Genomic DNA, 230,686 nt, shown 5'->3' with positions numbered 1-230,686 from the left:
TTCAATTAATAAATATAACTAATACTTGGCATGGAAGAAAATCTTTAGCTAATTCTTTATTAGAACCTAGGTTTGATTATAATGAAATACTATTAAGACAAGAGGCTATAAAAGAGTTATTTGATGACTTGGATTTTTGTGAGGAAATGGAGTATATAGGTAGAAATAGTAGGAATAGATTAAAAAGTCCTGAAAAATTAATAAAATATGTAGAAGATAAAGGTGTCCTTATAAAATCGAAATTAATTAAAAAGACTATATATTTAATGCCCTTAGTTACAATACCAATTACTTTAATAATACTTATATTTAAAATGAATAATTTTAATTGGTTAATGTATTTTCTTTTAATTGTGCAAACAATTATATGGACAATATCTACTTTAAAGTTAAATTTAGTTCTAGAAGTAGTTAATTATTTTAGAGGAAACCTAGAAGAGTATTTAAACATTTTAAAGTTAATAGAGAAAAAAGATTTTAAATCTAAAAAGTTAAAGAATATAAAAGAAAATTTATTTAAAGATAAAGATTCATCAATTAAACCTATAAAAAGACTTTCTAATATATCAGAAAGAGTAAATATGAGAAATAATGGATTGTTATATTTAGCTTTAAACATACTATTTCTTTGGGATTATCAATGTGTATTTTCTCTTGAGGATTGGAAGGCTGAAAATGGTGATAAAATAGAAAGTTGGCTTTCCAATATTGGGGTTATAGAAGAACTTATGAGTCTTGCTGTGTTAATTCATATAGATGAAAATGTAACATTACCAACAATAAATCCTAGGGGTGTTAAAATAGAGGCACAAGACCTTGGTCATCCTTTAATAAATAGAGATGTACGAGTTAATAATGATTTAAGTATGAAGGAAAATATATTTATAATTACAGGATCAAATATGTCAGGTAAAACTACATTTTTAAGAACTATAGGTATAAATTTAGTTTTAGCCTATGTAGGTGCACCAGTATTTAGTAAGAAAATGGAGTGTAGCTTATTAGAGATATATACATCTATGAGGATAACAGATGATTTAAAAAATGGAATTTCAACTTTTTATGGAGAATTAATTAGAATAAAGGAAATTATTGAAGGTGCAAAGAATAATAAAAATATGATTTTTCTTATTGATGAAATTTTTAGAGGAACTAATTCTAAGGATAGGATTACTGGAGCTGAAGCTGTAATTAAAAACTTAAGTAAAGCTGGAGTTATAGGGGCTTTAACTACTCATGATTTAGAATTATGTAGTCTTTCAGAGCATAGTGGAATAAAAAATTATCATTTTTCTGAGTATTATAAAGAAAATAAAATATATTTTGATTACAAACTAAAAGTAGGTAAATCCAATACCACAAATGCTAAATATTTAATGAGAATTGTAGGAATTGAAATTTAATTTACATGGGTTCTTTATTTTTAAAGAAAATGGTGTAATTTTAAGTATGTATTAAGTACTTTTAAGTTAATATTCTCATGGAAAGTAATATATGTGTTATTATTTTCATAAGATATATAAGGCATCTTCAAAAAATAAATAAGTCAGAATATACTTTCCATCTTTGACTTATTATTTATTTTCAGATGCCTAAAATAATTAGGGGGAAAGTGTAAATGGGAGAACTGTTAGAAATTTTTACTGACAACTTAGGATGGATAATTCTTGCATTAGCGATTATTTGGCTTATTTGTATTACTTGGAAGAAGGCAGCCCAAGATAAAGCTATTGTAGTTACAGGACTTAAGAGAAGGGTTATAAGTGGTAAGGGAGGATTTGTTGTTCCATTCTTCGAACAAACCAATAGATTATCACTTGAAAACATGAAGGTTGAAGTAAAGACTCATGAATCCTTAGATAGTAATGGAGTACCAATAGATACTGATGGAGTAGCTATAATAAAGGTTAAGTCAGATCCTGCAAGTGTATTATTAGCTATGGAGCAATTTAATACTGGAAAAGAAAGAGAAACTATTGAAGTAATGAAGGGAACTGTACAGGATGTACTGGAAGGTAAACTAAGAGAAATAGTTTCAAAAATGAGTATTGAAGAGATATACAAAGACAGAGAAATGTTTGCAAATGAAGTTGAAAATGTTGCAAAGTCAGACCTTGAAAGGATGGGTCTTGAAATTAAGACCTTTACAATTAGAGACATAGACGACACTAAGGGATATCTTCAAGCACTTGGTGCTAAACAAATAGCAGAAGTTAAGAAAAATGCAGCAATAGCTGAGGCAGAAGCAAAGAGAGAAGAGATGCAAAAAACCGCAGAAGCAAAGAGACTTGGAATGGAAGCACAAATATTTGCAGAAGCTGAAATTGCTAGAGCTAATAAAGAGAAGGAATTAAAAGTTCAATCCTTTAAAGAAGAAGAGAAAAAGGCACAAGCTAAGGCAGACTTTGCTTATGAAGTTGAAAAGAATATAGTTCATAAGAAAGTTGTAGAAACCTTAAAGGATGCAGAATTATTTGAAGAACAAAGACAAACTGATATAGCAGATCAACAAGTACGTAAAAAAGAGAAAGAACTTGAATCTACAGTTAAAAAAGTAGCAGAAGCTGATAAATATAGAGCTGAGCAAGCAGCAGAAGCTGAGAGATTTATGATGATTAAGAGAGCTGAAGCAGAGGCTGAAACAATAAAAATTAAAGGTATGGCAGAAGCAGATGCCATAAGATTAGTAGGAGAGGCTAATGCAGATGCAATGAAGGCTGAGGCAGAGGCTATGAAGAAGAAGGCTGAAGCTTATAAGGAATATGGAGAAGCAGCTATTATTCAAATGTTAACAGATAAGCTTCCAGAGGTAGCAAAGAATATAGCAGAGCCATTATCTAGAACTGAGAAGATGGTTATTATTGACAATGGGGGTCAAGGTGGGGCAGCTAAGGTGTCAAAGAACATAGCTAATATCATGGCTGAAGTTCCAGAAGTTATCAATTCCTTAACTGGTATAGACCTTGTAGAGCTAGTAAAGGGAATAACCTTAAATAAGAAAAATGAAGATTTAGAAGATGATGAAGAAAAAACTATTATAGAACCTGAAACTATAGAATCAGAAGTAGAAGAGAGTTCTGTAATAGAATAAATATTTATACAGTAAAAAGACTCTAGGCTATTAAATTAGTGGCTTAGAGTTTTTATTTTTCAATTTATCATTTTAAGCAAATACAGAGTCTAATAAAGAGTTTAGAAGGTTTCATATAAATATGAAATTTCTACCAAAACCCCTAGTTATGTTGACAAGGGGGGTGTACATTGCTAGAATTAAAAATAGATATTGGTAAAAGTATGGAGAAAAGGTGCCATTAGGGGGGAAAACCATGAATAAAAAATTAAGATTCATAGCAGCGGTAGTTGTAAGCTGTAGTTTAATGTCATCAACAGTATTAGCAGATGACTTATCAGATGCAAAAAGTAAATCTAAAGAAATTGAAACGCAAATTGAAAGTAATAAGGCTAAAGTATCTGAGTTAGAAGAAAACAGAGATAATATATTAAGTGAAATTTCAGAGTTAGACAACAATATGGACAAGTTGTATAGTGAGGTAAATAATTTACAAGCTCAAATTTCACAGTCAACTAATAAAATAGAAGAGCTAGAAGAAAGATCTAGTGAACTTAAAAAAGAGTTAGAAGCCAATAAAAAGGTCATGGATAAAAGACTAAGAGTTTTATATAAAAACAATGGTACAAGCTACATAGAAATTCTACTTAGTGCCGAAGGTTTTTCAGATTTTTTTGAAAAGATAGATATAATTAATACCTTAATTTCTTTTGACAATGAAGAAATAAATAAATTTAAGGCAAATCAAGAAGAATTAGATAAAAATATAAAGGATTCCTCTGAAGAAAAGAAAACCTTAGAAAATGCAAAAGCTATAGTGGATGCAAATTTAGAAGAATTAAATGCTAAAAAAGATGAGAAGACAAAACTTATGGCAAAGGCAGAAAATGAATTAGGAACAGCTGAAAAGCTTTTAGCTCAAAATGAAGCAGAATCTGAAGAAATTTTAGCCAGTATAACAGCTATGGAAAAAGCTGCTAGCAGGCCTTCTCGTGGAGGTTCAATTTCTCAATCAAACACTAAGCCTTCAAATAGTGGGTCATCTTCAAGTCAAGTATCCACTAATGGAATGTACTCAATAACAGGAACTAGATATGCTATTACATCTCCATTTGGAAATAGAACTAGTCCAGTAGGTAGAGGGCAAGAATTCCATAAAGGAATAGATATAGGTGCTCCATATGGTGCTCCGGTGTATTCTCTTAAGGCTGGAACTGTAACTTATGCAGGATGGATGGAAGGATACGGTAATGTTGTTGTGGTAAGTCATGGAGACATTAGTACATTATACGCTCATAACTCATCTTTATCAGTAAGTGTTGGACAAACAGTAGCAGGAGGACAACAGCTATCAAATGTTGGTTCTACTGGATGGTCAACAGGTCCTCATATACATTTTGAAGTTATTAAAAATGGAACTAATATAGATCCTGCACCATATTATTTTTAATACAAATTTTTAGAATATAAGAAGTTTAACATATATGTAGATAAAAACATCTAAGCATTGGCAAGCCACTAATGCTCAGGTGTTTTTATTTTGGATTAAATTTAGTGTTGACATAGTGTATATAAACAATATATACTGTTAGTATAAAGAAGCAATTTAGCTTAATTTTTTTATAAGTACTGTACATACTGAATATTAACAGCGTTAAACAGTAGTTATAGTAAACTTAATTTTAAATTAAAATTTATAAGAATTAATGGAGGTGTTACTTTGTCCAATAAAATAATAGAAATAAAAAATTTGACTAAAGAATATGAAGATTTTAAGTTGGATAATATTTCATTTAGTTTAGATAGAGGATATATTATGGGCTTTATAGGTGAAAATGGAGCAGGTAAAACAACTACTATAAAACTAATTATGAATTTACTAAAAAGAGATGAAGGTGAAATTCAAATCTTTGGTAAAGATAATATTGACAATGAAAGAGAGATAAAGGAGCGTATAGGATTTGTTTATGATGAATGTTTTTATTATGAAAATATCTCTATTAAAGATAATGAAAAAATAATCTCTGGTTTTTATAAAAGTTGGAATACTAAGGTCTTTGAGAATTATTTAAGGAAATTTAACTTAAATAAAAAGCAAAAGGTAAAAGAATTATCTAAAGGAATGAAAATGAAATTTGCCATTGCTTTAGCATTAAGTCATAATGCAGAATTTTTAATACTAGATGAACCGGCTTCAGGACTAGATCCAGTTATGAGGCGTGATATTTTAGATGTATTTCAAGAGGTCATACAAGACGAAAATATAGGTATTTTAATTTCAAGTCATATAATTTCTGATTTAGAGAAGATATCAGATTATATAACTTACATCCAAAAGGGAAAGATAGTTTTCTCTAAAGCTACTAGTGAATTAATGGAGGAATATAAAATAATTAAAGGGGATAAGACTTTATTAAGTAAACTTGATGAAAAAGTTATATATGGATTGAGAGAAACACCATATGGTTTTGAAGGAATAATTAAAGATAAATACATTGAAAAAAGTATAAGGCAGAAAATTGTTAGTGAAAAGCCATCTTTAGAGGAAATTATGGTAGCTATGAATAAGGGGGTAAGAAAATAAATGTGGAAAATGGCCATGAGAGATTTAAGGGGAGTATTTAATCTATACAGCAACAAAAGTGGATTAATTATGATAGTAGTAGTTATATTGTTTGGAGTTGGGAATAAAGGAGCTGGCTTATTTAATTATTTTTTACTAATGGGTGGGGTAATTAGTATAGCCTTTACTGAAATGGAAGCTAGAGATAAGATTCATATTAGTATACTTAGTAGTCCTTGTAAAAGAAGTGATTATGTATTAGGTAAGTTTCTGTTTTCTATTATGTGGATAATCATAGTAACAGTAATAGGAGTGCTATTAAATAATCTAATTTATATGATATATCCAGCAGAGTATTTAAAATTGCCTCCATCTGTAATTAAAGGGACTGTTAGTTATATTCTTATATTTGTAGCTCTTTATTATTGTGTATATTTTTCATTAGGAATAAAGTTTGCAAAGATATTTTACTTTGTTATCTTCTTTGTTATAATGGCAGGAACTTTAACCATAGGTGAGTATCTTAAAGGAGAAGCATTACCTGGGTGGTTATCTAGCATAGAAAGACTTTTAGTGATATTTCAAAGTAATACTTTAGTAAGTAACATTATATTAAGTGCACTGGTATTAGGTATTTTAGCTTTAATTGCTACTATATCAGTGGTTATTTATGAAAAGAAAGATTTTTAGGAGGAGAATTTATGGGAGCTCTTTTAAAAAAGGACTTTATGACTAGTCGATATATCTATACTATTTCTCTTTTAGTTGTAGGGATAGCATTATGTTTTGCTTCTATGTACAGCTTTGAAGCTACACTTTTGATTTATTTATTGGGAACCTTCATAGTACCGTTAATAGCAAATAAATTTACAGCCACAGATGAAATGAGAAGAAACTATGATGTGATAATTAATAGCTTTCCGGTAAGAAGAGTTGATGTAGTGATAAGTAAATTTATTTATTATTTCATAATTTATGTTTTATGTTCATCTATACTTATGTCAATAGTATTGTTAGTTGGAAACTTTAATCAAGAAAATTTATATATAATTTATATTATCCAATCTTTATCCTTTATATATTACTGTTTAATAATTGGGGTTACGAATTTTATATACTATAGATATGATTATAGTGTTGCTGCAAAATACTCTGCAATCATTATTATTGCAGTTATAAATGTGCCTATAATTATTTTGAAGCTTATTGATAAGATACGCCCTAATATTTTCAAAGGAATTAGCAAGTATTTATTAGTAAGTACAATTCCTAGAGTGTATTTAGCTATAGGTATTATTCTAATAGGAATTATAATATATTTTTTCTTTATAGTATTGTCTATAATTGGATATAGAAAGAGAGATTTATAGGTAGATAAAAATTTTCAGAATACATTTAAACTTGGAGGAATTTCAATGAATATAATAATAAACAACTCTTCGGGAGAACCCATATATTCTCAGATAGAAAAACAAATAAAGGACGATATTTTAACAAATAAGTTAGAGCCTAATGAGCCATTGCCATCTATACGAGGACTTGCTAAAGATCTGAGAATTAGTGTAATTACAACTAAGAGAGCTTATGATGAGCTAGAACGAGAAGGGTTTATATACACAGTTCCAGGGAAGGGATCCTTTGTAAATGTTCAAGATAAGGAACTTTTAAAAGAATCTATTATGAGAAATATGGAAGACTATCTAATTAAGGCAATAGAGGAAGGTTCTAAAGCTGGAATATCAGTAGAAGAAATCATAGAAAGTTTAAGAGTACTTGCTGAAGAATATAACCTATAGTAGGAGGAATATGATGGATAATATATTGCATGTGGATAATTTATGTAAAAAATATAAAAACTTTAAGATAAATAATGTTTCTTTACAGTTGCCTAAGGGATTTATTATGGGGTTAATTGGTGAAAATGGGGCAGGTAAAACTACGTTAATAAAACTTATAATGAATTTAGTAAAGAAGGACAGTGGAGATATAAAGATATTTGATAAAGATAACGTTAAATTTGAAAGGGAAATAAAAGATAGAATAGGTTTTGTTTATGATGAAGTTTGCTACTACGACCATATGTCTTTAAAAGAAAATGGCAACATGGTTTCTATGTTATATAGTAAGTGGGATAAGGATAAATTTAATTATTATTTAAATAAGTTTGAGCTTAATAAGGATAAAAAACTAAAAGAATTATCTAAGGGTATGAGAATGAAATTTTCATTATGTATAGCCCTTAGCCATGGAGCAGAGTTTATAATAATGGATGAACCTACTGTGGGATTAGACCCAGTGGTTAGATCGGAAGTGTTAGAAGAACTTCAAAGTTTAATGGAAAATGAAAATATGGGGGTATTAATATCTACTCATATAACTTCAGACCTTGAAAGAATAGCAGATTATATTACTTTTATAAAGGATGGAAGTATTGTATTCTCAAAACCAAAGGATGAAATAATGGAAGCCTACAAAATTATTAAAGGGGACTGCAATATACTTACAAAGGAAGTTGAGAAACACTTTGAAGGCATAAGTAAAAATAGATTTGGTTTCGAAGGGTTAACATCACAAGTCGATAAAGTAAGAGAAATTTTAGGAGATAATATTGTAGTAGATAGGGCTACCATAGAGGATATTATGATTTTAAAAAAGTAAATTGAATATATGTAAGTTAAATATGTTATTTACCATGGTTTATGTATAATAAATTAATTAGTTATACATAAACCATGGTATTTTTGTTATATCAAATATAATTAGGGAAAATTGAAATAATAAAATAATTTCAAGAAAAATTCATGTTAAAATTATGTAGACATTCTTCGTAGTACGAAGTAAAATATTTATTGAGGTGTTGTAGAAATATTAATAGCATAAAATTTTATAGTGGTGGGGATTGATATTATGGAGAAAAGAATAGACTTAACAGAAGGGTCTATAAGTGGAAAGCTAGTTCAATTAGCTCTTCCTATTATGGCAACTTCATTTATTCAAATGGCATACAATCTAACAGACATGCTTTGGGTTGGAAGAATAGGAAGTACAGCAGTAGCAGCAGTAGGAACAGCAGGTTTTTTTAGTAACTTAGCTGCAGCTCTTACCATGATAGCTAAGGTAGGTGCAGAGGTAAAAGTATCCCAAAGCTTGGGACGTAAAGATGAAAAAGCTACAAGGAATTATATTGTTAGTGCCCTACAAATTAATATAGTATTATCTTTAATCATGGGAGTAATAATACTATTATTTAGAAGTAAGTTTTTAGCATTTTTCCAGTTAGAAAATGTGAAAGTTATATCTATGGCAGAAACTTATCTAGCTACAATAGCTATGGGGATGGTTATAACAAATTTAATACCAGTACTAACAGCAATATTTAATGGAGCAGGTAACAGTAAGACACCCTTTATTATTAACACTGTTGGTTTAGTAGTTAATATAGTATTTGACCCAATTTTAATTTATGGTATGGGACCTATTCCAAAGATGGGAGTCTTAGGAGCGGCCTTAGCAACAATAGGGTCACAAAGTATAGTTGTAACTTGTTTCTTAATATCTATTTTAAAGAGTAAAGAAAAATATTTAAAATTTACTCTATTAAAGAAACCTGATTTTAGAGCTATAAAAACTATATGTAAACTTGGAATTCCTTCTGGAGTTCAAAGCGGATTATTTACTACTTTTTCTATTTTAATAGCAAGGGTAATAGCTGGATCTGGTGAAGTCGCTATAGCAGTACAAAAAGTAGGAGTTCAAATTGAAGCAATAACTTGGATGACTGCAGGTGGATTTTCAACAGCCCTTAGTTCTTTTGTAGGACAAAATTATGGAGCTAAAAAACATGATAGAATTAAGGAAGGCTATAAAGCTACTATTTTAATAGCAGGAGTAGTTGGAATTTTAGCCACTCTAGTATTAATAATAGGAGGAAAAGGAATTTTTTCAGTATTCATAAAAGAAAAAGAAGCTATAAGGTTAGGTACAGATTATTTAAGAATCCTTGGATATTCTCAATTGTTTATGTGTATTGAAATTACAACAGTAGGAATGTTCAATGGTTTAGGACGAACATATATACCTGCAGCTGTAAGCATTATACTGACAGGACTTAGAGTTCCAGCATCTATGATATTATCATCACCAAACCTTTTAGGCATAGATGGAGTTTGGTGGAGCATTAGTATGAGTAGTGTTCTTAAAGGAATAACTATTGTGATGATTCTATATTACATGACTAAGAAGAAGAATTTATTACTCGATAATACATCAGAAAAAAAATATCTGTAGAAGTGATTTAATATAAAGTAGAAGGCTGTGTCAAAATGAGATTTAGATTATTTTGACATAGCCACTTTTATTATTTTATCATTTCGAGCTTTTCTATGACTACACTATAAGAGCCATCTGGAGATGTAACTTCTGCTTTTTCACCTAAATTTCTTTTGTATAACGCTTTTCCTAAAGGACACTCTATGCTAATTTTATTATTAAGAGGATCTGCTTCAACAGTGGTTACCATGGTGAAATCTTCTTCCTCATCATCATCTAGAAATCTTAGGGTTACAATTTTTCCAACACCAACCTGATTTTCTGATATGTCATCATTTATTATTTTTGCCGTTTTAATCATTTTTTCTAGATATCCCATACGTCTATTATTATCAGCTCTATTCTTTTTAGCTGCTTTGTACTCAAAATTTTCGCTTAAGTCTCCATGAGCTCTAGCTTCTTTTAATTCTTCATTTATCTGAAATCTAACTACATTTTTTCTATGTTCGAGTTCATCTTTTAGAATTTGAACTGATTTTTCAGTGAGATAGTTATACATAATTTAAAACCTACCTTCTAAACTAAATTATATTTATATAATACTATTATACAGCTAAAGATATTAATACAATATACTCTTTTAAATAATATGACTTAGTTAAAGGCTCTGTTGAAAATTACAGTGATAGAACATATAAAATCTAAGAATAAATTAAGAAAAGGACTTATTTAAAATTACTTTAAAATAAGTCCTACTTTATAATTAATTTATTAAGTGTTAAATATTATAGTTATTCGTTAACGGAACTGAGTTTGAATAAGTCGAACTAGTGGACTTTCTGGATATAAAATATTGGAAAGTTCATTATAAAGAATAGTAATTCTAAATAATCCACTAGAGGCTGGTGTAAATTCATCAACTTGATAATATAATACTAAGCCTTCAGGAGTTAAATAGAATTTTTGGGTATCTGTAACTCCGGTATATGGTGTAGTGAAATTTATATTCATTTCATTAGCCTTTTGTGTAGCTATATCACTAACAATTTGAGTATAGTTCATGCTATTATTAAATAAATTACCAAAGTCATAGACCTCTCCAGTATTAACATCCATAGTTAAAGAAGTAAATAAAGTACTGCCAGCTGGATTATCTTCAGTTTCTGTGTACAAAGACATTACTATACTTAATAGACCATCAGAATTTAGCGGAACTTCATAAGCACTTTCTACTGTTGTAAAGTTCACTTTATCAGGAACTAAAACTTCATTAAGCCATAAAGAATTCAATGAATCAATAATTTCTTGATTCACTATACTAGCAGTATCTCCATTTTCAGCATTTTCAATAAATGGATATTCAAGTTTGAATTGTGAAGGTGATAATACTTGAGTTTCTAAGGTAGGTGTAAGATTATCTTCTGGTGGGGTATAACGTCTACCAAAGCATTCAAAGTAATCTATTCTGTTTAAGCTTATACCAAAGTAAACCCATCTCCAGCCAGTCCATCTAAATCCATAGGCAGTTCGTCTATCGACATTAATAAGCCATGCCCAAAAAGAATTTCCATTACGAAGCCATATATATACAAATTGGAATCTACAAGGTCTTATAGATCCAGGGGATACAGCTTTAGTCTGTGGTCCTGAAGAAAATGATTTCTTAGGCGTCATATTTGGGGGAGGTCCTGGAGGTCCTCCTGATTGTGGACCTGAAGGTGAACCAGGTTGTGATACTGGGGGTCTTGGTGGTTGATTCCATGGTGGTGCTGATGGGCCAGGACCTCCTGGGAAAAATGGAGGTACTATCCTTTCATCAAAACACTCATTACAACTTTCTTCGTCATCTAAGTATCTATTAGTATAATAATTTTGTGAGTTTATATCATAGGGTTTCCTAATGAACATAACATGCTCCTTAATAGTATTACAATATCATAATATACAATTTAAATTGGAATGTGAGTTTAAAAAAAGTTTTTTTATAAATACATAAAAAAATTTTTTCATGACATACTATTATCATACCAATAAAATCATTATTTGTTTTGTAGTAAGTTTTCATGCCTGTGAATATTTAAGTGAATTTCATAGAAACGAGAATTTGAAGGAGGAATAGCTTATGAAGAATGTTTATCAATCTACACATATAGCTACTAGCCCCAAAACAAAGCAGCAACTAAGGAAATTTAAAGAGGAATTTTCTGAAGAGTTATCATGGGATAAAGAACGGGGGAAGTACCGGAAATAATATCATGATAGTGTAATGATTTTATTGTTATAATAAATGGTGAAAGCCTTTCTGCACAGTAGCAGAAGGGCTTTCTTTTATAAGAGTTATTGACATAAAAGTTTTTATAAGTAATTATATAAATATAATTGTATAAGTAATGGATGGAAAGGATGATTAGTAATGGTAAATATAGGAAATTATTGGGATGAAAAGCTAAAAGGAGAATTTGATAAGCCTTATTACATAAAATTAAGACAATTTTTGATTAGTGAATATAAAACTGGAAATGTATTCCCAGATATGAATAATATTTTTAATGCCCTTAAATTTACATCTTACGAGGATGTTAAGGTGGTAATATTGGGGCAAGATCCATATCATGGAGCTGGTCAGGCACATGGATTATCTTTTTCAGTTCAACCTGGAGTTAGAATTCCACCATCTCTTTTAAATATGTATAAGGAATTAAAAAGTGATTTAGAGTGCTATATTCCTAATAATGGTTACTTAGTTCCTTGGGCAAAACAAGGAGTATTACTTTTGAATGCTGTACTTACAGTAAGAGAAGGTGAGGCCAATTCACACAAAAATAAGGGCTGGGAATGTTTTACTGATAGAATAATAACATTATTAAATGAAAGAGAGAAGCCTATAGTATTTTTATTATGGGGAAATAATGCAAAGGAAAAGATGAAGTTTATTACAAATCCTAATCACTATATTTTAACTTCAGTACATCCTAGTCCTTTATCTGCAACTAGAGGGTTTATGGGATGTAAGCATTTCTCAAAGACTAATGATATATTAAAATCTTTGGAACAAAAAGAAATTGATTGGCAAATACCTAATATTAATTCATAGTATATTTGAAATTCAAATAGATAAAATATAACTATTTAATATTATAATTATTAAAGTTTATTTATTAGCAAATAGTTATAATGAAGATGAATTAAATATGAAAGAGGGTATATGTAATGATTGAAAAAATTAGTGTGAAAAAGGTTAGAGAAGTTGCAGAAGAACATTTCAGAAAAGGTGAGTTTTATTGTTCAGAAGCAATAGTTGCATCTATTAAAAGTAACTTTGAAGTAGACATGCCAGATGAAATGATTGCCATGGCTTCTGGATTTCCAGTAGGTATCGGAAAATCAAAATGTACATGTGGAGCTGTTACAGGAGCTGTTTTATGTCTTGGATACTTTTTTGGAAGAACTAAAGGAAGTAATCCTCAAGATCCCAAGAGTGTTAAAGCTTTACAGTTAGCCTATGAATTACAAGATAGTTTTAGACAAAAGCATAAATGTTTATGTTGCAGTGTTCAAACTAAAGGTATGGATATGGCATCTGGTGAGCATAAAGCACAATGCATAAGATTTACTGGAGAAATGGCAGAAAAGGCTGCAGAAATTATTGTAAGAGAATTAAATATTGAAAATATTGATGAATAGTTGAGGAAAATGAATATGAATTATATAAAAAAAATACCATTGCCAATGGCAGCTGTAATGCTAGCATTAGCTTCATTAGGAAATTTATTATCATCATACAATATAGTATTTAAAAATATCCTTGGAGTGATATCTGCAATAATATTAATACTTCTTACAATAAAGATTATAACTTGCTGGAAAGATGTAAAAGAAGAAATAAAACATCCCGTTATTGCAGCAGTTATACCTACCTACTCCATGGGGGTTATGCTTTTATCTGCATATTTAAAGGAAATATCTTTCTCATCTGGATTTATTCTATGGTGGGTGGGGGTACTAATACATATAGGCCTAATAATATTTTATTCTAAAAACTTTATATTAAAATTTGATATTAAGAAGATGTTTCCAAGTACATTCATTGTTTATGTGGGAATAGGTGTAGGTGGAATAACTGCACCAGCATTTAAATTAGCTCAACTAGGACAAGCTTTTTTCTGGATTGCCTTTATTTCACTTATTATATTAATTCCTGTTTTAGGTTATAGAACCCTTATAGTAAAGGGAATACCAGAACCAGCCTTTCCAACCACAGTAATATTTGCAGCGCCAGCTGCACTTACACTTGCTGCATATTTAAATTCTTTTTCAGAAAAGAATATTAATATGGTCATGTTTTTAGCAGTATTGGTAATGGTATTATATATATGTGGAATAGTGTATCTTGTACAGGGGTTAAGACTTAAATTTTATCCCAGTTATGCTGCATTTACATTCCCTATGGTAATAAGTGCAATTGCAATGAAGGGTACTAATGGATTTTTGATGAAAGCTGGAAAAGAAATTTCTTGGCTAAAATATGTAGTTAAATTTCAAGAGGTAATTGCAACTGTTATAGTATTATATGTGTTTATAAGATTTTTAATGTTTATCCTAAAAAGGGATACAGTTAAAGTAAATACTACAATATCAAGATAATTTAAATATTAATTTTAAATAAACTCTATGAAGAAGATTTTTTCATAGAGTTTTGTTCCTTATTGATGAAAATTAATGATGGACTTTATGAAGAATTTTATATAGAAAGTAGAAAATATATTATGGATAAAAATTGATTTAATATAATATTGTTCATAATAAACATTAAACATACAACTTATATATAAATATCGATAAAAATCCTTTTAAAATATTAAAATTTATTTAAAAATAGGTTGATTTTTGTAATCGATTAAATTAAACTAGATAATTGAGTGGAAATTTAATGTCTAAGGTTTCTAGAAGTAAATTAACTACTTTTAAAAGAAATCAATTATAGGGGGAAAAAAATGGCTAAAAAAGACGGAATACAAACTGATGCTTCACTAAAGAGAGATCTTGGACTAGCTGCAGCTACAGCTATCGTAGTTGGGAATGTAATAGGTTCAGGAATTTTTATGTCACCGGCAAGTTTCGCAAGAGTAACAAACCCAAAAGTAGCTATACTAGCATGGGTTTTAACTTCAATAGGATCATTACTTATTGCTTTAAGCTTTGCTAATTTAGGATCAAAAATGCCTAAAACTGGAGGTCCTATTGTTTATACAAGAGCTGCCTTTGGTGATTTTGCAGGTTTTCTAATTGCATGGTCCTTTTGGATAGGTGCATGGGTAGGAAATGCAGCTATAATTACAGCATTTATGAGTTATTTTACATACTTTGTTCCAGCTGCAAACAATCCACTAGCAGCATTCTTGATATCTTCTGCAGTGGTATGGATATTTACATTAATAAATATATATGGTGTAAAATATGTTGGAAAAATAGGAGTTATATCAACAGTATTAAAAATTGCAGTACTTGTAGTATTTATTGTAATTGCTGCACTAAATTTTGATCCAAGCTATATGAAGACTGTATCTAGTCCAGAAGTAAGCGGAATGGGAACATTACCATCAGCTATAGCTATAGCACTATGGGCTTTTGTAGGATTAGAAAGTGCTACAGTAGCAGGTGGAGAGATAAAAAATCCAGAGAAAAATATTAAAAAAAGTACTATATATGGAATAGTAATAGTGTCTGCCATATATATAGTAATGAGTGTTGTTTCTATGGGTGCTATGGATCAAGCAGCTCTTGCAAATTCAGATGCACCGCTAGCAGATATTATAAATAAAGCTACAGGAGCTTCATGGGGGGGGACTTTCATAGCAGCTGGTGCACTAATTTCTACTTTAGGAGCAACTTCTGGATGGTTATTAACAACAGCTAGAAGTGCTGTTGGAGCAGCTGAAGATGGATTATTCCCAGCAATATTTAAACGTATAAATCCTAAATTTAATACTCCTGTGGCATCTCTTGTTATAGGAAGTATATGCATGAATTTACTTTTAATAATGAACTATGTAGGGTCTCTTAGAAGTGCCTTTGACTTTATGATATTACTAGCTACATTATCTTTCTTACCAGCATACACATTCTCAGCAGCTGCTGAAATAGTATTACTATGTAAGAAATCAAAAGATTTTAGCTTTATAAACTTCTTAAAGAGTTCATTCTTCTCATTACTTGCATTTGCTTATTCTATATATGCTATATATGGAACAGGAGCTGATGTAGTAATGTATGGATTTATATTAATGCTTGTAGGAATACCAATATATGTTTACATGATGCTTCAGAAAAATAAAGAAGATAAGAATATAGATAAAATAAGAGAAGCTGCAGGCTTAGAGAAATAGTATAGAGTTTACTAATTTACTAAGTATGCAAAATAATAACAGTCTGATTAAAATAATTTAAATCAGACTGTTTTCTTAAATTTCTAATATAATCTTAAGTACTTTAACTATTATATTTTAAGAATAGATTAATGTCTTCTTCTATCATTTTTAGAGAAGTTATCCAAAAGTCTTTAGAAGAGATATCAATATTCATTATTTTAGCTATATCGCTTAAAGAATTTTTCCCTGTTGCTGAAAGAAGGGTTTTATATTGTTCTGGGAAGGAATCGCCCCTCTTTAAGTATTCTGCATAAAGACCTTTTGCAAATAATTGACCAAAGGCATAAGGGAAGTTATAGAAATTATTTTCAGCATAATAGTAATGAGTTTTACAAGCCCACATGTATGGATGAAGGAAGTTAGAATCAAGGCCATCACCATAAGCTTCTTTTTGGGCATTAATCATTATTTCATTTAAATCTTTTACACTAAGAGATCTTTCTTTTCTTATTTTAAATAATTCACTCTCAAACAGAAACCTACTATAAATATCAACTATAACTTGAGTACAGTCACTAATTTCAGTTTCTAAGATAGAGAAAGCCTCATCTTTAGTAGCAGTTTTAATAGCTGCTTTTTTTACTATAGTCTCACAGAAGTTAGAAGCTGTTTCTGCTATTGGCATAGGATAATGTGCATTTAATATACTTTCATTGTTAAGGCAATATCCATGATACCCATGACCAAGCTCATGGGAAAGGGTAACTACATCACTAAAGGCATTACCATAGTTTAATAACACCCTACTCTCACCTACATGAGGAAGTCTAGAGCAAAATGCACCTCCTACCTTTCCTGCTTTAGGTAAAACATCTATCCATGATTTTTCCATGGCATTTTTAGCGAAATCTGCTAAGTCATCACTAAAGGTTCTAAAATTATCAATTACACACTTACATCCATCTTCATAGGTGTAAGTCATATCAGCATTACCCATAGGCGCAAATAAATCATAAAATGGTAGACCATTTTTATGGCCTAAAAGTTCGCCTTTTCTTTTGAGATACTTTCTAAATATAGGAAGATATTCTTTAATAGCATCGAGCATTGAGTCTAAAATTTTTCTATCCATCCTTGAATTAAAAAGAGTTTTATCTAGTGGAGAAGAAAACCCTCTTATATCACAAAGTGTTATAACTTCGCCCTTTATTCCATTAATAGCAGCAGCCATACCATCATGAATTTTTTCATAAGCCTTAATTTCAGCCTCATAAGCTTTTCTTCTAATAGTTGAGTCAGCCTCATAAGCCATGTTTCTAATCATAGATAAGGGTAGTTGTCTATTTTCTCCATGTAGTTTTATATCAACCATAAGGCCAGAGGTTAGCACATTTTTAAGTTTGCACCAAGCGTCTGATCCAGTATTTTTCATTTTTGCTATTATAGCTTCTTCTTTATCACTTAGCATATATTTTGCATTTTCTGCTTTTTCTTTAAGGAAAAAATTATGGTCACTAAGTAATCTAGAACCTTGAATTATTTTATCTAAATCTTTAAGATTACCAATCCATTTTGTAATTTTAGCTTCGCTTTCAGCTAGATTACTAATTTTAGAAGAAAGAATATCATCATATTTTAAAGCAGTTGAATTTTTGGTATCTACACTAAGAGTTAAGTGAACCATACTACCTAATTTTCTTGCTAGAGTTTTTAATTCTATATTCATAGATATGAAATTTTCTAACAACTTATCAGGTGAATCTGTACTATCAATAATGTTATTAGTAGTAGTTATGAAATTTTCTATAAGTTCATCTAGATTATTCAAATCCTCTTTAAATTCATTGCATTCAAAGGAAGAATAAAGCTCTTTAAGACTCCAATTAAGTTCCAAATTTATCATCTCCTTGTATATTTTAATTATATTATAACATAAAAATACAATATATATAATTTTATAAATAAATGTAACTATATAGATAATAAGATGAATTGGAGCTATTACTAACAATTAGGTGATAAAATATATGATAAAAATATAGAAGTGACCAATTGAACTTTTATCTATTAGTCACTTTTTAATATAATTATTAATATTAGATTTTAATTGATTTCTTTAAATTATATAATAAATCTAATTATTTATGAGTTCCATGAATTACATTAAATCCATGATTCTTTAAAAGCTTTTCATGCTTATTATAATTATCACACTCAACATCTATACAAAGAGCTATATGAATGGTATCGACTTTTTTTCTTTTAAGTTGCTCTATTTTATGATTCCAATCTTCTTGATCTGATATAGTTGTATCACAACCACTACAATAGAAGAAGCTTGATAATATAGGTTTTGAATTTTCATACTTTCGAAAGGTATCAGTTAAATTGTTATAGGCATCAAAACATCCAGTTCCAGCACATTGACCGACTAACTTTCTACATGCCATTATTGCTATAGACATAGAAATCCTCCTTATATTTTAAAATGAATAGAATATATAAATTCAGTAATGCTACACAAGGATACTAACATGGGCTATGATACATGTCAAATGGCACAGTATTTTTAGGTTATACAATTATACTTTTTCAATATTAATAATTGTTAGTTATAAACTTTAGTTAGCAAAAATCATTATTCTACATATTATAGAGTATGAGAAGTGAAGTGTTAAACTGTATTACTAATATTATTCTAGGAGGAAATTATGAGAAAGAAAACTATTAAGTTATTAAGTGCTTTAATTTGTGCATTTATATGTGTTGGCTTATTTACAGGATGTAATAAAAATAAGACATCAGACAAAGAAAATCAAGGAAATAAAGATAAAATAACAACTATACGACTTAATGAAGTAACTAGATCCATTTTTTATGCACCAATGTATGCAGCAATTAGTGAGGGATTCTTTGAAGAAGAAGGAATTGAGATTGAACTTTCCACAGGCCAAGGTGCAGATAAAACCATGCAACAACTTATTAGTGGAAGTGTTAATATTGGATTCTCAGGACCAGAGCAAGTAATGTATATTTATAATCAAGGTAGAGAAGATTATCCAGTAGTATTTGCCCAGTTAACTCAAAAGGACGGATCATTTTTAGTATCTAGAGAAAAACATAGTGAGTTTTCATGGCAAGACATTAAAGGGAAGACAGTTATAGGAGGAAGACCGGGTGGAGTACCTGAAATGGCTCTTGAGTATGTATTAAAAAATGAAAATATCGACAAAGAAAAGGACTTAAATTTAGTTACTAATATAGCATTTGACGCAGTTCCAGGAGCATTTAAAGGTGGTACTGGAGACTATGCTGCAATATTTGAACCAACTGCTAGTGTAATAGCAAATGAAATAAATGGATCTGTAGTAGCATCTATTGGAGAAAGCGCTGGAAACCTTCCATATACATGTTTTTATACTGTTCAATCTTATATTAATGAGAATGAAGACTTGTTAGTAAGATTTGTTAAGGCTATTCAAAAGGGGCAGGAGTGGGTAATGTCTAATGAGGATGCTACAGTTGCCAATTCTATAAAAGATTTCTTTCCAGGAACAGATGAAGAAGTAATAGCAACAGTGGTGAGGAATTATAAAAAAATAGAGGCTTACGCTAAAACTCCAACGGTAAGTGAAGAGGATATGAATAGATTAATGGATATTATAGAATCCTACGACTCTGAACTTTTAACTAAAAGACCACCATTTAAAGATATAGTTAATAATTCAATTAGTGAAAAGGCTATGAAGAAATAAAGAAAAAATGATTTTTTAAAATCATTAAAATCTATAAATTATATATACAAATAAATAATTTTAAAGGAACATGTCTTTAGGATTTTAAAGGCATATTCCTTTTATTTATATATGGTATAAGTTTTATTATCAACATTTATTATAACCTCATATATTAGTACTATAAAATATTAAAGAACTTTAAAGCTAAGGATTATAAGTAATAATAGAAAAGAAATTAGAAAACTAAGAAGATAAAAAATAAAGATATGGAGATGGAGATATGAATAGAATAGAGATAAAGAATGTTTACATGAATTATCATACACTATCTGCAGAGACTGTTGCTTTAAAAGATATTAACTTCACAGTAGACGGTGGAGAGTTCGTAAGTATAGTTGGACCTTCAGGATGCGGAAAATCCACACTTTTAAATATAGTATCTGGGCTTATTGAAGCTTCATCAGGAGATATATTAGTTGATGGACGTGTTCAAGAAGGGTACTCAGATAAAATTGGATACATGTTTCAAAAGGATCAACTTTTTGAGTGGTTAACGGTATTGCAGAATGTAAGTATAGGATTAAAAATTAAAAAAATGATGAATGATGATGCAAAAATAAAATTAGAGAAATTATTAAAAAACTATAATCTATGGGAGTTTAAGGACCATTATCCAAGACAGTTATCAGGCGGCATGAGGCAAAGAGTTGCTTTAATTAGAACCTTAGCTTTAGACCCAGAAGTTTTACTTTTAGACGAACCATTTTCAGCCCTAGATTATCAAACTAGACTCAATGTCAGTGATGAAATATACGAAATAATTAAAAATGAAGGTAAAACAGCCATTATGGTCACCCATGACATTTCAGAGGCTGTGTCTATGTCATCTAGGGTAATAGTGCTATCAAAAAGACCGGCAGTAATAAAGAAAATTATAAAGATAGAATTTGATGGAGAAAATCTAACTCCTTTAAAGTGTCGTGAACACAGTAAGTTTAGAGTATATTTTAATGATATATGGAAGGAGATGGATTATGATGATAAGTAAGGAACATGATGAATATTTAAAGAAGGTAAAAAGAAACAGAAGAAAGATTATTTTTACTAGAATACTTATATTAGTTGCATTTTTTCTTCTTTGGGAAGTATTAGGCAATTTAAAGATTATTGACCCGTTTTTAACCAGTACACCATTAAGAATGTTTAAGAGTTTTATAAAGTTGTATAATGAGGGAGCTTTAATTAATCATATAACAATAACTTGTTTTGAAACTATAATTGGATTTACTTTAGGAACCTTTTTAGGGACTATAATTGCAATAATGTTGTGGTGGTCAGACTTTCTTTCCAATGTTTTAGATCCATATATTGTAGTCCTAAATGCACTTCCTAAAGTAGCTTTAGGACCTATAATAATATTCTGGGCAGGGAATGGAATGAAGGCAATTATAATCATGGCATTGTTAATCTCCATAATTTCTACAATAATAAGTATACTTTCAGGCTTTAGAGAAGTAGAAGAAGATAAAATAAAACTCTTAAAGACCTTTGGTGCGTCAAAGTTTAAAATTTTAACTAACTTAATCATTCCTGCTACGACACCAACTTTTATATCTGCACTAAAGATTAGTGTAGGACTTTCTTGGGTAGGAGTTATAATGGGAGAATTTTTAGTAGCAAAAAAAGGACTTGGTTTCTTAATAGTATATGGAGGACAAGTAGCACAATTAGATATGGTAATGATGAGTGTAGTTATTCTTTCAATAATTGCTTATTTAATGTATGAAGTAGTTCACTATTTTGAAAAAAAATATGCCACAAAGTTATAAAATAAAAAACAATCCATTACATTTATCAGATTTTAATAAGTGTAGTGGATTTATTATATGAATATAAGATGCTAGAGTATAATAAATGTTTATATTAATAATAGAAATAGTACAAGATTATGATATAATTAAGCATGCAGATAGGGGGAAAAATTATGAAGACAAAAAAAGCATTAGCGTACATAACGTTAATAGGTGTAGTGGTAGCTTGGGGAATTTCTTTTGTTAGTATAAAAGTAGTATTAGATGCATTTTCACCTGTAGGAATGGCCTTTGTTAGGTTTTTTATTGCCACTGTAACACTTATTATAATAAAACAATTTACAAATAAGGAGAAAGTTAATAAAGAAGATTATGGAAGATTGGCTGTTAGTGGAATTTTTGCTATCACCTTATATTTCTTCTTTGAAAATAATGGTATATTAAGGGTGTCTGCCAATTCAGCATCCATAATAGTAGCTACTTTACCTGTAGCAGCAATAATAGCAGATAAAATATTTTATAAAACAAAGATATCTAGATTAAGTGTAATTAGTATTATAGTATCTATATTTGGAATTTATTTAGTTATAGGAAAAGATGTAGTAGGTGGGTCTTTATCAGGATATCTTTATATGTTTGGTAGCGTAATAGCATGGTGTGGGTATTTAATAATTACAAAGCCTCTGTTTAAAAAATATTCTAACATAACCATTACAACCTATCAGTCTATTTTTGGTACACTAGCATTTATACCCTTATTACCTTTTGAAACTATAAATTTCCAGATGATTAATGGTAATATAATTTTAAATCTTTTATTTTTAGCATTAATATGTTCTTCTTTTGGAAACTTTGGATATAATTTTGCTTTTAAGGAATTAGATGTAGGTATATCTACTTTATTCTTAAACCTATGTCCTGTAGTTACTTTTATATTTAGTTTCTTTATACTTGGAGAAACTTTGAGATTTAGTCAAATAATAGGTTCAATAATTATTATATCAGCTGTATATATTGCAACTAAACCGCCTAAAGTACAATCAGAACTTGACGATAATATTAAAAAGGCGGATTTAAATTAATATTCTATAGGAGTTATATACTAGGGAGGGAGTACTATGAAAAAGCTTTTTGCATTGTTTATATTAGCACTTTCCTTTGTAGCATTAACAATTACATTTAACATATATATTTATGAAAGTAAAAAGGTTAGTGCTCTTCAAGATCATATGAGTTTTTTAGCTAGTAAGGGCAATGTTAGTTATATAAGTTCAGAGGAAGAAGCTAGGCTTGAAAAGGAAGAAAAGAGAAGGAAAAAAGAAGAAGAAAAGGCAGCAAAAGAAGAAGCTAAAAGAAAAGCTAAGGAAGAAGCAGAAGCTAAAAAGGCTGAAGAAAAGCGATTAAAAGAAGAAGAGCTTCAGAGAAAGAAAGATGAATTAGAAAAAGCATTAAATGCATCAAAGCAAATAAATCTAGATGTAGCTATAATTAATCAGTTGCCAGAATATAAAAATGGATGTGAGGCAACATCCTTAACTATGATGCTAAATTATGCAGGAGTTAACGTTAGTAAGGATTCTGTAATTGGAAAGGTCAAGAGGGATTTAACTCCAATTAAATATGACTCAAAAGGAAGTATAATAGAATGGGGAAATCCAAAGAAGGGATTTGTTGGAGATATAACAGGTAAAACTCCTGGATATTCTATAGATCCTGTGGCTCTTGCACCAGTAATAAATGAATACTTACCAGATAAAGCACTAGATTTGACAGGGTGTGATTATGGTGAGTTGGAAAATGTACTATCAAGTGGAAGACCAATTGTAGTATGGATAACATCTACTTTTAAAGAACCAAAAGTCTCTCATACTTGGACCAGTAATGGAACAGTTATAAAATCTTATTTTACTCAACATGCAGTATTAATCACAGGTATGGATGAGAATTCAATATATTATAATGATCCTTTAACTGGAGTTAAAAATGCAAAGGTTGATAAAAGCACATTTAAGTCAGTATGGACTAAGATGGGTAAAAAGGCATTATCCTATTATAAATAAAAATAAAAAACTCTATATCTAATCATAATACTAGATATAGAGTTTAAATTTTTATAAATAGGAGTACTGCTAGTTACCTAGAATTCCAACTGATGTTAAAGCATTAGATACTGCTTGTACTTCAGTTGAATTTGCTCCATATAAGTCTGTTGCAGCTTGTATTAAACCAAGTCTTGCTTGAGAGAAATTTGTAGTGGAGTTAAAATAAACAGTTAATGCTCTATAATATATATCAGCAGTTTTTTCACAGCCTATATTTTGAGCAACTAAATAAGCAGCTTTATTAGGAATCCCAGAGTTGATGTGAACTCCACCCCAGTCTCCAGATTCTGTGTTTGGTAGATTTTGATAATTATTCATGTGAGCAGGTTGATCATATAGTGTTGGATTTGCTAAGCTTCTTAATGCATCTCCTGATACTTTTGGAGTATAAATTTCATCTCCAACTACCCAATCAGAAGAATTGAATGTCCATTGACCGCCATTTGCAACATTGTACTTGTCGTAGGTTTGTACTAAAACACCTAGAACGTCTGACATAGATTCGTTTAATGCTCCAGATTGGTTTTCATAAGCAAGATCTGCAGAGTTTGAAGTCACTCCATGAGTCATTTCGTGAGCAACTACGTCAAGATCTCCTGATAATGGAGCAAAATAGGATCCATCACCATCACCATAAACCATTTTATATCCATTCCAAAAAGCATTATTATAACGAGAGCCATAGTGTACAACAGAAGTTAAAGACATGCCTCTATTATCTAAACTATTTCTATTAAATAAATCTTTATAAAAATCATATACAACTTCTGCATAGCTATGGGCGCTTACTGCAGCTTTATCAGAAACTGTAGTACTAGAACTTGTCATTAAAGTACCCGTTGTTGTAGTTCTATAGTTAGCTGTATAAGTGTTTATAGTTCCAGTCATAGGTTTAGTAGTATCTTTTAATTGATATGAGTTAGTTTTATTTTGGTATAAATTTAACTCTCTAGTAGTACCATTTACAGCGATGCCTGTACCAGTAACTGGACCGGCTTCTCTTATTAAACTTTCTGTTTTTATAATATCACCACTATAAGCATCTACAAATATTTCCCAACTTTCCATTTCAGGAAGATCATAAGCAAGGTTTATTTTATAAACTTCATAAGCATTTTTATCGTCGAAGTATATATAATTTTCAGCTCTGACTTCTTCTGTTAATTCAGTAAATGTCTTAGAAGCTTTAGCTATTTCTATAGCTTTATCTGCAGTAAGGGGTTTATTATTCTTTTTAGTTACTGAGGATATTCTATTTTCTAAAGTTCCTGTTAGTCCAGTAATAACACCATTTTTATCAAAGTGTGCAGTTATAGTTTTTCCATAAACTTTTTTTCCGTCAAAGGTTTGCTGAAGTTTTATATGGGTAAATCCTAAATCATCTTGTTCAGCAGTGATAAGAGAAAAGTTATTTTTAATATTTTTCATATTGAATAGTGACATGTTTTCATTTAAGAAATCAATAACACTACTAGAAGATGGATTAACAGTTTCCGATAGGATACCGCTTATAAATAGTTTCATTCCATCTTTGTTGTCAATGTGAACTTTCTCCTTACCTTTGTTTAAATTTTTGAATTCCTTTAAGATATCTGCTTTATTTTTTGTAGGTTTTTCTAAGCCTTGTGCACTTACAGGTTGAAAAGTGAAGGTTGCAGCTAAAGCTACAGTTGCAAGAATTGAAATTAGTTTTTTGTCCATAAGATCATCCCCTTATTAATATTATACTTTTATTATATATTTTTGTATCAAAAATGCTATAAAAAGTTTAAGTCAAATTACTTTAACAGTTTACAGTGAAACACTGAATATTACATATTGTATCACGAAAAATGTAGTATCTTGTAAATAAATTTTTATTTTCATCTTAAAATTCTATGAAGATATAAAAAAAAGAATATATTTTTATGGAATAATATGTATTTGAGATACATATTATATATAAATGTAGTATCCAATTTATTGTAGTATGAATTTAAAAATGATATGATTTAAGATGAAGTAGAAAATAAAAAATTAAAACTTAGGTATAGAAGGGGTTTAATAAGAAGGCTATGGATAGAAGTGTGGAGTTTATAAGTGGAAATAAAAAAATAAAGTTATTAAGAAAACAACTAAGAATGACTCAGCAAGAATTTCAAGATTCTCATTTTACCAGAGGATATTTAGGTTTATTGGAAAATGGAAGAAGGAATATTACATTACAGGCATCAAAGATTATTACCGAAAAGTTTATGAAAAAAGCAAAAGAATTGAATATTGAATTAGAGCTAGAAGAAGATTATTTTTCAAGAAGTGTGGAAGAAGATGCTAAATTATATTGTGAAAAAATCCTTAAAAATGATTTATCCATGGATGAGTTAAACGAAATTATGAATATTGGAGAAGAGTATAACTTAAATTCAATTGAAGCCAAGGTATACAGAAGAAAGGGAGATCTTTATTTTGGAGAAAATCAATATCTAGAAGCCTATAAAAATTATTTTTATTCTATGGATATTTTAAGAGGTGAAGAGCTAAATAGTGAAATATGTTACGTTTATAATAGATTAGGTTATTGTAAATTTTTACTTCTTGACTATGAAGAGGCTATTGTATATTTTAATAAAGCAATATATAATGCAGAAATGTTTAAGGATGAAAAGGTTTTAAGGTATGCTACATATAATTTGTCAGTAGCATATAGCTGTATAAATAAATTTCAAGAAGCTATAGATATTATAAATAAATTTATTCATAGGATTGACATGGAAAAAAGATTTTTAAATTATGTTTATGTGAATATATTAAAGGCCAACTGTTATGAAGGATTAAATGAAATAGATAATGCTATAACAATACTTCAGGAGTTAATTGAAATAGTAAAGGAAGAAAATGATGAGGAAAGTACTAAGATACTAGGACTCATATATAACAATCTAGGTTCCTTATATAGACGAGAAGAAAAATTATCTAAGGCATTGGATTACTATAATAAATCTCAACAAATTAGAAATAAGGTTGATAATAAAAATGTATCTCACACCTTAATTGAAAAGGCCAATATCTATGTTAATAAAAAGCTTTATGACGAAGCTATAATGATAATAGAACTTGGTATTGAAAAAGCTAACGAATATAATGATTATGAGTATATATTTAAGGGCTATGAACTCCTTGAGAAAATTTACTGTGAATTAAATATGAAAGAAGAATTAGAAAAGATTATAGAAGCTGCTATTGGGGTTTTGAAAAATACTAATAATTCAGATTTGAAGATAAAATATTATACTAAACTTCAAGAACTTTATTTTAAAAATAAAGAATATGAAAAGGCTGAAAAGTGTTTATATATGATACAACATTTATTGCAATCTGTTTCTTTCAATGATAAAATATGTATAAAGGAGGTGCTTTGATAAATGAGTAAGTTTTGTAAAAAAATGTGTGTACTAGGAGTTTTTGTTTTACTATGTGCAACAGTTATTGGTATTCCTAAAAATGGAGAACATCCACCACTATTAGGAAGTATTAGCTCAAGTGAATTACTATAGTTTATAGTTAATGAAAGTGGCTATTTTAATATGGAGCTATCTATTTTAAAATAGCTCTTTTTACATATAGAATTAAAAATTAGTATAATAAAAGGACTGAGATTATCTCAGTCCTTAGTTACATTAAATTCTGTTTACTCAATTATCTTTCTTTACTATCAATTTCTTTGACAATTCTTTCAATGAATTTATCTATAGAAATTGAACCCTCATCTCCGTTTTTACGGCTTCTTACTGCAACTTCTTTATTTTCAGCTTCTTTTTCTCCTACAACTAAGATATAAGGAGCTCTTTCATTACGTGCTTCTCTAATCTTATAACCAATTTTTTCTGCTCTGTAGTCAACTTCAACCCTAATATTATTTTTCTTAAGTTCAGCATAAACTTCATCAGCATAGTCATGATACTTCTCAGAGATTGGAAGTAGTTTAACTTGAACTGGTGCAAGCCATACTGGGAATGCTCCTGCATACTTTTCAATAAGAAGGGCAAGAGTTCTTTCATAGCAACCAATAGAAGTTCTATGAATAACATATGGATATTTTTCTTGACCATCCTTATCTACATAAGTCATTCCAAATCTTTCAGCAAGAGAGAAGTCTATTTGAGCTGTAATTATAGTGTCCTCTTTACCATGAACATTTTTAATCTGAAGATCAAGTTTAGGACCATAGAAGGCAGCTTCACCAACAGCTTCAGTATATTCAATTCCAAGATGATTTAAGATTTCTCTCATCTTATTTTGAACTGCATTCCAAGCTTCAGGTTCTCCAATATATTTTTCTTTATTATTTTCATCCCATAGAGATAATCTATAACTAATATCTTCTCTAAGACCTAGAGTATCAAGCATATAGTTAATCAAGTCAACTACCCCTTTAAACTCATCTTCAAGTTGATCTGGTCTACATGCAAGGTGACCTTCAGAAATTGTAAATTGTCTTACACGAATTAATCCATGCATTTCTCCAGAAGATTCATTTCTAAATAATGTAGAAGTTTCAGCATATCTTAGAGGTAAGTCTCTATAACTTTTAGATTCAGCTTTATAAACTGTGAATTGGAATGGACAAGTCATAGGTCTTAATGCAAATACTTCATTATCCTTTTCTTCATTACCTAGTACAAACATTCCTTCTTTATAATGGTCCCAGTGTCCAGATATTTTATATAAATCACTTTTAGCCATTAATGGTGTTTTAGTTAATAGGTAGCCTCTTTTTTGCTCTTCATCTTCAACCCATCTTTGAAGAAGTTGAACAATTCTAGCACCCTTAGGCATTAGAAGAGGTAGACCTTGACCTATTGGTTCAGAGGTAGTAAATAACTTTAGTTCTCTTCCAAGCTTATTGTGGTCACGTTTTTTAGCTTCTTCTACAGCTTCTAGGTATTCATCTAGTTCTGCTTTCTTTGTAAAGGCAGTTCCATAAATACGAGCAAGCATTTTATTTTTTTCGTTTCCTCTCCAATAAGCTCCTGCAAGTTTAGTTAACTTGAAAGCTTTCACTGGTTTTGTAGTCATTAAGTGAGGCCCAGCACAAAGGTCAGTAAACTCACCTTGTTTATAGAAAGTTATGATTTCACCTTCTGGTAGATCTTCTATAAGTTCTACCTTATAAGGTTCATCTTGTTCCTTCATAAGTTTAATCGCTTCTTCTCTTGGAAGTTGAAAACATTCAATTGATAAATCTTCCTTAACTATTTTTTTCATTTCAGCTTCTATTTTATCTAAATCTTCGTTAGAAAATCCACCTTCAAGGTCGAAGTCATAGTAGAAGCCATTATCTATAGCGGGTCCTATAGCAAGTTTTGCTTCAGGAAATAGTCTTTTAACAGCTTGTGATAATATGTGAGCAGCTGTATGTCTAAAAGCTCTTCTACCTTCATCCTCATTAAAAGTTAAAATATTCAATTCACAATCCTCTTTAACTATATAACGAAGGTCTACAGTTTTTCCATTTACTGTTCCAGCTGTAGCGACTCTAGCGAGTCCTTCAGAAATACTTTTTGCAATTTCAATAATACTCATTTCATTTTCTAATTCTTTAACTGATCCATCTTTTAAAGTAATTTTAATCATTTAAAAATCTCCCTTCTATATCTAATATTCTAGCCAAAAGCTTTAAGTGAGAGTCCAAATCTTTGATTTGGTTCATCGAACTTACTCCACCGAATGTATGTGAGATGGAGTTTCATATCGAGCAAAGCGAGAAAAGTAAATCTTTGATTTGGTCCTCGAATTTACTTCATCCAACCTATGTGAGATGTAGTTTCATCTTATATAAAATAAAAAAACTCGTCACTTTTCATAAAGAAAAGGGACGAGGTATACCCGTGGTTCCACCCAAATTGTCCTTAAACTTATTAAAATTAGATTATAAAGATAACTAATTTAACAAATTGATATAAAGGACCACTTTAAAAACTATAACGTAGTTAACGGACTTTATTAGAGTCACTCAGAGGTGGTCTTCAACATGATTTATTTAAAAGCAATTTCAGCTACTGTGCTTTCTCTCTGTAAATAAAGTGACATATCTACTGTCCTCTTCATTGCGATAATATTATTAGTTATTATTCTATTATATCATAAATCTTAGGTTATGATGCAGAAATTATTAACTTTATTTTAACATATATATGTTTAATGTCAACATAAATTGTTAAGTAAATAAAGAATAATAAGAAAGGATTACATTTAATTTATATTTATGTAAATTTATAATATGTTAGCGAAATAAATAGTATAATTATATTAAGGATTGCTTGAAATTAAGAAATATTTAAGTGAAAATATATAATTAGAGGTGAGGATATACTATGAATCGTAATACTAATCTAAATGTTATGGATGAAATGTACTATAGTGATTTATGGATAAAATTATGCAAGAGAAGTAAAGATATTATTCTCACTAAGGATGAAATAAAAAAGTACAATGCTGAAGGAATTAAAAAGGGATATATTTATGATATATTTAATGAACCCAATGAAGTAGCTAAAGAATATGTAGTTACTATGATAAATTGTGTAAGTAAGATTCCGGAAGGTGATAGATACAAGAATGGTAGTAAAGTAAACAAGGAATATTATGATAAACTTATTGATGATATGAATTTAAAAGAAATAAAGGACAAGATTTCTATAGAATATGGATTGGTGGTAAAGAGGGGAAGTATAAGAACATTTCCTACTAGTGATAGAGTGTTTAAGGGGGATAAAGAATATGATTTAGACAGATTTATGGAAAGTGCTATATATGCAGCGGAACCTTGTATTATATATGCTTTTAGTAAAGATGGAAAATGGTGTTTTTGCAAAACCTATAATTATTTAGGATGGATTAAAAAAGAGAATATAGCTTTTGGAAGTAAAAAAGAAATAGAAGAATATTGTAAATGCAAAGATTTCATTGTAGTTACAGGTAAAAAGATAAATCTCGGTTATAATCCTTTTATAGAGGCATTAAGAAATTTAGATATTGATATGGGAGTAAAACTACCAATAGAAACTAATTTGAGCAAGGAAGAATTAATTTATGATATGTATAGTGAAGGTAATTATGTAGTTAAGTATCCACTAAGAGAAAGTAATAGTAAATTAAAGTTTACTAATATTTTAATTCCATACAATGAAGATGTTCATAGAGGATATTTAAAATGTAACAGAAGTAATATATTAAAACAAATATTTAAATTCCAAGGAGAAAGGTATGGGTGGGGTGGAGAATTCAATGGAAGAGATTGTTCTTCCCTTATCATAGATACCTTTAGAAGTTTTGGAATACAATTTCCAAGAAATAGTGGTGATCAATTAAAAAAATCAGTTGGGAAAACATTGCTTGTTCATAAAGAAATGACTTATCATGAAAGATTGAAAATGTTAGATAGCTTGAAACCTGGAACCCTTATATTTTTAAATGGGCATGTAGCTATATTCATAGGGAATTATAAAAATAGTCATTATATAATTCACGATGTTATAGGAGTATTTGTAAATAAAAAGGATTATGAAAAGAAAAATAAAGGGCAGAAGGAACAGGTTAATGAAGAAAAGATATACTTAGGAATAAAGGGTGTAACAGTATCTGAATTAAAAGAGATATACACCTCTAGTGGAAAACCATATGTTGAAGAGATTATTGGAATTAAGGACATATTCAATTAAAGTTAGAAGCAAAGTAATAGTAACAAAAAACAAAATATAGAAAAGATTGTTTAAGAAAGGGATAAACTAATGAATCAATGGCTATACGGAATAGATAAGGGTATAACTGATGCTATACATTTTGGGTTACAGAATAAAATTTTTGATACTATGATGCCATTCATAACAAGGCTGGGAGATGCAGGGTTTATATGGATAGCAATTAGCATTATTCTTATATGCACTAAAAAATATAGAAAAGTAGGAATAACAAGTTTACTAGCAATATCTATAGGTACAATTTTAACAGAGGGAGTAATAAAGCATTTAGTGGAGAGAGTAAGACCCATTATTGCATATCCTATAGATAATCCTCTAATAAAACTGCCTATTAGTTTTTCTTTTCCATCAGGGCATACTGCATCTTCTATAGCTGTAGCATATGTACTTTCCACATATATTAAGAGATATAAGTTTTATTTTATATCTTTGGCAATCTTAATAGGTTTTTCTAGAATATATTTGTATGTTCATTATTTTTCGGATGTATTAGGTGGAGCAGTAGTTGGACTTGTAAGTGGAATTCTAGCTGTGTATATAATGGGGAAAATTAATAAACAAAAAGAAAAAAATTGGAATATAAGCATATAAAATAACTAAAGGGGTGTCTCAAAATAAGCTAAATTTTATTAAAGTACAAGCTCAATACTTAGTAAGATTTAGTGAATTATTTTGAAACAACCCTTATAAATAGATTTTGTAATTGGGTAAAGTTATAAAATTTAATTGTTAATTTATAAAACGAATATCAGCTGAATTGTGATTTAAAGGTCTAAATACATATCCTTGAGCTTTTAAACCTTCAAGAATTTTTGGCATTGCATCTAATGTGGTATATTTGAAGTTTGTATCATGCATTAATATATTAGCTGTATTAACGTTAGAGCTACCATCAAGAACACTTTTTATTATACTTTTTTCATCCAATGTTACCTTAGTAGCATCTGAAGAATCAACATTCCAGTCAAAATAGGTGTACCCACGGTCTTTTAGGGCTTTAAAAATACAATGAGGCATATTTTTATGTTCACTCATATATCCTGTATTTGAACCACCTGGGAATCGTAAAATTTTAGAGGGTTCTTTACCGGTTATTTCTTTTAGCTTATTATCAAGAGCTTCCACATCACTAATAAAGGCCTTAGTAGATGAATAAATCTTTTGATAATTATGACTATATGTATGGTTAGCAAGAACATGTCCACGATTAACGATTTCTCTATAAATGTCATCAAAGCCTTCTTTGTATATTACAAAAAAAGTCGCTTTAGCATTGTATTTGTCAAGTACATCTAACAGTTTTAAGGTATTAGATGAAGGACCATCGTCAAAGGTTAAATGAGCAATCTTTTTTTGTGACATTGCCTTATCATATGCGGATTGTTTTTCACTTAGTTCTTTTTCTAACTTAATATTTTCTGCAAGTATAGAGTTGTTAGACGATGATAAAGAATCGATTTCTTTTATTAGATTACTTTGCTTACTAGAAGATACAAACATTTTTGTTGTTGCTAATACTGATATAAAAAAACATAAACATAAAGCTGATAAGGATATAATACTTAATATAGAGGGTTTCTTTCTTCTTCTTCTTCTAATATTCCCTTTTGATGATTCAAGATTAATATTGTAATTCATGATTTTAGCTCCTTATGTTAATTATTAATTTCAGCAAGTTCGTCAAGTAAGGCATCTAAATCTGAACTTGACTCTAGCAAGGTCTTATTTGCTTTATGTAAATTAGCCTTTGTAGCTTTAAGGGATTCTATTTCAGTAGATAATTCATTATTTTTAAACTGGTATTCTTTCTCCTTTGAATTAGCAAAGACTGAAATTCCTATAAATATGAAGCAAAATATAGAAGCCATTACACAGAGTTTACCATGTGAGTTATTATGTTTTTTAGAATGAAATAAAGTATTTTTCATAAGAATCTCCTTTAATTAGTTATTATGTTTTATACTAATAATTATAAAGGAAATATTATGTATAATCATTACGAAATAGTAACAATTTGAAAACTTTTTTGTTGTTTTTTATATTTTAAATTTAATTGTAAACAGTTTTGTGGTATAAATTACATTGTAAAATTAAATAGGTGTATTTAAGGAGAAGGTATAAGTATGTATATTAACATGCCAAGGTATATAGAGAATTGTATTAATGACATAGAAAGAAATGGCTTTGAAGCGTACATAGTAGGTGGGTGTGTAAGAGATAGTATTATAGGTAAAAAGCCTAATGACTGGGACATATGTACCTCAGCAACTCCAAAGGAAATAAAGGAAATATTTATAGATAAAAAAACTATAGATGTAGGAATTGAACATGGAACAGTGGTAGTATTAATGGAAAATGAAGCAGTAGAAATAACTACATTTAGAGTAGATGGGAATTATTCCGATGGGAGAAGACCAGATAGAGTAGAATTTACTTCAAAACTTATAGATGATTTAGGAAGAAGAGATTTTACTATAAATGCTATAGCTTATAATCATAAAATAGGAATAATAGATTATTTTAATGGAATTAAGGATATAGAAAATAAGGTTATAAGGTGTGTAGGAGAACCAAATAAAAGATTTAAAGAAGACTCATTAAGGATAATGCGAGGATTAAGATTTATGGCACAGTTAAACTACAAAATAGAAAAAGAAACTCTAATTGCCATAGAGAATAACAAGGAGCTTTTTAAGAAAATTTCTAGGGAGAGAATAATTGTAGAGTTAAATAAGCTAATACTATCTGATTACCCTGGTGATGGAATTAAATATATGCTTAGTATGGGAATTATGCCTATATTAGTACCTTATCTATATAAAGATAAAGAAAAATATATTTATGATTTCTTTAAGGTAAAAGAATGTATTAAGGTTATAGAGGGATGTCCTAAAAAACTTTATGTGAGATTAACTGTATTTTTGTACTATATATTAAAAAGTAATAAAGATGAAAATAATATAAGAATTGATTATAAAGAGAATACATCTAAGTTAATACCTAAGCAAGACATAAAGATAAGCATTAAATGTAAAGAAATTCTTAAAGAACTTCATTATGATAATAGGACAATAAAGAACGTAAGTACACTTATAGCATATTATGATACTCCAATTTATGAAGATAAAGCATATCTTAAAAGGCTATTACAAGGAACAGGATTAGATGTATTAGGAGAATTAATAGTTGTAAAAGATATAACGAAAACATTTTTAAAAGAAGAAAACTTAGAAATGATAACTCAATTCAATTTAAATAAGACGAGAATAGAATTAATTTTAGATGAAATTATGAAAAATGAAGAAGTCTATAGGAAGACTGACTTGAAAATTACAGGAAAAGATTTAATAAATTTAGGGGTAAAAGAAGGCATAGTAATAGGAAAAATATTAGATGAATTATTAGAAATGGTTATTAAAGATCCTAAATATAATAATAAAGAAAAGCTAACTATATATGTAAAAGAAATATATGAAAAGTATAAAAGCAATGAAAATAAATAAAAAATAAGACCACTATGATTTAATCAATTAGTTAATCATAGGGTCTCTTACCTTATCTATATTCATGGTGTTTAGGATTTACTGAAACTTTTTCTACAGCTCTAATAACTTGAGCAGTTATACAGATTTCTTCTTGCTTGTCAATTTCATTTAAAGCAGTAGTATAAATTTTACCTTCTTCACTAACCACATACTTGGGTTTTATAGAATTTAGGGCAAGAGCAGACATATCATCAAGGCACTTTTGACAAGTGCAAATATTAGGATAATCTTTAAGCACACTTTTTAAAACATGTTCAACTTGATCTTCTGCATAATTTTTGTAAGGTGGCATAAAAAAATTCCTTTCCAATATAAGTCTATTGGTAATTATTTTTAATTACCAATAGACTTTAATTAATTATTTTAAGTAAAATTATAATTCCATTTTCTTAACGTTTTCTGGGATTATAAGATCTGCAAGTGTTGCATTTTTTACATCTTCAATAGTAGCTTCTGGTCCAAGTTCCTTAAGAACAAGACCTTCTGAAGTTACTTCAAGAACTGCCATTTCAGTAATAATTAAGTTTACTTGATGAGCAGCAGTTAAAGGAAGTGTACATTTCTTTAATATTTTTGGATTACCTTTAGCTGTATGTTCCATAGCTACTATAACTTTTTTAGCGCCAACAACTAGGTCCATAGCTCCGCCCATTCCAGGAACCATTTTACCAGGAATCATCCAGTTTGCAAGGTTTCCTTCTTGGTCAACTTCTAAAGCTCCAAGTACAGTAGCAGCAACATGACCGCCTCTGATTATTCCGAAAGATACAGAAGAATCAAAGAATGCAGCTCCAGGGATAACAGTAACATGTTGTCCGCCAGCATTTACTAGGTCTTTTTGCTCTTCTCCAGGAGCAGGAGCAGCACCAATTCCTATGAATCCATTTTCAGATTGTAATGTTACATCTATGCCTTCTGGTATATAGTTAGCTACCATTGTTGGAAGACCTATACCTAGATTAACTACGTCTCCATCGTTAAGTTCTTTTGCAACTCTTTTAGCAATGACTTCTCTTATCATGTTCTTATCCATGTTAGTTCTCCCCCTTTACTATATAATCAACAAAGATATATGGTGTCATAACTACGTTTGGATCTATATCTCCAACTTCTACAAGCTCTTCAGCTTGAACGATTACAGTATCTGCAGCAGTAGCTATTAAAGGATTGAAGTTTCTTGTTGCTTGATTGTAGTATACGTTTCCTTTTTTATCAACCTTTGAACCGAATAAAAGAGCAACATCTGCTTTAAGAGGTTTTTCAAGAATGTATTCTTGTCCATCAACAGTAATAACTTCTTTACCATCTTGTACAATTGTTCCAAGGCCAGTTGGAGTTAAGAATCCACCAAGACCAGCTCCGCCACATCTGATTCTTTCAGCAAGAGTTCCTTGAGGTGATAATTCTACTTCCATTTCTCCAGAATTCATTTGGTTTCCAGTTTCTTTGTTTGTACCAATATGTGATGCAATAGTTTTCTTAACTTGTTTGTTAACTATTAACTTACCAATACCTCTATCTGGAAATCCAGTATCGTTTGCTATGATAGTTAAATCTTTAACGCCTTTTTTAACTAAAGCATCTATAATAGCTTCTGGAGTACCTACAGCTAAAAATCCACCAATCATAACAGTCATTCCATCTTGAATTTTAGCAACTGCTTCATCAATTGAAATAAGTTTATTCATATGTTAAACCCTCCATAAATAAAAAATTTTCTTCCATACTAGTTTACCCCTAATTTAAATATTTTGCAATGTATAAAGGCTGATTAAATTTTTAATTAAAAAACTAATGAAATTATTTATTTTAAATTATTAAGGTCTAATTTTGTTAAATATTACACGAAATACTTAAAACTATATTTTCTTCATTTAATATATCTATCTATATAAATAGGTATATATGGAACTATTTATATAGATAAATATAAAACTAGTTACCTAGGAAACTATATAAATATATAACTAGTTAACTAGTTGTTCTCGCCACAAGGGTTTCAGGGATTTTGATATTTTAAAAGTGGAAGAAAAGCTGTATTAAAAGAGAAAGAATTTATAGATTTATTATTTTTGATTTAATTATAATAATGGGTAAGTATAGAGATGTTTAGATACTTATAAATAAGCTAAGGATATTAAAAAAGAATCATTGGTTTATGCTATAATTAGGTAATAATAAAGTAAGAAAGACACTATAAGAAATTGTGAAATATATAAGGATATTTAAAAGTTAGGAAGTGAGATTTTGGGAATTAGATTTATTTACGGCAGAGCAGGTACAGGTAAGAGTTATACCTGTATTGAAGAAATCTATGAAAAATCCTTTGATAATAAAACTCCATTAATATTAATAGTTCCAGAGCAGTTATCCTTTAGAGCAGAGAAGGCTCTCATTGAGAGGATTGGTGCCACTGGAATAAATAATGTACATCTTTTAAGTTTTAAAAGATTAGCTTTTACTATTTTTAATGAAGTAGGTGGAGTAACTCATAAGTACATGAATGATACAGGAAAAGCAATAATTGTAGGAAGAGCTATAGATGAGTCAAAAGATAAACTTAGCATATTTAAACAAGCTACAAAACAAAAGGGGTTTATAGATAAAATCATAGGAGTACTTACGGAATTTAAAAGACATAAAATTACTCCACAGACTCTTAAAGATTTAAAGGAAAATGTGGATGAAAGTTCACTACTAGTGGATAAGTTAAGTGATATTGAAGCAATTTATTCAAAGTTTCAAGATAAACTTAGTGAAGGATATTTTGATCCTGAAGATAATTTAACCATTTTAAAAGGAAAGATTGAAGAAAGTAGGTTTTTAAAGGGAGCAGAAGTGTGGATAGATGAATTTAGTGGCTTCACTCCTCAGCAATATGACATCATAGGAAAACTTTTAAGAGTGTGTGCCAATGTCAATATAACAATACCCTATGGTGGGGATGAGGTCAAAGATAAAAATGAGGATACTAATCCTTTTTATCCAATTTATACTACAGAAGAAAAGCTTACAAAACTTGCACAAGATTATGGATACTATCCTAAAAATAATCTTCATTTACACATTGGACATAGATTTAAAGAAAGTGAGGAATTGTCCTTCTTAGAGGAAAACTACTTTAATAATAGGGGAAAAGCATTAAAAACTCCTACAAAAAATATAAGTATATTTAAAGCTCAGAATCCCTATGGAGAAGTAGAATATGTAGCCAAGGAAATATTGAAACTAGTTAGAGAGAAGGACTTTAGATATAAGGACATTATAGTTATAAGTAGAGATTTGGAAAACTATAAGGACATAGTTAGAGTAATATTTGAAGAATATGAGATTCCATTTTTTATTGATGATAAGGAAGATATAGCTTCAAATCCATTGGTTATATATATAACTTCACTTTTAAACATATTTTCTAAAGGCTTTAGAGATAATTCCATAGTTAATTATTTTAAAAGTGGTTTTGCAAATTTATCACCATCAGAAGTAGATTTACTAGAGAATTATGTTTTAGAGTTTGGTATTAAAACTAGGAAAAAGTGGATAGATGATAATGATGAGTATTGGAGAGAGAGTTCTAAGTATGAAAATATAATAGAAATAAAAAATAAAGGAATAGAGCCTCTCATTAAATTAGAGGAGAAATTAAAAGGTAAACATAAGGTTAAAGATATTTGCTCAAGTATTTATAAATTCTTAGTTGATAATAGAGTTTATGAAAATGTAAATGAATATATAGAGAAATTTAAAAGAGATAATAATCTTTTATTAGTGGATGAGTATAGTAGTATCTGGAATATGCTTATTGAGCTTTTAGATCAGTTTGTAGATATTCTTGGAGAAGAAGTGGTGACCATTGAAGAGTTTAATAATATCCTATCTATGGGCATATCCCATAATAAAATGGGGTTAATTCCTACATCTATGGATCAAGTAGTGGTAGGAAGTGCTGAGAGAATAAAGGCTCAAGAGGTAAAGGTAGCTATAGTTGTTGGTGTAAATGATGGGGTACTTCCAAGGATTACAGGAGATGAAGGTCTATTTAATGATAATGATAGAATAGTGTTTAAAAATAATAATATAAGTGTGGCAGATAATAGCTTTGAACTAGCCTTTGGAGAACAATATTTAATATACAATTTGCTAAGTATTGCAAGTAATCTACTATATATTACCTATCCAATTGCTGATTTAGAAGGAAAGACTAAGAGATATTCCATGGTGATTTCAAGGTTAAAATCCTTATTTACTAATGTTTTGGAGAATACAGATATATTAAAGGATGAAGTTGGAGAAGATGAAAAAGGCATAGTAGGAAAAACTCCTACCTTTAATAATTTAATAAAAAAGCTCCATGAATATATAGAGAAAGATGAGATAACAGACCTTTGGAAGGAGATATATAGATATTATTATAAGGAGCCAGAATATAGAGAAAAACTTCTCAAGGTAATAAGTGGCTTTACATATAAAAATCATATAGAAGCCATAAGTAAAGATAAAATAAGGCAATTATATGGGAAAAGTCTCAGTGTATCTAAAATAGAAGCCTATGCAAATTGCTCCTTTGGCTATTTTGTAAAGTATGGTCTTAAAGCTAAGGAAAGAAAGATTTATACCTTTGCACCCCTGGATTTTGGAAATCTAATTCATGAAGGCCTTGAAAAGTTTTCTAAAAGAGTAGAGAAAGAAAAAGCGGTGTGGGGAACTTTAGATAAAGAATTTTGTGAAAGAGTTATAAGTGATGTTATATCAGAGCTTATAAATTCTGAGGAACATAGAATATTAAAAAGTTCTAAGAGATATGAATATGTAGCTACAAGGGTAAAAAGAATTTTATACAGAATGGTGTTAATTATTAATGAGCAGATGGAAAGGGGAACTTTTCAGCCTATAGGCTATGAAATTTCCTTTGGATTTGAAAAAGATGATTATTATCCACCAATACCAATAATTTTATCCACAGGAGAAGTAGTAAAATTACAAGGAAAGATTGATAGAGTGGATAAAACCTCAATAGATGGAGTTAATTATTATAGAGTTGTGGATTATAAAACAGGAAAAATAGACTTAGATATAAATGATGTATATAATGGATTAAAAATTCAGTTACTAACTTATTTAGATGCAATTTTAACTCTTGAACAAGAGAAAGTGTCTAAAAAACCAGTGGTATCGGAAGGAAAAGGAAGAACCATGCCAGGAGCTATGGTATATCTTTCTGTAGATGATCCAATAATGGATGGGTCTAAAAAACTTACCATGGAGAATTTAGAAGAAGAAGTATTAAAGGCGTTAAAAATGAAGGGAATCGTCATAAGAGATTTAAAGGTAATTAAGGAAATGGATAAAACCATAGAAAAAGGAGGAACCTCTTCCATAATTCCTGTAGCTTTAAATAAACCCAAAAAGGGTAGTGATGAAGCCGAATTTTCAAAGAATAATAGCTCAGTGATAACCTATGAAGGTTTTAATGTGCTTAGAAGTCACATGAAGGAAAAGGTTAGAAAAGTCTGTGAAGATATGTTAGAGGGAATTATAGAAGTAACTCCATGTAAAAATGGAAAAAGCTATTACTGTGAATTTTGTGAGTTTTCTTCTATATGTCAGTTTGATGAAACAATGGGGATTAATAATTTTAAAGTAATGCCTAGAAAAAATAAAAAAGAACTTCTTCAGCAGCTTGAAGTAGAGGGAAAAGGAGGTGAAGGTAATGAGTAGCGTAAAGTGGACAGAGGACCAACAAAAGGCCATTGATATTAGATATAGAAACACATTAGTATCTGCAGCAGCAGGTTCTGGAAAAACTGCAGTTTTAGTTGAAAGAATTATAAAAATTATCACAGATAGAGATAATCCTGTGGATATTGATAAATTACTTATAGTAACCTTCACTAATGCAGCAGCGGCAGAGATGAGAGAACGTATAGGAGAAGCTATTAATAAAAGAATTAAAGAGGAGCCTAATAATAGAAACCTCCAAACTCAATTAATACTTCTTAATAAGGCAAGTATATCAACTCTTCACTCCTTTTGTTTAAACCTAATTAAAAATAACTTTCATCAATTAGATATAGAACCAAACTTTAGAGTTGGGGATACTACGGAGATAAATCTTTTAAAGGTAGAAGCCTTAGAAGAACTTATGGAAGGGAAATATATTGAAGGAAAAGAGGAATTTATAGAGCTAGTAGAGAGTTATTGTGATAATAAAAGTGATAGAGCATTGGCAGAAATGGTGCTAAGATTATATAACTTTTCTATGAGTATGGGTGCTCCTGTAGCTTGGCTAAAATCCAAATCCGAAATTTTCAATGTGGGTGAAGATTTTTCCTTTGAAAAATTACCTTTTAAGGATGCCTTACTAAAAGAATTAAGAGAAGATATAATAAATGCTTTAGAGATAAATAATGAAGGGTTAGATTTTGTACTAAATAATCCTATTATTGATAAATATAAGGCTGCCTTTGAAAATGATGGAGAAATATTAGAGAGAACTTTAACAATAATTGAAGGTGAACTAAAGGAAGATAGACAATACATTGAAGAAACTGGTTTTGGAAGAATTCCAACTTTAACAAAGTTAACAGAGGAAGAGAAAGTAATACAAAAAAAAGCCAAGAATTTAAGAGATGCTGCTAAGGAAATATATGTGGAGGTAAAGAGTAAGATATTAAATGCTACTTCTGAGGAAAATATTAAAATTACTAAAAAACTTTATCCACTAATGAAGGAACTAACAAACCTAGTAATAGAATTTAAAGATATCTTTGATAAGAAAAAGAGAGAACGAGGTATCATAGATTTCAATGACCAGGAACATTTTGCCCTTGAAATTTTAAGAGATAAGGAGGATAAAAATAAACTATCAAGCATTGCGTTAGAGCTTAAAGATAAATTTGAAGAAATACTAGTAGATGAATATCAAGATTCAAATAGTGTTCAGGAAGAAATAATCAATCTTATTTGTAGAACAGAAAAGGATACAAGAAACGTATTCATGGTTGGAGACTTAAAGCAAAGTATATATAGGTTTAGAATGGCAAAGCCCGAGCTATTTAAAAATAAGAAAGAAACCTACACTAAAAATGGAGATGACTATAATGCTCTTATTACTCTCCATAAAAATTTTAGAAGTAGAAGAGAGGTTATAGACGGGATAAACTATATCTTTAATGCTGTTATGAGTGAGGATGTAGGGGAACTAGCCTATGATGAAAGTGAAGAGCTCAAGGTTGGGACCAGTTATAAAGAGTTTTTAGGTGAAGGTAATATTGGTGGAGAGGTGGAATTTAACCTTATAAACCTTGATTATGAAGATGTTGAAGTCAATGAAAATAATGAAATAGAAGAAGAGCTTCAAGAACAAAGTGATATCACAAGTAGTGAGGAAGAACTGGATAAAGAAGAACTAGATTCTATGCAGCTAGAGGCTAGATTTGTGGCAAAACGAATAAGAGAGCTAATGGAGCATCATGGGGAAAATTCATTAAAGGTATATGATAAGAACTTAGATGATTATAGAAGAGCTACCTATAAAGATATGGTTATTCTTTTAAGGTCAAGTAATAAGCTTTCTCCTATATTTATAGAAGAATTCAAAAGAGTAGGAATTCCTCTTTTCTCAGAAGGGGGAGGGGGGTATTTTGATACTCTTGAAGTAAAGACAGTTATAAGTGCTTTAGAAATTATAGATAATCCAATACAAGATATTCCTCTAATTGCTGTATTAAGGTCACCTATTGGTGGATTCACTACAGAAGAGTTAGCGGATATAAGAATTTCTAATAAAAATGTGAGTTTTTATCATGCCATGGTAGGCCTTTTAGATTATGAGAAAAAGGATTATGAAGATGAAAACCTTAGTGATACTTGGGAAGAAATCTATAATAATACTGGTCTAAAAATAAAAATAAAAACCTTCCTAGATAAAATAAATAACTGGAGATTAGAAAGTAAATATACCCCTATAAATCAGCTCATATGGGAAATCATAACGGATACAGGCTACTACGGTTATGTGGGAGCATTGCCTGGAGGAGAGCAAAGACAGGCTAACTTAAAAATTTTATTTAAGAGAGCTAAGGATTTTGAAAGAACTAGCTATAGAGGTTTATATAATTTTATAAATTTTATCAATAATATAAAAACTAGTAGTGAAGATATGGGAAGTGCTAAAATCATAGGAGAAAATGAAGATGTAGTAAGAATCATGAGTATTCATAAAAGTAAGGGCTTAGAGTTTCCTATAGTATTTCTCTGTGGTCTTGGTAAAAGATTTAATGAAGGTGATTTAAAAGGCAAGATACTATTCCACCATGAATTAGGTTTTGGACCTACTTATATTGATTTAGATAATAGAGTTAGTTATAACACATCTCAAAGGGAGTTTATAAGCAAAAAAATTCAAGGGGAAAACAAGTCAGAAGAGATGAGACTTTTATATGTTGCCCTAACTAGAGCAAAGGAAAAATTAATCTTAGTTGGAAGTGGTAAGGCTCTAGATAAGAAAATTGAAAAATGGTCTGGGGCAGGTATATATGAAAATGGAAGTATAAAATCAACCTATGTAAAAAATCAAAAAAATTATATGGATTGGATAGGAGCTTCTCTTATAAATCATAAAGCTGGAGAACCCCTAAGGCATTATAATGAAAATATTTTAAAGGAAGATTTTAAAGAAGATCATAGTAGATTTAAGGTAGGTATATATTCTAGAGAAATTTTTGAAGAAATAGAAGATGCAGCCTTAGAAGAAGTGCCAGTAAAGGAAAAAATAAATAAACTTTTAGATAATGCTGATGAAATTATAAGTAAAGATTATTATAAAGTAATTAAAAAAAGATTAGAATTTACTTATAAATATGAGGAAGCAACAAAGCTGCCTACAGTAATAACTGTTACAGAGTTAAAAGAGCTTCACAATAATCTACAAGAAACCAATAGAGAAAATAATCTATATATAGAAGGTGATGGTTTAGATGAAGATAATTATAAAACTATAACCTATGGAGATGAAGTAGAAGGACCGAGAAAGTTTAGGCCTCTAATGCAAACACCACTATTTCTTCAAGAAAAAAAAGGATTAACTCCATCAGAGGTGGGAACTGCTTATCACAATATAATGCAAAGATTAGACCTAAGTGGTGACCTTTCTAAAGATGACCTTACAAGGCAAATTAATACCATGGTAGAGAAGGAGTTAATAACCTTTGAAGCAGCAAAATCAGTTAAGGTAGATAAAATTCTTAAGTTTTTACAGAGTAACATAGGAAAAAAAGTAATAGAAGCTTTTAAAGAAAACTCTTTAAAAAGAGAGCTGCCTTTTAGAGTGGAAATCAGTGCTTCTACTATTTATCCTAATGTTAGTAAAGAAACTTACTTAGAGGAAAAGATGCTTTTAAGAGGAGTTATAGACTGTTACTTTGAAGAGGGAGAAGAAGGGATTATTTTAGACTATAAAACTGATTATGTAAAAGCAGATAATATAGAAGAAATTAAAGAAAGATATAAAGTGCAATTAGATTATTATAGTAAAGCTATAAAAGATGCCTTTAAGAAAGAAAAAGTAAGGAAATACTTATACTTATTTTCACTAGATAAAGAAGTTGAAGTAGAATAATAGAAAAGGTATGCCATAAAATGAGGCATACCTTTTATTATTAGAGGAGAATATTAATAGATTTCTGTAGTGAATTATTTTTGAAACAAGGAATTTTATGTATTTTGTAGAATAAGTTATTCAATTAAAGTATTGGAGTTGAGCACTTATGGAAGAGGTAAATAAAACACTAGTAACTTCATTGTATAATAAAATAAACTTGTATCTAGATATTGTAGAGATATTTGAATATTTACAGAAAGAATTTTCAAGCTATTTTAAATATGATAGTTCTATTACAGAGTCTACAACAAAGAAGTTCATTGGAGATTTTAATACCTTTGTTATAGTAGAAGAAAAGGAAAGAATTGAAGAGGTTTTTCATAAAGTACATACTAGTGAAGATCATAAGGTAAGCTGCAATGCTTTAAGTAAGGAAGTAAAAATAGATAAGAAATTCATCCATGATATTTTAGATAGTATAGAAAAAAATATAAATTCTAGGTTAAATCTATTTAAAAAGAAATTTGAGCTAGAGGTGTATACATTTCACATGAAGCATGGTGAAAAAGAAATATATAATGAACTAAATAGATATGTTTATGAGGATATGGAAGGGACATTATCATACATAGAAATAGGAGTTGTTCATCTTAAAAACATTGTAATGGGTGCTTTAGAAGAAGAAATAAAATCTTATCATAGGTTTATTTGGAATACATTCAAAGAATTAATGGTTGATTTAAGGGGAATAGATACCTTAAATAAGGGTGATATTTCAGATAAAATAATTATTAAAGAAGATGAGATTTTAAATTCCTTAGATGCTTTAAAAGAAAAGATATCAGAAGTGGTAAGGAAAGAATTTATAGAAGTACTACTTAACTTAATTAATGAAGCCTTTGGAGATGAATTTACTAAAAGAATAAAAATTTATAAAAAAGAATTAAATAAATACTTAGCCAAAGAAATTTGTGAATCAAATTTAACTAAAATAGAATCAATAGGATATACAACTACTTACGATAATTCTATGAAAAATAGAGAATGTACCATAGGATATAAGGTGTTTTCCTTAGAGCATGACTTTTTAAATATGATGATAAATATAAGTAAATTTAGCTTTGATGAAATAACAGATGAAATAGAACTCAGTATAAACAGTATATTTTATAATGAATTTACTAGACTAATTTATTATATAAATAGTGAAGAAGAGTTTTATGCCATGTGTAGAAGTTTTCAAGATAAGTTTAATTATATAACTTGTGAAATTATTAAATCTTCATTGAAGTCCATAAAGGATAATTATTATAACTCTATTATAGATATACTCATGGATAATATGAAATCTATCAGTGGTATTAATGTTTTTAAATCTATAGATAGCTATAGAGGAAATATAAAAGTATATAATCAAGGCTTAATTATGGATTTATATAATAAATGGAATAAGATGTATGGTAATTATAATGAGCTAAAGAAGTACTGTATAGATATATCTAATATATTAATTTTAGATGAAAAAGATATTTTAAAGGAGTATTTTCAGTTGGATTTTAAAGAAGATAGTATATTCAAAGGTGAATATTACTGTGACTTTAAGGCATTGGAAAGAAAAAAGGAAGAACTTTATAACAATGTAGCTTTAATAAAAGAAAAACTATTAAAAACTCTTCAAGGAGATTTTACAACTTATTTTGATCATTTATTTCAAAGTATAGGAAAAAATTTAGAATATGCAAAATCAGAAGAGAAGAATTATTATACGGCAATTAATACTATATAAACTTATAAGTACTTTTTAGATACTTTTAGGTATTAATAAATTTTTTAACTACACTAGGTGGTACAATTAACAGAATATAAGTAATATTTTAAATTGAATGGAGTTGGTATTATGTCAGTGGATTTGTTTAAAAGAGCTAATGCTAAGGATTCAGAGTTTAAGGGAAGAAGTGCTGATACAGAAAAATATTATTATAATCACTCTTTTAAAGCAAATATGATAGCTACTGGAATTATTGTTGCTGTAATTTTAGGGTTTATTTACTTACTTATTAGATAATAATACCAAAAGCCTAGAAAGGGTAGTTCCTTTCTGGGCTTTCTTTTTAGTCTTCAATATAATTTAAAAGGTTATTAAAACCTATTCTATAAACAGTAGTTGCAAAGGCCTCCCCTTGGATTTTATGAGCATTATAGAAGGATAAAAGTTTATCCATTACCTTAGGAATTTCCTCTATGCCATAAAATTTAGGTAATATGTGTGGAGGACAGGCTAATTCTGTACTATTAATATAAATAGTTAATCCTGTTCCTGCTGAAGATAGGGCTAAGAATGAACAGTTGCCAATGCAATTTCCACATCTTAAACACTTGTCCTCATGTAGGACTAATTCTTTATTTATTTTTTCAAGGGCGCCACTAGGACAATATTTAGTACATCTTGTACATGCTATACATTCACGTTGATTTAAATCTACTTTTGTACCATTAATTATTCCTATTGAATCTTTATATATTTCACTATACTTGTCTACTATATCTACTAGTTTAGTTAAATCATTTTCATTATAATTTTCTGCCGGTGTAGGTAGTGTGCTTCTCTTAAAAATAGACTCACAGTTATCATATAAGAAGCCTTGAACCTTTCTTCTTAATTCTATTGAAGTTTCATCTAATTTTTCATCAAAGGCCTTAGTAATATCTTTAGTATAATTAGTCATAAATATATTCTCCTTTTATAAAATATAATCCCTATAATAATTGTAATATGATTTAATAATAGAATAGCAAAGTATATTATTAGGTTCAAGATTTACTATAAATATAAGTTAAGAAGTATTTTTACTTAAGGCATATTCAAAAAATAAATAAGTCAGAATGCTCGTTTATTTTGTGTTATACTGCGTCAACAGAACCCGTAGATAGTGCTACTATCTATGGAACCTGTTTCCTTGTCTAACTCAAAATATACTTCCCATCTTTGACTTGTTATTTATTTTCAGATGCCTTAGTAGTATTGTTGTAAATACTTAACAGCTAAGGTATACTTTTATTATCATTAAATGTATTTTGTAATTAGAAGGGGAGTCTTATGATTATGGAGGATAAAGAGTTACTAAAAACACTTTGTATGTCTCATGGCCCTAGTGGAAGAGAACACTGGCTTGGAGATTATGTGACAGAGGTATTTTCGGAATTTGGACAAGTTACTAGGGATAATTTAAATAATATAATTATTCATAAGAAGGGTAAGGGCAAAGGTAAAATCATGCTTATGGCTCACCTGGATGAAGTATTTATGATTATAACAGAGGTAAAAGAAAATGGATTTTTAGCATTTAAAGGTAATGGTATTGATCCTAAGACTTTAGTTTCTAAAGAGGTTATAATCCATGGAAAAGAAGCTATTCACGGTATTATAGGAATTAAGCCACCTCACTTAATGAAGGATGAAGATCGAAAAAAAGCAGTAACTATAGATTCTTTATTGATTGATACAGGATATTCTAAGGAGTCTTTAGAGAACATAGTTAAACCAGGAGATTATGTTACTGTTAAAGGAAACTATAAAGAACTTTTAAATAATAATGTAAGTGTTAAAACTGTTGATGATAGAGGTGGAGTTGTAGCCTTATATAGATGTGCTAAGGAACTTAAAAATATAGAACATGATATGGATGTTTATTTTGTATGTTCTGCTCAAGAGGAAGTAGGTCATAGAGGTGCTAAAACTGCTACTAATAGAATTAATCCAGATATAGGTATTGCTGTAGATGTTACCTTCGATTGTGGAATGTATGGTCTTGAACATGGTGATACTGAACTAGGTAAGGGTGGAGTAATCTGTATAGGTCCTAATATTCATCCTAAGGTTAGAAAGCATCTTATGAAGGTTTGCAAAGAATATAATATTCCATTTCAATTAGAAGTGGAAGCCGGAAATACAGGAACAGATGCTTGGGATATTCAAGTAGCTGGTGAAGGGGTTGCTACACTTCTTATATCAATTCCTATAAAATACATGCATACTTCAGTGGAAACTGTAAATATGGATGATATAAAAAACACAGGATATATGATGGCAAAGTTAATAGAGAGTATAAAGGGTGAAGAATTGGAGGAATTAGTATGTTTTTAGATGAGATTCTTCAAAAGAACGGTATTTTAGATAAATTGACTTCTTTAAGTGGTCCTTCAGGATTTGAGGGAGAAGTAAGGGGCTTTATTAAAGAACAGGTTACCCCTTATGTAGATGAGATTTTTACAGATAGAATAGGAAATATTATTGTTCATAAAAAGGGTAAAGGAAAAAAAGTAATAGTTGATGCTCATATGGATGAGGTAGGTTTTATAATAACTGGCTACAATGAGGATGGAAGCTTAAGATTTAGTGCTTTAGGAGGGATAAATGCTAAGATAATACCTTCTAAGACTGTACTTATAGGGCCTAATAAAATACCAGGAGTTATTGGAGCAAAACCAATTCACCTTCAAGGAGCAGAGGAGAGAGAAAAGGGTCTAAATTATAGTGATTGCTGTATTGATATAGGAGCTAGGTCTAGAAAACAAAGTGAGGAGCTTATAGATCTAGGGGAGTATGTAGTTTTTGATACAGAGTATGATGAATTTGGAGAAGGGCTTGTAAAGGGAAAGGCCTTTGATGATAGAGTAGGATGTTTTGTACTTATGGAGGCATTAAAGGAAAATTATGATGTAGACCTATATGGAGTGTTTGCAGTTCAAGAAGAAGTTGGAGAAAGAGGCGCTTTCATTTCGTCTTTAAATTTAAAGGGAGATTTAGGAATTGCTTTAGAGGGTACAATATGTGCAGATATGCCAAGTGTTCCTAAGCACTTAAGAGCTACTGAAGTTGGAAGAGGACCAGCTATATCAATAATGGATTTAACTAGTATATTCGATGTTGATGTGGCTGATGATATTATGGAAGTAGGGAATAATTTAAATATTCCATATCAAAGAAGAAAAGCTATAGCTGGAGGAAATGATGCAGCTACTTTCCATGGCACAGGATCTGGGGCAAAGATTGCTACTATTTCAGTTCCATGTAGATATATCCATTCTTCAGTTTCAGTAGCATCAAAGGAAGACATAAAGAACACAGTTAAATTATTAGTAGAATACTTAAAAACACTATAGATTTTGGAGGTATTTGTGATGAATAAATTATTTGAAGATTTAGTAGGAGCATTTGGAGTTAGTGGACATGAGGAAGAAGTTAGAAGTGTAATTGTTGAGCAATTAAATTCACTAGAAGTTGAAAATAAGGTAGATAACATGGGAAATGTTATAGCTAAAATAGGTAGAAGTAATGGAGAGGAAGAAAAGAGAATTATGATTTCTTCTCATATAGATACCATGGGATTTATAGTTATGTATATTGAAGATAATGGTTTCTTGAGAATTGGAAAAGTAGGAGAATTTGATGAAGCTGCCTTTGTGAATAATATGGTAGAATTTGAAAACGGAAATTCAGGAAGAATTTGCGGAACTAAAGATAGTCCTAAAATAGATGACATGTATATAGATTTAGGAGTAGAAAGTATAGAAGAGGCTTTAGAACTAGTAAGAGAAGGAGATGTATGTATTATTACATCTAATGTTATAGAGGAAGAAAAGAATATAATTGCACCAGCTTTAGATAATAGAGTAGGCTGTTATATGTCACTAAAATCTATAGAGAAACTTATAGAGAATAAAGAATCATTAGAGAAGTTAGATAAGGAAATATATTTTGTATTTTCGACTCAAAACACTTTAGGAGGAAGAGGAGCAAGAGCAGCTGCTTATGAAATAAATCCTATGTATGCTTTAGTTGTAGATGGAGAAAATGCTGGAGATACATTAGGGGGAAGTGGAAAGTTTTCTTTAGGAAAGGGTACAGGAATAAAGTTCATGGATAAAACTTTGTTAATGCATCATGAAGTGAAAGAACAATTGGAAAAAGTTTATGAAAAAATGGATAAAAAACCACATTATATCTTTGGTGAAACTCAAGGTGATGGTAAAACAATCCATAAAGAGGGAGTAGGAGTTAAGACTGGAACCTTAGTTTATCCTGTAAGATATAAGGATACAAATATGGAAATGGTTAATTATAAAGATATAGAAGAAGGAATAGAAGTTATTTATAATTATACTACATTATAATATAAGGTTATTTAAATAGACCTATAGACATAACTTTTAGAGAATATACAAAAAAATAATAAATATTAGAGCCTTCACTTTAAGAATATGAGTGAAGGCTCAATTTAGTTTAGGATTAATTTGTTTTAAATTATAAGGTAGTAACTATTTTGCAGCGTAATAGCATCTTTTTGGAGATTCTATTTTATCCTCTGCTTTAAGTGATTTTATAGCTTTATCTACCTCTTTTTTGTCAATACCAGCCTTTTCAGCAATTTCTCCAGCTTTTAATGGCTCAGATGAATTTTTCAGTACTTCTAAAACTTTATCTACCATGTTAACACCTCTTTTAATAATTATAGTTATTTAATAATATTTATTATATAATATTTTAATAAAAATATCAACAATATTATATTTTATCTGTTATCAGTTTGTAATTTATTATAAAGTAATTCTCGTCTGTCCTCCTTTACTTTAAAAGAATTTCTGACTCTACTGACTAAAGATCTATCTATGTCTGCTATGAGAATATCCTCCACACCTTCCTCTGTGCTACCTATAATTTTACCTAAAGGGTCTATAATTAAAGAATTTCCACTATAGTTTATATTATTACCAATACCAATCCTATTAACTCCAGCAATATAGCATTGATTTTCAATAGCTCTACTTCTAAGCAAGGTTATCCAGTGTTCTTTTCTACTTTCAGGCCAATTAGCAGCTATAGTAATTAAGTCACATTTTTTTGAAGCTATTTGAAAGATTTCAGGGAATCTTAAGTCATAGCATATAAAAGGTGAAAGGGTTATTTCATCAATTTGTGCAAAGCATATTTCCTCACCACCAATGTAGTATTTACTTTCTTCACCATAGGAGAAAGGATGTATTTTAGAGTAGTTACATAGAATATTTCCATTAGAAGATATTATTGTATAATTATTTTTACCTTTTATATCATTAGTAATACCCTGAATATAACCAATTCCTGCATTAATGCAATAACCTTTGCATAAACTAGAAATGTAGGAAAACGTAGAAAAATCAAATTCTTTTAATTTTTCTATGTTCATTGTAAACCCAGTAAAGGATAGTTCAGGAAATAAAAGTAAGTCTATTTTTAGCTCTTTAGCTTTTTTAAAAAATTCTTTGCTTGCTGATAAGTTAAATTGCTTATTTTCCCATAAAATATTATTCTGTACCAGTCCAATTTTCACAATATCACCCCTTATATTACTAATTATAATATATTTTAAAGTTATTATTCATAATAATCCTAAGAAATTTATTATTTTATAAGAAAGTTAATACTAAATTATATGAAGGGTGATTTGTTTAATTATGTTAAAGAAAGTGGTATAATTAAAGGAAACTTAGCTCCAATAATAGGTCAATTTTTAATTGAGTTTATAAATTCTTAATACTGTCTATATACTTCCTAGATAATAGGTCAATATTATAATATATAGACAATAGAATAATGTAAAAGGTAGGGGTATTGCCTATGAAAATAACTGAAAACACAGTGAAAATGGCATTGAGATATAAGAACCATCATATATCTTCATTAGCTTCACAGTTAGCTTTTGATATGCTGTTTTCATTTTTCCCATTTTTGATTTTATTACTAACTCTAGTTGGATTTATAAACGTAGATCCCATAGAAGTGATTGGAAGTTTACAAAATATAATGCCCGAGGAATTATATAATTTAGTATCTACTTTAGCCCTTCAATTGTTACAAACTAGAAATGGAAATTTATTATCTTTTTCATTAATGTTCTCCATTTATACAGCATCTAGAGCTTTTAGAGCCATAAGATACGGGTTAAACAGAGCATATAATGAAGAGGAAGATAAAAATAAGATAAAGTTAATAATACTCTCCGTTTTATTTATGATAGTGATATCTTTTATGATAATATTTGTACTAGGTTTTTTAGTATTTGGAGAGATGATAAGTTTAGAATTAGTTCAATGGTTAGACCTTGATATTAAGTTATTTTATTTTATACGATATTTAAGGTACCCAATTGGTTTTGCAGGTATGATAGTTATATTTACAGCCATATATAAGCTTATACCTTCAAGACGAATAAAATGTAGAGAGGCCTTTCCAGGGGCTATATTCACAAGTATTGCTTGGATAATTTTATCAATGGGGTTTGCGTTTTATGTAAACAACTATGGGAAATATACTGATATTTACGGAAGCATAGGAGTGGTTATTGTTTTGATGGTTTGGTTACAAATAACATCTACTACAATTTTATTAGGGGGAGAACTGAATGCACTATTAATGTATGATAAAGAAAATAGCTTCAAAATATAATAAATTCATGTTTATTATTAACACTTATGAGAATGTTTAGTTTAATTATTTGTAATATTGTGTTAAGATAATGAAGAAGAATGACAATGATGTAGAATATTATATAAGGTCAATAGTAATGGAGGGTATGAGATGAAGGTTAGAAAGGCTATAATTCCAGCAGCAGGTTTAGGAACTAGATTCTTGCCAGCTACAAAAGCGGTGCCTAAAGAGATGATTCCTATTGTAGATAGACCTACTATAGAGTATATAGTAGAAGAGGCTGTGGCTTCAGGTATAGAAGAAATACTTATAATAACAGGTAGAAATAAAAAAGCTATAGAAGATCATTTTGATAGAGCTGTAGAACTAGAAATGAATCTTGAGAGAGATGGGAAGAAGGAACTTTTAGAGTTAGTCCATAAGTCAACTAATATGGCTAATATCCATTATATTAGGCAAAAGAATCCAAAGGGGTTAGGCCATGCCATAAGTTGTGCTAAAGCTTTTGTTGGAGACGAACCCTTTGCAGTTATGCTAGGAGATGACATAGTAGATAGTGAAGTTCCTTGTTTAAAGCAATTAATGGATGCTTATGATAAACATGGTACTTCAATTTTAGGAGTTCAAGAAGTAGCCAAAGAAAATGTAAGTAAATATGGAATTGTAAAAGGCGATAAAATTAATGATAGAGAGTATGTAGTTAAGGATTTAGTGGAAAAGCCAAAGGTTGAAGAAGCGCCATCTAATGTTGCTATTTTAGGTAGATATATTATAACTCCTGAAATATTTGACATACTAGAAGATACTAAACCAGGAAAAGGAAATGAAATACAATTAACTGATGGTTTAAAAACTCTAATGGAAAAGGAAAGTATGCATGCTTATATTTTTGAAGGTAGAAGATACGATGTAGGTGATAAATTAGGATTTTTAGAAGCTACAGTGGAATTTGCTTTAAAAAGACAAGACTTACAAGATAACTTTAAAAAAATTTTGGAAGAAAAATTTAATTTAAAGCATATATAATTTAATAATAGAGCATAAAAACTGGTATATAATCCCAATGATATATATCAGTTTTTATTTTATATATCAAATTTTATTATTTTTACTCAGAAGAGGTACGGAGACTTATTCTCATTAACCTGTCAAGAAAAAAATGTAGAATAATAGTAGAAAAATGTAGTAAAAAAAGTATTAATTTTAGTGTAAAATGATTAAGTGGTACATTGAGTAACGTTAAAATTGGAGGATAAATAATGGAGTTTAAGAATAAGGAAGATTTGGAGTTTTACAACAACATTTCGGAACCTATTATAGTTATAGATAGTAATAATGAAATTAAATACTGCAATGAAGGAGCGTTAGAATTTTTAGGAGTTCAAAGTATTGATTCAATTGAAGAGTTGGATATAAACACAATGATAAAGTTCTCTACGTTGAAGAGTGGTGTCTTTGATGTAAAGGATTTTATAAAAAATGATAGAAGTGAGAGAATTCGTGCAAGTATAGATACAAGAATATATAAAGAAATAGAAATAGAATTAGTTTTTAGAAGTATAAAAGTTGGTAATAGTGAAGGCACCTTAATGTTGTTGAAAAATATAGTAAGTAATAATCTCCATTTTAAATCAGAAGTTATCAATAAAGACAATAGCAAATTAGAGGAGCATGAAGAATTTAAATATATTGTAGTAGATAAAGACGAGGATGAAGCCTTCATCTCAACAAAAGAAATAGACTTAAATATAAATTTTTATAAAGCTATTTTTGCTAATAGTACCACTGGAATTGTAATAGAAAAGGAAAATAGAATTAGTTATATAAATAAAGTTGCTATGGATATAATTGGAGACCCAAAAAGTGATACCTTTTTAGGTAAAAGTATTTTTGAAATAATTAAGTTAGATTCTATACAATATAATGATGAATTTTTGAAAAAACAGTATTCTAAATATAATTCTAGTTTGAACATAGTAGAAAGAAAGTTTATTAGAGAAGATGGGAGCATTGTTTATTGTGAAGTTACACCCATGTGTTTTGTGAATGATAATGATATATATTCTATATTTTTAATTAGGGATATAACAAGAAGAATAAAAGTAGAGGAAGCAGTAATAAGCAATAGGGATAATTATGTTGAGCTTCTTAAACTTTTACCCTTTGGTATGGTTATATATTCTGATGGTAAGCTTGAAATAGGTAATGAGGCTTTAGTTAATATTTTAGGACTTAACGGGATAGATGAATTAAAAAATTTATCCTATATAGATATAGTAGATGAAGAATATAAAGATGTAGTTAAAGAAATGTATTTTGATGCTCAATTTAGAGGAAAATCTACAGAATTTAAGGAAGTTAAAGTGAGAAGGGAATATGGAGCACTAATAGATGCTGAGATTGCAAGTTTCGGAATAAATTTTAGTTATGGAAGATCTGTAGTATTTTTAATTCAAGAAGTTACAGAACGCAAAAAAGCTCAATTAAATAAAGTTAAATTGGAACAAGCTATAAAATATGATAAGTTAAAAACTGAATTTATATCTAATATGTCCCATGAACTAAAAACACCATTGAATATAATATTAAGTACTGTACAAGTATTGCAATACAATTATAAAGATAAAAATGATGAACAATTGGATAGATATCTAGATTTAATGAAAGTAAATAGCTATAGGTTATTAAGACTAATAAATAACTTAATAGATGTTACTAGAATTGATGTAGGTAACTTAAAAATGAATTTTGGTAATTATGATATAGTAGCTATAGTAGAGGATATAACTATGGCTGCAGTAGAGTATGTGGAAAGTAAAGGTATGACTTTAATATTCGATACTGATATTGAAGAAAAAATTATAGGAATTGATAGAGAAAATATAGAAAGAATAATATTAAACCTATTATCAAATGCAGTTAAATTTTCTAAGGATGACGGAACTATTATGGTGTCTATTCATGATTTAGGGGACAAGGTTCAAATTTCAGTGAAGGATAATGGAATTGGTATTCCAGAAGAACTTCAGGAAAAGATATTTGATAGATTTGTGCAAGGTGAGGATCTATTTACCAGATCTCACGAGGGGAGTGGAATAGGATTATCCCTAGTAAAATCTATAGTTGAAAATCATGGTGGAAAGACATATGTAAAAAGTATTGTTAATGGAGGAAGTGAATTTATTGTAGAACTTCCAAACATTCTTTCTAAAAATCAATTTTGTTCAACAAATCTATATCATGCTGATAAATATAATTTAGAAAGAATAAAAATTGAGTTTTCAGATATATATAGATAAGAATATTTAAAATGCTATTGGAATAGTTGTTCCAATAGCATTTTATTTTTCATACATTAAAAGAATGGTTAAGATATTTTTAATAATATGTTTAAAAAATATATTCATGGGTAAAATTACAAAAAATGATATGTTTTTTTGGAGGTATATGATGAATAGAATAGTTTTAGTTGGTAGATTGACACGAGACCCTGAAATTAAAGTTTTTGAAGATAGTAGTAAGGTTTTTACTAGATTGGTTTTGGCTGTAGATAGACCTTATAAAACTGCATCGGGAGAAAAACATGTAGATTTCATTCCAGTAGTACTAAGAGGAAAGAAAGCAGAAATTGTTAATGAATATCTAATTAAAGGAAGTGTTATTAGTGTAACTGGTAGACTTCAAAGTAGGCATTATGAAGGTGAAGATGGACAGAAAAAGTACATATCAGAAGTTATAGCAGATGAATTTCAGTTCATGAATACTAAGAAACCTAAAGAAGAAATTGGTTAAATCTACATGACTTAAATTGTTATTTTAGTAAATCGCATATATGTGTATAACAATCTAAACAATATTTTTAATCAGTAAAGCCTATTCTATTGTAATATCACAATAGAGTAGGCTTTTTTAAATTAATTAATAATAAGTAAAAAAATATTTATTTATTAAAAAGTCACAGGTTAGTATATTAAAAATATTTGGATAATAGGCATATTAAGAGTATAATAAATTCATAAGGCAAAACTTTAATCTTATTTAAAAATGGTAAATTTCAGGTATAAAATATAGATTATAGTTAAACAAAATATAAGGGTAGAGGGGTTTATTATGGAGCTTGAAAAATTTAAAGTATTTAGAGAGAAAGCAATGGAAAACATATCTAAAGTTATAATTGGTAAAGAGCATATAATTGATAAAATAATAGTGTCATTTATAACTTCTGGTCATGTATTATTAGAAGATGTTCCAGGACTTGGGAAAACTAAACTGTGCAAAACATTGTCAAAAACTATGAATTGTAGCTTTAAAAGAATTCAATTTACACCAGACTTATTACCTTCGGACTTAACAGGAATATATTTTTATAATCAACAATCAAAAGAATTTGAATTCAGAGAAGGACCGCTTCTAAGTCAAATTGTTTTAGCTGACGAAATAAATAGAGCTACGCCAAGAACACAATCTGCTTTACTTGAGTGTATGGAAGAGAGACAGATAACAGTAGAAGGAAATACGATAAAGTTAAAGAGGCCATTCTTTGTTATAGCCACTCAAAATCCAGTAGAACAATTTGGTACATTCCCGTTACCGGAAGCTCAATTAGATAGATTTTTTATGAGATTATCTATGGGGTATCCAAGCTATGATGAAGAAATAAAAATGATGGATAGGTTTATAGGAAAAGATCCATTAGACTCCCTAGAGTCTGCTATAACTATAGAAGAAATAAACTATGTTCAAGAGAATTATAATAAAGTTTATGTTAGTGATGAAATAAGAAGATACATAGTAGATTTAGTCAATGCTACTAGAACTAACAGTGAAATAGAGTTGGGATGTAGTCCTAGAGCTACATTAAATCTTATGAAAGGTTGTCAAGCATTAGCTGCTATTAGAGAAAGAGATTATGTGATTCTTGAAGATGTTAAAGAGCTTGCAATACCTATAATGAGTCATAGAATTATCTTGAAAAGCGAAATAAATAGTGGCAGTGAGAAGAGTGAAAGAGTTATACAAAAGATTCTCGCAACTATAGAAACTCCAATAGATAGGCAATAGAGGTGTATTATGATACTTCAAATATTTGTTTTTGCAGCAATTGTAATTATACTGGTAAATATAATGAGTTTTATTACTGAAAAAGGGTATGAAAACTTAAAGGTGTATAGGGAAATAAAACCAGATAGGGTAACTGTGGGCGAAGAATTTACAATAACTATGAAAGTAGAAAACAATAAAAGAATGCCCGTTCTATTCTTGGTGGTGGAAGAAAGAATACCTGTTGAATTAAGATTTGTTGGCGAAGTCTCTACTTACAAATATGGAAATGATAATTGGCACATATGCAAGTATGTAATGGGTAAATTTCAAAGAAAAAGTAGAACTTATACTTTAGTAGGAAAAAAAAGAGGAGCTTACATAATAAAGTGCATGAATATTTTTATAGGGGATATGGTGGGACTAAATATTAAAAGTAGAGAGCAGAATGATTATATTGAAGTTTTAATTTATCCTAAGGTAAAATCAATAGGAAGCTTTAGATTTGATGTGACAAATTTTTTAGGAGATAATACAGTAAGGAGATGGATACATAAGGATCCTTTATATATAAAAGGAGTAAGAGAGTATAACGTTGAAGATAGAATGAAGGATATTCATTGGAAAACTTCATTAAAGGCAGATAAGCTTATGGTTAAGGACTATGATTATACTTCAGAACAACAGATGGTTATAATCCTTAATACACAATGTGGAGATCCTTGTTGTAATTATATAGATGAAGATATTATAGAAACATCTATAGATATTGCAGTTGCATTAGCTGCAAAAGCATCTAAAGAAAGTATCCCAACAGGTATTTGGAGTAATGCACATTTGATTTACTGTAATGAAAATTCTGTAAATGAGATTGAGCCGAAGGTAGGAAGTTTTAATAGTATATTGGAGTTTTGTACTAGAATATATCTTGCTGTAAAATATGAACTTAATGAATACTTAAAGAGTAGAATGCCTTATTTTGATAAAAGTTGTACCTATGTATTAATTACTACTTATTTAAATGAAAAAGATATTAGGATTTTAAATATTCTAGTGGCAAATGGCTATAAAATAAAGATTATAGATGTTTCTAGAGAAAACAAAATTAAAAATATCAAAGGAATTGATAAAATTTCATATAAGGGGGAGATGAAGTAATGAGTTGGTCTGAACAAGTTAGGCTTTATTATGATATAACATTTAGTATGCTAACATCTGTTGTTTGGATGATAGTAACAGCTCTTATATTTTCTAAGGATATGAAATTTTCTATTTTCATTTTAATGATGATATCTATATTAACTAGCAAATATTTACTAAGAAAAGGTAAGAAGGTAGAGATTTGTATTGGGGTTTCTTTAATCCCAATTATTGTTTACGAAATATTTAGTCAAGAAATAGTAATTGCCATTGTAGATATAATATTTGTAGCATTAATCAGTGCTGTTTTACTTAGAGAAACTAATGAAAATATAAATTATGATAGATATAAAAATATTTTTATAAATGGAATTTCTTATATTTTCATAGCATCAATTATCTGTAGTATGTTCAGGCCTATTTATGCAGAAATCATATTTAGAGGTATAGTTATATATCTGATTTTGATGGTTATAACTATGAGAGAGACTATGGGATATTGTTATAATATAAAAAGTTCAAAAGTGAATAAAATTATAAATATATCTCTAATTTCATTGGCATTATTAACTACACAGGAGTTTTTTTATAATATATTTGTGAAGGTAGTTTCAATTTTGTATAGAGGAATTGAATTTATAACTGAATTTATAATAGATGTAATAGTAAAAATTATTGGGATTCCAATGACTTGGGTTTTTAATGCTTTACAAAAATTATTTACTGAAAGACGAGGAGCTTTAGAAGATATATTTGGAAGAATAGATTCAGGTAGTAAAAATCCCCCAAATATAAAAGGATTAACGCCAGAAATGGTAACAGCAAGTCCCACATTTATATTTATAATGAAGGTTATAGTTACAATAATATTAATATTAATTGTAAGTAGTATCATAAGAAAAATAATAAAAGGTACTAATTTAAATAGAGATGATGGTTATACTGAAATAATTGAAGAGATTGAGCAAAAGGATCCTGGTTATAAAAAAGTTATAGATAAAATCAAAAAAATATTTAGAAAGAAGGGTACCCCTAGGGAAGAAGTTTTATATAAGTATAGTGAGTTTGTAGAAGTTGCAAATAAAAAAGAGATTTTTAAGACATATATGACTCCAAGACAACTTGGTAATATTGTTAAGATAAAAGTGGATAACTGTATGGAAGTTGATGAAGTTACTAATATGTATAATGAAGCAAAGTTTTCTACACATATTATAAACAAGTCTTATGAACAAAAAGTGGAAAAATATGTGGATAACATCAATAAAAACATAAAAAAGTGACAAGAAAAATTAATCTACAATAAAAGACAAGAAAACTCACATAATATTAACATTTTATCCACTGATATATTAACAATAACAAATAGTTTTGTATAACTGTAAAGAATAAGTAATTTTGTGAAATAAGGTGTAAATTTTGAGGGGGAATATATTATTGTTGCCTACAAGAATTTACACATTATTTTTTTATATAGTGATACAATTTCTTTAGGCAATAAAATGTTGTAATTTTATTGCTATAAATGGTTTTACATTATTTGGGGGTGCTTTTATGATAATTGAGACGTTGAAATCTAACATGGTATGTGAAGAGAATACTATAGAATACACTTATAATTTAATTCAATCAGAATTAGAGGTCCATATGAATGGTGAAAGAAGGGTTATAGATGTATATGGTGTAGAAATAGAAAGTGAAGTGAAAAATAAAGGCAAACATGTAAAGCAATACAAAGAACATGTAGAATGTATAACTCCTAATAGATATAAGGGAAGTGAACTTCTGGGATTATTAAAAAATAATGTGGTCTCACCAATACATCTTATAGATATTATAGAAGAATATATAGAGGCATATTATGCTGATTTTGACGAACTTGTACAAGCAATAGCAAATTAATTATAACTATTTTTATTTATATGAGTAGTTTATAAAGTTAAACTTAATTAATATGATAATTGAAAATATTATCATCATATACTTTCATATATATATAAGTTATAGTTGATATTAACCTATTTATTTATTAAAATTAAAGATGTAAAAATATGTTTATAATTTAATTATAAGTATATGAAATATTTAGGTTTGGAGGTGAGATGGTGATAGTAGGAGTTGGAGTAGATATAGTTGAAATAAGACGTATAAAAGATGTAATGGAAAAAAATGAAAAGTTTTTAGAAAAAATATTTACAAGTAAAGAAATACAATACTTGAAAACTAGGAATTTAAGGCCGGAATATGTAGCAGGTAGGTTTGCTGCAAAGGAAGCGGTTTCAAAAGCACTAGGAACAGGGTTTAGAGGATTCAACTTCAGAGATATAATAGTAGATAGTACTACTCTTGGTAAACCTACAGTCACATTAGAAGGGCAGGCAAAAAATATTGCTAACAAGAATGGGAATACAACTATTCATCTGAGTATTTCTCACGGATGCGATAGTGCTATTGCCTATGCTGTTTTGGAGGTCGTTTAATATGGTAAATCCTTTTGATAAATTAAAAATTAATAGATTAGGGTTTATAGGATTTAAACATAGGGCCATACAAATGGATAAGGAAATGATACAAAGTATATTAAAAGCTAGAGATGATGATACCTACAAAGGAGATTATGGACAAGCATTTATAATAGCTGGCTCTATGGGCTTTTCTGGTGCTGCATATCTTACTACTCAAAGTGCAGTAAGAAGTGGCGCTGGATTAGTGACCCTTTGCGTTCCTAAAGAAATACAGGAGATAATGAGCATAAAGTTAAATGAGGCTATGACAATCAATTTTGAGCAAAGTGAAAAAATAGGTAATATTATGGTTAAGTCTAATTGTATTGCTATTGGACCAGGAATGGGGAATGCTAAGTTAACTTTTAATATAGTGAAAAGTATGATTGAAAATGCAGAATGCCCTATTGTAATAGATGCGGATGGACTAAATGTACTACAGGGAAAACTTGAATTGCTTCATAGTAAAAATAATAGCATTATATTAACACCTCATTATGGGGAGATGGCAAGATTAACTGGATTATCTGTTGATGAAATAAAAGAAAATAGGGTAGAAGTAGCAAGGAATTTTGCTTATGAGTATGATGTAATAGTTTTATTAAAGGACCATAGAACTGTAATAACTGATGGAACACAGGTTTTTGAGAATACTACAGGAAATAGTGCAATGGCATCAGGTGGAATGGGAGATACTTTGACAGGAATTATAACTTCATTTATTGCTCAGGGATATGATGCTCTAGAAGCTACATGCATTGCTACATTTATACATGGATATTGTGGTGATAGGCTAGCAGAGAATATGTTCTGTGTCAATGCTACCCATATTATAGAAGAATTACCTTTTGGGATAAAAGAAATTTTGGATAGTAATTGATACATAGAAATAACTGTGGATTATAATAAAATAAATATGGTTATAGAGAGTAGAAAACTATAATAAACATATAGTGTAATAAGTAATTGGAGGAATTTATGAAAAAAAGACTAACTTATACACTATTTATTATAGCTATATGCCTAACCATTGCAGTGGCTTTATTCATTAAAGGAAGAACAAGGACTTTAGATGAGTATAATGTAATTGATTCCTTAAGTGAGATTAAAGCCTATAAGAGTGATATAACTATAGAGGTCGTAAATGACAGAGAAACAAATAAGTATGAAGGGTTTCAAACCTATAAAAAAGATATAGGATATAAACTGGATTTAAAGGATAAGAGATCTTTTACTTTTAAAGGTGATGAGATACTTGTTAAAGATAAGGAGAATATCAAAGAGTATACCTTAGATAAAGGGTTTGATGAAGTATTTAAATATGGATTTATTGGTGAATATATAGGATTAATATATACAAATGAACAATTAGAATTTGAAACTGAAACAATAAATAATAGTGAGTGCTTTGTGATAACAACAGTGATTCCTGGAAGCAATAACAACATTTGCCAAGGTAGCTTATATTATGATATTAAAAATAATAGACCGAAGAAAATAATAATCTATGATAATAAAGGTAGAGAAAGAATTATATATACTTATGAAAACTTTAACTGGACTGATAAGGTTGAAGATGTGGAGTTAGATTTATAACAATGATACAAAACAGTAAGAGCGAATCTAGTATTTACTATGAGGTAGTTCTTGACAACTGGAAAGGTGAGCAAGGTGAGTAATATGGAAAAAAAGATAAGACCCTCTTGGGCAGAAGTGGATTTAGATGCTTTAAGGAATAATGTAAGTGAAGTAAAAAGGGTTTCAGAGGGGAAGGAAATAATTGCTACAATAAAAGCTGATGGATATGGACATGGAGCTATAGATATATGTAAATCTATGATGGATGAAGGTATAAATAGATTTGCAGTAGCTATTGTTACAGAAGCGGTAGAACTAAGAAAAGCTGGTGTGGAAATTCCTATTATTATATTGGGATATACACCAAAGGAATTTTATGATGAAGTTATTGATTTAAACCTAGAGCAAACTATATATGATTATGAAGATGCTAAAATACTTTCAGACATAGCTATAAAGAAGAATAGCATAGCTAAAATTCATATAGCTGTAGATACAGGTATGGGGAGGATTGGATTTTTAACAACGAGGGAGCAGGCTAGGGAAGTACATAGGATAACTAAGTTAAAAGGAGTAAGAATTGTAGGAATATTTACTCATTTTGCTACTGCTGATGAGAAAGACAAAACTTATGCTAGTTTTCAAATAGAAAAATTTAATATATTTAATATATATCTTGAAGAATTAGGTATAATTATACCCTTTAAGCATGTAAGCAATAGTGCTGCTATAATAGATTTTCCTGACTTACCATATGATGGAGTTAGAGCTGGTATTATGCTTTATGGATATTATCCTTCCAAGTATGTTAATAAAAATAATGTTAACTTAATACCTGTTATGTCGCTAAAATGTAAAATTGTTCATTTGAAAAAAATACAGGAAGGCGATTATGTAAGCTATGGTAGATTGTATAAAGCACCTGCAGAACGGATAATTGGAACTCTTCCTATAGGATATGCAGATGGCATTTCGAGAGCATTAACAGGGGTGGCTAAAGTAATTGTGAATAGTAAAATAGTACCTGTTGTAGGTCGTATTTGTATGGATCAATGTATGATAGATGTAACAGATGTACCTGGGGTGAAGATTGGGGATGAAGTTATATTAATTGGAAAAGATAATATAGGGAATGTTATAACAGCAGATGATATAGCAGAATCTATAGGTACAGTCAATTATGAAGTAATTTGTGATATAAGTAAGAGAATTCCAAGAATATATACAAAAAACGGTAAAATTTTCAGTGTAAGAAACTACGTATAGTAAAAAGTATAAAAAAATGTTGTAAAAAGTAGAAATTGAGGATAATTTCTTTGACATAATAACAATTGATGATTTATAATTAAGTTGTACATAAAGTTGTTATTTAAATTGGAGGTAATGAAATCCATGGGTAGCTCAAAGAAATTTATTCTGAATTTTGGTAGTAGTTTTTGCGAAAAATTTAATGATGTAGATAAAAAACAATTTATAACAAATAGTAAATTAATTATGGATTATGGAATAGTATATAGTGAAGGCTATAATAGTAATAGCTATATAGAGAAAATGAAACAAGGATATTTAGCTATGAGAGAATTAAATTTAGAATTATCAGAATATGGCTTTGAGAGTTATATTAATGACTTAAGTGAATATGAAGCTAGCCTTTAGGAGTGTGAATGCCTAATGACAATTGTTATAAAGAGAGGCGATATATTTTATGCTGATTTAAGCCCAGTGGTTGGATCAGAACAGGGTGGAATAAGACCTGTAATAATTATACAAAATGATGTGGGAAATAGATATAGTCCAACTGTGATAGTTTCAGCTATAACCTCTCAGATAAATAAGGCAAAACTTCCAACTCATGTAGAGATTTCTTCTGAAGAATACGGATTAAATAAAGACTCGGTAGTTTTGCTAGAGCAAGTTAGAACTTTAGACAAAAGAAGATTAAAAGAAAAGATAGGTCATATGACCGATGAAGATATGATTAAAGTTGATGTTGCTCTTAAAATTAGTTTAGATTTAAAAATGTAAAAATAAGCTTAATATTAAGGGGCTGTTTCAAAATACACTAAATCTTAATTGGATGTGGAGTATGCACTAACAACAATATTTTAGTGAAACTTAACATTTTATAGAGATTAGTGAATTATTTTGAAATAGCTCCTTTTAAATTAAATCGGTAGATGGACAAAAAAATATAAAGTATTTATTACTTTTATAATGATAGAAGTATAGTTGTATTTAATTGAAGTGTAAGGTAAATAATATATTAATAATTATTGGAGATTTCTTATAATGAAATGTATGGATAAAAGTAAAATTTCAACTAAATAGTTGAGAATAAATAAATTATTGATATAATGGGTTTAGAAGAAAATCAGGGAGGGATAAGCAATGGAAAAGTCATTAATAGCATTAGAGAATATAGCGAAAGTTTTAAGAAAAGATATTATAAAGATGGTAACAGAGTCAGCATCTGGTCACCCAGGCGGTTCTCTATCAGCTGTAGAAATCATTACTACATTATATTTTAATGAAATGAATATTGATGTAGAAGACTCTAAGAATCCTAATAGAGATAGATTTGTATTATCAAAAGGTCATGCTGCACCAGTTTTATATGCAGCTCTTGCGGAGAAGGGTTTCTTTAATAAAGAAGAACTTATGAAATTAAGAAAAACTGGAGCAATGCTACAAGGTCATCCAAATATGAATTACATACCAGGAGTAGATATGTCTACAGGTTCATTAGGTCAAGGAGTTTCCGCTGCGGTAGGTATGGCACTAGCAGGAAAGCTTGATAATAGCTCATATAGAGTATATACCCTACTAGGAGATGGAGAATTAGAGGAAGGTCAAGTTTGGGAAGCAGCTATGTGTGCAGCTCATTACAAACTAGACAATTTAACAGCTTTTGTAGATTATAATGGACTTCAAATAGATGGAGATATTGATAAGGTTATGAATCCTAATCCTATAGCAGATAAGTTTGTAGCATTTGGATGGAACGTGATTTATTTAGAAGATGGTCATGATTTAGTTAAGATAAAAGATGCTATAGAAGCTGGAAAAGGAGTAAAAGATAAGCCTACAATGATAGTTTGTAAAACAATTAAAGGAAAAGGTGTATCTTTTATGGAGAATCAGGCAGGTTGGCATGGTTCAGCTCCAAGTAAAGAGCAGTGTGAAATAGCATTAAAAGAGATTGGGGGAGAAGAATAATGAAAAGTGTTGCAACTAGAGAAGCCTATGGAAAAGCATTAGCAAGAATAGGTAAAGAAAATGAAAATATAGTAGTTCTTGATGCAGACTTATCTAAGTCTACTAAAACTGCTGATTTTAAGTCTGTATGCCCAGAGCGATTTATCAATATGGGGATTGCTGAAGGTAATATGATGACTGTGGCAGCGGGAATGGCAGCTTGTGGAAAAATTCCTTTTGCATCTACTTTTGCTATATTTGCAACAGGAAGAGCTTTTGAACAAATAAGAAATTCTATATGTTACCCTAAATTAAATGTAAAGGTATGTGCTACTCATGCTGGTCTAACAGTAGGAGAAGATGGTGCTTCTCACCAATCTGTAGAGGATATTTCATTAATGAGAAGTATACCTAATATGGTGGTGATTAGTCCAAGTGATGGAATTGAGGCTGAAGCAGCAATAGAAGCTATAACAAAATATGAAGGCCCTTGCTATGTTAGGCTTGGTAGAAGTTCGGTACCTATAATAAATGATAATGAAGATTATAAGTTTGAAATTGGTAAAGGAATAACTTTAAGAGATGGGAAAGATGCTACTATAGTTGCAACTGGAATTATGGTAGAGGCAGCATTAGAAGCGTACAATATTTTGGCTGAAGAAGGCATAAGAGTTAGAGTTATTAATATACATACAATAAAGCCTATAGACGAAGAATTAATAACAAAAGCTGCAAGAGAAACAAATCTTATAGTTACTGCAGAAGAACATAGTATCATAGGTGGCCTTGGTTCAGCAGTGGCGGAAGTAGTAACTACACATTGTCCAGCTACAGTTTTAAGAGTTGGAATAAAGGATACTTTTGGTGAAAGTGGTAAGCCTGCAGAATTATTAAAAGCTTATGGATTAACAGCATTAGATATAGTTAAAGCAGTTAAGACTGGAATTAGTATGAAATAAAAAATAAAATTGAATATGGAAGAAATCTAAGGAGACTTAGGTTTCTTTTTTTTATAGCCTATGATATAATTTATAAATAATTTGAAAATTCGATTTACTAAGGAGAGCGTTATAGATGAAACAAGATGTTAAAGGATATATGAGTGATGTAGTCTTTTGTTTTAAATTGTCTTTAAAATTAGTTATTATACCCGTAGTTTTAGGTATAGTTATTAGTTGTATATATCTATTAGTTAAAGGTCAATCTATGGAACTTTATGGAATACTTAGAGGAATAAGAAATACAGGAATTATATTTTCTTGTGGAGGATTATTTGTATCAGCATTAGCATTTCTACAACCGACAAAGTTATTGAGACCTTTAAGCTATGAGAAAACTTGGAGACAATATCTTTATAAATTTGGTTTAGTAGGAACTATATTCTGCACCTTTGCATTATTAGCAACATATTTCTTAGTATACGATATGCTAATTCATAACTTATATGTGTAGTTCACATACATAAAGAAGCATGAGTGGAAAAAAATATATATATTTCCACTCTTTTTTTATGAAGAAAAATAAGAATTTATTATTTTTTAACTTATGTAGGACTTGCATTTTAAATTTTTATGTTATAATATACACAGATAAAAAGTAAAAAGTCGAGGAGAGTTAATAATTATGATAGATTTTAAAAATGTTACTAAGGTTTATAATAACAATGTACTAGCTTTATCTAATTTAAATGTACATATTGACCAGGGTGAATTTGTTTTCTTAGTAGGCCCAAGTGGAGCAGGAAAATCTACCTTTATAAAGATGTTATTAAAAGAAGTTGATCCAACAGCGGGTTCGGTTATAGTTGCAGGATCAGATTTAACAAAGCTAACAAGGAAAGAAGTGCCTTATTATAGAAGAAAAATTGGAGTAGTGTTTCAAGATTTTAGATTGATACAAAGTTTGAATGTATTTGATAATGTAGCTTTTGCACTAAGAGTTATAGGATCAAGCGAAAAGGATATACAAAAAAAGGTTCCAGCAGTGCTTTCAATGGTAGGATTATCAAAAAAGAGAGATGCTTTACCTACAGAGTTATCAGGTGGAGAACAACAAAGAGTATCTATAGCTAGAGCTATAGTAAATAGTCCATCATTATTAATTGCTGATGAACCAACAGGTAACTTAGATCCTGAAACTTCATTAGAAATTATGGATATTTTAAGTGATATTAGTAGAGCTGGAACTACCATTGTTATGGCAACCCATGCAAGAGACATAGTTGACTCTATGAAAAAGAGAGTTATAGCTATTGAGAAGGGTGTTATTGCCAGAGATGAGGAAAGGGGGAAATATGGTTATGAAATTTGATTCTTTTAAATATTCATTTAAGGAAGCACTTAAAAGTATAAAAAGAAATAAAACTTTAAGTATAGCATCTATAGCTACAGTAACAGCTACACTTTTTTTATTAGGAGCTATAACACTAGGAGTTGCTAATGCAGATAAATTAATTACGCAATTGGGATCCATGGTTGAGGTGAAAATCTACTTAAAAGAGGATATAAGTGATAATAATAAAAATGCTATAGAGAATAAAATTAAAGAAGTAGATGGTATTGATAAGATAACTTTTCAAAGCAAGGAAGATGCTTTGAAGGATGTAAAGGAACAAATGAATGATGAATTAGGTCAGTTAACATCTGGATTTGAGGATAATAATCCATTCCCAGCTTCCTTTACAGTAAATGTTAAAGAGCCGCTAGTAGTAGATAAAGTTGTAAGTAGTATTAAAGATATGAATGGTATTGATGAGATAAAAGATGCAAGATCTATAATTGCAAAAATTTCTAAGCTTACAGATTCATTTAAAATAGGTGCTGCAGTAGCATTTGTAGTTTTTATTATGATATCTCTATTCTTAATAGGAAATACCATAAAAATTACAGTGTTTACGAGAAAAAAAGAAATAGGAATAATGAAGTATGTAGGAGCTACAGATTGGTTTATTAGATGGCCATTTATAATAGAAGGTATGATACTTGGAATATTTGGAGCAGTCATATCGGTAGTAGTACTAGGTTTTATATATTCTATTATAATTAATAATTTAAGCGCCGATACACTGTTTGGATTTGATTTAGTAGGTATTTCTTATATATTGAAGGTGATTATTTGGGAATTCCTGGGATGTGGAGTTTTCATAGGTGCTATTGGAAGTATAATATCCATGAGAAAATTCTTAAAAGTTTAAATTATAAAGAACAAACAAGACTAAGAATTTATTTCTTAGTCTTATTTGTGTATAATATAATATATTGGTAATAGAAAGGATTAATAAAATAATTTAAATTTCATAGTATTATTATCGGGGATAAAAAGTAATAATAAATATATGAGAATGAGAGGGTGATTTTTATGGATGGTAAGAAAAATAAATGGAAAAGAGTAACGGGTATAGTGGCTCTTTTGATAGTGACAAATTTAATTACTTTAGGATTATCTAACTATATATCTTTTAAGTTACCAGATGGTAAAGTTATAGTTAGTAGAAAAACATATGAAAATATAGTAGACTTTGAAAAGTTATATACTATAAAAGATAAATTAGATAGATATTATTTGGGTGAAATTGATATTAATAAACTTATAGATGGAGCAGCAGCGGGAATGACAGAAGCTGTAGGAGACCCATATACAACATATATGAATGCCGAAGAGTTTAAAGACTTCTATTCTCAAACAGAAGGAAATTATGTTGGATTAGGAATACAGGTAGGAGTTAAGGAAGATAAGATAGTTGTAGTAGCTACCTTTGAAAATTCACCTGCAGAAAAAGTGGGAATACTTTCAGGGGATATAATTGAAAGCGTAAATGGTACAAAGGTTGAAGGCAAGGACTTAGAAAAAGCAGTGAAAACTATGAAAGGTGAAAAAGGAGAAGCTGTAGAACTTACTTTATCTAGGGAAAACAAAGGTTCTTTTAATGTTAAAACTGTAAGAGATGAAATAGAAATGATAACTGTAAAGAAAGAAATGATTGATAGTCAAGTAGGATATATTCAGGTAACTATGTTTGATGAAAATACATCTAGCAATTTTGAAAATGCAATTAAAGATTTAAACTCAAAAGGAATGAAGAGTTTAATAGTAGACCTAAGAGAAAATCCAGGAGGATTATTAGATCAAACTGTGAATATGTGTTCACAATTTATTCCTAAGAATAAGAATATAGTTTATACGGAAGATAAGAATGGAAATAGGAAGGATTATAATTCAGTAGGTGGAATTGCTGAAGGATTACCACTTACTATATTAATAGATGAGGGGAGTGCAAGTGCTTCAGAAATATTTACAGGAGCTATAAAAGATTATAAGTTAGGAACTTTAGTAGGTACTAAGACCTTTGGTAAGGGTGTTGTTCAAACAACTTTTTATAGGGATAGAGATGGATTTAGAGATGGAACTGCATTGAAGGTTACTATATCAAAATACTATACTCCTAATGGACAGAATATCCATGGTATAGGAATAGAGCCAGATATTTTAGTTGAGTATCCAGAAGAACTAAAAGGGAAAGCCTATGATAAATCAGTAGATCCTCAATTTGAAAAGGCTTTGGAAGTGGCAAAAGAAAAGATTAAGTAATAAAATATAGGGTATTATAATAGATATTAGTATTTTTATTATAATAAATACTAATTAAAATAAGTTAACATATAGAAAAATAATAAAATTAATTTTATAGTTTCAAGTAGATAAATGATGATGTAAAATTAAGTATCTATTATAGTAGATACTTAATTTTACTTATGCACATCTACTCTTTGTTACATAATGAGAAGGAGAAAAATAATGGAACTTTTAAAGTATACTTTGCAGCAGGTGTCCTATGCTATTGTGGAGCCGTCTTATGCGCTTATATTAATAATGATGGCTGTTGTATTCTATATGAAAAATAAAAAAACTACAGTGATGGAAAGATTAATTATGGGTAAAAACTCGTCAACTGCTTTTGAACTTACTGTGTCACAAATAGTTATGGGAATATTGGGAGGTGTAGTAGCTAGTTTAATTCTTACATTTTTGGGAATTACTTTTTATGAAACTTCTAATATATTTCTAATATTTATATTATCAGTAGCGTTAATGTTCTTTAGTCCCAAATTAGTTTGTCTTTCATATTCAGGAGCTATTTTGGGACTATTATCAATACTGTTGTATTTTATATCATTAATCATGGAGAATCCAAGTTTAGATGTACTAAAAATGGATATAACTAATTTATTGGTATTGGTTGCAGTAATGCATATTGTTGAAGGGTTATTAGTAATCTTTGATGGGAAAAGAGGTGCTATACCTGTATTTGGATCAAGAGATAAAAAAATCATAGGTGGATTTGCATATAGAAGACAATGGATATTACCAATGATAATATTATTAATGGTACAGGCTACTAGCGCCAATACAGTTATGGGGGGAAGTGTAAACACTCCAGAATGGTGGCCAATAATTAATCATAATAAAAACATGTTGATTTTTGCTACTATGGTAATTGGTGCATTACCGATTTTTGCAGGAGTTAATTATGCTACCATAACATTTACAAAAAGTAAAAAAAATAAGCCAATATTCTCAGGACTATTAATTTTAGGCTATGGTACTGTATTAATTCTATTATCTTTTCTTGGGGATATAAATAAGATTTTAGATGTAATAATTCTTACATTGATGCCTGTATTACATGAGTATATGTTATATATTGATCGCTTAGCAGAAAAGAAAGGTAAAATAAAGTATGTGAGTAATGAAGAGGGAGTATGTGTTCTAGATGTAGCCCATGATTCAATAGCTAAAAATATGGGAGTTAAAATGGGAGATTTAATATTAGAAATAAATAATATTAAATTATATAAGGATGAAATTATATTTAATATGTTAGAACGTCTTCCAGATATTATAAATATAAAGGTTAGAAGAGAAAATGGATCTATGGAAGAATTAGAATGTAAAGTAAAAAACAATAAAGAAAAATTAGGAATTGTTATAGTTCCTAGAGAAGTTCCAAAGCAGGCTACTGTAGCAAAGCCAGGAGGTTCTAGTTTTTCTGATATTCTAAATAAAATTAAAGAAAAGAAAGATAGTAACGATAAAGAATAATTTTTTATAAAAAGATGAGGTGATGTATCATGGGTCAGTTTAAGATTCATTCAAAATTTAAGCCAACTGGAGATCAACCTGAAGCAATAGATAGTATAGTTAAAGGAATCCTTGAAGATAAAAAATATCAAACTTTACTTGGAGTAACAGGATCAGGGAAGACATTTACTATGGCAAATATTATTGAGAGAGTTCAAAGACCAACTTTAATTCTTGCTCATAATAAGACTTTAGCAGCTCAATTATGCTCTGAATTTAAAGAGTTTTTTCCGGAAAATGCTGTTGAGTACTTTGTTTCTTACTACGATTACTATCAACCAGAAGCTTATATGGCTCAAACTGACACCTATATAGAAAAGGATGCATCAATAAATGAGGAGATAGAAAAGCTACGGCACTCAGCTACTTCAGCCTTGATAGAAAGACGAGATGTTATAGTTGTGGCTTCTGTATCATGTATATATGGGCTAGGAAATCCAGAGGATTATAGAAAGCTTACTGTATCTTTACGAGAAGGTATGATTAAAGATAGAAATAGTGTTATTAGTCAGCTAGTGGATATTCAATACGAAAGAAATGATATAAATTTTGTAAGAGGAACCTTTAGAGTTAGAGGAGACGTGCTAGATATATTTCCAGCATCATCAACTAATAAAGGGATAAAAGTTGAGTTTTTCGGAGATGAAATAGATAGAATCCGTGAGTTTGATGTATTAACAGGCAATATAATTAGTGGAAGAAAACATGTATCTATATTCCCAGCATCACACTTTGCTACATCAAAGGAAAATTTAGAAAGAGCTATCTCTCAAATTGAATTTGAATTAGAAGAGAGATTAAGGGAGCTAAAGGATGAGGATAAGTTATTAGAAGCTCAAAGATTAAAACAACGAACCAATTTTGATATAGAAATGATGAGAGAAGTAGGTTATTGTACTGGAATAGAAAATTATTCTAGAATATTAGATGGAAGAGAAAAAGGAACACCACCACAAACTCTTATTGACTATTTCCCAGATGATTTTCTTTTCTTTGTAGATGAAAGTCATGTTACACTACCACAAATTAAGGCTATGTATGGAGGAGACAGATCTAGAAAAACTTCTTTAGTAGAGTATGGATTTAGACTTCCATCAGCCTATGATAATAGACCACTTAAATTTGAAGAGTTTGAAGATAAATTAAATCAGGTATTATTTGTAAGTGCTACACCTGGAGTTTATGAGAATGAACATTCAGCTAATATAGCAGAGCAAATAATAAGACCAACAGGATTATTAGATCCTGAAATTATAATAAGACCAGTAAAAGGTCAAATTGATGACTTATATGGTGAGATTATCAAAACTACTGAAAGAGGGTTTAGAACTTTAGTTACAACTCTTACAAAGAAGATGGCAGAGGACTTAACTAAATATTTAAAAGAGTTAGGAGTAAAAACTACTTACTTACATTCTGATATAATTACTATGGAAAGAATGGAAATAATAAGAGATCTTCGAAGAGGAGATTATGATGTGCTAATTGGAATAAATCTTTTAAGAGAAGGATTAGATATTCCAGAAGTAGCATTAGTTGCTATATTAGATGCAGATAAGGAAGGATTCTTAAGGAGTGAAACATCTTTAATTCAGACTGTAGGTAGAGCTGCAAGAAACTCAGAAAGTAAAGTAATAATGTATGCTGATAATATGACAAATTCTATGGAAAAAACTATAAATGAGACCAATAGAAGAAGAAGTATTCAAGAAAAGTATAATGATGATCATAATATAGTACCTAAGACTATAATCAAGGAAATAAGAGATGTTATAGAAATTTCTACAGTGGCAGAAGATGAAGATTTATATATCAGTGAAGCAAGTAGTGATTTGCTTTTAGATAAGAAGGAATTGACTAAGCATATTACTAAACTAGAAAAAGAAATGAAAGAAGCAGCTAAGGACTTACAATTTGAAAGAGCAGCGATTTTAAGAGATGAGATAGAACGTATGAAGAGAGAATTTAATTTGTAAAGGAGAAATTTATGAGAAATAGTATTTATATAAAAGGTGCAAAAGTACATAACCTTAAAAATGTAGATTTAGAAATACCAAGAGATAAATTTGTTGTTTTTACTGGACTTTCAGGTTCAGGAAAATCTTCTTTAGCCTTTGATACTCTTTATGCAGAAGGACAAAGAAGATATGTAGAATCTCTTTCAGCTTATGCGAGACAGTTTTTAGGCCAAATGAATAAACCGGATGTAGAGTATATAGAAGGTCTATCACCAGCTATATCTATTGACCAAAAAACTACAAGTAAAAATCCAAGATCTACAGTAGGAACAGTAACTGAAATTTATGATTATTTAAGACTACTTTATGCAAAGATAGGTGTACCCCATTGTCCTAAATGTGGCAAGGAGATTACCCAGCAGACTGTAGACCAAATGGTAGATCAGGCAATGGCTCTGACACCTAGAACTAAGGTTCAAATCTTAGCACCTGTAGTTACAGGGAAAAAAGGAGAACATGTAAAGATCCTTGAGAACATTAAAAAAAATGGATATGTTAGAGCAAGAATTGATGGTGTTCTGGTAGATTTAGAAGATGAAGATATCAAACTAGAGAAGAATAAAAAGCATACCATTGAAATAGTAATAGATAGAGTAGTTATTAAAGATGGAATTGAATCAAGAATTACAGACTCTTTAGAGTCAGCATTAAAAATAGGTGAAGGTATAGCTATCTTAAATGTAATTGATGGAGAAGATATACTTTTAAGTGAAAAATTTTCATGTGTAAGTTGTGGAATAAGTATTGGTGAAATTGAGCCTAGAATGTTTTCCTTCAATTCTCCCTTTGGAAAGTGCGATGAGTGTGATGGACTTGGGACTTTAATGGAGATAGATGAGGATTTGGTGATTCCGGATAAAAGCAAATCCATATTAGGTGGAGGAATTTTAACTTTAGGTGAAGGTAGTTTAAAGGAGGATTCATGGACTCGTGCCATATTAGAAGCTCTTGCTAAAAAAAGAGGGTTTACTTTAGATACTCCTATAGAAGAACTATCAGAAGAAAATTTAAATTCTGTTTTATATGGAACAAATGGAGAAAAATTACGAATAGAGTATACCAAGGAATTTAAAACTGGTATATATAATTATGCTTATGAAGGTATAATAAATAATTTAAAAAGAAGATATATGGAAACTAACTCAGATTACATAAAGAGAGAAGTAGAAGAGTATATGAGTGATAATCCTTGTCCTAAGTGTAAAGGAAGAAGATTATCTAAAGAAGCTCTATCTGTTACTGTAGGTGGTAAAAATATAAGTGAATTTTGTACTATGTCTATTATAGAAGAACTTGATTTTGTAGATGCATTAAAATTATCTAAAAAGGATGAAATTGTAGCAGAACAAGTATTAAAGGAAGTTAAGAGTAGACTTAGTTTTTTAAAGGATGTAGGACTTAGTTATCTTAACTTAAGTAGAGCATCAGGTACTTTATCAGGAGGAGAAGCGCAAAGAATTAGATTAGCAACTCAAATTGGTTCTAGTTTGATGGGGGTTTTATATATTTTAGATGAGCCAAGTATTGGATTGCATCAAAGAGATAATGATAAATTAATAAAGACTTTAAAGCATCTTAGAGACATAGGAAATACTTTAATTGTAGTTGAGCATGACGAAGATACTATGCGAGAAGCAGATTACTTAGTAGATATAGGCCCAGGAGCAGGAGAGCATGGAGGAAAAATAGTAGCTGCAGGTACAGTAAAACATGTGATGAAGTGTAAAGAGTCCATTACAGGTCAATATTTAAGTGGGCATAGAACTATAGATGTGCCTGAAAAATATAGAATTATGGATAAAAATAGAGTTATAAAAGTTAAAGGTGCAAAGGAAAACAATCTAAAAAATATAAGTGTTGAATTTCCATTAGGATTATTTACATCTGTAACAGGAGTTTCAGGGTCAGGGAAAAGTACTTTAGTTAATCAGGTTTTATATAAGGGGTTAAATAGAAAATTAAATGGTTCTAAGAAACTACCAGGAAAACATGAGGAAATTGTAGGTGATGACCAGATTGATAAGATTATAAATATAGATCAAAGTCCAATAGGAAGAACACCTAGAAGTAATCCTGCTACATATACAGGAGTATTTGATTTAATAAGAGAAATTTTCACTATGGTTCCAGAGGCTAAAAGCAGAGGATATAAACAAGGTAGATTCAGTTTCAATGTTAAAGGTGGAAGATGCGAAGCTTGTAAAGGTGATGGAATAATAAAGATAGAAATGCAATTTTTATCTGATGTCTATGTTGAATGTGAAGTGTGTAAAGGAAAGAGATATAATAGAGAAACATTAGAGGTAAAATACAAAGGAAAAACTATTGCAGATGTTTTAAATATGACTGTAGAGGAAGGCTTAGCTTTCTTTGAAAATATACCTCGTATAAGTAGTAAACTTCAAACTCTTATGGATGTTGGATTATCCTATATAAGATTAGGTCAACCATCAACCACATTATCAGGCGGAGAGGCACAAAGAATAAAGCTTGCCTATGAATTATCTAAAAGAAGTACAGGAAAGACTTTGTATATATTAGATGAACCCACTACTGGATTACACATTGATGATGTTAGTAAACTTATAAAAATTCTCCAAAGGCTTGTAGAAGGAGGAAATACTGTAATAGTAATTGAACATAATTTAGATGTAATAAAGTGTTCAGATTATATTATAGACTTAGGACCAGAAGGTGGAGATCAAGGAGGAACTATTATAGTTAAAGGAAATCCTAAAGATGTAATTAAATGTTCTAAATCATATACAGGACAGTACCTAAAAAAGATGATATAATTACTTATAACTAGCATCATAATTTATAATGATGCTAGTTATGTTATATATGTATAAAGGAGTTTTGCTTATGAATATTTTAAAATTCGCATTGAATTTAGGAATAATAGCAATAGTTTATTTTATTATAATCTACGCTTTAAAAATAATGTATACAGATACTAAATCAGTGGGTAAAAGAAGGAATAGAACTAGAAAGGCTACTTCTGGGCTAGAAATAATAGTAGCTGGAGAAAATACAAATCTAAAAAATGGAGGAATACTACCAATAGTAGATAACTTAACTATGGGAAGAAAAAGTGATAATACAGTAATCTTAGATGATAAATATGTTTCTTCTCATCATGTTAAAATTTTCAGAAGAAATAATGAGTATGTGTTGGAAGATTTGGAGAGCACTAACGGAACTAAGGTTAATGATATTAGAATAAAGAATTCCCTTATATTAAAGTCAGGGGATATAATAAAGGTGGGAACTGCTACCTTTAAATTTATGTAGTTATTAGGAGGCAAGTATGAAGGGTATAAAACAAGAAAAAAGAGTGCTTAGATTTACTTATTTGCTTGTAATGGCACTATTTTTTAATGTAGCAATTCTAACTCCAACTATTGATAAGGGTGCAATATTTATAGGAGCAATAATATGTGGTTTATTATGTTATTCCCACTTTGTAATAAGAAGATTTTATCCAGATGGGGATAAATTTATATTATTATTTTCAAATATCCTTGCTGTTATAGGGATTGCTATGATATATAGGTTGGATTTACCCATATCGGGAGGTAGTTATATAGCGGAAGGTACTAGAAGTTTTTTAACAGCTAAGCAAATTATATTTTTTGCTTTAGGTATGACTATGTTTATATTAGTAGTTGTAATACTTCCAGATTTAAAAAGATTTAGTAAGTACAAATATTTATATCTAATAATAACATTATTATTTATGTCCATGGGTACCTTTTTTGGAAAGGAACAGTTTGGAGCTAAAAACTGGGTAAATTTATTTGGGTTCGGTTTTCAACCTTCTGAGTTTGGGAAAATTGCCTTAGTAGCTTACCTTGCTTCAGCATTAAAGGATTATGAAAAGCCTTCGAAGTTTTGGATTAAGATAGGAAAGGCAATTGGATTTAGGAAAGAAAGCTCATATAAATATATAAGTTTAATAGAGCCTGCTATGGTAATGATGATATCATTGCTATTTATGTTAGCTCAAACAGACTTGGGTTCAGCGCTAATTTTCTTTGCCATAGCACTTACTATGCTTTATATTGCTACATCAAATAAAAAGTATGTAATAATAGCATTGCTGTTATTTGTAGTTGGTGGTGTCATAGGATATTACTTATTTTATCATGTTCAGATAAGGGTTATGATATGGCGAAACCCATGGAAGTATGGATATGATGAAGGACATCAGCTTGTTCAATCCCTTATAGCTATAGCAAATGGTGGATTTTTTGGGGTAGGACTTGGAAATGGATATCCAGGATATATTCCAGTAGTAGAATCTGACTTTATATTTGCGGCTATATGCGAAGAATTAGGATTACTTATTGGATTTGCAGTTATAATTTTAAATTTTCTATTATTCTATAGATGTATAAGAGCTGCACTTTACATAAAGGATAAATTTTCAAGATTATTAGCCGTTGGATATAGTACTATGATGGTATCTCAAACACTAGTAATTATTGGTGGTGTAACTGGAGCTATACCTCTTACAGGAATAACTTTGCCTTTTGTTAGTTATGGAGGAAGTTCTATGCTGATAAGTTATCTTTCACTAGGTATAATACAAAAAATATCAGAGGAGAGTAGTAATTATGAATAATCTACAAAAGAACATAAAAAATGTAATGATTGTATTTCTGTTATTATTTATTGCTCTAATCTCTTATATAAGTTATAGTACATTATTTAAAAATCAAATAGCTTTGGATAGTGTTTATAATAAAAGAAATCAAGCGGAGAAAAATAGAGTTCTTAGAGGAACTATTTATGACAGAGATATGAATCCTTTAACTACAGGTGAAAAAACAGGGGAGTTTTCTCAAACAAGAAAGTATGTTGGAGGAGTAGCTTTTTCTCATGTGGTTGGTTATAATGATGCTAAGTATGGGGCTAGTGGAATTGAAAAGAAGTTTGATAAAGAACTTTCAGGACAATCAGTAAATTCTATAAAGGATATATTTTCCAACAAAAAGGATGAGAATAAAGTTGGAAATCATGTAGTGACTACCTTAAATTCTAAGTTACAACAAAGAGCCTTTGAGGTTTTAGGTAATAGAAAGGGATCAATAGTAGCATTAAATCCTAAGACAGGAGAGGTTCTTGCTATGGTGTCAAAACCAAGTTTTGATGCAAATACAATACAAGAAGACTTTGAAAAACTGTCACAACAAGAGGATACACCTTTCTTGAATAGAGCAGTTTCAGGTCTTTACCCACCAGGCTCAACCTTTAAAGTTATTACAGCCATAAGTGCTTTGGAGAATATGTCGGATATAACCAATAGGACCTTTAATGATGAGGGGAAAATTAGTTTTAATGAAAGTGAATACCTAGAAAACTACAAAGGGTATGCTTATGGAAGCATTGGACTTAGAACAGCTTTTTTAAAGTCTAGTAATGTGGTATTTGGTACCTTAGCTATGGAACTTGGAAATGATAATTTAAAGGGAACATCAGAAAAGTTCTTCTTTAATAAAGATATTCCATCAGAAACTCTTACCATTGATAATAGTATTTTCCCAAAATATAAAAGTGATGAGGTTGGTAATATAGCTCAAAGTGGTATAGGACAAAGTGGAGTACTAGCAAGTCCAATAGAAATGGCACTAGTAGCTAGTACTATAGCTAATAATGGTGTAATGATGGAACCTAATGTAGTAAAGGAAATCATAAGTCCGGAAGGGAAAGTAGTTAAAAGCTATGAACAAAAGGAAGCAGCTACAGTTACAACTCCTGAAAATGCAGCATTGCTAAAGGAATATATGAAAGCTGTAGTCAATGAGGGAACTGGTCAGGCAGCAAAGTTATGGAACGTTCAAGTATCAGGAAAGACTGGAACTGCAGACCATGACTCTGGAGATAAGGAGCCACACACTTGGTTTATAGGTTTTGCAGGTTATGATGACCCAGAAATAGCCTTTGCTATAATTGCAGAAGAAGGTGGAAATGATAGCTTTAATGCCAGCGCTATGGCAAAGGAGCTTATGAAATCTTATTTTAGTACAAATTAATATTAAAACTTTTGAAATATAATTATATAATATACCTTATGAGTATTAATCATTGCATTAAAAGTGAAGCTCAATAAGTATTATACTAAAGATGAAACAACTTTTGGATGAGAAGTGAGGTGATTTAATGTTTGATTTTGAGTATCATCTAAAAAATCTTCCAGACAATCCTGGAGTTTATTTAATGAGAAATTCTTTGAGAGAAGTAATATATGTAGGAAAAGCAAAAAATCTTAAAAATAGAGTAAGACAATACTTTCAGAATTCTAAAAATCATAGTGAAAAAGTTAGAGCTATGGTTAAGAATATAAGTGAATTTGAGTATATAGTTACAGATTCTGAAGTAGAAGCTTTAATACTAGAATGTAATTTAATAAAAAAGTATAGTCCTAAATATAATATTTTGCTAAAAGATGATAAATATTTTCCTTTTATTAAAATTACTAATGAAGAATTTCCAAGGGTATTAGTTACAAGAAATTATGGAAATGATTCATCTAAATATTTTGGACCATATACGGATGGAAGTGCAGTATATACTATAAATGAACTTATAAAGAAGGTATTTTCTCTTAGAACATGTAGAAGAGTTATAAAGGAAAATGGGCCTAAAACAAGGGTTTGTCTTAACTATCATATAAAATTATGTAGTGGACCATGTGAAGGATTAATTTCTAAAGAGGAATATAAAAAAATTATCAATGATGTGGTGGATTTACTTACAGGGAAGGATACAAAGATTACTAGTAAGATTAAGACTGAAATGGAAGAAGCAGCAGAAAATTTAGATTTTGAAAGAGCAGCTTCTTTAAGAGATAAGTTGATAGCCATAGATAAAATAAATGAAAAGCAAAAGATTATTAGTAATAATTTTGAAAATGAAGATTTTATAGGTATTTCTCAAGATGAAAAAGATAGTTGTATTCAGATATTCTTTTTAAGAGATGGTAAAATTGTTGGAAGAGAAGATTTTATTTTAGACAATACAGGTGGAGAAGAGCCTGCCTATGTCATAGAGGAATTTATTAAAAACTTTTATGGAGGAACTGCTTTTATACCTAAGACTGTATATGTAAGTCATTGTGATGAAATTGATATCTTAGAGCAATGGTTATCTATAAAGAAGGAATATAGAGTGACTATAAAGGTTCCACATAAAGGAGAAAAGAGAAAGACACTTGATATGGTAGAAAAAAACGCTAGCCATGCTCTCGAAATGTTTAAGATTAAACATAAAGTAGACAAGGAACTTAATAATGTGGCACTTTCTGAAATTCAAGAGGTTCTTGGGATTGAAGATATGCCTATTAGAATTGAAGCCTATGATATATCTAATATCATGGGAATGGATTCCGTAGGAACCATGGTAGTATTTCAAGATGGAGTAGCTAAAAATAGTGATTATAGAAGATTTAAAATTAAAACGGTAGAAGGTGCAGACGATTATGGCTCTATGAGAGAAATATTAATAAGAAGATTTACACATGGATTAGAAGAAATAAGGAAGATAAATAATAATGGTATGGACTTTAAGTCGGGTAAGTTTTCTATTTTTCCTGACTTGATTATGATGGATGGTGGAAAGGGACAAATTAATATAGCACTTCAAGTATTGGAGGAGTTAAATATTAATATACCTGTATGTGGTATGGTGAAGGACGATAAGCATAGAACAAGAGGACTTATTTATAAAAATAAAGAAATTCTGTTAAAGCCATCTTCCAAGGCCATGCTTTTAATAACTAGGATTCAGGATGAAGTTCATAGATTTGCCATTACATATCATAGAACCTTAAGAGATAAACGTACTTTATTTTCTATATTAGATGAAATACCTAAAATAGGAGAAAAGAGAAGGCGTGAACTTCTAAAAAAATTTGGTAGTATTGAAAATATAAAAAAGGCTACCTATGAAGAGTTAATGGCTACACCTTCTATGGATGGGAAAGCTACTGAAAGTATAATTAATTATTTTAAGAAAAATAGTTAATAACCATATGTCAGCATAAAATATTGAATTAGAGTGTTTATACTATTAGTAGGATAGTATACTTAAAATGAAAGAAATATGTAATAACTGTTGATATATATAACCTAAGTATTTTATACTTAATATATAATAATATAGTAAGAGGTATACAATGAAATTAAAGGATAGTTTTGTAAGAAGTGTTTTAGATGTAGCAGGGAATGAAAATGTAAAAATAGATGAACTAATGAAGAATCATACTTCTTTTAAGGTAGGTGGACCAGCTGACCTATTAGTTTACCCTTCTAATTATGAAATGGTTAAAGAATTAATTAAAATATGCAAGGAAAATAAGGTGGATTATTTCATATTAGGAAATGGATCTAATCTCATAATAAGAGATGGAGGAATAAGAGGAGTAGTCATAAAACTAGGACACATAAATAAAATAGTAGTAGATGAAAATTTAATATCTGCACAATGTGGAGCTAAGTTATATTCAGTTGCAGATCAGGCTTTAAAGAATAGTTTATCAGGGCTAGAATTTGCGTCTGGGATACCAGGATCTATTGGAGGTGCTACTGCAATGAATGCAGGTGCCTATGACGGAGAAATGGCAAAGGTAATTGAAAGTTCATTAGTAATTGATAATGAGGGGAACATTAGAGAATTAAGTAAAGAAGAACTAGAATTTGGATATAGGAATAGTGCAATTTTAAAGTATGGATATATAGTTCTGGAAACAAGAATGAGATTGTCTCATGGAGATAAAGCTTTGATCAAGGAAAGAATGGATGATCTAGCAGAAAGAAGAAAAAGTAAGCAACCCTTAGAATATGCATCAGCAGGAAGTACATTTAAAAGACCCGAGGGATATTTTGCAGGTAAGCTTATTCAAGATTCAGGATTAAAGGGTACTAGCGTTGGGGACGCGCAGGTATCTGAAAAACATTCAGGATTTATCATAAATAGAGGCAATGCAACGTCAAAGGATATTTTAGATCTTATTGAAGTTGTAAAAGCTAAAGTTTATGAAAAATTTAAGGTTGAATTACACACTGAAGTTAGAGTTATAGGTGAAGATAGTTTAACCTAATATAAAAAATAGGGAGATGGGGATATGATTTCAAAAAAAATGGTGGATTATGTTAATGGTAGTTCATTAATCAGAGCTATGTTTGAAGAAGGTAAAAGACTCGCATCAATTTATGGTGCAGAAAATGTTTATGATTTCAGCTTAGGAAATCCAAATCTTGAACCGCCAAGCACTGTAAGGGAGGCAATTATAGATATTTTAAATAATGAACCTAATACTATGGTTCATGGTTACATGAGTAACTCAGGATATGAGGATGTTAGAGAAACTATTGCTAACTCAATTAACAAAAAATTTGATACAAGTTTTACAGAAAAGAATATAGTTATGACTGTAGGTGCAGCAGGTGGTTTAAACGTGATTTTTAAAACTCTTTTAAACCCAGAAGATGAAGTAGTAGTATTTGCACCTTATTTTGGTGAATATAGAAGTTATGCAGCTAACTATGATGGAAAGCTTGTAGTAGTATCACCAAACACTACAGATTTTCAACCTAATTTAGATGAGTTTAAAAGTAAAATTACGGATAAGACTAAAGCTGTTATAATTAACTCTCCAAACAATCCTACAGGTGTTGTTTATTCAGAAGGGACTATTATAAAACTTACTAATATCTTAAAAGAAAAACAAAAGGAATTGGGAACTGACATATATTTAATATCAGATGAACCTTATAGAGAGCTTGTATACGATAACATTCAAGTGCCATATTTAACAAAGTACTATGATAATACAATTGTTGGATATTCCTATAGTAAATCTCTTTCATTACCAGGAGAAAGAATTGGATATTTAGTTATTCAAAATGAAGTATCCGATTTTGAAAATGTTGTATCTGCTTCTAATGTAGCTACTCGTATTTTAGGATATGTAAATGCACCATCACTTTTCCAAAGAGTAATAGCTAGATGTTTAGATGATAAAGTAAATATTGATTTTTATAATAAAAATCGAGAACTACTTTATAGTGAACTTACTTCTTATGGATATAATTGTATAAAACCAGAAGGTGCTTTCTATTTATTTGTTAAATCACCTATAGAGAACGATATTGAATTCTGTAATATGGCAAAAAAATATAATATTTTAATAGTTCCTGGAACTTCTTTTGCTTGTCCAGGATATATTAGAATTGCTTATTGTGTAGCTTATAGTACTATAGAAAATGCCTTACCTGGATTTAAATCATTAATTGAGTCTATAGAATAAGTAAATATAAAAATAATATTGTTAATTTTTAAAATTTTATGTGAAAGATATAGGATAAATAAATATTTATCCTATATCTTTTTTAGTAATATAAATTACTATATGATATAATTAATGTGTATAATATATAGATATTAGTGTTAATTTTTATTAAAAATATTAATTTAAAAGAAGTATAATTTTAAATTAATATAAGATTAAATTTAAAAGTTTTACTGGAATTAAATATGCAAAAGAGGTGTGATAGAATGAAATTTTTGATAGTTACAGGTATGTCAGGAGCAGGTAAGACACAAGCAATAAGATCACTTGAGGATTTAGGGTTTTACTGTGTAGATAATTTACCACCAACCCTTATAATAAAATTTGCTGAAGTATGCTTTAAAACTGAAGGAAAAATAGATAAAATTGCCATAGTAGTAGATATTAGAGGGAGAACATTTTTTGATGACTTATTAGGTAGTTTGTCCACTCTTGATAAAGAAGGTTATCTATATGAAGTATTATACCTTGAAGCTACAGATGAAACCTTAGTTAAAAGATATAAAGAATCAAGAAGAAAACATCCTCTTGCACCAGATGGAAGGATTATTAATGGTATAAGTATAGAAAAGAAAAAACTAAAAGGAATAAGGGAAAGGGCTAGTAAAATAATAAACACATCAAAATTAACTAATAAAGAGCTAAATGAAGAAATAACTATGGCCTATGGAGATGAAGGTCAAATTGAAAGTCCTTTACTTATTAATGTAATATCCTTTGGATTTAAATATGGAATACCTTTAGATGCGGATTTAGTTATGGATGTAAGATTTATTCCTAATCCATATTATATTGCTGATCTAAAGCCTTTTAGCGGCCTAGATAAGCCGGTAAAAGATTATGTATTATCTAAAGTTGAAACACAGCAATTTGTAGAAAAATTTATAGATATGCTTAAATTTTTAATCCCTAATTATAAAATAGAAGGAAAAAGACAATTGATTGTTGCTATTGGTTGTACAGGAGGTAGACATCGTTCTGTAGCTATTGCAAATAAAGTATATGAGACTTTAAATCATAATGGTAATAGTGTAACTATAGATCATAGAGATATAAATGAGGATGTAAGTAGAGGAGCTGGAAAGCGATGAAGCTTAAGGACGGGTTAATGCCTGGTGTGGGAATTAAGAGGTGGATATGTCAAATTATTTTAGGCGTATTTTTAATTTCCTACTCTATAATTGAGCTTATAAGAAGATGGGGTGAAGGTATTTCTATTAAAATATTTTTAGTAGCGATACTAGTTTTAGGGTGCGTATTGACCTATATAAGTTTAGAGAAGTATACTAAAAAAGTAATAGATATAATAAAGTTTGAAGCGTTGAATTTTTCTATGGGAAAGAAAAATTTTGACGATGATTTTTTTAAAAATAGTATATTAGTAAAGGGTCCTAAGGTGGTAGTTATTGGAGGCGGAACAGGGCTCTCCAATATGCTTAGCGGACTAAAAAGATATACCACTAATATAACCGCAGTAGTTACAGTGGCTGATGATGGAGGTGGTTCTGGAGTATTGAGGCAAGATTTAGGAATGCTACCACCAGGAGATATTCGAAACTGCATAATAGCTTTAGCAGATACTGAACCTTTGATGGAACAGCTCTTTAGGTATAGATTTAAGGATGGTTCTTTAGAAAATCAAAGTTTTGGTAATTTATTCTTAGCTGCTATGAATGGGATTTCCGATAATTTTTTAGAGGCTATTAAAAAAACTAGTGAGGTTTTAGCAGTAACAGGAAAAGTACTGCCTGTTACTCTAGAAAATGTGCAATTATATGCAAAACTAAAAAATGGAGACATAATAAAAGGGGAATCCTCAATACCTACTGAGAGCTTAAATAGAAAATCACCTATAGATAGAGTATTTATAGAGCCTAAAGATGCTAAGGGAGTTCAAGAGGCCGTTGATGCTATAAGAGATGCTGATGCGGTTATATTAGGTCCAGGAAGTGTGTATACTAGTATAATCCCTAATCTAATGGTAGGTGATATAAGAGAGGCTGTAAAGGCCACTAAAGCATTAAAGATTTATGTATCAAATATAATGACTCAACCAGGTGAGAGTGATAACTTTAGTGTTCAAGATCATATAAGAGCTATAATGAAACATTGCCAAGGTATGCCTATTGATTATGCTATTGTAAATAAAGGACTCTCAAAGGAAGAAGAAAATATAAAAGAAAGATACTTACAAAAAGGCTCAACCTTTGTTCAACTTGACCATGGTGACAAAGATAAGCTAAATGTAAAATATATAGAATTTGATATGATAAAGATTAAAAAAGAACTCATAAGACATGATGAGGATAAACTGGCTAAAATACTTATAGAAACTATATTAAAGAAAAAAATGATTAATGATGAGAAAAGAATTTTTGAATATATATATTTATCACAGAGATTAAGAAGAGAAAAAAAGGATAGGGAGTAGAGAAATGTCATTTTCACTAAAGGTAAAAAATGAAGTATGTAGAAATAGTGAATTATCTAAAGATGAAATAGCTGCCCAATTATCAGCTATAATGAAGTCAAGTGGAACATTGGGTTTTGGATTTAATAGATCTATTACTTTTAAGATAGTAACTGAAAATCCAGCTATAGCAAGATGGATTTTTAAGAATTTAAAAGATTTCTATGATATTCACACTAAATTATTAGTAAAGAAAAGCAATTCGTTAAAGAAAAATAATATATATATGGTTTTAATACCAGAAGAAGTAGATGTAAAGGGACTCCTTCAAGAATTGGGAATAATAGAAAAGGATGGCTTATTTAATATACACTACGGAGTACCTAGTGAAGTTATAAAAAATGAAAATTGTAAAAGAGCATATATAAAGGGAGCTTTTTTAGGGGGAGGAAGTATTAGTAACCCAGAGAAAACTTACCATCTAGAGTTTGTAACTCATGATCAAGATTATGCCAATGAACTTAGTGATCTTATTAACAGTTATAAGCTTAATTCTAAAGTAATACAAAGGAAAAATAGTTTTGTAATATATTTAAAAGAGGGAGAGCAAATAGTAGATCTTTTGAATATAATAGGTGCACATAATGCATTATTAGAGCTTGAAAATATAAGAATCATGAAGGAAATGAGAAATAATGTAAATAGAATTGTTAACTGTGAAACTGCAAATCTTAGTAAAACTGTTAATGCAGCTGTAAGACAGGTGGAAAGTATAAAGCTTATTGAAAGTGAAATTGGACTTGATAGGCTACCTAAAAATTTAAAGGAAGTAGCTAAATTGAGGCTTGCCTTCCCAGATGAATCCTTAAAGGAGTTAGGAGCTATGTTAAATCCGCCTGTAGGAAAATCAGGAGTAAATCATCGTCTTAGACGAATTGAAAAAATAGCTGATGAGCTTAGGAAAGAGGGTAGATAGGCATGTCAAAACATGAAGAAATAATTAAATATATTCTATCCTTAGATATAAATACTAAGATATCTGTTAGAGGAATTAGTAGTAAATTAGGTGTCAGTGAAGGAACGGCATATAGAGCAATAAAAGAGTGTGAATCTATAGGAATTGTCAATACAATTCCTAGGGTTGGCACAGTAAGAGTAGAAAAGTTAGAAAAAAAGAATATTGACAAGATATCTTTTAGGGAAATTGTAAACATGGTAGATGGAACCTTAATTGGTGGTAAGGGTGGAGAGAATAATTTTCTTGAAAGATTTATAATAGGAGCCATGGAAGTTGAAACCATTAAGAGATACATAAGCCCAGGTTCGTTACTTATAGTAGGAAATAGAGAAAAAGCTCAAAGACTAGCTCTTGAAAATCAATGTGCTGTGCTTATCACTGGGGGCTTTCAATGTAGTGATGAAATAAAGACTCTAGCAGATAAAACAAATTTGCCTGTAATATCCTGTACCTATGATACATTTACTGTTGCAAGCATGATAAATAAGGCCATATATGAAAATAATGTTAAGAAGGAAATTGTATTAGTAGAAGATGTTATGGATAAAAATCCAGAATACTTAAATGTATGGGACAAGATTAAAGCATTAAAAGAATTATCAGAGAAAACTAGGCATGAAAGATTTCCAGTTTTAGATGAGGAATCTAGAGTTATAGGTCTTGTAAGTATAACTCAAATAAATAATCATGATGACAATGAAATCGTAAATACCATTATGACAAAGAATCCTATTGTGTTAAACCCTACAAGTACGGTTGCCTATGCAGCACATATCATGGCTTGGGATGGAATTCAAATATGCCCAGTGGTATATAAAAAGAAATTAATAGGTATAATTTCCAGAGGAGATGTAATAAAGGCATTACAAATAGTTACAAGACAGCCTCATGTAGGTCATACTATGGATGATTTAATTTTAAAGAATTTTGAATTTGAGTCTAGTAAGAATAAGATGCATTTCTGGGGAGAAATTGTGCCTGAAATGCTTGACTCTATAGGTACTGCATCATGGAATGCATTAAATATGCTTTTATCAACTATGGGAACTATGGTATTAAGACAAAATGGTATTACAAATGTAGCTATAGATAGTTTCACATCTTATTTTACTAAGCCAGTTCAAATGGGTAGGATAATTGATGTATATTCTGAAGTAATAGATAGAGGAAGATATTATTCAAAGGTAGAAGTAACAATGTATAATCAAAATAAAGAGATTATGGCGAAGGCTATGCTATCAGCCAAGGTACTAAAAAATAATTAAATAAAATAGGTTAATGTATAGGGGGTAAAAAGTTGTTTACACATGTGGTTTTATTTAAGTTAAAAGAAAATACAAGGGAAAACGTAAAGTTTGTAGCAAATACTCTTAAAGCTATGGAAGGAAAAATACCTGAGCTTAAGGAGATAGAAGTAGGAATAGATGAGCTTCATACGAATAGATCTTTTGATGTATGTCTTATAACTAGATTTGATTCTGTAGATGACATGAATGAATATCAGATACATCCATATCATATTAATGAAGTTTTAGGTAAAATTAAGCCCTATATTGAGGTTTCTAAAGTGGCTGACTATTATTAAATAAAGTATTATTTTAAAGATAAAAAGAACTCTGTTTATAATGGAATGTCTCAAAATCATTACTTTTTAGATCAGTTTTATAGTTTAATTACTAGGGCTAAAAAGATTAATTATGTAAGGCATTCCATTTTTGAGAATGTTACAAAACATATGTGTGTATAATTACTTAATAGTTTATAATTTTAAGTAAAGAGGTGTTTTAATGAAGGGGAAGATTAGAAACATTATAAGTATACTTTTAATTTTAGTGGGGATTGGATTATTACTGTTTGCTTTTAAAGGAAAGTGGGAAACAAAAAAAGTTCAAGATCAGCTTTATGACAAATTTGTATCAGAAGAAAAGCAAGAAGTTAATCATGAAAAAAACGAGAAAAGTAAGGAAGAAAAACTTCCTTATATAGATATGGTAAATCCAATTGCAGTTTTAGAAATACCAAAAATAAATTTGAAAGTAGTAGTAGCAGAAGGTACTGAGGATGAAATAATAAAATATGCAGTAGGACATTTTAAGGATACTGCTATGCCAGGGGAAGAGGGTAACTTTGCACTAGCAGGACATAGAAACTATGATACAGGAGAATTTTTTCTAAGACTAAACAAATTAGAAGTTAATGATAATATACTAGTATCTAATCATGATAAAACATTTACTTATAAAGTTACAGAGAGCTTTACAGTTGCTCCAGAAGACACCTATGTTTTAGATAAAAGTGAGGATGCAACAATAACCCTTGTAACATGTACTTATGATGGTAAGGACAGATTAATAGTAAGAGGTAAGTTAGAAAAATAATATAAAAATAAGTATTTTAAAAGAAATTAGTATTGTTACAAAGGATGCAGGGGGTGAAAATATGAAGGATTTTGTACATCTGCATGTGCATACAGAGTATAGTCTCTTAGATGGTTCAGGGAAAATATCTAAACTTATTAAAAGAACTAAGGAATTAGGTATGAAAGCTATTGCTATTACTGATCATGGAACTATGTACGGTGCAGTAGATTTTTATAAAGAAGCTATAGAAAATGGGATAAAACCTATAATTGGATGTGAAATATATGTGGCAGGAAAATCAATGTACATTAAAGAACCTCAAAAGGACAATGATACCTATCACTTAGTTTTGTTAGTTAAAAATAAGGTAGGTTATGAAAACCTAATGAAAATAGTATCTACTGCTTCTATAGAGGGGTTTTATTATAAACCAAGAGTAGACTATGAATTTTTAAAGGAAAATTGTGAAGGATTAATTGCTACTAGTGCTTGCTTAGGTGGTGAGGTTCAAAAAAATTTACTTAGAGATAATAAAGAAAAGGCCAAGGAAGTTGCTTTAAAATATAAGGAAATATTTAAAGATGATTTTTATTTAGAATTACAATACCATGGAATTTCCCAGCAGTTGCAAGTGAATGAAATGTTATTAGAGTTGTCTAAGGAATGTGATATTCCATTAGTATGTACTAATGATACTCACTATATAAATGAAGAAGATAGTAAATCACACGATGTATTACTTTGTATTCAAACAGGTAAGACCGTAGAAGATAAAACTAGGATGAGATATCCTTCAAATCAATTTTATCTTAAGTCACCTGAAGAAATGTATGAGACTTTTTCTTATATACCAGAGGCTATGGAAAACACGCTAAAGATAGCAGAAAGGTGTGATTTCGATTATAAATTTCATGAATCTAAGTTACCTAAATTCCCTTTGCCTGAGGGGGTAGATCCCTTTGAATATCTTAGAGGAAATTGCTATAAGGGACTTATTGAAAGATATGAAGTATTCTCAGCTTTAAATGGAGTATTGGATGAAGAAAAAGTAAATAAAATAAGAGAAGAAAATGAAGAAGGAAAACTTCTGTGCGATAGATTAGATTATGAGTTAGGAATAATCAAGAAAATGGGATATGTTGATTATTTTCTAATTGTTTGGGATTTTATAAAATATGCTAATGAAAATGGAATTCCCACAGGACCGGGAAGAGGTTCAGCAGCAGGAGCTATAGTTGCTTATACCTTGGGAATAACCAAAATAGATCCAATAAAGTATGCTTTGCTTTTTGAGAGATTTCTTAATCCAGAAAGAGTAAGTATGCCTGATATTGACTCAGACTTTTGCTATGAAGGGCGTCAAAGGGTAATTGATTACGTAGTTGATAAGTATGGAGAAAATAATGTATCACAGATAATTACCTTTGGAACAATGGCACCAAGGGCATGTATCAGGGATGTAGGAAGAGCAATGAATTATTCCTATGCTGAGGTAGATAAAATTGCAAAGATGATCCCTTCAGTATTAAATATAACTATAGATAAATCATTGGAGATGAATAGTGAGCTACAAGAACTTTATGATGTAGATGAGAGAGTACGTGAACTTATAGATGTAGCTAGAGATTTAGAAGGGTTACCAAGACACTCATCTACCCATGCTGCTGGAGTAGTTATAGCATCCCATCCTTTAGTAGAATATGTTCCATTACAAAAGAATGAAGGTATGATAGTAACTCAGTTTACCATGGGTACATTAGAGGAATTAGGACTTTTAAAGATGGATTTCCTAGGATTAAGAACCCTTACAGTAATGGATGAAGCTATTAAGAATATATGGGAAAATCAAGGTGTAAAAATAGATATAGATCATATAGACTTTGGAGATTCAAAGGTTTATCAGATGATTGGAGAAGGAAAAACAGTAGGTGTATTCCAGTTAGAATCTGCAGGAATGACTTCCTTTATGAGAGATCTAAAACCAGACTGCTTTGAGGATATCATAGCAGGAATAAGTCTTTATAGACCAGGTCCAATGGCAGAAATTCCAAAATACATTGAAGGAAAAAGAAATCCAGACAAAGTAGAGTATGTAACTCCACAATTAGAAGTAATACTGGATGTGACATATGGGGTAATGGTGTATCAGGAACAAGTAATGCAAATAGTTAGAGATCTTGGAGGATATTCCCTGGGGAGAAGTGACCTTGTGAGACGTGCCATGTCGAAGAAGAAACATAAGGTCATGGAAGAAGAGAGAAAAAACTTTGTTCATGGAATAGTAGATGAAGAAGGGAAGATTGTAGTACCTGGATGTATTCGAAATGGAATTACAGAAGAAGCAGCTAATAAGATATTTGATCAGATGATGGATTTTGCATCCTATGCTTTTAATAAAAGTCACGCTGCAGCTTATGCAGTAGTTGGATATCAAACAGCATATTTAATGTATTATTACCCAGCAGAATTTATAGCTGCCATGCTTAATAGTATAATGGGAAACAATGAAAAGGTAGCATACTACATTAGGTTTGCAGGAGAAATAGGAATAAAAGTACTTCCACCAGATATAAATGAAAGCTTTAGTAAATTTACAGTACAAGGTAATACTATAAGATTTGGTCTTTCAGCTATAAAAAATGTTGGAGTAAATGTTATAGAATCAATAGTGGAAAGACGTGAGGAAAAAGGAAAATTTAAGAGCTTTAGCGATTTTTGTAACAAGATTGATTCTGGAGCAGTAAATAAGAGAGCTGTAGAGAGCCTTATAAAAGTTGGAGCCTTTGATAGTTTAGGAGTATACAGATCTAAATTAATAGCTGTATTTGAGAAAATTTTAGATGGAATAAACAATGAAAGAAAGAGAAATGTCCCAGGACAAATCAGTCTATTTCAAGGAGCTGATGATGAAGATAGTGCCTTTAAGATAGTTTATCCAGAAATTCAGGAATTTAATAAAAAGTATTTATTAGCTATGGAAAAAGAAATGACAGGAATATATTTATCAGGCCATCCACTAGATGATTATGAGAAGACTTTAAAACATGTAACCACTCACAAGATATCAGACTTAGTTTTAGCAGATACCCTAGAAGATGGAAGTATAGGTGTAGAAGGACTTATTAGCGAGAGAGTTTCAAAGGTAAAGGATAAACAAAAAGTAATTTTAGGTGGACTTTTAACATCCATTTCTAAAAAAATTACAAGAAATAATCAGGCTATGGCCTTTGCGACCTTAGAGGATTTATTTGGAACCATAGAACTAGTCATATTTCCAAAGACATTTTCAGCTTGCAGAGAATTTATTGAGGAAGATGAAATAGTCACTGTGGAAGGACGTATAGCACTGGAAGAGGAAGAACAACCTAAAATATTATGTGAGAAAATATCGCCATTAGTTAAAGTGAGTACGGATAAGATATATATAAGGGTTGAAGATGATAGCAAGCTAAATAGTGCAATGAAGCTTATAAGAGACAATTTTATGGGTGAATTTGGTTCAGCACCAACTTACTTATTTGCTGCTAATACGAAGAAAAGATATCTTATAAATAAAAATAGTTGGCTTAATAATGATTATGAAACTACATCTAAACTGAGAGAAATTTTTGGAGATGATAATGTTAAAGTTTTAGAAGAGTAAAGTCCACTATCATAATAAAATAAATTAATTCAAGCACCAAGAAATTATCTTGGTGCTTTTTATATTGTGCTCGCATTGGTGTAATTTAATAGGCGAAAATCCTAAGCATGGATTGATAGTGACAAGTGCATAGTTTAAGACAAAGGTGTCCATGGTGACGTGGAACCTGAAGAAAGTCGGCGGAGAAACTCTGGTCTGACGAACAGAAACTACATATAAGGCATATGTCTGTGGGTAAGGTTGCTATACAAACTAAAGCCAGAAACTATTCGAAACAGACAGTGTAAATGTAGCAGATATATGGAGTGAAAGATTACGGTCTTACCTGGGGAGAGCTGACAGATACGTTATGGATATGTATTTAGAAGTAACAATCTATACAGTGATGTATGGCTGAACTGTCAGAAGCCAGCAGAGGTCATAGTATCAAAATAGTCATAAATATTTTGAAAAAGACCGAAGAATAGGATATTTTAGATATATTTTTATGTAGTAGAAAATAGTATTAATTAAGGTAATTATAATAAATTTGAATAAAAATTTGACAATAGAAATTATAAGTTTTATAATAATAATTATTAACAAATAAATTGAATTACATAATTAATTTAATTATTAGAAAGTCATATAAACAATTTTAGTTTCAACTTGTATTGTAAGTATATTGTACTTTCTAAATTAAAGATTATAAATTTTTATAAGTTCTATTAATAAAATTTGTAAAAATTAAAATAAAACACTAAATTAAAGGAGGTAAATTTATGTTTTTTAAGACTACAGAAAAACACGAAACTTTTCGTGTAAAAATCAGAGAATTTGCAGAGACAGAGGTAAAGCCACAAGCATTTATGTTGGATCAAGAAAGTAAGTTTCCAACTGAGGCTATAGAAAAGTTAGGTAAAATGGGGGTATTGGGTACTCCGTATCTTAAAAAATATGGTGGATTAGGTCTAGATATACTTAGTTATGCCATTGCTGTTGAAGAACTTTCTAGAGTAGATGGTGGTACAGGTGTAATTTTATCAGCTCATGTTTCTTTAGGAACATATCCAATTTTTGCATATGGAACTGAAGAACAAAAGCAAAAATACATGATTCCGCTAGCAAAAGGGGAAAAGATTGGTGCTTTTGGTTTAACTGAGACAAACGCTGGTAGTGATGCTGGTGGAACTGAAACTACTGCTGAACTAGAAGGAGATTATTATATTTTAAATGGTGGAAAGATTTTTATAACTAATGCAGATAAGGCAGATACTTATGTTGTATTTGCTGTAACTACTCCAGGTATAGGAGTTAAAGGTATAAGTGCCTTTATAGTTGAAAAAGGATGGGAAGGATTTACATTTGGTGATCATTACGACAAGATGGGAATTCGCTCTTCTGCAACTGCTGAATTAGTATTTAATAATGTTAAAGTACCTAAAGAAAACTTATTAGGTGAAGAAGGACAAGGCTTTAAAATAGCTATGGGAACATTAGATGGCGGTCGTATAGGGATTGCAGCTCAAGCTTTAGGTATAGCTCAAGGAGCTTATGAAAATGCTTTAGAATATTCAAAAGAAAGAATACAATTTGGAAAGCCTATATGTCAACAACAGGTAATTTCATTTAAATTAGCTGATATGGCAACTAAGCTAAGGGCGGCTAGGTTTCTAGTATATAGTGCTGCTGAACTTAAGGAAAATCATGAGCCTTATTCTATGGAAGCTGCTATGGCTAAACAATATGCGTCTGATATATGCTTAGAAGTTGTAAATGATGCATTACAAATCTTTGGAGGAACTGGTTACCTTAAAGGAATGGATGTAGAAAGAGCATATCGTGATGCGAAAATTTGTACTATTTATGAAGGAACAAATGAAATTCAAAGAATGGTAATTGCATCTCATATAATTGGAAAGATGCCTAAAAATGAGAATAGAGCTAAAAAAGGTTCAGCTGGTGGAGTCACTGGTGCTCGTAAGAAAATGATTATGAAAGATGGAACAGCAGAGGAAAGAGTTGCTAAGCTTGTAGAAGCATTGAAAGCAGATGGCTATGATTTTACTGTTGGTATTGATATAAATACTCCAATATCTAAGGCAGAGCGTGTTGTCAGTGTAGGTAAGGGAATTGGAGAAGAAAAAAATATGGAGCTTGCTAAAGCTTTAGCTATTCAAGTTGGTGCAGCAATTGGATCATCTCGTCCTGTAGCTGAAACCTTAAAATACTTACCGCTAAATCGTTATGTTGGAATGTCAGGTCAAAAATTTAATGGAAATCTCTACATAGCATGTGGTATATCAGGTGCTGGTCAACATTTAAAGGGTATAAAGGATGCTACTACCATAGTTGCTATTAATAATAATCCTAATGCTCCAATATTTAAGAATGCAGACTATGGTATTGTTGGAGACTTACTAGAAATAATGCCATTATTAACAGATGCTTTGGATAACGGAGAACCAAAAAAGGAAGCACCTCCTATGAAGAAAATGAAAAAGTATGTTCCTAAAAAGGTTGTTCCTAATTGGAAGAGATATGTTTGTAATGGATGTGGCTATGAATATGATCCAGCCATAGGCGATATAGAAAATGAGATATCACCAGAAACTCTATTTGAAGCTCTTCCAGAAGAATGGATTTGCCCAGATTGCGGTGAAGAAAAAGATAGTTTTATAGAGGTCTAATTCTATAGCAGAAATTTTAAGTTTTTTACAATAAAAAGGAGGAGTAATTTATGTTTTGTGTTAGAAAGGTAACTGAAGACCTTTATTGGGTAGGTGGAAATGATAGGCGTCTAGCTCTTTTTGAAAACGTTCATCCAATTCCAAGAGGAGTTTCATATAATTCATATCTACTATTAGATGAAAAAACTGTGCTATTTGATACTGTAGATTGGTCAATTTGTAGACAGTTTTTAGAAAATATACAAGCTGTTTTAAATGGTAGGCCATTAGATTATTTAGTAATAAATCATATGGAACCGGATCATGGGGCTGCTATTGAAGAAATAATATTGCGTTATCCTGATGTTAAGATTATAAGTACAGAGAAATCTTTTCTCCTAATGAGACAATTTGGATTCGAAATTGATGGTAGAATGGAGGAAGTTGTAGAGGGAGACGTAAAATCTTTTGGAAAGCATGAGATAACTTTTGTAGCTGCACCAATGGTACATTGGCCAGAAGCTATGGTTACATTTGATACTACAAATGGTGTTCTTTTTTCAGCTGATGCTTTTGGATCTTTTGGAGCATTAGATGGTAAGCTATTTAATGATGAGGTTGACTTTGACCGTGATTGGATTGATGACGCTAGAAGATATTATACAAATATTGTTGGAAAGTATGGACCACATGTTCAAGCATTGTTAAAAAAGGCAAGTGGACTAGATATTAAAATGATTTGCCCACTACATGGTCCAGTTTGGCGTACAGATCTTGGATATCTTATTGATAAGTATGATAAATGGAGTAGATATGAACCAGAAGAAAAAGCAGTAATGATAGTTTATGCTTCAATGTATGGTAATACCGAAGCTGCAGCTACTGCCTTAGCTACTAAATTTGTAGAAAAGGGAATGAAAAATGTAGTTATGTATGACGTTTCAAGCACTCATGTATCTGAACTGATTTCAGAAACCTTTAGAGTTAGCCACGTAGTTTTAGCTTCTGTAACCTATAACCTTGGTATTTACCCACCTATGCATAGTTATCTTATGGATATGAAGGCTCTTAACCTTCAAAAGAGAACTTTTGCAATAATTGAAAATGGCTCATGGGCATGTAAGTCTGGAACTTTGATGAGTGAGTTCCTAGATAAAATGAGAGAAATGACAGTTCTAGAAGATAAAGTTACACTTGTATCTTCTATGAATGAAGGAAATTTGACAGATATGGATACAATTGTTGAAGGTGTTATAAAATCAATGAAATAGTTATAATAAACATGTTGTTTAAGGGATATTTACCTAAAACAAATTATGATGTTACTTTAATTGTAATTATCACCTTCACCATGAAACCCTCGATAGAAATATCGAGGGTTTTCTTCTGCAGATAATTTAGAATTATTTATTTAGATGAATGGATAAGACGAAGGCTACCCCTATGCTATTGGTAACAATGGAAGAAAATTAAGACTAAATATGATAATCTTAAGATCTTAGGAAATGAATAATTTCCAACAATCCTATTTTAGCAAGAATGCTAAATAATAAATATCTATCTCATACTCGATTGATAATATAAATTTTTTAAAAATTCTTGACATTGTATTTTGAGTATATTAAAATATACTCAATAAAACTATGAAGAGAAGAGTAATCAAACTCAATTTTTTTACAGAGAGCTTTAGATGGTGAGAGAAAGCAAAAAACAGTTTGGTGAAAAAAGCCTCGGAGTTTTACACAGGATCTTTACTTCACTAGAGTTTATCTTTAAGTGAGGTTGCTTCTTAAAAAAGAAAGAAGTTTCCTTTAGGAAGAGAGATGGTGTAACGGGTGCTCCCGTTATAGAGCTAGGGTATAAGCTTAATATATTTTATTGTAAAGCCGTACTTGAAAAGGTTAATATGGTGACATATTAATAAACTGGGGTGGTACCACGAAGTTGAACTTACCAAACTCTCGTCCCCAAGACTATTGTCTTGGAGGTGAGAGTTTTTATTTTGCAAAAATATAATAATGGACGAAAGTAACGTAACTGAGTCTACTAGAAAACTATAATGAGGTGTTATTTAGATTCATATAAGTTATGAGAAATTAAAAAGCAAAATTGAAAGGTGGTACTATTATATATGTACAATGATTATGTAGAATTAAATAACTTACAAGAAATAATGCAAGATGCCAATGAATTTAACGTAGAGAGAATAAAAAAATTAAATGAACTTTTAAGCAGAGGAATCAATCCTTATCCCTATACTTTTGAGCCAAACACTACTTCGAACTATATAACAAAAAACTTTGATAAAATAGATAGTGAAGAGAGATTTATTTTATCAGGAAGAATAATGCTTTTAAGAAGAATGGGTAAAGTAACATTTTTAAATTTAAGGGATCAGAATGGAAATATTCAAGTGTATATAAGTAAAAATGATCTTGGTGAAGATGCCTATGGAGTTATTAAACTTCTTGATGTAGGAGACATAATTGGTGTAGAAGGATTCGCATTTAAAACAAAAACGGAGGAAATAACTATTAAAGCCCTGAATGTTACCGTACTTTCAAAATCTATAAGACCGCTTCCAGAAAAATATCACGGAATTCAAGATATGGATTTAAGACAAAGACATAGATCTCTAGATATGATAATGAATGAAGATGTAAGAGATAGATTTGTAAATAGAGCTAAGGCTATGTATGCCATAAGAGAGTTTATGAATTCTAAAGGGTTTATGGAAATGGAAACCCCTATTTTAGATACAAAATATGGCGGAGGAGAAGCTAAACCATTTATAACTAATGTAAATGCATTAGACTGTGAAGTATTTATGAATGTATCTCCAGAGTTATACTTAAAAAGATTGATGGTTGGAGGCATTGATAGAGTTTTTAGTATGGGACGTTCCTTTAGAAATGAAGGAATAGATAGAACTCACTATCCAGAATTTACATTGTTTGAATGTTACATGGCTTATGCTGACTATAATGATATGATGAGAATTATGGAAGATTTATATGAGAACGTATTTACTAAAATTAAAGGAACAACTAAGGCTGTGTATGACGGTGTTGAAATTGACTTTAAAGCCCCTTGGAAGAGAGAAACTATGTGCAATCTAGTTCTTAAAGATACAGGAATAGATGTGGAAAGGTTAACTAAGGAAGAAATAGTACATCTAATTATAGAAAAAGAATTATTAGAAGAGGAGCAAAGGGACGGATTTAATATTGAAGAAGCAAATAAAGGAGACTTAATACTTACATTATTTGAGGCTTATTGCGAGGATAAATTAATAGAGCCAACCTTTGTAATAGATTTTCCATTAGATTCGTCTCCACTATGTAAAGTTCATAGAGAAAATCCAGAGTTAATAGAAAGATTTGAACCTTATGCCTTTGGAGTAGAACTTGGAAATGCATATTCAGAACTTAATAATCCATTAAGACAAAGAATTTTACTTCATGAGCAAGCAGCAAAATTAAGAGCAGGACTTGAAACTGCTAGCCCAATGGATGAAGAATTTGCAGTAGCTATAGATGTAGCTATGCCACCAGCTGGAGGTCTTGGAATAGGAATAGATAGAATGATGATGTTTTTAACAAACTCATCATCTATAAGAGATGTAATTGCTTTTCCATTAGTAAAAAGATAATTAAAAGATAATATGAGAAGAGTTAGCTCAAATTTTACTTAGATTTAACTTTAATTTGCATGAAGATATAAAAAATTTATTGATATTAGATTGTAAATTGAATTGTTGGTAAAGATAAGTTTAATTGCAGAAGTAGCTCTTCTTAATTTTGTATATAAATTTTATTAAAATTTATTAATTATAAAGGATAAAATGGGAAGAATAAATTATAAGAGACTTTATTAAAAGTTGACAACATTTACAATAGCAAATTTATAGATATTTACTCAAATGCATCCAATAATAGGTTGCAAGGAGTAACTCTAAACATTAAACTTAAGTTAAGTAAGTAGAGATTTAAATAAATAATAACCACAATAAAGCTAGGGGGTAATATAGTGAAAAAAATTGCAGTATTGACTAGCGGTGGAGATTCACCAGCAATGAATGCAGCAATAAGAGCTGTAGTTAGGATTGGAATTGAAAATGAAGTCCAGGTATTTGGAGTACATAGGGGATTTAATGGGCTTATTAATGGGGAAATATTTGAGATGGATAGACACTCTGTTTCTGATATAATTCAAAGAGGTGGTACTATCCTAAGGACTGCTAGAAGTGAAGAGTTTAGAACACCTGAAGGGAGACAGAAGGCACTTAATGTTATTAAAGTCCTTAAAATAGATGGAATTATAGTCATTGGTGGAGATGGATCCTTTAGAGGAGCTAAGGAATTAAGTGATTTAGGTATACCAACAGTTGGAATACCAGGTACTATAGATAATGATTTACCTTATACAGATTATACCGTTGGTTTTGATACAGCTTTAAATACAGCTATTGATGCCATAAATAAAATTAGAGATACATCTAGCTCCCATGAAAGAGTGAGTGTAATTGAAGTTATGGGAAGAAACTGTGGGGATTTAGCTTTATTTTCAGGTATTGCTGGTGGGGCTGAACAGGTAATAGTTCCAGAAAAAAAATTCACTATTGAAGATATATGTGAGAATATTTTCAAAGGAAAACGTAATGGTAAGCTTCATAATATTATAATCTTAGCTGAAGGTGTAGGTGGAGCACAGAAATTAGCTAAAAGCATAGAGAAAATAACGGGTATAGAGACTAGGGCAACTGTGCTTGGATATATACAAAGAGGCGGAAGTCCAAGTGCTTTTGATAGAATTTTAGCTTCAAGAATGGGTAGTAAAGCGGTAAAAGTGTTGTTAGAAGGAAAGACAGCAAGACTTATTGGTATAAAGGCAAATAAAATTATAGATATAGATATAAAAGAAGCTTTAGATTTAAAATCATGTTTTAATGAAGAGTTATATAAATTAAGTGTAGATTTGTCGAATTAATGGGTTATAGATATTGTAGAGTTACAAATTTTTTAATATAATTTTATACATTGATAAAGTTATCTAGGCAAAAAAATTTAAGTCTATGTAATATAAAGGAGGATAACTATGAAGAAAACTAAAATTGTTTGTACAATGGGACCTACTACTGATGAAAAGGAAATTATAAAAAAGTTAATTGAAAATGGTATGAATGCTGCCAGATTAAATTTTTCTCATGGAAGTCATGAAGAACATAAGAGAAGAATAGATATGGTTAAGGAAGCAAGAGCTGAATTAGAAAAGCATATTGCTATATTACTTGACACAAAGGGGCCAGAGATTAGAACTGGAAACTTTGAAAATGGAACTGTAGAACTTAAAGAAGGAACAACTTTTATAGTTCATTGTGGAGAGGATATTATAGGAGATGAAACTAAATGTTCTATTACTTATAAAAACCTATATAAAGATGTAAAACCAGGAAACATACTTTTAATAAATGATGGATTAGTGGCATTAAAAGTATTATCTATAGAAGGTAAAGAAATAAAAACTCATGTTGAAAATACAGGAGTTATAGGAAATCACAAGGGAATGAATGTGCCAGGAGTTAAATTAAATCTTCCAGCATTAACAGAGAAAGATATAGCAGATTTAATGTTTGGTATAGAAAGTGAAGTAGATATAGTAGCTGCATCTTTTATAAGAAAAGGTACAGATGTTCTAGATATAAGACATCTTCTTGATAAGAATGGTGGAGATTATATTCAAGTATTTTCAAAGATTGAAAATAGAGAAGGCGTAGATAATATTGATGAAATTATAAGATATTCTGATGGAATTATGGTAGCAAGAGGGGATTTAGGAGTGGAAATTCCTACTGAAGAGGTACCAGTAGTTCAGAAGATGATTATACAAAAATGTAATGAAGCTGGAAAGCCCGTAATTACTGCAACTCAAATGTTAGATTCTATGATTAGAAATCCAAGACCTACTAGAGCAGAAGCTTCAGATGTAGCTAATGCGATCTTTGATGGAACTGATGCTATAATGCTAAGTGGAGAGACTGCTAGTGGTAAATATCCAGTAGAAGTTGTAAAAACTATGTCTCAAATAGCTATGAAGGCAGAGGAATATATAAACTACGAGGAAAGTCTCAAGAAAAGAAGAAAGTTACATGTTGCTAATGTGCCTAATGCTATAAGTGTAGCTACATGTACAACAGCAATGGAGTTAAATGCATCAGCAATAATTACAGCGACTCAAAGTGGTCAAACAGCAAGACAAATATCTAAATATAGACCGGAATGTGAAGTAATAGCTTGTACTCCTTATGAAAGGGTTGCAAGAAGTTTAGCACTAAATTGGGGTGTGTTCCCTGTAATAACTCCAAAATTAAAAGATACAGATGAATTAATAGATAAGACTTCAGAAATTGCATTAGCAGCTAATTATGTAAAGAAGGGTGATCTTGTAGTAATTGTTGCAGGAATACCGATGAACTACATAGGTAGTACAAATATGATGAAGGTTCATATTATAGGAGATGTACTTTTACAAGGTAAAGGAAGTAATTCTGGTACAGCCTTTGGAACAGTAATGCATGTAAATAATTCTAAGAAGTTTTTTAATTCTTTAGATGAAAAGCAAATTATTATAGTAGATAAATTAAGTAGAGATTTTTCAGATGTGCTTAATGAAGTTGGTGGAATAATAGTAGAAAGCGATGAGATGAGTTCTAGTGTATTACTAGAATGTGCATCAAGAAACATTCCTATTATATATAACGCACAAAACGCATCTTCAATTATAAAATCTGGATGTTTTATAACTATGGACTCAAAAGTAGGAATGGTATATAGCGGCAAAGCTAATATTAAGTAGTTTCATCCAAGGAATTATTTTAAAATTAAGATAATTATGGTATTTATGTAAATTTTATAAAAAATATTGAAATTATCTGAAATTTAATGTATAATTAATAATCCAATGGATAAGACTTAAAATATAACATTTTTGGCAACTGATTCATTATTGACACCCGTTAAGGGTGTCTTTAATTTTTTCGAGAGTTTTAATTTAGATATATTAGCATTAAGAAGTAGCTATAATTTTAGACCTACCCCGTGCATAAAAAAAATATTTTTCCACATAATAGTATTATCTAATGACTTAAGAAAATAATTAAGAATAGGAGTGCTATGAATGAGTGGAAATTTAGCATGTAATGCAACTAATTGTACACACAACAACTCTGGAATGTGCACCGCTAATACTATCCATGTACAAGGAGCAAATGCTCACTCTAGTGAGTATACTCAGTGTGGAAGCTTCACAGAAATGGGAATAAAAAATTCTCTTTCAAATGTATATAATATGAATATTGGAGGAGAAGTAAAACAAAGCTTTAATAACTTCGCTGGAGGTATAGGACCAAGAATAATATGTGATGCAATAAACTGTAGGTATAATATCAATAAGGATTGCGTTGCAAACTTTGTACACATTAATGGGGTAGGTGCAATAAGTAGTAATAGAACAGACTGTGAAACTTTTAAGATTTAATTCACTATAGTAAGGGTAACTTTAGTTAATTTTATTAATAATCTAAAGTTGCCCTTACTTTAATTTTATATTATGACTACTTATTATGGTTAATTGACTAGTTTTCTGATAAAATTAAAATTAATTAGAAGCTAATAAAGGGTGGTTTTATGAAAATACGTAAAGAGATAAGTAAGGTTAAAGTTATAGAAGAAGCTGAAAAAGAAGAGAGAGAAAGAGTGAAAGCTTCATTAGAAAAAGAAAGATTTCTAAAAGAGGATAGGGAAAGTGAAGAAAGAGAAGCAGAGATAGAAAATCTTATTTTAGAATTAAATAATAATCATGCAGATATAGAAATTGCGAAGAATAAGGATTATATAATTAAGATAGAAGGATATGGACATGAAGGAGAAGGGGTAGGTAAAATAAATAACTTTACTGTGTTTGTTAAAGGAGCCATAAAGGGTGAAACAGTAAAGATAAAGCTTATAAAAGTAAGTAAAACCTATGGAATAGGTAAACTATTAGATGTAATTCTCTCATCTAAATATAGGACAGAACCCATATGCCCAATTTATAAGAGATGTGGAGGCTGTAATCTTCAACATATATCCTATGAAGAACAACTTAACTTTAAAACTCAAAGAGTAAAGGATGTTATGGAAAGAGTAGGAAAGATAGAAGGATTAAAGGTACATAATACTATGGGTATGGATTTCCCATATAACTATAGAAATAAGGTTCAGTTACCAGTTGGAAATAATGATGGAAATATAGTAGTAGGATTTTATGCACCAAGATCTCATGAAATAATCAATATGGATCACTGTTATATACAAAGTAAAATAGGTGATAAAGTTGTTAAGATCCTTAAGGAATGGATGAAAGAGAATAAAGTAACTCCTTATGATGAAAAAAATCATAGTGGTGTAGTTAGACATATAATGATTAGAGAGGGGTTTAAGACTAAGGAGGTAATGGTTGTAATAGTTACTAATGGAGAAAAGTTACCTAATATAAAACCACTTATAAAATCTCTTAGAGAAGAAATTTTAAATCTTAAATCTATAATTCAAAATGTAAATAAGGATAAAACAAATGTGATTTTAGGTAACAAATCTATTACTCTATGGGGAACAGATACAATATCAGATTATATAGGTGAATTTAGATTTAATATATCACCATTATCTTTCTTTCAAGTAAATCCTGTACAAACAGAAATTCTATATAAAAAAGCATTAGAATATGCAAGTCTTACAGGAAACGAGATTGTATTTGATGCATATTGTGGTACAGGGACTATATCACTGTTCTTATCTAAAAAAGCTAAAATGGTATATGGAATTGAAATAATACCAGAAGCTATAGAAAATGCTAATGAAAACAAAATAATTAATAATGTAAAAAATGTGGAATTTATAGTAGGAAAATCAGAAGAAGAAATTCCAAAACTAATTGAAGGTGGAATACACCCAGATGTAATTATGCTAGACCCTCCAAGAAAGGGCTGTGAGGAATCACTTCTACATGCCATAGCAGAAGTAAGACCTAAAAGGATTGTTTATGTATCATGTGATCCTGCAACATTAGCAAGAGATTTGAAAGTTTTTGAAGGATTAGGCTATAAGGCTGTAGAGCTGCAACCAGTAGACATGTTCCCTCAAGGACATCATGTAGAATGTGTAGTCAATCTAATTAAGCAATAGGGCAATTTATAAGAGTTAAACAAGATGGAATAGTTTAAACTTCAGACATTCTTCCGATATGTTTTTTATATGTCGGAAGTTTTTGTTTTTAGAACAGATTCTAAGATATCAACAGTATCATCTTTAATCCTTTTAGTTATAGAATATCATTGACTACTTTTACTTCTTTCAAAATAACAAAATATCTGAAACCCTTGAGACCACAACAACTATTTAACTAGTTATATAGTTTCCTATTAACATATATAAATAGTTTAATATATAACTATTTATTATATGAAAATATAAATTAAGATCAAGAATAAGGTCATATGAGAGCACTGCTGTAAGGCGGTATTCTCATATGACAATGAAATAGTAAATGTATATTTTATTTTGCTGGTTTTATAAGTACTTCTCCAGCACCAAATATAACAATTCTATATTTGGGAGTAAGAGGAATTAAATCATGTATTGGAGATTTAGGCTCTAAACGTAGAAATTGCAGTGAAGTAAGATTTTCATCCATAACTATTAAGTAAGAATTATCCTTTGATGAAATGTTTTGGATAGTATAAAGATTATCTTTTGTAGGAGCAAAGTCTGATAATGTGTAAATACCTTCTTTATAAGTAGTGTTGTCAGATGCAAGAGCTACAATAGAAGTACTAAGTATTAATGCAATCAAAATTACTAATGTGGTAGTAAATTTTTTCATATAATAGCCACCTTTCGATAATAGTTTATGTAGTCAAAAAATAATGTAAAATAAAAATTTTATAGTATTTGTAAAGGGAATACATATCAATAATATATATTTTATTTATTACTAATTTAAGATTAAATAGAAAAATATATATTAATCAACACCTTTAATGAATATTTCACCATCTCCAACTATAAAAATTTTATATTCTGATTTAAGAGGAATTAGATTATATCTTGACGATTTTGGAGTTAGGTATATAACTTGTAATAAGGTATCATTTTCACCCATAACTGCGAAGTAACAATTACCTTTTGATGAAATATTCTGAACGAAGTAAGAATTGTTTTTTGCAGGAACGAAGTCTGATAATTTATATGAGCCTTCTTTGAATAGATTTTGGGCAAATGCAGGAGTAGAAGCAGATGCACCAAACATTAGAGTTATCAAGATTAATAGCATAACAGTAAATTTTTTCATATAATGACCACCTTTCAACAATAGTTTATGTAGTTGAAAAGATAATATACAGATTTACGATTTAGGAAGTACGTTAGATAAAATTATCTTTGAAAATTGAATAGTACGGTGTTTAAAAAGTATGTTATGATTATTTATATTTGTGTATAATTTATATTGAGTACCTACACTGATAATTATTAATTAGGTATAAGAATTACAAGTCTTTATATCCAGTATTTTATCAGTGGAGTTTCTTTTTTTAAAAGTTCATTTAGCTTTATAACAGGAATGTTATTTAAATAGCATTACAGGTGTATAGTTGTGTATATAATAATTTTAAAATGATAGAGAATAAAAATAAATTTTAATATTGAATTTGAATGTGATTAGAAATTAGAAGTTATATATTAGAATATCACAATAATGCTAAAGAAAGTTATACAAGAATCCATGTATAAACCAGTTAAGATTAAAAATAATAATCTTTGCTGGTTTTTTATGTTGAAAAAATATTGGGGTTTTACGATTAATGTTGAAATATGGCATTTGAAATTCATTGATGAAACCTTTACGATTAGATAAAATAATAGACAAGTATATAACTATTAATTTACATATAGAATAAAAATATACTTATAAGTAAAATATTATTTGAAGGGAAGTACCTATAAAATGAAAAAGATAAATTTTCCACTACTTCTTGGAAGTATAATTGTAATATTTCTAGCAATTGTGGCCTTTTACCCAGAATTTTTCACATCAAAGGATCCTCTTTTTGAAGAAGCACCTAAGTATATAGAGTACAAAGAGGAAGGTGAGTGGGTGAAAAAGTTTGCTTACAACCCAATGCCGCCTAATAAGGATAATATTTTTGGAACAGATGATGCTGGAAGGGATGTATATTCAAGGCTTGTATATGGAACAAGAAATACATTAAAGTTAGCACTACTTATAGGTATATTTAGAATGATTTTAGCTCTTCCCCTTGGATTAGCTGCAGGAATGGGTATAAAGTTTATTTCAAATATAATAAAAATATTTAATACATTTTTTACTGCTATACCTATGCTTTTATTTAGCTTTGTAATTTTGAACATTGGATATTTCAGAAATCTACAAATGGATAAATCAATTTTTGCTTTTGCAATAGTACTTACCATTGTGGGATGGGCAAAGTTGGCTGGAATAATTGAAGATTCAACTAGGATGGTTATGGAAGAAGATTTTATTGAAGGTGAGATAGCTATAGGGAAGACAAAACTGCAAATAGCACGTCAAAATGTTTTACCTCACATATTACCAACTAGTATAAGCTTATTTTTTAAAGAAATGGGTATGGCGTTGTTTTTAATTGCTCAGTTAGCAGTTCTTGAAATTTTTGTTGGAGTAACAAGATCTATCAATGAACTAGCTTTTAAGGCAAATTATGCAATGAATTTAGAACCTGAATGGGGAGGTAGCCTTTCTAGAATTGCAGAAAATGTTGAAAAATACCAAGCAACATATTGGATGACCCTTTATCCTATATTGGTTTTTAGTATTGCAATCATTGGGATAAACCTTACAGGAGAAGGATTAAAAATAGAATTTCAAAAGAGAGATTCTAGAGTGATTAGTTCTATTAGAAAAATTGGTTATCTAATATCACCAAAAATGTTTATATCTCAAATTAAGGACATTAAGAAATACTACAAACCTGTAATTATCAAGAGTTTAATTATAATAGGAATTATTACATGGGCGATAATCCCTTGGCATCCAAGCCTTTATGAATTTGACATAGATCAAGCAAAATTACATCTTGAAGAACTTACAAAGGACAAATATGGAGGTAGGGTAGCTGGAACTGAAGGTGGATATTTAGCTGGAGAATATATAATTGATACTTTAAAATCCTATGGATATCAGGTGAATACCCTAGATATATCATTAATAGAAACTACAGATAAAATAAAAAATGAAAGTTTTGCACAAAAGCCTAAAACTTTGACTCCTGTGGTAATTGAATCAGGGTGTATAAAGCTTAAAGATGACAAAGGTGAGGATAAGACTTACTATCTTAATCAAGACTTTACAATTATATCTGTAAGTAAAAATATATTTAATGATACTCCAGAAGAAGAATTGCATTATAAAGGAGTTGCTGCAGAACCTGAAAATATAATTAATATACCAGAGGGTACAGAGTTTTTTTCAATTGAGAGAAATTTCAATGGTCTAGGAAATGAATCTCAGAATACTACTAATAATCCTAATAATAAAGCAGTTAGTGATATACAGTTTATATTATCAGAAGGCTACAATACAAACACCAACGTATACCTTTCTGAATCTACTATTATTGTTCCCTTTGATAATTTAAGGTTGGAGTTAGAAGCTGGTTACAGAGAAGTTGAAATAGACCTTGATTATCCAGAGATGCCTAAATATAATGGACGAAATATTACTGCGTTTTTACCTGGAAAAGACAAAACATATGAAGATCCAGGCGAATTAATATTAATAGGAGCAAGCTATGATGGTGTTCATATAAATGAAACTCAAAGTACACATGCAATGACAGCAACTCCTACTGCAATATCGCTGGAGGTAGCAAGGATGTTGTCTATTGCAAAGGAACCATTGGAAAAATCAATTCAATTTATATTCTGGGACAATGAATATGATTTTATGAAGTACTCAAATGTTGATGGTTCCTATGATTACAATATAACAAGAAATATACCTGTAAATATGGCAATATCACATAAGTACTATTATTTTGATATAAGCTATCCAGGTTATAGTAAGGATGAAAATTTAAATATTATTACTGCTAAAGCTCAGATAAGAGAGAAAAGTAATTATCTTATGGGGCTGGGAATGGAAAAGCGACTTAAACAAATGGATGTGAAATACCAAAGATTTCATAATGATTATACAACTACAAAAGCTATGAATAATTTGAGCTTAAATGCACTTTCAAGTGTGGCAATAGGGAATTCTTCCACAGAGGGAGTTAATAGTAGTATTGACATCTTAGAAAATGTAAATTATAAAAAAATGAAAGATATTGGACAAATTATATTAGATACCATGACAATGAATTCTTATATGATGGATTAGTAAGAAACCTTTGAAAAGGAGAAAAACCATGATAGAAGTAATAAATCTAACTAAACAATTTTTAATAAAAGACAAAATTTTTGGCGTGAATAAAGGGGTTGTACATGCAGTAAATGGTGTTAACTTTAAAATAGAAAAGGGAGAGACTTTGGGTCTTGTTGGAGAGTCAGGAAGTGGTAAATCAACCATAGGGAGATTGATGTTAAGACTCTTAGAACCAAGTGACGGAAAGATATTCTTAGAAGGAAGGGATATTAGTACCATTAGCAACAAAGAATTCCGAAAGCTAAGAAAGAATTTACAAATAGTTTTTCAAAATCCCTATTCTGCATTAGATTATAAAATGACTATTGAAGATATTTTGATTCAACCACTTCAAATACACAATATAGTTAAGCCATTAGAATACAAAAAAGAGGTGTTAAGATTACTTGAAATGGTAGGATTATCAGCACAGGATGCTAATAAGTTACCTCATGAATTTAGTGGAGGTCAGAGACAAAGAATTGCAATAGCCAAAGCTTTGGCAACAAGACCTAAGTTTGTAGTATGTGATGAATCTGTATCAGCTTTAGATGTATCTGTTCAATCACAGATACTCAATCTTATTATGGATCTTCAAGAAGAGTTTGGTTTATCATATTTATTTATATCCCATGATCTAAGTGTAATAAGGCACGTTAGTAACAAAGTAGCAGTGATGTATCTTGGAAAAATAGTAGAAAAAGGTAGTGTAGATGATATATTTGACTCTCCAAAGCACCCATATACTGAAGCATTAATGTCTGCTTCACCAGTACCAGAGCCTAGCAGAAGCATTGATAGAATAAAGCTTCAAGGTGAAATACCTAGTGCAATGAATATACCATCAGGATGTGCATTCCACAATAGATGTCCTAAAAGAGTGGCTAAATGTGAAACTGTTGAGCCAGAACTTATAGAACTTGATAATGGAAGGTTAGTTTCTTGCCATTTATATGAAGAGGGGAGGAGTAAAAATGAAAGCTGAAATATTAAAGGTGGTAACTAAAAAAGTTCTTATGAATATATTAATACTCCTTGTAATTGTATTTCTTGTTATAGCTGTAACAGGAATACCATTAGATTTTGATATAGTTTCATACAATGGAAAACACACACCTAATATGAATATGGATGGAGTTATCGAAAACATAAGAAATAACTTTAAAATATTTTTGCGAGGTGAAGAATTTAATATTAAGGTTCAGGGAGAAACTATAGGACAACTATTACTTAAAACAGCAACTAAAAGCTTATTTATATTATTTTTTGGAACGCTTTTAGCAGTTGTTATTGGAATTCCTAAAGGAATTATAGATAGTAGAAAGAGGGAGAGGAGTGGAACAATAAAATTACTGCAATCTCTAATACCTCTTTCAATCCCAGATATATTAACAATAGTACTTGTACAGATGGGTGCTATATACTTATATAACAACGGAATTTCATTATTGGGTTTAGGGCCACTGCCAGCATTGGGAGATGAAGGATTTGTAAATGCAATTTACCCTATAATATCAATATCAATACTTCCAGCAGCATATATTGCAAGGATAACAGCTACTACAATAGAAGAAAATTTTGAAAAGCCATATATACTGGCAGCTAGGGGAAAGGGATGTTCTAGGGTTCAAATTATAAAAAACCACATGATGAAAAGCATAATCTATGGAGTGTTATCTGGATTTCCAACAGTTATGGGTATAATGTTTTCAAGTCTTATTATAGTAGAAAGATTATTTTACTTTAGAGGAATGGGATTTTATATGATACTTTTTTATACAACAGATTTGATTCCACCATATGAAGGTGGAATAGCCTTTACTACATTTATTTTATTTCTGGCGATTTTTTACTATTTTATTTTTCTGATTTTTAATGTGTTAAAAGATATTATAGTACCTAAGACAAAATTTCATTAAGGAGGGATAAGATGACATTACTTCAGGTTAAGAATTTAAAAACATATTTTTATTTGAATGGAAAGGAATATCCTGCAGTAGATGATATAAACTTTACCCTAGATGAAGGTAAAACAATGGCGATTATCGGAGAGTCTGGAAGTGGTAAAAGTGTGACTGCTTTATCTATCATGGGGTTAATTGATGCTCCAGGAAAAATAATTCATGGAGAAATACATTATAAAGGAGAAAATTTGCTTAAAAAGAGTGAAAAGGCAATGAGACAAATAAGGGGAAATGAAATATCTATGATATATCAGGATCCAATGACAACATTAAATCCTATGAATAAGGTAGGAGAACAGATTGCAGAAGCTCTCATAATTCATAAAAAAATTAGTAAGAAGGAAGCTCAAAAGGTTGTTATAGAGTTAATGAAAGCCGTTGGTATTACGGATGGAGAAGAAAGATATCATCAGCTCCCTAATCAGTTTAGTGGGGGAATGAGACAAAGACTTATGATAGCGATGGCAATAGCTTGTAATCCTAAAATATTAATAGCAGATGAACCTACAACGGCTTTGGATGTTACAATTCAAGCAGAAATTTTAGATCTATTACGTAAACTTAATAGTGAATACAATATGTCCATAATATTAAATACCCATGATTTGGGAGTAGTAGCAGAGATGGCAGATGAAGTAGTGGTAATGTATTGTGGAAAAGTTATGGAAATAGCACCAAATAAAGAACTATTTGAAGAGCCTATAAATCCATATACTAAAAAGCTTATGGAATGTATTCCAAGAATAGATGATAAAAAAAGGAGATTAGATACAATTGAAGGATATGTTCCACATCTATCACAATTATCAAAGGGATGTAGATTTTCAGATCGTTGTCATGAAGCCTGTGATAAATGCAGAAGTGAATTGCCAGATTTAAAAGAGGTTTTTAAAGGACATTGGTCTAGATGCTGGCTTCATGAAGATTAGTTTAGGGTGTTTTTAAATAAATCATCTGAAAAAATAACATTTTATATAAAAGAAAATTCATGTAAATATAAATATGATTTGCTACCATAATTTTAGTATTGGTAGCAAATTGTTTTTTTATTAAAATATTGACCAATATATATTATTGGTTTATGATATGGGCATAATATATAATTTTGAGGCACGAAATATTAATTTTATTTAAAGGGATGATAATATGTTGTCAAAAGAAATGGATGAATTGATTAAGCAACGGCAAGGTCAAGTAAAAAAGGAAAATTCTCAGATTCCTTACGGTGTTGCATTGCTTTTAATTACATTAATAATGTGTGCTATACTTTGGAAAAGCAAGTTTAATTATGCTGTATGTTTAGGTGTAGGTATTATAATTGGTATTATTTTAAGATATTCGAGATTTTGTTTTACAGCAGCATTTAGAGATCCTTTTATTAGTGGAAATACAAGAGGGTTAAGAGGGATGATACTAGCTATGATTGTAAGTACTGTAGGTTTTGCTGTAATTCAATCTGGATATATTCATAATAAAGGTATTGATTACAATTTGATTCCAGGAGCAGTTAGTTCAGTAGGTATTCATGTAATGATTGGTGCTTTCATATTTGGTATTGGAATGGTTTTAGCTGGAGGCTGTGCTTCAGGTGTATTGATGAGAATAGGAGAAGGACATGCTTTACACTGGGTTGTCCTTATAGGATTCATAATTGGAACCTTACTAGGAGCTAAGGATTATTCTTTTTGGTATGAGCATTTTATTAAGGATGCTAAGACCATTTACTTTTTAGAGCATTTTGATTTGAAAATTGTTGTTTTAGTGCAGATAGTTGTATTAATAATTTTATATAAATTAGCATTAAGGTATGAAAATAGACATTTGAAATAATTGTAATGGAGGAGCTTATATGACAGTAAGAAAGGTAGATTGTTTAAGCGAATTATGTCCTATTCCTTTGCTAAGGGCAATGCAGGAGCTTAAAACAATGGAGCCAGGAGATATTTTAATTCTTAATTGCGATCATAGTTGTGTAGCAATTGATATAGAGAAGTGGGCACTAGAAAAGGAATATCCCATACAGCTTGTGGAATTAGGTAGAGGAGAGTGGGAAGTATATATTCAAAAGCCAAAAGGAAAATAGGGGAGAGATAAAATGAAGTCTATAATAAAATATCTTAAGAAACCTTGGCCTTATTGGGTAGGTGGAATTTTATTAGGAGTAATGAATGTAATTTTACTAGGTCTAATTGGTATAAGCTGGCAAATAACTAGTGGTTTTTTATTATGGGGTATTGGCATACTACAATGGTTTGGGTTAGACCCCTTTAAATGGGAGTATTTTAGTCATTTTCAATCTTACTACGGTCCTATAATTTCCAATGGAAACATATTTATTAATCAATATACAATTTTAAATATAGGTGTTATTTTAGGATCTTTAGTTGCAACGTTATTAGCTTCCCAATTTAAATGGAAGAAAATAAAGAGTAAAAAGCAGTTTATAATTGCTCTTTTAGGAGGAATTATGATGGGATATGGAACTAGGCTTACCGTTGGTTGTAACATTGGTGCTTTTTTCAGCGGCATACCGTCTTTTTCCTTACACGCTTGGGTTTTTGGTATTTTTGTAATGTTGGGTACATGGGTAGGAGTTAAGATTTTAGTTAAATTCTTTATATAAAAATGGAAAAGAGGACATGTGTCCTCTTTTTTTAACAAAAACCTCTTTTATTAGAAATTATAAAATCTACAAACATTTGCTCGTGCTTTGTAAGTGTATATTTTTTTCTTGAAGCTATATAATAACTGAAAGAAATTTTAAAATCCTCTACTTCAACGATTTGAATAGACTGTTTTTTTAGTTCTTGAGCAACTGTTAATTTTGGTAAAAAAGAAAAACCTTTTCCCGAAAGAATAGAAGACTTAATAGATTCGGGAGAATTTAAATCATAAATCACATTTAACTCTTCTACAGTTACATTTTTTTCTTTTAATGATTTTTCAATTACATATCTAGTTCCAGAATTTTGTTCTCGTAAAATTAGTGGAATATGTTTTAATTCTTCCATAGAAATTCTTTTAGGTGAATTATCACTATTTCCTACTAGCAAAAGCTCATCCGAAATAATAGGTTGAGTAGAAATATCATTTAACATTGGATCATGCTGAATGATTCCAATATTAATATCGTGTTCTTGTAGTTTTTGAATAACTTCCCTTGAATTTATTACCTCCATACGAATGTCAACTTCTTCATGGAGATGTTTAAAGGTAAAAATACTACAAGGAAGAGCATATTCACCCACACTTTTGCAAGCACCAATCATTAACTTTGGTTGCTCTTGATGCAAGTTAATCAAATCTCTTTTAATATTTCCTTGAATAGAAAGTAAAGTATCTGCATAGTTAAATACTACTTTTCCTTCTTCTGTTAATTCTACACCTTTATTACTTCGATTTAAAAGATTTACACCTAATTCATTTTCTAAGCTCTTAAGCTGACCACTGAGACCAGGTTGGGTAAGGTGAAGAATTTGTGCTGCTTTTGAGATACTATTATATTTCACTGTTATATAAAATGATTCAAGATATTCAAGATTCATATAGTCACATCCTAAAAATAATTATACATATATTCTATTTTACTAGTATATTACACAGAAATAAATATATTTATTTTTATTAGGCATATTTTAAAATTGGTTAAAGGGAAGTGTTATGGTATATAACATTTAGTTTCTATGGAAAAAGAATAATATGTAATAGAATTTTATTATAAAGATAACAAGTCATGATGTAAACGAAAACACAACCACTTTGCACCAGATATTGTTAAAAAAATCACACTGAATTTTAAATTAAAAGTATAAGGAGGAAAAAATGAAAAAGACTGAACAAATTTTAGGATTTATAGGAATTTTACTAGTATTACTTTTAGGAAAGACATTATTAAAAACTGACATGCTATTTTTTAGACTTTTAGTGGGTGTGGGATTAGGTTATGCTTTATCTAGGGCTTATACAGGATTTGCAGGTAGTGTTAATCGTGCATTTAACACAGGATCAACAAAATTAATGAGGACACTAATGTTCTTGTTCTTTATCTCATCTTTATTGACTACTGCATTTTTATTCAAGGCAGATCCAGCTAGTTACGATCTGTGGATAAACCCAATTAACTTTGGTCTTATATTAGGGGCAATACTATTTGGGTTTGGTATGTCATTTTCATCATGTTGTGCATCAGGAGTACTTACGGACTTAATAACAGGTCTTCCTAGAGCGTTTATTACATTAATCTTCTTTGGGTTAGGAGTATTCTTAGGATTCCCTATACAAAATACTGTAGGATGGGTTAAGAACTCTTGGTTTTCAACTCCAGTAGGTGAAAAGTTGGCAGGAGGTGTATTCCTACCAGATCTATTTAAATGGGATGGTCTTGAAGGATATCTAGGTGCCTTAGTATTAATGGCATTATTTTGTGGAGTAGTTGTATTTATATCATACCGTTACGAGAGAAGTCGTAAGCAAAATAATACTTATACTGGTCACTCAATGGAAAAGGTACAGGATGAAAATGAAGTGTTAGACACTAAGAATTACAAGCTTTTAAGTGAAACAACATACAACAGATTATTTGTAAAACCTTGGACATTAGTGCAAGGGGCTGTAGTTATAGGTATATTATTTGCTTTGTTAATGGGAATTACTAAGGCTGGATGGGGCGCATCTACTCCTTATGGAATATGGTTTGGTAAATTCTTGATGATATTTGGAATTTCACCAGAATCTTTGGCAGCCTTTACTCAAATGCCAGCAAAGGCGTATCTTGTTCCATTCTTTGAACATGCTGTTTCAGTGCAAAACTTTGGAATACTCATTGGAACTAGTATATACTTGTTAACTGCTGGTAAGTTTAAGAAAACATTTATGTCAGAGATGCACATTACAGTAAGAGAAGTATTACTATATGCACTAGGCGGAATTACTATGGGATTAGGTACTAGACTTGCGAATGGATGTAATGTAGGAGCATTATATACTCCAATTGCAAATTTCTCACTTTCCGGTTGGATTTTCTTAATTTTCATGGTAGTTGGTGGTATTGTAGGAAATACACTAGCTAAAAGACTATTTAAGCAACATTAAAAGGAGGTATCATTGTTATGGGTAAAAGAATTTTAATTATTGGAGGAGTTGCTGGAGGAGCTTCAGTTGCAGCAAGAGTACGTAGAATTGATGAAAAAGCAGAAATAATTATGTTTGAGAAGGGACCTCATGTATCTTTTTCTAACTGCGCTTTACCATTTCATTTAAGTGGCATGGTGGAAAATGGTGACGATTTAGTTTTAATGTGTCCAACACAGTTCAAAAATCAATATAATATTGAAGCTAGAGTTAATAGTGAAGTTATAAAAATTATAAGAGATGATAAAAAAGTAGTAGTTAAGAACCTTCTTACAGGAGAAGAATATGAAGAGTCCTATGACAAATTAGTTTTATCTCCAGGGGCTAATCCAATATTGCCAAGAAGTATTGAAGGAGTAACAGGTTCCAATGTATTTACAGTAAGAAATGTAGTTGATATAAAGAAATTAAAGAATTATATTGATAGTAACAATATTAAGGATATTGCTGTTGTTGGTGGTGGTTTTATAGGGGTTGAAGTAGCGGAAAACCTATGTTTAGCAGATAAGAATGTAAGTCTTATAGAAGCACTTGATCAAATAATGAGTCCTTTTGACTATGATATGGCTCAAATACTTCACAAGGAAATGATGGATAAGGGAGTAAACCTTATATTAAGTGATGGAGTTAAGAAGATAGATGAAGACTTTGTAGAATTACAATCAGGTAAAAGGGTGGCTGCAAAAGTTGTAGTAATGGCAATTGGTGTTAGTCCTGAAACAGGATTAGCTAAGGATGCAGGACTTGAAATTGGAGTAACTGGGGGCATTAAAGTTGATCATAACTATTTGACCAATGATAAAGATATATATGCTGTAGGTGATGCTATTGAAGTTTATAATCGATTAACACATAAAACTTCAAGGCTGGCTTTAGCAGGACCAGCTCAAAGACAGGCTAGGGCAGCAGCTGATAATATGTATAATATTCATCACAATAATAATGGAGTTATAGGATCATCTGTAGTTCAAGTATTTGATCTAGGAGCAGCTTCTACAGGATTAAATGAGAAAACTGCTAAAGCAGCAGGGATTTCTTATGATTTTGTATATATTATTCCAGGAGATAAAGTTGGATTAATGCCAGATAGTAATCCAATGCATTTCAAATTAATATATGAATATCCAACAGGAAGAATTCTTGGAGCACAGGCTATAGGAAAAGGAAATGTAGATAAGAGAATAGATGTAATTGCAACAATGATAACAATGGGTGGAACCTTAGAGAATTTAAAGGAATTAGAGTTATGTTATGCTCCTTTATTTGGAACAGCAAAAGATGTAGTTAATTTTGCAGCTTTAGTAGGACTGAATTTATTATATGGTAAGTTTAGACAAGTACCAGTAACGATAGTTAGGGAGTTAGTAGAAAACGACGAATTTATTGTAGATGTAAGAGAGAAGCATGAATATGAACAAGGACATCTTAAGAATTCAGTAAATATTCCATTAAGTGAAATTAGAGAAAGAATGTCTGAAATACCAAAGGATAAACCTGTATATTTACATTGTCGTTCAAGTCAAAGAAGTTATAATGCAGTAATGGCATTACAAAATAGTGGATATGATAATGTAATCAATATATCTGGTTCTTATCTAGGTATTTGTTGCTATGAATATTATCAAGATCAAGTAACAGGAAGAGCAAAGATAGTTACAGAATATAATTTTAATTAAGGATTGAATTTTATGAAGAAAAAGTTGAACAGAATAGACATATTAGCCTTAGCATTAGGATCTATTATTGGATGGGGTTCATTTACCTTGCCAGGTTCAAAGTTTCTCCATGAAAGTGGTATTATTAGCACGGCCATCGGTTTTATACTTGGTGGTCTTGCTATTGTTTTTATACAAAAGGGTTATCACATAATGATGGAGAAGCATAATGAAGATGGGGGAGAATTCTCTTATACTTACAATAACTTAGGAAAGGGAAATGGATTTATAGTAGGCTGGTCCTTGACATTGTGTTATATAAGTATGGTTCCACTTAATGCCACAGCCTTTGTATTGGTGCTTAAAAGGTTATTTGGTTCAGTAGTGGACTTTATATATCTATATCAAGTAGCAGGTTATCCAGTATACTTGTCAGAGGTTATCATTGCCAGCTTGATAATTCTTGTATTTGCTTATATTAATATCAAAGGATTGAAATTAAGTTCCATGGTACAGAACATTTTAATTTTATTAATGGTGGTAAATGTAATTATAGTGTTTGCTTTCATGTTTATGAAGGTAGACCACAGCTTGATTAGGGATACCTATATTAATAACTATAAGTTTAATATTACTGAAGTAGTAAAAGTTTTTGCTATAGTACCCTTCTTGTTTGTTGGCTTTGATGTAATACCGCAAGTATCCACAGATTTGAATTTTGAAGCACCAAAAGCTACAAGAATGGCATTACTAGCAATATTTGCTGGAGCACTTTTTTATAACCTATTAAATATTACAACAGGTCTAGTTTATACTCCAGAGAAAGCCTTATTGGAGCAGTGGGCTTTAGGGTCTGCAGTACTTGATAATATGGGATATATAGGCTTTATCCTACTAATAATATCCCTAGCTGGTGCAGTAGCAGGTGGTATAAATGGGTTTATGTTAGGGAGTAGCAAGTTAATTGGAGCTTTATCCAGATATAAACTTATCCCATCAAAGTACAAAGAGAAAAATAAAAATGGTGTTTTCGAAAATGGAGTTAAATTTATAGCCGTAGTAAGTTTAATAGCACCATGGTTTGGTAGAGAAGTTATTATCTATATTGTAGATATGTCATCCTTACTAGCAGCAGTAGCATATTTTTATGTATGTTATATTGGGTTTAAAAACTCAATAGGAGTTGACAAATATTTTTCAGCATTGGGGGCTTTTATAGGGCTAGTATTCATAGGATTATTGATAATACCAGGTTCTCCTGCAAGATTAAGTAGACATTCTATGGTATTGGTGATTTTATGGGCAGTGTTAGGATATTTTTACTATAAGAAGTATTCAAAGACAATGAAATCAATTGATAATCACATATAAGTTTAAAAATAATTTCAAAAGTAAGTTATTCTTGAGAAATATGTTCATTTTAAAATATCATAGGAAAGTTAAATAAATTGGTGTTAGTATATTATAAAATATTATATAAGGCAGCCTGAAAAATAGTTTCAGGTTGCCTTTTTATAGTTTAACAATATAAATCATAAGATATAAATAATCCTCAACATGTTAATAAATTGGTAATCATATAAATCATCCAGCATATAAATATAAAAAACATTGGAGGAATTAATAATGATAGATAGATATAATAAAACACCGTTATATATACAAGTAAAAGAAGAAATAACCAAGGCAATTATAAGTGGTAGATGGGAGGTTAATTCTCGAATTCCAACTGAAAGGGAACTGATGGAGAACTATGAAGTAGGTAGAGCTACAATAAGACAAGCGATAGACTTATTAGTTAGTCAAGGATATCTGTATAAGAAACAAGGAATTGGTACCTTTGTTTTAAGAGATAAGCCTTCTTTGGGATTTGAGCCACTTATTAGTCTAACTTTTACATTAAGAACTAAGGGAATAAAGATTAGCAACAAAATACTAGATGAGAATTTTTTTATCCCAGCCGAAGAATTAACAAATAAGATGAGATGGAAAATAAATCAAAAGTGCCTTTATGTAAAAAGGTTAAGAACTGTTGAGGAAATCCCAGTAGCCATTGAGAATTCATATTTTTCACAGCGGTTTTCTAATGATAATAGTAAATTTGATTTTAAAAAATCCTTGGCAAGTATGATTATAAATGATTTAAAGGTAGACATATCAAAGGTAGATCAGACGATAACTATTAGAATTCCTAATAGCGAAGAAAAAAGTCTGTTAGAAATAGATGAAACTACAAGAGTATTAGTTATGGAAAGATGGATATATGAAGAAAATAATGAAGAACCATTCTATTATTTAAATTTTATAGTTCCAGAAAATTTATACTATGTACCTATGATAAATTATTAAAAATAAGTATTTATTTTATAGTTAAATCATAGTATATACAGAGAAGTTAAGATGTCCGAACATCCTAAGGAAGGGATATGTAATGATAAAAAAATATGAAAAGGTTCAAAAACTTATACAAAAAGAGGTTAATAAAGAGATTTACTGCAGAGAATGGAACTCTTCCATCATTTTAGAAGGACAGGTAGAGAGTTGGGATATGGTTATTAAAGCCGGTAAACTTGCTGCTAAAAGAGGATATAAGGGTGTAGTAAATAAAATAACTGTGAAGGATTTAAAAATACCTCTAATTAAAGCACCGATTATAAGAGATTCAAATTTAAATGGGAAAAGGGTAGATGTACTCATTATTGGAGGAGGAGTTATAGGATGTGCTATTGCTAGAGAGCTTGCAAAGTGGGAAATGTCTATTTTATTGCTTGAAAAAGAATCAGATTTGGCAATGCACACATCATCAAGAAATGATGGGATGATACATCCAGGTATAGAAGCTCCTATAGGAAGTAAAAAATCCATATTTAATGTTAGAGGTAATGAGCTTTATTCAAAGATTACAAAGGAGCTAGGGGTACCTTTTGAAAGATGTGGCTCTACAGTGCTTTTTGATAGAGGATTTATAAGGTTAGCTAAACCTTACCTTATGAATAGAGCACGGAAGGCTGGAGTAAAGGATGTAGTTATTTTAAATAAGGCACAGGTAAAAAAAATAGAACCAAATGTGACGGATAATATAGTTGGGGCAGTTCATTTTGGAACAACAGGTATATTATCTCCTTATAGGATGACCTATGCTTTTGCAGAAAATGCAGCTATGAATGAAGTTGAGTTTTCCTTAGATACCTTAGTAGAATCATTCCTTATGGATGGAAATGAGATTATTGGAGTAAATACAAATAGAGGATTAATATATCCTAAGGTAATTATAAATGCAGCTGGAATCTTTGCTGATAAAATTGCTAACATGGCAGGTGATCAGTTTTTCACAATACATCCAAGGAAAGGAGAGACGTTAATATTAGATAGAAAGAAAGGTTCTTTAATTAATGGAGTGGTAGCTAAACCAAGCTTAAATCTGACTAAAGGAAATACTAAGGGTGGAGGTATTGTAAAAACAATAGATGGAAATATATTGGTAGGGCCTGATGCTTATGAACAACCCTTTAGAGAAGATTATTCTACAAATTCAACAAATATAGAGAATATATTAAGAAAGCATTTACCTGTAGTACCTAAATTATCTAATGGTGATGTAATAACATATTATGCGGGAATAAGAGCCGCTACTTATGAAGAAGATTTTATCATTGAACGATCTGAACGTGTTGATAATTTAATTTATGCAGCAGGTATCCAATCACCAGGTCTTGCATCTGCACCAGCTATAGCAGAGGAAATTGAGAAGATAACCTGTAGATTACTAGCTGAAAAAATACAGTTAAAGAAAAAAGATTATTGGAATCCAATAAGAAAAGGAATACCAGAAGTAAGAAATATGTCCTTTGAGGAAAAGGCTAAGCTAATAAAAGAGAAACCAGAATATGGTGAAATAATTTGTAGATGCGAGGAAATAAGCAAAGGTGAAGTTCAGGATGCTTTAAGAAGTCCAATAAAAGTGGATACAGTAGATGCTATTAAAAGAAGAGTTAAGGCTGGGGCAGGCAGATGTCAAGGAGGATTTTGTTTGCCACAGGTATTAAAGATTATTAATGAGGAATATGGTAAAAGTTTTGATGAAATAACTAAGAAAGGTAAATATTCTAACATTCTTATAGAAAAAGTACAAAGTAAATATAATAATCTTACAATAAATGATAATGAGGTGAAATTAAATGAAAGACAATAAATTTCACTTTGATGTAATAGTTATAGGTGGAGGTCCAGCGGGGCTTGCAGCAGCATTAGCATCTAATGAGAAGGGAAGTAAAACATTAATTGTTGAAAGAGAAAAAAAATTAGGTGGAATATTAAAACAATGTATTCATGATGGATTTGGATTAATTACCTTCAATGAAACACTTAGTGGACCAGAATATGCCGATAGATATATGAGAAAGATTATGGAAAAAGATATATCAATATATACATCAACATTTGTAAGTAAAGTAGAAAAGGTAGGAGAAAGTTTTATATTAACCTTAATAAATTCAAGAGAAGATGTTTTTCAGGTTAGCTCTAAGGCGTTAGTTTTAGCCAACGGGTGTAGAGAGAGAACGTCTAGACAAGTTTTTATAAATGGAGATAGACCTGCTGGCATATATTCAGCAGGAACAGCACAATATTTAACAAATATCATGGGTTATCTACCTTGTAAAAACTGTGTGATTTTAGGAAGTGGAGATATTGGATTAATTATGGCTAGAAGGTTAACCTTGGAAGGTGCCAAGGTTATAGGTGTGTATGAGATGAAAAGTACTCCTTCAGGATTAAGCCGAAATATTATGCAATGCTTAGAAGATTATAATATTCCATTACATTTATCCCATACAGTAACTAGGGTAATAGGGGAGAGCAAAGTTTCAGCAGTTGAAACATGTAGAGTTGACGAAAATATGAAGCTCATTGATGGAACAGAAGAGATAATTAAGTGTGATGGATTAATATTATCAGTAGGATTAATACCAGAAAATGAGGTAGCAGAAAGTTTGAATATAGAAATTGATCCATTAACCAAAGGACCAAAGGTAGATCATAACTTTAGGACAAGTGTAAATGGGGTATTTTCCTGTGGAAATTCTCTTCATGTTAATGATTTAGTAGATTATGTATCAGAAAGTGGGAAATATGCTGGAGAACAGGCAGCAACTTATGAAGAAAATAGTTATAGAAAATTAGTGGATATAACCTTTGATAAAAAAGAATTTCTATATGTAGTACCACAAAGCATAGATTTAAATTCTATAGATAAAGATATAACAATTTACTTTAGAAGTAAAGATGTAATAGAAGATGTAAAAGTGGAATTTTACTTAGATAACAAAGTAGTATTTATGAAAAAGTATAATATAATAAAACCTCCGGAGATGGAAAAAATAATTTTAAACTTAAAATCATTTTCTGTAAAAAATATGGATAATCTAAATTTGGTTATGAGTAAAATTAAAGAAGGTGTATAAGGTGGAGTTAAAAAAAATCACCTGTATAGTGTGTCCTAATGGTTGCAAACTTACTATAATTGAAAAAAATGAAGAACTATTAGTGGAAGGTAATAAGTGCAAAAGAGGCATAGAATTTGGAATTAATGAGATAAAAAATCCATTAAGAAGTATTGCTTCAACAGTAAATACTATATATAAGGAAATGCCAAGACTACCGGTGAGAACTGACGGACTGATTCCAAAGAGTAAAATATTTAATGTAATGAGAGAAATAAGTAAAGTAGTAATAACAAATCATGTTGATATAAATGAAGTAATAATTGAAAATGTATTAAACACTGGAGTTAATATAATTTCAACCTCAAGTTTGATTGAGATATTAAAGGAGGAGTATCCGAATGGAGGATAAATATGTTCTCTCCATAGATTGTGGGACACAAAGTGTAAGAGCGTTGATATTTAATGGATTAGGTACATTAGTAGCTAAAGAGAAGCTAGATTTTCAACCATACTTTTCAAATAGACCAGGATGGGCAGAACAAGATCCAGAGATTTGGTGGCAAGGTGTATGTCATGTATGTACAGCACTAAAAGAGAATAATTCTGCTTTTTTCAATGAAATACTTGCAGTATCAGTAACAACACAAAGAGATACAGGTATAAATGTAGATAAAAATGGGGAAGCATTAAGACCTGCAATAATATGGTTAGATCAGAGGATGGCAGAGTGTAAAAAACCTATAAGTAAAAAATATGATTTTCTCTTTAGGTTAATTGGAATGAAAAAAGCCATAGAGGTTTCAAGGAAAAAATGTAAAGCAAATTGGATAATGGAAAATCAGCCGGAAATATGGAGAAACACTTATAAGTATTTATTACTTTCAGGATATTTAAATTTTAAATTAACAGGAAATTTTGTAGATTCTATAGCATCTCAGATTGGACATATACCTTTTAATTTTAAAAAGAAAGATTGGCCAAAAGGAAATAAAGATTATAGATGGGAAATTTCGGGAGTTGAAAGAGAAAAACTACCTCAGCTTGTAGAGGTGGGAGAAAGAATTGGGGAAATAAGTTCAGAAGTTGCAAAGGGTACAGGGTTAAAGATTGGAATACCTGTTATTGCAGCAGGATCAGATAAAGGTTGTGAAACCTTAGGTACAGGTTGTAAGAATGAAAAATGGGTAAATTTAAGTTTTGGAACAACAGCTACAGTTCAGACTATGTCAAAAAAATATATAGAGCCTTTAATGTTTATGCCAGCTTATCCAGCTTGCATCCCAGGATATTATAATCCGGAATTTGAAATTTTTAGGGGGTATTGGATGATTAGTTGGTTTAAGAGAGAATTTGCTAGAAAGGAAGCTATGGAAGCAGAAGAAAGAGGCATTTCTTATGAAGAAATATTAAATGAAAGATTAAAGGATGTTCCACCGGGATGCCATGGGTTAATGCTTCAACCATATTGGGGACCAGGTTTAAAATATCCTGAGGCAAAGGGAGCAATTATAGGTTTTGGAGATGTTCATACAAGAAGCCATATTTATCGAGCTATTATTGAAGGAATAAATTATGGATTATTAGATGGAATAGAAAAAATAGAAAGAAAAACTAAGGAAAAAGTGAAGTATGTAATGGTTTCAGGAGGCGGCTCTCAAAGTGATACTATTTGTCAAATAACTGCCAGTATGTTAAATAGAAAGGTTTATAAAACTACGACCCATGAGACGTCAGGATTAGGAGCAGCTATTATAACTTTTGTAGCTTTAGGAATGTATGTAACTTACAATGAAGCTATTGAGAAAATGGTTCATTATAAAAAAATATTTACTCCAGAAAAAGAATATACAGAAATATATTCAAAACTTTTTAAGAAAGTTTACAAGAGAATATATAGAAGACTTAAATCACTATATTCAGATATTGGAAAGATAACAAATTATCCAGATATTTAATTGTATATGGGGGAATTATATATGAATAAAAATGAAGATATTTTCACACCAAATTGGTATGAAGATTTGCCACCAGAAGGATCCTATAGATCTATTTTAAAATGGGGAAACCCTAAGGAATTTAAACATCCCAATCCTAGATTATACACTTTGATGAAGAAAACCTTTGAAATGACTGATGATGATTTTAAAACACCTCAAAAAATGGGTTTAGAACAGGTTAATTTTGAAAAAGAGATTACTTTAGCAGAAGGGCAAATTGCTCACTTTAAACACATAGTAGGAGAAAGTAATGTAAGAATGGACCCTTATTCAAGGCTTCAAATAGCTTATGGAAAAACTATGATAGATTCAATGAGACTTAGAGAAGGTATCGTTGAAAATATTCCTGATATAGTAATACATCCAAGAAGCAAAGAAGACATAAAAGAAATAGTTGAGTACTGTAATGAAGAGAAAATACCAGTGTATGTTTACGGAGGAGGTTCATCTGTAACTAGAGGCGTTGAGTGTGTAAAAGGTGGAGTATCCTTAGATATGAGAGTTCATATGAATAAGGTAGTTAACTTTAATGAAATAAATCAAACAATAACTGTAGAAGCTGGTATGTCAGGTCCGAAACTAGAAGAAACATTAAATAAAGCAAAGGAACTCTTTGGTGCAAAGAGGGCATATACCTGTGGGCATTTCCCTCAATCCTTTGAATATTCGGCAGTTGGAGGCTGGGTTGTAACTAGAGGAGCAGGTCAGAATTCAACCTACTTTGGAAAGATTGAGGATATGGTTATATGTCAAGAGTATATCACGCCGGCTGGAGAAATAAAAACCGATGAATATCCTGCATTAGCTACAGGACCATCCATCGATGAAATCATGATGGGAAGTGAAGGTGCCTATGGAATATTAGTTTCTGTAACTCTTAAGATTTTTAGATACATGCCAGAAAATCAAAGGAGATTTAGTTATATATTCAAGAACTGGGAAGATGCTAGAAATGCAGCAAGAGAGATTATGCAAGGGCAATTTGGATTTCCATCAGTATTTAGATTATCAGACCCAGAAGAAACTGATGTTATGATGAAACTCTATGGAGTAGAAGGAACAATTATTGATAAAATAATGACTGTAAGAGGATATAAGACAAATGAGAGATGTATGTTTTTAGGATTTACAGATGGAGAAACATGTTTTACAAAGGTAGTAAGGAAAAAGGTTCATAAGATATGTAAAGCGTATGGAGCCATGTCGACCACAGGATATGTAACTAAGGCATGGGAGCACGGAAGGTTTAGAGATCCATATTTAAGAGAAGATTTACAGGATTATGGTATTATGACTGATACCCTTGAATGTTCAGTTAATTGGGAGAATATGGATTGCGTTCATAAGGGAGTAAGAGCTTACTGCAAAAGTAGACCAAATACAATTTGTATGACACATATGTCTCATGTTTATCCACAAGGTGCAAATCTGTACTTTATTTTTATAGCTAAAATGAATAAAATAGATGAGTATTTAGAATATCAATATGGAATACTTGATAATATTCAGAAGTATGGAGCTGCGATGAGTCATCACCATGGAATAGGAAAGATGACAGCCCCTTGGCTTGAAGGTCAAATAGGTAAAAATCAAATGGAGGTATTCAAGGTATTAAAAAATCATTTTGATCCAAATAATATTATGAATCCAGGTGGAACATTAGGTCTTGATTTATCTGATGATAAGAAAAGAATGGTAAAGTAAAAGGATGAAGTGAAATTTAGCTTTAGTGTACCCATAATTGTACTAAAATTTTGAAAAAAATAGGTAGATAAGCATTCTTTATTACTTTTATATTTTTAAAGAAGATATTTAAATTGTAACACAAGTTTTTTCAATCCATAATATAATAACAACACAGTATGTTATTATATGGAGGAATAATAGTGAAAGAATTTTTAAGTATTGAAGGAGTAGTTAAAAGTATAGAAGTGATGAAAACATCAGTAAATGACACATCGGCATGTACAATGATAATGTCAGTAAGAGGAAGAAGAGATGATGATTTTAACTTAGTAGTTAGCCGAGATACTTACTTTGTAGACCATGTTAATATAAGACCTGGTGATTATATAATTGGATTTTATGATGCATTGGCACCTGTTCCATTAATATTTCCACCACAGTATAGAGCTATTGTTATAGCCAGAAAATCAAAAAAAGAAAATGTCAAAGTGTCTCATTTCAATAGAAGATTAGTCAGTAGAGATGATTCACTTAGACTTAATATTAGTAATAGAACACAAATATTACTTGAAAATGGCCAGAGCTTTTTGGGCAATATAGAAAATAGAAATCTTGTGGTTGTATATGGAATGAGTACCAAGAGTATACCTGCAATTACAACACCATCACAAATTATAGTTTTATGTGATAATTAGATATTTTATAAATAAGTTTGCCTAGTATGAATAATTATAATACTAGGCAATTTTATTATATTAAATAGAAGCATAATAATTTTATAAATTAAGCGATAATTCTTAAATTTATCTGAAAGCTTCTTCAACTATTTTAACAATGTTTGGAATAACGTCATCTACAATTATTTTTCCTCTTGCAGCTGAAGAGGATTTAGCTGATGCAAGTATTCCAGTTTCGGGAACGATATCTTTTTCTATAGGATATCTAAAATAAGTTGTTGGACTAGCATTTTCAGTATCTAATATTTTATCTTCTCTAACAAGCTCTGGTGCAAAGTACATCATTAATGAGGTCTCTGTAACGGCAGCATGTTCTAAAGCCCATCCTGGGAATGGTACTTCATCAAAAACTTTATCAATTACATCAGGTGACATTGGATCCCACCAGTTAGTAAGAAGAAGCTTTACCTTGTCTCCATATTTTGCAGAACATAGATCCATAGCTTCTACAATAAATGCTTCATTTTCAAAGTGAGCACTCAAAATAAATATTTTTGTAAAGCCATCACGAACAAATTCATCTATTATATCCATTACTAAGGCTTGTAATGTAGCACCATTTAAGTCAATAGTTCCAGGAAATAATGGGCCACCACCACTTAATGGTTTTGATTTATATCCATAAGAAATTGTTGGAGCAACTACTCCATTTATTTTTTCAGCTATGCGGTAAGCAAACTCTCTTGCTAATACAGAATCTACACAGGTAGGTAAGTGAGGGCCATGTTGTTCTGTAGCACCTATTGGTAATATAATTGCATCATCTTTTTTCTTTGCAAACTCTTGCCATGTCATATTTTCCATTTTAACATTTTCGTACATAATTAATGTCTCCTATTCTTAAGTGTAATAAAGTTTTTTGCTAAGTATTTATATAATAAAAATAAAGTTTATATAATATTATTGTAACATAAGTATGCTTTTACATAATATCCATATTATAAACAAAAATATAAATAGAACTATTGAAATACTAGCATAAGTATTATTTTATATAGAATAGCATAGTAGTGATTTTTAAATTGATTATGATATAATAATTATACTATTAAAGGAAAATAGAGTAATTCATCCTATGAAAATAATTAGGTTTAATTAGGGTGAAAGTTAGTAAAAGTTGCAGTAATTGATATTGTATTGATTAAACAAGTTTGTGTAAGTTATTGATAAGTATATGAATAAAATATAGGAATTAGGGGGAAAAGATATGGAACAGGTTTTTATTGCCTTTGCATTAACGTTATTTGCAGGGCTATGTACAGGAATTGGAAGTGCTCTTGCGTTTTTTGCTAAAAAGACCAATACAAAATTTTTATCAATTAGTTTAGGATTTTCTGCAGGAGTTATGATATATGTTTCTATGATAGAAATTTTTGTTGAAGCTAGGAACTTATTATCCGTTGAACTTGGATTTAAATTGGGTTCTTGGGTTACAGTAGGAGCTTTCTTTTTTGGTATGTTAATTATAGCGATTATTGACAAACTTATACCAAGTGGTGAAAATCCTCATGATATTTATAAAATTGAAGAATTAGAGGGAACGGAAAATGAAAATTTAAAAGATACATCAAAAGATAATACAAAATTGCTTAGAATGGGATTACTTACAGCATTAGCAGTGGCTATTCATAACTTTCCAGAAGGATTGGCTACTTTTATTTCTGCATTACAAGAACCATCAATAGCCATACCTATAACAATTGCTATTGCTATTCATAATATTCCTGAGGGTATCGCAGTATCAGTTCCAGTATTTTATGCTACGGGTAGTAGAAAAAAAGCTTTTCTATATTCTTTTCTATCTGGACTGTCAGAGCCCTTAGGTGCTATTATTGGTTATTTGGTATTGATGCCATTTATTAATAATATTACCCTTGGAATTATTTTTGCTATAGTTGCTGGTATTATGATATTTATTTCTCTTGATGAATTACTTCCATCGGCAAGAGAATATGGTGAACATCATTTATCTATCTACGGACTAGTAGCGGGAATGGCTGTAATGGCAATTAGCTTATTACTTTTCATTTAAGTAAAAGGATGGTGTTGTAAGTTGCTTGAAAAAAATAGAATTGGATATGCATGTACACCTGCATCTATTCCATATAAAACTTCAAGAAGCTTTTTATTAAAAAATTTTAGTGATAATGTTTTTAATCAGTGTGTTAGAAGTAACATTGATGATTTAATGAATATATTAAAGTGGAATATAGAAAATGCAATATATTTATTTAGGATAAGTTCAGATATAATTCCCTTTGGTAGTCACCCAATTAATAACCTAAAGTGGTGGGAGACCTATAATAAAGAACTTACAGAGTGTGGAGAATTTATAAAAAATAATAATATTAGGGTTTCTATGCATCCTGGTCAATATACAGTTCTAAATTCTCCTAATGAGGAAGTTGTTGAGAAAAGTATTATGGATCTAGAGTATCATTGCAAATTTTTAGATAGTTTAGGTGTGGACTATTCTAACAAAATTATACTTCATGTTGGAGGGGTATATGGAGATAAAATTTCTGCCATGGAACGATTTAAGCATAATTTTAATAGACTATCAAACTCTTTGAAAAAAAGATTGGTAATTGAGAATGATGATAAAAGTTATACCATAGAAGATGTATTAAATATTTGTAATGATATTAAAATACCAGCAGTGTTTGATAATCTTCATCATCAGCTCAATCCTTGTTTTTTAGAGTGGAAGGATATTTTATACTCTGTTAAAAATACATGGAAGGTTGAAGATGGTCCAGTAAAATTCCATTATTCTGATAGAGATATAAGTAAAAAAGGAGGAGCTCATTCTAAGTTTGTTGTTACTAGTAATTTTTTAGATTATATGAAAAGTATTTCAGAAATTAATTCAGATGTCATGCTTGAAGTTAAGGATAAGGAAATATCAGCAATGAAGTGTATTTACACTCTTAATGAAGACTTGCCAATTTCAATAAGGACAGAGCAATGGGCGAAGTATAAGTATTCTTTAATGGAAAAGGACTATTCTTATTATAAAAAATGTAGTAGCTTAGTAAATTCTCCTATACCAATGAGAGAAGTGTATATGTATATAGATCAGTGTTTAGAAAAGCCTTTTAGTAGAGGAAATTTTATTAACACAGCACAACATGTTTATGGATATATAAAAGATAAAGTAACATTAAAAGAAAAGAATAGGTTTAATGAACTTTTAAAAAATCCAGACGAAAATAATATTAAGGTAAAAACCTTATTAAGAAAATTATGTGAAAAGTACGAAGTAGATTATATTAATAACTCTTATTATTTTATTTATTAGATTTAATTTTAAATGTAGAGTCAAGGTAAGAAATGTGCTTATTATTTATAATTAGCATATATCTTATTTTAAAATTTATTTACAAATCATAGTATGCATGTTATTATTAAGGTATATCTATTTGCACTGCATATAAATCTACAGTACAAACTGAGCAGGCGATGAACTTTTTGGGAGTTCGTGGGGCCGGGCCTTAATTGGCAACAGGATAATTATGATTATATACCTGTGGGACAGTAAAATGTTCTACAGGTTTTTTTTGACCAATTTTAGAACATTTCTGAGGTTTGCAATGCCATAGAGCTATCTTAAATAATTTAAAATTGGAGGTAACTAGTATGACAGAACAACAAATCAAAGCTATGGAAGGGATTACAAGTGATGAGGCACATTACCGTCAGAAAAAATATGGAAAGAATGAACTTATATCAAAAAAGAAAGAGGGCTTTTTAAACAAAATCTTAAAGGTTATTAGTGAACCAATGTTTTTATTACTAATTGTTGCAGCTGTAATATACTTCATCTTAGGAGAACCGAGAGATGGTAGTATTATGCTTATCTTTGTCGTTGGAATTATTAGTATTGAAGTAATACAGGAATGGAAAACTGATAAAACCTTGGATGCATTAAAAGATTTATCAGCACCTCATATAACTGTATGTAGGGATGGAGTTAAAAAGGTAATTAAGAGTGAAGATTTAGTTCCTGATGATATAATGTACATTGAGGAAGGTATTAAGATACCAGCAGATGGCATAATTTTAAAAGGAAGTACACTATGTATTGATGAGTCATCTCTTACTGGAGAATCGGAAGGTGTATGGAAAATATCTAAACAAGATGATAGAGTAGAAACTAATGATTATTGGCGACGTGATTATTGTTATGCTGGAACATTAGTTATACAAGGATCAGGTACAATATTAGTAGACAAAATAGGGTTATCTACTGAATATGGAAAAATAGGAAAGGATATTGTGGAAGCATCAGATAGCCCAACTCCACTCCAAAAGCAAACGGGTAAATTAGTAAAGTTATGTGCATTAATAGCAGCAGTTCTATTTATATTTGTTGGAATAGTAACTTATTTTAACATTTCAGACCATGCTTTTATGGATAGAATTATAGAAAGTATTTTATCTGGTGTCACTCTTGCAATGGCTATGATACCAGAAGAATTCCCAGTTATTCTAACAGTATTTTTATCAATGGGAGCTTGGAGATTAGCTAAAAAGAACTCAATTGTTAGAAGATTACCTTCTGTAGAGACCTTAGGAGCAGTTTCTGTGCTTTGCGTAGATAAAACAGGGACGATAACAATGAATAAGATGAAAGTTAGAGATACTTGGAGTTTTGATAATGATATAAAGTCAGTAGTTAGTACAATGGGAATGGGATGTAAAATAGATGCATATGATCCTATGGAAAAAGCGATGATATCCTATTGTGAGGAAAATGAAATTACTGAAGATATGATTTTTCATGGTGAATTAATTAAAGAATATGCTTTTAGTAATGAAGACAAAATGATGGGGAATGTTTGGTTAAAAAATAATCAAATAATGATATCAGCTAAGGGATCACCTGAGAGTATCATTAAAATATGCAAGTTAACAGAGAAAGAACAAAAATTAATTCAAGATAAAATTATAGAAATGTCCAGAAAAGGACTTAGAGTTATAGCTATCGGTAGAACAAAATATGATAGCATAAGCAATGTACCAGATATTTTAAATGAGTGCGTTTTGCAATTTTGTGGAATAGTTGGACTTGCAGATCCTCCAAGAGATTCTGTAAAGGAAGACATAAAAACGTGCATAGAGGCTGGAATTAGAGTTGTAATGATAACAGGAGATAATGGTATAACTGCAAGCTCTATTGCTAATCAAATTGGAATGGAGAACATTGATAAAGTAATTACAGGTGATGACATTAACAGAATGAGTGACGAGGAGTTATGTGAAAAAGTTAAACAAGTTAGCATTTTTTCTAGAGTTGTGCCGGAACACAAAATGAGAATTGTTAAAGCTTTTAAGGAAAATGGAGAAATAGTAGCAATGACTGGAGATGGAGTTAATGATGCTCCCGCACTTAAACATGCAGATATAGGTATTGCAATGGGGAAACGTGGCTCAGAGGTTTCAAGGGAAGCTGCGGATTTAATATTACTTGATGATAACTTTTCTACTATAGTAGATACAATAGAAGATGGCAGAAGAATTTATGATAATATAAGAAAAGCTGTTGGCTATGTATTTACAATTCATATTCCTATAGCATTTGCTTCAGTACTTGCTCCTTTATTAGCAATAAGTCCTACAAGTCTTTTGTTACTTCCACTACATGTGGTTTTACTTGAACTTGTAATTGATCCTACATGTTCTATTGTGTTAGAGCGCCAACCAGCAGAGTATGATATCATGAAGAGAAAACCTCGTGATCCTAATGAAAAATTGTTAACGTCTAAAATGCTTTTTAAAAGCATACTTCAAGGGGTTATTATATTTGGAGCATCATTCGGAACTTATTTTACTTTTTTAAGTAAGTATCCCAATAATGCATCACTTGCAAGAGCAATGGGGTTAACTATTATACTGATGGCTAATATATTATTAGTTCAAGTTAATAGTTCAGATTCTGAATTGGCTATTAAATCTGTTAAGAGGTTAGCTAAAGATAAAATAATGTGGGGTGTAAGTTTGGGTACAATAGCAGGTCTTTTATTGATACTTTATACTCCAATAAATGTTTTTTTAAAGCTTTCACCTTTATCTTTGAAACAATTTGGGGTAGCTATTTTCATGTCTATAATTTCAGTAAGTTGGTATGAAATTGTAAAAGTAGTCAAGGCCACCAATAAAAATCATAAAACTATGTAAAGAGCGAATTAATAAGTTATAGTAGCAGAATACTTTATAAAGTTAGATGAAAAATAGAGTGCTACCATTATGGTAGTACTCTATTTTTCATTCGTAATTATACTAAAAGTTATAGGTTACTGCGACGTTTAAACTTAGCCTTCGATTAAGGATGTTGTTATATGTTATTTTAAATGCTCAATGGTACCATCATAGTATCTTATATTATCTATATTATGATTTAAAAACATGTTACATACTCAACAGAAACATTATTCAATATATTCAATTAGGATGATATTATAGAAACAAGTAGTTTAAAGAAAAATCAAGAAGAATTAGGTAATTTAGTAATAGTTAAATTAATAATGAAATTTTCTATTCCTGCGATTATAGGCATGGTAGTAAATATGATGTATAATGTGTTAGATAGAATTTATATTAGACCATTAATCCAAGGAACTTTATTTAATTTATGTACATTTGGATTAAATCACTCTATAAACTCTGATGGGAATCCTAATATATATATGTTTACAATGAGAATTGCAACAATTATAAATATAATTTTAGAACTTGTTTTCATATTTTGTTTGTGAAACAAGTTTGATTTTTTAGTTGGATATTTATACAAATATACCCTAACATACAATAAGCATGTTTAGTAACGATCTTAAACTGATAGAAATAGCTGTAATTATATCAGGCATTGTTATTTTTAGGGAAGTTAAGTCATTAGGGAAATATAAAAAAAAACGAGGATGGGTTTATGGATACGGCTATAAAGTACAGTTATATATTTTTTCCATGGTGATATAAAACAAATACTAAAATAATAAATTTATTGTTTTAAGTATATATTTCTTAAGGGGTGGGAGTGTAAGAATGGATAATTATACGGAATTAATTACAAAAGCATGGAATGAATTTGTGAAATACGGTATAGATAATAAAAAAGTTAAAAAAGATATAAGAGATTCATGGATAAGATGTAAAGAGTATAATGTAGACTATATGGATGGAAGAGGTGTTGAGAAATATAAAGCTCCTGTAGGAATTAAAGTTAAAGAGAATATAGATTTAGTTTCAGTAGCACATTCTATAATGGAGAATTTGTATAACACCATATCAGGTTCAGGCTTTGCTTTATTCCTTGCAGATAAAGATGGATATATAATAGATGTTATTGGTGATGATAGTATTTTAGAAAAAGCTAGGGATTTAAGATTTACAAAGGGAGCCTTATGGTCAGAAAAAGCAGTAGGAACTAATGCTATAGGAACTTGCTTATATCTAAATAAACCAATTCAAACTATTGGGGCTGAGCATTATGGTATACAACAACATTCTTGGACGTGTTCATCAGCACCTATACATGATAGTGATGGGAAAATAATAGGGTGTATAAATATGTCTGGCATATGCAAGGATGCACATCTGCATACTTTAGGAATAGTTATTGCAGCAGCTGAATCCATAAAGAAACAGTTAGAACTTATATTATCCTATAATTTATTAAATATAACTTTTGATTCCATTGTAGAGGGAATGATAGTAATAGATGAAAAATTTAATATTAAGAGAGTGAATCATAGAGCAGAAAATATTTTAGATATGAATCAAGATGAAATATTTGAAATAAATATAAAAGAAGCTCTAGGTAATTTAAATTTTGATTACATTATAGAAAATTATGAGGAAACGTATAATAACATAGAATGTGACTTTAATATTAATAATAAAAGAATAAAATGTATATTAAATGTTGTACCTATGAATGTTAATAATAGGTCCATGGGAGTAGTTATAACTTTTAGAGAAAGTAAATCTGTACATAGGTTTGTAAATAAAGTGGTAGGATATAAGGCTAACTATAAGTTTAAAGACATTGTAACTAGTAACGATAAAATGATAAATATGATAAATTTTGCAAAAAGGGCTTCAAGAAGTGATTGCAATATATTAATAGAAGGACCTAGCGGTACGGGAAAAGAACTGGTAGCTCAAGCTATACATAATTATAGTCAAAGAAGTGATGGACCTTTTGTAGCTGTAAACTGTGCTTCAATTCCTAGAGATCTAATGGAAAGTGAATTTTTTGGTTATGATAAGGGCGCTTTTACTGGAGCTGCTAAAGAGGGACATCCAGGGAAATTTGAATTAGCAGATGGTGGAACAATTTTCTTAGATGAATTAGGAGAACTTCCTTTAGATATGCAATCGAAATTATTAAGAGTTTTAGATAACAATACCATAGTTAGAGTAGGCGGAAATTACGAAAAGAAATTAGATGTAAGAATAATAGGAGCAACTAATAAAGAGTTAAAAGAAGAGATAAGTAAAAAAGCTTTTAGAGAAGATTTGTATTACAGGTTAAATGTAATGAATATAAAAACCATCCCTTTGAAGGAAAGAAAGGAAGATATAGAGACACTAGCAAGACACTTTGTTAATAGTCTTAATTTTAAAAATAAAGCTAAATATAAACTAATAACAACAGATTATATAAATGAACTAAAAAAACATGATTGGCCTGGAAATGTAAGAGAACTTAGAAATGCTATAGAAAGGGATTATTATTCTAGTGAAAAGGATATAATTTGTGTACAATCTTTGGAAAAGTCACAAATAATAGAAGCTAATTTTAATAATGAGAAAGCAAGTGATGTAGATGAAATAGTACCTATAGATATTTTAGAAAGAGAAAGTATAATAAAAGCTATTAACTTTTGCGGAGGTAACATATTAAAGTCTGCGGAAATGCTAGGTATAAGTAGAGCTACTATTTATAGAAAGATAAAAAAATATAACATAAATGACCTATAAATTACTTTGTTTTTTTATTATCAATGATTAGAATTATATATGTATCAAAATGAGAATTTAAAATAGTAAATCTCAAGATGAGACACTGAGTTGTGTATCATTTTGAGATTTTTTAGTTTACTATATAAATTAAATTTTTGAATAAGGTTTAAAGTAAATTTAATTAGAAATGTAGAATGGGACTCAATGTAGTCATTTTCATAGCTGCAGGCAAAATAGGATGAATAATGTTTTAAAAAGTATTTTAAACAATGATTTTGGCATAAGTCTTGCATAATAAATATGTGAGAATATTAACAATATATTAGATTATATTTTTTAGGAGGTACTTTTATTATGAAAGCAGCATTATGGTATGCTAAGAAAGATATTAGAGTTGAAGAGGTAGATGAACCAAAGGTTACTAAAGGAAATATAAAAATTAAAGTTAAATGGTGTGGAATATGTGGTTCAGATTTGCATGAATATTTAGGAGGACCTATTTTTATACCTGTTGGACAACCTCATCCTTTAAGTGGGAATATAGCACCAGTAGTTCTAGGGCACGAATTTTCAGGGGAAGTTGTAGAAGTAGGAGAAGGAGTAACAAAGTTTGAAATAGGTGATAGAGTTATTGTAGAACCTATAGTGGCTTGTAGAGAATGTCCAGCATGTAGAGAATGTAAATACAATCTGTGCTCTTCATTAGGATTTCACGGACTTTGTGGTAGTGGTGGAGGACTTGCAGAATATACTGTATTTCCAGAAGAATATGTGCATAAAATGCCAGAGGGGATGACTTATGAACAAGGAGCTTTAGTAGAACCAATGGCGGTAGCACTTCATTCTATTAGAATTGCTAATTTTAAAACAGGAGATACTGCCATAGTACTTGGTTCAGGACCAATAGGTCTTGCAACTATTGAATGCTTAAAAGCAGCAGGAGCAAAATTAGTAGTAGTGTTACAAAGAAAATCAATAAGACAGGAATATGCAAAGAGGGCAGGAGCAGATGTTGTTCTTGATCCAAATGAAGTTGATATAGCTATGGAGGTTAAAAAACTCACTGGTGGAACAGGTGTAGATGTTGCCTTTGAAACTACAGGAGCAAAGATAGGCTTTGATATAGGCATAGATAGTCTAAAATATGAAGGAGTTATGGTAATAACAAGTATTTGGGAAGATGAAATAAACTTTAACCCTAATGTCTTAGTATTTTCTGAAAAGAAAATAGTAGGAACTTTAGCCTATAGACATGAGTTTCCAGCAACAATTGCGCAAATGAGCGATGGAAGAATTAAGGCAGAAGGATATATAACTAAGAAAATAGCACTTGAAGATATAGTTGAAGAAGGATTTGGAGCTTTGACCGGTCCTGAAAAGAAAAAACATGTGAAAATTCTTGTAACTCCAGATAAAGCTCTTTTAAATAAATAAGAAATCAGAGAAAATGTAAAGATATAAAACAAGTATGGAATAAAATGATAAAAAGCCTAAGGAAATAAATTATCCTTAGGCTTGTAAATTTTTTTATTTTAAGAAAGTTACTTATTGATGTTTGTTAATATCCAAGTTCATTCTCTTAAATAGAATATTGTTTTCAAGGTGAATATGCTGGAATAAATCACTCTCTAGTTCTTCAATAATTTTAAAGGTTATAACATAGGTATTACAACCGTCATTAGGAACTTTGAAATCATTGGTAATTTTTCTAAGTTCCTTTAAAATATCTCCAGCACCTTCATGCTCCTCTTCGATTTCATTAATTACTTCATTAATTTTTTGAAGTTGATTAACACTTGGATTTTTATCATATTCTTTAATTAATGGGAAAAGAATTTGTTCTTCTTTAAGCAAATGTTGCTCTAACTCAGTTTTAAGCATTGAAAAGAGCTTATGGACTCTGAATAGTACATTATGGTTTATACCATGAACTCTCATTATTTTTGTTGTTAACTCTCCTAATTCAGGAAGTACTCTCTTAGTATAGGCATGATGAGTATTTTCAATATGGTCAATTAATTCACTTGATGTCAATGCCCTAAAATCTATGAATACTTCTTTTGTATTATTACTTTCTTCAAAAATCTCATTTATTTTATTTAATATTAGATTTTCATCAAGATGTAATTCATAGAGTACCTCTTCAAGGGGTCTATTACCTCCACAGCAAAAATCAATTTTATATTGTTTGAAAATTTCACTAGCCTTAGGCATAATTGAAACAATTTCTCCTACGGTTTGAGAACTATTAAATTTATTCATATATATTCCTCCAATACAGTGTTATTTAAAGTTTTCTTGTTTATAACTCTATAATATATTAGTTATATAAAATATTCTGTGACTGGAGTCATAGTTTTAAAACAAACTATCTAATTATTTTTATTTTTTAATTCATTAAAGCATCTATATCTCGTATCAAAATCTGTTTATTTCCTATCATATCAATGACACCTTCATCTTGTAGTACGCTTAATTTCCTACTAACCGTTTCTCTAGCAGTACCTATATAGTTAGCTATTCCTTCACGGCTTAATGGGAGCTCTACAATAACACCATTAGGATGTTTTTTACCATACCTTTCTGCAAAATCAAGAAGTAGTGAATTTATACGCCACTCTATGTTTTTAGTACCCATATTTTGAACTGAGCTTTCTATTTTATCCATTCGACTACATAATTCTTCTATGATTTTAATCCCTATTTTAGGATAATTAATTAAAAGTTTTTGAAAGTCATTTTTATTTATCATGCAAATATAAGTAGTTTCTAATGCTTCAACATTATAGGTAGATTGTTGATTATTTAAGAGATTTTTTTCACCAAAGAAGTCACCGTGATCAAATATATATAGGATCTGCTCTTTGCCTTCAATAGTATAACGAAATACTTTTACCTTACCCTTATCTATAATGATTAGATTTTCTAAATAACTTTCTTCCATTATAATTAGCTCACCTTTTTCATATTGCTTTTTTACAATTAAGGTAGCTACTTTACTTAATTCTTCAGAATTTAAACCAGAGAAAATTGGAACTCTTTCTACACATAATTTATGAAGACAATTTTCGCAGTTACATTTTTTATGTTCAGTCATGAATAATCACATCCTTATTTTTAGTATTTAACAATACCTCCATAATATCTTCTATCATCTGGATTGTGATCTTTGTAAATTGAAAGATAATAGAAAAACCACTCGAGAGGGACAAAAAGTACAAAAGGTGATAGCATAGGATGAAGGTCTTCAGCTATTTCTTTATAATCAAAGACAATATAATCCTGATCTAATTTCTTAACAAAATTTATAGTTCTTTCAGTAGTATGTCTAGATTCATCTGTACCTAATAGAAAAATAAAAGGTACTCTTTCTTCAACAATTTCTAAAGGGCCATGGCGGAATTCACTACTATTTATACTTGCTCCATGAGTCCAAGCAAATTCCATCATTGTAATAACTCCTTCTTTATAGGCTAAAGGGGTTAGTGGACCTGCAGCCACAGTATATATTATATCCCAATTAGAAGCTTTTTCACCGAGGGTTCGTCCTTTAGATTCCCAACTTGTTACTAACTTTCCTAAAATTTTAGGAAGCTTTAATATATCTTCTAGAATTTTAGTTATTTCAAGGCTTGGTGTAACTTTATTGATAAGTTCTAATGCAAAGGTATAAGTAATTAATAAGTGAATTTCCCAGATGCATTCAGCTTCATAGGCTACTAAATAGTCACCTACAGGAGCTAATAAGTTTCCAGAAGGATCACGAGTAACGCTGACAGTAAGTGCACCAGTAGCTTTAGCCTTTTTTAAAGCTTCTACTACTTCTTCAGTGTTTCCAGATTGAGATAGAGCGATCACTGCTGTTTTTTCATCTAAATTATAAGGTGTAGAATCTAAAAAGTCATAGCCACTATAAGCTTTAGAATTAATATTTGAGTATTTTTCAAATAATATAGTAGCAGTTTCACAAGCACAAAGAGGTGAACCACAAGCTACAAAATAAACTTTGTTAATTCCCCTTTTAGCTATTTCATTAACTATGTTTCTAATTTTAGGAACGTCCTTTTCTAATACTTTTTCAACTTCTGTAACCATATTTTCTGTAACAAGAAAATCTACAGTGGACTTATCAATATTTAACATATAAATACCTTCTTTCTATATCATTTATTAAAATGTACATTATAGTTACATTTATCTCCTCTTGTATAGGTCTTTGTAAATTCTATAACTCTTCCAGTATCATCATAGCTAGTACACTCAAATAACATTACCCAGGAAGGTGTATCTAGAGATAAAAGTTTACTATGCTTATCATCTAGTCGAACGATTTCCAAGGTTTCATCTGCAGTAACAAGATTTATATTATAAACCTCAAAGAGTTCATATATTGAAAAAAAGGATAGATTGATTTTATCTAAATTAGGTAGTATATATTTTGGAATATGAATGTATTCTAGGGATATAGGTTCTTTGTTGGCATAACACAGTCTCTTTATAACATAGATATCATCATCTTCATTTATATTAAACTTTTTACTCAAAAGTTTTCCAGCAGGTTTGGTAGTTTTATTTAATATAGTGGTTTTTGAAGATGTATTCTTATCCTTCATAGTTTTAGTAAAACCTCTTAAGGTATATAAGTCTCTTTCAATTTTAGAATTAAGAACAAATACACCCTTACCTTTAATACTCTTTAACAATCCTTCACGGATAAGAATGGATATAGCATTACGTACTGTTAGACGATTTATTCCATAGGTATTAGATAATTCATTTTCAGAGGGAATTGCTGTACCAACCTTGAATTCACCACTAATAATTTTATCCCTTAAGATATCCCTTAGTTGAGTATATAAAGGAGAGGAACCACTTAGTTGTTTTTTTGAATTATTCTCAGTCATTACCAAGCACCAAAATATTTTAATGTTTTAGATGCAGTTTTAGCACCAAGAAGCATGGATTCTTTTATGGAGCTTTTATTAAGAATACCCTTTAAAAAACCTGCTATGAAGGAGTCTCCAGCACCTAAAGTGTCAACTACCTTTGTTTCTATGATGTCTTGAAAAATAAATTCTTTACCATCATAGGCAACACTGCCCTTATTGCCAAGAGTTACAACTACTATTTTAGGTCCTTTACTATGAATATCCTTCATAAAGTTTTTTATATAGTCATCTATTTTAGAATAAGAAAAAAATGCATAGTCTACATAATGGATAGTTTTATTAATAAGAGAGTCTTCTAATTTAGTAGCATAATCAAAAGAAATAGGAATATTTTTTTCTTTGATGTGGCAAAGGTAGTTTTCAGTTTTACCCCAATAGGCTGTATGAAAAAGATCATGGTTACAAATGAAATCTAAATCGTCATTAGTAAGTGTAAATTTACTTAATACACCTTCATAATAATTTCCCATGACTCTATCTCCATTTATTAATGCAACCTCTGTTATAGCTGTAGCCCCTTCTAATACCCGAACATGAGAAGTATCTACCCCTTTAGAATTAATGGAATTAATCATTAATTCTCCATATTTATCATTACCAACCACTCCAACATAGGAAGAGATTTCATTTAATTCTTTCATATATACTGCTACATTTACGGGATTTCCACCAGGATAACTTTTACCTAAGTTTAAATATACATCCATACAATTATCACCTACAGTAGCTATTTTCAATATAATCAACTCCTATCTTGTTAATACACTTTTTAGTTTCACTCTATCTGCACGTATTACAGAGTAGAAAAATTCTACGGGAAAACCTTTTTCTTCTAGAACAGTACCCTTGAGGTAGAAAAGAGGAAAACCTTCTTCAACTTTTAAAAGTTCTGATTCTAAGGCTGTAGCATAGGTCATGGATATTTCTTCCCAACCACTCTTTAAATTTAGATTAAAATCCTTTTTTAAAACCTCATATAAAGAAGTTTTTTCAAAATCTTTTCTAATTAGCTCATCATAATATTTGGAAGATAGATAACTATTTTCTATAGCAAAGGGCACGGAGTCTACTGATCTTAATCTAATTAGTTCACATAAATTGTTATTAGAACTTTCCTTTAGGTTTTCATAGGCTAAAGTATTATCATTTAATAGCTTTAATGAAAGTAATTTGGTAGATAAATTTAAAGAATTTTCATCTATAAATTCATGGAAAGAGTTTAGACTTTGTAAATTTTTTTCAAGTTTAGGCTCTGATAAAAAAGTTCCTGAGCCTTTCTTTTTATATAATTTACCATGATTAATTAATTGGTCTATAGCTTTTTTTAAGGTAGTTCTATTACAATCCCACATACTACAAAATTCTCTTTCGGAAGGAAGTTTGGTATTAGGTAATAAATTATTTTCAATAATATAACATTGAATTTTTTCCATAAGTTTTTCTCTATTGAGAAGGAGTGAATTATCCATAACATTATCCTTTCTACAAGTTTCTATTTTCATATAAACAAGTTCACATAAAAACTATACCACTTACAATATAATATACTATTAAAATATTAAAAAGTAAATATTTACTTTTAAATACATAAAATAAAAAATAAAAGGCTATATGAAAATGATATAGTAATATTACTATTTCACTTTTATATAGTCTTTTAATTATATTTGAAGATATGTTGAATAGATAAATTTAATATAACTATTAAATCTTAATAATTATATTACTCAATACTATATTTCTTTTAAAAGCACTTCATTATAATCTAATCTTGGTCTTTGCTTAGGAGTTTGGTCAGGATATCCTATAGGTAATAAGGCCAAAACATCATATCTGTCTTCAAGATTTAGAAGTGCTTTAACTTTTTCTTTATCAAACATCATAACCCAACAGCTTCCGAGTCCTAAATCTGTAGCTCTAAGAGTGATATGATCAATAGCTATAGCTACATTTAAGTTTAGATAAGCTTTTAAGGAAGCAGTATCAATGCTTTGTTTCCCTTTATTATAATTTTCATCTGCATTATTTAGAGGGGTATCAACAAATGCTTGAGCTTCTTTAAGTTCCTTCATTCTTTCTCCAGTCGATGTGATAGAATTAGTATCAACACAACAAGCAATTATAGCTGGAGCAGCAGAAACAAAAGGTAAAGGAGTACAATCTTTTAGCTTAGTTCTTGCCTCCTCACTTTTTATTACTATATATCGTGCAGGTTGAAGATTTGTACCAGAAGGCGCCAATCTTCCAGCTTCAATTAATTGGTGAATGTACTCTTCAGGTACTTCATCAGGCTTAAATTTTCTTATACTTCTTCTGTTTTGTATTACTTCTAATAGTTCCATAGAAACACTCCTTATATTTTAAGTGGATTGTAATAAACTTATTTATTTTATATACTAATTATATATTTGCGTAATTAGTTTTAATAGTATGCACTTTTGTGTAAGATACTATATAAAAGGAGAGTAATGTTGAAATGTCTGGTACAAATAAAAATAAATATAAGTGTCCATTAGAATATACTCAAAAGTTAATTGGAGGAAAGTGGAAGCCTATTATTCTTTGGTATTTATCTACAAAAGGTATAATGAGGTATGGGGAGTTAAAAAGAGCTCTAACAAATATATCACATAAAATGTTATCTCAACAGCTTAAGGAGTTGGAAGGAGATAAATTAATTCATAGAGAGGAATACCATCAGATTCCACCCAAAGTAGAATATTCTATTACTGATAAGGGAAGGACATTACTTCCCTTATTGGAGCTTATGCATAAGTGGGCTGTAGAAAATATTGAAGAATGAAATCATATAGACAAATATAAATATTAATATTAGTATGTATAGAAAGTATGCTTTTAAATGAGCATACTTTTTTTATATAGATTAAGATTTTAGCAAATTAGGAACAGCTTAAATTTTAAAGTCTTGATATAATAAAGATACCCTAGGGAAAAGGTCGTGATAAAAGTGAATTACAGTAAGGATATTGATAGGTGTATTGAATTTATAGAAAATAATATTAAGGAAGTTATTACTGTGAGTGAAGTTGCTGAATATGTGGGATATTCTGTAAACCACTTTTGTAGAGTTTTTACTTTATGTAAAGGTATATCTATAATGGAGTACCTTAGAAAACGTAAGCTATCATTAGCAGCATTAGAACTATTTAAAGGAAGAAAAATTATTGATATTGCCCTTGAATATGGATTTGAAACACCTAGTGGATTTTCAAAGTCCTTTCGGAAAGCTTTTGGATATAGTCCAACACAATATATAGCTAGAATGGATGGATACTTTAATAATGGAATAACATTTAAAATTGGAGGTTATATTATGAAGCCTATTATTGTTAAAAAGCCAGCTTTTAAGGTAGCTGGATATGGAATAAATACTAATATTGGAGGAACAAGTTATACAAAGGATATTGCATCCTTTTGGAGCAATTATGATGGAGAAAATTTAGAAACAAAGATGTATGAAATCTTAAATCCTCCTAATCATGGGGAAGTTGGTCTATGCGTTCCAACTGATAAAGGGGGAAATGTATGCTATCTTTTAGGAGTCATTGTTGAGGATTTCTCTAAAGTTACAGAGGATATGATTACAGTGGAAGTACCAGAGGCGGAGTATGCAGTATTTACAACTCCTCCAGTGGATGTTACTGTAGACCCTAACCAAGATAAGTTTTCAGAAGTGATTAAAGAAACTTGGAAATATATATTTGAAGAATGGTTTAAAGATAGTGGATATATCTATGACGAAGATAAATTAGATTTTGAATTTTATGATGAGCGTTGTCATTATCGAACAGATACGATTATGGAAATTTATGTTCCAGTAAAAAGGCTACTTGAAAATTAGTTAAATATTAAAGTACAGGCTAAACTTTTGGTGAAAATCAGAAAAGAATTTTGAATTAGAGCATATGAAAAATAATAAATATAATACTTGATAAATGAGAGAGCATTGCTATATAAAGAGCATGCTCTCTCATTTTTATGTGCTTGTTAATAATACCTAATGTATTTTTAGCCTAGACTAAGGGGAAATATTTATATTAATATTGTAAACTATGAATTAATACGTTGGTTGACAATTAAGAGATTCTTAATTATAATCACACTATAAAGTAAATATTTTAAGGAGAGAATTATGAAAACTACCAAGAATACGAGAAATTTGATTTTAGTAGCTATGTTTGCAGCCTTAACTGCTATTGGTGCATTTATTAAAATACCAATACCTTATGTGCCTTTTACTCTTCAATACTTATTTTGTGCTTTAGCAGGAGTTATCTTAGGATCTAAACTCGGCGCACTATCCCAAATAATTTATGTTATGGTTGGACTTGCAGGTGTACCAGTATTTACTGAAGGGGGAGGGCTTAGCTATGTATTTAAACCTACCTTTGGATATCTTATAGGATTTATAGTGGCAGCTTATGTCATAGGAAAGATAAGAGAAAAGATTAAGGAATTAAGTTTTATTAAAGCTATGGGGATGCTTTTAGCTGGACTATTTTTTATTTATTTATTTGGAGTTATATATCTTTATATTAGCTATAACTTATATCTAGGACAACCGATGTCACTATATTTTGCATTTTTTAATGGCTTTGTACTATGTATATCTGGAGATTTGATTTTAACAGCATTTGCAGCTTATGTAGCAATAAAAATAGTACCTATATTCAAAAGGTTTGGATATATTTAATAAAAGTGAAAGAAGGCTTGAAGTATGAAAAGTTTTATTAAGGATTTAGAGATAAGAATCTTATCAGGTGAATACATAAATTTTCAAGAAGCAATGGCATTAACAGAGCTTAGAAATAATGAAGAGATTGAACAATTATGTCTTAGTGCTAATAATATAAGAAAAACTTTTTGTGGTAATAAGGTAGATCTTTGCTCTATCATGAATGCAAAGTCAGGTAGATGTTCTGAAGATTGTAAATTCTGTGCTCAATCTGTTCATTATAATACTAATGCAGAAATCTATGATTTAGTATCAAAGGAAGTAGCATTAAAGTTAGCAAAGGAAAATGAATCAGAGGGAGTAAATAGATTCTCCTTAGTTACTAGTGGTAGGGGTATTACAAGTAATGATTTTGAGAAAATTTTAGATATATATGAAAAACTTAATAGAGAACTAAAGATGAAATTATGTGCCTCTTTAGGAATACTTGAGTACGACAAGCTACTTAAGTTAAAGGAAAGAGGAATAACTATGTATCATCACAACTTAGAAACAAGTAGGGAATTTTATAAGGAAATATGTACAACTCATAGTTATGAAGAAAGAATAGATACCATAAAGGCTGCACAGAAGGCAGGTATACCTGTATGTTCAGGAGGAATTATTGGACTTGGTGAAAGTTGGGTTGATAGAATCAATCTTGCTTTTGAATTGAAAGAACTAAAGGTTATGTCTATTCCGGTGAATGTACTTAATCCTGTAAAAGGTACTCCCCTAGAAGATTCTAAAAATTTAAGTCAAGATGATATTTTAAAGACCATTGCTATTTTTAGGTTTATAAACCCTAAAGCTTTAATCAGATTAGCTGGTGGTAGAAATCTCATTAGGGATTTGGGGAAAGAATGCTTTAACTCAGGTGCAAATGCTACTATTACTGGAAATTATTTAACCACTTCTGGTAATAAAATATGTGATGATAAGAAAATGATAAGTGAACTAAAGTTGAAGGTTAGAAGTAATGGCTAAGGGTATATTTATAGTTGGAACGGATACAGATGTAGGAAAAACTGTTGTAACTGCAGGACTGCTTCATATCCTTAGAAGTAAAGGGCACAGAGCAATATATTTTAAGGGAGCTTTAAGTGGGGCTATAGAAGACGGTAATAAACTGATTCCTGGGGATACTGACTTAGTAAGCCAGGTTAGTGGATTAAAGGAAACCTATGAAAATATAACTCCATATATATTTAAGACAGCCATATCTCCACATTTAGCTGCCCAAATAGAAGATAAACCTATAGATCTAAATATTATAAAGGCTAAATTTGAGAAGCTAAAAGAAAAATATGATTTTATAATTGCGGAAGGTAGTGGTGGTATAATATGTCCTCTAATTAATAGGGATGAAGAAATATATACACTAGGTGACCTTATTAAGGATTTAAATATGAGTACCGTGGTTGTAGCTAGAGGTGGAGTGGGAACAATAAACCACACAGTACTTACTGTGAAATTTATAGAGTCCATGGGAATCAAAGTAAAAGGAATTATTATAAATAATTATGAAGACAATTATATAACTAAAGACAATATTAAGGTTATAGAAAAACTTACTGGAATTTCTATTGTAGGTAAATTTAAAACTATAGATAACTTGGATAAAGGTAATATAGATAATATAAGAACTGCTGCATCAAGGATTTTTAATGATAAAAGTATTATAGAATGGATGGAAGAATTGTAGTAAAGGGTAGGTGTTTATATGAAGAATTATGTAAAAAGAGATTTAGAATATATATGGCATCCTTGTGCACAGATGAAGGATTACGAAGAGCTTAATCCTATAGTTATTGAAAGAGGAGAAGGTGTTTGGCTTTATGATATTCATGGAAACAAGTATTTAGATTGTATATCATCTTGGTGGACAAATACCTTAGGCCATAGCAATAAAAGAATAAATAAAGCCATAAAGAATCAAATTGATGAAATAGAACATGTTATCTTTGCTAATTTTTCAAATAAACCGGCTATTGACTTAGCAGAAAAGTTAGTAAGCATAACACCAGAAGGATTAAATAAAGTATTTTATTCAGATAATGGATCTTCTGCAGTGGAAATAGCTTTAAAGATGAGCTTTCACTATAATGTGCAAAGAAATAAAACTAAAAAGAAGAAATTTGTAGCTTTAAGTGATGCCTATCATGGAGAAACTTTAGGTGCTCTATCTGTGTGTGATATTGATGCATTTAATATGATATATAAACCCTTACTTTTAGATACTCTTAGGATTGATGGACCAGATTGTTATAGGTGTAAATATGGTTGTACTAGAGATAAATGTAGTGCTAGATGCTTTGAAGCTATGGAAAAATGTTTAGTTGAAAATCATGAAGAGATAAGTGCTGTAATAGTTGAGCCAATGGTTCAAGGTGCAGCAGGAATGAAAATTTATTCACATATTTATCTTAAAAAGCTTCGTAATCTTTGTGATAAATATGATGTACATTTGATAGTAGACGAAATTGCCATGGGATTTGGAAGAACAGGAGAGGTGTTTGCATGTAATCATGCAGATATAAGCCCAGATTTTATGTGCCTTTCAAAGGGTATTTCTGCAGGATATATGCCAATGTCTGTAGTTATGACTACTAATGAAATATATAATTGTTTTTATGGTGATTACTCAGAAAGAAAATCTTTTTTACATAGTCATACCTATGCAGGAAATGCTATGGCTTGTGCTATTGCTTTAGAAAATCTAAAAATATTTGAAGAAGAAAATATAATAGAAAATAATAAAGTTAAGGGAAGATTAATAGAAAAACTTACAATAGAAAGAGCAAAGAATTGTAGTCATATAGGAGAAGTAAGAAGTATAGGCATGATAACTGCTATTGAAATAGTAAAGGATAGAGGTACCAAGGAGAGATATTCTTGGCAAAGTAGAGTAGGTTATGAGATTTATAAAATAGCATTGAAGAAAGGGTTACTATTAAGAGCTATAGGTGATGTACTTTATTTCATACCTCCTTATGTAATAAGTAAAGATGAAATAGAGTTTATGATAGATACTTGCTTTGATAGTATAGAAGAATATTTTAGGTATAATGCTAAAATAGAATAACAGTAAAATAAATATACAAATATAAAATTAGTATTTTATATAGATATTTAACTATTTAACTAGTTAAATAGTTGTTCTGTTCATGCGGGTTTAAGAGGTATTTATATGCATATAAAAAATACAAAGAGTATGGGGGCATTAGGGGCATACTCTTTGTATTTTTCTGTACTTTACGATGTTTTTATCTTTAGTTTATTTAAATTATGTTTTTATCTTTAGTTTGTTTAAGTTATATTTTTATCTTTAGTTATATAAGTAATATATATAAAAACTATTATTAGTTTTTATTTGATTTTTAATTACCCTTTTTTCCTGGATTTTCAGGTTTATTAGGTGTTTTTTCTTTAGATTTCTCAGGTTTGTTAGGTATTTTTTCTTTGGGTTTTTCAGCATTGTTGCTATTTTTTTTCTCAGTTACTTCAGATTTTTTATTAGCTTTATTCTCAGTCTTTTCAAGCTTGTTAGTAGCTTTTTCTATTTTATTCTGAGATTTTTGGCTAGATCTTTCCTGAGTAGCTTTAGTATCATTGGTATTTTCAGCTTCTTTAGTTAGGGCTTTATCAGTTTTTATTTCATCTGCCACTTCTGTACTATCTGTAGTTGATTCTTCAGTAGATTCATCTTCATCAGAAGTTTCAGTTTGTTCTATTTTAGCTTTCTTATTTTCCTTGATAGCACTCATAATTTCTTTAACAGGTTTGTTTAACCACTCTTCAAGAATAATGCTTTCTGGATTTGAAGAACTATTTTGTAGTTTTTCAACTAAATTTAGTTTACCAGGTGTTACACCCAGTTCTTTGGCTTTTTGTACTCGTTCAAATCCAACACTTATAGTTTCAAGGGTAATATCTTCACCTATTTCTTCAATTTCAGTTTCTAAACTTTCTTGTAGTTTTTCAGCAAGTTCATCTGATTTTTCTTGATTTTCACCAGAAGTTGCAATAATAATTCCACCATCAATGTCATTATCAATGCTATTATCAAAATAACCATCTTCACTAATTTGATTAACGGTTTCAGCAACTGCATCTTCAATTTTTTGATTTTCAAGCTTGTTCAATTCAAGTTCATTAAGAATTTCCTGACCATCATCATTAACTGCAGTTACACTAATTACCTTGTCAAAACGATTTAAAGAATATTCAATAGAAGGATTTACATCTAAACTCACATAGGAGTAAGGTGTTTTATAGGCCCATAGTGTTATGCCTCCTACAATTGCAATCATAGCTGTTAAAGCAGAACACATTACTAATTTATTTATATTTTTTAAATTGCTACTTTTCATTTCAATCACCTGCCCAATGATATAATTTTTATCTTTTACCTTTGATATGCAGCCATCTTCAGAAAGGACTGCAGCATAGCCAGCCTTGATTTCTACAACAACAGATTTCATTTATTAATCTCCTCTCTGATGTACCTGAAATAGTAAGCTAGATTTGGATACTCTCCGGATAGTATCTCTACTGCTGCTATTATATATTTTCGGTGACGTTCTAATATTTTTCGGGGTACATTTAAATTTTTTTCAATTATTTTTAATGGTAGTTGTTTTGAACTTTGTAATTCATTAATTAATATCGGGTTATTGAGTAAATATACTACAACTTTTGCACAGGACGATTTTGTCTTTTTAGCTTTAGGTGAACATGTAGATAAATCTAAAAAAGAAAAGCCATAATAGAAAAATACTTCATTTGCAGCTTCAATCTCAAATTTTAGTGTATAATTTTCTTGGTGAATTATCTTTTCTGCTACTGCAAGTCCAAGTGCAATATCTTTATCATTTTCATTTTCGTCTAACTGACAATTAAATATGGCAGGATTTACGGACAATTCTAAGTTATATTTCTTCTGAAGCCTAAGATAATCAATAAGACGCCTACGAATTATAAGCTCGGCAAAACTGAGAAAATTTCCTTTAATTAATTCGTAGCCTTTAATTGCTTGTACAAATGCCTGAAGTGAAACAGACCATTCATCATCACTTTTAGTTATGTATTTTCGGGTTATTCTTGATGTACATTTCAAAATAAACAATTCATTTTGCTCAATGAAACTATTTAATAGATCCTGATTATTAGCAGCATCTATAGCCATATAATCTATTTCTCTCAACATGGCACCTCCTTATTCTTATTATTCTATCATCTAAAAATTATTAGGTAAACCTTTAGAACTATAAATTGCTAAAGCAAATTTCTCAATTTTAAAATAGATTTTTTAAAAACTTTAAGATATAATATATTTAGGAAAACGAAATATATTATATCTTAAAGGTGGAATATTATGAAGCAAATATTTAAGTATTTAAAACCTTATAGAGTAAACATGCTTATAGGATTTTCAATAAAGTTTACTGGAACTATTGTAGAACTAGCAATTCCATGGATTTTGTCTTATATGATTGATGAAATTATTCCATTAAAGCAGGTATCTCTAATTTTAATTTGGGGTGGAATTATGCTTTTATGTGCCATTTGTGCAGTAACTTTCAATATATTAGCTAACAGAATGGCTTCAAAGGTGGCGAGAGATACCACAGAGCGAGTTAGAAATGATTTATTCTCTAAAATGATATGTCTTTCTGATAGACAAGTGGATGCTTTTACACTACCTTCTTTAATTTCTAGAGCTACCACGGATACTTATAACATCCATCAGATGGTGGGAATGATGCAAAGACTAGGTATTAGGGCTCCAATAATGCTTATTGGTGGAATAATTATAACATTGACATTAGATCCATTACTAACTTTAGTAATGATTTCAGTAATGCCTATTATTTTTATCACTATTATGTACATATCAAAAGTAGGTATCCCTATGTATTCAATTGTTCAGAAAAAAGTAGATGATTTTGTACGTGTAGTTCGTGAAGATGTTACAGGAATTCGTGTAATTAAGGCTTTATCAAAGGAAGAACATGAGAAGGAAAGATTTAATGCTCGCAATGATGCTACAGTAATTCAAGAAAAGAAGAGTGGTATGGTTATGGCTATACTAAATCCAGTAATGAATCTTTGCTTAAATGTGGGGACAGTATTTGTTATTTTGGCTGGAGCTTACAGAGTAAATAGTGGAGCCATTAAACCAGGAGCAATAATTGCATTTTTAACATATGTAACTTTAATATTAAATTCCCTTTTATTTATTTCTAGAGTATTTACTAATTACTCCAAAGCAAGTGCTTCCGCAAAGCGTATTACCGAAATACTAAATGAGAAAGAAGAATTACCAATTAGGAACATACCAATTATAAATACAGATTATGCTATTGAATTTAGAAATGTCTCTTTTTCTTATAATCATAAAGAAGAAAATGTGAGTAATATAACCTTTGGAGTTAAAAAAGGTGAAACTCTAGGTATTATAGGGGCTACAGGCTCAGGAAAATCTACTTTAATTAAATTATTAATGAGATTTTATGATGTAGATCAGGGTTCTATTTATATAAATGGACAAGATATTAGATCTATTAATATGAAAAAATTAAGAGAAAAGTTTGGAGTGGTATTTCAAAACGATTTTATAAGCACGGATACAATTTATGAAAACATTAGGTTTGGAAGAACTCTAGAGAATAGTGATATAAGATCAGCAGCAGATTATGCTAAGGCAACTGAGTTTATTGAAGGCAAGGCAGAAGGCTTTAATACTAAAGTTGCAGTAAGAGGTGCAGATTTAAGTGGTGGACAAAAACAAAGAATGCTTATAGCCAGAGCCATAGCAGCACACCCAGAAATATTAATTTTAGATGATTCTTCTAGTGCTTTAGATTATAAGACAGACGCTGTACTAAGAAAAAATCTTACAGAACATTTTAAAGATACTACAACTATAATGATTGCTCAAAGAATTAGTTCAATTTTTAATGCAGACCACATCTGTGTATTAGAAGATGGTTATGTTGTAGGGTATGGAACTCATGAAGAACTTATTGAAAGTTGTGATGTATATAAAGAAATTAATAAGTCTCAGATGGGAGAATAAGTTATGGAAATCAAAGTAAAAAGGAGGACATTTTTAATTTATGAAGGATAGAAAAAAGAATACATTAAAAAGAGTAATGTCCTATTTATTTGAATACAAGATATTAATTATCATAGCAATTATATTATCCATAGGTTCTAACGTATTTGCCTTAATCGGTCCAATGTTATCAGGTTATGCTATAGATAATATTAATGTTGGAAGAGGGGCAGTAAATTTTTCTAAGATATATTATTACTGTGGACTTATGATTGGATTCTACATTTTATCTTCTATTTTAGCTTATATTTTATCAGTACTTATGCTAGAAATTAGCAAGAGAATATCCTATAGACTAAGAAAAGATTTATTTGATAGATTATTATCTCTTCCAGTAGGATATTTTGATACCCATGCAACAGGAGATATCATAAGCAAAATTTCCTATGATGTGGATACTTTAAATTCTACCTTAACATCTGATTTAGTGAGCATTTGCTCAAGTATAATTACTGTGATTATATCCTTTGGGTCTATGGTTATGATATCTGAAAAGTTAGTTTTAGTATTTGTATTTACAGTTCCTATGTCTATTATACTTACTAAAAGAATAACTAGGGTAACAAGACCAATGTTTCGTAATCGTTCAAGAAAATTAGGGGAACTTAATGGAATGGTAGAGGAGTTTGTATCAGGTCAAAAGACTTTAAAGGCTTATCATCAAGAAGATAACACAAAGAAAAAATTTGCAAGTAAAAATGAAGAAGCAGTAAATGCTTATTATCGTGCTGATTATTATGGTTCTATGGTTGGTCCTTCAGTTAACTTTATGAATAATTTATCACTAACTCTTATCAGTATTTTTGGTGCTATTATGTATCTTTTTGGACAAATGACTTTAGGAAACATATCTTCCTTTGTACTGTATTCTAGAAAATTTTCAGGACCTATTAATGAAGCGGCTAATATCATGGGAGAATTTCAATCGTCCCTTTCTGCTGCTGAAAGAATTTTTCAATTAATGGATGAGCTATCGGAGCTAGCAGATAAGGAAGGAGCTAAAGAGCTTGTGGATATGGAAGGAAATGTGAAGGTAGAGAATATTTCCTTTGGATATAATAAGAATAAGATTATTCTTAAGAATCTTAGTATGAATGTACCTGCTGGAAGTATGATTGCTATAGTAGGCCCTACAGGGGCAGGAAAAACTACTTTAATTAATCTTCTCATGCGATTCTATGATGTTAATGAAGGGGATATTAAGGTAGATGAAAATTCAATATCACAGGTTACACGTAAGAGTTTAAGAAAAGCTTATGCTATGGTACTTCAAGATACATGGCTATTTGAAGGAAGTATATTTGAAAATATTGCTTATGGCAATGAAAATGCAACTATGGAAGATGTTGTAGAAGCAGCTAAGGCAGCTAAAATTCATTCATATATAAAAAGACTTCCTAAGGGTTATGATACAGTAATTACTGATGATGGAGCTAATGTATCTAAAGGACAAAAACAATTGCTAACCATAGCAAGGGCTATGCTTTTGGATGCAAAGATGCTTATTTTAGATGAAGCAACTTCTAATGTTGATACTAGAACAGAAGTTCAAATTCAGCAAGCCATGAGAAACTTAATGAAGGATAAAACCTGCTTTGTAATTGCACATAGGCTTTCTACCATAAGGAATGCAGATCATATTCTAGTGGTTAATAATGGGAATATAGTTGAACAAGGAAATCATGTGGAGTTATTAAAACAAAAGGGTTTTTATAGTCAATTATATAATTCTCAGTTTGAATAATTAATAAAAAAGGCTATCTTCAAATAATTATCTAATACTATAAAAATAAATTTGCACTTAGCAATATAAGTGTAAATTTATTTAATGGTATTAGTTCTTTTAGATAGCCAAATTTATATTCAATTTAATTATTTACTTTAAATTAAAATTCAATGCTGTTGCTTTTATTTATTATAAGATGAATCTTATCTATTCTTCTATCATCTAAGGCTAAAAGTTTTAGGGTTACATTATCTATTTGAACTTGATGGTTATTTGTGTCCTTAGGGAAAGTTCCAAAGGTTTCAAGGAATAAACCACCTATGGTATCTGCAACCTCTGAATCTAAAGAGAGATTTAAAAAATCATTCAAATCAGATAGAGTAAGTAATCCACTAACTATATAGTTTTCCTCATCTACTTTTTCTATTTCAGGTTGTTCATCATCATATTCATCACAAATTTCTCCCATTACTTCTTCAATAATGTCTTCTATGGTAACAATACCTGAAAATCCACCATATTCATCTATTAATATAGCCATGTGATTCCTATTTGTCTGAAGTTCTCTGAATAAATTATCAATAGAATTTGTCTCAGGAACAAAATAAGGTTTTTTCATTATATCTTTAATAGAAATATTATCTATGCCCTTTTCTACTATGCTTGCAAATATATCTTTCATATAAAGCACGCCTACAATATTATCAAAGTCCTTATCATAGACAGGTATTCTAGAAAAACTTTCACTCAGGATATAACTTATGTTGTCTTTAATGGAATCATTTACTTCTAGTAGATAAGCCTCTGTTCTTGGTGTCATAATTTCTTTAGCCATGGTGTCATCAAACTCAATTATACCATCAATCATCTCACGTTCTATCTTATTAATAGCGCCCTGTTCTTGGCCAATTTCAATAAGACTTCTGATTTCTTCTCTTGAAACCTGATCTTCCATACCATCTGTCTTAATTCCAAAGAGTTTCATTATAAGATTAGTGGAGCAAGATAAAAACCATACGAAAGGTTTAGTAAATTTAGCTATAAGAACTATAGCTTTTATAGAAAACATAGCTACCTTCTCTGAATTTTGAAGAGCTATTCTCTTTGGAACTAGTTCTCCTAGAACTAACGTTAGATAAGATATAAGCAAGGTTATTGCAACTAGAGCTATTTTATCACTGTATGGTATACCAAATCCAGATAGTGTATCTGAAAAGCCTACAGAAATAGATGTAGCTGCTGAAGCAGATGCAAAGAAACCTGCAAAGGTAATTCCTACTTGGATAGTAGATAAGAAATTATTAGGATCCTTTAAAATTTTTTGAAGAAGTAAGGCCTTCTTATTACCTTCATCCGCTAAAAGATTTAGTTTAGTTTTGTTTAAAGATACAATTGCCATCTCTGCAGATGCAAAGAAAGCATTTATTAAGATTAGTAAAAAGATTAGAATAAAACTGCCACTGGGGCTCCCGTCCATTCTTATATTCCCCCTTATTTTAAATGTAGTGAGCTTATTATAGCATACTAATTTATAGGTAATCAAATAACAGACTTAATTATTTAAGGTTAAATATGGCAAAAGAATCAAGTCTCCTTATTAAATCTATGGATATATAGTATTTACTTTAATACTCTATGGTTTAATTAGCTATTAAATAAAAAAGCTATTGACATAGATATTCATAGTCATTATAATGATATGTAATAAAATATTTAATATAATACTTATCAAGAGAGGTGGAGGGATAGGCCCTATGAAACCCAGCAACCAATGTGTTCATCTACATATATGGTGCTAAATCCTACAGTATGAGCTGAAAGATAAGAAGACGATTGTTAAAACCTCTTTCAGCGAAAGAGGTTTTTTGTTTTCAAATTGTTTTTAGAAATTATACTATTTAAAATTTAATAATGAAACTCTTATCAAGAGAGGTGGAGGGATAGGCCCTATGAAACCTCGGCAACCTTCAGACCCATTTGTCTGAAAAGGTGCCAATTCCTACTCTAATTTTACAAATTTAGAGAAAGATGAGAGGGAGCTATAACATGGGTACCCTTGTATGTAAATCCCCTTTCATCTAGATTATTTAGATTTAGATGAAAGGGGATTTTATGTTATCTAATAAAATATTTTAAGGAGAGATTAAAATGGGAGAAAGAAAATTTAAATTTGATACATTACAAGTTCATGGAGGTCAGGAAGTAGATAGTGCAACAGGCTCTAGAGCAGTTCCCATATACCAGACTACATCCTATGTTTTTAATAGCGTTGACCATGGAGCTAATCTATTTGCTTTAAAGGAAGAAGGAAATATTTACACTAGAATAATGAATCCAACAACGGATGTTTTTGAAAAAAGAGTGGCAGCTTTAGAAGGGGGTGTGGGTGCTCTTGCAGTTGCATCTGGTTCTGCTGCAATCACATACGCAATAATTAATATAGCAGGAGCAGGAGATGAAATAGTTGCAGCTAGCACTTTATATGGAGGCACATACAATCTTTTATCTACAACTCTTACTAAATTAGGTATTAAAACCGTATTTGTAAATCCAGATATCATAGAAGATTTTAGAAAGTCTATGAATAACAAAACTAAGGCTATTTATTTGGAAACTATAGGAAATCCAGGGATGAATCTTATTGATATTGAAGAGGTAGCCAACATTGCTCATGAGCACAATATACCACTAATTGTAGATAATACATTCGGGACACCATACCTTATACGTCCAATAGAACATGGAGCTGATATTGTAGTTCATTCTGCAACAAAGTTTATAGGGGGACATGGAACTTCAATAGGTGGAATAATTGTAGATTCTGGAAAATTCCAATGGTTGAATAACCCGAGATTCCCTGAGTTTAACAAACCAGATTCTAGTTATAACGGTATAGTATATGCAAAAGATATAGGAGCAGCAGCTTATATTGTAAAAGCTAGAGTGCAACTTTTAAGAGATACAGGAGCATCCTTAAGTCCTTTCAACTCATTTTTATTTTTACAAGGACTGGAGACTCTTTCATTGAGAGTAGAAAGACATGTGTCAAATGCTAAAAAGATTACGGAGTTTTTACAACAACATCCACTTGTATCATGGGTAAATTATCCTAGTTTAGAAGGTAATAAATATTATGCTCTTTCACAAAAGTATTTTCCAAAGGGTGTTGGTTCCATATTTACATTTGGGATAAAAGGTGGAGTAAAGGAAGGAGTAAGATTTATTGAATCACTTAGCATATTTTCTCATCTTGCTAATGTTGCAGATGCAAAATCTCTTGTAATACACCCAGCAAGTACTACTCATGCTCAATTAAATGAAAAAGAACAATTAAATGCCGGAGTTACATCAGATATGATAAGACTTTCTATTGGAATAGAAGATGTGGATGACCTTATAGAAGATATAGATCAAGCTCTTAAAAAAGCAGTTTTAAAGGAATGGTGATGGAATGTCCTTAATAATAGATAAAAATCTTTTATCAGTAAATAAGTTAATTGAACATGGAATCCAAATAGAAGATGCTTCTCACAGTTACCATTCAGATGTGATACGTATTTTAATTGTAAATTTAATGCCTAAAAAGTGTGAAACAGAATTTCAGTTTTTAAGTATATTTGGCAATATGAATACAAGTATAAAGGTAGATTTCTTGTATATGAAAACCCACACACCACGAAATACAGATAAAACCTATTTAGAGAAACATTATAAATCCATAAGTCAGGTAGCAAATAGTAATTATGACGGTGCTATTATTACGGGAGCTCCCTTAGAATTTTTAGATTTTAATGATATCGAATACTGGAAGGAACTACAGAGAGTAATTGATTATTCTAATAAAAAGGTTAAGTCTACATTATATATATGTTGGGCAACAATAGCAGGATTATATCACAATTTTGGAATAAATAAATGTGTAACAACAGAAAAGATCTTCGGAGTTTTTCCTCATGTAATTGTAAATAAAAAGGAGCCTCTATTAAAAGAGCTTAGTGATGGATTTATAGTTCCTCATTCAAGATATGGGAGAGTTAGAAAACAGGATATAGAAAAAATAAAAGAATTAGAAGTCCTATGCGAATCAGAAGAATCAGGTATCTATATAATAAGCACTAGAGATAAAAAACAAATTTATATTACAGGACATCCTGAGTATGAGAGCTGTACTTTAAAAAAGGAATATGAAAGAGATATAAAAAGTGGATTTAATATAAGCGTACCTAAAAATTATTTTCCAAGTGATGATTCTAGCCAAGAAATTAACTTAGATTGGAGTAGTAATTCACAGCGTTTATTCTCAAATTGGGTAAGAGAATGTTTAGTAAAAAGTTAAAATATGCAACTAATTATATTAAAAGAGGAGTGATATTTTTATGAATATAGGATTATTAGGATTTGGAACTGTAGGCACAGGAGTTTATGAAATTATATATAAAAGAAAAAGGATTTTTAGAACATTAGTGGGTGATGAACTATCTATAAGTAAAATTCTTATTAAAGATATAAATAAGGATAGGAGTATAAAGGAGTGTAAAAATAAACTAACAGATAATCCTTATTTTATTTTAGATGATCCAGATATAGATATAGTCATAGAAGCAATAGGTGGAATAAAAGAAGCTTATGAATATATAAAATATGCTTTAACAAAAGGGAAACATGTTATAACTGCAAATAAGGCGGTGGTTGCAAGGCATATGAAGGAACTTATAGATTTAGCAAATAAAAATAAAAGAGCATTTTTATATGAAGCTAGTGTGGCAGGTGGGGTTCCTATTGTTAAACCTTTAAAACAACAAGTAACCTTAAATGATATTAAAGAGATAAATAGTATATTAAACGGTACTTCTAACTTTATATTAAGTAAGATGATTAAAGAAAACCTAGACTTTTCACAGGCACTAGATATTGCTCAAAAGTTAGGTTATGCGGAAGCGGATCCAACGGATGATATTGACGGATATGATGTTAGAAGAAAATTAGCAATTTTATCTACCATAGCTTTTAAAAGAGAGATAAAAGAAGAAGATATTTACTGTAGAGGCATTAGAACTATTAAGTCAGTAGACATAAAGGCAATAAAGGAATTAGGATATACGGTAAAACTATTAGCAAAGGCTTCATTTAAAGAAAATAATTATTATTTATCTGTAGAGCCCAATATTTTGTCTAAGGATTCATTTTATGCAAAGATAGAAGATGCTAATAATTTAGTGTCTATTATTGGGAATGATATAGGAGAGCTGAAATTTTATGGTGCAGGTGCGGGTAAACTACCTACAGCAAATGCTGTGGTAAGTGATGTTCTTGATATTATATATAATAATTATGGAAGTTGTGGAATAAATCAGGAAGAAGATAAATTATGCAATAATACAGATTTAGTTAAAGATATATATTATATAAGAATAAGTCCTAAATATGGATTAAATGAGAAGGTATTAAACCTTATTAAAGAAGAAAAAATAGTTGATAAAATGATAAAAACTGGTGAAAATATTATATTTACCTCTAAAGATATAGATTATGTGAAAATAAGTAAATTTATTAGTAACATTAAAAACTTCATTAATGATGAGTTTTATGCTGTTATTAGATAACAAATATTATATTATTCTAAGAGGGGGTATAGTAAATGCATATAAAAGAGTTATTTAAGGAAAAAGAAGTAGTTTTTTCTTTTGAAATATTTCCACCTAAACTTACATCGCCAATAGAGACTGTATACAATACTTTAGAGGGATTACAAGGTTTGAATCCTGACTATATTAGCATTACCTATGGAGCAGGTGGAAGTGTTAATAATAATAGAACATGTGAGTTATCATCTTTAGTTAAAAATAAATATGGTATAGAGGCATTAGCACATTTAACGTGTATAGGTTCTACTAAAAGTGAAATAAATGAAATTTTAGAAAATTTGAATGAAAATGGAATCGAAAATATATTAGCTTTGAGGGGAGATGTTCCTGAAGGAAATCCCTCAATAGGGGAGTTTAATAATTCTCAAGAATTAATAAACCACATAAAGGAAACCAAGGAATTTGGAATAGCAGCAGCTTGCTATCCTGAAGGACATATTGAAAGTAGAGATATAGAGAGGGAAATTGAAATATTAAAGTTAAAGGAGAATGCAGGAGCAGAGTATTTAATTTCCCAGTTATTCTTTGATAATAAGTATTTCTATAAATTTTTAAATTCTGTAGAGAAGAGTAATATAGAGATACCTATTCAAGCAGGTATTATGCCAGTAACCAATAAAAAACAAGTTGAAAGGATAGTTTCTCTTTGTGGAGCTAATCTACCCTCCAAGTTCATAAAAATAATAAATAGATATGAGCATGATAAGGATGCACTGAGGGATGCAGGAATAGCCTATGCATTAGAACAAATAGTAGATTTAGTTTCTACTGGTGTAAGGGGAATACATCTTTATACAATGAACAATCCATATATAGCTAAAAGAATTACTAGTAGCATTGGCTCAATACTAAATTCTATAAATAAAAGACAAGTAATTTAATATATAATTAATGAATAAGGGAGGTGGAGCTTGCCCATGAATAAATTTCTACAAAATAAAGATGAGGTTTTAAGATATTTAGGCTATAAAAATCAAGTTTTAGATAAAGTTACTAATGATTTAATTGATGAATTAATGGATGAAATGAGAAGTTTAATTAAAGCTAGATATGTATATAAATTCTTTAACATTAGGAAAGAGAAGGATAGAATATGTATTTTAAATAGCAATTTTAGTATAGCAGGAGAAGATATTAGAAAGCACTTGGATAAATCAGAAGTCTGTATCTTAATGGCTGCAACTCTAGGAAATAGTGTAGATGAAAAAATAAGATATTATGAAAAGATAAGCATGACTAAGGCATTAATACTAGATGCTTGTGCTACAACAGCTATAGAAGAACTATGTGATAGAATATGTGAAGAGTTGGAGGAAGTTGTACAAAATGAAAACAATACACTAACATCTAGGTATAGTCCTGGATATGGGGATTTACCCATAGATATACAAAAAAGATTTCTCGCTATGCTCAGTGCAGAAAAATCTATAGGGCTTACTGCATCCTCTAATAGTATTTTAATACCAAGAAAATCCGTTACAGCCATAGTAGGGGTTGTTAAAAGAGAGAATAATAGCATAAAAAGAATAAGCTGTTTACAGTGTAATAAATATTCTAATTGTATGTTTAGAAAAGGGGATGATAGATGTGGAAATTGAAGAAAGATTGAAAGAAGGAATTTTAATTTTTGATGGTGCTATGGGTACTATGTTGCAAAGTAGTGGATTACAGTTAGGTGAATTACCAGAAATATTAAATATTACTGATTCAAAAATAATAATTGAAATACACAAAGCTTATATTGAAGCTGGTGCAAATGTTATTACTACCAACACCTTTGGAGCTAACGAAATTAAGTTTGAAAATAGTAATTTTAGTGTAGAGAAAATAATTCATTCAGCAGTAGAAAATGCAAAAATAGCTACTAAGAATAAACAAGCATATATAGCTTTAGATATAGGTCCCATTGGTGAACTATTAGAGCCCATGGGGACTTTAACCTTCGATGAAGCCTATAGTATTTTTAAAAGGCAGATTATTCAAGGGGTAAAAAGTGGTGTTGATTTAATATTAATAGAAACCATGACAGACTTATACGAAGCAAAGGCCGCAGTATTAGCAGCTAAGGAAAATTCAGATTTGCCAGTATTTTGTACAATGAGCTTTGAGTCAGACAAGAGGACTTTCACAGGGTGCAATGCCACATCTATGGTAATGGTACTAGAAGGGTTAGGCGTAAATGCTCTTGGAGTTAACTGTTCTTTAGGACCTGAAGAAATAGAACCTATAATAGATGAAATATTAAAAATATCTAAAGTGCCTGTAATGGTCCAACCTAATGCAGGATTACCTAATATTATAAAGGGTGATACGATATTTAATATTTTACCAGAAGAATTTGCAGTTTACGGAGCAAAGTTTAAAGAAAAAGGTGTAAAAGTAATAGGAGGATGCTGTGGTACAACAGATAGACATATAGAAAGTTTAGTAAAAGCTTTAAAGAAAGTAAAAATAAAAGACAAGAAATATAGTCCTTTAAGTGGTGTATGCACTCCTACTAAAGCAGTAATTATTGATCAGGTCAAAGTAATAGGAGAAAGGATAAATCCTACAGGTAAAAAATTATTTAAGGAAGCATTAAGAAACGGAGATATAGATTATATTCTAAGGGAGGCTATAGCTCAAGTTGATGCAGGAGCCCATATTCTAGATGTTAATGTAGGTCTTCCGGAAATAAATGAAGAAGAAATAATGGTTAAGGTTATTAAAGAAATACAATCCATATTAGACGTACCTCTTCAGATAGATTCTACAAATGCTAAAGCTATAGAAATGGGATTAAGATATTATAATGGTAAGGCTATAGTTAATTCAGTAAATGGAGAAAATAAAGTGTTAGAAAATATATTACCTATAGTAAAAAAATATGGAGCTGCTGTAGTGGGGCTTACTTTAGATGAAAGAGGAATACCTTCAAGTGGGGAAGAAAGATTTAGAATAGCTGAAAAAATAGTAAAAACAGCAGAAAGTTATGGTATAGATAAAAAAGACATATATATAGATTGCTTAACATTAACAGCTGCTGCCCAACAGAAAGATGTTAAGGAAACTTTAAAAGCACTTTCTTTAGTAAAAGAGAAGTTAAATGTAAAGACTGTACTTGGAGTATCCAATGTATCTTTTGGATTACCTAATAGGGAAATTCTAAATAAAACATTTTTAGCAGCAAGTTTATTTGCGGGTTTAGATTTACCTATAATAAATCCCTTAAATAAAGATATCATGGACACAATAGTAGCCTCTAAAGTTTTATGGAATGAAGATAAGGGAGCAAAGGAATATTTAAAATATAATAAAAATACATCTAAAGAGCAAACACCTATAAAAAAAGATGTAAACAATATTCAAGATGATTTATTTAAAATAATATTAAAAGGTATTAAAGAAGAAGCCCAAATAGCTACAGTGAAGTTATTAGAAAATAAACAGCCACTAGAAATTGTAAATGAATATATAATTCCTACCTTAGATATTGTAGGAGAAAAATATGAAAATGGACATATATTTCTTCCACAACTAATCCAATCTGCAGAAACAGTAAAAGAATCCTTCAAGGTCATAAAAGATAAGTTAAGCAAAGGAACTGATGCTGAGATTTCAAAAGGAAAGATAGTATTAGCTACTGTAAAAGGTGATATACATGATATAGGAAAAAATATAGTAAAGGTACTTCTGGAGAATTATAACTATGAGATTATCGATTTAGGAAAAGATGTTTCTAAGGAGAAAATAGTAGAAGCTGTTATTAAAAATAATGTTAAGCTAATAGGACTTAGTGCACTAATGACTACTACTGTTAAAAATATGGAAGAAACCATATTCGAACTAAAAAGGACTAAGCCAGATTGTGTAGTTATGGTGGGTGGAGCGGTACTTAATGAGGAATATGCAAATATGATTAAAGCAGATTTTTATGCTAAAGATGCAAAGGAATCTGTAACCATAGCTAGGAAAGTATTGGGATAAAGCAAGTTACATCTTATTAAAAATTAATAATAATAAAATATATGTACATAAATAAAATAAGTTGACATTTTTTATTTATGTGCATATAATAAAATATAATAATTTAAATATACAAATACATTGAAGAAGGAAAGTAGTATTTAATGAAGATTCAGAGAGAATATCCATTAGCTGAAAGGATATTTATTAGAATTATATATGAAGTGCCCTTTGGAGTACGATACCGAATTAAGTAGGCTATCGCGGTTTTAACCGTTATATTAATAGAGTATGATAGTACTTGAAGAGTGGGGTTATTTTTTTACCAAATAGAGTGGAACCGCGGATATTATCCGTCTCTAAGTTTATCTTAGAGGCGTTTTTTTTAACTCCAAAATCGCTTAAAGATAGTATGAAGTTAATTATTTAGATTAAAAATAAGTATATTGTTGATTTATAGTTTTACAATTGAAAATTTTATGGAGGAAATATATTATGAACTTTTTAAAATCGCTTAAATATGATATAGACTCAGTTTTTCCAAGAGATCCTGCAGCTAGAAGTAGGATTGAGATATTTTTATTATATCCTCACATAAAGTCTCTTATATTTTATAGAATATCTAATTTTTTATATAGAAAAAAATTATTCTTTTTAGCACGATTTATTTCAAATGTCAGTAGATTTATTACAGGCATAGAAATACATCCAGGAGCTAAAATAGGAAGAGGTTTATTTATTGATCATGGAATGGGGGTGGTAATTGGTGAAACAGCAGAAATTAAAGATAATGTAACTATGTATCATGGAGTTACACTTGGTGGAACGGGTAATGAAAAGGGAAAACGGCATCCAACTATAGGAGAGGATGTAATTATTGGAGCTGGTGCTAAGGTTCTAGGAAATATATATATTGGTAAAGGAACCAAAATAGGAGCTAACTCAGTAGTACTGCAATCTACAGAAGAAAATTCAACTGTAGTAGGAATAGCTGCAAAACCTTTAAATAAAAAATAGTATTAAATTTTAGTAAAATATAGGGAGGAATTACTCATGAAAAAGATTTATAGGAGTTTAACAGAATTAATAGGAAATACACCATTGCTAGAGCTTTCGAATTATAATAAAAAGCATAATTTAAAAGCAACTATAGTTGCAAAATTAGAATACTTTAACCCAGCGGGAAGTGTAAAGGATAGAATTGCAAAGGCAATGATTGATGATGCAGAGGCTAGGGGAATTTTAAATGAAGATTCCGTTATTATAGAACCAACTAGTGGAAATACTGGTATAGGGCTTGCTTCAGTGGCATCAGCAAGAGGATATAAAATTAAATTAGTGATGCCAGAAACTATGAGTATTGAAAGAAGAAACTTGATGAAGGCTTACGGAGCTGAGATTGTGTTAACTGAAGGTGCTAAAGGAATGAAGGGAGCCATAGCTAAGGCTGAAGAGTTAGCTAGTGAAATTCCAAATTCATTTATTCCCGGACAATTCGTAAATCAAGCTAATCCAGCAATTCATAAAGCAACTACAGGACCAGAAATTTGGGAAGATACTGATGGTGAAGTAGATATTTTTGTAGCCGGAGTTGGAACAGGTGGGACTATAACTGGAACGGGTGAATTCCTAAAGTCAAAAAATTCAAATGTGTCAGTTGTAGCAGTAGAACCAGAAGATTCACCTGTGTTATCAGAGGGTAAAGCAGGACCTCATAAAATTCAAGGAATAGGTGCTGGATTTATTCCAGAAACTTTAAATAAAGAAGTTTATGATGAAATCGTAAAAGTATCTAATGATGATGCTTTTGATACAATTAAGGAACTAACAAAGACTGAAGGATTGTTAGTTGGAATATCTTCAGGAGCTGCATTAAAAGCAGCTACAGAATTAGCTCTTAAGCGAGAAAATGAAGGGAAAATTATAGTTGTTTTACTACCGGATACTGGAGAAAGGTATTTATCAATTCCAAACTTTATATAGAGTATAATAAGGTAAGGAGAAGGGATAAATTTATGCCCTTCTTTTTGTTAATTGAAATTTAAATAATTCATATTGTATTGAAATAATATTTAATATAACATTATATATAGAAATAAATGATAATAGTTAAATTAAGTGTTAGGGGCGAGGTCTAGTGGCAGATAAAAATGGAGATGAATATGTAGTTTTATCCTTAAACCAATTAATAATAGATAATGAGGGGAAAACGGGGATACCCTTCGAGGTACTGAGAAAGGTCTTTGGGTTTTCCATAAATGTAAAGGGACCTCATATTTATATAAAAAGTGCCTCAGATAAATTTGAAATTGCTAAAGATAAATATAATAGTAAAGAGGGCTCTACAGATAATTTTTTAGAAGACTTTAAATTTTTAAAGGAGAAATTTTCTTTTAAAGAATATTACCAGGGCTCTCTAATATATAGCTCAGATTTAAGGGGACTTAAGCACTATGATGTATTAATTACGGAAAATTCAACTTGGTGTAATATAACCCTAAGAGGAGACTATGTGAATTATTGTGATTTCTCAAGTAATAAAAACATAATAGCTCCACTTATGAAATTTTATTTTCCTAAGGGTTATGATAAAATTCTTAAGGATATTTTAGAAAAGGAAAATGCAAGATACATATGTGATGAAAGAGATGTGCTTATAAGAAAGGATTTTGATGGTAATACCAAAGAAATCGTATTTTCTCAGTTAGGTGGAAGTTTGTAAAATAAAAAGAGATTTTTTAGTAGAATTTCAATAAGAAATACATAGGATTTATTTTTAATTTAAAACTTATGGAAAATACAAAATAAGGAATACTCTTATATGGCATTCCTTGTTTTGTGAGAAAATATTTATATTTAATCTTATTTGTTCTTGCATAATAAGTTCCAAAGTGATGTAATGTAAAATAATATAGTAGTAGCAAGTAGCAAGTAGTAATTAAAATTTGAATATATTTAAATGTTTAAAAGAATTATATTATAATTTAAGTACGCAGCAAATATTAGCCATAAAAGATATGGTATCTGTAAATATGCAGCACATTTATTTATCTTATAAAAATTAAATATCATAAAGGAAACTAATACTATTAATACTAAAATCCAAATGAAAGCAAAGGTAAATTGATTTAAGTTGAAAAATATTATAGACCAAAAGAAGTTGACTATCAGTTGAACTGTATAAAGTTTAAGACTATATTCTTTATATGGAGAATTTGATTCATAAACTATATAGGCAGAAATACCCATAAGTATAAAAAGAATAGTCCACACAATTGGAAAGACAATAGCTGGAGGAGCTAAATCAGGCTTTATAAGATTAGCATAAACTTCTCTACTATTTCTTGTAAGTAGTGAAGAGAGAAATCCGGTTCCTAAACTGAGTATTAAACTAATTATTAATGGTTTTAATTTAATGGTATATATATTTGACATATTTTCACCTCCTTAATGCTATAGAATTTAAATTTAGAGTTCATATAAAGTATATTAAAACTATTATAAATTAGTACTTATATAATAATCATATTATTATGAATATATTTTAGATATAATTACATAATACTTATTTGTGAGTGAAACTCATATTATAGAAGGGGATTAAGATGAATAATTTATTACATCCAGTAAATGAGAATAAGTTTAAAGAAATAGTTAATATAAGATTTAACAACATTAATGAAGGATTTAATAATTATAAGAGTGCAATGTTAAAAAGCAAAACTTTAGAGGAAGCTGAAGAAAATATAATTAAATTTATGGAGGAAGTTATAATATTAAATGGTGATGATAACTCTTTTGTAGATTTATATTTTTCTACTTTAGAAAAAGAAGATAAGGAAAGACTAATAGGGTTATTGGAAGAAAAAGATAAAGAAATAATGGAAAGTATTAAGGATACTTTACAGGGAGACACAATTTATTTTAGGTTAACAAAAGACATCATACCATTTATAACTAGATTAAGTACTAGAGAAGTTCTATTCTGTACTGCATATTTCACAAAATACCCATTTACTATATGGGGTAACTATAATAAAAAATTTCCATGTTTTTATAAGGCAGATAAAGTATTGGATTTATATACTGATATTGCAAAGGAATGCGATGTTGAAGTTATTGTTTAATAATAGCTATTATTGACTAATTTATGAGTTAGTAATACTATAAGTATATAGCTATAAGGAAAATTACAGTTATAATATAGGGTATATATGGAGGAATTCAACATGAAAAAATTTATTTGCAAAGTATGTGGATACATATATGAAGGTGAAAAATTACCAAGTGATTTTGTTTGTCCAGTCTGTGGCGTGGGATCAGAGATGTTTGAAGAATTGAAGGAAAGTAATTTATTTAGTAAATTTAAAGTACTTAATAAGGTGAAAGAAAATGATGTAGTTACATCTTTTTATTTAACTTCTATAGATAAAAAAGTTTTAAAAACACATAAGGCTGGACAATTTATTTCTATAAAACCAATAACTGAAGGGGATAAATCTAGTGAGGTTAGACAATATTCCTTGTCTATGAAGCCAGGAGAAGATTTTTATAGAATAAGTGTTAAGAGAGAAGATAAAGGATTAATTTCCAGATATCTTCATGACAATATAAATGTAAATGATGAAGTAGAAATAACAGAACCATTAGGTGAATTTATATTAAAGGATAACAGTAAACCCTTAGTGCTTATAAGTGGTGGAATTGGAATAACGCCTATGATGTCTATGCTTTATAAGGCTATAGAAGAAGGACGAAAGGTAAAATTTATTCAAGCAGTTATAAATTCAAATGTTCATACTTTTAAAAATGAGCTAAGGGATTTAGCTAAAAAATATGATAATGTAGACGTAGAATTTTTCTATAGTAAGCCATTAGACAATGATAAACTTGGAGAAGATTATCAATTTGAAGGATATTTAACTAAGGAATGGATTGAAAAAAATCTATCAAAGGATGAAGAATTTTATTTCTGTGGACCTTTAGGATTTATGAAAATGATATATGATGCCTTAAAGGCAATGGGAGTGTCAGAGGATTATATAAATTATGAAATGTTTGGTCCATCTGCTGACTTATCAAAAATGTAGTTTACAGGGATATTTCAAAGTATATTTGAAGTATCCTTGTATTTTTTTATATTCTCCTAAATAGTTATGAATATTTTAAGCTTTAAAGCAAAGAATAGCATTATTAATAATTATAGAGGTGAAATTTATGAAAAAGTTATTGTATATAACTGTAAACTCTAAACCGGAAGAGTTATCTGCTAGTAAAACAGTAGGTAGAGCATTTGTAAATAAATTTTTAGAAAAGCATAAGGAGTTTATTCTAGAAGAATTAGACCTTTATCAGTGTCACATACCTAGACTTGAGTATGAATACTTTGAAAAAAGAAATTGTATGATTAAGGAAGAAGATTTTAGTAAGTTGAATGAAAAACAACAAGAAGAAGTTCATAAAATTGTAAAACTTGTGGATCAATTCAAAGAAGCTGACTTATATGTAATAGCAGCACCAATGTGGAGTCTTTCCTTTCCAGCTCCATTAAAGGAATATATTGATTGTATAGTTATGGATGGAAAAACTATAAAAATATCAGAAAACAAAATGGAAGGACTATTAAATGACAAACCAAGGGCTATGGTATATATCCAATCATCAGGGGCATCTATTCCATGGATGTTAAGGTCTATTTTTAATAAAGGACTTGATTATGTAAGAGATATAATGAAGTATATAGGAATTAAGAAATTTGAGGAACTATTAGTGGATGGAACAGGTTTTACTGAAGAAGAAAGAAGAGAAGCTATAGAAGAGGCTAACAAAGAAGTAAATAAACTTATAGAAGAAATTTGGGAAAAATAATTAATATATCACAAAAACTGTTAATATTCTACATATTAATAGTTTTTTTGCGTATACATAGGATGTTTTTTTTACTAAAGTGTTTATTATAATTTCGTTGATACGATTATAATTGTGTAACCTTTAATAAACAAATAAATTATATATTTTTATTAATAAGATTACTATTTAATTTTAATATAGTTATATATTATAGAATATTGAAGAAGTTTAAAATTAGACTAAGAAAGGAGATGGATATGAAATATATGCTTGTAGAAAAAATAATATATAAAAAGTAAAATTGCATGTGTTGAGTAAGCAATGACTTATATGTAAGACTGGAATTAATTATAGGGGGAGAATTATGTTTAAGTTTAAGCGTTTAGGAACTAAAATGACTGTGTTTATAGTAGGCATAGTGTTAGTTGGAATGTTAACAACTCAATTAACAACTACTATAATAATGAAACAAAATCTTAAAGAAGATACAAGTGAAAGAGGAACTACAGTAGTAGCGGAATTAGGAAAGTCCTTTGAAAAGGAGCTATTACAGTATGAAAAAGATTTAAAATTAATTGGAGAAGAAAGTGCTTTTAATAAGGAAGTGCTTAAGGATTCTGTAGCTTTAGAAGAGGTATCATCATTATTTAAGAATTATACTGAATCTAACTCACAGATATTAAGCATATATGTAGGATTTCAAGATAAAAGTATGCTTGCAGAACCTACATGGGAAGTGCCAGCAGACTATGATGTAACCCAAAGAGAATGGTATATAGAGGCATCAGGAAGCCCAGAAGATGTAATATGGACAGAACCATATATTGATGCCGACAATAATGTTCCAGTAATTACAGCAGCAAAAGCTATAGTTGAAAATGGAAAAGTAAAGGGAGTATTAGCTGTTGACTTATCTCTAGAAAACTCTTTAAACAATGTTAAAGAGCATAATGTAGGATACAAAGGTTATGCATTTTTAGTTAGCAATGAAGGAGTTGCACTATACCATCCAAAATTAATTAATGAAAACCTAAAAGAGCAACCTATGTTTGGTGAGATTTTCAAATCAGAATCAGGTTCTTATAAATTTAATGAAGGTAAGGAAGATTTAGAAGTATATTACTATACTATACCAAACTTCAATTGGAAAGTAGGAGCTGTATATAGTGAGAAAGATATGCAAGCTAGTATAATTGAAATTAATAATTTTACTATGGCTATAACTTTTGTAGTGATGCTAGTATTAGCTATAATATTGTTTATACTTATAAAAAGAATATCTAATCCTTTAGTTAAGTTATCCAAGGAAGCAAAGTTAGTAGCAGAAGGTGATTTAACAGTAGATATAAAATCTAAATTGAAGGATGAAATTGGACAAGTAACTAATAACTTTAATAGCATGGTTAAGGATATTAATAATATAGTATCTAATGTACAAAAATCTATATATCAAATCAATAGTGCTAGTGAAAATCTAAGTGCTATATCAGAAGAAACTACAGCTTCAACAGAAGAGATAAATGCTGCAGTTGCAGAAATAGCTAGAGATACCTCAAATCAAGCAGAGACTATTGTAGGCATAGTAGACAAGGTAGAAAAACTTAATGAATCCATTGAAGATATTAATAATATTATCAATAAAATGAATGAACTATCCAATTCTTCTACAGCAGCATCGGAATTAGGCTTAGAAAATGTAAGTAATTTAAATATAAAAATTAATGAAAACACTACTGAACTTAATAAGGTAAATGACATATTCCAGGGATTAGTTTACAAGCTACAAGAAATAGATAAGGTTATCGATATGATAACTAATATATCTGATCAAACTAACTTACTAGCCCTTAATGCAAGTATAGAAGCAGCCAGAGCTGGAGATGCTGGAAAAGGATTTGCTGTGGTAGCAGAAGAAGTTAGAAAATTAGCAGAGCAATCTAGTGATGCAACAAATAAGATTAAGGAATCTTTAACTAATATAAATAAAGAAACTAATAATGTGAAAAGTGCAATACTTTATGCTAATGATATAAACAAAGAAACTGCAAGTGCTGTATTAAGTACAGAACAATCTTTTAATTCTATTAATGATGAGTTACAAGAAATAGTTGAATTAATAAGAGAAACAAGTCATAGAACAGAAGATATTAATAACTATAGTGGAAATATCTTAGGTGGAGTAGAAGACATTTCAAATAATGCACAACAGAATGCATCTACCGTTGAAGAAGTTAGTGCTTCTATAGATGAACAAAGCGTTGTATTTGGAAGTATAGCACAACACTCTGAAGAATTATCACAATCTTGTCATGATTTATCACAATTAATTAATCACTTCAAAGTAAGTAAATAGAAATATTTATTAAACCATGATAATGAAATAAATTATGGATAAAATAAAGGGTATCTCAAGTTTTGGAGATACCCTTTATTGTTACATAGGGTTATAACAAATATTTAATAAAGTAGTTGTAGGATTTTCTATAATCACTGAATCAACTCCATAAACATCTTTAATTAACTTAGAAGTAAGAATTTCTTTAGGTGTACCATAAGCAACGATTATACCTTCTTTTAAAACGTAAAGTTTGTCACAATACATTGCTGCAATATTTAAATCATGAATTGCAGCCACTACTTCTATGTTAAGATTTTTTACAATACTCATAAGCTGAATTTGATATTTTATATCTAAATGATTAGTTGGCTCATCCAAGATCAAACATTCAGTTTGTTGTGCTAATGCTCTAGCAAGAATAATACGTTGTTGTTCACCACCGGAAAGAGTTAAAAAGCTTCTATTTATAAAATTTACCATTCCTACTTTATCTAAGGCATCATAAATTATATCGTAGTCCTCTTTTGTATCTCTATCTAAAAATTTTTTATGTGGAGACCTACCCATGAGTAATATATCTTTTACAGAAAAATCAAAATTATAATTATTATGTTGAGAAAGAACAGCTAATTTTTTAGAGCTTTCTCTTACTGTAATTTTACTTAAGTCAATATCATCTAATTTTATTATGCCACTATTGGGTTTTAAGTTTCTATAGATACACTTTAATAAGGTAGACTTACCACTACCATTTGGTCCAATAATTCCTATGAATTCTTTATTATTAGCATTAATATTAATACCCTTTAGAATATCAGTATCGCCAATTTTAACTTTTATATTCTCTGTTGAAATATGCATTAATTGCTACCTCCAAATCCATAGGATTTTTTTATCATAAGCCATACAAAGCAAGGTGCACCTATCATAGAAATTAATATACCAATTGGAACCTCGGTGCCTTTTATTATAATTCTAGATAGTACATCTGCCCAAATTAGAAATATTGCACCTAGTATAGCGCCTATAGGAATTATTTTTTTATGATCTGTACCAAATAGTATTCTAACTATATGGGGGATTATAAGTCCAATAAATCCAATCATACCTGAGGAATATACTATTACACCAATCATTAAAGAAGTAATAATTAAATAAATGATTCTAAATTTATGTAAATCAGTACCTAAAGTAACAGATACTTCATCACCTAAAAGCATTAGGTTTAGAGTTCTATATTGGGTCATAAAGAATAATGTTCCTATAAAAATAATAGGAAGTATAAAAGAAATTTCATTCCAATTAGCACCAGCCAAACTACCCATAAGCCAAAAGCTAATATTTTTCATTCCTTGAGAATCATTGGTAATATAAACTATAAAGCTTGAAAATGCACTACATACAGAGCTGAGAGCCATTCCGGAAAGAAGTAATTTTACAGAATTCGTTCTTCCACCTATATTAGAAAGCATTAAAACTAGCATTGAGATAGAAAAAGCGCCTATAAATCCCATTATTCCAATATAACTGCTACCTAAACTTGCGCCAATGCCGAGTAGAATTGCTAAAGTAGCCCCAAGGGATGCTCCAGAAGATATTCCTAAAATATAGGGGTCGGCTAACGGGTTTTTAACAATGGCTTGCATTACAATTCCAATTACGGATAATCCCATTCCAACGGCTATAGCTAAAACTGTTCTAGGCATTCTAATCAACCATATAACATCTGTTTTAGCAGCACTTGTAGAGAGCTCACCTATATTAAAAAGTTTATAAAGAATAATCCCATATACTTCTTTCATGGATATATTTACTGAGCCAATAGTAACAGCTAGTCCTATTGAAAGAATAAGTATTATTAAAAGAACAAGAGAAGTACCTATATAAATAGGCATTCTCTTAAAAATATTAGAATATCTAGTTCCGTATAAATTTTTATTTTTAATCATCATAATTACTACTTACCTAAAGTTCCATATAAACCTTCAGAGAAAGTATTTATTCCATCTATAGTTCTGATGCCACTAGAATACATTTCTCCTAAAGATATAGGATATACTTTTTTATTTTTAATAGCTGAAAGTGTTTGAAGAGATTCATCTTTTAAAATTTTATCTACTTCTTGTTGAGGAATGTTTTCATCGCCTCTATCCATATAAACTACAAATATACAATCAGGGTTAAGAGTTATTAAATCTTCTTTGCCAATACTGTTTCCTTCGGGATTTAATAAATTAGCTCCAAGTTTTGTTATCATATCACCAGCTAAAGTATTAGCTCCATAAGTACTGATTTTATCATCAAAGAATTCTACAACTAAAGTATTTTGTTTATCTTTATTTTTAACTGAATTAGCAGTATTTTCAACGGACTCAGTAATTTTATTCACTAGAGCTTGTGCTTTATCTTCAACATTGAAAATTTTTCCTAAGTTTAAAATGTCAGTAATTTCATTATCAATAGTTTTTTCTATAGCGATACCACTATTTAAAGATATATATGTATTAGTGCCATTATCATTCCAATAAGATACATCACCAAGATTTTTATCCTTAAAAAGTGAATACCAACCAACAATGAAGTCTGGTTCAGATATAACCACAGTTTCTTTTGAAGGAGTAAATTCCTTTAAATAATTAATTTTTTCAAAAGCAGCTTTATATTCTTCCTTTACAGGATGGTCGAGACCAGCAGCAGCCACTATTTTATCTTCAAGACCTAAAGCAAGAAGGGTTTCTATAGAGTTTTGATATACAGCAAAAACTTTTTCTGGCGCTTTATCAAAAGTTAGTTTTATAGGTTCTTTTTTGAAGTTATAAGTTTCAATTGTTACTGGATAATGAGAATCTTTAATTTCATTTTGAGGTGGATTAGATTTCTCAGTAGAAGTGTTTTTATCAGATTTGCTATTACTACAACCTACTAGACTAAGGATAAGTAATACGCTCAATAGAAGTGAAGTAATTTTTTTAAAATGTTTCATTGTAATTCTCCTTTAACATTATAATTATAATCAGTTAAATATTATAATTTGTATGAATATAAGGATACTCTTGATAAAACCATAGACAAAAGCATAGTTGTCATGGCGAATATCACTCTTTACTCGAAGAGTATCGATATTTTTAATATTGGTAAGTATCCTGACTTATAGATCATTATATTAATTAACCTTCCCAAACAAAAGTTCAGTGGTATAAATAATTAATACTCCCTAATTACAGTAGCGGTACTGTGTGGAAATTTCATCCATCTTCCTTTGAAACCAATATCATTCATATACTATTATATTTCAACAATCCATACTTTATCATAGTTGAGAAAGGTTGTCAATGAATAGAAAGGAAAAACTCTTTAAATTTCCGGCAGACGCAAATATATTCTATACTGAATATATTATTTAAAATAACAAAGAATAGAAGTGTGGGTATATCAACCATGGAACACGAATAGTAAATATATAATAATAAATATTGATTAATAAAAACTATTAGGTTATAATGGAAATATATAAATAAGAGATTTAAGGAGGAATATGAAATGTCACTAGAACAAATCGTATGTTTATGTAATGGGGTTACTTATGCTCAAGTAAGAGAGGCTATGGCTCAAGGGGCTAGATCAGTAGAAGATATTCAAGCTGCTACAGGAGCAGGAGATGTTTGTGGAGGATGTATTGAAAGAATTGAAAAAATATTAGGCGATGTATGCACATGTAGAAATGTTTGTACTGAAGAGGTGGTAAAAGCAATACAAAATGGAGATACTACTGTAGAAAAAGTAGGTGTAACTACAGGGGCAGGAACAGCATGTGGAAAATGTAAATGTGTTATTGAGAGTTTAATTGAATCAAATAAATAATATATTTTAATGTTACAAACAATTTCATTAGCTGTAAATCTAAAATCTAAAAATATAGTGTATTGAAATGTAATTTATAGTAATACTATTATAGAATAATTACATTATATATGATTAATTATGTTAATCATATATGTCTATATTAAGGAGGAAGAATAAATGTCAGAAAATAGAATTATATGTACTTGTCAAGATGTAGACTATAATACTATAAAGAAAGCCATTGAAGATGGTGCTAAGACAGTAGATGATATAATGGAAGCTACAGGAGCAGGAACTGTTTGTGGAGGATGTATTAGTGAAATAGAAGAAATTCTTCAAGAAGTAAAAAAATAATTAGTAGGAATTTTTTAGGTCTATATTGATATATAAAGTAGTTATATCAATATAGACCTAAATTAATTTTCATGTTTATTAGTTTTTCATTTGATTTTTCACATCATTTTTTAATTCTTTAGCTATTGTTTTTCCTCCAACCATAGCTTTATTATACAGGTTTTTAGCTAATTGACCTTCTTCTCTAACTTCATCTTTCATTTGATTTTTAAGGTCGTGAACAAATTTCTTATTTGAAATAAATTCTTTAATATCTTCCTTTTTTTCACCATACTGAATTTTAACTTCAGTATACATATCCTTAACTTCACTAGTAACTTTATTCATACCTTCTTTAACTTCATCACCTATTTTATTCATAAAAATCTCCTCCCATAAAATTATTTCAAATGAACTTTAGTGTAATATATTAGAACTCATTATAAAAAATAAAAGTAAAATTTAATTCTATTTTCTATATAGTTTACTCAAATTACAAAATAATATTTAATGAATTTAATGGATATTTAATTTTTCGATTTACTAATAAATTTAAGTGATTCTATTGAAAAATATAGTAATAGAATGTACTCACTCCATGTACTAATAAAATAAAGAACCATAGATTAAAATGTATGAAAAAAGTATTATATATGTATTATTAAGTAATAAAATCTAAAAAAAGTAATATATATATTTAAAAAATATTGAAAATATGGTATACTAAACATGAATTGAGTATACATGTGTTGAAGTAGAATAATCTTCATGTATAAAAATATGGTACAACCAATATAGTTAAAAATTTAACTATTCAAATGAAAGCAATATAATTGATAGCAACAAATAGCTACATAAAAAATATAACTATTTGCTGATATAAAGAAATCCATATATTTATTAAGGGGGAAAGAAAATGTTTAAAAAATTTACAAATGGTTGTGTTAAATTAGTTCAAAATTACCTACCAGATCCATTTTTATTTTGTATCATTTTAACTTTCATAATCTTTATTTCAGGTGTTTTATTCACAGGACAATCTCCATTATCTATGATTATTCATTGGACAAATGGATTTTGGAGTTTATTAGCATTTGCAATGCAAATGGCATTGGTTCTTGTTTTTGGTCATACCTTAGCTAGTGCACCAGCATTTAAAAAAATTACAAAGAAACTAGCTAGAATCCCCAAAACACCAACCCAAGCAATCTTATTAGTTACTTTTGTATCTTCTATAGCATGTATATTAAACTGGGGATTTGGATTAGTTATAGGAGCAATATTTGCAAAAGAACTTGCAAAGGAAGTAGATGGTGTTGACTATAGACTTCTAATAGCTTCAGCTTATTCAGGTTTCTTATTATGGCATGCTGGACTATCAGCATCAATTCCATTGACTCTTGCTACTGGTGGAGAATCTTTAGTTAAAGCTACAGCAGGAGCAGTAAGTGCTGCGGGAGTACCAACTAGTGAGACTATATTTTCAATATTTAATCTAGTTATAGTAGGCGTTTTAGTAGTAACTCTACCACTTATAAATAGAGCTATGCACCCAGATAAGGGCAGTGTTGTAGTTATAGATAAAGGATTATTAGAGGATGAAGAAGTGCTTGTAGAGATGCCAAAAGAAAATATGACTCCAGCTGATAAGTTAGAAAATAGTAAGATAGTTACTTGGTTAATTTCAATAATGGGATTTACCTATATAATATATTATTTTATTACTTCAGGATTTAATTTAAACCTTAACATAGTAAACTTTATATTTTTATTTTTAGGTATTTTGCTACATGGAACTCCTAAGCGATTTATAAATGCTCTAATGGATGGCGCTAAAGGAGCTGGTCCTATATTACTTCAGTTTCCATTTTATGCAGGTATAATGGGAATGATGACAGGAGCAAATGCAGAGGGGATATCTTTAGCTGTGTTAATGTCAAATGTGTTTGTAACTATTTCAAATAAAGTTACATTCCCAATGTTCTCATTTTTAAGTGCAGGATTAGTTAATTTCTTTGTACCATCTGGTGGTGGACAATGGGCTGTACAAGCGCCTATCATGATGCCAGCTGGAGCAGAACTTGGAGTAAGCACAGCTAAAACAGCAATGTCAATTGCTTGGGGAGATGCGTGGACAAATATGATTCAACCATTCTGGGCTTTGCCAGCACTTGGAATAGCAGGTCTAGGAGCAAAGGATATTATGGGATACTGTATAATAGATTTATTATACTCAGGAGTGATAATTGCAGTAGGCCTTACTGTTATAGGTATGTAGAATTATTTTATAAATCTATATACTTAGAATAAATTCTGTCTACAATATAATACAAAGGACTTTTATAAAAATATATAAATAATCTTATATAAAATATTGAGCATGTACTTTAATATTACGAAGCGCTTTAGCCTTAATAATATAAGTACTTGCTCAATATTTTTTCACACTAAGTTATTTTATGATAAATTAGTTAGTTTACAATCAGATTACCTACTCCTACATTTAGATCAAAGGTGTATATATCTTCACCAGAAGTTTTGGCATTTATATCTATGCTACCTATACCAGTAGAAGTATCTAGCTTTACAGGAGAGTTATTTGGAATAGATATAACAGTTTTACCTACACCACCATCATAAGTTAAGTCTCCTCCAACTTCAGCAAAGATAATGGAAAGATTACCTACACCACCATCAATATCTATATCACCACATTTGCTAGAAAGATCTATGGTTGTATTTCCAACTCCTTGTTCAAGCTTTAGATCTTGAAAAACTATATCTTTCAAGGTAAGATTTCCAGCACCACCTTCAACCTTTAATTTATTAATATTTATTCCATTAATAGAAATGTTACCAGCACCACCATGTAATTCTAAATCCTTATTAAAATCTTTAGGAATATTAATAGTAATTTCTCTAGATGTAGATTTATTAAAAAATCCTAAGTTTATAGAAGAATTTAAACCATGTTCTTTAATGTTGAGGGTATTTCCTATAACATCAATTGTGGTTTTATCTACAAAGGAACTAGATCCCCTGCAAGTTATAGTAAAATCTGAACTGTCAACAGAGTTAATATTTACATTAGAAGCATGGATTTCAATATCTATATCTTCTATATTTTTCATAGGAATGGTTTTGGATATGTCTTCATCATAGGTGGTCAAATTTCCATTATCATCAAAGTTATCAAAGTTATCAAAGTTATTACTAATATCATCTAAATTATCTAGAAAGTCTGTACCTAGATTTCCAAATAATTTATCATTATTAAAATTCACTGAATTACTATTCTTAGGTCGAGATTTCACACCAAACTCTACATTACAACCCACAAGAAGAGTAGTCGTAAGGATTAGAGTAGGAATTATAATAAAAAGTTTCTTCTTCATAAAAAACACCTCTATTTTAATAAATTAATTAAATTATATCTAGTTTTTTGTCTATTCTATTGGCAGCAACTATTTGAAGTATAATTAGGGCTAATATATCTATAATTATTGCAAATATATCTAATTCAATAGCTCCATATTTACCTATGGTCATATACATATAAGGTAAAAAGTATAATATTAAATTAGCTATAAAGGAGTAAATAATATTTCCAACAATACTAGCACCTATTACGGCTAATACACATAAAGCAGTACTTCTAATATAGGAACCTAGTATTGCGATTAATGCAGTTATAATTAAATAACTTATAATAGTACCTAAGGACATAGATAATGAAATATTAAGAACTATGGATGGAAAATTGCCAGAGTTAACCATAGCACCTAAAGCTACAATTGTAGTAATAAAAAGATTTATAAAAATTAATTCTAAAAGATTACCTAGAATAAAATCTATACCAGATATAGGAGCTAAAAATAAAAGTCGCCCATATTCCTTTGATAATTGCATAGAAAATATTATGATATGAGCTATGAAATTCGTAGCGATAAGAATTGAAACAGCTGGTATTAGATCTAATCCTTGAGTGAACTTAGACAAAAATGAACTTGACCCAAGAGCTAAAACTAGGATAATAGCTTCTATTAAATACATAATTCTCAGGGTTCTAAAAGAATATTTAGCTATACTAAAAATGTTTTTCATTTTAATTGATTTATTTTTAATTATTTTATTTTCCATAATATTCACCTATTCTGCAAATACCTTTCTATATATTTTGTCTATAGACGTACCATACTTTATACGTAACTCCTCTGCATCACCTTTTTCAATTATTGAGCCATCACCTAAAAATATTACTTCATCAAAAATCTGCTCAAGTTCTCCTACATAATGAGTTGTAATTATCATTGAAGCATTACTATCTAAATTATCTATAATTGCATTAATTATCTTATCTCTACTTATAATATCAACTCCAGAAATAGGTTCATCAAGGATATATAAGTTACAATTTCTACTTAAGGTTAGGCTAAGAGCAACCTTTTCTAACATTCCTTTAGATAATGATTTAAGTTTTGCATCTGTTTGGATATTCATAAATTTTAATAAGCTTAAAGCTTTAGATTCATTAAAATCATAAAAGAAATCTTTATAAAACTTAAGAGCATCATTTACCTTCATCCACTTAAATAGATAATCTTTTTCCTGTAGGTATGAAACAAACTGTTTAGTTTCCCTTCCAACTGACATGCCGTTAATAGTTACAGTTCCTAGAGTGGGTTTAAAGAGTCCAGATATAACATTTAACAAGGTTGTTTTTCCTTGACCGTTTGGTCCAAGGATTCCAAGAACTTTTCCTTTTTTCAAGTTAAAACTTATCTCATTTAAAATATGCTTGGCTCCAAAATTTTTGGATAGAGTAGTTATTTCTAGTACATTATCACTGAATGTGTTTAAATCAACATTATTTAAAAGTTCATCTTTAGTTACTATGGTAGTTGCGTCATTCTTCAAGATTATTCCTCCTCATACATATTCATAATTAGTTCTAAAATTTCTTCTTTAGAAAACCCTAAGGTTTTACTTTTGTGGATAAAATCCCTTAGTAATTCTTTAGAATATTCTTTTCTTAGATTATCTATTATAGTTTCATCCTCTGTTAAAAATTTTCCGATACCCCTTTGAGTATTTATTAATCCTTCATTTTCAAGCTCAGAATAAACTCTTAATATAGTGTTTGGGTTAACTTTGAGTTCACTGGCATAATCCCTAACAGACAATAATCTCTCCCCCTTTTTAAGTTCTCCAGAAACAATTTTCATTTTCATGTAATTTTTTATCTGAATATATATAGGTTCCTTTGAGTTTAATTCTAACTCCATTTCATCACCTCATCTTATCAGTTATAGTGTCTTAATTACATGATACACTAGTACTGACTTAAATGGTATTGTTTAAAAGTGCCATATAATCTGATTAGAGTAAAATAGATATAAATTACTCTTGTTTTCTCTAATTTATAAGGAAATAAGCAATTTAAAAGATAAAATACTACAAAATAATCCAATATATAATAATTCATGTCATTAATTTGTTACTATATATTGTAATATATTACTTTAAAATGTATAATTGGTAGTGTGAATATACACTTGTAGAGAAATATGGAGATATAATATAAATAAATATACATATATGAAAAAGCTATAAAAATTAACTTTTATAATAATTTCAGTGCAGTGAAGAAAGATATAATAAGGGAGATGGAAGTTTATGGAACAGGTTTTTAATAGTCTGGATGATATGATATTAATAGTTGATAGTAAAGAAAAAGTTCTATTTGCAAACTCTAAGTTAATAGAACGGTTTGAATTAAATGAAAAAGACTTACAAAAATCTTATAGAGACATAGCTTTACAACAAGATAGGGATATACTAAGGGAACTTATATGTAATTTTGAAATGTATACTAATAGAGTTATAGAGTATACGCTTTCTTTACAAGGGTTAGGCAAAATTCACTGTGATGTAAATGTTAACAAAGGGATGTGGTACGGAGAGTCAGCTTTTTTTGTTACGTTAAAAGAAAAAGGAATATATAGTAAAAAAGATTTAGAAATACTTGTAGACAATCTACCCTATAGCATGTGGATGAAGGATGTTGAGGGCAAATATATATATGCAAATACTCAATATGTAAAAAACTTGGATGTTGATAAGGAGAGGGTTATAGGAGCTTATGACTGGAACTTTTGTGATGAAGACCAATGTGATTATTCAAGTGAAACAGATCATGAAGTAATTGTTGACAAAAGACCAATACTATATGAAAGAGTGATTCATAACTCAGAAGGTGATATTTGGCTTGAAACTTATAAGGCTCCAATATTAGACCAATATGGAGACGTAAAGTATATAATTGGTGTTTCAAGGGATATAACTTTTAACAAGAAGATAGAATCAGAATTGTTGGATAGCCATAAGCAATTTTATGCTTTAAATGAAGTAGTAAGCAATGGTTATAATGAAAGTAGTGGAAGATTTGATAATTTTAAAGAAGATATTATCCAAAAATTAGGTGTGGATGATATAAATATATGGACTTATGACGATAAGGAAGATAAACTTAATTGTAAATGTTATCTAGGAAAGTATAATGAAAGAGATATTGATAATATAGAACTTCCAATAACTTATGAAGAGTTGGAGGGATTTTTTAAAGAAGAAGGAGCAGAGGGAATAAAACTCTTATGTGATAGAAAAAACTATCCTAATAAAGATATATTAGAAAAAAAGGGTGTAAAATTTGTTGGAGTTTATAAGCTAGAATACAACAATAAGATTATAGGAGCTGTAAATTTTTTATATAGTAAAATGGATGATGCAAAATCAAGTAATGAAAAGTTCATAAGAATCTTATGTAATCAAATTGCGGTAATAATAAAAAATCATAGTTTATCTAAAGAGATTAAATTAGAACTTAAAAAACGTATGGAAACAGAAAGTGAATTACAATTATTTTTAGATACAGCCATTGATTTAATGGTTATAATTGGTGATAATGATAAACATAGAAAGTTAAATTCAGGGTGGGAAAAGACTTTAGGATGGAGCAAAGAGGAACTTTTAAAGATGAAGTGGACAGATATAATTCACCCAGAGGATTTAGAATTAAAGAATGAATTTATAAAAAAATTAAAAACAGAAGAAAAGATAATGAGTTTTAAGATTAGACTTATGTGCAAAAGTGGAGATTCAAAGTGGATTCAATGGAATAGTAGATATTTAAAAAGTAGAGGAATATCTATATGTACAGGTAAGGATGTAACAGAGCAGCATCAGTTAGAAGAGCAAAGAAAAAATTATGAGGAAGCAATAAAATTAGAGAAAATTAAAGGTGAGTTTTTCTCAAATATATCTCATGAATTTAAAACTCCTTTAAATATTATTCTTACAACTATGCAACTTATAAATAGTAATATAGAAAAAGAGCGTATTAGTGCTGACAAAGGCGTGGCTTTAAAAAGATACATGAATTCTATTAAACAAAATTCTTATAGATTATTAAGGCTTGTTAATAATCTAATAGATATAACTAAGATAGATGCAGGATATTATAAATTACAACTTGAAAATCATAATATTGTTAATGTGGTAGAGGATATTACTATTTCTGTAGCTCAGTATGTGGAAAATAAAGGAATTGAGTTAATATTTGATACAGAAATTGAAGAAGAAATAATTGCTTGTGATCCAGACAAAATTGAGAGAATAATGCTTAATTTATTATCCAATGCAATTAAGTATACAAAGGTAAATGGAAGAATTGAAGTATATTTAGGTATCGAAGACGGAAAAGTCTTTATATCAGTTATGGATAATGGAGAAGGAATAGAAAATGAAAAGGTAGATTTAGTATTTAATAGATTTATTCAAGTGGATGATATCTCAGAAAGAAGATATGAAGGTAGTGGAATTGGATTATCACTGGTTAAATCCTTAATCGAAATGCATGGTGGTAACATTAATGTGACAAGTAAGGTTGGGGAAGGTACTAAATTTACATTTTATCTTCCAATAAGGATTGTAGAAATGGAGGAGGGTGAAAAAGACCATGTGCCTCATAAAAGTGAAATGATAAGTTCAAAGGTAGAAAAATGTAATATAGAATTTTCGGACATATACAATTAATGTGACTCCTAAAATCATTATTAGAAATTTTATTTTAGTTTATTATTTAGTAGTATATAAATATTATGATATAATAATGTTTATATCACTAAAAGATAAAATATAAATTATAAGGAGTTGTGTTGCTTCATATCATGATGAATAGAAGCGTATATTATGAATAAGACTAGAAAAATTATTTTTGAGGCCGCGATAAAAGTATTTTCAAGCAATGGTTACGAGAGTGCCACTATGGATGAAGTAGCAAGCGAAGCTGGAGTTGCAAAGGGAACTTTATATTATCACTTTAAAAGTAAAGAGGAATTATTTTATTTTGTCGTACAGACAGGAATTGATTTAATAAACAGTGAAGTTGAAGAATCCATAAAAGAAATAAGTGACTCTATAGAAAGATTGAAGGAATCTGCTAGGGTTCAGTTAAAATATGTGTATATTAATAAGGATTTATTTAGAGTAATAATGAGTCAGGTATGGGGACAAAAGGAACGTCATGAAGAAATAAGAGAGCAGGTAATGAACTTAATTAATATGAATTCTAAATTTTTAGAAGGAATTACAAAGAGTAGAAATATTTCTGGCGAAGATTCAGATATATTAAGTTACTGCTTTATAGGGGTATTATTTTCATCTGCACTCTATGAAATTATAAATAATGATAATTATAATCATGATGAAGTAGTAGAAAAATTTATGGATTACATTAACTATGACATAAGGTTATCTTGAGATATGAGATATGAAATATAAATAAAAAATAATATACAATTTTAATAGAAGAGTTTTCTAACTAGAAGAATAGCAAGTTAGAAAGCTCTTTTTTAATGTTTTTGAAAAGGATAACAGTAAAAATATTCTTTAATAATATTGACTAGTCAGTGCAAAAATAGTATATATATAATATTGACTGTAAAGTATAAAAAATTAAAGAAGGTGATAGTGTGAACTTTTTAAAAATTGCCGGTAAGGATATAAAAAGCATTTTTAAGAACAGATTCATAAGAGTATCGGTTATTGCAATTATTATAGTACCATTACTATACTCATTGTTGTACTTAGATGCATTTTGGGATCCTTATGCGCGAATTCAGGATATGACCATAGCCGTAGTTAATGAGGATGGTGGTGCCTTACTTGATGGAGAACAGGTGAACTACGGTGAAGACATTGTAGAAAACCTAAAGGGAAATGAAGAGGTTGGCTGGGATTTCACTAGCAATGAAAAAGCCAATGAAGGTTTAGAAAAACAAGGGTATTATGCTAAATTTGTAATTCCAGAAGATTTTTCAGAAAGTGTTGTGGCTGCAAAAGAAGGTAAGCCTCAGGTAGCAGATTTACAATTTGTTTGTAACGAAAAGAAAAACTTTTTAGCAGCTCAAATCAATTCACAGGTTGAAAAATTACTAAAAGAAGAAATTGTAGGAACAATTTCAAACAACTATGTCACTGTTGCTTTTGATAAGTTATATGAAGCAAAAGATGGATTTATAAAGGCAGCTGATGGAAGTGAAAAACTTTATAATGGAATTGGTGAACTAAATGAAAAGGTACCTATGCTAGCGGAAGGTGCTAATAAACTTGGAGATGGTTCAGCACAATTAAAAGATGGACAAGGTGCTCTTAACTCTGGAATAAAGTCAATAAATAATGGCTTATCAGAAGTGAATAGTAAGGTGCCAACTTTAGGTTTAGGTGTAGATAAGTTATATTCTGGTTCACAACAAGTGACAAATGGACTATCAGAAGTGAATAGTAAGGTTCCAGCCTTAGGTTCTGGAGTAGATAAGTTATATGATGGTTCACAGCAAGTGACAAATGGACTATCAGAAGCAAATAGTAAGGTTTCAAATTTAAGTCCTGGAGTAAATAAGCTATATGATGGTTCAGGTGCATTAACAGGAGGAAGTAAAAGCCTTTATAGTGCATTTAATACAAGAATTTATCCAAATGTAAATTTACTTAAAGATGGAGCTAATAAGTTAAATGGTAAATTAAAAGATGGAGAAAGTAGAGTAAAAAAATTAAAAGAAGGTGGAGAAAAATTAAAAACTGCTAGTGATGATGTAGCAGCATCATCAACAGCCATAAATAAGGGATATCAAGAATCAGTTAAAGGTGGAGTTGATAAGCTTATAAGTGGCGTTAATAAATCTTCAGAAAAAATGAAGGATATATCTGAAGATATTATAACAGCAGTTAATTCAAATCCTGAAGTAGCAAAAGATCCCAATATTCAAGCTGCACTTGTAAATATACAAGCTTTAAACAAAGAAACTAGTGAAACACCAAAGCAGATACAAGAATTACAAGCAGGAACTAAGAAATTTGGGGATAACTTAGGAGAGTTTAATGGTTCTGTAAATGAGTACACTGGTAAGGTTAATGGATTTGCAACAGGTACAGTAGCTTTAACAGATAGTGTGAATGACATGGGTGTAGCAGTAAACAAAATAAGTGGAGGATTAAATTCCTTAGAAGCTGGACTTAATGAAAATACTAAAGATTCTTTTGGGTATGGATTAAAATCAGTATCAGACAATATGGCTGCTTTAAATTCAGGTCTTGGAGAATTAAAAAGCAATATTCCAGCCTTAAGTGGAGGAATACAAGCTTTATATAATGGATCTAGTGAAATCTATGGTGGTCTTGGACAGCTAAGAAGCGAAGTTCCAACTTTAAGTGGAGGAATACAAGCTTTATATAATGGATCTAGTGAAATCTATGGCGGTCTTGGACAGTTAAGAAGCAATATTCCAGCTTTAAGTGGAGGAATACAAGCTTTATATAATGGTTCAAATCAACTAGTAGATGGTTCTAATGCACTGGTTGATGGACAAAACCAACTAAATAATGGAGTGTCAGAGTTAACAGGAAAAGTACCACAATTAGAAGATGGGGTAGATAAGTTATATAAAGGGTCAAATGAGCTTGCAACTGCTTTAAAAGATGGTGCAGGAGAGATGAAATCCGGACTTAAAAATTCCTCTGAGGAAATGGGTGACTTTGTATCAGCTCCAATAAATATGAAAAATGAACCAATAAATAAAGTGCCTAACTATGGAACAGGTTTTGCACCATACTTTATATCACTATCTTTATGGATAGGTGCAATAATGATGTTCTTCGTTATCTCAGCTAAAACTGATGATGATGCTAATTTATCCAAGTTTGATAAAGTTATAGGTAAATACTTATCCTTTGGATTTATAGGTTTATTACAAGCATTACTTGTAAGTGCAGTTGTAATGGGACTAGGATTAACCCCAACAAGTACAGGTATGTATTTTGCATCCATAGTATTCTTATCATTGGTATTTATAGCAATAATTCAATGTTTAATATCCCTATTTGGAGATGCAGGAAGACTTTTAGGAATAGTATTATTAATACTTCAACTAACAGCTTGTGCAGGTACATTCCCGTTAGAGATAGTACCTAAATTCTTTAAAGTGATTAATCCATATATGCCATTTACTTATAGTGTAGAATTATTAAGAGAAGTTATTTCAGCCAATACAATTAATTATGGAATAGTCGGAAAAGATTTCTTAATCCTTGGAATTGTTCTTCTTGTATTTTTAACAATATCAATAGTATTTAAAAATGCAGGGGAAAATCTCCAAAATATAATTGAAGGAAGAAAAGGAAAATCAGTGGAAAATATAAAAGAACAATCAATGTAACAGTAAACTTATTATTACAAAAAATCCTAACAATAGCTGGTTGTAAAATATAAATGTTCGTGTTATAATGACAATACAATTGGTAAGACTCGTATATAATCGGTAATATGGTCCGAAAGTTTCTACCTGCAAACCATAAATTTGCAGACTACGGGGAGTTGTATTTTATTATAACTATAGGCATTATAGTGATGAATCACAGCACCTCAATTTTTATTGAGGTGCTTTTATTTTTTGATTTAAATAAATCTAAGGAAGTAGCTAATCCTTAGATAAAATTAAAACAATATCTAAAAGGAGATGAACTTATGAATAATGAAGAACTATTAACTAATGATATTGAATTAACTTATGGTGTTGATGATAACCCAACTTTAGTTAAAAAGATATTATTTGGTTTACAGCATATATTTGCAGCTTTTGGAGGGATAGTAGTAGTGCCTCTAGTAATAGCAAGTGCATTAGGATTTGATGCAAAAATAACTACAACGTTAATAAGTGCAACAATTTTAGCTTCTGGTATTGCAACCATAATTCAAGCTAGAGGTTTCGGAGTTATAGGTTCAAGGGTTGCTTGTATCATGGGTACAGACTTTACCTTCGTTTCACCAGCTATTTCAGTAGGAACAGTACTTGGACTTCCAGGAATAATTGGAGCTACTATTTTAGGAGCATTCTTTGAAATTATTTTAAGTTACTTTATTAAACCTCTTATGAAATTATTTCCGCCAATAGTTACGGGAACAGTGGTATGTTTGATTGGACTTACATTATTACCAGTATCTATTGATTGGGCTGCAGGTGGAGTTGGAGCTGCAGATTATGGTAGTATTAAGAATTTATCAATAGCCATGTTTGTTTTAATTTTTACCTTGATTTTAAATAGATATGGAAAAGGTATGGTTAGTAGTGCATCTATTTTAATTGGGATGGTTGCGGGATATATAATTTGTATTCCTTTAGACTTAGTGAGTTTTACAGCTATTAAAGAAGCTAGTTGGATTTCCTTCCCTAAAATATTTGAATATGGAGTAACCTTTGATATAAAAGCTGTAATTGCATTTATTCCAGCATATTTTGTAACTACTATAGAAACTGTTGGATGTCTTAAGGCTATTGGAGAAACTTCTCAGATACACATGGATGAAAAACGTGTGGGTGCTGGTGTATTGGCAGATGGTATAGGAAGTATGTTAGGTGGAGTAGTAGGTTCTTTCCCAAATACTACCTTTAGCCAAAATGTAGGATTAATAGCATTAACAAAGATAGCAAGCAAACACGTTGCAGTTATGGCAGGAATAATTATGGTGATTTTAGGTTTCTTACCTAAACTAGCAGGTCTAATAAGTGGAATACCACAACCAGTTCTTGGTGGAGTTGGAATAGTAATGTTTGGAACTGTTGCAGCAGCAGGAATAAAGACTTTAAGTAGAGTAAGACTTACTGAAAGAAATCTACTTATAATAGCTACATCTATAGCTTTAGGTCTTGGAGTTACCTTTAGGCCAGATGTTATAGCACAATTACCAGAAGGATTAAAGATGATTTTCTCATCAGGAATATCTACAGGAACTATAACTGCTTTAATATTAAATTTAGTATTAAAAGAAGATAAAGTAGAGAAAATAAAAGTAGAAAAAAGTGAGGTGGCATAATGGAAACTTTAAAAAATCGCATATTAAAAGATGGACATGCGTTAAATGAATCTGTATTAAAGGTAGATTCTTTCTTAAACCATGGAGTAGATGCTAAATTAATGCAGGAAATAGGAACGACCTTTAAAGAACATTTTGAAAACCATGGAATAACTAAAATCTTTACCATTGAAAGTTCAGGGATAGCTCCTACAGTTATGACCGCTCTTCAAATGGAATTACCAATGGTAACACTAAAGAAACAAACATCTAAGATTTTAAGTGGAGATGTATATCAAACTACAGTACATTCTTTTACTAAAGCTGTAGATTATGAGTTAACTTTATCAAAAAAATTTATATCACCAGAGGATAATATACTTATAATAGATGATTTCTTAGCCTATGGAGAAGCAGCACAAGGAGCAATAAGATTGGTAGAAGAAGCGGGAGCAAAGGTTGCGGGAATTGGAATAGTCATAGAAAAATCCTTCCAACCAGGTCGTAAAAATCTTGAAGATAAAGGCTATGAAGTATATTCACTAGCAAGAGTGAGTAAGCTTGGTAAAGATATTATAGAATTTGTAGAAGAATAATAAAAAAAGGTGCATAGGCACCTTTTTTATTTTGTAATACGCTAGTATCCATATTGCATATTCATGAATCTCTTAAACCCGCACTATGACAACAACTATTTAACTATTTAACTAGTTTTATATATGAATAGTTTCCTATATAAATATTTATATAGGATTATAGTTATATATATCTATAGATATAGTTAAAATTTTATATAGTCATATCTGATAAATGATTTTGTTAATAAAATTGTAATAATATTCAATGTGGATTAATAAAATGAATGGAGTGATAAAATTTACAAGGAGGATTTTGTATGGGTGTTGCTTCATTAGTAATGGGAATTTGTAGTATTGTATTTGCTGTAATTTCATGGGGGTGCCTATGGTGGTTATCTCTAATCCTAGGCGTTGTAGGTGTAGTATTAGGAATTATAGACATGAAGAAAAAGAAAGAATCAGGTGAAGCTTTTGCAATGGCTAAAGGTGGATTTATATGTTCCATAATAGGAATATGTATGGCTATTATATTTTTAATATTTATTGTGGGATTAGCTTCATTAGGAGCAGCAGTATAAAATTATATCATTAAAAGATGTCTGTATAGGCATCTTATTTTAGTTACAAGGAGGTTAAAAGTTGAAAAGTGAAGGAATAATAAAAGAATATAATATTTTTAATGTGATATTAATTACTTTAGTAATAGCTATGATATTTTTACCCTTTATATCTAGAGCTGTGAATAAATTATTTCCTATTACCTATGGATGCCTTTCTTATAGAATTTTAGGAGAGCCTTGTCCTCTTTGTGGATTTACTAGAGATATGAGAAATATTATATCTGGTGATATTTTTGCTCCTAAGCTAAACTTATTATCAGTACCAGCAGTTTTATTAGGGATATTTGAAATTTTTTTTAGAATGAAAATATTATTATCAAAGAAAAAATTAATGGATAATAAATTTAGAAATAATATAATAAAATTTGATGTTATATATCATGTATTTATGTGCTTTTCTTTTATCATCTATGGAATTCTATTTTATATATTAGATTTATCAAGGGTTTAGACGATGTAATAATTATTTCATTTTTGCTCAGTATAATAATTCTATCCTTTGGAAAACTTAATATATAGTATAGTCAAAATCCACTGAAAAGGAGAATGCATTTAGTTATGGATACACGTGTACCTTATCATAATTATATAGTTGTAACACCAAATGGAGACGTATTAGGATTTGGAGAAGAGGATGATGCAAGAAAATATGTGGCAGGATATTATGTAGGAAAAATAGAAGAATTATCAGATGATAGAAGTAAAGTCTATGTTGATTATGGAACAGACCCCCTTCAAGCTTCAGTAGATATATGTACTGAATTAGGAGCCTATGAAGGAGATTGTATTATTTATGATTTAGATAGTTTCATAGAAAATATTCAAAGCTCTGGTATATTTGAAGATGAAAAGGAAGAACTTATACTAAAGCTTATGCAGGAAAAAATAAATTTGAATATTACTGATTATCAAGTAGATGACCTTTTATATGATACAAAAGTAGTTCCTAATAGAGATTAAAATACAAAACTTTCCTAAGAGAAATTAATTTAAATAAAATTTGATCATGTCTCTATATTAGAGAACATGCTCAAATTTTATGAAAAATAAATATATATTTGTAAAAACGTTACTTAATTAAGCATTAAACATGATTGTTCATAAGTCTGTTACGTGCCATAAGCATTTCCTCATCAAGGTGTGTTGTAGTACCAGCACAGTTTAGCAGCATGGTGCTAATATCATCAGGCATTTCGCCCTCATATTTATATCTAAGCTTATGTTCTAGGCTTGCCCACGTATCCATTGAAATTGTTCTAAATTGAATCTCTACAGGAACATTTTCAACTTTCTTTGAGAAGAATACAGGAACACTAACAACTAAATGAAGACTACGATAACCATTATCTTTTGGATTTTTTATGTAATCACGTTCCTTAATAATAGTTAAATCAGTTTGTGCCTTAATTGAAGCTGCAATTTCATAAACATCACTAAGGAAAGAGCAAATAACTCTAATTCCAGCAATATCAGTTAAAGTTTCTGCAGACTCAATAGAGAGTTCTAATCCTCTTCTTTGAAGTTTTTCAAGTATGCTCTCAGGAGCTTTAAGTCTAGATTTCATATGTTCAATAGGATTATAAGAGTGAATACTTTTATATTCATCATTAAGTATTGCAAATTTTGTTTCGATTTCACGAAGGGCACAACGATATTTTAAAGAAAGAGATTTAAAATCTTCAATTTGGGTACCAAATTGTGAAATATCTATGTTTTTAAGATCCTTAAAAGGCAATTGTGGCATAATAAATTCTCCTTTGTATATGTATTAGGTATTATAATAGTATAATATAAATTGCTTTTTTATTAAAGTGGACATAAAATTAATATAGAAATATTAATGAGAAAACAACATAAGACTTTGGTTAATAAAAGGTAGTCAATGACTACCTTTATTTTATAAAAAATTAACTGACTCACTTAATACTTTCCCAATAGAATCGTGAATAACTAAGTCTGCTCTAGAATCAGCAGAAGTACTACTTTTATTTATAAGCACTAGATTTTTGCCTTTAAAATAGTTTATAAGATTAGCTGCAGGATAAACCACTAGAGAAGTTCCACCTATAATTAATGTGTCTGCTTTTGAGATAGCATCGATAGCTCCTTTAAGTACACTTTCATCTAAACCTTCTTCATATAAAACTACATCAGGTCTAACAGTTCCACTACATTTAGGACAAGTAGGTATTCCCTTAGAATTTAAAATAAAATCCATATCATAGCTATCATTACACTTAATGCAATAGTTTCTATGAATTGAGCCATGAAGTTCAAATACATTTTTAGAACCAGCTGCTTGATGAAGTCCATCAATGTTTTGAGTAATGATTGCTTTAAGTTTACCCATTTCTTCAAGGTTAGCAAGGGCTATATGTGCTCCATTAGGTTTAGCTTCAGGATATATAAGCTTTGCCTTATAAAAATTAAAAAATTCCTCAGGAAATCTTATAAAGTAAGTATGAGAAACTAGCTGTTCAGGAGAAAGGGTCATGTTAAGTCTTGCATTAAAAAGCCCATTGGCACTTCTGAAATCTGGTATATTTGATTCGGTAGATACTCCTGCGCCACCAAAGAATACTATGTTATTGCTATTTCTTAAAATTTGTGTTAGTTTTTCTATTTCAGTATTCATATAATCATCTCCATAAATTATTTATTAATCCTATTATGACACGAAGTTATAGAAAATAAAATATACTTATAGAACATGTTGGATAATACTGTATTTGGTGTTATTATTAATAGTGGTATTAAAATGATAGTAAGGATATAAATGGATATTTAAATTGAGGCAAAAGATATCATATTAAGAAAAACAAAGTTAAAATATAAAGAAACACCATTTTACTATTACAGGTATAATAAAAAAATAATTAAATCGTTATACAAGGAGGTACTAAAGTTGGAAAATATAGTAGTACTATATCAATCAAAGTATGGAGCTACAAAAAAATATGCGGAATGGTTAGCAGAAGAGCTATCAAGTGACATAATTGAAACAAAACAAGCTGATATAGAACAAGTTGCAAAATACGATACAATTATTTTAGGTGGAGGTATTTATGCAACAGGTATAGCAGGAGTATCTTTTCTAAGAAAGCATTATGAAAAACTAAAGGGTAAAAGAATAGTAGTTTTTGCAGTGGGAGCATCTCCATATGATGAAAAAGCTATGACTGCTATAAAAGAGCGTAATTTTAAGGAGAAACTTAATGAAATCCCATGTTTTTATTGTCGTGGTGCTTGGAATGAGAAAAGTATGTCTTGGAAAGACAAAACCCTTTGTAATATTCTTAAAAAAGCTGTTGCAAAAAAAGACTCTAACAAATACGAACCTTGGGAAGCTGCATTAATGCAAGCAATTGGCTCTAACTTCGATTGGACAAATAAAGAAAATCTTAAGCCGCTTATTGAGTTTATACAAAAAAATTATAATGATATTTGAGATATGAGACATAGAGTAGGCTAATAACTATGACTTATAACCATAAAGTTGAATATCACTCAAGTTTTTTCAACTTAAGTATGAACTACTCTCCATTGTTGACAGTTGTAATTAAGCTTATAATAAAAGTACTAAAAAGGCTCAAAGGCGGAGGTAGTGAATATGAATAGATTAAATATTGGAGAGACTATTTTACATTTAAGGAAAGAAAAAAAGGTTACTCAAGAGCAGTTGGCAAGTATGATTGGAATTTCAGCAGGAGCAGTAAGTAAATGGGAGACTGGAAATTCAACACCAGATATTTCTTTATTAGCGCCATTGGCAAGAGCATTGGATACCTCTTTAGATGTTTTACTTTCCTTTCAACAAGAACTTTCTGAAGTAGAAGTAATTAATATAAAAAAAGAATTAGTTGAAGTATTTTTACATCAGAGTTATATGGATGGTGAATTAAGATGTAAAGAATATGAGAAAGAATACCCTAATAGTGTATATTTAAAATTGATAATTGCACAATTGATTCAAATGTATTCTATGATGTCAGGTAATGTTTCAGAGGAATGTATAAAATCAAGAATGGAGTATTGCTTAACTTTGCTTTATCAAGTTACTGAAAGTAAGGTTTCAAAGTATATATCAGTAGCTTTATTTTCTATTGCTAATATACAAATGACCTTAGAAAACTATGAAGAAAGTGAAAAGGCCCTTAAGGAATTATCAAATTCATTTATAGATCCCATGGTACTATATTCGTCATTGTTACAGAAGCAAGGAAAGAACAAAGAAGCGGAAAATATGTGCAAAGGAATGCTTATACAGTATTTAAATCAAAGCAATGCAATGATAGCAATATTAGCAAGGCTCTCAAAAGGTGAACATAATTATGAAAAGGCAGTTTTCTATTTAGATGCTCTAAATCAAGTAGAGAGTATATTTAAAATAGGGATGGGTTCAGGAGCATATAATTACTGTAGGCTATATATTGAAATAGGGGACAAGGAGCTTGCTGCAAAATGGTTTAACAATTATGTAAAAGAGCTACTTTCTACAGAATATGATTATAGCAATAACCCTTATTTTGAAAATCTTAAACTAGAGGTAAATGTGGAAGGGCAGAAGATAATAAGAAAAAAACTATTTCAATCACTTATGGATGAAGAAGATTTGAAAGTATTATGTGGAAGCCTAGAGTATGAAGAGGCAATTAAGGCACTAAAAAATACTGTTTCTGAAATGTAAAAGTGGATTTTGTATGTTCATCAGAAAAGTAAAATAAATAATATGTGAGTTTTGACTTTGAGATATTCATTGAACTCTATTTTGAAAAAAGAGGGTAATGGAACATTTATTTACATTTTTTTAATGCATGGGAAACATGTTGAGAAAAAGGGATGATACTTGTTAAGGTAATCAATACTATCCAAGGAAATAAAAAGGGGCAAATTATGGTTTATTATAATGAAATATATTATGATTCTGCCTATGGAGTTATGGAATATTATCCATGTAAGAAGGAGATTATCTATTTAGAGATTAATGTTGAATAAGTAAAAGATTACAGTATAATTTTCATGTAAATAAAGTTTAATATAATATAAAGGCTATTATATTAGGTATATAAATAAAGGGGATAGTAAAAATATATCGTAGCAGATGTAAAATTAATAAAGTGAGGTAGTATTTATGAATTTAGAAATGGTCACAATAGCAGTAGCAGAGTTAGAAGAATCAGAAAGATTTTATAAAGAAATTTTAGAATTAAAAGAAGTACAAAGAATAGATACTCCGGAAGGAATACACATTATTTTCTTAAAGGATGAAGAGTCTGGAACTATTGAATTAATAGAATATCCAAATAGCTTTAAAGAATTAAAAAAAGCTAATGGTTCAAATATCTCTATTGTATTTAATGTAAATAATTTCAATGAAGCGGTAAGAAAATTAGAAGAACAAAATGTAAAGGTGATTAATGGACCTATGGAAAATTATATATTTATAAATGATCCAAATGGCGTGAAAATTGGAATTAGACAAAGGCATTAAAAGATACATTAGCATGAAAAGATTAATTTGTCATGGTGATAAATGTAAATTTCATACTATGAAATTATAAATAATAGTAATGCAAATAACCAGTTAATTTATTTTTAAAATAAATTAACTGGTTATTTTATTTTTAGATATAGATAAATTATAAATGTAAATATAATAAACTCTTCAAAAAAATTATTGATAAATTTATTTTTTATAAAACCTTAGATAAGAAATCTATAGTTCTAGAGTTTTTAGGATTTCCAAAAAGTTCATCTGGAGTGCCTTCTTCTAGAATTTTTCCTTCATCCATAAATAAAATTCTATCTCCAACTTCTCTTGCAAAGCCCATTTCATGGGTTACTACCACCATGGTCATACCTTCTTTGGCCAGTTCTTTCATAACATTTAAAACTTCACCAACCATTTCAGGGTCTAAAGCAGAAGTAGGTTCGTCAAATAGCATTACATCTGGACTCATGGCTAAAGCTCTGGCTATTGCTATCCTTTGCTTTTGTCCACCAGATAAGGAGCTTGGATAAGCACTAGCTTTATCTGTTAGACCTACCATTTTTAAAAGAGATAGAGCTTTTTCATTAGCTGATTGAACCTTTTCACCTTTTACCTTAATAGGTGATATAGTTATGTTTTCTAATACTGATTTATGAGGAAAGAGATTAAATTGCTGGAATACCATTCCCATTTTTTCTCTTAGTTTATTTATATTAGACTTTTTATCAGTGATATTATTTCCTTCAAATATAATTTCTCCTGAAGTCGGCTCTTCTAGTAGATTAAGACAACGTAAGAAGGTAGACTTACCAGAACCAGAAGGGCCAATAATTACAACAACTTCTCCTTTAGTTATATGTTCATCAATTCCCTTTAAAACTTCTAGTTCTCCAAAGTTTTTCTTTAAATTTTTAACGTGAATCATTTCCTTTAAGTCTCCTTTCTGCATAAGCCATTAATCTTCCTAGAGTAAATGTTAGGATAAAGTAGCAGATTGCTGCTACAATTAAAGGCTCAAAGTTTCTATAGGTGGCACCTGTAACTAGCTTAGCACCATAAGTAATTTCTGCTACACCTATAGCTGATGCCATAGATGATTCCTTTATTATAGCCACAAACTCATTACCAATAGCAGGTAAAATATTTCTTATGGCTTGTGGTAATATAATATGTTGCATGGCCATTCTTTGATTCATACCTAGACTTCTTGCAGCCTCTAATTGTCCTTTATCTACTGCATCAATTCCACTTCTTATTATTTCTGCCACATAAGCTCCTGAGTTAAGTGAAAGTGCTATTACACAAGCTACTAAAGGAGTAAGCTTAACTCCAAAGGAGGTTGTACCAAAATATACTATAAAAATTTGTAGTAATAAAGGTGTTCCTCTTATGAATTCTATATAAATAGAAGCTATAACCTTAGGAATAGGTACTTTTAATACAGATAACTTTGACCTTTTCATGAAGCAAAGAAGGGTTCCTAGGATTGCTCCAAATAGAACTGATAGCATTGCTACTAATAAAGTCCATTGAATACCTTCTATAAACACTGGATAATATTTTTCTAAAAACTTAAAACTTAAATTAGACATAGCTTCCTCCTTTGTAGCTAGTAAAAATTATTGAGCTGTAACCTCATCTTTACTTAATTTTATAGCTTCTTTATAAAACTCTTGTATTTTACCTTCAGATTCTAATCTTTCTAATGTTTTATTAACTGCTTCTAGTAAAGTAGCTTGTCCCTTTGGAAGAGCTATAGCAGAACCACCACCGGAAGTATCATTAATTTTTTCTTTTGCAACAGCTAATTCTTCATGAACTATAGCTTGTATATCAGCTACTGGAAGTTCAACAATTACTGCATCTAAGTTTCCAGCTATTAAATCTTGAATTAAAGTTGGAACTTGTGCTAATAGCTTAACATCAGCATTTTCAATTCCCTGAGCTAAAGTGGCTTGTGTAGAACCATTTTGAGCTCCTACTTTTTTACCTTTTAAATCATCAATACTTTTAATAGTTTCAGAATTGTTTTTATTTATCAATATTCCTTGTTCTGCTTGAAAATATATATTTGAGAAATCTATAACTTCTTTTCTTTCTTCATTAACTGATAATCCAGACACTCCTAAATCAATGATTCCATTTCTTGTAGCATCACAAATAGTGCTAAATTCCATCTCTTGAATTTCGTATTCTACACCCAAATCTTTAGCAATTTCACTTACTAGAGATATGTCTAGACCAACGGTTTTCTTTTCACCATTTTCCATTATAAAGAATTCATAAGGTGCGTAATCAACACTCATACCTACTTTTAATTTTCCTTCTTTTTTTATTTTAGATAGCAAGTCCACCTCTTCTTTATTACCGCATGCCATTAAAGATAGTGACATGGTACCTACCATAGCTAGTGCAAAAATTTTTTTTAGTATACCTTTTTTCATTGTTGTATCCCCCTTGTATAATAATTTATTACCGTTGCATAATTATACAACTATAACTTATAAATATGCAATAGTTTTTTAATATTTTTTTTAAAAAGATTTATATTAATTAAAAAAATTTATATTTATTTAAGTTAAAATACTATATTAGGGGAAAATAAATTATGAAAACCATTGTGAACTCAATGGTGACGTGATAATATTACTATGTTGTTAAAATGAGAGCTTATTACTAAATAGTACAGCTCTAGAAAACTTATTTATGTTGAAATCAAGAGGAGTAAGATTATGAAATTATCAGAAAAAGCTAAGAATCGACAAATGAATAAAGAAGCTATCATTTCTATTATTTTGTATATACTTTATTTTATGTGGTGGTATGTTACTGGTTTTGGGCTAGGAAGTGGAGATCCATCTACTTATAAATATGTAATGGGACTACCATTGTGGTTTGTATTAAGTAGTTTTGCAGGACCAATAATACTTATTGTAGCAGTAACATTTACTGTAAAGTATTTATTTGTGGATATGGATTTGGAAAATGATGAAGAACAAAAGAATAATCATAAGGAAAAATAAAGTGGGGAATGTAGTATGGAAAAAATGTTAATTGTAATACCAATTATTCTTTATTTAGCATTAAACTTATTTGTAGGAGTTTGGATTAGTAAAAATTCAGCAAAAGAAAATGCTAAAAATGGATTTATAAATAATTACTTCATAGGTGGAAGATCTATGGGAGGGTTTGTTCTTGCCATGACATTAATTGCAACTTATACTAGTGCTAGCAGTTTTATTGGTGGACCTGGAATTGCTTATTCTGTAGGATTAAGTTGGGTATTTGTAGCAGTAACTCAAGTTCCAACAGCATTTTTAACACTAGGAATCTTAGGAAAAAAGCTAGCTATAATATCAAGAAAAATTAATGCTGTAACAGTTACAGATTATTTATACAAAAGATATAAATCACCCACAGTAGTTATAATGGCATCTATTGCTTTAGTAATATTTTTTATTGTAACTATGGTGGCACAGTTTATTGGAGGAGCTGTACTATTCCAGTCTATTACAGGATTTTCTTATTTGGTAGGACTAATTTTATTTGGTACAATAGTAATTATATATACTACCATAGGAGGCTTTAAAGCAGTAGTTGTTACTGACACCATTCAAGGAATTATAATGATAATAGGTACAGGACTGATTATTTACTCTATTATAAAGGTTGGCGGGGGAATGGATACTATTTCAGCTACTTTAAATGAAGTTAATCCAGTATGGAATACCCCTTTATCTGGAGAACATTTTAGTAAAGGATACATCATGTCATTTTGGGTATTAGTAGGAGTAGGAACCCTTGGACTTCCTCAAAACACAGTTAGAGCTATGGGGTTTAAGAATAGTAAATCCATGCATGATGCTATGATTTATGGAACAGTAGTATTTTTTATTTTAATGTTTGGAATGCTTTTAGCGGGAGTACTTTCTGCAGCAATTCTTCCAAAGGGAATTACAAATTCAGATACTATTATTCCAACTTTAGTTATTAATATTATGCATCCTGTAGCTGCTGGAATATTTCTTGCAGCACCACTAGCAGCAGTTATGTCAACGGTATCTTCTATGTTAATCTTATCGTCTGCTGCAATTATAAAAGATATATATATGAACTATATTATGAAAAATGATGATGTAAAAGAAGGTAAAGATTTTGAAAAGAAGATATCAAAAATGAGTTTATGGTCCACAGCAATTATAGGGCTTATAGTGTTTATTCTTGCAATACAACCTCCAGCATTACTTACTTTTATTAATCTATTTGCTTTTGGTGGATTAGAGGCTGCTTTCTTTTGTCCAGTGGTCTTTGGTTTATATTGGAAAAGGGCTAATGCTATGGGTGCTATAATATCTATGATTTGCGGTGTTGGTTCCTTTATAATATTTTACGTCACAAAGTTTGCACCAATGGGAGTTCAACCTATTGTTCCAGCTCTTGTGGTAGCTATAATTACATTCTTAATGGGAAGTTATATTGGGAAAAAACCAGATAGAGATGTAATAGAATTATTCTATGGTAAAGAAGAATAAAGTGTTTAAATGAGTTTAGAGTTATATCAAAACAAAATTAATGTTAAATTAATATTGAACTTATATTTATTTTAAATGAATGTACAATATTTAATTAAGATTAGAAAATTGTTTTGATATAACTCTTTTTTAGTTTCCTATCTTCAATAGTATTCAAAAAATACTAGTAAGTTTTTAATTAAAGATGATACTACGAAATAACTTAAGGTATAATAGAATAATATAGAATTAGAGTTTATTTATAGGGGGTAGGGGAAAATGACCAATATATATTTTGTAAGACATTGTGAACCAGATTTTTCAATTCATGAAGATTTAATTAGACCACTAACTCAAAAAGGGCAAGAGGATAGTAAAAAAGTAGAGAAAGTATTAAAAAATAAAGAGATTCATGCTATTTACTCTAGTCCATATAAACGTGCAATAGATACCGTTAGGAAGTTAGCAAATACTTTAAATTTAGAAGTAAAAACTAAGGATGATTTGAGAGAGCGGACTATTGCAGATCAATGGATAGATGATTTTAATGAATTTGTAAAATGTCAATGGGAGGATTTTGAGTACAAGCTTTCTAAGGGTGAATGTCTTAGACAGGTGCAAGAGAGAAATATAACAGCATTAAAAGAAATATTAAATGAGAATAAAGGCAAAAATGTAGTAATAGGAACTCATGGCACAGCTTTAAGTACAATATTGAATTATTATAATAAAACCTTTGGTTATGAGGAGTTTAATAGAATAAAAAGTATTATGCCTTGGATTATTGTTATGGAATTTAAGGGTGAGGAATTTATAGGATTTAAAGAAATAGATATAGATTAATGGAGGAGGAACAAAATTGAGAATACTTCATACTGGAGATTGGCATCTAGGAAAAAATCTAGAGGGTCAGAGTAGGATGGATGAGCAAGAAGAGTTTTTAAAGGACTTTGTAAATATTGTAGAAGAAAATAATATAGATTTGGTTATTATTGCAGGAGATGTCTATGATACAAGTAATCCACCAGCTAGAGCTGAAAAAATGTTTTATGATACTTTAAAGAGAATTTCTAGAAATGGTGAAAGGCTAACCCTTGTAATATCGGGAAATCATGATAATCCAGAGAGATTAGTGGCAGCAGGACCTTTAGCTATGGACCATGGAATAATTATGGTGGGAACTCCAAAAACTGTAGTTCAACCAGGGAGCTATGGAAAACACAGACTTATTGAATCTGGAGAAGGGTTTATTGAAATTGAAGTTAATGGAGAAAGAGCAGTTATATTAACAGTACCCTATCCCAGTGAAAAAAGATTAAATGAAATATTGTATAGTGGAATGGAAAGTGAAGAAGAAAAATTAATGTCTTATAGTGATAGAATACATGAGTTATTTTACTCTTTAGAAAGTCATTATAGAGAAGACACTATAAACTTAGTGGTATCACATCTCTTTGCCATGGGAAGTGAAGAAAGTGGTTCAGAGAGAAGCATACAACTAGGAGGAAGCTACATAGTAAATGGCAGTTGTTTTCCAGAGTCAGCTCAATATATAGCTCTTGGTCATGTGCATAAGCCTCAAATAGTCCCTGGAACTAATAAAAGAGCACGATACTCAGGTTCACCTCTTCATTATAATAAAAAGGAAATTAGCTTTAAAAATAAATGTTTTATAGTAGATGTGAAGGCTGGAGAAGATAGCCTTATAGAAGAGGTGGAAATAAAGGTTTATAAGCCCATTGAGGTGTGGAAATGTAATGGAGTAGAGGAGGCTATCTTAAAGTGTGAGGAAAATAAGGATAGAAATTGTTGGGTTTATCTTGAAATTTCTACAGATAGATATATAAATGAAGATGAAATAAAGAAAATGAAGATATTAAAAAGAGATATCCTAGAAATTATGCCTAAGATTATAGGGGGAGAGGAAGAGGATGAAAATGCTAGGAGTCTTTCTGAAAAATCCTTTGAAGAGATATTTAAGGATTTTTATAAAAGAGAAAGAGGAGTAGATGCAGAGGATGAAGTGGTTGATTTACTTATGTCTATAATCTCAGAAGAAGGAGGCCAAGATAATGAAACCAATTGGTCTTAAAATTAAGGGATTAAATAGCTTTAATGAAGAGCAATTTATAGATTTTGAAAAGCTTACGGAGCAAGGCTTTTTTGGTATATTTGGACCTACTGGCAGTGGAAAATCTACAGTATTAGATGGAATAACTTTAGCTTTATATGGGGAGGTTTCAAGAAAAAGTTCAAACTTTATAAATACTAATTGTGATAGCCTAGCTTTAAGTTATACCTTTCAAATTTCAGGAGCAAAGCCTAAGAGATATGTTGTAGATAGAGAATTTAAAAGGGATAAGAAAACGGGAAATCCTATATCAGGAAAATGTAAGATAATAGATATGACTTTTGAGGAGCCCATAATTTTAGCAGATAAGGTGAAGGAAGTTACTGCAGCTTGTAGAGAAATTATAGGATTAAGTTTAGAGGATTTTACTAGAACTGTAGTGTTACCTCAAGGAAAATTTAGTGAGTTTTTAAGGTTAGAGGGTAGAGCAAGAAGAGATATGCTTGAGAGATTATTTAATTTGCAAAAATATGGTGATAATCTTTCAAGTAAGCTTAAGGCTGAAGTAATCAAGGAAGAAAGTAAATACAAGGAGCTATCTGGTGAGCTTAAGGGTTATGAAAATTTAAATGAGGATACATTAAAAGAAAAAGAGGATGAACTAAAAGCTTCAACATATATACTAAAAAAAGGTAATGAGGAACTTAAGAAGTTAGCAGAAGATTTTAAGGAAAAAGAAGAAGTTTGGAAGTTAAGTTTAGATATTAAAGACTATGAGAAAAAGAAAAAAGCTCTAATGGAAAAAGCTGAAGAAATAGAAGAGTATAAGGAAAAACTAAAAATTGGTGAAGGTGCAGCTAGGGTTTTACCTTATATAGAAAGCTATGAAAATACTCTAAGAGATTTAAAAGCCTCGAAGGAAAAGGAAAATGCCTTAAATCTCCAATATGAAAAAATAAAAGTAGAAAAAGATGAACTAGAAAGTAAGTGGAATTTTTGGAGAAAGAAAAAGGATAAGGAGTTACCTGACTTAAAAGTAAAAGAAGAAAAGGTTAAGGATGCTTTAATAGAAAAGAAAAATTTAGATGCTTTAAAAGTTAATATTAGTGAGTTAAGAGAAAGTGTTAAAAGTTTAAATGAGCAGGGACAGAAAGCTCAGGGAAAAATAGATATTTTAGATAAAAGAATTCTTAAAGGTGGAAATGTTATAAAAGAAACTGAGATGAAGTTTGAAGCCCTTAAGATAGATAGTGACTTAAAGGAAAAGGTTCAAAGGGGTATTAGACTTAATGAAAGATTTTTAGACTTAAAAACTTTAGTAGATAAAGATAGATTAATCTTAACAAAACTTAAAAAGTTTATGGAAGAAGAACACATAAAAGAAGATTTATGCAGAGAAGAACTTAGTAAAAAGGAAGCATTGCTTATAGAAAAGGAAGAGCAGTTAGAGAAACTAATCAATACTTGTCCAGGAGAATCTACTGATCTTTTGAATCTTCAAAGAAGGATATCTGAGGAAACAGAAAAGACTAAAAGATATAGCATTGCAACTGAAGTTATTATAAGCTCAGAAGAAATTATTAAAAGTTTAAGGGAAGCAGTAAATAAATATGAGAAAAATAAGTCTAGGATAGATGAGGACATTAAAGGTTTAAAAGCAGAAATACTAGAGCTGCAGGTTGAGACTTTAGCAAGTGAGCTTAGAGAAAATTTAAATAAGGGTGAGCCTTGTCCTGTTTGTGGTTCTTTAGAGCATCATGTTGAGAATATAAGGCATATAGAAAACCTAGACTTAACTGGAAAAAACGAAAAACTGCATGACTTTGAAAATCAACTTAAGGAAATAGAAATGAATATTACTAGGGACAACACTAAAATCTTAAATTTAGAAGAAAACATTAAGGCTAAAGAACTAGAAATAAAAGCTTTAGGGGATGATTTTAAAGTTGGGAATCTAGGAGTATTAGAAGATAAATTTAAAGCACTAGATAAAGAACTTTCAAAGTATAATAAAGATAAAGAAGTTTTAGAAACTGTTATAAAAACTTTAAAAGAAGAAAAACTATCCTTAGAGGGTAAAAGAAATACTATAAAATCAGTAGTAGAAGAAAAGGAAAAGCAATATAAGGATGTAGAGCTAGAATTTAATAAAAATACTCTATCTTGTGGTGCTTTAGAAAATGATATAAATAATATAAAAGATTCTATCAATGTAGAAAGTTTTCAAGAAAAAAATGAAGAAATATTAAGGATAGAAAAAGAAAGAGAAGAGTTAGAAAAGAACATAAGAAAGTATAGAAAGGGATTAGATGAACTAATAGATAGCAAGGAATCCCTACAAATAAGCATAAATTCTCTTAGAGAAAACTTAGCTAAAGAAAAATCTGCTCTTATTGAAAAAGAAAAAAGTGCAGAGGAGAAGGAACTTCAAATAAAAGCTAAGGTAGGAGATCTCCATAATCTCAAGGACTTATTAATGCAGCTGCAGGAAGGAATAAAGACTATAGAAGATTCCTTTAATGGTTATGATAAGAAAAAGGAATCCATGGAAGAAGACTTTAAAAGCTGTAATGAAGCTTTAATAGAAATCATAAGTAAGGTTAGACAGTTAGATAAACGAGAGGCAGAAGAAAGAACTTACTTGAAGGATTGCTTAAGGAAGGAAAGTTTTGAAGATATAGAGCAGGTTAAAGATAATGTAATTTCTAAAGTGGAAATAGAGAGATTAAAGACACTTATTGAAGAGTATAATAATAGCATATCCAAGGTTAATGGGGCTATTGAAAGTTTACTTATAAAGATAAATGGAAGAGAAGTAAGTGAAGAAGCTTGGCAGCAGGTTCAAGAAGAAAAGGCCATAAAAGAAGAGGAAATAAAAGCTTTTACGGAAGTAAATATAAGATGCTCAGAAGAAGTTAATTATATACAGAAAAAACTATTGGAGTTAAAGGAATTGTTAGATAAAAAAGAAAAATTAGATCATAAATTAGCTCTTCTAGATGATTTAGAAAAGCTATTTAAGGGTAAAAAGTTTGTTGAGTTTGTAGCTGCTACTAGACTTAAATATGTATCCATGGAAGCCTCTAAGAGACTTAAGGAAATTACTAGTGGAACTTATGGTTTAGAAGTAGATGAACAGGGTAAATTCATAATAAGAGACTATAAAAATGGAGGAGCCTCAAGAGATGCATCCACACTTTCAGGAGGAGAGACATTCCTAACATCCTTAGCTTTAGCCTTAGCACTATCCTCAGAGATTCAACTTAAGGGAACAGCGCCCTTAGAGCTATTCTTCTTAGATGAAGGATTTGGAACACTAGATGATGACTTACTAGAAGTAGTTATGAGCTCCTTAGAGAGGATTCATAATGATAAACTTAAGGTCGGAATAATAAGTCACGTAGAATCTATAAAAAATAGGGTACCAGTAAAATTAGTAATTACTCCAGCAGAATCAGGTAGAGGTGGAAGTAAAGTTAAGATTGAAAGAAGTTAATTGCAACAATGATTTTTAATGTTATAATAGATTATTGGCATTAAGAGAAATGTAAATGAGGATGCAACTTAAGACAAGAAGTTTTATTGGTTAAATACAAACTCTATGTATGGCAAAATAAATATGTAAAGTGAGAAAAAGATATGAGATATGAAAGATTAGAAAAGCAAATAAATAGACTAGACAATGATATTGATTCTATGGGAGTAGCTAAGAAGTATTTATCAAATATTGATGAAATTAATGAAGTAATTAAAGAATTAAATGAAAAAAGAATAGGCCTTGCTAATGAGCTGTATTTTGAAGATCATTCATCTTATGCACAATGCTGTATAGAGATAAGTAATGTAATTGATAGACCTCTTGGTCAAGAAGCACAAGCTGAATTACTTGAGACTATAAAGGAAATATTTGGAAGAAAGTCTCCGAATGTAAGCAAAAAAAGTTATGGACTTAATGCTTGGCTTAAAGAACTGGATATAGAATATAAGTGGATTGAAAAAGAAAATGAAGATTGGGCTACGTTAATAATAAGTGGATTTGGATTACACGAATAAAATAAAAATATATTCTTAATTTTATATTGACGAAATAAATATATTTGTATATTATAGATAATAATATCAATAATAGCTATGATGAGAAAAGTAGATATTTAATTTCTTTTGCAGAGAGCTCCAGGTGTTGAAAAGGAGTAAAGAAGTATTTATCGAAACAAGGCTCTGAGCTTCATACGGATTCTTTAATGATGATGCTATGACGTAGGTCTACGTTACAGGACTAGAGTATAAGTATTTTTAATACCGTACTTGATAAGATTGATATGGTGACATATCTATGAATTTAGGTGGCAACGCGAAGATATAACTCTCGCCCTAAGGACTATAACAGTCCTAGGGGGGGAGTTTTTTTACGAGCAAAGCGAAAAGTTGCTTTAGCAACGTCACTCCAAATTTTATATTTGGTTAAGTGAAAAACTATAAAATCTTAAAATTAAAATTTATATATAAATGGGAGGTGAATTTAGTAAAGCTTGAAAAAAGCTTTACTAAGAGGATATGTGTAATGAAAATGATTCTTTAAACTTTGTAGATAGACTAGTGAAGGAAGATATTAATGAGGGAAAATGTGATGAAATTCATACTCGGTTTCCTCCTGAACCTAATGGATATCTCCATATAGGAAGTGCTTATGCAATAAATATAAGCTATGGAATTGCTAAAAAGTATAACGGAAAATTCAACTTAAGATTTGATGACACTAACCCAGGTAAAGAAGACCATGAGTATGTAGATGCTATTATGGAAGATATGAAGTGGATGGGGTTTGACTATGAGGATAGACTTTTTTATGGTTCAGATTACAGTGAAAAAATATATAACTATGCTTTATATTTAATAAGAAAGGGAAAGGCTTATGTATGTAATTTAACTCCCGATGAAGTAAGAGAATATAGGGGAACTTTAACAACACAGGGTAAAAATAGTCCATATAGAGATAGAACTATTGAAGAAAACTTAGAGTTATTTGATAAAATGAAGGCTGGTAAATATAAAGAGGGAGAAGCTGTGTTAAGAGCAAAAATAGATATGGCAAGTCCCAATATGAATATGAGAGACCCAGTTATTTATAGAATATCCTATACGCAACACTATAAAACTGGTACTCAATGGTGCATATACCCTATGTATGACTATGCTCATCCAATTCAAGACTATATTGAAGGGGTTTCTCATTCTTTATGTTCTAATGAATTCAAAGATCATAGACCCCTTTATGAATGGGTTTTAAATGAGTTAGATTTAGATAATCCAAAGCCAAGACAAATTGAATTTGGAAGAATGAATTTAAGTGGAGTAGTTACAAGTAAGAGATATTTAAAGATGTTAGTAGCTAGTGGAGAAGTTGATGGATGGGATGATCCAAGGCTTTCAACTTTAAAGGGAATGAGAAGAAGAGGGTATACACGAGAGGCAATTTTAAACTTTTTAAGAGAAATTGGAGTTGCTAAGGCTGATACTTTAGTAGATGTTGCTATGCTAGAGAACTCTTTAAGACAAGATTTGAAATTAAGGGTACCTTCTGTTATGGCAGTTCTTGATCCAATAAAAGTTGTAGTAACAAATTTACTAGAAGAACATTTAGAGTATTTAACCATTGAAAATAATGGTGAAAATGAAGACTTAGGTAAGAGAGAGATGCCTTTTACTAAAGAATTGTATATTGAAAGAGAGGATTTTAGTGAAAATCCACCTAAGAAATATAATAGATTAGTATTAGATGGAGAAGTTAGACTTAAGGGAGCATATTTTATAAAATGTAATGAGGTAATAAAGAATGAATCTGGTGAAATAGTAGAGCTTAGATGTAGCTATGATCCAGAGACTAAGAGTGGTAGTGGTTTTACTGGAAGAAAAGTTAAGGGTACAATTCACTGGGTAAGTGCAAAGTATGGAGTACCTTGTGAAGTTAGATTGTTTGAGAATTTATTTAATGATGCTCCATCTGGAGATAATTTATTTGAATATATAAATAAAAATTCCTTAGAAGTAAAGAAAAATGCAATTATTGAACCAGCAGCGCTTAGACTAAACGAAGAAGGTAGATTTCAATTTATAAGACATGGATACTTTATAAGAGATACTAGATTATCTGAAGAAAAACTAGTATTTAATAGAACTGTATCTTTGAAGAGCTCTTATAAAAAGTAAGTCAGTGTATATAAGAAAAATCCATTAGAAATAAAGTATAGAAAATAGCCCAAGGGATAAAGAAAATCCTTTGGGCTATTTTTATATAAGTAGGATAAGAAATTACATTAGTTTTTCCTGTATTATTTTGTGTAATTATCGAAATAACCTTGGATGAAGATTATAGGAGTTCCCTTATCTCCACTTCCAGAAGTTAAGTCAGATAATGAACCTATAAGATCAGTAAGTCTTCTTGGAGTAGTACCTTGTGATTCCATAGCACCTACTAAATCAGATTCTTTATTTTTAATATATTCAGAGATAGCAGACTTAAGTTCTTCACCTTTTAAATCAGCAAAGTTATTATCAGCAAGATATTTTAACTTAACTTCATTTGGTGTTCCTTCAAGTCCTGGAGTATATGCAGGTGATACAACTGGGTCTGCAAGTTCCCAAATCTTACCTACTGGATCTTTGAATGCTCCATCTCCATAAATCATAACTTCAACAGTTTTTCCAGTTTTCTCTTTAATCATAGCTTGTATATTATCAACTACTGGTTGGCAGTTACGAGGGAAAAGTTTAACTGTTTCCTCTGTAGATTTGTTTGAGCCTAAAAGTCCATAAGCTTCATTGAATCCACTACCATCAATTGATGAAGATAAAATATCATCAAGACTATAAATCTTTTCTCCACCATTTGCCTTAAGTATTTTCTTAGTTCTGAATCTAGTGTGAATGTCACAAGTAAGTACACTCTTTGTATAATCTAATATAGTTTTTGGATTATTTGAGAATATAACTTCACACTCTACTCCATAGCTTTCAACTAGAGATTTGTAATACTCAATATAATCAACACCGGTAAATGGATGTTTATTAAATCCAAAGTGTTCACGGAATTGCTTTTCAGTTAGAACATCTGTCCAAGGATTAACTCCTTTTTCATCTAGGATATCTAAATCTACTAAATGGTTACCAACTTCATCAGAAGGATAGCTAAGCATTAAAACAATTTTTTTAGCACCCTTTGCAATACCACGAAGGCATATAGCAAAACGGTTACGGCTTAATATTGGGAATATTACTCCCACAGTATCTTCACCAAACTTTGAGCTTACATCTTTAGCAATATTATCTATAGAAGCATAGTTTCCTTGTGCACGAGCAACTACAGATTCAGTTACAGTAACTACATCTTTATCATTAATTGAGAAACCTTCAACTTTAGCAGCAGTTAGCACGCTATCTACAACGATTTCTTCAATGTTATCTCCTTTGTTTATGATTGGGCAACGAAGTCCTCTAACAACAGTTCCAACGACTCTTTCCAATTATAACATCTCCTTTATGTAAAATTACATTAATTTTTAAAACCTACACTTGTAATATACACCATTTTAGTGGTATAAGTAAAATAAATAGATTAAATAGTAGATATAAGGAGTGCTTATATGATAAGTAAATTAGATTTATATAAGGTGTTTTGTATGGTGGGAAAGCATGAAAGTTTTTCAAGAGCTGCTAAAGAGTTATACATGACTCAACCCGCAGTAAGTCAATCTATTATGCAATTAGAAAGAGAACTAGATATAAGGCTTTTCACAAGAACTTCTAAAGGGGTTATACTTACAAATGAGGGGCGAATTTTATTTGAATATGCTAGCTCTGCCATGAATTTGATACATGTTGGAGAAGATAAACTTTTAAAAATTAAAAATATGATGATAGGAGATTTAAAAATAGGTGTAGGAGATACCATATCAAGATATTTTTTATTACCCTATTTAGAACAATTTCACAAGGAATATCCCAATATTAAGTTTAAAATAATAAATGCCACAACCTTAGAGCTTTGTGCTAGTGTAAAGTCAGGGGAAATAGATATTGCAATTTGTAATTTTCCTATTGAAGATTCTGCACTGGAACTTAGAGAATGTATGGATATTCATGATATATTTGTCTGTGGAAATAAGTACAAGAACCGTTGCTCTAAACCCATTAGCCTCGAAGAAATAACAGAATTACCATTAATATTATTAGAATCTAAATCTATATCAAGGCAATACATAGAAAAATATATGTTATCTAAAGGAATTAAAATTACTGCTGAAATCGAATTAGGATCTTATGATTTATTATTAGAATTTGCAAGGGCAAACTTAGGAATAGCCTGTGTTATTAAAGAATTTTCAAAAGAATATTTAGAAAAGGGAACAGTATATAAAGTGAAATTAAAAGAAGAAATACCTAAAAGAAGTATAGGGCTATGTTTTTTAAAGAGTGTGTCCCTTTCTCCCGCAACTACAAAATTTATTGAAATACTAGAGCATAAAACAGACATATAGGACAAAAACATATACAAAAATAGAATATACCCTGAAAGCTTAACACACAAAATAGAGGATTACTTTACAGGGTATTTTGTATTAACTAAAAATGACTACTTACTTCTTCTCTTTCAATTCTTTTTACATCTTTTAATCTTAAATGAGTTACGTCCATAATTTTATCATAGGATTCTCCATCTATAAGCATTTGTTTAGCTTTTTCACGTAGCTCAGGGTTATCTTCTAATTTCATAAATTTAACCTCCTTCAACATTTCGTTCAACCTTATTTTGTGATTATTATAAAAAACTATTCATATATATAGGAGCGCAATTAGGTATTTATTGAATGGTATAGTTGAATTTGTAAATCCGCAATGTTATAATAAATATAATTTAATAGATAGCTAGGGGTGCCAATTTGGCTGAGAAGGAAAGTCCTAACTCTAAGAACCTGATATGGTTAGTACCATCGGAGGGAAGCAAATAATAAGTCTTATTTTTATATAAAATAAAAGTCTTGCTTATGCAAAATTAGTATTTTTATAAAAGCTTAAGTAAAGATATAATTTTAATTATTAATATCTAAACTTAAATAAGAAGATATTGTTATATGAGTTATTGAGATTCTCAACACCTAGCATTTGTTAGGTGTTTTTTATTTGTAAAAATAAGTTAGTTAATGTACATAGGTATTGAAAGAAGGTGAAAATATGAAGGTTAATGGAAAAAGTGTAGATATGAATGGAATAACTACTATAAGCAGTTTGCTAAGTAAGTTAGATGTTAATGAAGAAAAGGTAGTAGTGGAATTAAATAAAGAAATAGTACCAAGAGAAAATTATTGGGAAATATATTTAAAAGAGGAGGATATTATAGAAGTTGTATCTTTTGTAGGGGGAGGCTAAAGAGAAATTATAAATATATTTCAAAAGACTTTTACAGAAAGATATAGAGTGGTGGATTTGTTTGAAAGAGAAAATTAAAATTAAAGTTAATGAAAACATAGAAGAAGTTAATAAGGGTGAAACTTGTCTTCGTTTAAAAGATAGGCTTAAGCCTAGTTGTGATGTGGTGATACTAAATGGATTTCCTTTAGTTAAAGATAAGATATTAAAGGAAGGTGACAACATTATTTTTATAAAGAGAGGACAAGTTCCAAGTAAAAGTGAACTTAGAGGTGTTATGATGGCAAGGCATACACCAGGGGTACATGAAAAAGTATCAAAGGCAAGAGTAGCCATTGCGGGTGTAGGGGGCCTTGGGTCCAATATTGCTATATCCTTAGCTCGGTTAGGAGTGGGATTTATAAGAATAATAGATTTTGATGTGGTAGAACCATCAAATTTAAATAGACAGCAATACTTAATAAGAGATATAGGAGAATATAAGGTTATTGCTTTAAAAAAACAACTCTTAGACATAAATCCATTTATAGAGATAAATGAAAAAATTGAGAAAATAGAAAAGGAGAATATAAAAGAATTATTTGAAGATGTAGATATTGTGTTAGAAGCTTTTGATAGTGCAAATTATAAAGCAATGTTGTGTAATGAGATATTAACTCAAGTTAAGGAATCAGTCCTTATAGCATCATCAGGTATGGCAGGTTTTTATTCTTCTAATGATATACAAACTAAAAAGATAAACAATAGGTTTTATATTTGTGGAGATGGAGTAAATGAAGCTAAAGAAGGATCTGGACTCATGGCACCAAGGGTAGCAATATGTGCAAATCATATGGCAAATATGGCACTTAGAATTATGTTGAAAGAAGGGGAAAGTTAAAATGGAAGATATGTTAAAAATAGGTGGAGTAGAATTAAAAAATAGATTATTTGTAGGTACAGGTAAGTATCCGTCTAATAAACTTATAAAGGAAGTCTTGAGTGAAAGTAATTCACAGGTTATTACCTTGGCCTTAAGAAGGATAGATTTAGATAATAAGGAAGAAGATATTTTATCTAATATACCTAAGAATGTTATTTTATTGCCTAATACATCAGGGGCAACTAATGCAGAAGAGGCAGTTAGGATTGCAAGAATTGCCAAAGCTATGGGATGTGGTAACTGGATAAAAATTGAGGTTATATCGGATTCAAAGTATCTGCTTCCGGATAATGAAGAAACTATAAAAGCTACAGAAATATTAGCTAAAGAAGGATTTACAGTACTCCCATATATGTGTCCAGATTTATATGCAGGGAGAAGATTAATAGAAGCGGGAGCATCGGCGGTTATGCCTTTAGGAGCACCGATAGGAAGTAATAGAGGTATAAGAACTAAGGAACTTATTGAAATAATGATAGATGAACTAGATATTCCAATTATAGTTGATGCTGGAATAGGAAAGCCATCACAAGCAATGGAAGCTATGGAAATGGGAGCAGCGGCATGTCTTGTTAATACAGCTATAGCTTCTTCAAAAAATCCAGCTAATATGGCAAGAGCCTTTAGTATGGCGGTAGAAGGTGGACGACTTGCTTATTTATCAAAATTTGGGACTGTTTCTAAAAGTGGAAATGCATCCTCACCACTCACAGGATTTTTAGGAGAGTAAAAAACTTTACACTAACGGAAAATTTGAGGAGATGAAAAAATGAGTTTTTATAGTACCATAGAAAAATTTAAGGATTTTGACTTTAATAGATATTGGAGTAGGGTAAAAGCAGAAGATGTAGAGAGAAGTATTAATGAAAAAAATCCAAATTATGAGGACTTGCTTAATTTATTATCACCAGTAGGAGAAAAAGTATTAGAAGATATGGCAGTAAAGGCAAGGGAATTATCGTTAAGACACTTTGGAAGAACTATTTTATTATATACTCCAATTTATATTTCAAATTATTGTGTTAATAAATGCTCTTATTGTGGATATAATCTTGAAAATTCTATAAGTAGAAAAAAGCTAACTTTGGAGGAAATAAAATCAGAATCAGAAGCAGTTGCTAAACAAGGATTTAAGCACATTATTCTATTAACAGGAGAAAGTCAAATTCATTCCCCAACTAGGTATATAGTAGATGCTATAAAAGTAATGAAAGAATACTTTCCATCTATAACCTTAGAGGTACAGCCTTTAAGTGAAGAGGATTATAAAAAAACTGTAGAAGTAGGAGCAGAAGGTCTTACTGTATACCAAGAAACCTATGATGAAGAAATTTATGATAGAGTTCATTTATCAGGACCTAAAAAGAATTATAAATTTAGATTAGATGCTCCAGAAAGAGGAGCAAGAGCTGGAATGAGAAGTATAAGTATAGGAGCTCTTCTTGGACTAGGTGATTTTAGAAGAGATGCCTTTTTCACAGCTCTTCATGGAGAGTATATTAGAAAGAAATATCCACATGTAGAAGTGACTTATTCACCTCCAAGAATCAGACCTTGTAAGGGAGGATTAAAGGAGTTAAACCCAGTGGAAGATAAAAAAATGGTACAAGTTATGTTAGCTTATAAAATCTTTGCACAGCAAAGTGGAATAAATGTTTCTACACGAGAAGATCATGAAATGAGAAAAAACCTTATACCTTTAGGAATCACCAAGATGAGTGCAGGTGTGTCTACAGAGGTTGGAGGTCATGCATTAAAAACTAAAGGTACATCACAATTTTCCATAAATGATGAAGGTTCAGTAGAAGAAATAAAAGAAATGATAATAGAAGCAGGGTTTCAACCAATATTTAAGGATTGGGAAAGAATTTGATTTACCTAATAACAAATAGGCATTTAGTTAGTGAAGAAAAATATTTTAAAACCCTGCAAGAAGCTTCACTGGCTGGTGTGGATAGAATAATATTAAGAGAAAAAGATTTAGATGATGAAGAATTAGAAAGGCTTTATTATAAAATAAAGGAGCTAGTAATTGGAAGTACTGAGATAATAATAAATTCTAATATGAAAATTTATGAAAAAGTAAAGGAAAGAACTGTTCATCTATCTTTTAAAGATTTTATGAATTTAGATAATAAAAAGAAATTTAATGTAGGAGTTTCTGTACATTCTTTAGAAGAAGGTATAAGGGCAGATAAAAAGGGGTGTAGCTATATACTAGCATCTCATATATTTTCTACCAAGTGTAAAGACGGATTAAAACCTAAGGGCGTTGAATTTATTCAAGAATTAAAGAAAGTAGTTACTTGTCCTATCATAGCTTTAGGTGGAATTTCAACAGAAAATGCTTCCAAGGTTATAGAAGCAGGAGCTGATGGAGTAGCATTAATGTCCACATTTTTTTATTGTGAAGACGTATATGATCTAGTTAGAACCTTAAAATACTAATAGTTATTTCTAAATAATAAAAATTATCCATTGCAAATATATCTTCTATTATAGTATCATTGTATTAAAGTTAGATTATTGAAATTTAAATTACAAGGGATATAGAAATAGAATATAAAATTAGAAGTTTTGCAATAATAGAAGATGGAGGTAATGAAAATGTTAAATATAGGATGTCACTTATCTACAACCAAGGGTTTTGAAAATATGGGAAAGGAAGCACTTTCAATAGGAGCTAATACCTTTCAATTTTTTACTAGAAATCCTAGGGGTGGAAAGGCAAAGGCTATAGATGAAAAAGATGTTGCTGCCCTTTTAAGAATAATGGAAGAAAATAAATTTAGTACTATATTGGCTCATGCACCTTACACATTGAATGCTTGTTCAGCAGATGAAAACACTAGAAAATTTGCATTAGAAATGATGACAGATGATTTATTAAGAATGGAGTACTTACCTAATAATTTATATAATTTTCACCCAGGTAGTCATGTTAAACAAGGCGTAGAAGTTGGAATTAATTATATTGTAGATATGCTTAATGCAGTTATTAAGCCGCAGCAGACTACTACTGTGTTATTAGAAACCATGGCAGGTAAGGGGACAGAAGTAGGAAGAAATTTTGAAGAAATAGCTGAAATTATTAATAGAGTAGAGCTAAAGGATCATATGGGAGTGTGTCTTGATACCTGTCACGTATATGATGCAGGATATGATATAGTTAATAATTTAGATGGAGTTTTAGAAGAGTTTGATAGAATAATTGGATTAGAAAAATTAAAGGCAATTCATTTAAATGATAGCAAAAATCCTTTTGAAAGTCATAAGGACAGACATGAAAAAATTGGTGAAGGTTCTTTAGGAATTGAAGCCATTACTAATATTATTAATCATCCTAAATTATGCAACTTACCATTTTTCCTTGAAACCCCAAATGACCTTGAGGGGTATGGCAAGGAAATAGAAATATTAAGAAGAAAGGCTCTTAGCTAGCAGCTAAGAGTCTTCTTTTCTTATAATTACAAATTGTTTTGTTCTACCCATGTTATAAGCAAGGCTTATCATAGACTTTTCTTCTTTAGTTAGACTTCTCTTGTACATTTTTTTAAATTGATCAAATACTCCATTCATATCAACTTTTTCTTTAACAGAAGAGGTACTTCTAGAAGGGTTAGTATATAATAAAGGCTTTATATTTTTATTGAAAATCATCTTTAATACTTCTGCTGTATAATAAGCATCATTACTCGCGTCATGAAAATCACCATGAAGGGGTATATCCAAAAGCTCAATTGCATTTTTAAGCCCAATTTTTATACCTTTTTTACTATTAAAATATTTTGATGCATGGCTTTGCACGTCGATATATTTAAGTGGAAGAGAGGTAGTAGATATATTATGAAATTTTATATTTCGTAAAAGTTCTTTTATATCTACTATCCCCCATACACAGAGAACTGCTTCTTCTTCACCAATAAATTTAGTAAATTTATCGTAAATATTAGGAAAGGTTTCTGAAGAATTTATATCATTATTACTTATTTTAGTAAGGTTTTCCACATAAGGATGTAGAGTTGTGTGAATAGTTGGCTTAATTAAAAAATTAAATGTGGATATCTTTTCGAAATTTTCATTCAATTTTAAAGCTCCTATCTGAATAATTTCAAAGGGGAGACTTAAATTATTGCTCTTTTCTACACATTGATTTTTTTCTAAACAAAGTTCTTTTTTATCTTCATATTTTTGATTAAATTCTAAGTCAAATATTATATAGTTCATTATATCACCACTTTTAACATATAAAATCAATTATCTTAGTATTGGTTATGTATTGATTAATTATTAAAAAACATAGTGTAACCAATACCGTACAACTATCTATAATAACAGAATTTGTAGCAATTATATAGCTTTTATTATCTAAAAAGCATAAAAATAGGCTACCTTAAGGTTAAATAATTTAACCCTAAGATAACCTTTTAAATTCAAGTTATAGCTTTTGAACATTCACAGCCATGGGCCCTTTAGCTCCATCAGTAATATCAAAAGTTACACTTTCACCTTCATGTAAATCTTTATTAGTTCCTTTTTCTTTTATTTGAGAATGATGTACAAATACATCATTGCCCTCATTACAAGAAATAAATCCATAACCCTTTCCTTCATCATACCATTTAACAATACCAGTTATACTAGACAATATTTATTCCTCCTTAAACAGTAAATTAACTTATAGTGTAGTATTTGAAAAAATTATGATTTTTAAACATAATAATAATTAATCTTAATAAAAAGAGATGAATAAATTTATTGTTAAGAAATGTAAGCTATTTAATAACAGTTAGATATTGATTTTTATCCACTACAACTTTCTTATGAGCTCTAAAATAATCAATGATAATGTCGGGCATTTCATTTAAGACTTCACCTACTACTCTACAATTTCTATAGAAATCATAACCACCTGCACCTGTTGCTCTATAGTTGTTCATGGCAAGGGTAAGGGTATCATTATCAAAAATGTCTTTACCCTTAAATTTCATTGAAACAACACGATTTCCTACTTCTTTGTTTATATCAAAGATATAACTCAAATTTGAGAAATAGTCATAGTTATAATGTTCTACCTTAGGTTTTAAGAAGCGGGTAGATACTTGTAATTCACCATCAATATTATCAAAGTAACTAGAGCATTTTTCAAGGGCAAGCTTTAAAGTTTTCCCATCTATTTCAATGATAGTTAGGGTATTAGGAAACATATATGTAGAGGTTATATCTCTTACTGTTACATTTTTATTAAAACCTTTTATTGAATTAGCAAATGATGTAACTGAAATATCAGCACTACTTGCACCCAACTGTACTTGATTTATGAAATTAGCTAAATAAGAGCCATTAGTAGCCATGTTTATGTGAGTACTAGGTTGAAGTTCTATATCTAAAAATCCTACAGGTGTATCCAACCACTTTTGAACTTGTTTTTCTAAATTTAAGAATTTATAATACATAGCATTATTAGGATTAAGCTCTACTTTTTTTAATGAAGAACTTATATTTTTACTTAAATCATCATGAAACTCTAAGTTTATTTCTAAAAATTTTGTCCCGTTGGGAGGGGTTTGAGCTATGTAGGTATTATGTAGATATTGTCCTGGAATTTCCATGTGTTGATGTCCAGTTAAAAGAATATGAAAATCAAATTCTTGACACAATTTATATGCTATGTTTTCATTAGTGTTGCTTAGTTTTTCATGGGATTCTAAATCATTTTCAAATCCACCATGATAAACTCCTATTACTAAATCACATTGTTTTTTAAGTTCTACATAATATTTTTTTACTGACTTAAAGGTATCTGTGATAGTGAAATTTTTTATATTTAAAGGCCTTTCCCATCTGTTTATAAAATCAGTGGTAAATCCCATTATGCCTACTTTTAACCCATTTTCCATGGTTTTAATATCATAAGGCAAAATACATATTTCTTTTGTTATATTATCTACATTAGTGCATAGGCATTTTCCATTTAAATTGCTAAGATATTTTTTCAAATAGTCATAGCCATAATTGAAATCATGATTTCCAAGAGTTACATAATCGTATTGACCTTCATTCATTACAGTTGCAAGTGGATGTATATCAAATTCATTATTACTTAGATAATTAGTTAAAGGAGAACCTTGAATTGTATCTCCACCATCTATGATTAGGGTATTTCCATCTTTTTCAAACTGATTAATTATATTTAATATACCCATATTCTTTTCAGTATCATCTCTATAATTTGTAGGATATATGTATCCGTGAATATCAGACGTAAAGTATATTTTTAATTTTTTCATTTTGTCACCTCATTATATTAAAAAACTGTATTTTATAAATTTTCATCAATATTACTATAACATATATATTATTCACATATAAAATCATCTTCGTAGATAAAATATCTAGTAAAAGTAAAATTTAAAGGTAATTTTATTAAGTTATATTATATAGAAATATTTACATTGAAAGAATAAGGTGCTAGAATAATGTTTAATATATATTAAATATCATATAGCAATGATGAAGCTACGACTATTTAAATATTTTAGAGAGCTGATGATAGGTGAAAATCAGTATATTATATAGTCTTTCCACTTCGGAGCTACTGATGAAGAATCAGAGGGGAGTGCTCCTTAAAGCACAGTAAAGAGGTCACTAATGTGACAACTGGAGTGGTACCGCGGGATATAATAGCTCTCGTCTCTATATTTATAGAGGCGGGAGTTTTTAATTTACAGCAAAATAAAAAGATTTAATATTAAAAAATTCATTTAGGAGGAATAAAAATGATAGATATTTATTTAATTAGAAAAAATCCTGAGAAAGTTAAGGCTGCACTTTTAAAGAGAATGGATAGTGTAGATTTTTCAGAGCTTTTACAGTGGGATGAAGAAAGAAGAAAAATATTAATACAGGTAGAAGAGCTTAAAAGCAACAAAAATAAGGTTTCTAAAGAGATTCCTATTCTTAAGAAAAGGGGAGAAAATGTAGAAGATTTATATGAAGAAATGAAAGTAGTTAGCAAAGAGATAAAGGAATATGATGAGAAACTTCAAGAGATGGAAGAAAAGATAAATACATTTATGGAAAGCCTTCCGAATATACCCGATGAGGATGTAGTAGCAGGTGGAAAAGAAAATAACAAGGTAGTTAGAGAATTTGGAGAAAAGCCTAATTTCAATTTCCAAATTAAAGATCATGTAGAACTTGCTAAAGTTCATGAGCTTATTGATTATGAAAGAGGAGTTAAGCTTGGAGGTAATGGATTTTGGATATATAAAGGTGTAGGAGCTATGTTAGAATGGGCTTTACTTAATTATTTTATAGAAGAGCATATAAAAGACGGATATGAATTTATCCTGCCTCCACATATATTAAACTATCAATGTGGTCTTTCAGCAGGTCAGTTTCCTAAATTTGTTGATGAAGTATTTACAGTAGGGGACAAAAAAGATAAAGAAAGTATGCAATTTATGCTTCCTACAGCAGAGACTGCTTTAATAAATCTTTATAGAGGAGAAATTTTAAAAGAAGAAGAATTACCTAAGAAATTGTTTGCTTATACTCCTTGTTATCGTGTTGAAGCTGGAAGCTATAGAAAATCTGAAAGAGGTATGATAAGAGGACATCAGTTTAATAAAATAGAAATGTTCCAATATACAAAACCTGAGGATTCAGATGAAGCTTTAGAGGAATTAATCAAAAAAGCTGAAGCTCTGGTAAAAGGCTTAGGACTACATTATAGACTAGTAAAGCTGGCAGCTAAAGATTGTAGTGCATCTATGGCGAAGACCTATGATATAGAAGTATGGATACCGAGTATGAATGAATATAAAGAGATAAGTTCAGCTTCTAATGCAAGAGATTATCAGGCAAGAAGGGGGATGATAAGATTTAGAAGAGAAGATGGTAATAAGGTAGAATATCTAAATACCTTAAATGCATCAGGGTTAGCTACAAGCAGATTATTACCTGCAATACTAGAACAATATCAACAGGAGGACGGAAGTGTTATAGTACCAGAAGTATTGAGAAAGTGGATAGGTAAAGAAAAAATATAGAAATATTTACAATATATATAATAAGTAAAATATGATTATCAAATTTTTAAGGATATAGAGCCTTATAAAGATAAGGTTGTAATTATTAAAAGTGCTAAAACTATAATTAAAGAAATATAAGATAAGAACTTTTAAGCAACTATTGAATATTATGTAATTATAATGAATTATTTCGATGGTGGGAGGAAAGTTTAATGAATCCTTATGAGCTAATAACTAAGATTAAGGGAAAAATGAAGGACCCTAATTTTGCAGCTAGATTTAATAATGCAGCCAATGTAGTAAATAATATACCAGGACTACAACAAGAGATAATTAGGATAGCCCAGATTAATGATCCAAAGGCTCAAGATGCAGCAATAGAAAAATTACCTAGAGAAGCTAAGCAAGCTGTTCAAGAAATATTAAGTTTATTGAATATGTAATAGTTTAAATTAAATAAGAAAATATTTAATGAAATAAACCAGGGATATTACAATATCTCTGGTTTATTTTCCGAAAAATATTATTGTATAAATAACACTAAATATCGTTTATAAAATTTTAATTAAAAAGATTTGTAAGAATATATTGAAATTATTTATGTAAGATGATATTATGAGTTTGACAAGTTAATAACAATTTTCGGGGCAGGGTGAAATTCCCTACCGGCGGTATAGCCCGCGAGCCATTTTGGCATGACTTGGTGAGATTCCAAGGCCGACAGTAAAGTCTGGATGTGAGAAAATTATTTGTAAGTATAGTAATTACTATAGTTATTTTATCCGATGACTACCAGCTCTAATATTTCTATCTTCTCTAAAGAGGGAGTTAAGAGCTATTACGTCCATGGATAACGGTTTCTAAAGCTTCAGAGAAGCTAAGAACTCTGTTTATATAACTATAATTGTTAGTTTATGTGCTCTGAAATATATATATATTTCAGAGATTTTTTATTTTACGATTAATATTAAATTTTTAATATTAATTATAAAACAAACTAAATTTTACTAGAAATATGAATAAAAATTTAGCCCCAGGGTATTATACTTGGGGCTTTTATTTTATTTAAATAAGGATGTGATTTTATGGATGAAAATTATATGAGACTGGCGTTGACATTAGCAGAGAAGGGACGGGGAAGGGTTAATCCTAATCCAATGGTAGGTGCTGTAATTGTTAAAAATGGAACTATTATTGGTGAAGGATATCATCAGGTCTATGGACATAACCATGCGGAGGTTAATGCGTTTAAAGATGCTAAAGAAGATACTTTGGGAGCAACTCTTTATGTGACCTTAGAGCCCTGTTCTCATCATGGGAAAACACCACCTTGTGTAGATAAAATCATAGAGAAAAAAATAAAGAGAGTAGTAATTGGAGCTTTAGATCCAAACCCATTAGTGGCGGGGAGAGGAGTTAAAAAGCTTAGAGACTGTGGAATAATTGTAGATATAGGTGTTTTAGAAAAGGAATGTATTGCTTTAAATGAAATATTTATGAAGTACATTTCTACAAAGCAACCCTTTGTAATCATGAAAACTGCCATGTCACTAGATGGTAAGATAGCTACTCAATATGGGGAATCAAAGTGGATAACTGGAGAAGCTTCAAGAAAAAATGTGCATAATTTGAGAAATGACCTTATGGGAATAATGGTTGGAGCTAATACGGTTATTAAGGATAATCCAGAGTTGACTTGTAGGGTACTAGGAGGGAAAAACCCTATAAGAATAATATTAGATAGCTCTCTTAGAATTCCTTTAAATTCTAAAGTTATAGAGGATAAGAAGGCAAGAACTATTATAGTAACTACGGAAAAAGCTTCAAAGGAAAAAATATCTATTTACACTGAGAGGGGTGTAGAGATGGTGGTCATTCCTTCTAAAGAAGAAAAAGTCAATTTGGAGATATTAATGGAGACTTTAGGAGAAATGAACATTGATAGTATTCTTCTTGAAGGAGGGGGAACCTTAAACTTCGAAGCCCTAAAAGCTGGAATAGTAGATAAAATTCAAATTTACATTGCACCAAAATTTATTGGAGGAGAAAGGTCTAAAACTCCAGTAGAGGGAAGGGGAATAAAAGTTCTAGAAGAAGCCTATGGAGTAGAGAGTATAAGGGTAGGTACTATAGGAGAAGATATTTTAATAGAAGGATACATGAAGGAGAGATGGAAGCCTTGTTTACAGGAATAGTTGAAGAGGTAGGAGAAATTAGAGGAATAAAAAAGGGAGAAAAATCTTCCATACTTTCAATTAAAGCTAATAAAGTTATTGAGGATGTAAAGGTAGGACATAGTATTTGTACCAATGGAGTATGCTTAACAGTAACAAATATATATGGAAATATATTTGATGCTGATGTTATGGCTGAAACTTTAAGAAGAAGTAATTTAGGGGAATTAAAGGTTGGAAGTAAAGTAAATTTAGAAAGAGCCTTAAGTGCTAAAGGAAGATTTGGAGGACATATAGTAAGTGGACATATAGATGGCGTTGAGAAAATTGTTTCCCTGGAAAAGGAAGATAATGCAATATGGGTTACCATAGAGGCTAAGGAAAACATTTTACAGTATATAGTTGAAAAAGGTTCTATTGCCATTGATGGAATAAGTCTTACTGTGGCCTATGTAGATGATAAGGTATTTAAAGTATCTGTAATTCCACATACTGGAAAAGAAACTATATTATTGTCTAAAACCAGTGAAGATACTGTAAATCTTGAATGTGATGTTATAGGTAAATATGTAGAAAAACTTTTAACATTTCAAAGTGGTAAAAAAGTAGAAAAAAAAGATTCCATTAATGAAGACTTTCTTAAAGAAAATGGATTCTTATAAGATTAAATAAAATAGGGAGGGTTAAACATGTCAGAATTTTACACGATTGAAGAAGCAATTAAGGATATTAAAGAAGGGAAGATGGTTATAGTTATTGATGATCCCGATAGAGAAAATGAGGGAGATTTATTAATGGCTGCTGAAAAGGTTACTCCAGAAGCTATAAATTTTATGGCTAAATTTGGGAGAGGTCTTATATGTATGCCATTGGAGGGAGAAAGACTTAGAGATTTAAAAATTGAGCCCATGGTTGAAAAAAATACAGATAATCATGAAACTGCATTTACAGTATCCGTAGATCATATTAGTACAACTACAGGAATATCTGCCTACGAGAGAGCTTTAACTATTCAGAAGATTTTAGATGAAGATAGCATAGGAAAAGACTTTAGAAGACCAGGGCATATTTTTCCTCTACAAGCTAGAGATGGAGGTGTATTAAAAAGAGTAGGACATACTGAGGCAGCAGTGGATTTAGCCAAAATGGCAGGTTTAAAGCCAGCAGGAGTAATTTGTGAAATTATGAGTGAAGATGGAACTATGGCTAGAACTGAGGAACTTTTAGAGTTAGGTAAACTACATAATATTAAAGTAATAACTATAGCAGATTTAGTAAGATATAGAAGAAAGACAGAAATACTAGTAGAAATGGCAGCAGCAATAGATATGCCTACAAAATACGGGAATTTTAAAATGTATGGTTTTATTAATAAATTGAATGGTGAACATCATGTGGCATTAGTTAAAGGAGAAATTGATGAGAATAAACCAATTCTAACAAGACTTCATTCTGAATGCTTAACAGGAGACGTTCTTGGATCTAATAGATGTGATTGTGGAGAGCAATTGGCAGAAGCTTTAAGGAGAATTGAAGAAGAAGGCTGCGGGATACTTTTATATATGCGACAAGAGGGAAGAGGCATAGGACTTATAAATAAATTAAAGGCCTACGATTTACAAGACCATGGATATGATACAGTAGAGGCAAATATTAAACTTGGATTTCCAGCAGACCTTAGAGATTATGGAATAGGAGCTCAAATTCTTAGAGAGTTAGGAGCTAAAAAACTTAGACTTATGACTAATAATCCCAAGAAAATTAAAGGATTAGATGGATATGATATTGAGGTGGTAGAGAGAGTGCCAATCCAAATCAATTACAATAAAGATAATGAATTTTATTTAAAAACTAAACAAAATAAAATGGACCACATACTTAGTTACCAGTAATACTCTAAATCTATGGTTTAGTATAAATTATAATATAATCTAGGAGGAATAATGATGAAAATATTTGAAGGAAATTTAGTTGCGCAAGGATTAAGAGTTGGGATAGTAGTAGGAAGATTTAATGAGTTTATTGTATCTAAACTTTTAGGTGGAGCAATTGATGGACTTAAAAGACATGGAGTAGAAGAAGATAATATTGAAGTGGCATGGGTGCCAGGAGCTTTTGAATTACCACTGGTAGCAAAAAAAATGGCTCAAAATGAAAATTATGATGCAATTATATGCCTTGGAGCAGTTATTAAGGGCTCTACACCACATTTCGATTACGTTTGTGCTGAGGCTTCAAAAGGAATAGCATCAGTATCTCTTAGTACAGAGAAACCAGTTATTTTTGGAGTTTTAACAACGGACACTATAGAGCAGGCTATAGAAAGAGCCGGAACTAAAGCAGGTAATAAGGGCTACGATGCAGCAGTAACAGCTATAGAAATGGCAAATTTATTAAAAAGTTTCTAATTAAAAGTTTGATTATGAAAATATAATAAAATTATTTAATTTAATAGTCAGTATATGATAAAATTACCTATAAAGATATATAAATAGCTATATATTTTTATAGGGAAATAGTTATAGATATAACTATTTTAATATTTAACTATTTAAATAGTTGCTTTATTCATGCGGAGTTTAGATGATTTCTCATTTAAAGGGTGTAATTAAATTACACAGAAAGCAGAGAAAATTGACAAAAGATGTAATCAATGCTATGCTTTAAGAAATTAAATATTTAGGGAGCTTGTATAACAGGCTGAGAGGAAGCAAAAGGTAGCTTCGACCTATAACCTGATTTGGATAATGCCAACGTAGGGAATTACATTAAAAATATTAATGGGACATACTATTTGGTATGTCCCATATTTTTTTGGATTCTACAAAATTCTGTTAAGGAAGTGTATGAAATGAGTATAAGTAAAAGTCAAATGAAGTTATATGTAGTAACGGATAGAAGTTGGTTAGATGGAAAATTGTTTACTGAAGAAATCGAAAAAACTTTACAAGGAGGAGCTACATTAATTCAGCTAAGAGAAAAAAATTTATTCTATGATGAATTTCTAAAGGAAGGAAAAGAGATAAAGAAGATTACAGATAAATATAATATTCCTTTAATTATTAATGATAATGTGGAAATAGCTATGAATATTGATGCATCTGGGGTTCATATAGGTCAAAGTGATATGGATGCAGCAGAAGTGAAAAAGCGGATAGGGAAAGATAAAATTTTAGGAGTTACAGCAAAAACTGTGGAACAAGCTATTAAAGCAGAAAAAGATGGGGCAAGTTATATTGGAGTTGGAGCAGCTTTTTCAACTTCAACTAAATTAGATACTAGAGTAATAACCTTTGAAACAATTAAAAATATATGTAAATCTGTAACTATACCAGTGGTGGCTATTGGAGGTATAGATGAGAATAATATTATGAACCTAAAAGGCTTAGGAATACATGGAGTTGCTTTAGTATCTTCAATATTTTCTAAAGAAGATGTGCTATTAGCAACAAAACAAATGTTAGAGTTAACTGAATGTATGTTAACTCAATAGAATAGACATGGGAAATAGGTGTGCATTTTAGATGGAAAATACTTTATAGAATATATACATTGATAGAGGGGATTGATTTATAATGAAAAAGATACTTACAATAGCAGGATCAGATTGCAGTGGAGGAGCTGGAATACAAGCAGATATAAAAACTATCGTAGCCCATAAAATGTATGCAATGAGTGCTATAACAGCCTTAACAGCACAAAATACCACTGGAGTTTATGATGTTTTAAATGTAACAAGAGAGTTTTTAAATAAAGAAATCCATTGCATTATGAAAGATATTTTCCCCGATGCCATTAAGATAGGAATGGTATCCTCTAAGGATATTATTCAAGAGATTGTTGAAAGATTATTAGAATATAAGGCTAAAAATATTGTAGTTGATCCAGTTATGATATCTACCAGTGGAAGTAGACTTCTTTCAGAGGATGCCATGGAAGCTTTGATTACAAAACTTTTACCTATAGCTGATGTGATTACTCCTAATATTCCTGAAGCAGAATGTATTTGTGGATTTAAGATTTTAAGTAAAAAAAATATGATAGAAGCAGCTGAAAAAATTTCAAAGGAATATAAAGGGAAAATTCTTATTAAAGGAGGTCACTTAGAAAATAGTGCTGATGATTTATTATATAAAGATGGGAAAATTACTTGGTATCATGAAGAAAAAATAGATAATTCCAATACCCATGGAACAGGTTGCACCTTATCATCTTCCATAGCTTGTAATTTAGCAGCAGGTTACGGCATAGATGAAAGCATTTTAAGGGCAAAAAAATATATAACCGGTGCTTTAAGGGATAATTTAAATATTGGAAAAGGGAATGGACCTCTAAATCACTGTTGGAATTTGTAATAATAGTAATTATATACTTATTAAGTTGTTTCAGTTAATTTACAATAAATATAAAATTTTAATATATGAATAATATGTAAAGGTAGAGACTGTTTTAAAAAATAGTCTCTTATTTTTTTACGAAGATAAAATAATGTATGTAAATTCCATATATATAATATTATGAAGGTATTGTATTTAACGAAATATTAGAATACCGAATATTTTTAAATTCT

201 protein-coding genes, 8 riboswitches and 5 other annotated features (1 of these 214 only partly in view) are annotated in these 230,686 nt (G+C 30.0%); of the genes, 154 read left to right on the top strand and 47 right to left on the bottom strand.

The window, feature by feature from the left end:
• The 9 genes from B3B03_RS05580 to B3B03_RS05540 all read left to right on the top strand — a co-directional run.
• Positions 1-1,403, top strand: partial view of a MutS-related protein gene (locus B3B03_RS05580; RefSeq protein WP_346876664.1) — the 3' portion only. The gene continues 388 nt to the left of window position 1, outside the view; 1,403 of the gene's 1,791 nt are visible here — the last part of the coding sequence; its start codon lies off the left edge, out of view; the stop codon is at positions 1,401-1,403.
• 215 nt (positions 1,404-1,618) lie between these two features.
• Positions 1,619-3,091, top strand: a complete 1,473-nt coding sequence (locus tag B3B03_RS05575; protein WP_346876663.1) for a flotillin family protein — start codon at positions 1,619-1,621, stop codon at positions 3,089-3,091.
• Between the two features lie 235 nt (positions 3,092-3,326).
• Complete coding sequence (locus B3B03_RS05570) at positions 3,327-4,520, top strand: murein hydrolase activator EnvC family protein (protein ID WP_346847727.1); 1,194 nt, start codon at positions 3,327-3,329, stop codon at positions 4,518-4,520.
• Between the two features lie 270 nt (positions 4,521-4,790).
• The gene (locus B3B03_RS05565) at positions 4,791-5,654 is read left to right on the top strand and encodes an ABC transporter ATP-binding protein (RefSeq protein ID WP_346847726.1); all 864 of its coding nucleotides are present in this window, start codon (positions 4,791-4,793) and stop codon (positions 5,652-5,654) included.
• Positions 5,655-6,323 (top strand): ABC-2 transporter permease, encoded by a 669-nt coding sequence (locus B3B03_RS05560; protein ID WP_346876662.1) that lies wholly within the window; start codon positions 5,655-5,657, stop codon positions 6,321-6,323.
• An 11-nt stretch (positions 6,324-6,334) separates the two neighbouring features.
• A complete protein-coding gene (locus B3B03_RS05555) occupies positions 6,335-7,003 on the top strand; it encodes an ABC-2 transporter permease (RefSeq protein ID WP_346876661.1) in 669 nt (222 codons plus the stop codon).
• A 45-nt stretch (positions 7,004-7,048) separates the two neighbouring features.
• Complete coding sequence (locus tag B3B03_RS05550; protein ID WP_035132342.1) at positions 7,049-7,429, top strand: GntR family transcriptional regulator; 381 nt, start codon at positions 7,049-7,051, stop codon at positions 7,427-7,429.
• Positions 7,430-7,442: 13 nt separating this feature from the next.
• Positions 7,443-8,291 (top strand): ABC transporter ATP-binding protein, encoded by an 849-nt coding sequence (locus B3B03_RS05545; protein WP_346876660.1) that lies wholly within the window; start codon positions 7,443-7,445, stop codon positions 8,289-8,291.
• Between the two features lie 249 nt (positions 8,292-8,540).
• On the top strand, positions 8,541-9,920 hold the full coding sequence (locus tag B3B03_RS05540; protein WP_346876659.1) for an MATE family efflux transporter: 1,380 nt from the start codon (positions 8,541-8,543) through the stop codon (positions 9,918-9,920).
• Positions 9,921-9,990: 70 nt separating this feature from the next.
• Here B3B03_RS05540 and greA read toward each other — a convergent pair whose 3' ends face one another.
• A complete protein-coding gene (greA, locus tag B3B03_RS05535) occupies positions 9,991-10,461 on the bottom strand; it encodes a transcription elongation factor GreA (RefSeq protein ID WP_346847721.1) in 471 nt (156 codons plus the stop codon).
• A 239-nt stretch (positions 10,462-10,700) separates the two neighbouring features.
• Entirely contained in the window at positions 10,701-11,810 is a 1,110-nt protein-coding gene (locus B3B03_RS05530; RefSeq protein WP_346847720.1) for a DUF3298 and DUF4163 domain-containing protein, read from the bottom strand.
• A 214-nt stretch (positions 11,811-12,024) separates the two neighbouring features.
• On the opposite strand from B3B03_RS05530, the gene B3B03_RS05525 reads away from it, so the two are divergent.
• The 5 genes from B3B03_RS05525 to B3B03_RS05505 all read left to right on the top strand — a co-directional run bounded on the left by B3B03_RS05525 (position 12,025) and on the right by B3B03_RS05505 (position 16,288).
• Positions 12,025-12,153, top strand: a complete 129-nt coding sequence (locus tag B3B03_RS05525; protein ID WP_278245237.1) for a hypothetical protein — start codon at positions 12,025-12,027, stop codon at positions 12,151-12,153.
• Positions 12,154-12,315: 162 nt separating this feature from the next.
• A complete protein-coding gene (locus tag B3B03_RS05520; protein WP_346847719.1) occupies positions 12,316-12,996 on the top strand; it encodes a uracil-DNA glycosylase in 681 nt (226 codons plus the stop codon).
• A gap of 116 nt (positions 12,997-13,112) precedes the next feature.
• A complete protein-coding gene (locus B3B03_RS05515; RefSeq protein WP_035132349.1) occupies positions 13,113-13,586 on the top strand; it encodes a C-GCAxxG-C-C family (seleno)protein in 474 nt (157 codons plus the stop codon).
• 15 nt (positions 13,587-13,601) lie between these two features.
• The gene (locus B3B03_RS05510; RefSeq protein WP_346847718.1) at positions 13,602-14,546 is read left to right on the top strand and encodes a TDT family transporter; all 945 of its coding nucleotides are present in this window, start codon (positions 13,602-13,604) and stop codon (positions 14,544-14,546) included.
• 350 nt (positions 14,547-14,896) lie between these two features.
• Complete coding sequence (locus B3B03_RS05505; protein WP_346847717.1) at positions 14,897-16,288, top strand: amino acid permease; 1,392 nt, start codon at positions 14,897-14,899, stop codon at positions 16,286-16,288.
• Between the two features lie 103 nt (positions 16,289-16,391).
• On the opposite strand, the gene B3B03_RS05500 is transcribed toward B3B03_RS05505, so the two are convergent.
• Both B3B03_RS05500 and B3B03_RS05495 read right to left on the bottom strand, forming a co-directional pair.
• On the bottom strand, positions 16,392-18,164 hold the full coding sequence (locus B3B03_RS05500) for a M3 family oligoendopeptidase (RefSeq protein WP_346876658.1): 1,773 nt from the start codon (positions 18,162-18,164) through the stop codon (positions 16,392-16,394).
• Positions 18,165-18,408: 244 nt separating this feature from the next.
• Positions 18,409-18,735: a CGGC domain-containing protein gene (locus B3B03_RS05495; RefSeq protein ID WP_346847715.1), complete on the bottom strand. Its 327-nt coding sequence runs from the start codon at positions 18,733-18,735 to the stop codon at positions 18,409-18,411.
• Positions 18,736-18,981: 246 nt separating this feature from the next.
• Between B3B03_RS05495 and B3B03_RS05490 the strand changes: the two genes are divergently transcribed.
• The 5 genes from B3B03_RS05490 (at position 18,982) to B3B03_RS05470 (ending at position 23,878) form a co-directional block, all read left to right on the top strand.
• Positions 18,982-20,025, top strand: a complete 1,044-nt coding sequence (locus tag B3B03_RS05490) for an ABC transporter substrate-binding protein (protein WP_346847714.1) — start codon at positions 18,982-18,984, stop codon at positions 20,023-20,025.
• Positions 20,026-20,287: 262 nt separating this feature from the next.
• Entirely contained in the window at positions 20,288-21,055 is a 768-nt protein-coding gene (locus B3B03_RS05485) for an ABC transporter ATP-binding protein (protein ID WP_035135130.1), read from the top strand.
• Positions 21,042-21,836 (top strand): ABC transporter permease, encoded by a 795-nt coding sequence (locus B3B03_RS05480; RefSeq protein WP_414632265.1) that lies wholly within the window; start codon positions 21,042-21,044, stop codon positions 21,834-21,836. Before B3B03_RS05485 ends, B3B03_RS05480 begins: the two co-directional genes overlap by 14 nt.
• Before the next feature lie 155 nt (positions 21,837-21,991).
• The gene (locus B3B03_RS05475; protein ID WP_346876657.1) at positions 21,992-22,900 is read left to right on the top strand and encodes a DMT family transporter; all 909 of its coding nucleotides are present in this window, start codon (positions 21,992-21,994) and stop codon (positions 22,898-22,900) included.
• Between the two features lie 36 nt (positions 22,901-22,936).
• Complete coding sequence (locus B3B03_RS05470) at positions 22,937-23,878, top strand: C39 family peptidase (protein ID WP_346847712.1); 942 nt, start codon at positions 22,937-22,939, stop codon at positions 23,876-23,878.
• Between the two features lie 69 nt (positions 23,879-23,947).
• On the opposite strand, the gene B3B03_RS05465 is transcribed toward B3B03_RS05470, so the two are convergent.
• Positions 23,948-25,621 (bottom strand): M4 family metallopeptidase, encoded by a 1,674-nt coding sequence (locus B3B03_RS05465; RefSeq protein WP_346847711.1) that lies wholly within the window; start codon positions 25,619-25,621, stop codon positions 23,948-23,950.
• A gap of 353 nt (positions 25,622-25,974) precedes the next feature.
• Between B3B03_RS05465 and B3B03_RS05460 the strand changes: the two genes are divergently transcribed.
• Positions 25,975-27,318 (top strand): helix-turn-helix transcriptional regulator, encoded by a 1,344-nt coding sequence (locus B3B03_RS05460; RefSeq protein ID WP_346847710.1) that lies wholly within the window; start codon positions 25,975-25,977, stop codon positions 27,316-27,318.
• A 3-nt stretch (positions 27,319-27,321) separates the two neighbouring features.
• Positions 27,322-27,453 (top strand): hypothetical protein, encoded by a 132-nt coding sequence (locus B3B03_RS05455; protein WP_346847709.1) that lies wholly within the window; start codon positions 27,322-27,324, stop codon positions 27,451-27,453.
• A 142-nt stretch (positions 27,454-27,595) separates the two neighbouring features.
• Here the strand turns inward: B3B03_RS05455 and thrS are convergent, their stop codons facing one another.
• Positions 27,596-29,533, bottom strand: a complete 1,938-nt coding sequence (gene thrS / locus B3B03_RS05450) for a threonine--tRNA ligase (RefSeq protein WP_346847708.1) — start codon at positions 29,531-29,533, stop codon at positions 27,596-27,598.
• Between the two features lie 234 nt (positions 29,534-29,767).
• Positions 29,768-30,016 (bottom strand) — a binding site (T-box leader).
• Between the two features lie 257 nt (positions 30,017-30,273).
• Here thrS and B3B03_RS05445 point away from each other — a divergent pair.
• Both B3B03_RS05445 and B3B03_RS05440 read left to right on the top strand, forming a co-directional pair.
• Positions 30,274-31,620, top strand: coding sequence for an SH3 domain-containing protein (locus tag B3B03_RS05445; RefSeq protein WP_346876656.1), 1,347 nt, complete (start codon positions 30,274-30,276; stop codon positions 31,618-31,620).
• Between the two features lie 69 nt (positions 31,621-31,689).
• The gene (locus B3B03_RS05440; RefSeq protein WP_346876655.1) at positions 31,690-32,250 is read left to right on the top strand and encodes a phosphatase PAP2 family protein; all 561 of its coding nucleotides are present in this window, start codon (positions 31,690-31,692) and stop codon (positions 32,248-32,250) included.
• 138 nt (positions 32,251-32,388) lie between these two features.
• On the opposite strand, the gene B3B03_RS05435 is transcribed toward B3B03_RS05440, so the two are convergent.
• Together B3B03_RS05435 and B3B03_RS05430 are read right to left on the bottom strand one after the other, a co-directional pair.
• Positions 32,389-33,297 (bottom strand): polysaccharide deacetylase family protein, encoded by a 909-nt coding sequence (locus tag B3B03_RS05435; RefSeq protein ID WP_346876654.1) that lies wholly within the window; start codon positions 33,295-33,297, stop codon positions 32,389-32,391.
• Positions 33,298-33,314: 17 nt separating this feature from the next.
• Positions 33,315-33,587 (bottom strand): hypothetical protein, encoded by a 273-nt coding sequence (locus tag B3B03_RS05430; RefSeq protein WP_346847704.1) that lies wholly within the window; start codon positions 33,585-33,587, stop codon positions 33,315-33,317.
• 195 nt (positions 33,588-33,782) lie between these two features.
• On the opposite strand from B3B03_RS05430, the gene B3B03_RS05425 reads away from it, so the two are divergent.
• On the top strand, positions 33,783-35,162 hold the full coding sequence (locus B3B03_RS05425) for a CCA tRNA nucleotidyltransferase (RefSeq protein WP_346847703.1): 1,380 nt from the start codon (positions 33,783-33,785) through the stop codon (positions 35,160-35,162).
• A 52-nt stretch (positions 35,163-35,214) separates the two neighbouring features.
• On the opposite strand, the gene B3B03_RS05420 is transcribed toward B3B03_RS05425, so the two are convergent.
• From B3B03_RS05420 to atoD, 3 genes are all read right to left on the bottom strand, one after another.
• Positions 35,215-35,496, bottom strand: a complete 282-nt coding sequence (locus tag B3B03_RS05420; protein WP_346847702.1) for a late competence development ComFB family protein — start codon at positions 35,494-35,496, stop codon at positions 35,215-35,217.
• An 81-nt stretch (positions 35,497-35,577) separates the two neighbouring features.
• Positions 35,578-36,237 carry a 3-oxoacid CoA-transferase subunit B gene (locus B3B03_RS05415; RefSeq protein ID WP_035135145.1) on the bottom strand — a complete coding sequence of 220 codons (660 nt, stop codon included), beginning with the start codon at positions 36,235-36,237 and terminating at the stop codon, positions 35,578-35,580.
• 1 nt (position 36,238) lies between these two features.
• Positions 36,239-36,892, bottom strand: coding sequence for an acetate CoA-transferase subunit alpha (gene atoD / locus B3B03_RS05410; protein ID WP_035135146.1), 654 nt, complete (start codon positions 36,890-36,892; stop codon positions 36,239-36,241).
• A gap of 559 nt (positions 36,893-37,451) precedes the next feature.
• Here atoD and addB point away from each other — a divergent pair.
• The 4 genes from addB (at position 37,452) to B3B03_RS05390 (ending at position 46,870) form a co-directional block, all read left to right on the top strand.
• Positions 37,452-40,922 carry a helicase-exonuclease AddAB subunit AddB gene (addB, locus tag B3B03_RS05405; RefSeq protein ID WP_346876653.1) on the top strand — a complete coding sequence of 1,157 codons (3,471 nt, stop codon included), beginning with the start codon at positions 37,452-37,454 and terminating at the stop codon, positions 40,920-40,922.
• Positions 40,915-44,823 (top strand): helicase-exonuclease AddAB subunit AddA, encoded by a 3,909-nt coding sequence (gene addA, locus B3B03_RS05400; protein ID WP_346876652.1) that lies wholly within the window; start codon positions 40,915-40,917, stop codon positions 44,821-44,823. The genes addB and addA overlap by 8 nt, the downstream gene beginning before the upstream one ends.
• A gap of 148 nt (positions 44,824-44,971) precedes the next feature.
• Positions 44,972-46,591 carry a hypothetical protein gene (locus B3B03_RS05395; RefSeq protein WP_346876651.1) on the top strand — a complete coding sequence of 540 codons (1,620 nt, stop codon included), beginning with the start codon at positions 44,972-44,974 and terminating at the stop codon, positions 46,589-46,591.
• Positions 46,592-46,702: 111 nt separating this feature from the next.
• Positions 46,703-46,870: a hypothetical protein gene (locus tag B3B03_RS05390; protein WP_156964387.1), complete on the top strand. Its 168-nt coding sequence runs from the start codon at positions 46,703-46,705 to the stop codon at positions 46,868-46,870.
• Positions 46,871-46,916: 46 nt separating this feature from the next.
• On the opposite strand, the gene B3B03_RS05385 is transcribed toward B3B03_RS05390, so the two are convergent.
• On the bottom strand, positions 46,917-47,531 hold the full coding sequence (locus tag B3B03_RS05385) for a 4Fe-4S dicluster domain-containing protein (protein WP_346876650.1): 615 nt from the start codon (positions 47,529-47,531) through the stop codon (positions 46,917-46,919).
• Positions 47,532-47,908: 377 nt separating this feature from the next.
• Between B3B03_RS05385 and B3B03_RS05380 the strand changes: the two genes are divergently transcribed.
• The 3 genes from B3B03_RS05380 to B3B03_RS05370 are packed head-to-tail and all read left to right on the top strand — an operon-like array spanning position 47,909 to position 50,979.
• The gene (locus B3B03_RS05380) at positions 47,909-48,949 is read left to right on the top strand and encodes a M20/M25/M40 family metallo-hydrolase (RefSeq protein ID WP_346876649.1); all 1,041 of its coding nucleotides are present in this window, start codon (positions 47,909-47,911) and stop codon (positions 48,947-48,949) included.
• Positions 48,940-49,968, top strand: a complete 1,029-nt coding sequence (locus B3B03_RS05375) for a M42 family peptidase (protein ID WP_346847696.1) — start codon at positions 48,940-48,942, stop codon at positions 49,966-49,968. The genes B3B03_RS05380 and B3B03_RS05375 overlap by 10 nt, the downstream gene beginning before the upstream one ends.
• A gap of 18 nt (positions 49,969-49,986) precedes the next feature.
• Positions 49,987-50,979, top strand: a complete 993-nt coding sequence (locus tag B3B03_RS05370) for a hypothetical protein (RefSeq protein WP_346847695.1) — start codon at positions 49,987-49,989, stop codon at positions 50,977-50,979.
• A 144-nt stretch (positions 50,980-51,123) separates the two neighbouring features.
• Here the strand turns inward: B3B03_RS05370 and B3B03_RS05365 are convergent, their stop codons facing one another.
• Both B3B03_RS05365 and B3B03_RS05360 read right to left on the bottom strand, forming a co-directional pair.
• Positions 51,124-51,294 (bottom strand): HTH domain-containing protein, encoded by a 171-nt coding sequence (locus B3B03_RS05365; RefSeq protein ID WP_084178217.1) that lies wholly within the window; start codon positions 51,292-51,294, stop codon positions 51,124-51,126.
• A gap of 83 nt (positions 51,295-51,377) precedes the next feature.
• Positions 51,378-52,175 carry a nitrilase-related carbon-nitrogen hydrolase gene (locus tag B3B03_RS05360; protein WP_346876648.1) on the bottom strand — a complete coding sequence of 266 codons (798 nt, stop codon included), beginning with the start codon at positions 52,173-52,175 and terminating at the stop codon, positions 51,378-51,380.
• A 287-nt stretch (positions 52,176-52,462) separates the two neighbouring features.
• On the opposite strand from B3B03_RS05360, the gene B3B03_RS05355 reads away from it, so the two are divergent.
• From B3B03_RS05355 to rlmD, 43 genes are all read left to right on the top strand, one after another.
• The gene (locus B3B03_RS05355; protein WP_346876647.1) at positions 52,463-53,290 is read left to right on the top strand and encodes a YihY/virulence factor BrkB family protein; all 828 of its coding nucleotides are present in this window, start codon (positions 52,463-52,465) and stop codon (positions 53,288-53,290) included.
• A gap of 132 nt (positions 53,291-53,422) precedes the next feature.
• Positions 53,423-54,298, top strand: a complete 876-nt coding sequence (gene galU, locus B3B03_RS05350) for a UTP--glucose-1-phosphate uridylyltransferase GalU (RefSeq protein WP_346847692.1) — start codon at positions 53,423-53,425, stop codon at positions 54,296-54,298.
• 233 nt (positions 54,299-54,531) lie between these two features.
• On the top strand, positions 54,532-56,571 hold the full coding sequence (locus tag B3B03_RS05345) for a PAS domain-containing sensor histidine kinase (protein WP_346847691.1): 2,040 nt from the start codon (positions 54,532-54,534) through the stop codon (positions 56,569-56,571).
• A gap of 151 nt (positions 56,572-56,722) precedes the next feature.
• Positions 56,723-57,064: a single-stranded DNA-binding protein gene (locus B3B03_RS05340; RefSeq protein WP_035132193.1), complete on the top strand. Its 342-nt coding sequence runs from the start codon at positions 56,723-56,725 to the stop codon at positions 57,062-57,064.
• A 318-nt stretch (positions 57,065-57,382) separates the two neighbouring features.
• Positions 57,383-58,333, top strand: coding sequence for a MoxR family ATPase (locus tag B3B03_RS05335; RefSeq protein ID WP_346847690.1), 951 nt, complete (start codon positions 57,383-57,385; stop codon positions 58,331-58,333).
• 9 nt (positions 58,334-58,342) lie between these two features.
• Positions 58,343-59,470, top strand: coding sequence for a DUF58 domain-containing protein (locus tag B3B03_RS05330; protein WP_346876646.1), 1,128 nt, complete (start codon positions 58,343-58,345; stop codon positions 59,468-59,470).
• Positions 59,470-60,735 (top strand): hypothetical protein, encoded by a 1,266-nt coding sequence (locus B3B03_RS05325; RefSeq protein WP_346847688.1) that lies wholly within the window; start codon positions 59,470-59,472, stop codon positions 60,733-60,735. The genes B3B03_RS05330 and B3B03_RS05325 overlap by 1 nt, the downstream gene beginning before the upstream one ends.
• A 271-nt stretch (positions 60,736-61,006) precedes the next feature.
• Complete coding sequence (locus B3B03_RS05320; RefSeq protein ID WP_346847687.1) at positions 61,007-61,354, top strand: DUF6514 family protein; 348 nt, start codon at positions 61,007-61,009, stop codon at positions 61,352-61,354.
• A 203-nt stretch (positions 61,355-61,557) separates the two neighbouring features.
• Positions 61,558-61,932, top strand: a complete 375-nt coding sequence (locus tag B3B03_RS05315) for a holo-ACP synthase (protein WP_346847815.1) — start codon at positions 61,558-61,560, stop codon at positions 61,930-61,932.
• A gap of 1 nt (position 61,933) precedes the next feature.
• Positions 61,934-62,836 (top strand): NAD(P)H-hydrate dehydratase, encoded by a 903-nt coding sequence (locus B3B03_RS05310; RefSeq protein WP_346847686.1) that lies wholly within the window; start codon positions 61,934-61,936, stop codon positions 62,834-62,836.
• Between the two features lie 98 nt (positions 62,837-62,934).
• On the top strand, positions 62,935-63,552 hold the full coding sequence (locus B3B03_RS05305; RefSeq protein WP_346847685.1) for a germination lipoprotein GerS-related protein: 618 nt from the start codon (positions 62,935-62,937) through the stop codon (positions 63,550-63,552).
• Between the two features lie 84 nt (positions 63,553-63,636).
• Positions 63,637-64,800 carry an alanine racemase gene (gene alr / locus B3B03_RS05300; RefSeq protein ID WP_346876645.1) on the top strand — a complete coding sequence of 388 codons (1,164 nt, stop codon included), beginning with the start codon at positions 63,637-63,639 and terminating at the stop codon, positions 64,798-64,800.
• Between the two features lie 126 nt (positions 64,801-64,926).
• Complete coding sequence (locus B3B03_RS05295; protein WP_051823997.1) at positions 64,927-65,190, top strand: hypothetical protein; 264 nt, start codon at positions 64,927-64,929, stop codon at positions 65,188-65,190.
• Positions 65,191-65,205: 15 nt separating this feature from the next.
• Positions 65,206-65,559 (top strand): type II toxin-antitoxin system PemK/MazF family toxin, encoded by a 354-nt coding sequence (locus tag B3B03_RS05290; protein WP_035132183.1) that lies wholly within the window; start codon positions 65,206-65,208, stop codon positions 65,557-65,559.
• A gap of 363 nt (positions 65,560-65,922) precedes the next feature.
• Positions 65,923-66,750, top strand: a complete 828-nt coding sequence (locus B3B03_RS05285) for a transketolase (protein WP_035132181.1) — start codon at positions 65,923-65,925, stop codon at positions 66,748-66,750.
• Positions 66,750-67,688, top strand: a complete 939-nt coding sequence (locus tag B3B03_RS05280; protein ID WP_414632266.1) for a transketolase family protein — start codon at positions 66,750-66,752, stop codon at positions 67,686-67,688. The genes B3B03_RS05285 and B3B03_RS05280 overlap by 1 nt, the downstream gene beginning before the upstream one ends.
• A 115-nt stretch (positions 67,689-67,803) precedes the next feature.
• Positions 67,804-68,181, top strand: coding sequence for a hypothetical protein (locus tag B3B03_RS05275; protein ID WP_346847683.1), 378 nt, complete (start codon positions 67,804-67,806; stop codon positions 68,179-68,181).
• 171 nt (positions 68,182-68,352) lie between these two features.
• Entirely contained in the window at positions 68,353-69,039 is a 687-nt protein-coding gene (gene ftsE / locus B3B03_RS05270) for a cell division ATP-binding protein FtsE (RefSeq protein ID WP_035132175.1), read from the top strand.
• Entirely contained in the window at positions 69,029-69,922 is an 894-nt protein-coding gene (gene ftsX / locus B3B03_RS05265; protein WP_346847682.1) for a permease-like cell division protein FtsX, read from the top strand. Before ftsE ends, ftsX begins: the two co-directional genes overlap by 11 nt.
• 164 nt (positions 69,923-70,086) lie before the next feature.
• Complete coding sequence (locus B3B03_RS05260; protein ID WP_346847681.1) at positions 70,087-71,316, top strand: S41 family peptidase; 1,230 nt, start codon at positions 70,087-70,089, stop codon at positions 71,314-71,316.
• A 207-nt stretch (positions 71,317-71,523) separates the two neighbouring features.
• Positions 71,524-72,828 carry a PDZ domain-containing protein gene (locus B3B03_RS05255; protein ID WP_346876644.1) on the top strand — a complete coding sequence of 435 codons (1,305 nt, stop codon included), beginning with the start codon at positions 71,524-71,526 and terminating at the stop codon, positions 72,826-72,828.
• Positions 72,829-72,857: 29 nt separating this feature from the next.
• Positions 72,858-74,843: an excinuclease ABC subunit UvrB gene (uvrB, locus tag B3B03_RS05250; RefSeq protein WP_346847679.1), complete on the top strand. Its 1,986-nt coding sequence runs from the start codon at positions 72,858-72,860 to the stop codon at positions 74,841-74,843.
• Positions 74,844-74,854: 11 nt separating this feature from the next.
• Complete coding sequence (gene uvrA / locus B3B03_RS05245; protein WP_346876643.1) at positions 74,855-77,680, top strand: excinuclease ABC subunit UvrA; 2,826 nt, start codon at positions 74,855-74,857, stop codon at positions 77,678-77,680.
• A 70-nt stretch (positions 77,681-77,750) separates the two neighbouring features.
• Positions 77,751-78,179 (top strand): FHA domain-containing protein, encoded by a 429-nt coding sequence (locus tag B3B03_RS05240; RefSeq protein WP_035132164.1) that lies wholly within the window; start codon positions 77,751-77,753, stop codon positions 78,177-78,179.
• Positions 78,180-78,195: 16 nt separating this feature from the next.
• Positions 78,196-79,512 carry an FtsW/RodA/SpoVE family cell cycle protein gene (locus tag B3B03_RS05235; RefSeq protein WP_346847677.1) on the top strand — a complete coding sequence of 439 codons (1,317 nt, stop codon included), beginning with the start codon at positions 78,196-78,198 and terminating at the stop codon, positions 79,510-79,512.
• Entirely contained in the window at positions 79,505-80,923 is a 1,419-nt protein-coding gene (locus B3B03_RS05230) for a peptidoglycan D,D-transpeptidase FtsI family protein (RefSeq protein WP_346847676.1), read from the top strand. The genes B3B03_RS05235 and B3B03_RS05230 overlap by 8 nt, the downstream gene beginning before the upstream one ends.
• A gap of 127 nt (positions 80,924-81,050) precedes the next feature.
• Positions 81,051-82,913 (top strand): excinuclease ABC subunit UvrC, encoded by a 1,863-nt coding sequence (uvrC, locus tag B3B03_RS05225; RefSeq protein WP_346847675.1) that lies wholly within the window; start codon positions 81,051-81,053, stop codon positions 82,911-82,913.
• Between the two features lie 151 nt (positions 82,914-83,064).
• On the top strand, positions 83,065-83,988 hold the full coding sequence (murB, locus tag B3B03_RS05220; RefSeq protein ID WP_346876642.1) for a UDP-N-acetylmuramate dehydrogenase: 924 nt from the start codon (positions 83,065-83,067) through the stop codon (positions 83,986-83,988).
• A gap of 24 nt (positions 83,989-84,012) precedes the next feature.
• A complete protein-coding gene (locus B3B03_RS05215) occupies positions 84,013-85,197 on the top strand; it encodes a pyridoxal phosphate-dependent aminotransferase (protein WP_346876641.1) in 1,185 nt (394 codons plus the stop codon).
• Between the two features lie 248 nt (positions 85,198-85,445).
• Positions 85,446-86,330: an RNase adapter RapZ gene (gene rapZ / locus B3B03_RS05210; protein WP_346847672.1), complete on the top strand. Its 885-nt coding sequence runs from the start codon at positions 85,446-85,448 to the stop codon at positions 86,328-86,330.
• On the top strand, positions 86,327-87,670 hold the full coding sequence (locus tag B3B03_RS05205; RefSeq protein WP_346847671.1) for a gluconeogenesis factor YvcK family protein: 1,344 nt from the start codon (positions 86,327-86,329) through the stop codon (positions 87,668-87,670). The genes rapZ and B3B03_RS05205 overlap by 4 nt, the downstream gene beginning before the upstream one ends.
• Before the next feature lie 4 nt (positions 87,671-87,674).
• Positions 87,675-88,625, top strand: a complete 951-nt coding sequence (gene whiA, locus B3B03_RS05200) for a DNA-binding protein WhiA (protein ID WP_346847670.1) — start codon at positions 87,675-87,677, stop codon at positions 88,623-88,625.
• 2 nt (positions 88,626-88,627) lie between these two features.
• Positions 88,628-89,932, top strand: a complete 1,305-nt coding sequence (locus B3B03_RS05195) for a DRTGG domain-containing protein (protein ID WP_346847669.1) — start codon at positions 88,628-88,630, stop codon at positions 89,930-89,932.
• 32 nt (positions 89,933-89,964) lie between these two features.
• Entirely contained in the window at positions 89,965-90,252 is a 288-nt protein-coding gene (locus tag B3B03_RS05190) for a Dabb family protein (RefSeq protein ID WP_346847668.1), read from the top strand.
• 202 nt (positions 90,253-90,454) lie between these two features.
• On the top strand, positions 90,455-91,045 hold the full coding sequence (locus B3B03_RS05185; protein ID WP_346847667.1) for a class D sortase: 591 nt from the start codon (positions 90,455-90,457) through the stop codon (positions 91,043-91,045).
• A 61-nt stretch (positions 91,046-91,106) separates the two neighbouring features.
• On the top strand, positions 91,107-94,670 hold the full coding sequence (locus tag B3B03_RS05180; protein WP_346876640.1) for a DNA polymerase III subunit alpha: 3,564 nt from the start codon (positions 91,107-91,109) through the stop codon (positions 94,668-94,670).
• Between the two features lie 761 nt (positions 94,671-95,431).
• Entirely contained in the window at positions 95,432-97,339 is a 1,908-nt protein-coding gene (locus tag B3B03_RS05175; protein WP_346876639.1) for an acyl-CoA dehydrogenase family protein, read from the top strand.
• Positions 97,340-97,389: 50 nt separating this feature from the next.
• On the top strand, positions 97,390-98,589 hold the full coding sequence (locus B3B03_RS05170) for an FprA family A-type flavoprotein (protein ID WP_346876638.1): 1,200 nt from the start codon (positions 97,390-97,392) through the stop codon (positions 98,587-98,589).
• A gap of 363 nt (positions 98,590-98,952) precedes the next feature.
• Positions 98,953-99,290: a binding site (T-box leader), on the top strand.
• Between the two features lie 159 nt (positions 99,291-99,449).
• Positions 99,450-100,970 (top strand): lysine--tRNA ligase, encoded by a 1,521-nt coding sequence (lysS, locus tag B3B03_RS05165; RefSeq protein WP_346876637.1) that lies wholly within the window; start codon positions 99,450-99,452, stop codon positions 100,968-100,970.
• Positions 100,971-101,347: 377 nt separating this feature from the next.
• Positions 101,348-102,307: a 6-phosphofructokinase gene (gene pfkA / locus B3B03_RS05160; RefSeq protein ID WP_346876636.1), complete on the top strand. Its 960-nt coding sequence runs from the start codon at positions 101,348-101,350 to the stop codon at positions 102,305-102,307.
• 108 nt (positions 102,308-102,415) lie between these two features.
• Positions 102,416-104,173, top strand: a complete 1,758-nt coding sequence (gene pyk / locus B3B03_RS05155; RefSeq protein ID WP_346876635.1) for a pyruvate kinase — start codon at positions 102,416-102,418, stop codon at positions 104,171-104,173.
• Between the two features lie 321 nt (positions 104,174-104,494).
• Positions 104,495-104,854: a DUF1540 domain-containing protein gene (locus B3B03_RS05150; RefSeq protein ID WP_346847660.1), complete on the top strand. Its 360-nt coding sequence runs from the start codon at positions 104,495-104,497 to the stop codon at positions 104,852-104,854.
• A gap of 149 nt (positions 104,855-105,003) precedes the next feature.
• Positions 105,004-106,542, top strand: a complete 1,539-nt coding sequence (gene rlmD, locus B3B03_RS05145) for a 23S rRNA (uracil(1939)-C(5))-methyltransferase RlmD (protein WP_346876634.1) — start codon at positions 105,004-105,006, stop codon at positions 106,540-106,542.
• 370 nt (positions 106,543-106,912) lie between these two features.
• Here the strand turns inward: rlmD and B3B03_RS05140 are convergent, their stop codons facing one another.
• Positions 106,913-107,239 carry a hypothetical protein gene (locus B3B03_RS05140; protein WP_346876633.1) on the bottom strand — a complete coding sequence of 109 codons (327 nt, stop codon included), beginning with the start codon at positions 107,237-107,239 and terminating at the stop codon, positions 106,913-106,915.
• A 141-nt stretch (positions 107,240-107,380) separates the two neighbouring features.
• Positions 107,381-107,707 (bottom strand): hypothetical protein, encoded by a 327-nt coding sequence (locus B3B03_RS05135; protein WP_346876632.1) that lies wholly within the window; start codon positions 107,705-107,707, stop codon positions 107,381-107,383.
• 405 nt (positions 107,708-108,112) lie between these two features.
• Between B3B03_RS05135 and B3B03_RS05130 the strand changes: the two genes are divergently transcribed.
• The 8 genes from B3B03_RS05130 to B3B03_RS05095 all read left to right on the top strand — a co-directional run bounded on the left by B3B03_RS05130 (position 108,113) and on the right by B3B03_RS05095 (position 115,405).
• On the top strand, positions 108,113-108,271 hold the full coding sequence (locus B3B03_RS05130; RefSeq protein ID WP_346876631.1) for a hypothetical protein: 159 nt from the start codon (positions 108,113-108,115) through the stop codon (positions 108,269-108,271).
• A gap of 90 nt (positions 108,272-108,361) precedes the next feature.
• Positions 108,362-110,794, top strand: a complete 2,433-nt coding sequence (locus B3B03_RS05125; RefSeq protein WP_346876630.1) for an ABC transporter permease subunit — start codon at positions 108,362-108,364, stop codon at positions 110,792-110,794.
• Positions 110,795-110,822: 28 nt separating this feature from the next.
• Entirely contained in the window at positions 110,823-111,803 is a 981-nt protein-coding gene (locus tag B3B03_RS05120) for an oligopeptide/dipeptide ABC transporter ATP-binding protein (RefSeq protein ID WP_346876629.1), read from the top strand.
• Positions 111,793-112,737, top strand: coding sequence for an ABC transporter permease subunit (locus B3B03_RS05115; RefSeq protein ID WP_346847656.1), 945 nt, complete (start codon positions 111,793-111,795; stop codon positions 112,735-112,737). Before B3B03_RS05120 ends, B3B03_RS05115 begins: the two co-directional genes overlap by 11 nt.
• Before the next feature lie 11 nt (positions 112,738-112,748).
• Positions 112,749-113,711 carry an ABC transporter ATP-binding protein gene (locus tag B3B03_RS05110; protein WP_346847655.1) on the top strand — a complete coding sequence of 321 codons (963 nt, stop codon included), beginning with the start codon at positions 112,749-112,751 and terminating at the stop codon, positions 113,709-113,711.
• A 220-nt stretch (positions 113,712-113,931) separates the two neighbouring features.
• A complete protein-coding gene (locus B3B03_RS05105) occupies positions 113,932-114,612 on the top strand; it encodes a YeeE/YedE thiosulfate transporter family protein (protein WP_346847813.1) in 681 nt (226 codons plus the stop codon).
• A 19-nt stretch (positions 114,613-114,631) separates the two neighbouring features.
• Entirely contained in the window at positions 114,632-114,865 is a 234-nt protein-coding gene (locus tag B3B03_RS05100) for a sulfurtransferase TusA family protein (protein WP_035132122.1), read from the top strand.
• 12 nt (positions 114,866-114,877) lie between these two features.
• On the top strand, positions 114,878-115,405 hold the full coding sequence (locus tag B3B03_RS05095; RefSeq protein ID WP_346876628.1) for a YeeE/YedE thiosulfate transporter family protein: 528 nt from the start codon (positions 114,878-114,880) through the stop codon (positions 115,403-115,405).
• Between the two features lie 31 nt (positions 115,406-115,436).
• Here B3B03_RS05095 and B3B03_RS05090 read toward each other — a convergent pair whose 3' ends face one another.
• Positions 115,437-116,327: a LysR family transcriptional regulator gene (locus tag B3B03_RS05090; RefSeq protein ID WP_035132118.1), complete on the bottom strand. Its 891-nt coding sequence runs from the start codon at positions 116,325-116,327 to the stop codon at positions 115,437-115,439.
• A 277-nt stretch (positions 116,328-116,604) separates the two neighbouring features.
• On the opposite strand from B3B03_RS05090, the gene B3B03_RS05085 reads away from it, so the two are divergent.
• The 10 genes from B3B03_RS05085 (at position 116,605) to B3B03_RS05040 (ending at position 129,389) form a co-directional block, all read left to right on the top strand.
• Positions 116,605-117,873, top strand: coding sequence for a YeeE/YedE family protein (locus B3B03_RS05085; RefSeq protein ID WP_346847654.1), 1,269 nt, complete (start codon positions 116,605-116,607; stop codon positions 117,871-117,873).
• A 17-nt stretch (positions 117,874-117,890) separates the two neighbouring features.
• Positions 117,891-119,588 carry an FAD-dependent oxidoreductase gene (locus B3B03_RS05080; protein ID WP_346876627.1) on the top strand — a complete coding sequence of 566 codons (1,698 nt, stop codon included), beginning with the start codon at positions 117,891-117,893 and terminating at the stop codon, positions 119,586-119,588.
• Positions 119,589-119,600: 12 nt separating this feature from the next.
• Positions 119,601-120,938 carry an APC family permease gene (locus B3B03_RS05075; protein WP_346876626.1) on the top strand — a complete coding sequence of 446 codons (1,338 nt, stop codon included), beginning with the start codon at positions 119,601-119,603 and terminating at the stop codon, positions 120,936-120,938.
• A 255-nt stretch (positions 120,939-121,193) separates the two neighbouring features.
• Positions 121,194-121,916 carry a GntR family transcriptional regulator gene (locus tag B3B03_RS05070; protein ID WP_346876625.1) on the top strand — a complete coding sequence of 241 codons (723 nt, stop codon included), beginning with the start codon at positions 121,194-121,196 and terminating at the stop codon, positions 121,914-121,916.
• An 82-nt stretch (positions 121,917-121,998) separates the two neighbouring features.
• A complete protein-coding gene (locus B3B03_RS05065; protein ID WP_346876624.1) occupies positions 121,999-123,759 on the top strand; it encodes an FAD-dependent oxidoreductase in 1,761 nt (586 codons plus the stop codon).
• Positions 123,746-125,029 carry an NAD(P)/FAD-dependent oxidoreductase gene (locus B3B03_RS05060; RefSeq protein WP_346876623.1) on the top strand — a complete coding sequence of 428 codons (1,284 nt, stop codon included), beginning with the start codon at positions 123,746-123,748 and terminating at the stop codon, positions 125,027-125,029. The genes B3B03_RS05065 and B3B03_RS05060 overlap by 14 nt, the downstream gene beginning before the upstream one ends.
• Before the next feature lies 1 nt (position 125,030).
• Entirely contained in the window at positions 125,031-125,420 is a 390-nt protein-coding gene (locus B3B03_RS05055; RefSeq protein WP_343826045.1) for a DUF1667 domain-containing protein, read from the top strand.
• Complete coding sequence (locus B3B03_RS05050; protein ID WP_346876622.1) at positions 125,410-126,966, top strand: FGGY-family carbohydrate kinase; 1,557 nt, start codon at positions 125,410-125,412, stop codon at positions 126,964-126,966. The genes B3B03_RS05055 and B3B03_RS05050 overlap by 11 nt, the downstream gene beginning before the upstream one ends.
• 21 nt (positions 126,967-126,987) lie before the next feature.
• Positions 126,988-128,712: an FAD-binding oxidoreductase gene (locus B3B03_RS05045; protein WP_346876621.1), complete on the top strand. Its 1,725-nt coding sequence runs from the start codon at positions 126,988-126,990 to the stop codon at positions 128,710-128,712.
• 182 nt (positions 128,713-128,894) lie between these two features.
• Positions 128,895-129,389 carry a hypothetical protein gene (locus B3B03_RS05040; protein WP_346847612.1) on the top strand — a complete coding sequence of 165 codons (495 nt, stop codon included), beginning with the start codon at positions 128,895-128,897 and terminating at the stop codon, positions 129,387-129,389.
• A 108-nt stretch (positions 129,390-129,497) separates the two neighbouring features.
• Here B3B03_RS05040 and B3B03_RS05035 read toward each other — a convergent pair whose 3' ends face one another.
• Positions 129,498-130,253 carry a creatininase gene (locus tag B3B03_RS05035; protein ID WP_346876620.1) on the bottom strand — a complete coding sequence of 252 codons (756 nt, stop codon included), beginning with the start codon at positions 130,251-130,253 and terminating at the stop codon, positions 129,498-129,500.
• 385 nt (positions 130,254-130,638) lie between these two features.
• On the opposite strand from B3B03_RS05035, the gene zupT reads away from it, so the two are divergent.
• From zupT to B3B03_RS05010, 5 genes are all read left to right on the top strand, one after another.
• Positions 130,639-131,463, top strand: coding sequence for a zinc transporter ZupT (gene zupT, locus B3B03_RS05030; protein ID WP_346847610.1), 825 nt, complete (start codon positions 130,639-130,641; stop codon positions 131,461-131,463).
• Positions 131,464-131,484: 21 nt separating this feature from the next.
• Positions 131,485-132,732 carry a UV DNA damage repair endonuclease UvsE gene (uvsE, locus tag B3B03_RS05025; protein ID WP_346847609.1) on the top strand — a complete coding sequence of 416 codons (1,248 nt, stop codon included), beginning with the start codon at positions 131,485-131,487 and terminating at the stop codon, positions 132,730-132,732.
• 140 nt (positions 132,733-132,872) lie between these two features.
• Positions 132,873-132,971: riboswitch (NiCo riboswitch) on the top strand.
• 99 nt (positions 132,972-133,070) lie between these two features.
• Positions 133,071-135,611: a cation-translocating P-type ATPase gene (locus B3B03_RS05020; RefSeq protein WP_346876619.1), complete on the top strand. Its 2,541-nt coding sequence runs from the start codon at positions 133,071-133,073 to the stop codon at positions 135,609-135,611.
• Positions 135,612-136,475: 864 nt separating this feature from the next.
• Positions 136,476-138,416, top strand: a complete 1,941-nt coding sequence (locus tag B3B03_RS05015) for a sigma-54-dependent Fis family transcriptional regulator (protein WP_346876618.1) — start codon at positions 136,476-136,478, stop codon at positions 138,414-138,416.
• 336 nt (positions 138,417-138,752) lie between these two features.
• Positions 138,753-139,832 carry a 2,3-butanediol dehydrogenase gene (locus B3B03_RS05010; RefSeq protein WP_346876617.1) on the top strand — a complete coding sequence of 360 codons (1,080 nt, stop codon included), beginning with the start codon at positions 138,753-138,755 and terminating at the stop codon, positions 139,830-139,832.
• 111 nt (positions 139,833-139,943) lie between these two features.
• Here B3B03_RS05010 and ric read toward each other — a convergent pair whose 3' ends face one another.
• The 7 genes from ric to B3B03_RS04975 all read right to left on the bottom strand — a co-directional run bounded on the left by ric (position 139,944) and on the right by B3B03_RS04975 (position 145,689).
• On the bottom strand, positions 139,944-140,660 hold the full coding sequence (gene ric, locus B3B03_RS05005; protein WP_346876616.1) for an iron-sulfur cluster repair di-iron protein: 717 nt from the start codon (positions 140,658-140,660) through the stop codon (positions 139,944-139,946).
• Positions 140,661-140,787: 127 nt separating this feature from the next.
• Positions 140,788-141,495 carry a Crp/Fnr family transcriptional regulator gene (locus B3B03_RS05000; protein ID WP_346876615.1) on the bottom strand — a complete coding sequence of 236 codons (708 nt, stop codon included), beginning with the start codon at positions 141,493-141,495 and terminating at the stop codon, positions 140,788-140,790.
• Between the two features lie 20 nt (positions 141,496-141,515).
• Positions 141,516-142,541 carry a fructoselysine 6-phosphate deglycase gene (gene frlB, locus B3B03_RS04995; protein WP_346876614.1) on the bottom strand — a complete coding sequence of 342 codons (1,026 nt, stop codon included), beginning with the start codon at positions 142,539-142,541 and terminating at the stop codon, positions 141,516-141,518.
• Positions 142,542-142,561: 20 nt separating this feature from the next.
• Complete coding sequence (locus B3B03_RS04990) at positions 142,562-143,302, bottom strand: GntR family transcriptional regulator (RefSeq protein WP_346847603.1); 741 nt, start codon at positions 143,300-143,302, stop codon at positions 142,562-142,564.
• Positions 143,302-144,084, bottom strand: a complete 783-nt coding sequence (frlD, locus tag B3B03_RS04985) for a fructoselysine 6-kinase (protein ID WP_346847602.1) — start codon at positions 144,082-144,084, stop codon at positions 143,302-143,304. Before frlD ends, B3B03_RS04990 begins: the two co-directional genes overlap by 1 nt.
• A 12-nt stretch (positions 144,085-144,096) precedes the next feature.
• Positions 144,097-144,849 (bottom strand): GntR family transcriptional regulator, encoded by a 753-nt coding sequence (locus B3B03_RS04980; protein WP_346847601.1) that lies wholly within the window; start codon positions 144,847-144,849, stop codon positions 144,097-144,099.
• Positions 144,850-145,080: 231 nt separating this feature from the next.
• Positions 145,081-145,689, bottom strand: a complete 609-nt coding sequence (locus B3B03_RS04975) for a nitroreductase family protein (protein WP_346847600.1) — start codon at positions 145,687-145,689, stop codon at positions 145,081-145,083.
• Positions 145,690-145,823: 134 nt separating this feature from the next.
• On the opposite strand from B3B03_RS04975, the gene B3B03_RS04970 reads away from it, so the two are divergent.
• From B3B03_RS04970 to bioA, 6 genes are all read left to right on the top strand, one after another.
• The gene (locus B3B03_RS04970; protein WP_346847599.1) at positions 145,824-146,150 is read left to right on the top strand and encodes a helix-turn-helix domain-containing protein; all 327 of its coding nucleotides are present in this window, start codon (positions 145,824-145,826) and stop codon (positions 146,148-146,150) included.
• 165 nt (positions 146,151-146,315) lie between these two features.
• Entirely contained in the window at positions 146,316-147,209 is an 894-nt protein-coding gene (locus B3B03_RS04965; RefSeq protein ID WP_346847598.1) for an AraC family transcriptional regulator, read from the top strand.
• 291 nt (positions 147,210-147,500) lie between these two features.
• Positions 147,501-148,061 carry a biotin transporter BioY gene (locus B3B03_RS04960; protein WP_150841584.1) on the top strand — a complete coding sequence of 187 codons (561 nt, stop codon included), beginning with the start codon at positions 147,501-147,503 and terminating at the stop codon, positions 148,059-148,061.
• Positions 148,062-148,085: 24 nt separating this feature from the next.
• Positions 148,086-149,069 (top strand): biotin synthase BioB, encoded by a 984-nt coding sequence (gene bioB / locus B3B03_RS04955; RefSeq protein WP_346847596.1) that lies wholly within the window; start codon positions 148,086-148,088, stop codon positions 149,067-149,069.
• Positions 149,062-149,787, top strand: a complete 726-nt coding sequence (gene bioD, locus B3B03_RS04950; protein WP_346847595.1) for a dethiobiotin synthase — start codon at positions 149,062-149,064, stop codon at positions 149,785-149,787. The genes bioB and bioD overlap by 8 nt, the downstream gene beginning before the upstream one ends.
• An 18-nt stretch (positions 149,788-149,805) precedes the next feature.
• A complete protein-coding gene (bioA, locus tag B3B03_RS04945; RefSeq protein ID WP_346876613.1) occupies positions 149,806-151,167 on the top strand; it encodes an adenosylmethionine--8-amino-7-oxononanoate transaminase in 1,362 nt (453 codons plus the stop codon).
• 295 nt (positions 151,168-151,462) lie between these two features.
• On the opposite strand, the gene B3B03_RS04940 is transcribed toward bioA, so the two are convergent.
• A complete protein-coding gene (locus B3B03_RS04940; protein WP_346847593.1) occupies positions 151,463-152,566 on the bottom strand; it encodes an anti-sigma-I factor RsgI family protein in 1,104 nt (367 codons plus the stop codon).
• Positions 152,563-153,288, bottom strand: a complete 726-nt coding sequence (locus tag B3B03_RS04935; protein WP_346876612.1) for a hypothetical protein — start codon at positions 153,286-153,288, stop codon at positions 152,563-152,565. The genes B3B03_RS04940 and B3B03_RS04935 overlap by 4 nt, the downstream gene beginning before the upstream one ends.
• A 171-nt stretch (positions 153,289-153,459) precedes the next feature.
• Here B3B03_RS04935 and B3B03_RS04930 point away from each other — a divergent pair, with 171 nt between their 5' ends.
• Both B3B03_RS04930 and B3B03_RS04925 read left to right on the top strand, forming a co-directional pair.
• Positions 153,460-155,163 (top strand): ABC transporter ATP-binding protein, encoded by a 1,704-nt coding sequence (locus B3B03_RS04930; protein ID WP_346876611.1) that lies wholly within the window; start codon positions 153,460-153,462, stop codon positions 155,161-155,163.
• Between the two features lie 40 nt (positions 155,164-155,203).
• Positions 155,204-156,946: an ABC transporter ATP-binding protein gene (locus tag B3B03_RS04925; protein ID WP_346876610.1), complete on the top strand. Its 1,743-nt coding sequence runs from the start codon at positions 155,204-155,206 to the stop codon at positions 156,944-156,946.
• Between the two features lie 142 nt (positions 156,947-157,088).
• On the opposite strand, the gene B3B03_RS04920 is transcribed toward B3B03_RS04925, so the two are convergent.
• Positions 157,089-158,405: a hemolysin family protein gene (locus tag B3B03_RS04920; RefSeq protein ID WP_346847589.1), complete on the bottom strand. Its 1,317-nt coding sequence runs from the start codon at positions 158,403-158,405 to the stop codon at positions 157,089-157,091.
• A 245-nt stretch (positions 158,406-158,650) separates the two neighbouring features.
• Positions 158,651-158,756, top strand: a riboswitch (SAM riboswitch).
• 89 nt (positions 158,757-158,845) lie between these two features.
• A riboswitch (SAM riboswitch) is annotated at positions 158,846-158,963 on the top strand.
• A gap of 113 nt (positions 158,964-159,076) precedes the next feature.
• Here B3B03_RS04920 and B3B03_RS04915 point away from each other — a divergent pair.
• From B3B03_RS04915 to B3B03_RS04875, 9 genes are all read left to right on the top strand, one after another.
• Positions 159,077-160,375 (top strand): O-acetylhomoserine aminocarboxypropyltransferase/cysteine synthase family protein, encoded by a 1,299-nt coding sequence (locus tag B3B03_RS04915; protein ID WP_346876609.1) that lies wholly within the window; start codon positions 159,077-159,079, stop codon positions 160,373-160,375.
• A 4-nt stretch (positions 160,376-160,379) separates the two neighbouring features.
• The gene (locus tag B3B03_RS04910; protein WP_346876608.1) at positions 160,380-161,264 is read left to right on the top strand and encodes a homoserine O-succinyltransferase; all 885 of its coding nucleotides are present in this window, start codon (positions 160,380-160,382) and stop codon (positions 161,262-161,264) included.
• Positions 161,265-161,304: 40 nt separating this feature from the next.
• Complete coding sequence (locus B3B03_RS04905; RefSeq protein ID WP_346876607.1) at positions 161,305-162,531, top strand: homoserine dehydrogenase; 1,227 nt, start codon at positions 161,305-161,307, stop codon at positions 162,529-162,531.
• A 35-nt stretch (positions 162,532-162,566) separates the two neighbouring features.
• Positions 162,567-163,454: a methylenetetrahydrofolate reductase [NAD(P)H] gene (metF, locus tag B3B03_RS04900; RefSeq protein WP_346847585.1), complete on the top strand. Its 888-nt coding sequence runs from the start codon at positions 162,567-162,569 to the stop codon at positions 163,452-163,454.
• 36 nt (positions 163,455-163,490) lie between these two features.
• On the top strand, positions 163,491-164,171 hold the full coding sequence (locus B3B03_RS04895; RefSeq protein WP_346847584.1) for a methionine synthase: 681 nt from the start codon (positions 163,491-163,493) through the stop codon (positions 164,169-164,171).
• The gene (locus B3B03_RS04890; protein ID WP_346876606.1) at positions 164,161-166,539 is read left to right on the top strand and encodes a homocysteine S-methyltransferase family protein; all 2,379 of its coding nucleotides are present in this window, start codon (positions 164,161-164,163) and stop codon (positions 166,537-166,539) included. The genes B3B03_RS04895 and B3B03_RS04890 overlap by 11 nt, the downstream gene beginning before the upstream one ends.
• A 111-nt stretch (positions 166,540-166,650) precedes the next feature.
• Positions 166,651-166,882 (top strand) — a binding site (T-box leader).
• Between the two features lie 131 nt (positions 166,883-167,013).
• Positions 167,014-167,535: a serine O-acetyltransferase EpsC gene (gene epsC / locus B3B03_RS04885; protein ID WP_346847582.1), complete on the top strand. Its 522-nt coding sequence runs from the start codon at positions 167,014-167,016 to the stop codon at positions 167,533-167,535.
• Positions 167,536-167,571: 36 nt separating this feature from the next.
• Positions 167,572-168,501 carry a cysteine synthase A gene (cysK, locus tag B3B03_RS04880; RefSeq protein WP_346847581.1) on the top strand — a complete coding sequence of 310 codons (930 nt, stop codon included), beginning with the start codon at positions 167,572-167,574 and terminating at the stop codon, positions 168,499-168,501.
• A 154-nt stretch (positions 168,502-168,655) separates the two neighbouring features.
• Positions 168,656-169,240 (top strand): hypothetical protein, encoded by a 585-nt coding sequence (locus B3B03_RS04875; protein ID WP_346847580.1) that lies wholly within the window; start codon positions 168,656-168,658, stop codon positions 169,238-169,240.
• Positions 169,241-169,473: 233 nt separating this feature from the next.
• Here B3B03_RS04875 and B3B03_RS04870 read toward each other — a convergent pair whose 3' ends face one another.
• Entirely contained in the window at positions 169,474-169,953 is a 480-nt protein-coding gene (locus B3B03_RS04870) for a TspO/MBR family protein (RefSeq protein WP_346847579.1), read from the bottom strand.
• A 170-nt stretch (positions 169,954-170,123) separates the two neighbouring features.
• On the opposite strand from B3B03_RS04870, the gene B3B03_RS04865 reads away from it, so the two are divergent.
• The 4 genes from B3B03_RS04865 to B3B03_RS04850 all read left to right on the top strand — a co-directional run bounded on the left by B3B03_RS04865 (position 170,124) and on the right by B3B03_RS04850 (position 174,721).
• A complete protein-coding gene (locus tag B3B03_RS04865) occupies positions 170,124-170,645 on the top strand; it encodes a hypothetical protein (protein WP_346876605.1) in 522 nt (173 codons plus the stop codon).
• A gap of 102 nt (positions 170,646-170,747) precedes the next feature.
• A complete protein-coding gene (locus B3B03_RS04860; RefSeq protein ID WP_346847577.1) occupies positions 170,748-171,608 on the top strand; it encodes a rubredoxin-like domain-containing protein in 861 nt (286 codons plus the stop codon).
• A 127-nt stretch (positions 171,609-171,735) separates the two neighbouring features.
• The gene (locus B3B03_RS04855; RefSeq protein WP_346847576.1) at positions 171,736-172,386 is read left to right on the top strand and encodes an FMN-dependent NADH-azoreductase; all 651 of its coding nucleotides are present in this window, start codon (positions 171,736-171,738) and stop codon (positions 172,384-172,386) included.
• Positions 172,387-172,732: 346 nt separating this feature from the next.
• Entirely contained in the window at positions 172,733-174,721 is a 1,989-nt protein-coding gene (locus B3B03_RS04850) for a methyl-accepting chemotaxis protein (protein ID WP_346847575.1), read from the top strand.
• A gap of 81 nt (positions 174,722-174,802) precedes the next feature.
• Here the strand turns inward: B3B03_RS04850 and B3B03_RS04845 are convergent, their stop codons facing one another.
• From B3B03_RS04845 to B3B03_RS04835, 3 genes are read right to left on the bottom strand one after another with little or no spacing between them, the layout of a single operon-like run.
• Complete coding sequence (locus B3B03_RS04845; protein ID WP_035132043.1) at positions 174,803-175,567, bottom strand: ABC transporter ATP-binding protein; 765 nt, start codon at positions 175,565-175,567, stop codon at positions 174,803-174,805.
• The gene (locus tag B3B03_RS04840) at positions 175,567-176,655 is read right to left on the bottom strand and encodes an iron ABC transporter permease (protein ID WP_346876712.1); all 1,089 of its coding nucleotides are present in this window, start codon (positions 176,653-176,655) and stop codon (positions 175,567-175,569) included. Before B3B03_RS04840 ends, B3B03_RS04845 begins: the two co-directional genes overlap by 1 nt.
• An 8-nt stretch (positions 176,656-176,663) precedes the next feature.
• A complete protein-coding gene (locus tag B3B03_RS04835) occupies positions 176,664-177,689 on the bottom strand; it encodes an ABC transporter substrate-binding protein (RefSeq protein ID WP_346876604.1) in 1,026 nt (341 codons plus the stop codon).
• A gap of 133 nt (positions 177,690-177,822) precedes the next feature.
• Positions 177,823-177,991: riboswitch (cobalamin riboswitch) on the bottom strand.
• 255 nt (positions 177,992-178,246) lie between these two features.
• On the opposite strand from B3B03_RS04835, the gene B3B03_RS04830 reads away from it, so the two are divergent.
• Together B3B03_RS04830 and B3B03_RS04825 are read left to right on the top strand one after the other, a co-directional pair.
• Positions 178,247-178,567 (top strand): (2Fe-2S)-binding protein, encoded by a 321-nt coding sequence (locus B3B03_RS04830; RefSeq protein WP_346876603.1) that lies wholly within the window; start codon positions 178,247-178,249, stop codon positions 178,565-178,567.
• Positions 178,568-178,726: 159 nt separating this feature from the next.
• Complete coding sequence (locus B3B03_RS04825; protein WP_035132038.1) at positions 178,727-178,903, top strand: (2Fe-2S)-binding protein; 177 nt, start codon at positions 178,727-178,729, stop codon at positions 178,901-178,903.
• Positions 178,904-178,981: 78 nt separating this feature from the next.
• Here B3B03_RS04825 and B3B03_RS04820 read toward each other — a convergent pair whose 3' ends face one another.
• The gene (locus B3B03_RS04820; RefSeq protein WP_346847571.1) at positions 178,982-179,263 is read right to left on the bottom strand and encodes a hypothetical protein; all 282 of its coding nucleotides are present in this window, start codon (positions 179,261-179,263) and stop codon (positions 178,982-178,984) included.
• Between the two features lie 535 nt (positions 179,264-179,798).
• Between B3B03_RS04820 and B3B03_RS04815 the strand changes: the two genes are divergently transcribed.
• The gene (locus tag B3B03_RS04815) at positions 179,799-181,160 is read left to right on the top strand and encodes a short-chain fatty acid transporter (protein ID WP_346876602.1); all 1,362 of its coding nucleotides are present in this window, start codon (positions 179,799-179,801) and stop codon (positions 181,158-181,160) included.
• A 193-nt stretch (positions 181,161-181,353) separates the two neighbouring features.
• Here the strand turns inward: B3B03_RS04815 and B3B03_RS04810 are convergent, their stop codons facing one another.
• The 4 genes from B3B03_RS04810 to B3B03_RS04795 are packed head-to-tail and all read right to left on the bottom strand — an operon-like array spanning position 181,354 to position 184,167.
• On the bottom strand, positions 181,354-182,277 hold the full coding sequence (locus tag B3B03_RS04810; protein ID WP_346876601.1) for a DUF4097 family beta strand repeat-containing protein: 924 nt from the start codon (positions 182,275-182,277) through the stop codon (positions 181,354-181,356).
• 28 nt (positions 182,278-182,305) lie between these two features.
• Positions 182,306-183,022, bottom strand: coding sequence for a hypothetical protein (locus B3B03_RS04805; protein WP_346876600.1), 717 nt, complete (start codon positions 183,020-183,022; stop codon positions 182,306-182,308).
• A 9-nt stretch (positions 183,023-183,031) separates the two neighbouring features.
• On the bottom strand, positions 183,032-183,799 hold the full coding sequence (locus tag B3B03_RS04800; protein WP_242844107.1) for an ABC transporter ATP-binding protein: 768 nt from the start codon (positions 183,797-183,799) through the stop codon (positions 183,032-183,034).
• Between the two features lie 2 nt (positions 183,800-183,801).
• Positions 183,802-184,167, bottom strand: a complete 366-nt coding sequence (locus B3B03_RS04795) for a GntR family transcriptional regulator (protein WP_150841796.1) — start codon at positions 184,165-184,167, stop codon at positions 183,802-183,804.
• 391 nt (positions 184,168-184,558) lie between these two features.
• Here B3B03_RS04795 and B3B03_RS04790 point away from each other — a divergent pair, with 391 nt between their 5' ends.
• The 8 genes from B3B03_RS04790 (at position 184,559) to B3B03_RS04755 (ending at position 194,448) form a co-directional block, all read left to right on the top strand.
• Positions 184,559-186,976, top strand: a complete 2,418-nt coding sequence (locus B3B03_RS04790; RefSeq protein WP_346876599.1) for a PAS domain S-box protein — start codon at positions 184,559-184,561, stop codon at positions 186,974-186,976.
• A gap of 156 nt (positions 186,977-187,132) precedes the next feature.
• Entirely contained in the window at positions 187,133-187,702 is a 570-nt protein-coding gene (locus B3B03_RS04785) for a TetR/AcrR family transcriptional regulator (RefSeq protein WP_346876598.1), read from the top strand.
• A 212-nt stretch (positions 187,703-187,914) separates the two neighbouring features.
• Positions 187,915-190,656, top strand: coding sequence for a YhgE/Pip domain-containing protein (locus tag B3B03_RS04780; protein WP_346876597.1), 2,742 nt, complete (start codon positions 187,915-187,917; stop codon positions 190,654-190,656).
• Between the two features lie 69 nt (positions 190,657-190,725).
• A riboswitch (purine riboswitch) is annotated at positions 190,726-190,827 on the top strand.
• 137 nt (positions 190,828-190,964) lie between these two features.
• Positions 190,965-192,311 (top strand): nucleobase:cation symporter-2 family protein, encoded by a 1,347-nt coding sequence (locus B3B03_RS04775; protein WP_346876596.1) that lies wholly within the window; start codon positions 190,965-190,967, stop codon positions 192,309-192,311.
• Positions 192,311-192,886 (top strand): xanthine phosphoribosyltransferase, encoded by a 576-nt coding sequence (locus tag B3B03_RS04770; RefSeq protein WP_035132017.1) that lies wholly within the window; start codon positions 192,311-192,313, stop codon positions 192,884-192,886. Before B3B03_RS04775 ends, B3B03_RS04770 begins: the two co-directional genes overlap by 1 nt.
• Positions 192,887-193,185: 299 nt before the next feature.
• On the top strand, positions 193,186-193,446 hold the full coding sequence (locus B3B03_RS04765) for a hypothetical protein (RefSeq protein WP_346876595.1): 261 nt from the start codon (positions 193,186-193,188) through the stop codon (positions 193,444-193,446).
• Positions 193,447-193,507: 61 nt separating this feature from the next.
• Complete coding sequence (locus tag B3B03_RS04760) at positions 193,508-193,939, top strand: DUF2752 domain-containing protein (protein ID WP_346876594.1); 432 nt, start codon at positions 193,508-193,510, stop codon at positions 193,937-193,939.
• A 107-nt stretch (positions 193,940-194,046) separates the two neighbouring features.
• On the top strand, positions 194,047-194,448 hold the full coding sequence (locus B3B03_RS04755; protein ID WP_346876593.1) for a hypothetical protein: 402 nt from the start codon (positions 194,047-194,049) through the stop codon (positions 194,446-194,448).
• A gap of 124 nt (positions 194,449-194,572) precedes the next feature.
• Here the strand turns inward: B3B03_RS04755 and B3B03_RS04750 are convergent, their stop codons facing one another.
• Both B3B03_RS04750 and B3B03_RS04745 read right to left on the bottom strand, forming a co-directional pair.
• Entirely contained in the window at positions 194,573-195,232 is a 660-nt protein-coding gene (locus B3B03_RS04750; protein ID WP_035133854.1) for a GTP pyrophosphokinase, read from the bottom strand.
• 153 nt (positions 195,233-195,385) lie between these two features.
• Positions 195,386-196,123, bottom strand: coding sequence for an NAD-dependent protein deacylase (locus tag B3B03_RS04745; RefSeq protein ID WP_346876592.1), 738 nt, complete (start codon positions 196,121-196,123; stop codon positions 195,386-195,388).
• Positions 196,124-196,393: 270 nt separating this feature from the next.
• Between B3B03_RS04745 and B3B03_RS04740 the strand changes: the two genes are divergently transcribed.
• The 3 genes from B3B03_RS04740 to B3B03_RS04730 all read left to right on the top strand — a co-directional run bounded on the left by B3B03_RS04740 (position 196,394) and on the right by B3B03_RS04730 (position 198,979).
• Positions 196,394-196,936: a flavodoxin domain-containing protein gene (locus tag B3B03_RS04740; protein WP_346876591.1), complete on the top strand. Its 543-nt coding sequence runs from the start codon at positions 196,394-196,396 to the stop codon at positions 196,934-196,936.
• 162 nt (positions 196,937-197,098) lie between these two features.
• The gene (locus B3B03_RS04735; protein ID WP_346876590.1) at positions 197,099-198,175 is read left to right on the top strand and encodes a helix-turn-helix transcriptional regulator; all 1,077 of its coding nucleotides are present in this window, start codon (positions 197,099-197,101) and stop codon (positions 198,173-198,175) included.
• A 444-nt stretch (positions 198,176-198,619) separates the two neighbouring features.
• Complete coding sequence (locus B3B03_RS04730) at positions 198,620-198,979, top strand: VOC family protein (RefSeq protein ID WP_346847557.1); 360 nt, start codon at positions 198,620-198,622, stop codon at positions 198,977-198,979.
• 202 nt (positions 198,980-199,181) lie between these two features.
• Here the strand turns inward: B3B03_RS04730 and B3B03_RS04725 are convergent, their stop codons facing one another.
• Genes B3B03_RS04725 through B3B03_RS04715 form a run of 3 tightly spaced genes read right to left on the bottom strand, consistent with a single transcriptional unit; the run spans position 199,182 to position 201,423 of the window.
• Positions 199,182-199,904 carry an amino acid ABC transporter ATP-binding protein gene (locus B3B03_RS04725; protein ID WP_346876711.1) on the bottom strand — a complete coding sequence of 241 codons (723 nt, stop codon included), beginning with the start codon at positions 199,902-199,904 and terminating at the stop codon, positions 199,182-199,184.
• Complete coding sequence (locus B3B03_RS04720; protein ID WP_035133830.1) at positions 199,891-200,571, bottom strand: amino acid ABC transporter permease; 681 nt, start codon at positions 200,569-200,571, stop codon at positions 199,891-199,893. Before B3B03_RS04720 ends, B3B03_RS04725 begins: the two co-directional genes overlap by 14 nt.
• Before the next feature lie 27 nt (positions 200,572-200,598).
• Entirely contained in the window at positions 200,599-201,423 is an 825-nt protein-coding gene (locus B3B03_RS04715; RefSeq protein WP_346847555.1) for a transporter substrate-binding domain-containing protein, read from the bottom strand.
• Between the two features lie 288 nt (positions 201,424-201,711).
• Between B3B03_RS04715 and B3B03_RS04710 the strand changes: the two genes are divergently transcribed.
• The 7 genes from B3B03_RS04710 (at position 201,712) to B3B03_RS04680 (ending at position 211,768) form a co-directional block, all read left to right on the top strand.
• Entirely contained in the window at positions 201,712-202,002 is a 291-nt protein-coding gene (locus B3B03_RS04710) for a YhdT family protein (protein ID WP_346847554.1), read from the top strand.
• Between the two features lie 15 nt (positions 202,003-202,017).
• A complete protein-coding gene (gene panF / locus B3B03_RS04705) occupies positions 202,018-203,511 on the top strand; it encodes a sodium/pantothenate symporter (protein ID WP_346876589.1) in 1,494 nt (497 codons plus the stop codon).
• A 258-nt stretch (positions 203,512-203,769) separates the two neighbouring features.
• A complete protein-coding gene (locus B3B03_RS04700; protein ID WP_346876588.1) occupies positions 203,770-204,333 on the top strand; it encodes a histidine phosphatase family protein in 564 nt (187 codons plus the stop codon).
• Positions 204,334-204,349: 16 nt separating this feature from the next.
• On the top strand, positions 204,350-205,582 hold the full coding sequence (locus B3B03_RS04695; protein ID WP_346876587.1) for an exonuclease SbcCD subunit D: 1,233 nt from the start codon (positions 204,350-204,352) through the stop codon (positions 205,580-205,582).
• Entirely contained in the window at positions 205,563-209,057 is a 3,495-nt protein-coding gene (locus tag B3B03_RS04690) for an SbcC/MukB-like Walker B domain-containing protein (RefSeq protein WP_346876586.1), read from the top strand. The genes B3B03_RS04695 and B3B03_RS04690 overlap by 20 nt, the downstream gene beginning before the upstream one ends.
• 143 nt (positions 209,058-209,200) lie before the next feature.
• Complete coding sequence (locus B3B03_RS04685; protein ID WP_035133824.1) at positions 209,201-209,614, top strand: hypothetical protein; 414 nt, start codon at positions 209,201-209,203, stop codon at positions 209,612-209,614.
• 69 nt (positions 209,615-209,683) lie between these two features.
• Positions 209,684-209,938, top strand: a binding site (T-box leader).
• A gap of 177 nt (positions 209,939-210,115) precedes the next feature.
• A complete protein-coding gene (locus B3B03_RS04680) occupies positions 210,116-211,768 on the top strand; it encodes a glutamine--tRNA ligase/YqeY domain fusion protein (RefSeq protein WP_346876585.1) in 1,653 nt (550 codons plus the stop codon).
• Between the two features lie 122 nt (positions 211,769-211,890).
• Here the strand turns inward: B3B03_RS04680 and B3B03_RS04675 are convergent, their stop codons facing one another.
• A complete protein-coding gene (locus tag B3B03_RS04675; protein ID WP_346876584.1) occupies positions 211,891-213,081 on the bottom strand; it encodes a coenzyme F420-0:L-glutamate ligase in 1,191 nt (396 codons plus the stop codon).
• A 120-nt stretch (positions 213,082-213,201) separates the two neighbouring features.
• On the opposite strand from B3B03_RS04675, the gene B3B03_RS04670 reads away from it, so the two are divergent.
• Complete coding sequence (locus B3B03_RS04670; protein ID WP_150841824.1) at positions 213,202-214,095, top strand: LysR substrate-binding domain-containing protein; 894 nt, start codon at positions 213,202-213,204, stop codon at positions 214,093-214,095.
• Between the two features lie 85 nt (positions 214,096-214,180).
• On the opposite strand, the gene B3B03_RS04665 is transcribed toward B3B03_RS04670, so the two are convergent.
• Entirely contained in the window at positions 214,181-214,330 is a 150-nt protein-coding gene (locus B3B03_RS04665) for a hypothetical protein (RefSeq protein ID WP_167402733.1), read from the bottom strand.
• A 145-nt stretch (positions 214,331-214,475) separates the two neighbouring features.
• A riboswitch (TPP riboswitch) is annotated at positions 214,476-214,574 on the top strand.
• A 215-nt stretch (positions 214,575-214,789) separates the two neighbouring features.
• On the opposite strand from B3B03_RS04665, the gene thiS reads away from it, so the two are divergent.
• The 6 genes from thiS (at position 214,790) to B3B03_RS04635 (ending at position 219,347) form a co-directional block, all read left to right on the top strand.
• Entirely contained in the window at positions 214,790-214,984 is a 195-nt protein-coding gene (gene thiS / locus B3B03_RS04660) for a sulfur carrier protein ThiS (RefSeq protein ID WP_346876583.1), read from the top strand.
• 73 nt (positions 214,985-215,057) lie between these two features.
• Positions 215,058-215,864 (top strand): sulfur carrier protein ThiS adenylyltransferase ThiF, encoded by an 807-nt coding sequence (gene thiF, locus B3B03_RS04655; RefSeq protein WP_346876710.1) that lies wholly within the window; start codon positions 215,058-215,060, stop codon positions 215,862-215,864.
• A gap of 1 nt (position 215,865) precedes the next feature.
• On the top strand, positions 215,866-216,636 hold the full coding sequence (locus tag B3B03_RS04650) for a thiazole synthase (protein ID WP_346876582.1): 771 nt from the start codon (positions 215,866-215,868) through the stop codon (positions 216,634-216,636).
• Between the two features lie 39 nt (positions 216,637-216,675).
• Positions 216,676-217,779 carry a 2-iminoacetate synthase ThiH gene (thiH, locus tag B3B03_RS04645; protein ID WP_346876581.1) on the top strand — a complete coding sequence of 368 codons (1,104 nt, stop codon included), beginning with the start codon at positions 216,676-216,678 and terminating at the stop codon, positions 217,777-217,779.
• Positions 217,764-218,354 carry a thiamine phosphate synthase gene (locus B3B03_RS04640; protein ID WP_346876580.1) on the top strand — a complete coding sequence of 197 codons (591 nt, stop codon included), beginning with the start codon at positions 217,764-217,766 and terminating at the stop codon, positions 218,352-218,354. Before thiH ends, B3B03_RS04640 begins: the two co-directional genes overlap by 16 nt.
• 159 nt (positions 218,355-218,513) lie before the next feature.
• On the top strand, positions 218,514-219,347 hold the full coding sequence (locus tag B3B03_RS04635) for a deoxyribonuclease IV (protein WP_346876579.1): 834 nt from the start codon (positions 218,514-218,516) through the stop codon (positions 219,345-219,347).
• A 3-nt stretch (positions 219,348-219,350) separates the two neighbouring features.
• On the opposite strand, the gene B3B03_RS04630 is transcribed toward B3B03_RS04635, so the two are convergent.
• The 3 genes from B3B03_RS04630 to B3B03_RS04620 form a co-directional block, all read right to left on the bottom strand.
• The gene (locus B3B03_RS04630) at positions 219,351-220,133 is read right to left on the bottom strand and encodes a 3'-5' exonuclease (RefSeq protein WP_346876578.1); all 783 of its coding nucleotides are present in this window, start codon (positions 220,131-220,133) and stop codon (positions 219,351-219,353) included.
• A 211-nt stretch (positions 220,134-220,344) separates the two neighbouring features.
• Positions 220,345-220,554, bottom strand: a complete 210-nt coding sequence (locus B3B03_RS04625) for a cold-shock protein (RefSeq protein ID WP_035133808.1) — start codon at positions 220,552-220,554, stop codon at positions 220,345-220,347.
• 127 nt (positions 220,555-220,681) lie between these two features.
• A complete protein-coding gene (locus B3B03_RS04620) occupies positions 220,682-222,196 on the bottom strand; it encodes a bifunctional UDP-sugar hydrolase/5'-nucleotidase (RefSeq protein WP_346876577.1) in 1,515 nt (504 codons plus the stop codon).
• Positions 222,197-222,407: 211 nt separating this feature from the next.
• Positions 222,408-222,607, top strand: a binding site (T-box leader).
• A gap of 78 nt (positions 222,608-222,685) precedes the next feature.
• Between B3B03_RS04620 and serS the strand changes: the two genes are divergently transcribed.
• The 8 genes from serS to thiD all read left to right on the top strand — a co-directional run bounded on the left by serS (position 222,686) and on the right by thiD (position 230,471).
• Entirely contained in the window at positions 222,686-223,960 is a 1,275-nt protein-coding gene (serS, locus tag B3B03_RS04615) for a serine--tRNA ligase (protein WP_346847540.1), read from the top strand.
• Between the two features lie 194 nt (positions 223,961-224,154).
• A complete protein-coding gene (locus B3B03_RS04610; RefSeq protein WP_035133802.1) occupies positions 224,155-224,385 on the top strand; it encodes a hypothetical protein in 231 nt (76 codons plus the stop codon).
• Between the two features lie 191 nt (positions 224,386-224,576).
• Positions 224,577-224,692, top strand: a riboswitch (FMN riboswitch).
• 335 nt (positions 224,693-225,027) lie between these two features.
• On the top strand, positions 225,028-226,137 hold the full coding sequence (gene ribD / locus B3B03_RS04605) for a bifunctional diaminohydroxyphosphoribosylaminopyrimidine deaminase/5-amino-6-(5-phosphoribosylamino)uracil reductase RibD (protein ID WP_346876576.1): 1,110 nt from the start codon (positions 225,028-225,030) through the stop codon (positions 226,135-226,137).
• On the top strand, positions 226,122-226,778 hold the full coding sequence (locus B3B03_RS04600) for a riboflavin synthase (RefSeq protein WP_346876709.1): 657 nt from the start codon (positions 226,122-226,124) through the stop codon (positions 226,776-226,778). The genes ribD and B3B03_RS04600 overlap by 16 nt, the downstream gene beginning before the upstream one ends.
• 27 nt (positions 226,779-226,805) lie before the next feature.
• Entirely contained in the window at positions 226,806-228,008 is a 1,203-nt protein-coding gene (locus B3B03_RS04595) for a bifunctional 3,4-dihydroxy-2-butanone-4-phosphate synthase/GTP cyclohydrolase II (RefSeq protein WP_346847538.1), read from the top strand.
• A 54-nt stretch (positions 228,009-228,062) separates the two neighbouring features.
• Complete coding sequence (ribE, locus tag B3B03_RS04590) at positions 228,063-228,524, top strand: 6,7-dimethyl-8-ribityllumazine synthase (protein ID WP_035133799.1); 462 nt, start codon at positions 228,063-228,065, stop codon at positions 228,522-228,524.
• A gap of 262 nt (positions 228,525-228,786) precedes the next feature.
• A riboswitch (TPP riboswitch) is annotated at positions 228,787-228,895 on the top strand.
• A 72-nt stretch (positions 228,896-228,967) separates the two neighbouring features.
• Positions 228,968-229,609, top strand: a complete 642-nt coding sequence (thiE, locus tag B3B03_RS04585) for a thiamine phosphate synthase (protein ID WP_346847537.1) — start codon at positions 228,968-228,970, stop codon at positions 229,607-229,609.
• Positions 229,610-229,691: 82 nt separating this feature from the next.
• Positions 229,692-230,471 (top strand): bifunctional hydroxymethylpyrimidine kinase/phosphomethylpyrimidine kinase, encoded by a 780-nt coding sequence (gene thiD / locus B3B03_RS04580; RefSeq protein WP_346847536.1) that lies wholly within the window; start codon positions 229,692-229,694, stop codon positions 230,469-230,471.
• Positions 230,472-230,686 lie beyond the last annotated feature (215 nt).

The sequence above is a fragment of the Clostridium sp. UBA5712 genome, assembly GCF_002419845.1.
GTDB classification, from domain to species: domain Bacteria; phylum Bacillota; class Clostridia; order Clostridiales; family Clostridiaceae; genus Clostridium_J; species Clostridium_J sulfidigenes.
This window is presented reverse-complemented; position numbering and strand designations above follow the sequence as displayed.

Excerpts from the sequence above, each read along its gene's own strand:
- B3B03_RS04595 (WP_346847538.1), top strand. The coding sequence starts at position 226,806 with ATGTCAGAATTTTACACGATTGAAGAAGCAATTAAGGATATTAAAGAA.
- B3B03_RS05390 (WP_156964387.1), top strand. The coding sequence starts at position 46,703 with ATGTCAGTGGATTTGTTTAAAAGAGCTAATGCTAAGGATTCAGAGTTT.
- B3B03_RS04670 (WP_150841824.1), top strand. The coding sequence starts at position 213,202 with ATGATAAGTAAATTAGATTTATATAAGGTGTTTTGTATGGTGGGAAAG.
- B3B03_RS04755 (WP_346876593.1), top strand. The coding sequence starts at position 194,047 with ATGGATACACGTGTACCTTATCATAATTATATAGTTGTAACACCAAAT.
- B3B03_RS05275 (WP_346847683.1), top strand. The coding sequence starts at position 67,804 with ATGAAACAAGATGTTAAAGGATATATGAGTGATGTAGTCTTTTGTTTT.
- B3B03_RS05455 (WP_346847709.1), top strand. The coding sequence starts at position 27,322 with ATGAGTAAGTTTTGTAAAAAAATGTGTGTACTAGGAGTTTTTGTTTTA.
- B3B03_RS05425 (WP_346847703.1), top strand. The coding sequence starts at position 33,783 with ATGTATATTAACATGCCAAGGTATATAGAGAATTGTATTAATGACATA.
- B3B03_RS04835 (WP_346876604.1), bottom strand. The coding sequence starts at position 177,689 with ATGAAACATTTTAAAAAAATTACTTCACTTCTATTGAGCGTATTACTT.
- murB (WP_346876642.1), top strand. The coding sequence starts at position 83,065 with ATGAAATTAAAGGATAGTTTTGTAAGAAGTGTTTTAGATGTAGCAGGG.
- B3B03_RS04685 (WP_035133824.1), top strand. The coding sequence starts at position 209,201 with ATGAGATATGAAAGATTAGAAAAGCAAATAAATAGACTAGACAATGAT.
- B3B03_RS05045 (WP_346876621.1), top strand. The coding sequence starts at position 126,988 with ATGAATAAAAATGAAGATATTTTCACACCAAATTGGTATGAAGATTTG.
- B3B03_RS04820 (WP_346847571.1), bottom strand. The coding sequence starts at position 179,263 with ATGAATAAAATAGGTGATGAAGTTAAAGAAGGTATGAATAAAGTTACT.
- B3B03_RS05115 (WP_346847656.1), top strand. The coding sequence starts at position 111,793 with ATGAAAGCTGAAATATTAAAGGTGGTAACTAAAAAAGTTCTTATGAAT.
- B3B03_RS04940 (WP_346847593.1), bottom strand. The coding sequence starts at position 152,566 with ATGAAATCTGTTGTTGTAGAAATCAAGGCTGGCTATGCTGCAGTCCTT.
- B3B03_RS05035 (WP_346876620.1), bottom strand. The coding sequence starts at position 130,253 with ATGTACGAAAATGTTAAAATGGAAAATATGACATGGCAAGAGTTTGCA.
- B3B03_RS05490 (WP_346847714.1), top strand. The coding sequence starts at position 18,982 with ATGAGAAAGAAAACTATTAAGTTATTAAGTGCTTTAATTTGTGCATTT.
- B3B03_RS04765 (WP_346876595.1), top strand. The coding sequence starts at position 193,186 with ATGGGTGTTGCTTCATTAGTAATGGGAATTTGTAGTATTGTATTTGCT.
- B3B03_RS04790 (WP_346876599.1), top strand. The coding sequence starts at position 184,559 with ATGGAACAGGTTTTTAATAGTCTGGATGATATGATATTAATAGTTGAT.
- B3B03_RS05460 (WP_346847710.1), top strand. The coding sequence starts at position 25,975 with ATGGATAGAAGTGTGGAGTTTATAAGTGGAAATAAAAAAATAAAGTTA.
- B3B03_RS04650 (WP_346876582.1), top strand. The coding sequence starts at position 215,866 with ATGGAAGATATGTTAAAAATAGGTGGAGTAGAATTAAAAAATAGATTA.
- greA (WP_346847721.1), bottom strand. The coding sequence starts at position 10,461 with ATGTATAACTATCTCACTGAAAAATCAGTTCAAATTCTAAAAGATGAA.
- addA (WP_346876652.1), top strand. The coding sequence starts at position 40,915 with ATGAGTAGCGTAAAGTGGACAGAGGACCAACAAAAGGCCATTGATATT.
- B3B03_RS05295 (WP_051823997.1), top strand. The coding sequence starts at position 64,927 with ATGGGTAGCTCAAAGAAATTTATTCTGAATTTTGGTAGTAGTTTTTGC.
- B3B03_RS05560 (WP_346876662.1), top strand. The coding sequence starts at position 5,655 with ATGTGGAAAATGGCCATGAGAGATTTAAGGGGAGTATTTAATCTATAC.
- rapZ (WP_346847672.1), top strand. The coding sequence starts at position 85,446 with ATGAAATTTTTGATAGTTACAGGTATGTCAGGAGCAGGTAAGACACAA.
- B3B03_RS04730 (WP_346847557.1), top strand. The coding sequence starts at position 198,620 with ATGAATTTAGAAATGGTCACAATAGCAGTAGCAGAGTTAGAAGAATCA.
- B3B03_RS04665 (WP_167402733.1), bottom strand. The coding sequence starts at position 214,330 with ATGAAATTAGAAGATAACCCTGAGCTACGTGAAAAAGCTAAACAAATG.
- serS (WP_346847540.1), top strand. The coding sequence starts at position 222,686 with ATGATAGATATTTATTTAATTAGAAAAAATCCTGAGAAAGTTAAGGCT.
- B3B03_RS05470 (WP_346847712.1), top strand. The coding sequence starts at position 22,937 with ATGAAAAAGCTTTTTGCATTGTTTATATTAGCACTTTCCTTTGTAGCA.
- B3B03_RS04910 (WP_346876608.1), top strand. The coding sequence starts at position 160,380 with ATGTCCTTAATAATAGATAAAAATCTTTTATCAGTAAATAAGTTAATT.
- B3B03_RS05540 (WP_346876659.1), top strand. The coding sequence starts at position 8,541 with ATGGAGAAAAGAATAGACTTAACAGAAGGGTCTATAAGTGGAAAGCTA.
- B3B03_RS05230 (WP_346847676.1), top strand. The coding sequence starts at position 79,505 with ATGAATAATCTACAAAAGAACATAAAAAATGTAATGATTGTATTTCTG.
- B3B03_RS05020 (WP_346876619.1), top strand. The coding sequence starts at position 133,071 with ATGACAGAACAACAAATCAAAGCTATGGAAGGGATTACAAGTGATGAG.
- B3B03_RS05185 (WP_346847667.1), top strand. The coding sequence starts at position 90,455 with ATGAAGGGGAAGATTAGAAACATTATAAGTATACTTTTAATTTTAGTG.
- B3B03_RS04715 (WP_346847555.1), bottom strand. The coding sequence starts at position 201,423 with ATGAAAAAAGGTATACTAAAAAAAATTTTTGCACTAGCTATGGTAGGT.
- B3B03_RS05180 (WP_346876640.1), top strand. The coding sequence starts at position 91,107 with ATGAAGGATTTTGTACATCTGCATGTGCATACAGAGTATAGTCTCTTA.
- zupT (WP_346847610.1), top strand. The coding sequence starts at position 130,639 with ATGGAACAGGTTTTTATTGCCTTTGCATTAACGTTATTTGCAGGGCTA.
- B3B03_RS04970 (WP_346847599.1), top strand. The coding sequence starts at position 145,824 with ATGTCTGGTACAAATAAAAATAAATATAAGTGTCCATTAGAATATACT.
- B3B03_RS04700 (WP_346876588.1), top strand. The coding sequence starts at position 203,770 with ATGACCAATATATATTTTGTAAGACATTGTGAACCAGATTTTTCAATT.
- B3B03_RS04920 (WP_346847589.1), bottom strand. The coding sequence starts at position 158,405 with ATGGACGGGAGCCCCAGTGGCAGTTTTATTCTAATCTTTTTACTAATC.
- B3B03_RS05320 (WP_346847687.1), top strand. The coding sequence starts at position 61,007 with ATGATAATTGAGACGTTGAAATCTAACATGGTATGTGAAGAGAATACT.
- B3B03_RS05110 (WP_346847655.1), top strand. The coding sequence starts at position 112,749 with ATGACATTACTTCAGGTTAAGAATTTAAAAACATATTTTTATTTGAAT.
- B3B03_RS04610 (WP_035133802.1), top strand. The coding sequence starts at position 224,155 with ATGAATCCTTATGAGCTAATAACTAAGATTAAGGGAAAAATGAAGGAC.
- B3B03_RS05370 (WP_346847695.1), top strand. The coding sequence starts at position 49,987 with ATGAATAAATTATTTGAAGATTTAGTAGGAGCATTTGGAGTTAGTGGA.
- B3B03_RS05365 (WP_084178217.1), bottom strand. The coding sequence starts at position 51,294 with ATGGTAGATAAAGTTTTAGAAGTACTGAAAAATTCATCTGAGCCATTA.
- B3B03_RS04690 (WP_346876586.1), top strand. The coding sequence starts at position 205,563 with ATGAAACCAATTGGTCTTAAAATTAAGGGATTAAATAGCTTTAATGAA.
- B3B03_RS05260 (WP_346847681.1), top strand. The coding sequence starts at position 70,087 with ATGGATGGTAAGAAAAATAAATGGAAAAGAGTAACGGGTATAGTGGCT.
- B3B03_RS04925 (WP_346876610.1), top strand. The coding sequence starts at position 155,204 with ATGAAGGATAGAAAAAAGAATACATTAAAAAGAGTAATGTCCTATTTA.
- B3B03_RS04775 (WP_346876596.1), top strand. The coding sequence starts at position 190,965 with ATGAATAATGAAGAACTATTAACTAATGATATTGAATTAACTTATGGT.
- B3B03_RS05325 (WP_346847688.1), top strand. The coding sequence starts at position 59,470 with ATGAGTTGGTCTGAACAAGTTAGGCTTTATTATGATATAACATTTAGT.
- B3B03_RS04990 (WP_346847603.1), bottom strand. The coding sequence starts at position 143,302 with ATGACTGAGAATAATTCAAAAAAACAACTAAGTGGTTCCTCTCCTTTA.
- B3B03_RS05530 (WP_346847720.1), bottom strand. The coding sequence starts at position 11,810 with ATGTTCATTAGGAAACCCTATGATATAAACTCACAAAATTATTATACT.
- bioB (WP_346847596.1), top strand. The coding sequence starts at position 148,086 with ATGAAAAGTTTTATTAAGGATTTAGAGATAAGAATCTTATCAGGTGAA.
- B3B03_RS05440 (WP_346876655.1), top strand. The coding sequence starts at position 31,690 with ATGAATCAATGGCTATACGGAATAGATAAGGGTATAACTGATGCTATA.
- B3B03_RS04630 (WP_346876578.1), bottom strand. The coding sequence starts at position 220,133 with ATGAACTATATAATATTTGACTTAGAATTTAATCAAAAATATGAAGAT.
- rlmD (WP_346876634.1), top strand. The coding sequence starts at position 105,004 with ATGAAAATACGTAAAGAGATAAGTAAGGTTAAAGTTATAGAAGAAGCT.
- B3B03_RS05385 (WP_346876650.1), bottom strand. The coding sequence starts at position 47,531 with ATGACTAATTATACTAAAGATATTACTAAGGCCTTTGATGAAAAATTA.
- B3B03_RS05085 (WP_346847654.1), top strand. The coding sequence starts at position 116,605 with ATGAAAAAGACTGAACAAATTTTAGGATTTATAGGAATTTTACTAGTA.
- panF (WP_346876589.1), top strand. The coding sequence starts at position 202,018 with ATGGAAAAAATGTTAATTGTAATACCAATTATTCTTTATTTAGCATTA.
- B3B03_RS05090 (WP_035132118.1), bottom strand. The coding sequence starts at position 116,327 with ATGAATCTTGAATATCTTGAATCATTTTATATAACAGTGAAATATAAT.
- B3B03_RS05280 (WP_414632266.1), top strand. The coding sequence starts at position 66,750 with ATGAAAAGTGTTGCAACTAGAGAAGCCTATGGAAAAGCATTAGCAAGA.
- B3B03_RS05375 (WP_346847696.1), top strand. The coding sequence starts at position 48,940 with ATGTTTTTAGATGAGATTCTTCAAAAGAACGGTATTTTAGATAAATTG.
- bioA (WP_346876613.1), top strand. The coding sequence starts at position 149,806 with ATGAAGAATTATGTAAAAAGAGATTTAGAATATATATGGCATCCTTGT.
- B3B03_RS05525 (WP_278245237.1), top strand. The coding sequence starts at position 12,025 with ATGAAGAATGTTTATCAATCTACACATATAGCTACTAGCCCCAAAACA.
- ribD (WP_346876576.1), top strand. The coding sequence starts at position 225,028 with ATGGATGAAAATTATATGAGACTGGCGTTGACATTAGCAGAGAAGGGA.
- B3B03_RS04930 (WP_346876611.1), top strand. The coding sequence starts at position 153,460 with ATGAAGCAAATATTTAAGTATTTAAAACCTTATAGAGTAAACATGCTT.
- galU (WP_346847692.1), top strand. The coding sequence starts at position 53,423 with ATGAAGGTTAGAAAGGCTATAATTCCAGCAGCAGGTTTAGGAACTAGA.
- B3B03_RS05415 (WP_035135145.1), bottom strand. The coding sequence starts at position 36,237 with ATGGATAAGAACATGATAAGAGAAGTCATTGCTAAAAGAGTTGCAAAA.
- B3B03_RS05140 (WP_346876633.1), bottom strand. The coding sequence starts at position 107,239 with ATGAAAAAATTTACTACCACATTAGTAATTTTGATTGCATTAATACTT.
- B3B03_RS05355 (WP_346876647.1), top strand. The coding sequence starts at position 52,463 with ATGAAAATAACTGAAAACACAGTGAAAATGGCATTGAGATATAAGAAC.
- B3B03_RS04785 (WP_346876598.1), top strand. The coding sequence starts at position 187,133 with ATGAATAAGACTAGAAAAATTATTTTTGAGGCCGCGATAAAAGTATTT.
- B3B03_RS04825 (WP_035132038.1), top strand. The coding sequence starts at position 178,727 with ATGTCAGAAAATAGAATTATATGTACTTGTCAAGATGTAGACTATAAT.
- B3B03_RS05010 (WP_346876617.1), top strand. The coding sequence starts at position 138,753 with ATGAAAGCAGCATTATGGTATGCTAAGAAAGATATTAGAGTTGAAGAG.
- B3B03_RS04635 (WP_346876579.1), top strand. The coding sequence starts at position 218,514 with ATGTTAAATATAGGATGTCACTTATCTACAACCAAGGGTTTTGAAAAT.
- thiH (WP_346876581.1), top strand. The coding sequence starts at position 216,676 with ATGAGTTTTTATAGTACCATAGAAAAATTTAAGGATTTTGACTTTAAT.
- ribE (WP_035133799.1), top strand. The coding sequence starts at position 228,063 with ATGAAAATATTTGAAGGAAATTTAGTTGCGCAAGGATTAAGAGTTGGG.
- B3B03_RS04960 (WP_150841584.1), top strand. The coding sequence starts at position 147,501 with ATGAAAACTACCAAGAATACGAGAAATTTGATTTTAGTAGCTATGTTT.
- whiA (WP_346847670.1), top strand. The coding sequence starts at position 87,675 with ATGTCATTTTCACTAAAGGTAAAAAATGAAGTATGTAGAAATAGTGAA.
- B3B03_RS04805 (WP_346876600.1), bottom strand. The coding sequence starts at position 183,022 with ATGGAAAATAAAATAATTAAAAATAAATCAATTAAAATGAAAAACATT.
- thiE (WP_346847537.1), top strand. The coding sequence starts at position 228,968 with ATGAGTATAAGTAAAAGTCAAATGAAGTTATATGTAGTAACGGATAGA.
- B3B03_RS05420 (WP_346847702.1), bottom strand. The coding sequence starts at position 35,496 with ATGCCACCTTACAAAAATTATGCAGAAGATCAAGTTGAACATGTTTTA.
- atoD (WP_035135146.1), bottom strand. The coding sequence starts at position 36,892 with ATGAATAAACTTATTTCAATTGATGAAGCAGTTGCTAAAATTCAAGAT.
- frlB (WP_346876614.1), bottom strand. The coding sequence starts at position 142,541 with ATGTTAAATATTGATAAGTCCACTGTAGATTTTCTTGTTACAGAAAAT.
- B3B03_RS05345 (WP_346847691.1), top strand. The coding sequence starts at position 54,532 with ATGGAGTTTAAGAATAAGGAAGATTTGGAGTTTTACAACAACATTTCG.
- B3B03_RS05065 (WP_346876624.1), top strand. The coding sequence starts at position 121,999 with ATGATAAAAAAATATGAAAAGGTTCAAAAACTTATACAAAAAGAGGTT.
- pyk (WP_346876635.1), top strand. The coding sequence starts at position 102,416 with ATGAAGAAAACTAAAATTGTTTGTACAATGGGACCTACTACTGATGAA.
- B3B03_RS04745 (WP_346876592.1), bottom strand. The coding sequence starts at position 196,123 with ATGAATACTGAAATAGAAAAACTAACACAAATTTTAAGAAATAGCAAT.
- B3B03_RS04680 (WP_346876585.1), top strand. The coding sequence starts at position 210,116 with ATGTGTAATGAAAATGATTCTTTAAACTTTGTAGATAGACTAGTGAAG.
- uvrC (WP_346847675.1), top strand. The coding sequence starts at position 81,051 with ATGTTTGATTTTGAGTATCATCTAAAAAATCTTCCAGACAATCCTGGA.
- epsC (WP_346847582.1), top strand. The coding sequence starts at position 167,014 with ATGAACTTTTTAAAATCGCTTAAATATGATATAGACTCAGTTTTTCCA.
- B3B03_RS05175 (WP_346876639.1), top strand. The coding sequence starts at position 95,432 with ATGTTTTTTAAGACTACAGAAAAACACGAAACTTTTCGTGTAAAAATC.
- B3B03_RS05120 (WP_346876629.1), top strand. The coding sequence starts at position 110,823 with ATGATAGAAGTAATAAATCTAACTAAACAATTTTTAATAAAAGACAAA.
- B3B03_RS04870 (WP_346847579.1), bottom strand. The coding sequence starts at position 169,953 with ATGTCAAATATATATACCATTAAATTAAAACCATTAATAATTAGTTTA.
- B3B03_RS05000 (WP_346876615.1), bottom strand. The coding sequence starts at position 141,495 with ATGACTGAACATAAAAAATGTAACTGCGAAAATTGTCTTCATAAATTA.
- B3B03_RS04980 (WP_346847601.1), bottom strand. The coding sequence starts at position 144,849 with ATGAAAATAGAAACTTGTAGAAAGGATAATGTTATGGATAATTCACTC.
- B3B03_RS05075 (WP_346876626.1), top strand. The coding sequence starts at position 119,601 with ATGAAGAAAAAGTTGAACAGAATAGACATATTAGCCTTAGCATTAGGA.
- B3B03_RS04710 (WP_346847554.1), top strand. The coding sequence starts at position 201,712 with ATGAAATTATCAGAAAAAGCTAAGAATCGACAAATGAATAAAGAAGCT.
- B3B03_RS04840 (WP_346876712.1), bottom strand. The coding sequence starts at position 176,655 with ATGATTAAAAATAAAAATTTATACGGAACTAGATATTCTAATATTTTT.
- B3B03_RS05255 (WP_346876644.1), top strand. The coding sequence starts at position 71,524 with ATGGAACTTTTAAAGTATACTTTGCAGCAGGTGTCCTATGCTATTGTG.
- bioD (WP_346847595.1), top strand. The coding sequence starts at position 149,062 with ATGGCTAAGGGTATATTTATAGTTGGAACGGATACAGATGTAGGAAAA.
- B3B03_RS04815 (WP_346876602.1), top strand. The coding sequence starts at position 179,799 with ATGTTTAAAAAATTTACAAATGGTTGTGTTAAATTAGTTCAAAATTAC.
- ftsE (WP_035132175.1), top strand. The coding sequence starts at position 68,353 with ATGATAGATTTTAAAAATGTTACTAAGGTTTATAATAACAATGTACTA.
- B3B03_RS05335 (WP_346847690.1), top strand. The coding sequence starts at position 57,383 with ATGGAGCTTGAAAAATTTAAAGTATTTAGAGAGAAAGCAATGGAAAAC.
- B3B03_RS05100 (WP_035132122.1), top strand. The coding sequence starts at position 114,632 with ATGACAGTAAGAAAGGTAGATTGTTTAAGCGAATTATGTCCTATTCCT.
- B3B03_RS05125 (WP_346876630.1), top strand. The coding sequence starts at position 108,362 with ATGAAAAAGATAAATTTTCCACTACTTCTTGGAAGTATAATTGTAATA.
- B3B03_RS04620 (WP_346876577.1), bottom strand. The coding sequence starts at position 222,196 with ATGAAAAAATTAAAAATATACTTTACGTCTGATATTCACGGATACATA.
- B3B03_RS05495 (WP_346847715.1), bottom strand. The coding sequence starts at position 18,735 with ATGTCTATAGCAATAATGGCATGTAGAAAGTTAGTCGGTCAATGTGCT.
- B3B03_RS05080 (WP_346876627.1), top strand. The coding sequence starts at position 117,891 with ATGGGTAAAAGAATTTTAATTATTGGAGGAGTTGCTGGAGGAGCTTCA.
- B3B03_RS05290 (WP_035132183.1), top strand. The coding sequence starts at position 65,206 with ATGACAATTGTTATAAAGAGAGGCGATATATTTTATGCTGATTTAAGC.
- B3B03_RS05520 (WP_346847719.1), top strand. The coding sequence starts at position 12,316 with ATGGTAAATATAGGAAATTATTGGGATGAAAAGCTAAAAGGAGAATTT.
- lysS (WP_346876637.1), top strand. The coding sequence starts at position 99,450 with ATGTACAATGATTATGTAGAATTAAATAACTTACAAGAAATAATGCAA.
- B3B03_RS04750 (WP_035133854.1), bottom strand. The coding sequence starts at position 195,232 with ATGCCACAATTGCCTTTTAAGGATCTTAAAAACATAGATATTTCACAA.
- B3B03_RS05445 (WP_346876656.1), top strand. The coding sequence starts at position 30,274 with ATGAATCGTAATACTAATCTAAATGTTATGGATGAAATGTACTATAGT.
- thiS (WP_346876583.1), top strand. The coding sequence starts at position 214,790 with ATGAAGGTTAATGGAAAAAGTGTAGATATGAATGGAATAACTACTATA.
- B3B03_RS04735 (WP_346876590.1), top strand. The coding sequence starts at position 197,099 with ATGAATAGATTAAATATTGGAGAGACTATTTTACATTTAAGGAAAGAA.
- B3B03_RS04720 (WP_035133830.1), bottom strand. The coding sequence starts at position 200,571 with ATGTCTAATTTAAGTTTTAAGTTTTTAGAAAAATATTATCCAGTGTTT.
- B3B03_RS05575 (WP_346876663.1), top strand. The coding sequence starts at position 1,619 with ATGGGAGAACTGTTAGAAATTTTTACTGACAACTTAGGATGGATAATT.
- B3B03_RS05475 (WP_346876657.1), top strand. The coding sequence starts at position 21,992 with ATGAAGACAAAAAAAGCATTAGCGTACATAACGTTAATAGGTGTAGTG.
- B3B03_RS04915 (WP_346876609.1), top strand. The coding sequence starts at position 159,077 with ATGGGAGAAAGAAAATTTAAATTTGATACATTACAAGTTCATGGAGGT.
- B3B03_RS05545 (WP_346876660.1), top strand. The coding sequence starts at position 7,443 with ATGGATAATATATTGCATGTGGATAATTTATGTAAAAAATATAAAAAC.
- B3B03_RS05485 (WP_035135130.1), top strand. The coding sequence starts at position 20,288 with ATGAATAGAATAGAGATAAAGAATGTTTACATGAATTATCATACACTA.
- B3B03_RS05060 (WP_346876623.1), top strand. The coding sequence starts at position 123,746 with ATGAAAGACAATAAATTTCACTTTGATGTAATAGTTATAGGTGGAGGT.
- thrS (WP_346847708.1), bottom strand. The coding sequence starts at position 29,533 with ATGATTAAAATTACTTTAAAAGATGGATCAGTTAAAGAATTAGAAAAT.
- B3B03_RS04850 (WP_346847575.1), top strand. The coding sequence starts at position 172,733 with ATGTTTAAGTTTAAGCGTTTAGGAACTAAAATGACTGTGTTTATAGTA.
- thiD (WP_346847536.1), top strand. The coding sequence starts at position 229,692 with ATGAAAAAGATACTTACAATAGCAGGATCAGATTGCAGTGGAGGAGCT.
- B3B03_RS05235 (WP_346847677.1), top strand. The coding sequence starts at position 78,196 with ATGAAGGGTATAAAACAAGAAAAAAGAGTGCTTAGATTTACTTATTTG.
- B3B03_RS05510 (WP_346847718.1), top strand. The coding sequence starts at position 13,602 with ATGAATTATATAAAAAAAATACCATTGCCAATGGCAGCTGTAATGCTA.
- B3B03_RS04725 (WP_346876711.1), bottom strand. The coding sequence starts at position 199,904 with ATGATTCACGTTAAAAATTTAAAGAAAAACTTTGGAGAACTAGAAGTT.
- B3B03_RS05195 (WP_346847669.1), top strand. The coding sequence starts at position 88,628 with ATGTCAAAACATGAAGAAATAATTAAATATATTCTATCCTTAGATATA.
- B3B03_RS05130 (WP_346876631.1), top strand. The coding sequence starts at position 108,113 with ATGCTAAAGAAAGTTATACAAGAATCCATGTATAAACCAGTTAAGATT.
- B3B03_RS05095 (WP_346876628.1), top strand. The coding sequence starts at position 114,878 with ATGAAGTCTATAATAAAATATCTTAAGAAACCTTGGCCTTATTGGGTA.
- B3B03_RS05240 (WP_035132164.1), top strand. The coding sequence starts at position 77,751 with ATGAATATTTTAAAATTCGCATTGAATTTAGGAATAATAGCAATAGTT.
- cysK (WP_346847581.1), top strand. The coding sequence starts at position 167,572 with ATGAAAAAGATTTATAGGAGTTTAACAGAATTAATAGGAAATACACCA.
- uvrB (WP_346847679.1), top strand. The coding sequence starts at position 72,858 with ATGGGTCAGTTTAAGATTCATTCAAAATTTAAGCCAACTGGAGATCAA.
- B3B03_RS04895 (WP_346847584.1), top strand. The coding sequence starts at position 163,491 with ATGAATAAATTTCTACAAAATAAAGATGAGGTTTTAAGATATTTAGGC.
- B3B03_RS05015 (WP_346876618.1), top strand. The coding sequence starts at position 136,476 with ATGGATAATTATACGGAATTAATTACAAAAGCATGGAATGAATTTGTG.
- B3B03_RS05395 (WP_346876651.1), top strand. The coding sequence starts at position 44,972 with ATGGAAGAGGTAAATAAAACACTAGTAACTTCATTGTATAATAAAATA.
- B3B03_RS04770 (WP_035132017.1), top strand. The coding sequence starts at position 192,311 with ATGGAAACTTTAAAAAATCGCATATTAAAAGATGGACATGCGTTAAAT.
- B3B03_RS05285 (WP_035132181.1), top strand. The coding sequence starts at position 65,923 with ATGGAAAAGTCATTAATAGCATTAGAGAATATAGCGAAAGTTTTAAGA.
- B3B03_RS05135 (WP_346876632.1), bottom strand. The coding sequence starts at position 107,707 with ATGAAAAAATTTACTGTTATGCTATTAATCTTGATAACTCTAATGTTT.
- B3B03_RS04860 (WP_346847577.1), top strand. The coding sequence starts at position 170,748 with ATGAAAAAATTTATTTGCAAAGTATGTGGATACATATATGAAGGTGAA.
- B3B03_RS05505 (WP_346847717.1), top strand. The coding sequence starts at position 14,897 with ATGGCTAAAAAAGACGGAATACAAACTGATGCTTCACTAAAGAGAGAT.
- B3B03_RS05305 (WP_346847685.1), top strand. The coding sequence starts at position 62,935 with ATGAAAAAAAGACTAACTTATACACTATTTATTATAGCTATATGCCTA.
- B3B03_RS05340 (WP_035132193.1), top strand. The coding sequence starts at position 56,723 with ATGAATAGAATAGTTTTAGTTGGTAGATTGACACGAGACCCTGAAATT.
- B3B03_RS05465 (WP_346847711.1), bottom strand. The coding sequence starts at position 25,621 with ATGGACAAAAAACTAATTTCAATTCTTGCAACTGTAGCTTTAGCTGCA.
- B3B03_RS04845 (WP_035132043.1), bottom strand. The coding sequence starts at position 175,567 with ATGCATATTTCAACAGAGAATATAAAAGTTAAAATTGGCGATACTGAT.
- B3B03_RS05555 (WP_346876661.1), top strand. The coding sequence starts at position 6,335 with ATGGGAGCTCTTTTAAAAAAGGACTTTATGACTAGTCGATATATCTAT.
- B3B03_RS05570 (WP_346847727.1), top strand. The coding sequence starts at position 3,327 with ATGAATAAAAAATTAAGATTCATAGCAGCGGTAGTTGTAAGCTGTAGT.
- B3B03_RS05550 (WP_035132342.1), top strand. The coding sequence starts at position 7,049 with ATGAATATAATAATAAACAACTCTTCGGGAGAACCCATATATTCTCAG.
- alr (WP_346876645.1), top strand. The coding sequence starts at position 63,637 with ATGGAAAAAAAGATAAGACCCTCTTGGGCAGAAGTGGATTTAGATGCT.
- B3B03_RS05435 (WP_346876654.1), bottom strand. The coding sequence starts at position 33,297 with ATGAATTACAATATTAATCTTGAATCATCAAAAGGGAATATTAGAAGA.
- ftsX (WP_346847682.1), top strand. The coding sequence starts at position 69,029 with ATGAAATTTGATTCTTTTAAATATTCATTTAAGGAAGCACTTAAAAGT.
- uvrA (WP_346876643.1), top strand. The coding sequence starts at position 74,855 with ATGAGAAATAGTATTTATATAAAAGGTGCAAAAGTACATAACCTTAAA.
- B3B03_RS04865 (WP_346876605.1), top strand. The coding sequence starts at position 170,124 with ATGAATAATTTATTACATCCAGTAAATGAGAATAAGTTTAAAGAAATA.
- B3B03_RS04855 (WP_346847576.1), top strand. The coding sequence starts at position 171,736 with ATGAAAAAGTTATTGTATATAACTGTAAACTCTAAACCGGAAGAGTTA.
- B3B03_RS04830 (WP_346876603.1), top strand. The coding sequence starts at position 178,247 with ATGTCACTAGAACAAATCGTATGTTTATGTAATGGGGTTACTTATGCT.
- ric (WP_346876616.1), bottom strand. The coding sequence starts at position 140,660 with ATGAATAAATTTAATAGTTCTCAAACCGTAGGAGAAATTGTTTCAATT.
- B3B03_RS04810 (WP_346876601.1), bottom strand. The coding sequence starts at position 182,277 with ATGAAGAAGAAACTTTTTATTATAATTCCTACTCTAATCCTTACGACT.
- B3B03_RS05430 (WP_346847704.1), bottom strand. The coding sequence starts at position 33,587 with ATGAAAAATACTTTATTTCATTCTAAAAAACATAATAACTCACATGGT.
- B3B03_RS05205 (WP_346847671.1), top strand. The coding sequence starts at position 86,327 with ATGAAGCTTAAGGACGGGTTAATGCCTGGTGTGGGAATTAAGAGGTGG.
- B3B03_RS05330 (WP_346876646.1), top strand. The coding sequence starts at position 58,343 with ATGATACTTCAAATATTTGTTTTTGCAGCAATTGTAATTATACTGGTA.
- B3B03_RS04795 (WP_150841796.1), bottom strand. The coding sequence starts at position 184,167 with ATGGAGTTAGAATTAAACTCAAAGGAACCTATATATATTCAGATAAAA.
- B3B03_RS05480 (WP_414632265.1), top strand. The coding sequence starts at position 21,042 with ATGATGATAAGTAAGGAACATGATGAATATTTAAAGAAGGTAAAAAGA.
- B3B03_RS05380 (WP_346876649.1), top strand. The coding sequence starts at position 47,909 with ATGGAGGATAAAGAGTTACTAAAAACACTTTGTATGTCTCATGGCCCT.
- B3B03_RS05050 (WP_346876622.1), top strand. The coding sequence starts at position 125,410 with ATGGAGGATAAATATGTTCTCTCCATAGATTGTGGGACACAAAGTGTA.
- B3B03_RS04975 (WP_346847600.1), bottom strand. The coding sequence starts at position 145,689 with ATGGAACTATTAGAAGTAATACAAAACAGAAGAAGTATAAGAAAATTT.
- B3B03_RS05170 (WP_346876638.1), top strand. The coding sequence starts at position 97,390 with ATGTTTTGTGTTAGAAAGGTAACTGAAGACCTTTATTGGGTAGGTGGA.
- B3B03_RS04905 (WP_346876607.1), top strand. The coding sequence starts at position 161,305 with ATGAATATAGGATTATTAGGATTTGGAACTGTAGGCACAGGAGTTTAT.
- B3B03_RS05310 (WP_346847686.1), top strand. The coding sequence starts at position 61,934 with ATGGTAAATCCTTTTGATAAATTAAAAATTAATAGATTAGGGTTTATA.
- B3B03_RS05515 (WP_035132349.1), top strand. The coding sequence starts at position 13,113 with ATGATTGAAAAAATTAGTGTGAAAAAGGTTAGAGAAGTTGCAGAAGAA.
- B3B03_RS05150 (WP_346847660.1), top strand. The coding sequence starts at position 104,495 with ATGAGTGGAAATTTAGCATGTAATGCAACTAATTGTACACACAACAAC.
- B3B03_RS05070 (WP_346876625.1), top strand. The coding sequence starts at position 121,194 with ATGATAGATAGATATAATAAAACACCGTTATATATACAAGTAAAAGAA.
- metF (WP_346847585.1), top strand. The coding sequence starts at position 162,567 with ATGCATATAAAAGAGTTATTTAAGGAAAAAGAAGTAGTTTTTTCTTTT.
- B3B03_RS05215 (WP_346876641.1), top strand. The coding sequence starts at position 84,013 with ATGATTTCAAAAAAAATGGTGGATTATGTTAATGGTAGTTCATTAATC.